The following is a 170,957-nucleotide window of genomic DNA, read 5'->3' as shown; positions in this document are numbered from 1 at the left end:
GGTGAGCTAGCATCGGATACCTTAAAATCTAATTTAAGATACAAAAAAAAGAGCAGAGAAACCAAGGTTATCTGCTCTTTTTCAGCCCAATTATTAAGAGGACTTTTTCAGTGCCCTCGATTTTCTGGGGCATTTTTGTTGATATGTAATTTTAATAACCTGGGTTTTGAACTAAGTTTTTGTTTGCGTCAATTTCCCTTTGTGGAATCGGGAAAACTAAGCTGGTAGAGTTCCAGGGTATGTTTCCAATATTGGTTTGTGTTCTTTTAGCGTCGTGTAATGAAAATCCTTCAAAAGCAAATTCAAGTTTTCTTTCATTAAGGATATCTGCTAAAGTAGCAGTAGTTGTGGTTAAGCCAGCCCTATCTCTAACTGTTGTTAGATCTTGTAGTGGTGTTATGCCGCCAATTGGCGCTGCAGGTGCTAAGCGTGCATTAGATTCTGCCCTGATTAAATACATTTCTGCCAACCTAATAACCGGTACATTCCCGAATTGATTGCCGAATTTTGCAGTAAACATGTCGTCATCGTCATAAAAAGCATTAATCCTGTCATCATCTGGAGCATAAGTCTCATCAATCCAATCTTGTGAAATTACGGCATCACCGCGGCCACCAAATGTAGATGAACCATAAAATTCATTAAAACCATTAAAACCAGTCAAAGTAGTTACCTGCACGGCAAAAACATCTTCAGTAGTATTGTCTCCGGGTTTTGCGGGTCTTCCACTTTCTGGCATTTTAGGGAAAGCACCCAGATAAGTATCTGTTAAATGATAATTTCCAGAAGTAATTACCCGGTTTGCAGCTGTTCCTGCTGCAGTATAATTACCCATTTGTAAATAAAGTCTCGCTAGCATTGCAGCTGCTGCAGATTTAGTTGCGAAAAAACCATTAGTGGCCGGAAGTTTAGCTTCTGCTTCTGTTAAATCTGTTATAGCCTGATTGTAAACGGCAGCTACAGTGGCCCTGCTTACATAATTCGCTTCGCTTATGAGGTTCGTTGGTGTTAACACAATTGGCACGCCCAAATTCGTGCTCGGAGAGCCATCATTGTAGGCTTTTGCAAATACCCTAACGAGTTCGAAATATGCCGACCCCCGGATAAATTTAGCTTCTCCCTCTACTCTGTTTTTTTTCGCAGGCTCTACTTTATCAAGGGCAGCAATTACATTATTGGCATCATTAATTGCGGTATATCCGGCTGCCCAAACATTATCTACAAATACATTTGTTTTTAAAAGCTGTTTATTGATGGCCTGGCTCAGTTCCTCATATGTTCCGCCCCATTCAATGGCATCAGTATTCGCTAAGAAATCGGTTATTAAGAACGAACGACCGCCAAAAAAATTGCGGCTACCGAGATCTGAGTAAGCACCAACTAATGCTCCTTCAACATCTTTTGATGTGAGTAAAGCATTCTTTTGCTCAATGGTATCAACAGGATTTATATCGAGTGCTTTCTTGCATGATGATAAAGCCATCAAAAACACGCAAGCAAATATGATATTATTTATATATGTCTTTTTCATTTTGATTTCTTTTTTAATTATAGGCCAATGTTAATACCTAATGAGATTACCCGTGGTTGTGGTGCTGAGTAAAAATCTACGCCTTGATTAATGTTTGTTGATTGATAATCTGCATTAACCTCAGGGTCCCATCCTTTGTAACCGGTTATGGTAAGCAGGTTTTGCGCCGTAGCATATAACCTTAATTTGCTTAACTTAATTTTGGTTAATACCGAAACTGGAAAAGTATAACCAAGCGTTAATGTTTTTAAGCGGACATAAGAACCATCAGATAAATATCTTGTTGAGTTGCCGATGCCATTACCAGCAAACAGACGGGGCTCCGGAACAGCTGTAATATCGCCTGGTTTATCCCAATAACTCATCTGATCTACAGTTTGGTTATCATAACCGTTTGATGCATTGGCGCTCATATACTGGCCGCCAGCATTGAAGATTTTATTGCCTTTTACGCCTTGAAAAAATATACCTAAATCAAAATTCTTGTATGAAAAAGTGTTGTTTAAGCCGAACGTATATTTTGGGTTTGGGTTGCCTGCAAAAATCCGTTGTGCATCATTAATGTTATTTGTTGTACTCCTGTCTACATTGCCGTCAACTACTGTGTTTTTGTAATAAATCGCATCACCATTAGCTGGGTTAACCCCTGCATATTCTGGTAAATAGAAAACGCCGATCGGTTGCCCTGAAATAGCCGCATTTATTTCATTGCTATTTAAAACCTGCCCTCCTAAATTTGTAATCTTATTATTGTTAATTGCTCCTGTTATTGCAGTTGACCATTTAAACGCGCCTACAAAATTTTCTGTATTAATACCCAATTCAAACCCAGTATTTTTTAGCGAGCCTAAATTTTGGGTTTTAGTAGAGAAGCCTGTTGTTTGCGGGATAGGCACATCTAACAACAAATCGGTGGTGTTTTTTTGGTAGAAATCAAAAATTCCTGTAATTCTATTCTTTAAAATACCAAAATCAAAGCCGATATCGAGTTGTTTCGTTTTTTCCCATGTTAAATCCGGGTTGGCTATCCGCGAAGGAGTCTGCCCAGGCAAACCACCATATGCCCCTGTTCCAGCGAATAAACCACGGGCAGAATAATTACCAATTTCGGCATTACCTGTTAAACCATAACTCACTCTAAATTTTAATAAACTGATGGTTTCACTTTGTTTTAAGAAATCTTCTTCAGATGCAATCCAGGCCACTGAACCTGCCGGGAAATATCCATATCTATTATTGGCCCCAAAACGTGATGAACCATCAGCCCTTACACTAAAGCCCACTAAATAACGGTCGTTGTATTTATAATTGGCCCTAAAGAAATAAGACAGAAAGCTAAAAGCACCTTCATTACTGGTTGCAATCACTTTAGTTGCAGCAGAACCTAATTTAATGTAAGAATCGCTTGGGAAATCCTGTCCTTCAATGGTGCTGTACTTGGTGGTTGATTTTTGATAACTTGTACCCAAAATAACATCAAAAGCACTTTTGCCGATAGTTGTATTATAACTGAAGAAATTATTGGTATTGGCATTAATTACAAAAGTTGAAATATTTTGCCCATACCCGTTTGATGTGCCTGTATTTCTAAAAGTTAATGAACCATAATAACTTTCTTCGTTTTGATTTAAGTTATCAATAGAAAAATCAGTGCTGAATTTTAATCCCTTAGCAATGTTTATATTTGCAAAAGCTTTGCCAATTGTTCGGTATACTGTTGCTTTATAAAAAGCATTATCGACACTAATGAATGGATTGTAATATACTGGATAATTTGAAGCGGCTCCAGGTAAAGTTCCGCTTATTAAGCCAGACCTTGGATCTATAAAAGGCGTGATAGGAGAGAGTGCTACAGATTGTAACGGACTTGAAAAGGCATTATCATTTGATAACCTGTTATTAATACTATTTGAAAAATTAAGGTTAATACCCACTTCTAAAAAATCAGTTACTTTATTGGTCAGGTTTAATCTGCCGCTGTAGCGTTTATAACTGTTGCCTATCACAATTCCTTGTTGATCTAAGGCTTGGCCACCGATATAAAATTTCGTTTTTTCATTTCCCCCTGTTAAATTAAGGTCGTATTGTTGCGTAACAGGTTTGTCCTGAAAAGAAGCAGCTTCCCAGTTAGAATTTACTTTATATGTTTGATAATCGTTGTTGCCAGCAGAATACCGGTTTAAACGCGCCTCTACACTTGCGCTATAATCATCTAACGCTTCTTGCAGGGTTGCATAATCTCCATTGAGAAAATCCTGATTCGCCTGGCCTTGCCCAGCTCTACGCTCTATTTGAACGTATTGTTCTGCGTTTAAAAAATCCCTATGGTTAGAAGGGGAGCTTATTCCGCCCAGTGCATTAAACTGGATAAGTGTTTTGCCTGCCTTACCCTGTTTGGTTGTGATCAATACCACGCCGTTTGAAGCTCTTGCGCCATAAATTGCCGATGCCGATGCATCCTTTAATACTTCTATAGATTCGATGTCATTGGTGTTTATATCTGCCAAAGCACTCGTAGGCGCAGTAGTACTCGAAAAATCCCCCGAGGTAATTGGTATACCATCAACAATGTAAAGTGGCTCGCTACCTGCAGTTACTGATGCAGCGCCCCTTACCCTAACGGTTATACCTTGTCCTAATTTTCCATTTTGAGCTGCAATCTGAACACCTGCTGCTTTTCCTTGTAAAGCCTGTTCAAAACTCGTAACCGGTAAATTTTCAAGGTCTTTAGATTTAACTGAGGCTACAGATCCTGTCACATCCCGTTTATTCTGCGTACCATAACCCACCACCACCACATCCGATAGTGTATTGTTTTCCTCGTCAAGATTTACGTTAATCGTTTGCCCTGTAATAGGCACTTCTTTGGTTTTGTAACCGATAAAGCTAAAAACAAGTGTTTTGGCATCATCCGGAACGGTTAATTTAAAAGCTCCCGAGGCATCACTCTGTGTGCCGTTAGCTGGTGAGCCCTTTACAAATACGCTAACGCCCGGAATTGGTCCGGAGGCTGACGTAACTTTCCCGGTAATTGCTTTGCCTTGTGCGAAAGCAAATGAAATTACACCGAGATACAAAAGCATACTTAAGAGTAGTTTTTTCATCAAATAGGTAGTTTAGTTAGTACTGTTTAAATGTTTGTTTAAATGATTTTTTAATATACCTAAAAATATCTGTAAAACCTTGTGGAGTAAAGTAAAATCAGGGCGTTATTTGGTTTTTTGAGCTTAAATCAAAACAAAAAACAGTAAAAAATGTTGATAGATATGAAAAAGCATATTATTTACCACAAAAAAACACGAGCATGGATAAGTTAGAATTAAAAGGGAAGTGGAATGAAATAAAAGGAAAGGTTAAACAAGCTTATGCCGATTTAACTGACGATGATTTAAAACATGAAGAGGGACAAGACGACGAATTGTTGGGGAAACTGCAACAAAAGACAGGAAAAGGAAGAGATGAGCTTGTAAAATGGATTAATTCATTATAACATCAATTCAATAGAAAAACAGGCGGCCAATTTTGGTCGCCTGTTTGCTTTAACACCATTTTTTATGGCTGATGTTGCACAACGGTTTATTCAAAACACAATACTTTACCCAAAAGATTTAGTACCGAGTACAGCGAGCCTGGAAATTGCATGCCTTTTAAATCGTGGTGTTTTTTACCTTTCAAAATAAAACGTGGCTTTTGGTGCGGGTAGCGGAACGGCGAGAGCAAAAACAAGGACTTATTTCTTTTCCGGTTTTAAGGAAAAACGGCATCGAAATTATCGAGATAGCGGAGGCAGATCCTGCTTTGGTAGATAATAATCCAAACGAAGCGGAGTACAATAAAAAGGCCCGGGCCGAGAGGTTCTGGACAAATGCCAAACAAGAGGGGATGACTAACGGCCAGGAACAGCATCTTCAGGGAAAACAGTTCTAATCTATTCCTTTTTAGGATTGGGTGAGTTATATTCTGGTCAGCATGTTGTTTTATTTTAGGTGAGGGATGAATAGCATTCGGACGGGATTTGTTTTCTTCTGATCTGGCCCCACTCAACAATTTTCTGTCCTGGTTGTTTGAAGAATATGGACATAGCCTTTGAAAACTATTACTCGGGTACCAGCGGGCTACTGTTACCGGTTCCTAATAAATTGCACTACCCGAAAGAATTCCAGGAGAAGAGCAGGCTGTGCTATTACGCCTCGCTGATGGATTCTATCGAGATCAATTCTTCCTTTTATAAGGTGCCACAGGTTTCCACGATGAAAAGGTGGGCGGCGGATGTGCCCGAAGAATTTCGTTTTACTTTTAAGCTTTTCAGGGAGATTACCCATAACAGGGACTTGGCCTTTGATCCAGAAGTCGTGTCCAGGTTCTTTTCGGTCATTTCGCATGTTGAGGAGAAAAAGGGTTGTATTTTGGTACAGTTCCCACCGAGCGTAAGGATTTCTCATTTTGCGCAGCTGCGCTTTCTGATGTCGGTGCTTAGAGATAATGATCCTTTTTTTGAATGGAAGATCGCTTTGGAATTTCGGCATGCTTCTTTATACATAGATGAGGTGTATGAGCTTTTGGAAGAGTTTGAGCTCGGTATGGTGGTCCACGATAAGTCGCCTGCCAGTTCTCCTTTGCGAGAAAGCCATCCTGATTTTATCTACCTCAGGTTCCATGGTCCGGGAGGAAATTATAGAGGAAGCTATTCTGACGACGTATTGTATGAATATGCAAGCTATGTGGCCGAGTGGCTTTCGGAGGGCAAAAAGGTGTTCGTATACTTCAATAATACCATGGGAGAGGCGCATGCCAACCTGAATATGCTGCGCCAGATCGTTAGGGATACCTATTAGTATTTGCTGGGCATTTGCCGGAAAAGCAGGCTTGGACTGCCTTTATAAGATCAAAAGGCGAACATGGATATTGCGCAGTTACATTAGGGTTTGTAGTGAGCATAAATATCTGTTCGAACTGAGCGTGTTTTCAATGCCTGGAGAATTTGAGTTGTTAAAAATCAGGGGCAGAAAATCGCTTGTGAACAGTAATGAGGACCTGTTCGGATTGATCTTATTGCTTTTTTGCTGGCTTGAGTTTAGTAGCGGTGTTTTTATTAAGCTTTTTAGGTGCACGAGTTGCACTTTTTGGCGATTTGCTTATAGGCTTTTTGGATGAGGTTTTCTTCTTCCGTGCATTTTTGATACGGTATTCAAGCAGGTACAGCCTGGTCTGCCATTTCTCGATGATGGTGTCGTCGCTTTTAGGAAGGCCTGTTGGTTCCAAAAGACCGAGTACATGGGCCAGTTCCCGGGTGCTGTCTGCCTTGGCCCGGTTTTCTTTCAGCCAATCTTGTTGTTTGGTTTCTTGAGATTTCTGGTATTCGGCTATGGCCAATTTGATGAGCTTAACCTCAGCTTCTTTTGATTTGGCTTTGCGCAAAAGTACCATCTGCCTGTTCCATGCGTGGGAATTAGCAGGATCTGTCATTGCGGATTTCTGGTAGAGTTTTAATGCGGCAGCATTATCGCCCGCTCTTTCCAGTTCGAGTGCAGCAGCAAACTGCTCCTTAGACCGTATCTGTTTTCTTCTTGACATGACTGATTTGGAACAATTAGCTCGGGCTATTGTTTGCTGAAGGGTAGTAGAGGTTATGACTACGCGATGACCTTTGCGCTATAGGAGTAATGGTAACTTTGGATTTAGCAATTAATGAAATGAAGAAAATCGGATTTTTATCGTTCGGGCATTGGTCGGAACATCCCTCATATCAGGCGCGTACTGCTAGTGATACTTTGCTGCAATCCATCGACCTTGCCGTTGCGGCCGAAGAAATCGGCCTTGACGGAGCGTACTTCAGGGTACACCACTTTGCAAGGCAATTGGCATCGCCCTTTCCGTTGCTTTCGGCGATTGGCGCAAAGACTTCTAAGATCGAAATCGGAACGGGCGTTATCGATATGCGCTATGAAAACCCTTTATATATGGTTGAGGATGCTGGTGCGGCCGACCTCATCTCTGGTGGCAGGTTACAACTGGGAATCAGCAGGGGTTCGCCCGAGCAGGTAATAGAAGGCTGGCGGTATTTCGGTTTTGCACCAAAGGATGGGGAGAATGATACTGATATGGGAAGGCAAAAGGCTTTGGAGTTTCTGGAAAGACTGAAAGGCGAAGGTTTTGCAAGGCCCAATCCAAATCCAATGTTTCCCAATCCTCCGGGACTGTTAAGGTTAGAACCATATTCCGAGGGACTACGAGAGCGCATCTGGTGGGGAGCCGCTTCCAATGCGACAGCTATTTGGGCGGCAGAGCACGGAATGTACCTGCAAAGCTCTACCTTGAAGTTTGATGAAAACGGTAAGCCGTTCCACATCCAGCAGGCCGAGCAGATCAGGCTGTACAAGGAAGCCTGGCGAAAAGCAGGGCATGATCGCGAGCCAAGGGTTTCTGTCAGCCGTTCAATATTTGCGCTGATGAACGATCAGGACAGGTATTATTTCGGGCAGCAGGGGAAAGGAGCAGATAGTTTTGGCTATATCGAACCAACCCAAAGGGCGGTTTTCGGTCGGGGATATGCCGCAGAACCCGATCAGCTAATAAAGGAACTGGCTGCCGACGAGGCGATACAGGAAGCGGATACCGTATTATTGACCATTCCAAATACCTTGGGCGTAGATTACAATATCCATGTGCTATCTGCCATTCTGGAGCACGTTGCACCGGGACTTGGGTGGAGATAGATTCGTATAATTTTTTTTAAATCGCACAAAACATATTGCCAGCAATGGCGTTTATATTCTGAGAGCGTTAATTTAGATGAGCGGGAAGAGCCTTTGGTTTTTCCCGCTTTCTTGTTTTTATTCCCTATCGTAATCTTTCACTTGAAAACGGAACGGTCAGTATGGTTAATGCCGCATTGATATATGAAAAGCAACATTACTTTTATTCTTTTAAGTAACAGGTTCTTTGGCAAGATCCGGATTATCCCTAACAGGCAGGTTCCTTTGCTTTTTTTTAAAAAGGGAATGCACATTAAAAACAATAACCGATACGAAAATGATGCCGTATGCCGCCATTTGTAATGGGGTAATGGGCTCATGAAATACCAAAACTGCTATAGCAAATCCAATAATTGGGTTAATGTTAAGCAACATACCCACTGTTGATGAGTTCAAGCCTTTTAAGGCATATAAATTCAAAAATAGTGGAATCACTGTAAAACCAACTGCTATAACTTCTATCAGTAACCAAAATTGCGTTGCTGTAGGTATCGGTCCGCTGTAGGTGGGATAAAAGGGCAGCAACATCAACGCAGAAAGTGAAATGTGAAAGGTGAGCAGGATGAACTTATCAAAGCCAACAGTTTTTCGCTGACTTACCAGGTAGGCGGCATACGTAAACCCAATAACAATGCCGTAAACCATATCCATCATATTGGCAAACGACAGCATCAGGCACCCAAGTATACTTAACCCAACGGCCGTCCATTGTACTTTATTGAGCTTCTCGTGCAAAAGCCAGCAGGCAAGCAATGTGGTAATAATGGGGCATACCAGATAGGCAAGGGAGGTAGCCTTAATGCTTACTTGGTTAAGCACGTAAATAAACGAGAACCAGTTGATATTTAAAAAAATACTTCCCCCTACATTCAGCAAAAGCATATTTCGTCTCTGCTTTAGGGGTAAGGCTTTAAAATTAGAAAAGGTTTTAACCAATTCGCCACGTTTAAACAGGGCGGTAATAAATAACATCAGTATCGCGCAGCTAAAAATGCGGTAGAATAAAATATCTACCGAAGAATATCCGCTCAAAGGTTTTAAAACTAAACTAAAAAAGCCCCAGGTCGCATAAGCGAATATAGCGGCCAGGTAATATTTTGCGATTTTCACAGGATGGTTACTATAATGTTGATCTAGCAAATATCATAAAATCTTAGGGTTTATTAAGCCACACAACATAAAACACTAAAGAGCCACTTATAAAGAAGTACATTGGGTTTTTAATCTAATTTAGTAAAAATCACTGACACGCCTTGCCGCTGCGGTTAGCAGATTCCAAATCCATCGTTTGGCTACCGACTTAAACAATAAGCCCCTAGGCAATGAACCAATGAACTAATTAACCAAACAAAAAAGCGATCCCCGTTTCCGGGAATCGCTGGTAATTTTGATATTAAAGCATCAGGTTTTTACCTTAAAACCCTCCGCCTTCCTACCCTCAACCTTATTAATATCCAAAAATCTGCTCCAGGCTTAATTTAGTTACCGGACCGAATTTTGCTAAATCGGCCATGTTGATTTTTTTCTCTGAGGCTACGATACAGTAACTGTAAGGTTTGCCAGAAAGATTGGTCTGGTGGAATGATTTTACATCATTAAAAGTTAATGGTTTTAAGTTGGCGTATTCATCAACTCTCGAGTCGTGATCGAAACCTAATTTTTTATCTGCCAAATAGCTATAAATGATTCCATCTTTGGTAATACGGCTGGTTTCTAAGCCATTTAATGAGTTGGTTTTTGATAATGCAAATGATTTATCAGACTCAGGTAAGGTGGTTAATAGCTCATTCATACCGGCCACGGCCTCATTCATTTTATCGGCCTGTGTACCTACATAAGCAATAATGGTATTTTCTTTTTCTTTGGTATTTGGAGAAGAATATACTGCAAAAGTAGAATAAGCCAAAGCTTTAGATTCGCGGATGGTTTGGAATACAACTGAGCCCATGCCGCCGCCAAAATAGTTGTTAAATAAGGCAATTTTTGCTGCATTGGCCGGGTCGTACAGTCCACCATTACGTACCCAACGGATTTCTGCCTGCACCATATCGTAATCGGCAAAGTAAACTTTGTTCGAATCGGTTTTGGTGTATACAAATTTCTTAATCGGCGCCGCATCAGTAAATTCTTTGGCCAATGGGTGTGCTTTTACAATATCAGCAGAAAATGCTGTTAAAGTTTTAGGGCCATAATAAGTAATGGTGTGTTTGTAATTGGTAAGGTTATGTAAGATATAGATCAAATCTGCCGATTTCATGTTTTTGATCTCATCATTGGTTAATCCATAATTGAAAGGATTATCGGCACCATACTGTGCATAACTCATTAAACCACCAAGAATTGATGATTTGTTTAATTTTGCGTTATCTCTCGATTTTAACAAACGGCCTTTTAAATCTTCCAAGGCTTTTTCGTTTGGTTTGCAATTTGCCAGTACATCTTCTACCAAGGCAATAGCTTTATCAAAGTTTTCTTGTAAACCGCTAATGGAAACTGTAGTTACATCGGTGCCTACGTTTATGCTATAGCTACAGGCAATGTTGTAAAATGCTTTACTAATGTCCTCTGCCGAATACTTATCAGTACTTAAGAATGCTAAATATTGAGCAGCATAAGGCAATAATTTATAGTTGTATGAGCCCATATCGAAACGGTAGCCCAAGCGGAAAATTCCGTTTTCGGTGTTTTGAACCGAAATTACATCAGCAATGCCTGCTTTACCGAAATTAAGATCTTTTGTATAATCTAAAAACTTAGGAGCAATGGGTTTTACCGGCGCAGCAATAATGTCTTTCGTAAATGGAGAAACCTCATTAACATTGGTTTTTACAGCGGTAATGGCTGGTTTTTCTACTTTAACGATACTTTTATCTTCGCCTTTATGTTTTAAGATAGAGACATAGTTGTTGACGAAAAATTTGTTGGCAAAATCTACAATTTCCTTTTTGGTTACTTTAGCCATTGCATCGGTTGATGCCAGGGTTTTATCCCACTCTTTACCACGGTTTTGGATAAAGGCATTCATCGCAAAATCTGCACGCACATCGTTATTATCGAAGCTTTGTAACTCCGCTAATTTGATGTTTGCAACAGTTGCTTTAATCAGGCTTTCGTCGAATTCGCCTTTTTTAAGCAGTTCTACCTGCTCTAGCAGTAATTTTTGCGCTTCTTCTAAACTTTGCCCGGCTTTAGGTGAGCCAGATAAAATGAAGATTCCATAATCTTTCATCGAGTTATAACCGGCGCTCGCCCTCAACATTTTTTGCTGTTTATTGATGTTGATATCCATTAAACCCGCTTTACCGTTGGCTAAAATGCTACCGATTAAATCTAACAATAAACTTTGGTGCGTATTTTGGGCAAAACCCCTGTAGGCGACATATAAATTTTCGGCACTTGGGCCATAAATATCAACCGTTTGAACCTGTGTTAATGGTTTTTCTGGTGCAGGGTTATAAAGCGCGAATGGTTTTGGAGCCATATAGGCAAAATCTTTGTCGATTTTTTTGATCAGCTCATCATAATTAATATCACCGCTCATAATTACCGCCATGTTATTTGGCACATAATACTTGTTGTAATATTTTCTGATTTCGACTAAGGATGGATTTTTTAAATGCTCGATGGTACCGATGGTGGTTTGTTGTCCGTAATTATGCGTCGGGAACAAAGCATACAGCATTTTCTCATACATTTTACGGCCATCGTTATCCATACCGATATTTTTTTCTTCGTAAACAGCTTCTAATTCTGTATGGAAGATACGGAAAACAGGCGCACGGAAACGTTCTGCCTGTACGGCCAAAAATTTATCAATGGCATTTGATGGAAGATCCTCTTCGTACACGGTTTCTTCTACCGCGGTGTGGGCGTTGGTAGAATTACTCCCGATCGATTTCATCATTTTATCGTATTCGTTTGCGATAGAATAATTAGAGGCTTCGCCCGAAGTTTTATCAATTTCCTTATAAATCTCTTTACGTTTAGCCGGATCGGTAGTTTTGTTGTACGTTTCGTAAAGTGCCTCGATCTTATCCAAAAGCGGTTTTTCTTTGGCATAATTTAAGGTTCCAAATTTATCCGTTCCTTTAAATAAAAGGTGTTCTAAATAATGCGCCAGGCCGGTATTGGTACGCGGATCGGTATTACTGCCCGCTCTTACCGCCATTTTATAGGTAATATTTGGCTCTTTATTGTTCTGAGATAAAATTACAGTTAAACCGTTTTTTAGCGTGTAAAAACGTGTTTTGGTCGGATCGTTGGTTACATACTTGTAGCTAAAGCCACCGGATGTTCCTGTTTTCCATTGATAGGTTGTTTGCGCCTTCGCTAAAGAACCTGTAATTAGAAAACAAGCCAAAGTAAATAGTTTGAATTTCATTGAATTGGTTTTGGTTTATGATAATGAGTGCGTACCTGTTGGTTTAAGCATGATCTCAAATACAGCCTTCATTTTTAATAAGTTATTTATCCAAATATATATGCTTTATGGCAGGGAATGAAATAATTTTGATTTCAAAACTAAAAATCTAGGAATAAATGATTTTAGCATATAAATGATGGTTTATTGTGCCTTGAATTTATAATCTGTATTTTTACCGGCATGACAAAGCAGGGCACAAAACCAAATATTTTAGTTGTAAATGACGACGGGATTACAGCTACGGGCATAAAGAATTTAATGGAAGTAATGCAGGAGCTGGGCAATGTAGTGGTGGTTGCACCAGATAGTCCGCAAAGCGGAATGGGACATGCCATTACCATAGGCAAACCGATCCGTTTTGATAAAGTTGATCTTTATGCAGGTGTAGAAATGTATAAATGCAGTGGAACACCTGTTGATTGTGTTAAAATTGCTGTAAATAAGATTTTTAAAGGTAAAAAACCTGACTTGTGTGTATCAGGAATTAACCACGGACTAAATAATTCGATTAATGTACTCTATTCAGGTACCATGTCTGCTGCAGTAGAAGGCGCAATAGAAAAAATTCCATCTATTGGTTTCTCTTTAGACGATTTTGCAGCCGATGCCGATTTTAGTCATACCAAAAAATACATCAAAAATATCTGTGAACAGGTTTTAGCAAATGGTTTACCAGAAGGAACTTTATTGAATGTGAATTTTCCAAAAGGCGATCAGCTAAAAGGTGTTAAAGTTTGCCGTCAGGCCAATGCAAAGTGGATGGAAGAATTTGATGAAAGAACTGATCCTTACAAACGACCATACTATTGGCTAACCGGTGTTTTCGAAAATTTTGATAAGGGAGAAGATACCGATGTTTGGGCATTGGAAAACAATTATATTTCTATTGTTCCGGTCCAGTTTGATTTAACGGCGCACCATGCGATACAAGCAATAAACAGTTGGGATTTTATTGGTAAGAATGCTGCTAAATCTACAAGTGCCAGCACTAAAGTTTCAGCGCCAGATGGCATTAATTTAGGTTAAGCGCTTGCCATTATGATTGATCGGTTGAAAAGATTAAATAATTCTGTTTGGGTAGGTTTGGGCATTGGTTTGCTTGTGCCGGCAATATTTTGTTCCATTGCCTGGTACATCATTAACCATGTGGCTTCCCTTGCTAAAGCAGATTTGTTATATATTGGTGGTATTGCTATAAATGCTTATACCATGCAGTACTTTTTTAAATACAATAAGGAAAATATTGGCAGGGGCATATTGGCCGCAACGTTTTTATGCGCTTTTGTGTTTTTTGCATACAAAGTTTTTTGATGAAACGGGCGTCATTGCGAACTGAAGAAGGGGATTGTGCGCTGGGGTGAAGCAATCTTTCCAGAACAACGAAGAATTAAGGAACAGACAATAACATAAAAGGTTGCTTCGTCGTGCCTCCTCACAATGACGATTTTTGTTATAACATAAGAAAATATGAAATACTACCTCGTAGCAGGAGAAGCCTCAGGCGATTTACATGGCGCCAACTTAATGAAAGCCTTAAAAGCTGAGGATGGCGAAGCTGTATTCAGGTATTTCGGGGGGGGTAAAATGCAGGCCGAAGGAGGTGAGCTGGTTAAACACTATGCTGATATGGCTTTTATGGGTTTTACCGAGGTGATTTTAAATTTACGCACCATTTTCAGAAATCTCAAAGCCTGCAAGGATGATGTTTTAAAATGGAAGCCCGATGTGCTGATCCTAATCGATTTTCCGGGTTTTAATTTAAAAATTGCGGAGTTTGCGAAAGCCAATGGCATAAAAGTATGTTATTACATCTCACCTAAAGTTTGGGCATGGAACCAAAAACGGGTGTTGAAAATCAAAAAAGTTGTGGATCATATGTTCTGTATCTTGCCTTTCGAAGTAGATTTCTACAAAGAATGGGGCATGCAGGTAGATTATGTAGGCAACCCCTTATTAGACGAAATTGCGCAATTTACACCAGATTTAAATTTCCGTGCAAACAATCAGGTAGGTACTGAAAAAATTATTGCCTTATTACCTGGTAGCCGCAAGCAGGAAATAGAACGTTTACTTCCGGTGATGTTAAGCATAACCGAAAATTATCCCGATTATATATTTGTCATTGCAGCTGCACCAACTTTTACCGAAAGTTATTATCGCCAGTTTACGGGAGATAAAAAAGTTCATCTTCTCTTTAACAGTACCTATAATTTATTGCACCATGCCCATGCCGCAATTGTAGCTTCAGGAACAGCTACGTTAGAGACTGCTTTGTTTAAAGTGCCGCAGGTAGTGGTTTATAAGGGCGGAACCATTTCAATTGCCATTGCCAGGATGTTGGTGAAAATTAAGTTTATTTCACTGGTTAATCTTATCGTAAATAAAAAGATTGTAACCGAACTTATCCAGGAAGATTGTAACACCCAAAAGGTGAACGAAGAACTCGAAATTATCTTAACAGGGGAGGGCAGGAACCAGATGTTAAAACATTACGACGGGCTACTTTTACTTATGGGAAAACCTGGCGCTTCGGCAAAAACGGCCAGATTGATTTCTAAATATCTCCACTAAATTTATATTTCCACAAACGTAACATTTTAAGGTTTTTTCATTTTTTTTAAAACAAAACCGCGTTTAAGGCGTTACTAAATCGTTTTGCGGAAATCATAACTATAACTAATTAATCTCATAGCTCTTATTAATTTGGTGAAATTTGGCCGCATTGCGTAACTGATTATAAACTAAGCTAGTGAGTGCCAATGAAAAACATTTTACTCAGGACGACAGGATTCCTATGCCTTGTCCTACTTTCAAGCCCCCAGTTGTTTGCGAAAATTACGAGCGAGAAAAAGAATTTTAATCGCTACTATTTTCAGCAGGATACAACTAAAAAACAAGACACAACAAAAAAAGTTCCGGTGGCCAAACCTGCTGATTCGGTAAAAGTACCACCGAACCCGCTTGGTGGTTCGCGCCCGGTGACCGCGCCTACAACAGCGCCAACTACAGCAGCGCCTGCTACTCCGGCGGGCACCGCTCCTGCAGCATCAGCGGCCCAAAAAACAATTACGGGTACCGTTGTAGACGAGCAGAAAATCGGTTTACCTGGCGTTGGAATTAAAATTCAGGGCAAAACAGGGGGTACTGTAACACAGGAAAATGGTAAATTTAGTATAAATGTTACCGCCCCTACCGATGTGCTGGTATTTAGCTATATCGGTTACCAGACTAAATCCGTTCCCGCTGGTAATGGAGCAACGCCATTAACCATCAATTTAGTCCCCTCGCAATCTCAAAAATTAGATGAAGTAGTGGTGGTTGGTTACGGTACATTAAAAACAAAAGAAGTTACTTCATCCGTTGCCCATGTAGATACGGCTCAATTTAGGCAAAGTGGGGCCCGAAATCCACTCGATCTGATCCAGGGTAAAGTTGCCGGTTTAAACCTCACCCGAACGAGTGGTTCAAATCCAAATTCTGGGGTTAATGTACAACTACGTGGGGCAGTAACTGTAACAGGAAGCTCTAGCCCTTTATTTGTTATCGATGGTATCCCTGGCGGTAACCCCGATCTCTTGCAGCAAGATGATATCCTTTCGGTCGACGTACTTAAGGATGGTTCTGGAGCTGCAATTTATGGCACCAGTGCAAATGCGGGTGTAATCCTGATTACCACTAAAAAAGGGAAACCAGGTGCGCCACAGTTTAATTATTCAACTTATTTCCGTAAAGAATACATACAGAACAGGTTAGATTTTTTAACTACTGATGAATTTAGGCAAAAAATTACTGCTGGAACTTTAGATGCTCAGGATTATGGCGGAAATGATGATTTATATGGAAGCTTGATCAATAAAGATAACCTGTCTCAAAACCATAACCTTTCATTATCAGGCGGTACCAACAATACCAATTATCGTGCGAGTTTAAACTACCGCGATTTACAGGGTATCGGTTTGGAAAACGGAAGGAAAGAATATACCGTTAGGTTAAATGTAAATCAGAAAGGCTTTAATGATAAGCTTAATATTCAAATGAATCTGGCTTCGAACTTTAACAATGCAAATACATTAGGTGGAAGCGGTTGGGAAGAAGAACTGGTTAAAAATCCAACCAAAAGAATCTTCAATCCAAACGGAACCTTTTATTTTGATAACCAAAGTACAAACCAATATGCCAGATTACAACAAGAACGCAGTAGAAGAAAGCAGCAAACAAGCTCGGCCGATATTAAAGCGGATATAGACCTGGCAAAAGGATTAAAAGGATCGATTTTTGGATCTGTTCAACGCGATAGTTACACCGATGGCGCATGGGCATCTATTTTTTCCGAACGTTCGGTAGAAGATGCAGATTATCCGGGAGGCGGTTATGCAAGTAAAGGAAATTTCTTATCGCAGGCTTTCGCAGTTGAACCTACCTTGCAGTACAACACCATTATCAAAGAAAAACATTCAATTTCTGCGGTTGCCGGTTATAGCTATCGGTATAATGTTGAAGAAGGTCAGTCGGCCAGTAACAGGGGGTTCATCAATGATCAATTCCATGAAGATAACCTGACTACCGGTATTGCGTTAACAGACGGAAGAGCAACAGCAACAAGTTTTAAAAACGACAATACATTGATCGCTTTTTTTGGAAGGATCAATTATGCTTTCAACAATAAATACCTATTACAGTTGATTTTAAGACATGAAGGTTCATCCCGTTTTGGTATAAACAATAAATGGGGGAATTTTCCAGCTGTTTCGGTTGGATGGAACATTTCTGACGAAAATTTCATGAAGGATATCAAATGGATTAATTACTTAAAATTACGTGCAGGTTATGGGGTGACGGGTAACTCTGGTTTTTCAAACAATGCCTCTAGGGTAGTTCTAGGTGGTGGTGGCAGATATATCTATCCAGACGGATCATACCGCGAAACTTATGGTCCAACAACGAATGTAAACCCTGATTTGAAATGGGAGACTAAAAGGGAATTAAACATTGGTGCTGATTTTACCTTGTTTAACAATAAACTTAAAGGTGCCTTAGATGTTTTCAACCGTACAACTAAAGATCTTTTGGATCAATATACTACTCCTCAACCGCCGTACGTACTGGCAAATATTTATGCTAACGTTGGTACAATTTCATCAAAAGGTATAGAATTGGCTTTGAGTTACGAAGCCATCAAAACAAAAGATCTGACCTTTAGTATGGATTTTACCGGAAGCACTTTAAGCAATAAGCTGGTAAGTTATTCGAACGATATTTTCGATGTCAAATATAAAACATTTGGGGGTATAGGTGGTTCAGGCGATTTGGGCGATGCCATTACCACTTATGAAGGCGCCCCGCTTGGCGAGTTCTGGGGCAAACGTTTTGCAGGTTTCGATGCAGAAGGAAAATGGTTATTCTACAATAGAAATGGTGTTGCCGTGCGTAACGATCAGATCAATTATTCAAAAGATCCGAACGTTACCGATTTAGCACGTATTGGTAATGCGATACCTAAATATTATGCATCATTTACGGCGAATTTAGCGTACAAAAACTGGGATTTCAGAATGTTTGTAAGAGGAAAGTTTGATTATCAGATCTTAAACACAACAGCACTTTCATATGGCAATCCGTCCATCCAGGGAAGCAACTATCTACGTTCGGCATTCGAAAAGTTTAGCCAGATTAACGATACCTATCAATACTCTGACTACTATCTGGAAGACGGAACAAACCTCAAAATCGATGAGATTACGATCGGCTATAGCTTTAAGTTTAAAACTAAGCTGATCCGTAATTTAAGGGTTTACGCTACCGGGCAAAATTTAGTTACGCTAACAGGCTACACCGGAAATGATCCAGACTTCGTACTCGATTCAGGCTTGGGTCCCGGTGTTGATAATAGAAATGCTTACCCAAGTACCAGGTCATTCTTGTTTGGTCTAAATCTTGGCTTTTAACTTAATATCATGAAAAATAATATAAAATATATAGTAATGTTTATGCTTGTAGGACTAGGGTTCTCCTGTACTAAACTAGATGAAAATGCGTACGACCAGATTCCTGCAGACGTTTTTTATACTAATAAAAATGAAGTTTTATCTGCCGTACTGCGTCCGTATACCCATGCCAATGCCTGGGTAGCTCCAGCTGGGCAAAATGGTTGGTGGCGCATGGCAGAACTTTCTGCTGATCAGCTGGCTTGGCCAACTAAAGGTCCGCATGGTGAAGATGGGGGACAATGGAAGAGGTTGCACTACCATAGCTGGACTGTTGATGAAGCAGGCTATAACAATGCCTGGAACCTGATGTACTGGGGAATGGGATTATGCAATAGCCCAATACAAAATCTTGAAAACAGAAGTATTTCGGAAATGGGCATTACACAGGCTGAAAAAGACGCGTATATCGCGGAATTGAAACTCCTTAGGGCGTTCCATTATTTAAAACTGATGGACTTATTTGGAAATATCCCCATTAGCCTCAACGTACCTACAGGTAGTGTGCCAACTGAGCAGTACCCTGCAACATCGAGCAGAAAAGAAGTATTTGATTTTATCGAAAAGGAAATAAGAGAAAATATAGAAAAAACACCAAAACTTTCGCGACAAATGCTGGGCAGGATGAGTCAGGCAGGTGGTTATGCAATGTTGGTGGAGCTCTATCTTAATGCAGAAGTTTGGACAGGTACGCCACGTTGGGACGACTGTATTGCCGCTGCCGATAAATTAATCGCCAATCAAGGCGGAGGACAAAATGGTGCAATGGCTTTAGATAAGGATATTCTAAGCCAGTTCAACACAACCAACGACCTATCAAAAGAAGTGATTTTTTCCATAGCCTATGATTACAAGCGTGCTAATTTTGAACCTGGTTTTGCAGCAGATTTTTTTCACTTTGCACAAAAAGACATTTATGGAGGTGGTAGAAACGGTAACGATGGCGTGGTGGTAATTCCGAATGTTTATAACAAATATGATGATGATGATCAGAGAAAAAAACAGTGGTTGTTGATTGGCCCACAATTCAAATTTGCAAACCCTAAGGATCCTGTACTGGGAACTGTAGAATATGCAGGCAAACCCCTTGTTTTTGTTGATAATATTCAAAAAAACACAAAAAACTCTACAGTTTCTACCATGAGCGAAGGTGAAGAAAATAGTGGTGTCCGGTTTAACAAATATCGGTTGGGAAATTCGATCGCTGGTTTTGTTGTTAACGGAATAGATACTATTGCCGTTCAACCTGATCCAAATTATAACAATACCGATTGGAATATTTATCGCTTAACCTGGATTTATTTTGCTAAGGCAGAAGCTATAATGCGTAAAAATGGCGGTGTAGCTACTGCTGATGCCGTTACTTTAATTAACGATGTTAAAAAGAGAGCCTATACTGCGGCAGCCTGGCCAAGTCGCGCTTACACTACAACCACCCTAACTTTAGATGAATTGTTGGCTGAAAGAGGAAGGGAATTCATTTTCGAAGGTTTTAGAAGAGACGATCTCATCAGGTTTGGCAAATTTACAACTACAAACTGGTGGGACCACTCTCCGTCATCAGCGCACAGGAATTTATTCCCAATCCCACAACGACAGATAGATTTAAATTCGAAACTTAAACAAAACCCAGGATATTAATTTTGATACAAAAGGCGCCGGATCAGCGCCTTTTGCTGTTTTAAGCCTTCATATTTATGCTGTGCCGTCCTTTAACAGGCTTTTCTAAACGATTAATATAAAAATGTTAATTTGAGTTTTTATAACAGGCCAAAGTAGGAGATGATTTCGCGGTTATCACATATAATGATCATGAAGCATTCAAACTGCATACCCCTGGTATTCTGCTATTCACCAGCCCCCGGAGGAAATAGCCGAAACCATTATTAACTCATTTTAAGCCAGCTTTCTTCAGAAGGTAAATCACCTGCTGAAGAGGTAATTATCCCCCGCTCGTTTAGTCTTAGACTAAGAGAAAATCGGACTCTCGTTCGATTGTAATATTTTTTTTACTTACTAAAACGTTTTATAATAGTCGAAAATTCTTATAATTGATTGACTAAAACGTTTTAGCTTAGCCGGTCTATTTATTATGAGCATTACAGCAACTCCTTACTGAATTTTAATAGTTTTTACCAAACGTAAAAACAGACTAGGTCGTGCGAGTTAGTTTCTGTCATGATCAGATCAAACCTTTAACCCAATAAACGCTTCAAATGTTCGACAGCTAATCAAGTGGGGCATTTCCATCACAGATAAAAAGATTACCAGGGAAACAAATAACTAATCAATTTATAATTTAACAAAACCGCTAATGAGAATTAATTTACTTAAAGTTACGGGGCTGTCTGCTGCAATTGTATTGCTAAACAGTCCTGCGTTTTCAATGAACGCAAAATTGGGAGCTGCAGGAGGGCGCTTAAACGAGAGCAAGATATTGGAGCATGCTCGGGTACAAAAGGTCGTTTCGGGGGTAGTTCTTGATGAGAATAGCCAGCCTATCCCAGGCGTAGGTATTAAGAATGTAACTTCTGGCAAAGGCGTTGTAACCGATGCAACTGGAAAATTTAGTATAGAAGCAAATGTAGGTGATGTGATAAGGATCGGTTATATAGGCTATACAACCCAGAACATCACAATTGCTAACCAAACCACATTAAATATCAAATTAGCTGTGTCTGCTGATACTAAACTGGATGATGTTGTTGTTGTTGGTTATGGTAGCCGTAGTCAAAGAGAATTAACATCTGCTATCACTAAAGTAGACACCAGTCAATTCAGACAAAGTGGTGCTAGAAATGCGCTGGATTTATTACAAGGTAAAGTTGCTGGTTTACAAATTACCAGAAGTAGCTCAAACCCAAATACCGGCGTAGCTATTCAGCTTCGTGGTGTTACCTCAATTTCAGGTACAGCGAGCCCGCTTATCGTAATTGATGGAATTCCTGGTGGTAATTTAGATTTACTGCAACAAGATGATATCGAATCTTTTACTGTATTAAAAGATGGTTCTGCGGCAGCAATTTACGGTACCAGAGCTAATGCAGGTGTTATTTTGGTTACAACAAAAAAAGGCCGTAAAGGAGCTGCTCAGTTCAGTTACAATGGTTACGCAAAACATGAAACATTGTACGAGCGTCCTGATTTCATGAGCGCAACTCAGTTCAGAGAAAAAATTGCAGCTGGACAATATACTGCTCAAGATTACGGCGGCGACTTTAATTATTTCGACGATCTTATCAATAAAGATAATTTAACGAACTATCAAAATTTATCGGTTTCTGGTGGTAGCGATAAATCGAACTACCGTGGATCATTTACTTATAATAAGTTAGATGGTTTTGCAAAAGAAAACAGCAGAGAACAGTATCAATTTAGAATGAGCTTAACACAAAAGGGCTTTAAAGATAAAGTTACTGCGATGTTTAATGTTGCCTCGAACATCAATAGAGCCAATTTATTAGGTGGCGGTGGCTGGGAAACTGTTTTAACCAAAAACCCTACTGAATCGTATTATAATCCTAATGGTTCTTATTTATTTACCAGAAATATTACCAATGAGATTGCTCGTTTAGCACAAGAGACAAATAAAAGAAATCAGCAAACTTATTCTGTAGATGGTAAAATCGACATTGACATAATGAAAGATCTGAAAGCATCAGCATTTGTTGCTTATCAGAGAAATCAGTTTGTTGATAATCAATATCGTTTACTTGGAAGTCAAAATTCTGTAGAGAATGGTGACGCACCAGGTGGTGGTTATGCCTATAAAGGGACTGAGTTAAATGAAAACTTTAACTTTGAGCCAACAATTGAGTATAGCAAAACGATTAAAGATAAACATCGTTTAACAGGTATGATCGGTTATTCTTACCGTTATGAAGTAAACGAATCTTTCAGCGCAAACAACCGCGGCTATACAAACGATATTTTCGAAGAAAACAACTTGGGCAGTGTGCCAGTTGCAGTAAATAGAATCGGTATTGCCAGTAATAAAAACGATAATACGTTAATAGCGTTATTTGGTCGTGTGCACTACACTTTCGATGGTAAAGTTAACTTCGAGGCTGTATTAAGAAGAGAGGGATCGTCAAAATTTGGAGCGAACAATAAATGGGCAAGTTTTCCGGCAGTTTCTGCATCATGGGAAATTACCCGCGAGAAATTTATGGAAAATGCCAAATGGCTTAATTTCTTAAAAATTAGAGCAGGATACGGCGAAACCGGTAACTCTGGCTTTGCAAACTATGCATCTTTAGTAACCTTAAGTCCAGGTAATCTTTATCCTTTCCCTGGAAACCAATGGTTACAAACTTATGGCCCATCACGTAATCCAAATCCAAATTTAAGATGGGAGCGTAAAAAGGAATATAACTTAGGTTTGGATTTTGCCATGTTCAACAATAAATTGAGTGGCTCGGTAGATGTTTTCAAACGTGATATTGAAGATTTACTTTATACTTATACCTCTCCACAACCTCCATATGTTGCAAGTACTATCTATACTAACGTAGGTACAATTTCTGCAAAAGGTATTGAATTGACATTGAGTTATGCAGCAATAAAGAATAAAGACTTTTCATGGAATGTTGATTTTGCAGGAAGTACAATTGATAATAAGCTAGTAACTTTTTCAAATGATGAATTCAGAAGAGATATGGAACCATTTGGAAGTATCGGTGGTGCAGGTGCTCTCGGTAACGCGTTCCGTACATACGAAGGTCGTAACATTGGCGAGTTCTGGGGTAAACGTTTTAACAGTTTCACACCAGATGGTAAATGGTTATTTACTAACCGTGCTGGTCAAGCGGTGCCAAATGCACAAATTAATATGTCTCCTTTCCGCGATCAAACCGATTTGCAGGTTATTGGAAATGCAATTCCTAAGTATTACCTGTCGTTAGGAAATACTTTTACTTACAAGCAATTTGATTTGAGAATTTTCTTAAGAAGTAAATTAGACTTTGATGTATTAAATACTGTTGCTTTATCTTATGGAAACAAATTTGGAACACAGGGTAACTTATTAAACAGTGCTTTTACTAAATATGCAGAAATCAATGATACGTATATGTATTCTGATTATTATCTAGAAAACGGAAGTTTCTTAAAAGTTGATGAGGTAACTCTAGGTTATACATTCAAATTTAAAGATAAGGCATTCAGAAGCTTACGCGTATACGCCGTTGGTCAAAACCTGGCATTGTTAACTGGTTACACAGGTAACGATCCTGATTTGATTCAAGATACGGGCTTAGGTCAAGAAATTAATGGACGTAGTTTAGGTATTGATACCAGAAGTCCTTATCCAACAACCAGAAGTTTTGTGTTCGGCGTAAATTTTGGATTTTAATAATAAGAAAAATGAAAACATATAAAAAAATTATTCTATCTGTGCTCTTAGTTTCACCTGTATTATTTAATGCATGTACTAACTTAGACGAGAAAATATATAGTCAGCTAATCACTGATAATTATTACAATAACAAAAACGAAGTTATATCTGCAGTTTTAAGACCATATACTCATGCAAATGCTTGGGCAACACCATCAGGTCAAGACGGATGGTGGAGGCCATCAGAACTTTCTGGCGATCAGTTGGCTTGGCCAACAAAAGGAAGACATGGAGAAGATGGTGGTAAATGGAAACGTTTACACTATCATACCTGGTTGGTAGATGATGGACCATTGAATAACGCTTGGTCTTTAATGTACGGAGGTGTTGGATACTGTAACGATCCAATAGAAAACTTAGAAAAGCGTAATCTAGAACAAATGGGCATAACCCAAATAGAAAAAGACGGTTATATTGCTGAATTGAAGCTTTTAAGAGCATATCACTATCTGAAATTGATGGATCTTTTTGGAAATATTCCGATCGTAACCCAAGTGGGTACTCCTGCAAAACCAGAGACTAGACCGCGTGCTGAAGTTTTTGCTTTTATCGAAAAAGAAATCAAAGATAATATTGATAAGGCACCAAACTTATCAAGAAATATGATTGGCCGAATGACTAAAGCTGGTGGTTATGCCATGTTGGTTGAGCTTTACTTAAATGCTGAAGTTTGGACAGGAACTGCTCGTTGGGATGATTGTATAGCTGCTGCTGATAAATTAATTAACAATGAAGCTGGTGGACAGAATGGAAATATGGAACTTGATGCAAACATTACCGATCAGTTTAAAAGCACAAATGATTTATCTAAAGAAGTGATTTTTGCTATTGCTTATGAATTTAGAATCGCTAACTCACAGCCATCATGGACAGGTGAATTCTTCCATTTCCAACAAGACAGAATCTATGGTGGTTCTAGAAATGGAAATAATGGAGTGGTAATGGTTCCAGGTAATTACACAAAGTATAACAATGATGATTTGAGAAAAACAACTTGGTTGTTACAAGGCCCTCAAGTTAGATTTGACAATGGACAACAAGCACTTGCTTCTGGTGGTAATGAGTACGATGGTCAACAAATTAATTTTGTTGATGAAATTCGTCGTGCCAAAGTAGGCTCTACAGTTTCTAACATGAGTGAAGGAGAAGAAAACAGTGGTGTTCGTTTTAATAAATATAAATTAGGAAACAACGTTGCTGGTACAGTAGGTGGAATGCCTGTTGCAATTGATCTTAACTATAATTGTACAGACTGGAATTTATATCGCTTAACTTGGGTTTATTTTGCAAAAGCCGAAGCATTAATGCGTAAAAATGGTGGTACAGCAAATGCTCAAGCAGTTCAGTTGGTTAACGATTGTAAAAAACGTGCATTTACGGCTGCTACCTGGCCTGCAAATGAATATACAACTGCAACTTTAACACTTGATGAGTTATTGAACGAAAGAGGTAGAGAATTTGTATTTGAAGGTTTCCGTCGCGATGATTTAATTCGTTTTGGAAAATTTCATACTCAAAGTTGGTGGGATCATACTCCTTCTGCAGCTTTCAGACAAATATTCCCAATTCCTTTAATTCAGAGAACATTAAACGAGAATATTAAACAAAACCCAGGATATTAATTTTGATACAAAAGGCGCTTTAAATGGCGCCTTTTGCTGTTTAAGCCTTATAATTGATGCTGTGCTGTCCTTTAACAAGCGTTTCTAAAACGATTAACATAAAAAATGTTAAATTGCGTTTTTATAACAGGCAAAAATTTAAAAGCTGCAATTTTTATTTAGCTTTGAATTGATTAACTCAAAAGACATCCAACCAAATGAAATCGCTTTCTATCAAAGATATAGCCGTAAAAGCAAATGTATCCATTACCACAGTTTCATTCATTATTAACGGTAAAGCAAAAGAGAAATCGATAAGCGAAGCAGTAATAGAGAAAGTAGAAAAAATTATCGAAGAAAGTGGTTATAAACCCAATCAGATCGCAAGAAGTTTAAGAACCGGCAACTCCAATATCATCGGCCTGATTATAGAAGACATTTCCAATTCTTTCTTCTCCAGGATTGCAAGGTTAATCGAGGATAAAGCCTATAAAAGAGGATATAAGATTATTTATTCCAGTACAGAAAACAGTATCGACAAAGCGAAGGAACTAATCAACATGTTCAAATCGCGAAAAGTTGATGCCTATATCATCTCGCCAATAAAAGGAATAGAAGAAGATATTCAGATGCTTCTTGATGATGGAAATCCGGTAATCCTGTTCGATAGAAATTTGCCGGAAATTAATACCAGCTATGTTGGAGCCGATCATTTTAATGCTTCATACCAGTCAATACAGCATTTTATCGATCAGGGTAAAAAGAATATTGCCTTGGTTACTACTGATATCAATGTAGAGCAGATAATAGAGCGTTATGATGGTTATAAAAAAGCATTAGAAGATAACGGAATCAAGTATGATGACAACCTGGTTTTAAAGATCCATTTTAATCAGGAAGAGGGCGAAACCATTGCTCAGATTGAAGAACTCTTAGAAAACAAAAAAATTGATGCAGTATTATTTGCAACCAATTATTTGGCGATTAGTGGCTTAAAAGTGTTGAAAAAGATCAAAAAGAAAATTGGCGACGACTTTGCCATTATTGCATACGATGATCATGAAGCTTTCGAACTGCATACGCCTGGTATTTCAACAGTTCAGCAACCACTCGAAGAAATTGCAGAAAATGTAATAAGGCTAATTCTTAAACAGCTGTCAACCAAAACTAAGCCAGAGAGTCAAGAGATTATCATTCCAGCTAAATTAATTATCAGGGATTAATGCCGGTAACTTAAATGTTACGCTAAGCTATTTTAATATGATTTTTATTTCTCTAATATTGATATTAGTAAAACGTTTTACTTTATACAGTCTTTTACAAGCATAGAACAATTTAAACCAGCATTATCTTTCGTAGCTTATTTAAGCCATGCTTAAGATATTTAGTCGATAAATTGGTAAAACGTTTTATTAACTGCAGTGAAAACCAAATATTAACTTATGAGAAAACTTTCCTTAGTAGCACTTTGTCTTTTTTTTAATTTGATTACAAAAGCACAAGATAAGGCACCTGCTTATCCCTTAATTACACACGATGCTTATTTCAGTGTTTGGTCTTTTGGCGATGGGCTTAACCAATCGGTAACTAAACATTGGACAGGAAAGGAGCAATCTTTGCTGGGTGTTATTAAAGTAGATGGTAAATTTTATCGGTTTCTAGGCGAAGAAAGCCAAACTTTTAAAGAAATACTCCCAGCTGCTGATGTTTTAAAATATCAGGCCAGTTACAGTTTCGATAAACCCGAAGCAGGTTGGGAAAGCAACAACTACAATGATAATAGCTGGAAAAAAGCCGAAGCTCCTTTTGGAGACGATAATTCTGCCAAAACAAAATGGAATAGCGACGATCTTTACTTTAGAAGAACCTTCAATATAACCAATGTATCGGCTACAAAAAAATACTTAAAACTCAATCACGATGATAATGTAATTGTTTATTTAAACGGTAAAATAATTTACAAAAAGAATGGATGGGTTTCTGATTATATTTATGTGCCCATTGAAGACGAGTTATTAAAAACAGGGAAAAATGTATTGGCCATCCACTGTAAAAATACAGCTGGCGGCAGGCATTTAGATGCCGGGCTTGTAGAAGAAGCTGCAGACAATGTAGAAATTGCTCCCGCCACTCAAACCAATGTGTCCATAGAGGCCACCACTACCAAATATACTTTTAGCTGTGGCTATGTAGAACTCCAGGTAGCTTTCACCTCCCCGTTGTTGCTTAACGATATTAAATTAACCGCCAGGCCAATCAGTTATATCAATTATACTGTAAAATCTACTGATGCCAAGCCGCATAGTGTAGATATTTTCTTTGGTGCATCATCAAACCTGGCTGTAAATACACCAAGCCAAAGTGTATCGGCCTGGAAACGTTCGAAGAACAATCTCTCTATCTTAAAAACGGGGACTGTAGAACAGCCGGTGTTAAAGAAACGGGGAGATGATTTACGGATCGATTGGGGCTATTTATATGTAGCTGTTCCCGCCAGGTTTAATGCCACTCAATTTATTGGTAAGCAGAACGAAAGCTTAAAAAGTTTCGTCAATTCCAAATATCCTATACAAACAGAGGTTTTAAATTCAAAAAGCCTAAACCTAAGCAGTATTATTCCTTTCGGTTCGGTTTCTTCAACCCCGGTAGATAAATATATGATGCTGGGCTATGATGACCTAAAATCGGTTGAATACTTTGGCGAAAAGCTGCAGCCCGTTTGGCGACAGGCTGGTTCACAGCAATTCGAAGATCAGCTGGCTGAGGCGAATGCCCAATACCCTTTGTTAAAAACCAAGTGTGCCATTTTTGATGCCAAACTATACGCCGACGCCGAAAAGGCTGGGGGGAAAGAATACGCTGATATGTGTAAATTAGCTTATAGACAGGCTATTGCAGCACACAAAATCGTATATGCCCCAAATGGAGATATCCTCTTCCTATCGAAAGAAAATTTTAGTAACGGATCAATCAATACAGTGGATGTTACTTATCCGTCAGCACCACAATTTTTGGTGTACAATCCCGAATTGTTAAAAGGAATGCTTAATGGTATCTTCTATTATTCAGAAAGTGGAAAATGGAAGAAGCCATTTGCAGCACATGATTTAGGTACTTATCCTTTAGCAAACGGTCAAACTTATGGTGAAGATATGCCGGTAGAAGAAGCCGGAAATATGATCATTTTAACCGCTGCCATTACGAAGGCAGAAGGAAATGCAAAGTACGCCGAGAAACATTGGGAGGTAATGTCTGTATGGGCAAACTATCTGCTAAGAGAAGGTTTCGATCCGGCAAATCAATTATGCACCGATGATTTTGCAGGCCATTTGGCCCGGAATTCGAATTTATCGGTAAAAGCTATTGTAGCTTTAGGTGCTTACGCACAAATGGCGCAATTATTAGGCAAGGCCGATGTAGCTACAAAATATAGAACAGCTGCCTTACAGATGGCCCAAAACTGGATGAAACTTGCAGATGATGGCGATCATTACGCTTTAACCTTTAATGACAAAAATACCTGGAGCCAGAAGTACAACCTCGTTTGGGACAAACTTTTAAAACTTGATCTTTTTCCTAAAGAAGTATACAAAAAGGAAATTAACTTTTATTTAACCAAACAAAAAGATTTCGGATTACCGTTGGACAGCCGTAGAACTTACACCAAATCTGACTGGATTATGTGGACAGCTACCTTGGCTGATAACGAAGCCGATTTTCAAAAATTTATCAGTCCGATATATCGTTTTGCGACCGAAACGGAGAGCAAGGTGCCATTGAGCGACTGGCATGAAACTACCAATGGGAAAATGACAGGCTTTCAGGCGAGAAGTGTGGTTGGCGGTTATTTCATCAAAATGTTAGCCGATAAATGGAATATTAAATAATCATATAATCAGCGTTTGCAAGCCTATAACTGCGCTCACAAATGCCGGTTTTTAAAAAAAATATACAGTTTGATTTTGGTTATATCGGCTGGAAAGAATAAACACACAAACAAATGAAATTTAAATTAATCGCATCCATTTTATGCTGCCTTGCTGCCAAAGGTTTATTGGCACAGCAGAAAGATTGGGTTCACTATGTTAACACACTTCAGGGCACAAACTCCAAACACGAACTCACCAGAGGGAATACCTATCCAACAACGGCATTACCATTTGGCATGCATACCTGGACCCCGCAAACCGGTAGAAATGGCGATGGTTGGAAATATCAATATTTTAAAGATAAAATCAGAGGCTTTCAGCAAGCGCATCAATGCAGTTCGTGGACGAGAGACTATGCCGTATTTTCTTTAATGCCAATGGTTGATGAACTGATAGTAAATGAAGATAAACGCGAAACTAAATTTAGTCATCAGGACGAGATTGCTAAACCAAACTATTATAAGGTAACATTCGAAAATGATATTACCACCGAAATTTCACCATCAGAGCGTGGCGCGCACCTCAGGTTCAGCTATCCAAAAGGCAAAAGAAGCTTTTTGATTTTAGACGGATACAACAGATTGAGCGGCGTTCAGATCTATCCTAAAGAAAATAAAATAACGGGTTGGGTAAACAATGGTGAAGGTTTTAAAAGAGGTTGGAAAAGTTATTTCGTAATCCAGTTCGATCAACCGATTAAATCGTACGGTACTTGGGAGAATAAACGTAATACCATTGCAAAAGATTCTATTTCTGCTGAAGGATTGGGAAAAGGTGCATTTGTACAGTTCGAATCTGGCACAAAAGTACAGGTAAAAACAGCTTCGTCTTATATCAGTTTACAACAGGCCGAACTCAATTTAAAAAGAGAACTGGGCAATGATAAGACCTTGGAAGATACCAAAGCCCATGCTGCTGCGGTGTGGAATAAATCGCTTGGTAAGATAGAAGTAGAAGGCGGATCTAAAGCAGATATGGAAACTTTTTATTCTTGCTTTTTTAGGGCAAGCCTGTTCTCCAGAAAGTTTTATGAAATAAATGAAGCCGGAAAACCATATTACTTTAGTCCGTATGACGGTAAAGTGCATGATGGATATATGTTTACCGATACGGGTTTCTGGGATACCTTCCGCGCGCAATTTCCACTAAACACACTGGTACAGCCAGAAATGCATGGTCGTTATATGCAGGCCATGCTCGATGCCTATGCGCAATGTGGTTGGTTGCCATCGTGGTCTTTTCCCAGCGAAGCTGGAAGTATGATTGGTAACCACGCTATTTCTTTGTTAACCGATGCCTGGGCAAAAGGAATCAGAACGTTTGATCCGAAAAAGGCGTTAGATGCTTATTATCACGAAGCAATGAATAAGGGGCCGTGGGGTCCTGCAAATGGTAGGGACGGTGTAACAGAATATAACCAATTGGGGTATGTGCCTTATCCAAAATACAGAGAAGCTACAGCCAAAACACTAGAGTATGCCTACGATGACTATTGCGCTTACCATTTGGCAGAAATGATTGGAGATAAGCATTATATGAAGGTTTTTGAGAAACCCATGTTCAATTATAAAAATGTTTATGATCCTTCTACCCGTTTTATGAGGGGTAGGAACGCAGAGGGAAAATGGTCGCCAAATTTCGACCCAACGGAATGGGGAGGGCCATTTACCGAAGGAAATGCCTGGCATTGGCAATGGTCGGTTTTTCAAGATACCAAAGGTTTAATTAATTTGATGGGAGGGAAAAGCAATTTCATCGCCAAGCTCGATTCTGTTTTCAGCGAACCTAATAAAGTAAATGTGGGTTCGTATGGCGGGATGATTCATGAAATGACCGAAATGGTAATGGCCAACATGGGCCAATATGCACATGGAAATCAACCGATACAGCACATGGTGTATTTGTATAATTATGCCAACCAACCCTGGAAGGCACAATTTTATGCCCGTAAGGTGATGCATGAACTGTACGATGCCACAGAAAACGGTTATCCTGGAGACGAAGACCAAGGGCAGACTTCATCGTGGTATGTTTTAAGTGCATTAGGGTTTTACAGCGTAACGCCAGGTACTGGGGAGTACGTTTTAGGAAGTCCAATGTTTAAAAAAACGACTATTAATTTAGAAAACGGCAAAAAATTCGTCATTGAGGCACCCGCCAATAATGCTGCCAATGTTTATATAAAATCGGCAAGCTTAAATGGTAAAAATTATACCAAAAATTTTATAAACCATAGCGATTTGTTAAAAGGAGGGGTGTTAAAATTAGAGATGAATGTTAAACCTTCGTTAAATAGAGGATTATTAGAAGAAGATAAGCCATTTTCAATCAGTAAATAGATATTGAATTGCTACTTTTGGCGAATTAATTCAGATTATAAAGAATAGATAACAGAAATATATATAGAATGGAAAAGCCTGTTGCATTAGGTGTAGATATTGGCGGCTCGCATATTACGGCCGCATTGGTGGATTTGGAAACAAGAACTTTGGTTAAGGATTCTATCAAACGTAGCCCTGTGAATTCACAGGAGAGTAAAGAAGTGATTTTATCGGCATGGTGCGATATCATCAATAAGGCTTTTAAAAATATTAAAAACGGTGCCCGGAATGTTGGAATTGCCATGCCTGGTCCTTTTAATTATAGTGAAGGCATTTCATTAATCAAAGACCAGGATAAGTTTAAATCACTTTACCAGATCAATGTAAAAGAGGAATTGTCGAAGAGGTTAGATATCCCTACAGAGCATATTCACTTTATAAATGATGCAGCCGGTTTTTTACAAGGTGAGGTTTTTGCTGGCGCTGCCAAAGGAAATGCCAGTGTGTTGGGCTTAACGCTTGGTACGGGCCTTGGCTCATCGCTTTGTCTCAATTATAAAGCTTTTGATGCTGACCTTTGGAACTCCGAATTTTTAGACGGAATTGCGGAAGATTACCTTTCTACGCGCTGGTTCGTAAAACGTTTTAACCAGCTTAGCGGCAAAACGGTAGATGGCGTGAAAGAATTGGTGGAAATGGTAGAAACCGATCATTTTGCCACCCGGGTATTTATGGAATTTGGTTATAACCTTGCCCAGTTTTTAATTCCTATTATCAGAAAGCATAAAATAGATATGGTTATTGTTGGTGGCAATATTGCGCAATCTTTTAGTGCTTTTGCACCCGAATTAATTGCAACGTTAAAAGGCAATGAAATAGATACTGATATCAAAATTTCAGAATTAAAAGAACATGCAGCATTGATTGGTGCTGCAAGTTGCTGCGATTTAAGCTTAACTTAATAAGGAGAGGACTGCGGGTGACCTAACATAATTAGTCCTGCAGTCTGTTCCTCTTTTGTCTTTCTCTACAGCATAACGCCCTTTTTCATGGCAATCCTGTTTGTCATTCGTGTATTTTAGTTATTGATCTTTTTGCCTCTATTTATCAAAAAAATGGAATTAATTTTTCATCTGCGATATTATGCCTATTATTGTTTAATAAAACGTTTTAGTATAACGTTAAATCACTTTTAAATTTTAAAATATTTCAATTAAAAATACACACCAACAAACCATGATTAAGAAGCTTTTAATAACCGCGTTGCTGGCGAGCGCTATAAGTACCTTTGCGCAGAATAAAGGTTATGAATTAACCTTCAACGATGAAAGCAATGTTGCTGACGCTATAACCAAAGCCAGATTAGATACTGCTTTTATCCACATTTACCCAAAATTTGCCATGGCCGATGGGTACCGTACCAAGAGAAAGGTTGAGCTAACATTTGCCAACAACGAAACCGAAACCATTAAAGCCAAAGCAGGAGAAATTAAGGTTAATAGCGGTTGGGTAAAAGGTAAATCGCAATCTAAGATCGATAAAGAATTATTTAATGCACTTTCAAAAAACTGGGTTTCTTACAGTAAAGAAAAACACAAAGGTTATGAATTAACATTTATAAGTAAAGACCCAAATTTAGATCCAACCGTAAGAAAGAAGTTAATTGCTACTTATTTCGAAATCTATCCAACCCTGGTTAAAACATTTAACGATAAATCTACGCACGATGTGTTATTTGTGGTTGATACAGCTTACAAAGCAGTTGCAGAAGCAAGCGGAAACAGAATTTTGTTTAGTGCTGCTTACATGAAAGCGCATCCAACCGATATTGATGTGGTAACACACGAAACCATGCACATTGTTCAGGGCTATGGCTATAGTGCTGGTCCGGTATGGCTAACCGAAGGTATTGCCGATTATGTGCGCTATAAGTATGGTGTTGATAATGTGGGCTCGAAATGGAGTTTGCCAGATTATAATACAAAGCAGAGTTATAAGAATAGTTACCGTATTACCGCAAGGTTTTTTGCATGGTTAGAGCAAAATGTGAAACCTGGCTTAATTGCTACTTTAGATCAACAGTTAAGAGCACATCAGTACAACGAACAATCTTGGGCAGCTCTAACCGGAAAAACTGTCGACCAGCTTTGGGAAGATTACAGTAAAGAACCCCAAAAAGTAAGCCTTACTTATAGCAGTAAAAAGTAAAAAATTTATCTACATAGAATGGTCGTCATCCCGATCCGATAGCTATCGGATAAAACGCAGTGGGATGGAGCGTCCATCTAGACAGATGTCTCGACTCGTTGCACTGCACTCAACGTGACGATCCGCTGTTTTGTAAAAATAATCATCACCAAAGTAAAATTTTTGATCATTTACTAAATCGTTTTACATATTATATTTATTTTGCAGAACTAAACATGCTAACCAAAGTAAAAATCCATCACAATAAAAATATAATCAGATGAAAAAAATATTTACTTTTTCAATCTTCCTAATGTTTGTTTCGGCCTTTTCAGCCCATTTAAAAGCCCAGGAAATCACAAAGAAAAGTGGTTATACCTTATTGTTCGAGAGCAATTTTAAGGAATTAGACCCTCAATTAAAGAAACGGTTAATCAAAACTTTTTTCGAAGTTTACCCAAAACTCGCCAAAGAATATAATCCATCCACCGTAAAAGAAGTTAAATTTTTTGTAGATACGGCTTACAAAGGTGTGGCGGCAACTGCTGATGGGAAAGTAACCTTCAGTTCGATCTGGATGGAAAAACATCCTGAAGATATTGATGTAGTAACCCACGAGGTGATGCACATTGTACAAGATTATGGCCGGAGTGTTGGCCCGGGCTGGTTAACAGAAGGCATAGCCGATTATGCACGCTATAAATTTGGCGTTGATAATGAAGGTGCCAAATGGTCGCTCCCGGCTTTAAAGCCAGATCACAGTTATAAAAACAGCTACCGCATTACTGCAGGTTTTTTTGCCTGGATGGAGAAAAGTGTAAAACCGGGTATTATTAAAACCATTGATGCATCTTTAAGAGATCACACTTATACCAAAGATATCTGGACAAAATTAACGGGTAAAGGTTTAGATGCACTTTGGGCAGATTACGTTAAAAATTCGGAAGTTTAAAATAAATACAAGCATATAAAACACAAACACAACAAATGAAAAGATTATTTATCGCTTTATTGAGTGTTGCGGCGTCAACCAGCTTCGCGCAAACAATAGGCAAAATTACAGATCCGGTAGATTGGATAAACCCTTTAATGGGAACGGCATCCAAGCCATCATTATCTAACGGAAACACCTATCCGGCAATTGGTTTGCCCTGGGGAATGAACATGTGGACACCACAAACAGGTAAAAGCGGCGATGGATGGGCTTATGTTTACGATGCCGACAAAATCCGTGGCTTTAAACAAACACATCAGCCTTCGCCCTGGATGAACGATTACGGCGCTTTTTCTATTATGCCCGTTACTGGCAAATTAAAATTCACAGATGACGACCGTGCAAGCTGGTTCAGCCACAAAGCAGAGGTTTCTAAGCCATATTATTACAGTGTTTATTTAGCAGATGCTGATGTAACCACCGAAATTACGCCAACAGAACGTGCTGCCCAGTTCAGGTTTACCTTCCCTAAAACGGATAGTGCTTATGTGGTAGTAGATGCACAGAATAAAGGTTCTTACATTAAAATTATACCGGCAGAAAGAAAAATTATCGGTTATACCACTAAATATGCCCGTGGTCCGCTGCCTAAAAATTTCAAAAATTACTTTGTAATCTATTTCAACAAAGATTTTAAATTGGCTAAAACCTGGGATGATAAAAAACTTAACGATAAAGATTTAGAATTAACTGTAGATCATGCCGGTGCTGTTATTGGCTTCGCCACACAAAAAGGCGAGCAGGTAATTGCAAAAGTGGCCTCTTCATTTATCAGTTTTGAGCAGGCCGATTTAAACCTAAAAAGAGAATTGGCCAATGATGGTTTCGATGCTACGAAAGCAAAAGGTAGAGCAACCTGGAACAAAACGTTAAGTAAAATTTCAGTTGAAGGGGGTACGATAGATCAAACGCGTACTTTCTATTCGGCAATGTACCGTACCTTGTTCTTTCCCAATAAATTATATGAAATTGATGCACAGAACCAGATTGTACACTGGAGTCCTTACAATGGGCAGGTTTTGCCAGGATACATGTTCGCTGGAACGGGTTTCTGGGATACTTTCAGGGCATTATATCCTTTTTTAAACCTGGTTTATCCTTCAATAAACAAGGAAATGCAGCAAGGCTTAATCAACGATTACAAAGAAGGCGGTTGGTTGCCAGAGTGGAGCAGTCCGGGTTATGCAAACATTATGGTGGGTAACAACTCTGCTTCGGTAGTTTCTGATGCTTATATCAAAGGCATGCGCGGCTATGACATTGAAACGTTATGGCAGGCTTTAAAACATGGTGCAAACAACGAGGGCCCTATGGAAGCCGTTGGCCGCGATGGTGTTAAATATTACAATGAATTGGGCTATGTGCCTTTCGATGTGAAAAAGAATGAAAATGCCGCTAAAACCTTAGAATATTCTTATGACGATTTTACCATTTATCAATTGGGAAGGGCTTTAGGCAAACCGGCTTCGGAGATCGATATTTATAAGAAAAGAGCAATGAACTACAAGAATCTTTTCGATCCGGCTTCGGGTTTAATGCGTGGCAAAAATCAGGATGGAACGTTCCAAAGCCCATTCAGTCCATTTAAATGGGGCGGTGCATTTACCGAAGGTAATAGCTGGCATTACACCTGGTCTGTTTTCCAGGATGTTGATGGTTTAGCCAAATTAATGGGTGGCCATAGTAAATTTGTAACCAAATTGGATTCTGTGTTCTCTATGCCTCCGGTATTTGATGAGAGTGCCTACGGTGGTGTAATTCACGAAATCCGCGAAATGCAGATTGCAAACATGGGCCAGTACGCACATGGTAACCAACCGATCCAGCACATGATTTACCTGTATAACTACGGTGGTGCGCCTTATAAAACACAATATTGGGTAAGAGAAACCATGAACAGAATGTACAAACCTACTCCTGATGGATATTGTGGTGACGAGGATAACGGGCAAACTTCTGCCTGGTACGTTTTCTCGGCAATGGGCTTTTATCCGGTAACACCTGCGGTTGATCAGTATGTTTTGGGTGCTCCTTTGTTTAAAAAGATAACTGTTACTTTAGAAAATGGTAAAACTGTGGTGATTAATGCAGCTGCCAATAGTGATAACAACCGTTATGTTCAGTCGTTACAGATGAACGGTAAACCATACTCTAAAAACTGGATCAGCCATAGTGGTTTGCAAAAAGGTGCAGTGTTAAATTTCAATATGACAGCAACGCCGAATAAAACCAGAGGTTCAAATCCAGCTGATTTCCCTTATTCATTATCAACAGAAAAATAGAAAAAATAATAATCCATCGGGTAAAGCCATTTATCCGATGGATTTTAAACGAAATCTAGCTTTAGGCTAAAACTAACAAACCAAGTATATGAATATTTCAAAGACGGGTTTTACAGCCATTTTCTGGCTTTGCGGAACCCTGTTGGCGTTTGGCCAGCGTATTGATCTCAAAGATCTTTCAGCCTTTAAAAACCCTTCAAATTCATGGTCACTCGCCCAAAATGTAGTGGCCGACCTAAACGCCGAAAATGTTTTAAAAACAACCAAAGGCGAAGGGATATTGATCAATCAATCTACAGCAAAAAAAGCTGGTTCCGATTTATACACCATAAATGAATACGGTGATGTAACAGTAGAATTAGATTATTTAACTGCAAAAGGAACAAATTCTGGTATTTATCTGCAAGGTAACTACGAAATTCAGATTGATGACGCGTGGGGGCTGAAAAACCCAAGTTCATCAAACAATGGTGGTATTTACCAACGTTGGGATGATAGCAAACCCGAAGCCGAAAAAGGATTTGGAGGTGTTGCACCCCGTCAAAATGCAAGTAAAGCGCCAGGTTTATGGCAGCACATTAAAATTATCTTCCAGGCACCAAAATTCGATGCATCAGGTAAGAAAACGCAGAATGCTAAAATCATCAGTGCAGAGCTAAACGGTGTACTGATTCACGAAAATGTTGAGCTATTTGGTGCAACGAGAGGAGCTGCAGGAGCTGAAAAAGCAAAAGGACCTTTACGTTTACAGGGCGATCACGGTTCGGTAGCGTTCAGAAATATCCAGATCAACGAATTATCAGAAATTCCAAAACCAAACCAAAACGGTGGGGCAGATCCAATTTACATTGAAGCGGCAAGCAACAACATGATCAGAAGTTTTGTTGATGTTGCGCCAAGAGTACGCTCGGTACATGCTATTTCGGTTGGCGGGCCAGAAAAAGTTGCTTATAGCTACGATTTAGATAATGGTACATTATTACAGGGGTGGCATGGCGATTTTATCGATGCTACACCAATGTGGGATGGCCGTGGAAACGGTACCTCGCGTGCCTTGGGCAGTGTTACCCGTTTTACTAAAAAGCCAATTTTGGCCATAGCAAAATTAGCGAACGATCAGGATAAGTGGATTGCTGATACTACTGGTACTGGTTTCAGAACCAAAGGTTATGTAATGGATAAACAAGACCGTCCGGAGTTTAAATACATCATTAACGGAACAAATGTTACCGATGCCGTTAAGGTGATGGAAAATGGACAAGGTTTAACGAGAGAGATTGCTGTTGATAAACCATCAAAAGATTTATATTTCCTATTGGCAACTGCTTCTGATATAGAGGAAGTAGCCAAAGGTTTATACCTGATTGATGATAAATCTTACTATATCCAACTTGCTGAAGGAGCTGCTAAACCAGTAATCAGAGAAGTTGATGGCAAGAAAGAAGTTATCGTAGCTATTGGAACTAAGTTAAATTATACCATTTTGTTTTAATTGGAATAACAATGAGAAATACATTTAAAAAATTAGCAATACTGGCATTAAGTTTTAGCTTTACTACAGTCTTTGCACAAGAAACACCGAAAGAAGAAGATTTTTTCAAGATAAATAAAGTACGCTTACCAGAAGGCCCTATTTTAGAAGTTGGTGGTCTGGTTACCTTACCTAATGGCGATTTAGGCATTTCTACCCGTAGGGGAGAGGTGTACATTGTAGAAAACCCTACAAGTGCCAAGCCTTACTGGCGCAGATTTGCATATGGCCTACACGAAATTTTGGGAATCGCCTATAAAAATGGTGCATTATACGTGGCACAACGCGGCGAGTTGACTAAACTGGTTGATAAAGACCAGGATGGCAAAGCCGATGTATACGAAACCATTTATGCGTGGCCTTTAAGCGGCCATTACCACGAATATAGTTTTGGACCGAAGTTAATGCCTGATGGTACTTTTATGGTTACCGGAAATGTGGCCTTTGGCGATGAAGAATGGTGGAGAGCAGAAAGCCGTGTGCCGATGCGTGGTTGGGCCATGAACATTACCGAAGATGGTAAAATGAGTCCTTATGCTGCGGGTTTCCGTTCGCCAGCCGGGATTGGCACTATTGATGGCCAGTTTTATTATACCGAAAATCAGGGCGACTGGGTAGGTTCAGGTGGTTTATGGAAAGTAAATAAAGGTGATTTTATGGGACATCCGGCCAGTTTAAGATGGACCAACTTACCAAACTCTCCGGTTAAACTGCAGTCAGATTTCTTTTACTCGCAAATAGACGAACGTAGAACCAAAAACGAACAAGGAAGATACATTAAACCAGAGAATAGGGTAAACGAAACATTCAAAACCTTATTCGAAATGAAGAAAGTATTCCCTGAATTACGTTTGCCATCGGTTTGGTTGCCTTATGGTATTTTGGGAATCTCTTCCGCAGAACCTGTTAAAATTCCTGCAAACACATTCGGCCCGTTCGCTGGTCAGATTTTAGTTGGCGATCAGGGAATGAGTATCATTTCGAGGATTTTTATGGAAACGGTGAAAGGTGAGGAACAAGGCGCTGCTTTCCTTTTCCGTAAAGGTTTCCGTTCTGGCGTATTGAGGTTAGAGTGGGGCACTGATGGGTCGCTATTTGTTGGCGAAACCAACCGCGGTTGGGGATCGGCAGGTGATGCTAACGAAGGTTTAGAAAGACTGGTATACAATAATAAAACCCCTTTCGAAATGAAAGCCGTTAGAGCAATGCCTGATGGTTTTGAAGTGGAGTTTACTATGCCTGTAGATCGTAAATCGGCTGAAGATTTAGCTTCATATGATGCAGAAAGCTTTATTTACAAATATCACCCTGTGTATGGTTCACCTCCAGTAAACACCGAGAAACTAAAAATATCTGGGGTTAAAGTCTCGGCAGATGGTTTAAAAGCCAGAATTATTGTACAAAACCTTCGTCAATATTATATCCATACCTTAACATTAGATGGTTTAAGATCTCAAGATGGTTTTTATTCTTTAGTTCACCCGGTAGCTTATTACACCTTGAACCAAATTCCCGATGGAAATAAACTTTCTACCAGTGAAGTGAGTACCAAAAACTCGGCGGCACCGGTAAATGCTCCTGCGAAGAAAACAACTGCTCCAAAGGCAACAAAAGGGAAAGCGCCTGAAGCAAAAGGAGCAGCTACTCCAGCTAAGCCTACAGCTACGGTTAAAGCACCTACCTTTAAAGAAGTTGAAGGGTTATTAACAAAAAATACTTGTCTGGCCTGCCACAATCAAACCAAAAGACAAATTGGCCCGCCATTCGTAGAAATCGCAAAACGTAAATATTCAGCAGAGAAAATATTTCAGTTGATTCACAATCCACAACCACAAAATTGGCCGGGTTACTCAACAGAAATGCCTCCAATGCCGCAGGTAACCAAAGCAGAAGCTTTAAAAATTGCAGGATGGATAAATTCTTTAAATAAATAAGTGAGTTTAATTGTTAGGAAACGGTTGGTAGAAATACCAGCCGTTTTTTTGTTATAAAAGAAATGGGGATTCCACTATTGCAGAATCCCCATCATCTAAATTAACGCTCTCAGATATATAAACGCTGTAAATAAGATTTATTGTATTGTGCGTAAAATTTTTTCCACTTTGATTTGTGTGGGAGTAATTCAGTACAGATTACAATATCGTCCTCTCGATCCGATGGCTATCGGATGGAGTGCAATCCCGAAGTTTCGGGAGAGAGATCTTTGAAGCAAATTATTGAAATGAAGTTAAAAGATTTCTCCTCCAAAGGAGTTCCTTTGGAACACTACGGTCGAAATGACGATACTTTGAGACCGTTTATCTCCTTAAAATTCACTGTTGATTATATTGATTTTTATAAAATAAATTATCCCTCAGAATGACATAACGTATGGGAAAAAGAAATGGGGATTCCACTATTGCAGAATCCCCATCATCTAAATTAACGCTCTCATATACATAAACGCTGTAAAAACGATTTATTGCATTAACAGTAATTTTTTTTGGGAATGGTTTTGATAATGCCTAGGTATCCTAGGCACCTGCTGGCGGAGAGCATCGGCCCTGACTCACCGAAGAAAGCCCCAAAGCAGCGCATGGCTTTACCTTTTAGGTAACCAAAAGGTAAAGAAAAGGTAACCCTGGGGTTAACCTGGGGTTAACTTGGTAGCAAGAAAGGGTAAAGGATAGGTAAACGAAAATCGTTGTTTTTTTTTGAAATTTCTCCTTGTCACATCGCAACGGGATTGCCATTAACGACGTTTGTGATCATTCTATTAGAATATCATCTAAAAGAAATGGGGATTCCACTATTGCAGAATCCCCATCATCTAAATTAACGCTCTCATATACATAAACGCTATAAAAACGATTTATTGCATCAGCAGTAAATTTTTTTTCGTTTTTGCGATGTTTACCATTTAAACCTATTTTTACTTTATGGCTACTATAGATAAAACTCAACAAGACGCAGAAAAACTGGCAGCTGCCCTGGCTGCAGTAAAATTTGTTAAAGATGGTGATATAGTAGGCCTGGGTACGGGATCTACTACAACCTTTGCCATTAAAGAATTAGGTAAACGTGTAAAAGATGGACTTAAGATAAAGGCTGCCGCAAGTTCCATCCGGACAGCAGAACTCGCTAAATCTTTGGGCATCGAGATTCTTGATCTCGGGCGTTTAAGCAAAATTGATATCAGTATCGATGGTGCCGACGAATTTACAGAATCACTCGATCTGATTAAAGGTGGAGGCGGGGCACTATTTAGAGAAAAGATAATTGCTTCACTGAGTAAAAATGCCATCATCATTACGGATGCTTCTAAAAAGGTTAAAAAATTGGGTGCTTTTACTGTTCCTATCGAAGTAATTCCATTGGCCTATCAATATGTGTTCGATCAGATTAATGAACTTGGTGGAAAGGGCATATTGAGGTCTGTAGCTAACAGAACATTTATTACCGATAATGGTAACCTGATTATCGACGCCGATTTTGGTCTCATTGATGATCCTGCAAAATTATCTGCTAACCTGAACCAGATTAACGGATTATTGGCTCATGGATTATTCATTAACATTACTTCAAAAGTAATTATGAGCGAAGGAGCTAATATTATCATTTTCGAATGATAGTTAGTTCACTGGTTCATTAGTCATTGGTTTATTGTTTACATAGATTAATCGACTTCGGACTCAGGACTACTGACTTCGGACTAATAACATTTTCACCGATAAATCCGCCCTCCCTTAAAATCTCATAATTTTTTTACCGACAGTTTTATTTCACTCACCGATAAAACATCACAACTGAGGGAAAAGCCATTCCCCAGCATTGGTATTCGTGATACATTTGAATTATAAAAACAAACAGTCATGGAAAATTTAATCAAAAAAAATCACGCAGATAAACAATTTGGTTTAGGTGTTTTAATTATAGCAATCGGTTCGGTGTTCTTGTTAAGAAACTCAGGAATAGATGTTCCACACTGGATATTGAAATGGCACACCATTATGTTAGGTGTAGGTTTGTGGATGGGTTACCGTAAAAATTTCCAGGGCAGCAGCTGGTTAGCCTTAACTATAATAGGTGGTTTATTTACCCTTAAAGCGATAACCATTTTTGATTTTGACCTGTCACGAATCAGTACAGCTTTAATACTAATCGGATTAGGACTATATGTAATTCTAAAACCTAAAAAAGTGGAAAACTTCGATCAGTATTTTGAAAAGAAACCAGTTGATTTTACTGATAAAGAAAGCTAAAATTCTTAACTCCATCATATATCTTAAAAAGGGACATTTTTTAACAATGCCCCTTTTTTGTGCTTAATGGCAGAGGCAAGGCGCTTCGAGTTTCAATCGCTATGGGTCTATGCCCTTTGCGTTTTTGCCAAAAAAGAAACGGGGATTCCACCCTTAGGCAGTATCCCCGTCATCTAAATTAACGCTCTCACATACATAAACGCTGTAAACAGAATATATTGTGTGCAGCTTAATTTTTTTTTATTTTTTTCTGCAAATTTATTTAAACCTGCAAAACAGGTAGCGCTTTATGGTATTTGTTCCGGTACTCAATCGGTGTTAAACCGGTAATTTTTTTGAAAACATCTCTAAATGATTTTGTGTCTGTATAACCTACATCAAACATTACCTCAGTTATGTTTTTTCTGCTCGATTCGAAACTTCGTTTGGCCGCCTCAATTTTAACCCTTTGGATGTACTCGATTACTGTATTTTTGGTAGCACTTTTAAATCTCCGCTCAAAACTTCTTCTACCCAATGCCAGCATATCGGCGAGTTGATCTACCGTAATCCGGTCCTGGTAATTGCCATCAATAAATTCCTGCGCTTTTTTAATCTTCGCATCTTCATGCCCTTTTTGTCCCTGGAACATCATAAAAGCCAGCTGACTTTCGCGATCGATATCAATAGCAAAGTATTTTGCCGCTAAAATGGCGGTATCTCTATCTGTATATTTTTCAACCAGGTATAAAAGTAAGTTCCAGTAAGAGTTTGCACCACCGCTAGAATATAAACCCTGAGTATCGGTAATAATACTCCCATCAACCAGCTCTACTTCAGGAAACATCTCTCTAAACTGGTTGGCAAACAGCCAATGCGTAGAACATTTTCTGCCATTTAACAAACCGGTTGCAGCCAGTAAAAATGCACCCATGCAGAGCGAAGCTACTTCTGCACCTTTAGCATGCTGTTTTATAATCCACGGCAGCAGATCCTGATTGGCTTCCATCGCATAACCTATATTGCCGCTAATGGCTGGTACAAATATAAGGTCGGTATGTTCAACCTCATGCAACAGTTTATCGGCGTGCACAGAAAAAAGGCTGTTGTTCAACCTCACCTCTTTCGTCATCCCTATAAGCTCAACTTTAAAAAGCGGGAGTTTGCCCGATGCCTGTAAAAATTCGTTAACAGCGGTAAATAGGTAGCGGGGATCTGCAATGGCTTCAATCACGGCAGTCTCTGGAATTAAGATAGATACATGTTTCATAACTCAAATATAACGAGGCTATTTGTCGTAAACAACCCCCGCAATTGTCGTTTCCGCATATTTAGCTTGTTAATTTCTGCCCGTATGTTTGTGTTGTTAATCGTTTACAGTTAAATTTTTAAAACGGAAATGCCGATAATGGACAATGGAAGAGTATATTTTAAATGAGGATATTAAGGTGATGTGCATTACGGCCGAATCTTTCCCCAATGGCGTTTTAGCGGCCCACCAAAAACTTCATGCCCTGTTTCCGCTTGATAAGCAACGCAGGTATTTTGGAATAAGCAGGCCTAACGAAAAGCGGGATATTATTTATAAGGCTGCCGTTGAAGAAATTACAGATGGTGAAGCTGAAAAATTTGGTATTGAAGCCTTTAACCTAAAGAAAGGAACATTTATTAGCGAACTGGTTCCCGATTTTATGACAGATATTAGCCAGATTGAGAAGATCTTCGAAAAATTGCTCAATCAACCTAACATCGATCCAAACGGCTATTGCCTCGAAATGTATATTAACGAAACAGATGTGCGCTTAATGCTAGGCATCAAAAAATAAAATCAATTGGCAAGTATTAATTCATATCTCACTTTTAACGGCAATTGCCGTGAAGCAATGACATTTTATCAGGAATGTTTGGGTGGAGAATTGACCCTCGAAACCATTGGAGAATCGGTTATTGTTGATAAAATGCCCAATATTATGAAGCGGAGTATTATGCATGCTGTTTTGGCTAAAGATGATTTGGTGATTATGGCAACAGATATGGTAGAAGAACGCGGATTAATTAAGGGAAATTCTATTTCTATGATGCTGAATTGCAATTCGGAAGAAGAGGCCCAGTCTTTTTACCGTAAACTTTCAGCAGGAGGGAAGGCCTCTCATCCACTACAGGAAACATTTTGGGGAGCACTTTTTGGCGATTTAACAGATCGCTTTGGAAATAATTGGTTAATAAATTACGATAAAAACAGCTAAATATGAAGAAGCTAAAAACGTGGTATTGGATTGCCACCATTATTTTTGCATTAATGATGATTATGGATGGTGTTGGCGGAATTACTCAACAGGAAGCAGGCAAAGAAGTGTTTAAACACCTCGGTTATCCGATGTATCTGCTCATCATTGTTGGTATTGCAAAACTGCTCGGGGCGGCGTCCATCCTTCAAAATAAATTTACAACCATTAAAGAATGGGCCTATGCAGGTTTTGCCATTAATTTTATTGGTGCCTTTGCCTCCAGGGCATTTGTTGGCGATGGTATATCGCTTTTAATCCCGCCACTTATTGCCTTGGTAATTATGTTTATACCCTACATTTTATGGAAGAAACTGACATCAAATGTTAAAATTAGTTAAAACTAAACGGCTAGTTTAGTTAGCGGCTTTTCAGAACCAAATATTGTTAACTTTGGGTTTGTAAACAACCAAACACAATACATGATACCATCATGATTTTTTAGATCCAAAAAGGATGAATCATGAAATCTCATTACCATTAAAACAAAAATATACGGATGAAAAAGAGCCTTTTATTCATAATTGCTTTATTATTTACAACCACTGCATTTTCTCAAAATGTGATCCAGCTCTTTAACGGTGCGAACGACTTTTTTAAACTGTTGCAGGAAGAGAAATTTAAAGATGCCCATGCTTTCTTTGATGATACTTTAAAAACGAAATTAACAGAAGAGAGTTTAAAGAAACTTTGGGGAGATATTGGAACAAAATATGGGAAGGCAGAATCGTTAGATGCCGTTCAAAGTAAAGCGCAGGGCGAATTTTTCGCAGTAACGGTAGAAGGTAAATTTGCCAACGGGGATCAGAACTTTATTTTAGGTTTTAATAAACTACAGAAAATCGTCGGAATCTTCCTTGCCCCGTCTCGAAAAGCAGCCACTTATTTAAAACCAACTTATGTTGATACCAGTTTATACAAGGAAAAATCGGTATACATTGGGCCGGCAGGAAAACAATTGGCTGCCATTGTCACCACGCCAAAGAATGCTAAAAATTTCCCTGTAGTGGTTTTTGTACATGGCTCTGGTCCGGCCGATATGGATGAAACAGTTGGTGCGAATAAACCCTTTAAAGATTTGGCTGGTGGTTTAGCCTCTAAAGGAATTGCTTCTGTTCGTTATGTAAAACGAACCTTAATCTATCCGAACGAATTTAATAAAGCATTTACAGTAAAAGAAGAAGTGCTGGATGATGCAACTGCAGCTATCGCACTCGCAAAAACTGTTGTTGGCGCCAATCCTAAAGCTGTTTATGTATTCGGCCATAGTTTAGGCGGAATGCTGGCACCTAAAATGGCTACCACTACGCCAGATTTAGCAGGGATTATTATGGCAGCAACACCTGCCAGAAAACTAACAGATATTATTGTTGATCAGAATAAGTATATGTTCGATCAGGCTAACGATACAACAGCTGCCTTTAAAAAACAACTGGCAGATGCTTACGTGGAAATTGATAAAAGTAGAATTTCGCAGTTGGGAACTACCATAAAGCCTGATTCTTTAATTTTAGGACTACCAGCAAAATATTGGACAGATTTAAATACCTACAATCAGGTTGCTGTAGCAAAAAGCCTTTCGAAACCTAAAATATATGTATTGCAGGGAGGAAATGACTTTCAGGTAGGTAAAGTAGATTTTGATTTATGGAATGCTGCCTTGAGTAAAAAGAAAAATGTGGTGCTTAAATTTTATCCAGATTTAAACCACCTCTTAAGTTCTCAAACTGAAAAGGGTACAATGGCCCAATATCAAGCAGCGGTAAGTGTGTCTGAAACTTTAGTTAACGATATTGCCTCATGGATTAAGGCCAAATAATAGAAAATCATCTAATTGATAAAGAAAAAGCTCCGACCAAAATCGGAGCTTTTTTTGTGCATTTGGTTTCCTTACATCCTGTCTTCGTTAATTAATTAACAAACAATTCAAAAAATAAGCGGTTTAAGTTTAGAGCATCTCATCTTAAATAGTTTGTTTATGGCAAAGAGTAAAATCACTTTAAAAGGAATATGGGGCATTTTAAAAGCATCGTTTACAGGATTTAATGATCATAAGGTAACGAAACTTAGTGGCTCATTAGCCTATTATACGGTGTTTTCCATGGCACCGCTGCTCGTGGTAATTATTTCTTTGTGTGGTATATTTTTAGGGAGAGAAATAGCTGAAGGACAGGTTTATGCCCAGCTTGAAGGCTTTTTAGGTAGAGAATCGGCTGTTTCCTTACAGCAGTTAATCAAGAATGCTTATCTGGATGGAAAAAGTACCATCGCTTTAATTATTGGGATCATAACCCTGTTAATTGGGGCAACTACCGTTTTTGGCGATATCCAGGATTCTATTAATACCATTTGGGGTTTAAAACCGAAGCCGAAAAGAGGATGGGTAAAAATGCTCCAGAACCGGTTCTTGTCCTTTTCGGTAATTATTAGCCTGGGTTTTGTACTGTTGGTTTCGTTAGCGGTTACATCTGTACTCGATGCCTTTAGTGATCGCTTGCAGGCCCGCTTTGCCGAAATATCTGTTATTGTATTTTACATCCTTAATCAAATTGTAACCTTGGCTGTTATTTCATTAATATTTGGCGTAATATTTAAGGTATTACCTGATGCAATTATAAAATGGCGTGATGTAATTGCTGGTGCAGTAGTTACCGCTTTACTATTTATGATCGGTAAATTTGCCATTTCACTTTATATAGGGCAAAGCAATGTTGGTAGTACTTATGGTGCTACAGGATCATTGGTAGTTGTGCTTTTATGGACTTATTATTCTTCTATCATTTTATATTTTGGTGCCGAATTTACCAAGGCTTATGCGGTTGCTTTCGGATCTGAGATTTACCCTTCTCATTATGCGGTTACCACAAAAGAAATTGAGATAGAAACGGGGAGTAAATCCATTCAGGATAATCATCCTGAAATTAAAAAAGAGGTTAAGAAAGCTTAAAATTATTTATTCACCCCAGGCTGTAATGATTAATCTTCTTTGGCCGCCATGGTTGCGGTGTTCGCAAAGATAAATGCCCTGCCAGGTACCAAGCGCCAATCTACCGTTTCTAATCGGAATGGTTACGGAACTACCTAAAAGTGCTGACTTTAAATGCGCAGGCATATCATCGGAACCTTCATAGTCATGTTTATAATCGGGATCATTTTCCTTTACGGTTTTATTAAAGAACATTTCAAAATCAACCCGAACTGTAGGATCGGCATTCTCATTAATGGTGAGCGAAGCAGAAGTATGCTGAATAAAAACCTGGCAAACGCCAATGTTAATCTCGTCAATTTGGGGCAGGGCATCCTCAACCTCATCAGTAATGATATGGAATCCTCTTCTTCTTTCTCTAAGGGCTAAAGCTTGCTGGTATATTTTCATTTGAATTAATTCTCAATAATTTTAATGAAATCCTTTTCGCTAGGTAAAACAGTTAAATACTTACTTGCGAAAATTTGTTCATTGTTTTCCGGAAGCGTATATCTTACTACAGATTCGCTTTTATCCTGACAAAGGATAATACCGATGGTTTTGTTTTCATCCTCAAGTTTTACTTCTCTATCAAAATAGTTCACGTACATCTGCATCTGGCCTATATCTTGATGTTTTAGTTCTCCGATTTTTATTTTCGAATTAGTCAGACACTGTCTGACGAATTGAATATGTAAGGTAAAATACCTCATTTGTTTTAAATTTGTTTCAGAAAGCCCTTGCCCAACTCTGAAATTAGCTTTTCTGAAAGCTCACTCAAAATTTGTTTGCCATATTCGGCTTTTTCTTTGCCGTCCTGTTCCTCTTCAACAATCATCTTACCGATTTCGTAGTAGGTCATAGCCATTATATTATTAATGGTTTGCGATACCTTTTGTCGAGACTGGGCTAGCAGTTCAACAACCTTACTATATAGACTTTGGTTGTTTATTTCCATTTTAAAAACCTTTAAAAATCGATGCCTAAATGCGCGCTTATAATCTTCCTTACTTCAAAAACTCTACATTCCATATCTTTTCTGCTTTTCTGCCAATCAGCCAGAAAGACGCAGCCAGTACCGAAAAGAATAAAGCTTTATGCCAACTGTCCCAGAAGTATTCGAAATAGCGTGTATAAAGGTTAATAAAGAGAAAAGTAATGCCAAATTCGCGGGCAATGTCATCACGGTATTTTAAACCAAATAAAGTACTTGCTACACAGACAGCTCCTGAAATTAATGCCCAATAAAACAAGCTTAACTGCCTAACCTTATACCATTCTTCTAAACTGGCAAAATTGCCAAATACTGATAAGGCCCAAAGAGAGATGAACAAATAAACCATCCCTGCGATATAAGTTGCCTGAAAGAAGTTTTGTGTTTTGGGAAAAGCTTTCATGATGAAGGATACTGCGGTTAATGCAGCGCCAAAAACCACAAAGCGCAAAGGGTAATTCATCCCAAGGAAATAATAATTCCAACGGCTTAAATAACCTGTTTCAGTACCAAACCAGGCACCTAAAGAAATCAAAGCAAAAATCCAGATTAAACGCGAATTGAATATATAACCTAAAGCACCATAAATGAAAACAGATACTAAAATCAGGATGGAGAAATTGCCAGATCCATTGTCTAGTGCCTTCCCGAAATAAGCGATGGCATTGGCGGTAAGTAAAATGGCTGAAAAAACGATAGCTTCATTACTAAACTTTAAATGGGCCAGTTTCTTTTTTCGCTTAAAACCTAAAATATAAAGCCATGCTGCCAATCCGCCAGAAACAATGGCAATTACAATGTTTGGTGTATTGTAAACCCGTTTTAAATAGTTTAAGATCGAATTATCAATAAGGAGCGATCCAAGTGCAATAAAACCGCAAGCCAGGGCTACCCAAAAAGCATACTGTGCCAGGCGTAACCAATCGAAGTTTTTGGCTTCATAACTTTTGCGCAATTTATCGCCGGTTTCATTGTTAATTAAGCCGTCACTTTGCCATTGCTCAATCATATCATCCAGAAACTCACTCTTTTCTCTATCAACTTTCATAGGTTAGGTTATATACGAAGATAGTTTTTTTAGTGCTTAGTCAAAAGTCCCGGGTCAGAAGTTTATATCGACTAAAGACTGCTGACTAAGGACTTCGGACTAACTAAATAACCTCCTTAATTTTCTTATTATTGCCTACAATCCAAATTACATCACCGTTGTCGAATACAAAGTCTGAGGAAGGATTCAATATCCGATCAGTACCTCTTTCTATGCCAACAATTAATGCCTGTGCTTTTTCTCGGATACCTGCATTTCTAATACTTAATCCATAAACCGGCGATTCGGCATGCACAACTACCTTTTGCAGGGTCATTTCTTTATTCGGGAAATTATTTTCTTCAGCTGTTTCTGGAGCATCTACTTCTAAAAGTGCTTTAACAGCAGCCAATTGATCATCAGCACCAATCAATAGCAGTTTATCGTTTGGATAAAGCCGCTCATCTCTTCCTGGTGTTGGAATGTTATTTCTTCCACGTTCTATTAACGCAATGTTAACGCCATATTTTTCCCTGATCATTAATTCGGTAAGCGTTTTTCCAACTACTTCCGATTCAGGGGAAACAGTGAGTTCGGTTAAGTGGGTATCCCAAGGCAAAATATCAGGTTTTTGATGTTCACGTGCATTTAAATTCAACATGAAACGCCTTTCCAGTTTATCATAAAAAGACTGTAGTTTCCTGGAGAAGATGACCATGCCTAAGATAATCAGGGCTAATGCGATAACAGCGGCAATCCACGTATCAAAAAACTCATACATTAAAAAACCTACAAAGAAAATACCTAAGGCAATTCTGAAAAACTCGATTGCGATTAACGGGCCCCGGGTATATTTTTTATTCAGCCAAAGGTGAGAATAGGCTGTTCGCTGGATCCTTCGGATAGATAATGCCCATAAAAATGGCGACATTAAAATGAAGGAAACCACTACGCTGATAATAATAGAAGTTAAACTATTGGCAATATTGCGCACAATAAAAGGCTGAACATACCTGTAGGCTAAAAAGATGATTGCAATAATAATTACGGAGTGGATAATGGTATTAAAAATATAAGACCTCAATAAAACCTTCCAATCGCTTAACGTTGTAATTCCTTCGGTACTGGAACTGTATCTTTCGATTCCATCTAACCATTTTTTAGGTAAAACACGGTTCAAATACCAGTAAAAAGGTTCAGATAGTTTAATCAGATATGGCGTAGTAAATGTAGTGATCGCTGCTGCCGCTACTGCAATAGGATAAAGGAAATCGCTGGTTACTTTAAGGGTTAATCCTAATGAGGCAATGATGAATGAAAACTCACCAATCTGCGCCAAACTCATGCCCGATTGTACCGAAGTTTTTAACGGCTGACCCGATAATAACGCACCTAAAATGGTAAATATAATTTTCCCTAAAATAATCACTAATGTAGCAATGATAATCGGTACTGCGTACTTAACCAGCATAGCAGGATCGATCAGCATACCAACCGAAACAAAAAATACCGCTGCGAATAAATCTTTTACCGATTTGGTTAAATGTTCGATTCTTTCTGCCTGTGTGGTTTCTGCCAAAATGGAGCCCATGATAAATGCACCCAGGGCAGGAGAGAAGCCCACTTTATCGGCCAGTAATACCATTACCAAACATAAGGCTAACGATACCACCAACATGGTTTCGTCGTTCATTAATTTCTTGGTTGCTTTAAGAAATGAAGGAACCAGAAATATTCCGCCCAAGAACCAAAGTACAAGGAAAAAAGCCAGTTTTAAGATGGAATACAGCATTTCTGTACCTGCCGATTGCTGACTAACAGCCAGGGTAGAGAATAATACCAGCAACAAGATAGCCACCAGATCTTCAACAATTAAAACCCCAAAAACCAGGCCTGCAAACTTTTTATGTTTTAAACCAAGTTCTTCGAAAGCCTTAATGGTAATCATGGTTGATGAGATGGACAGAATTCCCCCCAGAAATAAACTATCCATGTCTTTCCAGCCCATTGCTTTACCGACCAGATAGCCCGCCAGAATGATAAAAAGGACTTTTACAATCGCCGTGATGGAGGCAGAACCGCCAACTTTAACCAGTTTTTTAAAACTGAATTCTAAACCTAAGCTGAATAAAAGGAAAATTACGCCTATCTCGCCCCAAATATTGATGCTTTTTGTATCGGTAACGGAAGGAAAAAAATCTAAATGTGAGCCAACCAACAGGCCGGCCAGTATGTAACCTAAAACCAGGGGTTGTTTAATTCGTTTAAATATGAGGGTTGTTATCCCTGCAGCAGCAAGGATTAATCCTAAATCGGCAATTAAATCGGGTAAATGCATCTATAAAAAATGGGTATTGATGATTAAATAATTTATTTCCAAGTATTGTTACTCGGCATTTTATTGAAAAATCCACATTTGTGGTTAAAATGAAATTACTTACCAAAAAACATGTTTTGGATAGAGCATCTTAAACAGGCACCAATAATTATATTTTAATCTCTTGATTACAACTTTTGTATTGATGGTTTTGTTCCTGAAAAAAAGGAACAGCAAAAAAGTGATCAGTACAAAGGCACTGGATGATATTTTTATAATTGAACTGTTAATGAAATCTTTTTGCAGACTTTCGCTATCCTGATTGAAACCGGAATTGGATCTGATGTTTTTTTTGCATGAAATGAAACTTATTCTGGTGTTTTTTAATGGTACATCATTTCTTTTTTCCTGCGATGCGAAGGCCGCAAAATTAATGGAGATAGACAGAAAAAAGATGATGTAAAAAAGCCTCATTGCCGCTAATATAACGAAAATGAGGCTTTTTTGAAAGGAAAATCTGATTAAAATTGAGACAGTCTTTCGGATATAATGCTTATTGGCTACAAATACAAGGCATATTATTATAAGAAATATTGATTAAATTTGTGTGTAGATGATTAATGAACATTGAAAAAAGTTGAATCTAATGAAAGAAGTAACGATTAAATATAAAAGCAATAAAACTTTGGAAGCACTTAAGGAATTAGGCAAATACTTGAATTTTTCTGTTGCGGATCATAAAGCTAAAACAAAGGTTAAAAAAGAAGCAAGTATTAATGGTATTCCTGTAATCGTTGGAGACGGATCGATTGATATCTCCGAATTACATGATGTTTTTACAGGAAAGGATTTAAGCGCAGAGGAATTAAGAAATACTGCATGGCAAAGGAAAAAATAATTTGCGATACAGATGTATTGATAGACTATTTTGATAAAAATAAAAGTAGGAATGCATCAGCAACAGCGTTACTAGAAACGGATATAGAATTAGATAATGTTATCATTTGATCTGTTACCAAAATGGAATTATTGTTTGGAGCCACTAATAAGTTAGATCTTAACACTATCAATAAAAAACTGAGTAGATTTAGTATTATATTAATTAACGAAAGAATAAACTTAACTGCGATTAATTTAATGCAGGGTTTTAAATTAAGCCATGGACTTGCAATACCTGATTCGTTAATTGCCGCAACAGCGATAGAAACCAAGCTAAAACTGTTTACTTATAACCTAAGAGATTTTAGATTTATTAGTGATTTAACTTTGTATTCAGAACAGTAATTATCGATTAAAATAGGCTAAAGTAGCCTCCTTGTCTTTTTGTAACTGAACAGTTAAAGCTTCTAATCCGGTAAATTTTACATCATGACGAAGGAATTTCAAAAAGTTCATCTTAATATCCTGCCCATAAATTTCCTGGTTAAAATCGAAAATATTCACCTCAATATTTCTGGTCATTCCGTTAATGGTTGGGCGTTGCCCGATGTAAGCCATTCCTTTGTAAGGTTGGAGGTTTAAGGTTGAGGGTTTAGGGTTTAGAACTTCGGACTCCGGACTCGGAACTTCGGACTCTATTTCTACGGTAACCGCATAAATGCCATCGCCCGGAATCAGTTTATAAGTTTCTTCTATGAAGATGTTAGCTGTTGGGAAACCTATTGTTCTTCCGATTTTATCGCCTTTAATTACCCTTCCAAAAATAGAAAACGGATAACCCAGATAATCGTTGGCCAAGCTTACATCGCCCGCTAAGAGTGCCTGGCGGATTTTGGTCGAGCTTACGGCAACATCATGAATATCCTGCTCCATAATTTCTTCAACACTAAAACCATAATGTAAACCTGCGGCCTTTAAATCGCTTAAATTTCCAGAACGGTCTTTCCCAAAGCGGTGGTCGTAGCCAATAATAATGTGTTTAGTGCCAATGTTATTCACCAACGTGTTTTTTATATAATCTTCAGGCAGTTGATTAGAGAAATCTCTGGTAAATGGTGTGATGATTAAATGATCTACACCTAACCCTTTTAAAATTTCGGCTTTTTCATTAATGGTATTGATCATTTTTAGCTCCTGGTTTTCAGGATCTATAATCATTCTGGGGTGGGGAAAAAAAGTTAATATTACGCTTTCTCCGTTATCGGCTTTTGCCTTTTCTACCAGTTGTTTAATAATTTTTTGGTGACCAAAATGTACGCCATCAAAAGTGCCAATGGTTACAATGGCGTTATCTAATTTTTTAAAATCGGAAAGGTTATGATATATTTTCAATGGTAAAATCTATTTTATTGATCTGGGTTTTGCATGAGGGATGGAAGCGGATTTAGCGTACAGCCCGACCCTTTGCATAGCTTAGGGCATGCCCAAATTTATTATTTATTTAATGTAAAGCATGGCGTTTCACTACCCCACCTTTTAAATCTGCAATTTGTTGTTGTATTACAAAGGCATCCGGATCAATCTGTCGTATTGCAGTTTGTAATTTGCTCATTTCTAGTTTGGTAACTACGGTAAAAATAATATCGATATCTTTCTTTTCTCCGTAACCACCTTCGCCTTTATAAATGGTCACACCGCGTTTCATTTCGTTAATGATGAACCCTTTTATATCGTCCTGGTGCTCTGAAATAATGGTAACACCCGTATATTGTTCTATGCCATTTACAATGAAATCGATAGTGCTTGATGCAGATAAATACGTTAGAATTGCATATAGCGCAGTTTCGATATTTAAGAAATAAGCTGCGAAGGCAAAAATAATGATATTTAAAATCAGGATGATATTTCCAACGGTTAAAATGCTGTTTTTACTGATGTAAAGCGCTAAAACCTCTGTTCCATCGATTACACAGCCACCGCGCATGGCCAATCCAATTCCACCACCTAAAAATAATCCGCCAAAAAATGCGATGAGCAATTTATCGTGGGTAATGGGCTGAAAGGGAAGAAAAATTAGGGCCAACGAGAGCGCTGCAATGGCAATAGCGGTTTTAAGGGCAAAGCCTTTACCAATCTGCCTATAACCTAAAATTACAAAGGGAATGTTGATAATTACAATAAGGTATGATAAATTCCATCCTGTTAAGGTGCTTAACAAAAGGGAAATACCCGTAACACCGCCATCAATAAAATGGCTGGGCATTAAAAAGCTTTTTAAGCCAAAACATGCCGAAGTTACACCTGCAATAATTAAAAGAATTTCTTTTATAAACCTGATGTTCTTGTTTTTAATGCGGTTCATGCCTCTGCTTCAGTTTTAGCTTCTTCTTTCTTGCTACGAATATAATTAACAAGTTCTAATACCTCAAACGCATCTTTAAGCAAAAAGTTTCCGCTACGGGTACGGGTAAGTTTAGAAAGATAAGCCCCGCTGTTTAAAGTTTTGCCAAAATCGGATATTAGTGAACGGATGTAAGTACCTTTACTGCATACAATTCTAAAATCGATCTCTGGTAGTTCGATCCGTGTAATTTCAAATTCCGGAACACTTACAAAACGTTTACGCAGCTCTACCTCTTCACCCAATCTTGCTTTTACATATAAACGCTCGCCATTTACCTTTACTGCGGAGTGTGCAGGTGGATACTGTTCTATATCGCCAATAAATGGTTTACATGCAGCGTAAATTTCGTTTTCGGTAATGTTACTGATGTCAAAGGTTTGATCTACCTCAGTTTCCATATCGAATGATGGGGTAGTAGCACCCAAAATCATGGTGCCTGTATATTCTTTCTCTTCAGCCTGAAAAGTGTCTATCTGCTTAGTTAATTTACCTGTACAGATGATTAGCAAGCCTGTAGCAAGGGGATCTAAAGTGCCGGCATGACCAACCTTTAGTTTTAGCGGTTTTAAAGAATTACGGATTTTGCCCACCACATCAAATGAAGTCCATTTGTATGGTTTGTTAATTAAGAGCAATTCGCCTTCAGCAAAATTGAAGTCTTTAAATTTTGAATTTTCGGTACTCACAAATCTTTTTTGCGCAAAGATACGGATTAGTTTATATCAATATGATATCCTGATAAGAACAATGCTAAGATGATAATTCCCAAAGCAATACGGTACCAGCCGAAAACTTTAAATCCGTGTTTGGTTAAAAAGCCAATAAATGATTTTATAGCGATTATGGCAACAATAAAGGCAACAATATTACCCACTAATAACAATTTAATATTTTCTGTATTTAACAAATGATAGCCTTTTAAAAGCTTGTATCCTGTTGCTGCGCACATTGTAGGTACAGCTAAAAAGAATGAGAATTCGGCTGCTGCGCTTTTAGTTAATTTTTGGCTCATTCCTCCTAAAATGGTTGCAGCACTTCTGCTCAAGCCTGGAAAAACAATTGCCAAAACTTGAAATAAGCCAATTTTTAGCGCAATGCCATTGGTAATTTCTTTTTCGCTATCAATGGTAGGGTTTGTAAACCATTTATCAACCAATAACAGGATGATACCGCCAACCAGCAATACCACCGAAATAAATATCGGGTTACCAAGGGTATTATCAATGAAATCGTTCAATAAAAAACCGAAAAACAGGGCTGGAATCACCGCGATGATCAGTTTTAAATAAAATTTCCAATCAGAGAAATTGAAGAATTTTTTCCAGTAAACAACAACTACTGCTAAAATTGCACCCAACTGAATGGCAACTTCAAAAAGTTTAACAAAATCATCTTTGCCAATTCCCATCAGAGCAGATGTTATGGCCATGTGTCCGGTGCTCGATACGGGTAAAAATTCAGTTAAACCTTCAATAATTGCCAGAATAATGGCTTCAAAATAGTTCATACGTTTTGATTAATGGGCTAGCCCCACTGTAATTTTACTTGATAGTTTTTTAATTTTTTATCTCTTGATATTAAAGTTAAATCTTCAGAGATGGCTTGTGACACAATAATTCGATCAAAAGGATCATTGTTGAGAAAATCGAGACCTAATAATGTAGTAAGATAGGTTTCATTGATAGCAATTATTTCGTTTTCATTTCTTTCTGCAAATCGAAATAATTCTTCAAAACCAATTTTTAAATCGAGTTTTCCGATTTGTTTTTTGATGGCAATTTCCCAAAGTGAGGCAATGCTCAAGAAACAAGATTTGTTAATATCAGATAGTTTTTTCTTAACTGACACAAGCAGTTGATCGTCTCCTGCTACAAACCACAAAAAAGTATGGGTGTCTAATAAATATGCCATTAAATGTAATCAGCAAACATTTCTAAAGGCTCATCAAAATCGTCAGATAATTTGATTTTACCTTTTGCATACCCAAATTCACGAGATTTTAATTTCGGTTTGTTTTTGTGTTTTGTTTTTAAGAATTCAACAAAATCTGCAACTTCCTGCCTAAGGTTTAGGGGAAGCGAATTTATTTCGATCTGCAAATTTGTTGTTGTCATATTATAAAGTTAAAAAAACACTTTAGCTAATACAAGAAATTATTTTTTTAGGATAGCATAAATGCCAAAAGCAAAACCCGCTAACACCACTATTGGTGCCAGTAAAGTTCTTCTAAAGTCGTAAATATTGCCTTCAGTACCCATCATTAATATAAAGCCAACTGCTACAATTGCAATACTGATTAACAATAACTGGTAATTTTTTTTGGTAAAAACCAATTCGCTTTTAACGTCCTTTACAACCGGACCTGTTTTTTTTTCTGCCATTATCTATAAAGATGATAAGATTTTAAACGTAAATATCTGCTTACTGCAAACCATGTACTAATTCCTGTTATAAAAATACCCACAATTAAAAGGCCTATAAATACGAAGCCAAATTCCTGGTAGTTATTTAAAATAATAATCTCAGGTACCTCTTTGCGGGCGTAAATTAAAGTTGCCAACAAAATTATGATGGCAATAAATGCAGCAATTAAGCCATGCAAAGCAGCATATAATAAGAAAGGACGTCGAATAAAGTTTTTCGTTGCACCAACCAGCTGCATACTTTTAATTAAAAAGCGTTGCGAGTAGATTGCTAGTCTTATAGTGTTGTTAATCAGTGCGATAGAGATGATTAATAGTAGTGCGGCAAAGGCTAAAATAATTAAGCCAATGGTGCTGATATTTTTGTTCACCATATCAATTAAAGAGCTTTGGTAAACCACTTCTTTAACAACAGGGTTTTTAGAAATGCTTGCTTTTAAGGCATCGATGCTTTTATTGTTCGCATATTCTGCTTTTAAATACACATCAAAAGTAGAAGTTAGTGGGTTGTAACCTAAAAAGTTAACAAAATCCTCACCTAAATCCTGCGTTAAATTTCTTGCGGCAAGCTCTTTATTTACATATTGAGTTTGCTTTACCGCAGGATTTGCATTTAACTCTTTCTGGAAAGCTAAAACATCGGCTTCTTTTGCACCTTCATCAACAATAATGTTTAAAACGATGTTTTCTTTAACGTAGTTAGACAGGTTTTTGGCATGTACAAGTACCAAACCAAGCAGCCCCAGCATTAATAAAACCAATGCAATACTGATTATAGTGGAAATATAAACGGTTTTGGTTTTCTTAGATGCATCACTTACTTCGAATTCTTCCATGTATTTCATTTTTGTTTCTGCGAAAATATAAATTATACCTGATAAACACCAATTAATGATTGCTAAATGAATATTAACGGAAAGCTTTTGCTTTTAGTTTGAGTATTAATTCTTTAATTAAATTTACTTTTTCTGAAAACGCGGTACGAAATTTGTTGAAACGGCGTTAATTATGGATATCTTAAAACTAAATTTACTATGAAAAGACAAATTACTATTCTAAGCCTATTCTTACTTATCGCCTCTACAATTATTTCCTGCAAAAAAGATGATACTTCATTAAAAGCCCAAATGTTAGGCCGATGGACATTAAATAAAATAGTAACTTCTGGTTATACTGCTGAAGAAACATTGAAAGATCCAAAAAAGATTAATGGGACTGTTACCTATGGTACAACAAGTGATTATGTTGACTATAAATCAAATAACGATGATCAGGTAGAACTGAGTTTATCGGGTAACAGAACAATCGGAACTTATGTAATTATTTACTCTGATCAGTTCAGTATGGATATTAATGATGGATTAAATTTTTGTAAAATAAACAGTATTACTGCAAACAAATTAGAGTTTACTGCTAAAATTGATAAAACAAACGTTACTAAAGTATATTCTTTATCGAGATAAGATCTTAATTCCCGATTATTTGCTGCGCCATTGGTTTTTAACATCAATGGCGCATTTTTTCGTGGTGGCCTCGGATATTCCCTTATTTAAGTAATCGATAGTCAGATGGTAACATCTGACTACACAAAGGCACCGATGTTTTACCCTTAACCTCTTCTAATTCTGCATTTCTGCTGGCAAAATATTATCATTAATCTCCTTTTTTAAGCCCCTTAATTTCCGTATTTTTGCCCCTTTAAAAATTTAAAACTTGCAATGGATTACCAATTCAAAGAAATAGAACAAAAGTGGCAGAAATTTTGGGCAGATCATCAAACGTTTAAAGCCGAAAGCAATTCTGATAAACCAAAATATTATGTGTTAGATATGTTTCCTTATCCATCAGGAGCAGGCCTGCACGTTGGTCACCCACTGGGTTACATTGCATCAGATATTTTTTCAAGATATAAACGCCTTAAAGGCTTCAATGTATTGCATCCAATGGGATATGATTCGTTCGGATTACCGGCAGAGCAGTACGCCATACAAACCGGACAGCACCCCGCTATTACCACTGAGGCAAACATTGCAACCTACCGCAGGCAGTTAGACCAAATTGGTTTTTCTTTCGATTGGAGCAGAGAGGTGCGCACCAGTGAGCCATCTTATTATAAATGGACACAGTGGATTTTTATGCAGTTGTTCAACTCGTGGTACAATATCGAAAACGATAGGGCAGAAGATATTACCACATTGATCGAAAAATTCAATGCTTCTGGAACAGCTGACGTTAAAGCAGTTTGTGATGAAGATACTAAAGAATTTATGCCGAGCGATTGGGCAACCTTTACCGACGAAGAGAAACAGATTGAATTGTTAAAATACCGCTTAACTTATCTTCGCGAGAGTACTGTAAACTGGTGTCCGGCTTTAGGAACCGTTTTGGCGAATGATGAAGTTAAAGATGGTTTTTCTGAGCGTGGCGGTTTTCCCGTTGAGCAAAAGAAAATGATGCAATGGAGCATGCGGATTACCGCTTATTCTGACAGACTTTTGCAAGGTTTAGATACCATCGATTGGCCAGAACCGATTAAAGAAATGCAGCGCAACTGGATTGGTAAAAGTGTTGGAGCATCTGTAAAGTTTGCAGTTGACAATTCACAGTTAACAGTTGAAGATACTGAAAACTCCAAACTGAAAACTGAAAAATATATAGAGGTTTTTACCACCAGAGTAGATACCGTTTTTGGGGTTTCTTACCTGGTTTTAGCTCCAGAGCATGAGTGGGTTGCTGAATTAACTACTCCTGAACAAAAAGAGGATATTGCAAACTACATCGCCTTAACTAAAAAGAAATCAGAATTAGACCGTATGGCCGATACCAAAACGGTATCTGGTGCTTTTACGGGTACGTATGTAATTAACCCTGTAAGTGGCGAACGCGTGCAGTTGTGGATTGCCGACTATGTGTTGGCAGGTTACGGAACTGGTGCCGTAATGGGCGTTCCGAGCGGCGATCAACGCGATTGGTTATTTGCCACACATTTTAATTTACCGATTATCCAGATTTTGGATGGACAAAAGGATATTGATGTTCAGGCAGATCCAACCAAAGAAGGAAAATACATTAATTCTGGTTTCATAAACGGAATGACATATAAAGAAGCTGTTCCATTTTTGAATAACTGGTTGGAAGAAGAGAAAGTAGGGAAAGCAAAAGTAAACTTCCGCCAACGTGATGCGATTTTTGGTCGCCAGCGGTATTGGGGTGAACCGATTCCGGTTTACTTTAAAGATGGATTGCCTTATTTGGTAAAAGAAGAAGAATTGCCATTGTTGCTTCCTGAAATTGATAAATATTTACCGACAGAAACGGGAGAACCACCTTTGGCGAGGGCTGAAGACTGGGTTCCAAAAGATGGCGGACATTACGAATTAAGCACCATGCCAGGTTGGGCTGGAAGCAGCTGGTACTGGTACCGTTATATGGATGCCAATAACAATAACGATTTTGCTTCAAAAGAAGCTGTTGAATATTGGAAAGATGTGGATTTGTACATTGGTGGTTCTGAACATGCAACTGGTCACTTATTGTACAGCCGTTTCTGGAATAAATTTTTGAAAGATTTGGGTTATACCAAAGAAGAAGAACCTTTCAAAAAACTGATCAATCAGGGGATGATTCAGGGTAGAAGTAATTTTGTTTATCGCATTAACGATGAGAACGGAAAGCCTACCAATACCTATGTATCAGCTGGATTAAGAAAAGAATATAAAACCTCGGCATTGCACGTTGATGTGAACATTGTTGAAAACGACACTTTAGACATCGCTAAGTTTAAAGCCTGGAGAGAAGAATATGCCAACGCAGAATTTATTCTTGAAGGCGGGAAATACATCTGTGGTGTTGAAGTAGAGAAAATGTCGAAATCAAAATTCAACGTGGTTAATCCCGATGATCTGATTGAACGTTATGGTGCTGATACTTTGCGGATGTACGAAATGTTCTTAGGTCCGTTAGAACAGAGTAAACCCTGGAATACGAATGGTATTGAAGGCGTATTTAAGTTCTTGCGTAAATTCTGGCGTTTATTTCATAACGAAGAATGGGCTTTCCATGTAAACGATGCTGTACCTACAAAAGCCGAATTAAAATCGCTGCATAAAATCATTAAAAAGGTGCAGGATGATATCGAGCGTTTCTCGTTCAATACTTCTGTATCGAGTTTCATGATTGCAGTAAACGAGTTAACCGATCTGAAATGCAAAAACCGCCAGATTTTGGAAGATATGGTGATTATTCTTTCACCTTATGCGCCACATATCTGCGAAGAGCTTTGGGTGTTGTTGGGTAATGAAGCCGGAACTTTATCGTACACGGCTTTCCCGACATTTAAGCCTGAGTATTTGGTAGAAGATGAGTTTGCTTATCCGGTTTCAATTAATGGTAAAATGAAAATGAACCTGAATTTGAGCTTAACTTTAGCCCAGCCAGAGGTGGAAAGCATTTTATTGGCTGATGAGCAATTCCTGAAATTCTTAGATGGAAAACCAACCAAAAAGATCATTTTTGTTAAAGGAAAGATTATTAATGTAGTTGTTTAAGGAGGTAAAAGGCGGAAGGTTTAGGGTAGAGGGTTTTCCTTGCGCTTGCCTTAGGTCAGAAATATAAAACCCCGATTTGCATTTTGCAGATGGGGGTTTTTGTTGAAAATTATTGGGGAATTGGGTTTTCAGACCTTAAGCCTTCCTGCCTTAAACCTTCTACCTTTTTTATCTTTCGCCTCTTTTTCTGTTTCCACCAAATCTTCTGTTGTTGCTGGCGTTGCGTGGTTTGCCGCTCATATTGCCATCGCCACCTTTTTTAGCACCACCACCGCCTTTAGATTGGGCTTGTGGTTTACGTTTAACCTGGTTTTTGGCCAGCATACTTTCCCAGCTTAAAGGATAAGGATGATCATCAACAACCGGAAGTGTAATTTTAATCAGTTTCTGGATATCCAATAAGTATTCGTTTTCTTCTGCATCGCAGAAAGAAATGGCAATCCCGTTTGCACCAGCGCGGCCTGTACGGCCAATTCTGTGTACATAAGATTCAGGAATATTCGGCAATTCGAAATTGAAAACGTGCGATAACTGATCAATATCAATACCACGTGCAGCAATATCGGTAGCTACCAAAACGCGGATTTTTCTATCTTTAAAATCAGTTAATGCCCTTTGTCTGGCATTTTGCGATTTATTGCCGTGAATGGCAGCAGCTTTAATACCAGCATGGGCCAGATCCTTAACAATGCGGTCTGCACCATGTTTAGTACGGGTAAAAACCAAAGCAGTTTCGATCTTTTTATCCTCAAGAAGGTGGATCAATAATTTCTTTTTATCAGGTTTGTCTACAAAATAAACCGATTGAACAATCGTTTCGGCAGTAGAAGAAATCGGGGTAACCTCTACTTTTGTCGGACTAGATAAAATCGTATTTGCCAACTTCTGGATTTCATCTGGCATGGTAGCCGAGAAAAATAAAGTCTGGCGTTTTGCAGGCAATTTAGCCACCACTTTTTTCACATCGTGAATAAATCCCATATCGAGCATACGGTCGGCTTCATCTAATACGAAAAGTTCGATAGTGTTTAAGCTAATGAAACCCTGGTTCATTAAATCTAATAAACGGCCTGGTGTTGCAACTAAAATATCAACGCCTTTTCTTAAAGCTTCTACCTGCGAGTGTTGGTTTACACCACCAAAAATTACTAAATGGCGTAAATTTAAATGACGGCCGTAAGCTTTAAAACTCTCTTCAATCTGGATGGCAAGCTCACGTGTTGGCGTTAAAATTAAAGCCTTTATGTTTTTGGTTGCCTTGGTATTGATGTGCTTTTCGTGCAATAACTGCAACATTGGGATGGCAAAGGCAGCGGTTTTTCCGGTACCGGTTTGCGCGCAGCCTAATAAATCTTTACCTTTTAATATTGTTGGGATGGATTGCTCCTGTATTGGTGTTGGTTGTGTATAACCTTCGGTCTCAAGGGCCTTTAAAATTGGCTCAATGAGGTTTAATTCTTTGAATAACATGTATGTTTCTGTGTAATATTTATCGAAGAAGCTAGAACAATCAATTGTTGAAGGACTAACTTGCGGAGAGAATATGCCATTCAGAATGGCAAGCCCTTATTCCTGCTTCGGCGGCAAAGATACAAAAAAAAGTATGAGAATTTACAATTTGATAAATGTAACCTCAAATCGTTATTTATTACACTTGTTTGTTATTGATCAAATGCATTAATCCTTTTAGTTAGTGTTTTATAGTCTATTTGTGCATGTATTTTTTTGTAGTATTAATATTTTTATATGTATATTTATTTTTAATCAAGTGTAGATTATACACTAATTCATTATTTAACTAAAAAAGATCATTATGTAAATCATCAATAAAAATACCTAACAACCTATCTAACCACTTACTTATGAGAAAAAATCTACTACTTTTCAGGAGAAATCCATTCTTCTTGCATGCCTGCTTTTTTTTGTGCATTGGCATAATCCAGCAAAAAACTAAACCACTTAAACGCCCCGTCATAACAGACGGAGATAACCTGATACTGCTAAGTTCATTAACCTAGAAGTACATCAGTTGTATTGAGTACGCATTATTTCACCTAATCATTTATAACCTATGAAACAAAATCTATCTTGTATCAAGAGGAGCTTTCTTCTCTTGTGTTTGGGGATGTTATTTGCCCTCTGCGCAATGGCCCAATCAAAAATCACTGGTAAAGTTATTGCCAGTGATGATAAACTGCCTGTGGTAGGTGCCACTATCAAAATTAAAAATGGTAGCGGTGGTACCTCTACTGATGAAAATGGCGCCTTCTCACTAAGCGTAAAACCTACTGATGTGTTGGTTATCTCCTTTGTAGGTTATGGCAGTAAAGAAGTAACAGTGGGTACCCAAACCAACGTTTCAATTGTATTACAAGCCAACAATAATAACCTTACGGAGGTTGTTGTAACTGGTTATTCTTCTCAGCGGAAGAAAGATTTAACTGGCTCTGTGGCTGTAGTAAGCATGGAACTGTTAAAGGCCCAGCCAGCCGCAAGTGCTGTAGAAGCGTTGCAGGGAAAAGCAACAGGCGTACAAATTGTAAATGACGGGGCTCCCGGTTCAACACCACAAATCAGAATCCGGGGTTTTAGTACCATTAATAACAATGACCCACTCTATGTAATTGATGGAGTTCCGTTTGAGGGAAAACTATCCTGGCTTAACCAGAATGATATCGAAAGCATGCAAGTATTGAAAGATGCTTCTTCAGCTTCGATCTATGGTTCAAGAGCAAATAATGGTGTGGTAATCATTACCACTAAAAAAGGATTGGCTGGAGCACCAAAAATTACGCTCGATTCTTACTATGGCACACAGTCGCCAAGAAAAAATAGCTTCCCACAAATGATGAATCCTCAACAATATGCACAATATGTATTTAATGGGTATACCAATGCCGGAAAGCCTGTTGCCGCTGGAGATAACTATGGTTCGGGTACAGTACCGGTATTGCCCGAATATTTGGTGGCAGGTTTAAAACTTGGTCAGAATGTTACTGCTGCAGATGCCGATCCTTCTAAGTACAACTATAGCCGTGATCCAAATCTGTTTTATCAGATTACAAAAGCAAATAAGCAAGGCACCAATTGGTTTGATGAGATAACCGAATCTGCACCAGTTCAGAATTATAATCTTAGTGCGCTGGGTGGTTCAGACAATGCAACCTATTCTATTAGTGCCGGTTACCTGAACCAAAAAGGAACGATAAAATACACAGGTTTTAAACGTTATAGTTTTAGATCGAATACCACAATATCTGCTTTTAATAAAAGGGTGCGTTTCGGAGAAAATGCACAATATAGTTACTCTGAAGGTGTTGGGTTTGGCGTTAACCCAAATACTCCCGGTGGTTATCAGGATCAGGGAAGTGCTTTAGGATGGGCATACCGGATCCCAACAATTATCCCTGTTTATGACATTGCCGGAAACTTTGCCGGTAGCCGTGGTAGTCAGTTGGGAAACGCAGAGAATCCACTCGCATTTCTATTCAGGGCAAAGGATAATGTTAATAAAAACAACTTCTTTTTTGGGAATATCTTCGGTGAGGGTGATATTATTCCGGGTTTAGTATTAAAAACCAATTTTGGGATACGTTACGAGAATTACAATAGCTTATCTATGCGTTATCCAAATTTGGAATTCTCGGAAGGCAATAATTCAAATAATTTAAGCGAAATCCAAGGATATAATACAGAATGGACCTGGACCAATACTTTAAATTATAACAAAAAATTTGCTGAAAAACACAGTTTAAATGCATTAATTGGTACGGAGGCAATCAGATCCAGAACCAGACAATTAACTGGAGGAAGAAATGATTTCTTTCTTTTGGGAAATCCGGATTATTATTATTTGAATACAGGTTCTTCAAACATCAGCAATGCGAGTACCGGAGCAATAGGGTCACTATTCTCGGTGTTTGCAAAGCTTGATTATTCCTTTAATGATCGTTATCTCGCCAGTTTTACTATCCGTAGGGATGGTTCATCTAATTTCGGTTCTGCTAATAAGTACGGTAATTTTCCGGCAGCAAGTGCGGCTTGGCGGTTATCGGAAGAGGAGTTTATGAAAAGTATCAAATGGATTAGCGATTTGAAACTTCGTGTTGGATACGGACAGACCGGAAACCAACGGATACCGGGGTATCAATATGTCAATAGATTTCAAAGTTCTATTGTTAATTCAGCTTATGCGCTTGGTGGCGGTAATGGTCTTACAACGGGTGTGCGACAAAATGCCTATCAAAACCCTGATATAAAATGGGAAGCTGTAAACTCCCTAAATATTGGTCTTGATTTTACTTTGTTAGGCGGAGCTGTTGATGGATCAATAGATTGGTATAACAAAAAAACGACAGATATGCTTTACCCGGTACCGCTACCGGCAAGCATTGTAGGAATGGGAAGTTCTCCTTTTGTAAATATTGGTGATATGAGTAATAAAGGGGTTGAATTTAATGTCGCTTATCATTATGGAAGAAGCGCTGATAGCCCTTTTAAATTTGATATTGGTGCAAATTTCTCAAAAAATAACAATAAGATCGTAAGGTTGGCACCAGGTATTCTCAATCAGGTTTATGGCAATTATAGGAGCTTACAAACCAGTGTTTTACAAGAAGGTGCGCCACTGGGTTCGTTTTTTGGATATAAAACTGCAGGAATTTATCAGAGTACTGCCGATATTCAGAATAACCCTTCTTATTCGGGTGCCAGGGTTGGTGGATTACGTTATCAGGATATTAATGGTGATGGTATTATTGATCCAAAAGACCGTACCATTATTGGAAGTCCACATCCTGATTTTACCTATGGTATAAATTTGAACGCATCTTACAAGAATTTTGATATTTCAGCTTTCTTATATGGTGTAAAAGGAAATGACATATTTGAAGCTACGCGCTATTTTACAGATTTCCCATCCTTTGATGGAGCAAAAAGTGTTAGATTACTTGATGCCTGGAGTCCAAGCAATACATCAAGCCTGATTCCTTCTGCTTATGCCGGAGCCTCCGATCTGGAGTTTGCTTCTTCGAGTTATTACATTCAAAACGGAAGTTTTTTAAGGTTGAAAAATTTGCAGATTGGCTACTCCATCCCAACAGCTAAAGCTTTTGGACCAAATTCTGGCATCAGTAAGATTAGGGTGTATGTTAGTGCAACCAATGTATTTACCATCACTAAATACACAGGATTGGATCCGGAAATAAGTCAAATTGTAGATGGCTTCTCTGCTCCAGGAGTAGATCAGGGTGTTTACCCTTCACCACGTCAGTTTTTAATAGGTATTAATGTTGGATTTTAATTAAAATTTATCAAAATGAAACATATAAAATATATTCTTCTTTCCTTATTAATTTGCAGTACTTTTTCCTGCAAGAAGGAATTTTTAGCATTGCAACCGCAGGGCGAACTCACCGAAGAACAGTTAATGAGCCAGGAGGGAGTTGAAGGACTTTTAATAGGCTCCTATAGTTTACTTAATGGCAATTTAGACGGAACTTGGGGTAATTATGGTGCAGCACCAAGCCAATGGTTATTTGGCGAGGTTGCATCTGATAATGCCCATAAAGGGAGTAGCACAGGAGATCAGCCGCCTATGAATGCCATTGAACAGCATGCGCCAACCAGTACAAATGATAATTTATCGAATATCTGGACTAGATGTTTTGAAGGAATTCAACGCTGTAACCGTACTTTAAAAGTGCTCGCTAGCTTACAGGCAGGTTCAGGGTCGGCCAAATTTGATGATGCCCGTGCAAAAGAAATTCAAGGTGAAGCTAGATTGTTACGTGGACATTATTATTTCTTTTTGGTTCGTATATTTAAAATGGTTCCTTATGTTACCGAGGCCAATAGTGGTGCTTTTGTTCCTAATGATAAAGACATTTATCCTAATATTGTAGATGATCTTCAGTTTGCTGTAGCCAATTTAAGTACAACCAAACCAAAAAATCAAAAAGGTAGGGTAGATAAATATGCCGCTCAGGCTTATCTCGGAAAGGTACTGTTATATCAAAAGAAATATCCTGAAGCATACGATTTGTTGAATGCCGTAATTTTGGCGAAACCAAGCCTGGTTGATATGCCTTATACCGATAATTTTGACATTACCAAAGAAGACGGACCAGAAACCATTATGTCTGTTCAACATTCAGTTGGAACTGATGGCACAGGCGGTGATAATGGTAATGTAGGTGATATGCTTAACTTCCCGTACGGTAATGCGCCGATTAACTGTTGTGGTTTCTTCCAGCCAACTATAGACCTGGCCAACTCCTTTAGGGTAAATGCCCTTGGTTTACCACTACTGGACGGCAGCTATCGTACTAATCCATATAAATCTGATTATGGATTAACCGGAACGGATAAAACAAATTATGCAGTAGATCAAACTTTACCTTTAGATCCACGAATTGAATCGACAATAGGAAGACGTGGCGTTCCATATCGCGATTGGGGTTTAATGCCTGGTGATACCTGGATTCGCGACGCCAGCAATGGTGGTCCTTTCCTGGCTGTTAAGAATACCATTGATGCTTCGCAGATTTCGAGTGGGACAGCCCCAGGCAGTTCCAATGTAACCGGATTAAACGTAAACCTGATCCGCTTAGCTGATGTTTACCTGATGGCGGCAGAATGTGCAGTGGAAAAAGGCGATTTGGGAAGAGCTTTAATATTGGTTAATGCAGTAAGGGCCCGTGCTGCTAAAATTACCCCCCGGGATATAAATGGGGCTCCGGCGGCGGCTTACAAAGTTAGCCAGTATACTTCATTTCCGAATGATGCCTATGCAAGAAATGCGGTGCGTTTCGAACGCAGGTTAGAGTTGGCATTGGAAGGTCATCGCTTCTTCGATCTGGTACGCTGGGGTGTAGCAAAACAAACGCTGGAAAGTTATTTTTCTTTTGAAGGTGGGTACTTCAATTACTTAAAAGGCATTACCATCGAAACCAGAGATGATTATTTTCCTTTACCGCAAGATCAGATTGATAGAAGTAACGGTACCTTAAAACAAAGCCCGGGTTATTAATTCTAATTTGCTTAAATTAAAACGCATGGACAGGCATCAGCCATCCATGCGTTTTTTTTTCGGACGGATTATTTCTCCTCCTTAAACCTGCTAAAAAACAACAGCGCAATCAAACAAAGTGCGAAGCCTACAATTCCGTTCAATCGTAATCCGAAATCGTTACCGGGGTCCTTACCGTAAATGGTAAGCATGGCAAAAATAGCAATACCCAATGTTTGCCCAAGTTTTACAAAAAGGTATTTTACTGCGAAGAACATGCCTTCGTGGTTTTCGCCTGTTTTTAAGGTATCTCTTTGGGCAATATCCGCCAAAATAGCCGTTGGTAAAATGCCAAGTGCCGCTAATGGAAACGAAGCGGATAGTACCAGGATGTAAATCTGTGTATGTGGACCAAATGGTAATTTGCCTAAAAAGAAAATGGTGACGAAGATTAAGCACAACACGCCAAACGCAAGTAATACAAAAGGTTTTTTGCCGATTTTAGCCGAACCGAAATTAACTAACGGGTAAAATAGCAAGGACGCAAAAACCATGGCAGCCATAAACTTTCCGCCTTCCGATTCTGGCAGGCCCAATAAAACCGTACAGAAAAACAATAAACCGCTTGAAATAATACTCAGGGCCGTATAAAAGGCGAAATCAGATATCAGGTAATATTTAAAATTGTTGTTTTTAAAGGTGCTTTTAATTGCTGGCCATAAGGGTATATGGGTAGGCTTCCCAGCCGAGAATTCCTTTTCGTTGATGAAAAAAATCGGCAATAACATCACCAGTCCGGATAAGATACACAAACCCCATATCGCAATCTGAATGGCTTCGCTGCGGTTGGCTACATGAAAATGAGCCTCAACCAGATCGGCAAAGTTGTTGGTACAGGCCGATAAAATGATTCCGATTACAAAACCAACCTGCTGATAACTGGATAACTTAACTTTTTGCTTTGGTGTGTTGGTTACTTCGGCCAGCAGCGCGTTATATGGAATAATATAAGTAGTAACCGATACAAAAGATAAACAAAGTGTGATGGTTAACCACCAGGCATTATGCAGGCTCTCGGTCTTTTGAATTGGATAGAAAACCAGTCCGCAAAAAAGCATAGCAGGAACAATTGCCCATTTCATAAAGGGCATTCTGCGACCGTTTTTATTGGTGCATGCATCACTTTTCGAAGCAATAAACGGATCGTAAATGGCATCAACCAATCTTCCTGAAGCGGCAATAATAGAAAGGATATTAAATGCACCCAATAAAACGAGTTGCGGTACCAAGGGTGGCAGGCCAGCGTTGCTCGGGGGAAGATAGAAATAGGGAAGCATTACGATGATAATGTTTGTCATCGTGCTCCAACCAATCATACCAGCAGCGTAAGCAATTTCTTGTTTTAAGGAGAGTGTTTTGTTCATTAATTATTTTAAGTTCTTTTATGTTTTTTGTAAAGCAGGTTTCTGTGTTAATCGGTTAAATCAGTCCTGCTTTCCATTTTATTCCGTTGCGCTTCTTGTTCATTCCAATCAGGTTATGCCCTTAGCAAATTGCAAAGATCTGGCGTCATTCCCGCGCAGGCGGGAATCTTAAAGCTTATTGCATTAGGATTATCTTCGATGAGCACTGCGTGGTTACCAATCAAGTTGACGATCCGCGAACATTATTTCTTATTAAACCATCTGCTTGCAAAATAGATTACCAGAAAGCCAACAAAAATATATAAACCATTAAGTGCCGCATTAGGGTCGTCGGCATAAATGCTAAAGGCCACGAAAGTATAAGCAGCAATAAAAATTATAGGCAATATAGGATATAAAGGAACAGTATAGATGGTTTTTTTATCAAGATGTGCCGTTCTTTTCCGGAGGATGAAAATCGTAGCTGCCGAACTGGCCATGCTAATGCTTTCTAAGAAAATAGTATAGTTTAAAATCTTGTCGAACGTTTTGGCATAAAAAATAATTACCACAGCAATTATTGTAAAAACGGTTAAGCTAATGGTAATTACCTCTGTTTTTTTGTTCATCCTGCTAAATATTTTTGGCAGGGCTCCTTCTTCGCCCATGGCAAACATTGCTCTGGGATTGCTCAGCAGGTTTACATTTACATAGCCCATTACCGAGAAAAAGATAATTACAGAAAGAGCATTAAATCCGGCAGGGCCAAATATCTTCGAAGCCAATATCGCGGCTATGCTTTCTGCTGATTTTAATTCTTCGAAGCCGATCACCTTTACATATACATAGTTGATGGTCAGATAAAGAATTACAATAATGGTTAAGCCGATAATAATGGAACGTGGAATTACTTTTTTGGCTTCTTTAACTTCGCCACCAAAGTTGATGGTCTGCGCATAACCTGCATAAGAAAAAGAAACCGCAATTAAACACAAGCCTAAGGCTTTTCCATAATCAGACCAGGTTGGTAAAGCACCCATTGCTGTTTTGAAAATTGGGGTAACGGTTTGTGTTTGTCCGCCGAAAAATACAGCGCAGATGAGTGTTAAAATCATTCCGATTTTAATTACCGTTAACACATTTTGCGTTTTAGAACTCGCTTTTAAGCCTAACAGATTAATGAAATAAAACACCAAAATGGTGGTAATGGCTATAGCTACCCGATAAGTTTCATTCTGTTTATCAACAGGTAAAATAATTTTACTGAGGTATTCTGCACCAATAATCGAAATAGCCGCTACGGATGCTGCACTTGAAATGATCACAATACAATTAATGGCAAAGGCAATGGATGGATGATAAGCTGCTGAAAATATTTTATAGTATCCTCCTGTTACCGGAAAACGGGAACCAATTTCGGCATAAGTTAACGCACCACAAAAGGCTACAAAACCACCGATAAACCAGGCCAAATAAAACAGTTCGGGAATTTGTGCCTTAGCTGCTACGTTTACTGGCGTACGGAAAACGCCCATGCCAATAACCAAACTCACCACAATCATGGATAAATCGAATAGCGAAAGTTGCTTCTTTTGTTGCATTAAGTAGAATTATGAATATTGGGTTGAAGATAGGGAAATTTGAATGATTGATGGAGAGAATGATTGATGGAGAGAATGATTGATGGAGAGAATGATTGAATGAGGGATGTAAGATGAAAAAGAGACGATGAACAATAATCAGTTAGCAATTACCAATTGGCAGTTTTCAGAGGCAACTAAACACGTAAGCAAATGAACCAATGGCTAATGAACTAATGAACCACTCGCCATCCATTGTTTACATGTGGAAATTTTCTTTTGCGAGCCTCACAGAATAAATCTATTATTGTATAATAATTCTGAAGAACGTTTTGAGAATATTTTTATTTCAATCATCAGGATTATTTCTACAAATTCTTCATTGCTTTGCAAACCAAAAAATGCAGGGTTTTTCATTGAAGAACAGATAAATACAGTATGGCAGAAGTAATTTATAACGACGATAGTATCCGTTCATTAGATTGGAAAGAGCACATCAGGCTTCGTCCGGGGATGTACATTGGTAAACTTGGCGATGGTTCTGCACAGGATGACGGTATTTACGTTTTACTAAAAGAGATTGTAGATAATTCGATCGATGAGTTTGTAATGGGTACCGGAAAAACCATCGAAATTACTGTTTCCGAACAAAAGGTAAATATACGTGATTACGGTCGTGGCATTCCACTGGGCAAGGTAATCGATTGCGTAAGCAAGATCAATACCGGTGGTAAATACGATAGCAATGCTTTCCAGAAATCTGTTGGTTTAAATGGGGTAGGTACTAAGGCTGTAAATGCACTTTCTACCAGTTTTATGGTGCAGTCGTACCGAGATGGAAAAACGAAAAAAGTAGAATTTTCTAAAGGGGAAATTGTAAATGAGCAGCCAATTATCGATACCACTCAACGCAATGGTACGGCAATTACTTTTTATCCGGACGAAACCATTTTCAGGAACTACCATTACATTCCTGATTTTGTTGAGAGTATGGTATGGAACTATGTGTTCTTAAATACAGGCTTAACCGTAAATTTTAATAACCAGAAATATTTTTCAGAAAGGGGTCTTTATGACCTGCTTTCTAAGTTTAATAAGCCAGAAGAAATTCGTTACCCAATTATCCACATGATTGGACCGGATATCGAAATTGCGATGACCCATGGCCAGCAATATGGTGAAGATTACCATTCATTTGTAAACGGACAGCACACCACACAGGGTGGTACACACCAGGCTGCTTTTAGGGCAGCTGTAGTGAAAACCGTTCGGGAGTTTTTCAAAAAAGAGTTTGATGCGGCCGATGTTCGTTCATCCATTATAGCAGCAATTTCTGTGCGTGTACAAGAACCCGTTTTCGAATCGCAGACCAAAACAAAATTAGGTTCGCAAAATATGGGACCGGAAGGACCATCGGTAGCTACTTTTATCAACGATTTTGTTAAAAAAGAACTGGATGATTACCTGCATAAAAATCCGGATGTTGCTGATGCCTTGTTGAAAAGAATTATGCAATCGGAGCGCGAGCGTAAAGACATTGCAGGCATTAAAAAACTGGCAAACGATAGGGCGAAAAAAGCCTCTTTACACAATAAAAAACTGCGCGATTGTAAGGTGCATTTTAATACCACACACGAGAAACGTTACGAAACAACCTTGTTTATTACCGAGGGAGATTCGGCATCGGGTTCGATCACAAAATCGCGCGATGTAGATTGCCAGGCGGTGTTTAGTTTGAAGGGTAAGCCGCTTAACTGTTATGAGCTTACCAAGAAAGTGGTTTATGAAAATGAAGAATTTAACCTGCTACAACATGCTTTAAATATCGAAGATGGTTTAGAAGGGCTTCATTATAACAATATTGTAATTGCAACAGATGCCGATGTGGATGGTATGCACATCCGTTTGTTGATGATGACCTTCTTCCTTCAGTTTTTTCCTGATCTGGTAAAAGCAGGCCATGTGTATATTCTACAAACGCCGCTTTTCAGGGTAAGAAATAAAAAGGAAACGATTTATTGCTATAGTGACGAAGAACGTAAAAATGCGATCGAAAAACTGGGCAATAAACCAGAAATTACCCGATTTAAAGGTTTGGGAGAAATTTCTCCTGATGAATTCGGTTTGTTTATCGGGAAAGACATCAGGTTAGACCCCGTTATTTTGAAAGATCAAACGATTAAAAGTTTGCTGGAATATTACATGGGGAAAAATACGCCTGATAGGCAACAGCACATCATCCGTAACCTAAGGGTAGAAAAGGATGAGGTGACTGAACAACCAAAAGTGATTACTGAAGAAGTAGCTTAGAAATATCCTTGGTTCGTGTCATCACGAACCAGCTTTTCTCTACGACACAAATAGGAAGTCAAGCTTTTTAAAGCTTGACTTCCTTGGTTATAACCGTTTTATAGCCTTAAATTCCCGCCTGAGCGGAAATCTTAAGGCCGCATTTTCGAAAGATCCTTTGACTCCGCTCAGGATGACAATCGCGTTTTGGCTAATTGCTAGATCAATCGTGGCTTCCTGCTGAACTTGTTTCAGCATCTATCTTGTTGTGCCTTGGTTTATGCGTCTAAAAAATCAGCGTCATCTCGACCGAAGCAACGCGGAGTGGAGAGATCTTTGAATTATGTTTATTGGATAGTTCAAAGATTTCTCCACTGTGGTCGAAATGACGATTTGTGGAGAATCTGTCATTCATTACGCTTTAGGGACATTCACCGTATCTTCCGGGTGTTGAGGTGGCAATACATCTACTTTTTTCTCTACGATGGTAATTTTTGTAAATACGGCATACTTACTTGGTGAAATGCCATTATCATACTTTTCGGCATAGGCTTGTGTAAATTCAGCGCCGAAGTAGAGTATAATCGAGGTATAATAAATCCATAATAAAATAACGATGATCGAACTGGCTGCGCCAAAGGCCGAACCCGGGTTACCTTTTTCGATATAAATCCCGATCAGGTATTTACCTAAACTGAAGAGAACAGCGGTGAATAAGGCACCGATTATTGCCGATTTCCATCGGATGATAACATCAGGTAATACTTTAAATATAACAGCAAATACAGCTGTAACGGCAGCAAGGGTTATTACATTGTTTAAAATATAAATTAGAATGGCCATTGTATCGTTTGCAACAGGGATTACGTCATCTATCTTACTTTGCGAAAGTAGCTGGCCTAATTTAGAACCCAAACCCACTACTACGGTGTTAACCACCAGAGAAACAAGCAATAGAAAGCCCATCGAAACAATTAAAGAGAAAGACAATAATCTGTTAGAAAGCATTTTTATCCAGCCTTTTTTGGGCACAGCCTTTACTTTCCAGATCATGTTGATACTATCTTGTATCTCAATAAAAATAGCGGTTGAACCAATAATCAATGTGCCAATCCCAATAATTAAACCAATGGTAGATTGCCCGGATTTGTTGGCATGTTCTACAAAACCTTGAATTTGTGTAGCTGCCTCATTGCCAACCATTTTGGTAACCTGCCCATAAAACTGACCTCTTGTTTCCTCATTCCTTTTGTCGCCAAAAAATAGGGTAGCGGCAGATAGCATGATAATGATGAGTGGGGTAAGTGAAAAAATGGTGTAATAGGCAAGCGAAGCACTCAATTTAGTTACCCTATCTTCTACAAAACCTTTTCCGGCAGCAACGAAAAGATGATAAAGTGCAATGAAGAAATGTTTAATCTTATGGATAACTCTCATAGAAAAATTAAAACGGATATCCTATCCCAATGTTAAAAATTAAATTCTGTTTACGCCAATCCTTACTACCGAAGGCGATATCATCGAACACCCATCTTTGTCCTTCTGGTAAATAAGGTTTACGTACAGGGAAAGCCACATCTAAGCGTACTACAAAAATGCTGACGTCTACCCGTAAACCCGCACCGGTACCCACGGCCAACTCGTTAAAAGCATTTTTTAGCTTAAAGCCAGATCCAAGTCTTGCCGTTTCAGGTTTGCCAGGTTCACCAAGATCTTCTTTCCTCAACCAGATATTTCCGGCATCTACAAACAATGCTCCATAAAGTACACTCACTATTTTAAAACGCAGTTCTGAGTTCAACATTAACTTAATATCACCACCCTGATCGGCAAAAATTGCATCATCTGGAACTTTATAGGTACCCGGGCCTAAAGTTCTGGCTGGAAAGGCTCTGATATCGTTACTGCCGCCTGCAAAAAACTGTTTAACAAATGGGAGTGAGGTAGAGTTGCCGTAAGCATAACCATAACCTAAGTTTAGCCTGTTTGCCCAGATTAAGTTTCTGGTGATTTTAAAATAATCCCTTAAATCGGCTTCTGCCCTGATAAACTGCGTTAATGGTCTGTTAAAGATAGATCGTTGGCCATTTTCGTCCTTAGGGGTAAACAGGCCCCAAACATTACCCCCGGTTTCTAACCCTCCAAAGAAATAAGTGTTATTTCTTCGGCTATCTTCCATCTGGTTGGTATAGGTGAAATTATAGTTACTGCCAATAATAAACTGACTTTCTAAGGTGGTTCTTAATAATGGGTTTTGTATGTATATATTTTTTTCTACGGTTGTATCAGGAAAACTGGTTGATACATAACTTATTGAAATAGGATTGAAATTATGCTCCTTGTACAAATTTTCCTTAAAGTTGTAACCGTACTGCCCCTTAAATGCATGTAAAGTATATTCAGAACCACGGTTTAACATCTGGTAAGAAAGCGAGGCAATGGTTTTCGGGATGAAAGCATTGGTGCTATTCGGTTTGTAAAAGGGAACAATAAACCTGGGGAAGGTCAGTTTTCCTTCGGCAGTTAATGACAAGGAGTTTTTGCCTAAAGAAGTTCCTTTAGTTTGCGTTTCGAAACCACCACTAACACTCAAATCTAATTGTTCTGCATTTCTAAACAAGTTTCTGGTGGTTTGCGTTACTTTAACCTCCGAACCAACGAAATTGTTCGATTTACTCGTTCCTACAACCGAAAAGGTAAGTGAGTTTTTCTTTAAAGGGGTTAAATAGATATTCAGGTCGAGCTGATTGTTTTTGAAACTATCAACGGGTAAAAATTCGGCCCTTACATCCTGAAAGGCACCCACATTTACCATTCGGTTTAACGATTGGTTATGATCTTTGCGATTATAGCGCTCACCTTTTTGAAAAAATACCAAACGGTCAAAAAGCCTTGGTTTAAAAGTGTTCCGGTCATCGTATATATTGAAATCGTTATACTGGAGTGGCTTAAGTTTTCTTAATGTACTATCCCTCCTTAACGAATAGTTAGGGTAGATGTTAATGTTTTTAATGGTATAAGGTTTTAATCCTGCATCAGGAGCAATGTCTTTTACTTTAACCGAAACATTAACCAGATTTTTACCTATGGTGCTATCTACCTGCATAATTAAATAATCGGGACTGAAATAGAAATAGCCATTTTCTTTTAAGTCGTTATCAATCCTGATCCGTTCATTTTTGTAAGTGTCGATATCATAGTAATCGCCAACTTTTAACAAGGTTTTATCTTTGTTGGCATTAATGATTTTTGTGAGTGCGCCAGTATCAGGAGGAAAATTAATTTTGTTGATTTTATACCGCTGCCCGGTAACTGCAGTATAAATGGCCTTACCTTTTTTTTCTTTTACAACGGTATCGCCGGTAACGGTTGCCTGTAAATAGCCTTCACTAATAAGATAACTCGATAATACATCATTATTGTATTTCAGTTTTACATCGTTCAATAACACTGGCGCTTCCCCTTGCCTGCGTAGCCAATTTCTAAAGCCTTTTGGCTTTTTGGGTTCTCCTGCAAGATTGTAAATGCCAAGCTTATATTTTATACCCAAAATCGACTTATTGGGACGTGGTCTTGTTTTGGCTTCCAGATCGGTTTTAATCTGTTTTTCATTATCAATTTTCCCTGATGAGTCTGGATTGATTTTTACCTCGGCACCGGTATACAAAATCTGTCCTGGTTTTAACGATTTGGTACTGCTGCAAGCCGCCCAAACTAAACAGGCCAATAAAAATAAAAGCGGTCTAGTTAGTTTTCTCATCTTGTGCTTTCTGTTCAATGTTTCTTATTCTTCTAATTCTTTTCTTTTGAAATATCTCTCTAAACTTATTATAATCTACCACCAGCGTAAAGCCTAAACCTGTTTCAACAATCTGTCCCTGTATAATCATATCGTTTTGATTTCTGCGGTAAGCCCTTAAGCGGTACCGTCCATCGGCAGAAAGTGCATACTCAACATTTACATTTCCGGCAATATTGGTCGATTTTTCTCCTGGTGCCTGTGGTCCTTCTAAAGCAAAAGAGCTTCCTACGCTAACGGTTAACCTGTCGTTTAGCAGTTTTTTAGATAGGCCAACCTCCAGATCCGTTTTTTGCTGCATCGAGCCCGTTGAATAATCTTCAGATGAGTTTACGCCGAAGTTAAGGTCAACGCCCTGAATCAAATCGGAAGTTAGATTATTCAATTGCTCGGTTAACAGTCTGCTTACGCTTGAGCGGGCAAGGGTAGAAACACCACCGCCACCGCCGGCCAAACTTTGGAAAGGATTATTGGCAATGAACCTGTTTAGAGCAAGTAAAGAAAGAACCTGTTTGTTCAACTCACTTTCATCACGGTTTACATTAATCAATTTAGTATAAACCTGGCCATTTAAAGCGCCACGTTCATTTTCCGGCAGATCGAGCTTAAATGAGATAGTTGGCTTTAATAATTCGCCTTTTATCATCAAATAAACCTGAAAAGGCAATTTGGTTCTGGCTTCGTAAAGATCTGGCTGATTTAAGAGATCGATAGGCGCAGCGTTAACTTCGTATAAAGCCGTAATATTTGCAGTAGCTGAAGTAGGTTCACCTGTCCACACAATGGTACTGCCTTTAACCAGCTTAAATTCTTTTTTTACAACAGCCAGCGTTAAATTGTATGAACCATCAACTATTTCATAGCGACCGGTCATGCTGATTTTACCGCTTGGATCCATCGTTACATTTAAATCTGCGTCGCCCCTAACTTTTAAATTATCGCCAGTAGATGCATCCACAACCACATTCAGTTCGGCCTCTGGATCTACTTTTACAGCCGCTACGAGGTTTAGGCCTTTAATTGGTGATTTACTGATGCTATCAACCTTTAAAGCTTTTTGTCCGTTAAAAGGAGGTGCATCGGCATCAATAAACTGCACTATACCTTCCTGATCAATAATCGCTGGGTCACTTGAAGGCAATGCGAAGAAGAATTTCGTGCCTTTGTTCACATTGATATTCATGTTTACATCAGGCTGGTTTAAATCTCCGCGTACTTTAATATTGCTGGTTAAGAATACCGTCCCGTAAATCATATCATTATCAACTGCGGTCGAATTAATAGCCCTGAAATTGTTCATTCTGATATCTAAACCAAAACGGTAATTTTTAAAATCGGTGGTGTAAACTTTTCCGTTTACGGTTGCTTTCTGGTTTAAGGAATCAAGCAGTGTAAAATTGTTAAAACTGATGCCTTCGTTTGTGAATGAGATTTTTTCGTTAGGCATACGGAAATATGAATTTACATAAGCCACATTAAAGCCTGCATTATTGAAAGTTAAATCGCCCAGTATTTTTGGAGTTGTTAGTGCACCTTTAACCGTTAATGCTCCTGTTAAGGTCCCGGTACCACGTTTAAGCTGACCAGCAGATAAACTTTCGATGTTTTTCATTTCAATCTTATCTATGTTTACCGTAAGATCTAAAGCGCTTTCCGGTGCAGTATAATAAAAGCCGTTAACCCTTAACTCGTGCACGCCGGTTAAGGCAACATTTACCTCAAAGGCATTTTCGGTATTGTTGTTTACGGCCAGGCGTAAAGTGCCCAGTTGATCTTTTTGATAACGCAACTGATCGATGGTTAAATTTGCCTCGAATTTTGGTGTGCTGGCCAAATCTTTAACATTCGCCGTTCCATTTAAACGGCCACCAATCAATGTGGTATCGGTTTCTGCAAATTTGGTTAAAGTTTCTAACTGAAAATCTTTAAATTCTACTGCCAAGGGCGCATTTGGTTCGGTAGGATTACTGTTGATGGAAAGCGATTGACCGCTGTTACTGATCTGGAACTGGTTAACCAATATGCCTGATGCACCAAACTGGATGTAATTATCTTGCGAAACTACCCATTTTTGATAATCGAGCAATAGTTTTTGCGGATCTAAAGTGAATTTGAAATCCTTATTAATCGATTGGAAAGTACCCCCAATTACATATTTATTTTTAAGCTGTCTATCGCGCAGGAAGATGTTAACGCCTAAATTATTATTTGAAGCATCGCCACTTACTTCTGTATTGAAAAGCGCAATGGCCGGACTTTGAAGACTCTTAACGGTTAAACTATAGTCTAATTTATTATTGTCGTTATTGATGTTTAACACGGTGGTATCTACCTTGAAATCGCCATACACTACCTGTGGGAAATTGCCTTTAATCTGAAGGCTATCTTTTTGCGTATCGATCAATCCATAAAACTGCGATTGCTTGAATACGGTTAACTCGGGTACAAACTCCTTTAACAATTTCGAATCATAAACCTGTACAAAAAACCTTAACCTTTGATCAGGAACTTTAGCAACGGTACCAAAGGCGTAGTATTTATTAATTTCATTGATAATGGCATCGCCGACTTTGGTGAGCTGGTATTTGCCATCAATTTTTGCTGATAGTATTTCAGATCTTAAGGTCAGCTCGTTTTCTGTTGCGGTTGATTTAGCCCGGATGGAAATCGTATCTACATTGATTTTTTGTTTGTCTTTTACCAATTGTAAGCCCGTAATATCAACCGATCCATTTAAATAGTCAGCATCGGCGGTAGCGAGGTCTACTTTAACTATACCTGCTGCACTTAATACCGTTGGACTAAAGTTTAATGCCTGCAGGTTTACCTGCTTTAAGTTTAAGTTGGCTTTTACAGCAGGATATTTTCCTGCCAGATTCACTTTAGCATCTAAATTAAAGTTGGCATTGCTATCGGGCATGTTACTCTTAATGCTGATGTTCTGATTGCTGTAATTCCCGGCAAGATTTAAATTGCGGTAAGTGTATTTGTTATAATAAGCACTAATCACTTTGGCGTTAAACTTTGCATTAATTTTTTTAGGATCGAGTCCTGTGCCTGCCACATTTGCCTTAACTGAAATCCTACCCAGTTTGGGCTGCATTTTTAATAGCCTGCCTACGTTAAAATTGTTTAAGTTAATGTCGGCTTTATAACTTTCTTTACCTTTTGGTCCTTTCATGCCTGCTACCAAAACCGCACCACCCATATCGGTGTTGATGTTCAGGTTAGTGTTGAAATCGGTCATTGAACCCTTAAATGTGCCTTTCGCATCAACTACATTTGGCAATTCGATCGTAGGTGGCAGAGATTTTTTGGGTACTACCACCAAAATATCTCCTTTGGTTAGATGAAACTTTTTGATATTTAAATCGAGATAGGTTTTTTTGATATCAGGTAGGCCTTTCGCTTTACCACTGATATCTATCTGCGTATTTTTTAACCCACTGATCTGCAGTTTTGGAATATTCAGGTTATTCAGATAGCCATTAACATCTGCTGTTAGTTTTATTTTTTCATCGCGGTAATTTGCTGGAATGGCATCGCTGAAAAAAACAGCATCTTTTAGGCCGATGGTGGTGTTCTTAAAGGCCAAATTCAATTTTACGCGTTCAGGATGTTTGGTTAAATCCTCCATTGACGTAAAATTTAGCTCTGTAGCATTTTCAATTGAGGTGTTGGGCGTTTTTAGAATGAAATTGCTCAGTTTGATCTGTTTGTCGTTATACACCGCATCGCCTCTCAATTGATCCAACACAAAGCCGCTTTTTTCCTTTAACGATCCATTTTTAACATTGGCTTTTATACCAGCGGCGCTATAACTTACATCACTTGCGCCTAAGTTTAGCTGGTTAATTTTTAGGTGGTTAAAGTCCATGCCTTTAGTGACAGGTTTTGCCCCAAGATTATCAAATTGTACATTGTTATCGGCCAAACTGATGTTCTTAATAATTAAACCCAAAGTCGATTTTTCGGGAACTACTGTATCTTTAACTTTCTTTAAATCATTGCTTGGTGCAGGTTTAAAAGCAAAAATGATATTCGATTTATTTAAATGTGCATCATCAACAGCATATTTACTGTTGGTTAAATCTACTTTCAGGTTCACCAGGCCCAGATCGTTTACATCGGCAACGGCTTTGGTAGTCGATAACTGATCATCGTAATTTACCTTTACCTTACTAAAAATGAAGTTCTGCACTTCTATCAATGGCAGTTTGCCCTGTTCTTTCTCATTGCTATCAACACTGTTTGTAATGTGCTGCACCAGGTGAACCAATGGTTTTTGCTGCAGATAACGTAAAGAAGTGTTCACTAAACTTAATTCTTTAATTACGTAATGCTGATTGGCCAAATCGAAATCTTTGATTTTGGTTTTAAAGGCACCCAGGTACAATTTCACATCATTGCCTGCCACGTCATCACGATAGTTGATGCCTATATCTTCAAATGAAACTTTATCGACAGAAAATTTAAGGGTAGAGGTGGTATCTTTTTTTACTTTTTCGTCTGGTTTTTTCTGATCGCTTGCAAAGGCATCAACCAGAAATGAAAAATTGAATGTTGTATCGGGAGTGATGCGCTTCACATTGGCGCGTACATTTTTTAGCTCAATATTATTGATCTCGATGGTATTTTTTAACAGTTTGAATAAGCTGATATCAACCGCAAGTTTTTCAGCATATAATAAGGTATCGCCCTTACGGTCTTCAATATAAAATTTGTTCAAAACCACATCTTTTGGCAGCGCAATTTTAATGCTCTCTAAACTTACCTCTGTTTTGGTTTTGTTTTTAAGGTAGTTTATAGCTTTGTCTTTAACAAAATTCTGAACTGCCGGAATATTTAAAGATAGCGCCAAACCAACAACCAAAATGATGATGGAAGCAATTACCCACAATAAAATTTTTAGACTTTTGCGTACGTATTTATTCAAAGCTAAGCGTGTTTGGTGTTTGATAAATGCCAAAAGCATGCCATTAAAATTAATTTTAAGGCATGTTTTACTAAATAATACAAAAAATAACTTAAATTGTTCGCCCGCTATAAAAATTTAATATTGGCGGTTTCCTAATTAGTTACAAATGAATTCAATAAATCTAAATATAACTTTTGAACAATACGAAAGTATTACAGAATTAACAGTGGCAGACAGCGCGCTATGCGAACTTGCAGCAAAGGCTTTAAATACTTCATATTCTCCTTATTCTAAATTCAGGGTTGGTACGGCAATCCGTTTGGCCTCTGGCGAAACGGTATTAGGCAGCAACCAGGAAAATTTAGCCTACCCATCAGGACTTTGTGCAGAGCGTGTTGCCCTTTTTACCATTGGTGCCACCTATCCAAATGCAGTTATTGAAAGTATGGCCATTACTGCCCAAACTGATAATTTTGAGATTTTAAAACCCGTTACTTCTTGTGGAGGCTGTTTGCAGGTGATGGCAGAATTTGAGCGTAAACAAAATACGCCGATTGAGGTGATTTTTTATTGCTTAAACGGAGAAGTATTAAAAGTTCCGAGCGTGAAGAGTTTACTGCCTTTTGCTTTTGTAGAGGATCGGTTGGAGCGATAGGCGGGGAGGCATCTCTCGACAGGTCGTCATTGCGAGAAGGCTTTTTCAGCCGACGAAGCAATCTTAATGCGGTCGCTATAACCCCATAATTGTAAGATTGCTTTCCCGAACATTCGGGATTCCTCCCCGCAATGACGACTTTTAGAACGTAATTCTTCCTTCCAACTCCGGCCTCGGACCTCCGGCTTTTATGCTTATATTTGGTTTTTTAACCATAATGAAGCAACTCTACATCCTTATTTTCTCCATTTTTATTTCTTTTAACTTACAAGCCCAGGCCGTACTTGAAAATAATGCGGTTTATAAAATAGTTTACTTCCGCTCCGTTGATGGAAAGCCGAAAGAAGACCGTAATCCAACTGTGGTAGTGGCTTCAGCAAGCCAGAATTTAATTAGCAATACTGCTATTCTCGATCGTAAAGCAAAGTATCCTTACGAACAAAGCATTGTTAAGAAACCTGCACAAATTTTGTTTCAGGTTGCCGATTTAGGCATAGATAAGCAGATTGTAACAGCCGATAGCCTTGCAATTGGCAAGCAAACCTTTGAGTTGAGCAACGAAACAAAAGTAATTTTGGGTTATACCTGCAAAAAGGCTACTACGATTGTTAATTCCAATACAATAGATTTATGGTATACAACCGATGCCGGTATAAAAGCTGCACCAACCAGTTTGGGCCAGAACCTTGGTTTGGTTTTAGAGCAGGTGCGCAATGGCAATAGCTTTGTAACGGCTACAAAAATCGAAGAAGTTAAAAATTCGAAACCGATAGATCTGCAAAAAATAAGTGCTAAGCTTACCGATGCATTAACGTATAAAGATTTGCTTTGGAAAAGCAGGTTTACCACGTTAAGTGTTTTTAATAACGAAACGATCAATTTTATAGATAAACCACAATCGAACGATTCTGTATTCCGCTTTGCGGGAGGGACCGTGATTGCCAGGAAAGTTAAATTTCCTGAGCTTCAGTCCAGCCCCAATGTTTTTGTCGATTTAACCGAACAATCGAATGGCGATGCCTACGATAGAACAGGATCGGTATTTATCATCCCAACCGATAAACAGATCAGTTTAATGGATGCACTTAAAAATTCTGTTAAAGACCTGCCGGTTTACGACAATGGTAATGGAAAGAAATACCAGGGTGTTGTGGCTACAGCAAATTATAATCCCGTTATAGAGTTAATGCGCTTTTTTACCCCTTTCGGTGTTGGTAAATACAATAATTTAAAACTGAAGGATAAAAATTGGGCGGAGAAAGTTTATTACAGACAGGATGTTTCAGAACTGTTCCCACTCGTAAATGGAAAAGAAGTTTGGATAGCTGTTTTTGTTGGTAACTATGATAAGGGCGGTCATAAAGTTTCTTTAAATATAACACTGCACAATGGAGGAAGACAAAAAGAAGGCAAAGAAGTGATTTTGCCTTTATTTAATTCGACCAATGTAATGGAAATGGCTGGACAAGAATATGCAACTATGTTTAGCAGCGATAAGGGTCTGGAAGTTTCTTTCACTTTAGCAAAAGACCTAAAAGATGCAAAACTGCGCTATATTACAACCGGGCACGGTGGCTGGGGAAATGGCGATGAGTTTGTGCCACGGAAAAACACCATCTGGCTGGATGAAAAAGAAACATTCGCTTTTACGCCATGGCGCCAGGATTGCGGTTCATACCGATTATCGAATCCTGCCTCTGGAAATTTTGAAACGGGTCTTTCCTCGTCAGATTTAAGTCGTTCTAACTGGTGTCCAGGTACAGTTACCAATCCCGAATTGATAAGTTTAGGTGATTTAAAAGCCGGGCCCCATACCATAAAAGTAACCATCCCCATGGGTAAACCTGAAGGCTCGAGCTCAAGCGCATGGAATGTTTCGGGTTTGTTGTTGGGGGTTGAATAATTAATCAATCTGTCATCCTGAACGAAGTGAAGGATCTTTTTCTTGTCTCTTTTTTACCATGTAAAACATATAAGAGAATATAAGCTCAAATCGCCATATACGCTATTCCTTATCAAACTATCCAGCCCCTCCTTATTTTCAAGGAGGGGCTGGGGGGTGGTTCTATGCATCCTGCAACCCCTAAATAGCACCGCAAAACTGTTTTCTAAACCGGATTGAAGGGAAGATCCTTTTTTGCTGCCCTGAGCCGAGCTGGGGAGCAAAAAAGATCGTATCGGAAAGCCGGAGGAAACATTAAACAAAACCTACGGAACCCGCTTTCCAAAACCTTAAAAACGATTTTCGATTTTCCACAGGCTGCAAATGCCTGCCCACAGAGTCGTGGAGAGCGCTTTGAACCAAATTGTTTAATTTGAATTTAAAGATCTCTCCGCGACGGTCGAGATGATGAAATATACTCCGTGATTTCCGTGCCTCCGTGGCTAATACATAAATCGTCAGGTCATTAAAAACAAATTTCCCATCTCGAAATGTGAATAACCTCTCTTCATTCTATGAAATCATTTTTATTATATTTACGGCTGCCAATTTTTGTAAATAAATGAGTGAAGAATTAGATCAAAACGTAAACGAAGAGCACAAACATACCATAACCCCAATCAACGGTTTATACGAAAACTGGTTTCTCGATTATGCGTCTTATGTAATTCTCGATAGGGCAGTTCCGCACATTAACGATGGACTAAAGCCTGTTCAACGGCGCATTATGCACTCGCTTAAGGAGATGGATGATGGACGTTTTAATAAGGCGGCGAATGTAATCGGTAACACCATGAAATATCACCCGCATGGTGATGCATCTATTGGCGATGCGATGGTGCAGATCGGTCAAAAAGATTTATTGATTGATATGCAGGGTAACTGGGGCGATCCGGTTACTGGCGATAGTGCTGCGGCACCACGTTATATCGAGGCACGTTTATCAAAATTTGCCAACGATGTGGTATTTAACCCGGACACTACCGAGTGGCAGTTAAGTTACGACGGACGTAACAACGAGCCAATAACTTTACCTGTTAAATTTCCTTTGTTATTGGCGCAGGGTGCTGAGGGTATTGCCGTGGGTTTGGCTACGAAGGTAATGCCACACAATTTTATCGAATTGCTGGACGCCTCGATAGATGCGCTGAAAGGTGTGCGCCCCAATATATTGCCCGATTTCTTTACGGGAGGTATGGCCGATTTCTCGAATTATAATGAAGGACAGCGTGGGGGTAAAATCCGCGTTCGCGCAAAAATAACCGAGAAGGATAAAAAGACTTTGGTGATTACAGAAGTTCCGTTTAGCACCACAACGGGTTCTGTTATTGATAGTATTTTATCGGCCAATGATAAAGGCAAAATCAAGATTAAAAAGATTGAGGATAACACGGCGGCCAACGTAGAAATTGTAGTGCACCTGGCACCCGGTATTTCTCCTGATGTAACCATTGACGCGCTGTATGCCTTTACGGCCTGTGAGGTGTCTATTTCGCCAAATACCTGTATTATTCAAGGGGATAAGCCACTCTTTTTGAGTGTGAACGATATCCTGATTGAAAATACAAAACACACTAAAAATTTATTAAAAAGAGAGCTTGAAATCCGCTTGCACGAGCTGCAGGAGAAGATTTTCTTTAGTTCTTTACTTAAAATATTTATTCAGGAGGGGATGTACAAAAATCCTGAATATGAAAACTCAACCAATTTTGATACCGTAGTTGAGGTATTACACATTTTATTTGATCCGTTTAAGCCATCGCTTTACCGCGAAATTTTACCTGAGGATTTTAAGAAGCTGATTGATAAGCCAATGAGTAGCATCACCCGTTTTGATGTGAAAAAGGCTGATGAGCAGATGAAAAATCTGGAAGATGAAATTAAAGTGGTTAAAAATCACTTAAAACACCTTACCGATTATGCCATTGCCTGGTACCAGAAACTGAAGGATAAATACGGAAAAGGAAGAGAACGTAAAACCGAAATCCGTTTGTTTGATCGGGTAGAAGCATCGAAAGTTGCGTTGGCGAACGTAAAATTGTATATGAACCGCGAGGATGGATTTATTGGATCGGGTTTACGTAAAGATGAGTTCGTAGCAGATTGTTCGGATATAGACGAAGTAATTGTTTTCCGTGAAGATGGAAAATGCATCATTACCAAGGTAGCCGATAAAACCTTTGTAGGTAAGGGCATTATACACGCCCAGGTATTTAAGAAAAACGATGAGCGTACCATTTACAACATGGTTTATAAAGATGGTGCTAGTGGTACTTCGTATATTAAAAGGTTTGCTGTAGTTGGCGTAACACGAGATAAGGAATACGACTTAACCAAGGGATCGAAAGGTTCGAAGGTTTTATATTTTACAGCCAATCCGAATGGAGAAGCTGAGATAGTGAATGTAGCATTAAAACCGCACTCTAAATTGCGCAAGCTTCAGTTCGATCAGGATTTTGCAGAAGTGGCCATTAAAGGACGTGGCTCGCAGGGGAATATCATTTCGAAATATCCGGTTAAAAAAATCATCTTGAAGAGCAAAGGTGTTTCTACCTTATCAGGACTTAAAATCTGGTATGATGACTTATTAAAACGCTTAAATGTTGATGGCCGTGGAAAATACCTGGGCGAATTTGATGGCGACGACCGCATTTTGCAGGTACATAAAGATGGCTTCTATGAGTTGAGTTCTTTCGAATTGAGTAACCATTTTGATGACGGCCTGATCTTGATCCAGAAGTTTGATCCGGAGAAGATTTTTGCTGCAGTCCATTTTGAAGGCAAGGCACAAAATTATTTTATTAAACGTTTTGTATTCGAACTGCAAGCTAATGGTAGGAAAACCATTTTCATTAGTGAGGAGCAGAAATCGAGGTTGTTGTTCCTTACTTCAAATCCGGGAGCAAAAATTATTGTTGATGTTTTAAAGGGGAAAACCCAAATTCCGGAAACATTGGATTTAACCTTAGCAGAACTGATTGATGTTAAAGGACTAAAGGCAAATGGCAATAGACTGTCGCCGCACGATGTTCAAAAAGTAGTATTAGAAGAGCCTGAGATAGAAATTGAAGCGGTTGAGGAAACAACAACTAACGAGGGAGAGGGTACTGAAGAAGCACCAGATGAGGTGGTTACAAGTGAAGAGACGACTGCGGACGAGGAAACCGTAACAGAACCGGAAGTGCCGGTAGAGGTAAAAGAAAAACCTGTTGTAGCGCAGCCAAAACCAAAGTTCGAACGCAAAGAAGAACCTAAAGAAGTGCCTGTGGTGAAGCAAGAAAAACCAGAGGTAAAAGAAAAACCTGTTACTGTAGAAAAACCTGTGGTAGAAAAATCAAAGCCAGAAGCTGAACCTGTTAAAAAAGAAGAAGTTAAAGCCGGAGATAAACCCGAAGTGGAAGAAAAACCTATTAAAAAGATAGATTTCGAAATCACCAATCCAGATGATATCGATATTGATGATAAAGGTCAATTGGGGTTATTTTAGATAATAAACTTACCCTAACTAAAGTGTTTTTAATTTTATTCTGGTTAGGTTTTCTAAATAAACTTTGGATGGCAGACCATTTTTTTTAGCAGCACTTACCGCCATTTCCTGTATTTTGGTAGCCTTCTTAAAATCTTGCATGGCATAAAATAAATGCGCAAGGGTGTCGAAGTTATTTGGATTTGGATCTAGTTTAATGGATCTTTTACTCCATTTTATGGCTTTTAAAAGTTGCTCGCGATTTTGGGTGCCGGATGAATAAAAGTTCCAAGCCACCTCATTCAATCCATCTGGGAATGATTTTGCTTTCCATCCTGGCTTAAAACGTAATGTACTATCTGTTTTCTCCTGTAGCTTTAAATTTTCAATACTATCGATCCTAATGCTCATATAATATTTATCATAATGATCGGTAGCAATTCTAAAATAGTTGACGGTATCTTTAATAGAATTATAGTAAAAAAGCATTTTTTCATTATAGATTTTTTGGCCGTTATATTGGTTATTTTGCCATTGGTTTTTATGGAAATTGGCTGTGTTTTGGGCATCAGCTAAACAAATCGTTTTTATAGCAGTAACCATTGTATTATTTGAAATAACATTCAATATAAAAGCTCTTTTTGGTCCAGGCTCCTTTCTAAATATGCTATCTGTTATAACCCTATTTGCAAAAGCTTTTCTATAAGCAATTCCGTTAATGATTGGACCTGCTTCCAATATATATAGTACTGTTTGATAATCATCAAAAGATGCCGGACTTAATTTTTTAGCATATTGTTCAATATAATATGCATTATTCGTTACGCCCTGTTTTTTAAGTACATCTATCAATTGTTTTAATTTAGTTATGTCTGAAGTATCTTTTAGATAATCTTCTTTTGCTTTTTTAATGGTTGTTTGTTGAGCGGCTTCTTCTGCATTTTTCAATATATCTAGAAATCGTTCCTTTGATGCATCAAATTCTAAGCTTCTGTAAAACAACTCCATATTGCTATGTAAAAAAATATAGGTTGGGCACTCCCTGATATTGTAATAGTTAATTATAGCGCTTAAAGCTGTGTCGGTATAGTTTGTCTCGTATGTAACAAAAGCCTTGTTTATTTTATTTACCACTTCCGCATCATTAAAAAGTAGGTTTTGCCTTTCGTTGTTTGTGTTTTCTGAATTTATAATCACGAAAACACCTTTCTTTGAATATTGAGCCAAAAGTAGGGTGCTTTTTAATGATGGGTTGTAATTTAGTTTCTGTGCAAATAAAACAACAGGAAGTAAAAACAAAACAAATAGAGTGCGCAAAATTTTCATGATAATTATTTTCATAAAGATAATGATGTGGACTTGAAAAAGAAATTGATTAATTTATTAGCATTTTTAAACCTATATTTGCCTTGCTCAAAGGGGTGCTTTTTGATTCTGCAATTTCTGTTGCCATCAATTTGCTGAGATTATACCCATTTAGAGGTTTAAGCCAAAAGGTTTAAGGTATAGGTTTAACCTTACACCCTATACCTTAAACCTTACACCTTCTAATGAACCTGATGCGGGTAATGCCGCCGTAGGAAGAGGTTAAAATTTACAAAACTGTTTCGCCCCGAAAACGGTATCTAATTATTTTTACCGGCCGTAAGGCAAATTATTGTAAATGAATTTTCAAGATTGGTTTAAGCTTTTTCAGGAGCAGATTTTACACACCTCATTAATCGAATGGCTGGCTGTGGGTTTTGGCGTATCTGAAGTTTTACTGGCTAAGAAGAATAGTATCTGGCTTTATCCAACAGGAATAATTTCGATCCTGTTATCGATGTTTCTACTCTTAAATGTAAAGCTGTACGCAGAAACCTTATTGAGCATTTATTATCTGGTGATGAGTGTTTATGGATGGATAATCTGGAAGAAAAGAAAACAGGACGGAGAAAACCAGGTTTCATGGTCGAGCAATAAAGAATTAACCATTGCTGTTTTAATTTCTGTGATTGGTTTCGGCGTACTTTATCTTGTATTGAGGCATTATACCGATTCAGATGTGCCTGTTTTTGATGCCTTTGTATCTTCAACAGCATGGGCAGGTATGTGGTTGTTAGCCAAGCGTAAAATAGAAAACTGGATATTCCTGAACATTTCGAATATTGTGGCCATTCCATTGCTGTTTCATAAAAAGCTGCCACTTATGGCCTGTTTAACTACGTTTTTATTTACTGTAGCCATATTTGGGTTTTTAGACTGGAAGAAGATCATTAACAAAAGCAGACTCAAATTGGCTTAATTGCCTTCCTACGCAAAGCAAAAATAATCATGCAAGAAACATTAAATACTACCTGGCAGGAAAAAGTAAAAGCTTATGCAGCAATTTCTGAAGAAATGGGCAAACTTCATCCCGAAATTTTAGAACTTGCCTATCAGGAAAACTGGTTTAAGCTTTTTGTACCCAAAATTTATGGCGGACCAAACAAAAAACTTCCTGAAATTTTAAGATTGGAAGAAGAATTGGCTGAAGCTGATGGAAGTTTAGGCTGGACCATTACACTCTGTGCAGGTGCAGGCTGGTTTGCAGGGTTTTTAAATCCTGAATTGGCTGCAGAGATTTTTGCTGATCGTGAAGTTTGTTTTGCCGGGAGTGGTGCTGTAGGTGGTGTAGCCATTAAAACGCAAAGTGGGTATCTGCTTAATGGAAAATGGAGCTACGCCAGCGGAGCATTGCACGCTACTATATTTACAGCCAACTGCACGCTTAAAAGCGAAAATGGCGATGACATTTTGGATGAAAACGGAGAACCTGAAATAAAATCATTTATCCTTAAAAAGGAAGAAGTAAATATTTTACCCGGGTGGTCTTACTTTGGTTTAATTGCAACAGGCAGCCACGCTTTTGAAGTTTGCGATTTAAACGTTGACGAAAATAGGACCTTTAAAATTAACCAGCATATTGAAGTAGCAGATTCTGGCTTTGATTATCCCTTTTTGCAGCTCGCAGAAACCACGTTAACAGTAAATAGTTTAGGAATGACCAATCATTTTGTTAAACTGGTAGAACAATCTTTTTACTCGCGTTCTGGATTAGGGAGGTATAGCGAGGCACAAATTTTGTTTTTTAATAGCGAACTTAACCGTTGTAAAGAAGAAATACTAAATCTTCGTGCCAAATTCTACCATGCATTTGAGGAGTCCTGGAATCAGTTAATGGGCGATGGCGAAATTAATGAGGATACCTTAATTGAGGTGAGTTCAATCAGTCGTAAATTGGCCCATGCCTGTTGGAAATCGGCAGCTACTTTATTCCCGTACTGTGGTTTAGAAGCTGCAAAAAAGGAATCAGAGATTAATAGGGTTTGGAGAGATATTCATACGGCAAGCCAACATGCCCTACTTACTTTCGAAATTTAATTATTCCGAAAGCTGTGGTTTAATTTTATCTTTAAAATCAGTAGCAAACTTATTAAGTTTGGGCTGTATCACAAATGCACAATAAGGTTTTCCCTGATTATTATTAAAATAGTTTTGATGATAATCTTCAGCTTCGTAAAATTCTGCTATAGGAGAAACTTCTGTCGCGATGGGCTTATCGAAAATATGTTGTTGGGTTAAATCTTCGATCATTACCTCTGTCTGCTTTTTCTGATCTTCATTTTCATAAAAAACCACCGAGCGGTATTGCGTGCCAACATCATTACCCTGCCTATTTAAAGTTGTTGGATTATGGGTTTTAAAGAATACCAATAAAAGCTCATCGAATGAAATGATAGTTTCATCGAATGAGATCCGAATTACTTCTGCGTGTCCGGTATTGCCATTACAAATTTCCATATAGGTAGGATGCTTTAAATCTCCCCCCATGTAGCCTGATGTAACCTGGCTTACTCCATTTAACGTTTGAAAAACGGCTTCGGTGCACCAAAAGCAGCCTCCGCCAAATGTTGCTGTTTGCATATATATAACCTATCCAATTTTTAGATCAATCAAAAAAAGACATTTTTTTGATATTAAAGATTGGTTGAATGCCGATTATTCCTGTAAGTTTTAAGTAGGTGCTGTTTGGACAGCACTTTATGTTAATACTTCAATGTTCCTTAAGATTAGGTGATGTTAATTAACCACAGATAAAAAGGATGCACACAGATATAAATTGTTGTTTACCTGTGTGCATCTATGGCTAAAACTTGACTAGACAAAATTGATAAATAGACAGCAGAATGTATCTATAGCAGGAAAATAATGGATTCGGACTAAAGCGTTTTGGCTTTAATTTTCTTCAGCTCTGATTCAAGATTAGCTGTAGCGGTTTTTTCAATCTTTGCTTTATCTATTGCCATTTCTTGTGTTTTAATTGCCTCTTCAATATAGCCTAAACGGTAAAGAATGTGTGCTAAAGTATCATAATATCCTGGAATAGGGTTCAGCTCGATAGATCTTCTACTCCAAATCATAGCCTTACTAAGATAATTAAGATTTTTAGTGCCAATCTCATAAAACTTCCAGGCGGCGTTATTTAATTCGTTGGCGTATGAGTTTGATGGAGATCCAACACTGACAAATGATTGCGTGATTACTTTTGCCCCTTTAATTTTTTGCAAACTGTCTAATTTTTGTTTAGAAATGGTGTTTTTATGGGGACTGGAAGCTATATGTTTTTGGGTTAAGGCTTCACGATCTTTAGCCTCAATCTTTTTTATACTGTCGGCACTAATATTCATATAGAAATTATCGTAAAAATAACTGGCTGTTCTTACGTAGCTTGTGGTATCTTTTACGGTGCTGTAATACCATAAAATCTGGGTATAGTATACTTTTTCTCCTTGTGTGTAGTTTTTGGTCCATGTATTTCTTGCGAAATTAGCTGCAGAAAGTGCTCTGGGTGTATTTTTGTTTTTTGCAGCGTCAGCAATTGTATTCGAAATAATGGCATTATTGATTGCCGATCTTTTTTGGGGTAGTTCAGTCCTATATAAACTGTCAATAATCTTTCTATTAGTGTAAGCCAGTTTATAAGCACTTCCATCGCTATATGGGCCGGCTTCCAAAATATATAATACATTTTGGTAGTCGTTAAAATCGCCTATTTTTAAATTGTTTGCATACTGTTCAATAAGTTGTGCGTTGTTCGTAATGCCAAGTTTTTTCCTGGTGTCGATTAACTTTTTTAACCACACATTATTGCTCTTATCTGCATTGTATTTAGTTTCCAAATCAGAAATAGATTCTTCTTTTGCGGCCAATAAGGCATTATTAACCATTGAGATGTATTTTTTCTGATCGGTAGAGTTTCCGAAATCTTTAAAAAAGATGTCCTTGTTTGAATGCAGGAAAACAAATGCAGGAAAAGATTTGACGTTTGCCGCTCTAATGATCGACCTAATACTGGTATCGGTCATTGTAGTTTTATAAACGATAAAGTTTTCATTAATTCTGTTTGTAACCTCAGGTTCTTCTAGAGCCGATTTAAAATTAACTTTTACATTAGAGGGCAAATTGGCTGGTCTTGATATTCCGCTTACATTTATAATTAGCAGTACAGGCTTTTTGGATAAGGACGATTGTTCAAAAGCCGTTTTTAAAGATTTTGAGGTTTTAAGTTCTTGAGCTAGACCTGAGGTACAAGCTACGAAAAGGGCGCATGCAAGCGCAATAAGGTTTTTCATTTTGAGAGCGGATTATGTGGTTAAATTAATAACGCCCGCAATTTTGGTCGCGGGCGTTTGGTATACTATTGATATTGAATGTATATCGGTTTTGGTGTAAGCTTTAACAGTTCTTCTGGAGTCATCAAACGTTTCGGATCTTTCTTTAAATCATTTTTGTAAAACAATTTAAAGCCTGTAAACTGTACAGGTTCTCCCTGAATGAAATGGCGATAGGTTCCTTTTTTCAATTCCGGTTCACCCCATCCATCCATATGCATTACCACCTGCACTTCAGGGCGTAATTTAATATTAGGCGAATTGGTTACCATCTTCTTCGTAAAACGGTGCAATACAAATACTTTTGGAGGCAAATTATATTTTTTAACAATATCTGCTAAATATCCGGTTACATAATTAATATCGGCAGCATCGTAGGTGCCGATCTTTCTACCTGGTAATGATCCGTCTTTCATCGAAAATTCTGGATCGATACCTAAGTGAACGTATGGCAATTCTAGGTATTTTGCAATATGAGGCAATTCTGCTTTTATCGTGCTTAAAGCTACCTGAAGATCTAAAAATACAATGGTGTTAGGTTGCATTTTGGCAATTTTTAAAACAGAATCAATCTGTTTATTGCCCATTCTGTTGATGTATTTTCCATCTTTCCCCGGTGTTCCACTTGCTACTGCAGCAATATAGTGTAATCCTGGTTGTACAGGGGTAGAAGGATCAGCTTTTTCCCAATGTTTAACCTCCGCATTTAAGCGCTTCCACATTTCTTTAGGTGCATATTCGCCAAGCGCACCCATTTTTTTCGAATGCAGGTTTCCATAATAAACAACTATGCGTTTAAAAGGTAATATGGCTCCTGCTAAAGGATATGGTTGTTTTTTTACTGGCCATCTTCCGGTAGTATCTCCGTTTGCCAGTTTTTTTACTAAAGAATCGTAAAGCTTTGGATCAACCGGTTTCATTACGTTTACAGTTGAGTCCATTTTCTTTTTAGTTGAATCAGAAGAAAAGATTTTACCGATACCGCCACTGCTCTTACCGTCTGAATTACAGTTGGCAAATAAGCTGATTGCGGCAAAACCAAGTATTAGTGTGCCTGCTAATTGAGGAAATTTCATAGATATTATATAGATAATTAAAGTTTAGACAGTTTCCGAATCTGTTTTGATGAAAGTAGGGTGGAAATCTGGTAGTTTAAAATAAAGTAATCAACATTTACACATTACAGAATTTGCCAAAAACGCCCAATGGCAATTTAATGCCTGAAGTAGCCTGTAGAAACAGTTCTCCGGTTTCGAGGTTTTGAACAGATGGGAATGAGGTGCGGATTAAGTTTTCTACAATTACCGACGAAAACCCCAATGAATAAGTATTTAGGATTAAGAAATGTTCTTTTTCATCCAGCAGCTGTACCACATCCTGCATCATTTCCTGGATATGATCTTCCAGTTTCCATTTTTCGCCATTAGGACCATGGCCATAAGCAGGAGGATCTAAAATGATCCCGTTGTATTTTTTGCCTCTTTTTAATTCCTTTTTTACAAACTTTAAGGCATCTTCTACCATCCAACGGGTGTCTTTCAATCCCGAAAGCTCTTGATTTTCGTTTGCCCAGGTAACAACCTGTTTAATCGAATCTACGTGGGTAGTTTCTGCACCTGCTGCATTCGCAATTAGCGATGCCGCACCAGTATAAGCGAAAAGATTTAAAACTTTAGGCTGTGGTGTTTTAAATTTTTTAATCGATGAAGAGATAAAATCCCAGTTTACTGCCTGCTCAGGGAATACACCTACATGTTTGAAAGAAGTTAAGCCTAAGCGGAGTTTAATGGCCACTTCATCATTTTTATATTCTACATGCCAACGGTCTGGAATAGATTGATTTTTCTTTACCCATTCGCCAGAAGTAGCCGAACGGCCTCTGAAAGTAATGTTGGCCGTTTTTTTCCAATCCTGTTCTGAATATGTTTTTTTCCATACCGCCTGTGGTTCAGGACGGATAAGGGTTACATTTCCGAAACGTTCTAATTTTTCAAAATCCCCGCAATCAATCAGTTCATAATCTTTCCAGTGGGTTGGGGCAAGTAATTGTATCATGTATTAAATAACTTTAAATTTGGGTAATTTATAATGTACTGATCGTCAGTTATCAAAGTGAGCTTGTCTGCTAATGCCTGTGCAATAATCAATCTGTCAAATGGGTCTCTGTGGATCAAAGGTAAAGCCAAATACTCGTCAAGATGTTGTTTTTGGATATTCAATACTGATATACCGAAATTGCTTATTACTTCATACATCTCTTCTAGGTTTCTGGTAACAATCAGTTTTCCTATGTTAAGCTTTATAATGATTTCCCATAAACTAGCAATGCTTATAAATTTTTCATTTTCAGAATTAATAATGCTGTTTATTGTTGACTGATCAAGATTATGATCTTCGTTAATTAATGAAATGAAAATATGCGTATCGAGTAAAAGACGCATTACATATAATCTTTTAAATCGTCTATTGGATCATTAAAATCTTTAGGGATGATAAATAAACCTTTGGCAGCGCCATATAAGCTTTTTGGCTCCTCTACAATATTTGTTTTTTCACTTGCCGATTTAGGAAAGCTCTTTAAATGTTTAGCTTTTAAAAAATCAATAAAATCTTCTACCTCGTTTACCATGCTTTCAGGTAAGGTTTCCAACTTGTTAATGATATTTTTTGTAGCCGTTGTCATAACTAAACAAATATAAGAATTTTCTTAAAACTTATCTTTTGCTGCTTTCATAAAGCGGCTGGCGAATACAAAATCGTTCAATTCTTGGATATCAGTATGTGCAATTTCTTTGTTGCTACCTTCCCAGAATTTTTTTCCTTCATGTAGGAATAAAATATAATCGCCGATACCCATAACCGAGTTCATATCATGCGTTACTACAATAGTTGTGGTTTTGTATTCTTCGGTAATTTCCTGAATCAATTCATCAATTACAATGGAAGTTTTTGGATCTAACCCCGAGTTAGGCTCATCACAGAACAGATACTTCGGGTTCATGGAGATAGCACGTGCAATACCTACACGTTTTTTCATTCCACCCGATAACTCGGCCGGGAATAATTTGTTTTTACCTGCAAGGTTTACCCGTTCCAAACAAAAATCAACTCTTTCAAGCTTTTCTTTTCTGCTCTGATCAGTAAACATGTTTAAAGGAAACATGATGTTTTCTTCAACAGTCATACTATCGAACAGGGCAGAACCTTGAAACAACATACCAATTTCTTTACGCACCTCAATCCGTTGCTCGTAGGTCATTGGTGTAAAATCGCGGCCATCGTACAAAACCGAGCCCGAATCTGGCTGATGTAAACCCACCATACATTTCAACAAGGTTGTTTTTCCAGATCCTGAACCACCGATAATTAAATTGGTTACACCTTCTTCAAACTTTCCAGAAATACCTTGTAATACATCATTTCCGGAGAAAGATTTATAAATATCTTTAATTTCGATCATTACAATAAAAGTTGAGTAACTAAATAATCGCAAACAAGAATAGAGATACAGCTAATTACAACTGCTCTTGTACTGGCCTGCGAAACTTCTAAAGCACCACCACGAACGTAAAAACCTTCGTAGGCCGGAACTGATGTAATAATGAAACCAAATACAAATGCCTTTACCAAAGCAACCGTAATGGTGTAAGGATTAAAATCAGTTGTTATACCTTGAATATATTCTGCAGGCGTAACAGCACCCGAAATAGAACCGCCAATATATCCACCGGTAATACTTAAAAACATAGAAATGATTACCAGCATGGGTACCATGGTTATGCCTGAAATAATTTTAGGGAGGATGAGGTAGCCTGGTGCATTTATACCCATAATTTCTAAAGCGTCAATCTGTTCGGTAACACGCATCGAACCAATTTCTGATGAAATGGCCGAGCCAATTTTTCCTGCCAGTACTATTGCACTAATAGTTGGACTTAACTCTAATATACTCGAGTCGCGATTTACAGAACCGATAATTGTTTTTGGAATAAAATCGCTAACCAACTGGAAAGCAATTTGTAGCGTCATTACTGCACCAATAAAAGTAGAGATAATAGCAATTAAACCTAAAGAGCCTACACCAACATAATCCATTTGTTTGGCGATTTCTTTCAGGTATATTTTCAGTTTTTCCGGCCTTCTGAATACAGACTTGAGTAGCAGGATGTATCTGCCGAAATTGGTAAAATTCATTCCGTATGTATTTGCTTAATTTAAATGATCGTTCTATACTACTACAAAGAAACAATAAAAATTTGGAGCGCTTTGCTAATTGTAAAAATATTCGTGGTTTTGAATATAAATATGGTTTTTTGTTAACAAAAATTAAACCATAAATAATGAAAGCTGTAATAACCGGAGCAACTAAAGGAATTGGTAGAGCTATTGCGACTAAATTAGCCCAAAATGGGTACGATTTAGTTTTGGTAGCAAGGGGATTAGATGAACTCGAGAGGCTTCGACAGGAATTAACCCCTTATGGGAATGCTATTTTTACCCAGGTAGCAGATTGTTCTATTAAAGAAGAATTGTATGCTTTTTTAAATTCGACCGCTGTAGATTTTGATAATGTAGCCGTTTTAGTAAACAACGTTGGGATCTTTTTGCCTGGCAGCATGCTTGATGAGGATGACGAAACCTTCGAAAAACAGCAGCACATAAATACAAATGCCTGTTATTACATGGGTAAATTTTTTGGAAAAAAAATGCGTTCAGCCAAGCGAGGCCATATATTCAACATCTGTTCGGTGGCCAGTAAAGCACCTGTGAAAAATGGAGGCAGTTATAGTGTAACAAAAGCAGCGATGTTAAGTCTTAATCATGTATTGCGGCAAGAGTTAGCACCTCACAATGTTAAAGTAACTGCATTTTTGCCGGGCTCTACTAAAACTTCATCCTGGGAAGGAACAACAATTCCGGATGAAAAATTTGTGCAGCCTGAAGATATTGCAGAAACTTTGTTTACCATTTTAAACTTAAGTAAAGGGGTAAATGTAGACGAGGTTTTGATTACTCCGCTTGATTTTTAAACACAAAATGAACAACGTTATGGAAAAGAAGCTTTTTAGAAACGAACACGATAAGATGATTGCCGGTGTAGCTTCGGGACTTGCAGATTACATGCAGGTGGAGGTTACCATAATTAGGTTATTGTTTGCATTATCGGCTATATTTATGGCCGGAGGTGGCTTAGTTGCCTATATAGTAATGTGGATTATTGTTCCGGTTAATAATGATCCGGCTGCAAGATTTTCTAAATTTAACGATTACTTTGGCAAGAAAAACCCAAATGCACAACCCTTTGGAAGTGCCGATCCTTTTGCAGGACCAGCGAACCAGGGAAACCAGAATTGGACGCAACCCGTTGATGGTGGACAGAAAACACCTTTCGAAACGCAGCCCAATTTCGATAAATTCAATAAATCTAACGATACTGGCCGCACCATTGGCGGATTGGTATTGCTAGTGATAGGATGTTTTTTCCTGATGCGCGAAATGGATTTTATACCCGATTGGTTTAGTATCCGCAATTTATTCAGGTACATGTGGCCATTGATATTTATTGCTTTAGGTGTAAGTATTATAGCCAAATCAAAAAGAAAGAACGACTGGGCAGCTTTTCAGCACCAACAGGAAGCTGAACAACAAAAAACAGCTGATTTTTCTGAAGCCGTTGTAGAAAATGAACCTACAGCACCAGTTAACAAAGATGATAATTCAACATCCGCTAACCCTCAAGTATAAATAAAATGAAATTAGATAGATTAATTTGGGGTATTATCCTGCTTTTTATTGGCGGTGTACTTCTACTCGAAAACTTTGGCGTAATCAATTTTTATTGGCGCAACGTTTGGAGCTTTTGGCCAGTGTTCTTAATTATAGCAGGTTTAAATATCCTGTTTAATAAAAACAATTCGCAAACAGGCAGCATCATTTCTATTGGTGTTTTAGTGGTTGCTTTATCGTTCCTTTTTTATAAAGGACAGCAAGTGCCCGAGCGGGGCAACTGGTGGGGGCACCATTTCAAAAAAGATATCGACGTTAATATCGACGATAATGAAGGCGACAACGACGATGATGATAACGATACCTCATATAATCACTTAAGTTTATCTGAGCCATTTGTAGCTGCAGACAATGCGAAAAAGACGGTATTGAATATTTCCGGAGGTGGCATATCATTTAATCTAGATGGTGAAACAACTGAGTTGATTAATGCCGACGTAAAGAAAAGACATGGTAACTTCTCTTTAAAGAAATTGCTTACCGATAGTGCTACCGTGCTTACTTTCCAAATGGACGATAAAAAGAACAAATGGAATTTTGGTGATGGCGGTAACGATGTTAACTTTAAATTAAATAAGGAAGCCAACTGGGATATTTTAATGAAACTGGGCGCTGGCGAAGCAAATTTTGATTTTGCCAATTACAAAGTGCGTACCTTCCGCTTTGATGGTGGAGCAGCAGCTTTGGATATTAAATTTGGAGATTTATTGCCAATAACCGATGTAATTGTGAAATCTGGGGTGGCCGATGTGAAAATTAAGGTACCTGCCAATTCAGGTTGCCGAATTAAAACCAAAACAGGTTTATCAGCTAAAGATTTCGATGGTTTTGAGAAATTGAGCGATGGTGTTTACGAAACGTCAAACTATAAAAGCTCAACCAAAAAAATCTTTATCAATTTAGATGGCGGATTGAGTAACTTTGAAGTAAGCAGATATTAAAAAGGCAGAAGGTTTTAAGGTGGAGGGTGTAAGGCTTATCTTGTAGAAGAAATTTTTATAAAATGCTGATCTACAATCCTAAAATCTCTTAATCCAGATCCAATCCAATGAATCCCTGAAATAAAGGCAGAAGGTTTTAAGGTGGAGGGTGTAAGGCTTTAGTCGGTCTAACTTTTATAAAACGCTGATCTTGAAATCTTATAATCCCATGAATCCTGATAAAGAATATATAGTTGTAATTAATGGAAAGCCACAAGGGCCGTATAGTTTAACCGAACTGGAAGATTTAAACATCAGTGCGAATACTTTTATACGTAAGCCCGGAATGGACGATTATAAAGAAGCTCATGCAATTCCCGAATTGCGTGAGCTTTTGGGTTTTAGTTATCAAAAAACAGCACCCCAATATTTTGCAGCTTTCGATCAAAGGTTGTTGGCATCGGTGATTGATCATTTTATTATTTTTGGAATATATAGCATTATCATTTTAACGAGCTATATTTTTATAGAAGGTAAAGATCAGCGGATTATGGCTTTTCTAGTCCCATTTCCATCCATATTTATCATTAAACTCATTTATGGTAGTATTGCCGAAGCATCAGCTAGTCAGGCCACTATAGGTAAAAAACTCCTCAACATTAAAGTAACAGACTTAGAAGGCAGCCGGGTTTCTTTTGGTATTTCGCTGGTTAGAAACTTCTCAAAAATCTTATCAGTAGTCCCTGTTTTCTTTGGTTACCTGTATAGTTTTCTTAATAAGAAAAACCAGTGCTGGCATGACATTGCAGCCAATACGCTGGTGATAAAAGACAGGTTGATATAAGTTTGAAAAGCACAGTCAATACAACTATTTTCGTTACCCGGGCTGTAAGCTATATCTTTGGCTGGCCTTCGAATACGCTCAGGCTAACAGCCAAAGGATGTCGCTTCCATCCCGTTTATAAACCTGGGTCTGTGCAATGATGCCAAAGCCACCCACCTTTAAAAAATAAACCTGATTGAAGCGAACACGGAGTGCAACGGAGTAAAGCAGAAAGCAGGGCTGCATTTGCCAAGTAACACCGCTCTTCCGTTTCCGAAAAAAAAACTTTGAATTTTTGCCATTAGGATCGGGCGATTTAATTACAACATTCCAACATTAAAACATTCCAACAATCCTTATCTTTGCAAACAGATGGAAAATATATTGGCAAAACATGATCTGGCTGGCGGATATTGCAACAGTTTAACAACTTATTCGAGGTATTTAACCCGAGAAGTTAACATAGGTGATATTGCTTTAGGTGGGCATAATCCGATCCGGATTCAATCGATGACCACTACCGATACCATGGATACTTTAGGTACTGTAGAACAGACTATCCGCATGGTAGAATCTGGCTGTGAGTATGTTCGTATTACCGCACCGAGTATTAAAGAAGCCGAAAATCTGGCCAATATTAAAAAAGAACTGCGTTTCCGCGGTTATAATGTGCCATTAATTGCCGATATCCATTTTACGCCTAATGCTGCCGAAATGGCTGCGCGTATTGTAGAAAAAGTAAGGGTTAACCCAGGCAATTATGCAGATAAAAAGAAATTCGAGAATCTAGAATACACACAGGATGCTTACAATGCAGAGTTGAGCCGGATTTACAAAAAGTTTATCCCTTTAGTTAAAATCTGTAAAGAGTATGGCACCGCCATGCGTATTGGCACTAACCACGGATCTCTTTCTGACAGGATTATGAGCCATTATGGCGATACTCCCCGTGGAATGGTTGAATCGGCCATGGAGTTTATCCGCATGTGCGAAGACCAGAATTATTATAACCTGGTGATCTCAATGAAAGCCAGTAATACCCAGGTGATGGTTCAGGCTTACCGTTTGCTGGTAGAAACCATGACTAAAGAAGGGATGAATTATCCTTTGCATTTAGGCGTTACCGAAGCAGGTGATGGAGAGGATGGCCGCATTAAATCAGCCGTTGGTATTGGAACCTTATTAGAAGATGGACTGGGCGATACCATCCGTGTTTCGTTAACTGAAGACCCTGAATTTGAAGCACCAGTTGCTAAAGCCCTGGCAGACCGTTATGCTTTAAGGAGTCCGAAGTCTGAAGTTGGAAGTCCCGAGTTGATTACATTACGCTCTACGCCCCAAGCCCTGCGCTCAACTTATAATCCTTATGAGTATAATCGCCGTATTACCACTGCTGTACAGCATATTGGTGGGCATCACCATCCTGTTGTAATGATCGATGTTTCGAAAGAAAATTTAAAAGATCCTTACTTTTTAAGTTCAGTTGGTTACAATTATAGTACGGGTTTAGATAAATATAATCTGGCTGATCAGGCTTGCGATTTAGCCTTCTTAGGAGATAATTTGCCATCTTTTTCTTTTCCCGGGAATTTAAAGCAAGTTTACAATTACGAGACCTGGTTAAAACTTAAAGATAAAAACAACTGTCATCCTTTACATACGCTCACAGAATACGGTTCTGCGGATGTTAAAGACGAATTTTTGAATTTCGTACAGCTTGATTCAACACAATTCAGCAATACAACAATTGCACAATTGGATAACACGGTTGTTTTAATTCTAGAAACATCTGCAACACACGGAATGGCCGAGCAAAGGGCATTTTTTGTTGCTTTGCAGGAGAAAAATATTCAGATCCCGGTAATTATTAAGAGAACTTATACGGATGTAGATGCCGATCATTTGATGCTTTATGCTGCAACTGATATTGGTGCCTTATTTACCGATGGTTTTGGAGATGGGGTGTGGATTGATGCAGAAGGCCAAAACCTTTCGTTGATTAATTCTACCAGTTTTGGGATTTTGCAGGCTACACGAACACGTATTAGTAAAACAGAATATATTTCTTGCCCAAGCTGTGGAAGAACACTTTTCGATTTACAAGAAACCACTCAGTTGATCCGTTCACGTACCGACCATCTAAAAGGAATAAAAATCGGTATCATGGGCTGTATTGTTAATGGGCCAGGCGAAATGGCCGATGCCGATTACGGTTATGTGGGCACCGGGCCAGATAAAATTACCCTGTACCGTGGCAAAGAAGTGGTAAAGAAAAATGTAACTACTGCCTATGCGCTTGATGAATTGATCGATATCATCAAAGATGATGGCAACTGGGTAGAGAAGGTTTAATAATTAATACTGCACGCCGTGGTTTGTGTCCCCACAAACCACTATACTGTCATTCTGAGCGCAGCGAAGAATCTACATCCTGGTAGCACCGAATTACAAACTACTGCGCCATTATCGATACTAGCTTATTCTGTGGTCTGTGTCCCCACAGATCACAATTATAATTACTCGTTTATTTTCGGTCTGTGGGGACACAGACCGAGGATTTAGCAGATTCTCTATTACATTCAGAATGACAAAGACCAGAGCACCATTAAATTTTCTGACCAATAAATCCTAAATTGCCTTGATGAACATCCCGCAGTTTCAATCCCTATTTAATGAACTTAGAAGCTGGCTCGCTGGCAAAGGCCTTGCTGGTGGCGAACTCATTTATTCTTACTTTTTTATCGGGTTGCTTGGCGTTATTCTATTTCTGTTCATCACCATATTTTTAACCCGACAGCTTTTTATCGGCGTTGTAAAAAGTGCAAAAACAAAGTCAGACTGGCAAAAAGCGTTATTCGAATTTAGGGTTTTCAGGGCTTTTGCTTTAATATTTGGGGCATATATCATCTATAATGCTGTTCCTTATCTTTTTATCGATTTTAAAAACGGGTTATTTTATGCTTTAATATTTGCTAAAATCTACATGGTTTTAGCCGTAATGTTTGCCGTTAATGCATTCCTGAATGCTTTGGTATCCATCATGGAATCATCAAAGAAATATGCCGATAAACCCATTAGAAGTTACAAACAGGTAGCCAAAATTGTATTTTATATTGTTGGTTTTGTGCTCATTCTGTCTATTATTCTTGGCGAATCGCCACTTTATGTTTTTGGTGGTTTTGGCGCAGTTACCGCTGTTTTTATTTTGGTTTTCAGAGATCCGATTTTAGGTTTTGTAGCTTCTGTACAAATGAGTGCCATTGATCTGGTTAGGGTAGGCGATTGGATTACCGTAGAGAAATATGGTGCCGATGGTGAAGTAACCGAAATTAATTTAACCACCATTAAAGTGCGGAACTGGGATAAAACGGTAACCATTGTGCCGAGTTATGCCATTGTGAGTGAGTCGTTTAAGAACTGGCGGGCAATGGAGGAAAGTGAGGGCCGAAGGATTAAACGCCACATTAACATCAAAATTTCGAGTATTAAATTCTGTGATGATGAACTGATTGGAAGGTTGCAGAGCATCGATTTTCTCAAAGATTACCTGAAAGAAACGCAGCAATTTATAGAGAGATATAATGCAGAAAATACGGTAAATCCCAATAATTTGGTTAATGGCCGCCACATGACCAATATTGGCACTTTTAGGGTTTATGCAGAGAAATACCTGGAGAGTAACCCTTATATCAACACCGACTTAACTTTTATGGTGCGCCAGCTACAGGCCACAGAAAACGGATTGCCGATTGAAATTTATGTATTCTCGAAAGAAAAAGGCTTAAAACGTTTTGAAGAAGTTGCCGCTGATATTTTTGATCATTTGTTGGCGGCTGTTCCTTACTTCGACCTCGAAATTTTTCAAAGCCCTAGTGGCAGCGACATGCGAAATTTTGTGAGGAGAGGGGATGATTAGTATTGAAAAAATTAGAACTCCCATAAATAATTTCCACCAAAGTAGTTTCTTAGGAAAACCAAAGAAATGATAATCAAAAAGACTAAAATTCCTTGAAGGGTAACGTTTTGCGCTAATTTACTGTTAAAATAGAGAATTATCGCTAGCAAAACACCTAAAGTACTGGTAACTAATCCAAAAAAATCACCCTTAAAAAACCGGGTTTTACAAACAATAATTACATCAGGTTTCCTTAAACCATAATAAAGGATAATGCCGGTTATTTTTGATCTATAGATTAGCAGGGAATCTTTCTCGTTTATTTCATTGAAAAGTTTAGGAGGGATCCTATATTTTTCATGAAGGGTTTGAACACTAAAAATGCGTTCTTTTCCGTTTTTGGAGCGATAGCCCTCAAAATCAACAATAAATTCAGCATTTGATTTTACGGGCGAGAAATTACTGTCAAGAAAAAGGATAAAACAGAAAAATAATGTTAATCCAATTAAGATCTTCTTAAATAGAGCTTGATTGAAGCCTGAGAAGTTGATTTTATCTTGAGCCATAATTTATGATGGCCCAAGATAATTAATTTATACCTCACTTATAAAAGTGATTACTTTTTCACAAACCTTAAACAAAAGCGGTGGTAAAGTTTCGCCAGTATAAGGTTGTGTAGCGCCATAAACATGGTTGGCACCTTCAATTTTAACTAATCTGCTGCCAGGGTTGGCTTCTGCCAAAGTTTGCGCTGTTTTAAAAGGAACATTTACATCGTCATCGCCATGGATAATCAACCACGGAATGTTTACCCGTTTTGCAGCAGCTAAAATATTCAATGCTGCTGCATTCTCTTCCAGATCTTCCAATAAACCAACATTTAATGGCATCTGTTCTTTCGTTCGGGCATTGGTAACGAAGATTTTGCCATTTTTTTTCCATTCGGCTTCCTGTTCTTCTTTCCACAGACTGGCAAAATCGCCAATGGCACTCCAGGTAATCAGTTTGTTGATCCTTAAATCGTTCGCCGCCTCAACAATTGATAAGCCACCGCCGCGGCTATGCCCTATCAGGTTTACCTTTGTGTCTTTACCATAGGCTTTTTCGATAAAATCGAGTACCGCATTTAAATCAAAAAGCTCTTTTGATACCGTATTGTTTGCAAAGGAATCCATATCTGTTACATCTTTAGGATCATCAACTGGCACACCGCTATGCGATAAATTGAACTTGATGTAACGGTAACCATTACTGGCAAAATGCCTGGCCACTAAATTGTGTGCACCCCAATCTTTAAAACCCTTAAAGCCATGAACAAAAAGTACAATGGGCGTATTAGGGTTTTTCTCATCGAAAGTAATATCGCCGATAATTAATTTTCCGTCAGCACCGCTAAGGCTAAAATTGCTTTGTGTAATCATAATTTAAAGGAATTGGTATAAAATATAAACCTACGAAATCTAATTTTGTTGTGTTTTTTTGATAAGAGGCTTTATTCTACTGTAGCACAGTCCCGAACTTTCGGGAGAGAAATCTCTTTATTTATAAAGATTTCTCCACTGCGGTCGAAATGACGACTCATCAAAACAACAATTGTAAAGGCAATTTTACCATAACGGAGTGACCAGTATTTTACTAAATATGAACCGAGTCGTCTGGATCATGTAGATATGCCTGGATAAAAATGCGATCAACTTCAGTATAATTAACCCCGCTGCAAACTTTCTTGTCTTCTTAATCGACAATAAAACCCAAAAACGATTTTTAATATTCCGGAAAAATAAATTAAAAAGCCTGATGAAGGCAACCATTTTGGCATAATCACGTAATATACTGTAGTGGATAAAAGTGGTTACATCCAGCCAGAATGTAGAAGAGGGCGTAAATACAGAGAAAAATTTTACAGATTGGTTTATTCATATAAATCAATATGGTTTAATTAATCTTAAGTCCTTTATTTAAAACCGTTCTAAATTAATGTAAATTACAGGTTAATGACAGTCACATGCGTTCACCCTGTTACTTTTGTATCCCGATAATAGTTAATAACGGAAGCACTTGGAATATTTAAAAGTAATAGCTTTTACGCATCACCACATCGACCTGAAATCTTTAGGGAAATTAGTTATTTGTGATCAGAGTTTAGATAGCAGGTTGAAGAATGTTCAAGCGGAACTTCCCGTTAGTGAAATTTTCTATATCGGAACCTGTAACCGTGTGGAGTTCGTTTTCCTTACCAAAGAGAAAACCGACAAGGAATTTGTAACCAGATTCCTTACTGTTTTAGACATGGGACTACCTCCTGAATTTATGGAGCGTTTTCTGGATAATGTTACGGTATACGAAAACGAAGAGGCTTTTAACCATTTGCTCAGAACATCCTGCTCTTTAGAGAGTTTGGTGGTTGGCGAAAAAGAAATTCTTGCACAGATCCGTAAAGCTTATGAAAACTGCCGTGATGCAGGTTTTACTGGCGATTACATGCGTATGATTATGGATCGTGTGGTTAAAACTGCAAAAGAAGTTTATACGCACACCAATATTTCAAAAAATCCGGTTTCTGTTGTTTCATTGGCCTACCGTAAGCTAAAAGAGTTAAATATGTGTGGCAACTCACGTATCTTGATTATTGGCGCCGGCGAAACCAATCAGAACATTGCAAAATACCTCAACAAACATAAATACTCCAATTTCTCGATTTTCAACCGTACCTTTTCTAAGGCCGAATCTTTGGCACAAGAACTAGGTGGTAAGGCTTATCCTTTAGCAGCCCTTGAAGATTTTAATGAAGGATTTGATGTGATCATTACCTGTACCGGCTCAACCGAGGCCATTATTAATGAAGCCTTATACGCCAAACTTTTAAATGGCGATCAGGGAAAAAAGGTAATTGTAGATTTGGCCATCCCGAATGATGTTACGCCAGCAGTAATTCATAACAACCCTGTACATTATATCGAAGTAGAATCTCTGAAAGAGGTAGCACGCAAAAATATCCAGGAACGTTATAACGAACTGGTTCATGCAGAAGAAATTATCAGCAACAACATTATCGAATTTTTCTCTGTTTTAAAACAACGCCGTATTGAACTGGCGATGCAGGAAGTACCAAGAAAGATTAAAGAAATCAAAAATACAGCCATAAATGGTGTATTTGCTGATGAAATTAGTCAGATGGATGAAGCCTCACGCGAAGTTTTAGAGCGTGTAATGAACTACATGGAGAAAAAATACATCAGCGTTCCAATGGTAATGGCCAAAGAAATTTTGGTAAATCAATCCTAATTTTACCGCAAAGATCGCTAAGGGCAGGCGCCAAGAACGCCAAATCTCGTTTCTATCATTCTTTTTCTGTCATTCTGAACGCAGTGAAGAATCTTTTATCTTTAGATAAATCCGGAAACCAATTCCCTTGTCGTCATGCTGAACTTGTTTCAGCATCTTTCATGCAATCAACTTAAATGGATTTACATTCCTTATATGGTTCAAACGCCATCTAACATAAAAAACATTTGAATTTTATTTATGGGGAGAGTCGTGTCGCTTAGCGATTCTTCGCTGCGCTCAGAATGACAAGCCGTACGCATAATGTCACAGAAATCCTTTAAATTCCCTATTCTGTAACCTCACTGTCTCATTTTTAAACAATTCATGGTATAAACCACTAATTAAATTAAATTTGCAACTCATTTAACCTTTATAGTGAAGAAATTAACCATTGGAACACGCGGTAGCGACCTGGCTTTATGGCAAGCAAATCATATAAAAGATGAATTGGCTGCGATTGGAATACAAGCAGAAATAAAAATCATTAAAACGCAGGGCGATAAAATCCTGAATTTAAGATTAGATAAACTGGAAGGCAAAGGCTTTTTTACCAAAGAATTGGAAGAAGAGCTTTTGGGTGGAACAATTGATCTGGCTGTACATTGCCTTAAAGATTTACCTACTACACACCCTGAAGGGTTGATTATCGCCGCTTTACCACCACGTGAAGAAGCAAGTGAATACCTGTTGATTTTAAAAGATTGTGTAGATGTTTCGCAAAAGCTTTCGTTAAAAAAAGGCGCAATGGTTGGCACTTCATCCAATCGCCGCAAAGCTCAGCTATTGGGTTTACGTCCCGATTTAGAGGTTGAAGATTTACGCGGAAATGTACCCACCCGTATCCAAAAACTTCGTGATGAAGATTATGATGCCATTCTGATTGCAAAAGCTGGTGTTAAGCGCTTAAATCTTGATGTAAGCGATTTGCATGTGGAAGAATTAGAAACTACTGAGTTTATTCCGGCACCCGCTCAGGGCGCTTTGGCTATTCAGATCAGGGAAAATGATACAGAGCTTTTTGATGCACTGCAAAAATTGCACGACCCAGAAACGGCAGAGACAGTAACCGTAGAACGTAAGGTGTTAAACCTTTTCGAAGGAGGTTGCCACATGCCTTTGGGCTGTTATTGCAAAAAAGAGAACGGAAAATTCGAAATATGGACTTCAAAAGCCGAAACGGCCGATCATTTTCCTGAGCGCTTGTTTTTACGCGCAGAAAGTACCGAAGGTTTGGCAGAAAAAATTGTGGACAAGTTTAATGCAGAAAGGAAGAAACCAGCAAAGGTTTTCATCTCACGCGAAATTGGCGAACACAGTTATTTCCGCAGGGCATTAGAAAATAGTAATATCGAAATAGAAGGGCGTTCGTTGATCCGTACGTTCCCAATAGTAACGGTTTTAGATCAGTTTATTTTAAGGCATATAGACTGGGTTTTCTTCAGTAGCCGCAATAGTGTAGAATATTTTTTCAACTTAAAACCGGTACTGCCAAAGAAAACAAGGTTTGGCGTGGTAGGAAGAGGATCAGAAGATGCCTTGCGTAAATTTGGCCATATTGCCGATTTTGTTGGCGAAAGTGGCGATATTACCGAAGTTGCCGAAGATTTTGCGCAATTGGTTGGCGGTCAGCAAATACTGTTTCCAAGAGCACAGGATTCTTTACAATCGATTCAAAAATCATTACCAGCTGATGCTAAAATAATCGATCTGCCGATTTACGAAACAGTAATCGAAGACGATATTGACCAAAGTTATGCCGATGTACTGATTTTTACCAGCCCATCAAATGTTGATGCCTATTTCGCTGATAATTTATTGGAGCCAGGCCAACAGGTAATTGCCATTGGAAACTCTACCGGTAAGAAATTTGATGAAATGGGTGTGAAATATGCTTTACCTTATTCGCCTGATGAAATTGGGTTAGCAGAAGCAGTGTTTGGGATTGAGATTAAGTAAGGTTTAAGGCATAAGGTTTAGGGCGTAAGGTAAAGGGCAGAAAGCGTAAGGCCATTTATGAAATCCAAAAATCTGTGTAATCATTCAATCTGTGTAATCATCCCGTAAGGAAAAAATAAAAAGATATTCAGGTCTCGATACTTGATACTAAATACTTGATACAAATAAAATGTTAAATCGTCCGCGTAGATTAAGGAAAAACCCATTGGTGAGAGAGATGGTAGCCGAAACCCGGTTATCGAAAGATATGTTTGTGTACCCTTATTTTATAGTGCCAGGCAGTAATGTTACCCACACCATCGATGCCATGCCAGGAGTAAACCATTATTCGGTTGATACCTTGGTTAAAGATGTAGAGACCGGAATGAAAAAAGGACTCAACAAAATTATGCTTTTCGGTGTGGGCGATGAAAAATCTGAAGACGCGAAATCGGCTTATCATGATCATTCCTTGGTTCCAACTGCCGTTCGTGAATTAAAAAAACAGTTCGGTGATGATTTATATGTAATTACCGATGTTTGCGTTTGTTCTTATACTACCCATGGCCATTGCGGTATATTAGAAAACGATTATGTTCAAAATGATAAAACAGTAGCCGTAATCGCTAAAATGGCTTTAACGCATGCCGAAGCTGGTGCTGATATGTTTGCCCCGTCTGACATGATGGACGGAAGGATTGAAGCCATGCGTAATCTTTTAGATGAAAACGGTTTTGTAAACGCGGCTATTATGAGCCATGCCACAAAATTTGCTTCTGCCTATTACGGCCCTTTCAGAGAGGCTGCAGACTGTGCGCCAAGCAAAGGTGATAGAAAAGCTTACCAGATGGACTTCAGAAACCCTTTAGAGGCTTTACGCGAAGCCGCTTTGGATGAGCAAGAAGGTGCTGATGTGTTAATGGTGAAACCAGGTTTAGCTTATCTGGATATTATCCAAAGGTTAAAACAAGATACCAATTTGCCAATTGCGGTTTACAATGTATCAGGTGAATACTCAATGGTTAAAGCAGCTGCAGAGCGCGGTTGGATAGATGAACAAAAAGTAGTAATGGAAACCATGCATGCCTTTGCCCGTGCAGGCGCAAGTATTATTACCACTTACCATATTAAAGATATTTTAAATAACGACTGGCTTTAAAAAGGTGAAAGGTAAAGGGCTTAAGGTATAGGGTTTCCTTGCCATTCTTTATCTACACCATGTTAAAAATATAGGTAAATGTAATATTTGGTTCTTTGGCGTATGCTATTAACCTTAAACCTTACGCCTTTTGCCTTATACCTTAAAAAAAAATGTTAGATTCATTAAAGAAAATGTTTTCAGGCAACGAAGCTGATATTCCGGTAAATACAGGTAGTAAACCTGATATTTCGAGGGTAAAATCTGCCGAACTGTACGAAAAATCAAAAACGTATTTCCCTGGTGGGGTAAACTCACCCGTAAGGGCTTTTAAATCCGTTTACGGTACACCGCTTTTTATCGAAAAAGGTGATGGCTGTTATATATGGGATGCCGATGGTAATCAGTTTATCGATTTCTGTGGCAGTTGGGGGCCATTAATTTTGGGACATAACAATCCTAAAATCCGCGAGAAAGTTACCGAGGTAATGCAGAACGGAATGAGCTTTGGTGCGCCAACGGCCTTAGAAAATGAATTGGCTGAGCTGATTATCAAAAACAACCGTTTTGTTGAGAAAATCCGTTTTACGAGTTCAGGTACCGAAGCGGTAATGTCGGCCATTCGTTTGGCAAGAGGTTTTACCGGTCGCGATAAGATTTTAAAATTCGAAGGCTGTTACCACGGGCATAGCGATTCGCTTTTGGTTAAAGCCGGTTCTGGTTTGGTTACTTTTGGTGAAACCTCTTCTGCAGGTGTGCCAAAATCTTTTGCTGAAGAAACCATAGTGGTTCCTCTAAATGATAAAACAGCTATTGAACAAGCTTTTGCTCAGTTCAAAGACCAGATTGCTGCGGTAATTATTGAGGGCATTCCGGCAAATAATGGTTTGATTATTCAAGATGAAGAATATATTCATTTCTTACGTAAAATTTGTACGGATAACGGTTCCCTTCTGATTTTTGATGAAGTTATTACCGGTTTCAGGGTAGGTTTTGAAGGAGCTGCAGCGCATTATGGCATTACACCTGATATTGTTACTTATGGCAAAATCATTGGTGGTGGCTTACCTGTTGGGATGTATGGTGCACGTGCTGAAATTATGGCACATATCTCTCCTGATGGTGGTGTGTATCAGGCAGGTACCTTGTCTGGAAATCCGGTGGCTATGGCAGCAGGCATTGCAACATTAACTGAACTGAACAAATCAAGCTTTTACAAAGATCTGAACACCAAAGCGCAAGAATTTGTAGCCAGTATTCAGCGTTTTGCAACCGCACGTAACTATAAATTTAAGGTATTTACCATTGGTTCTATCTTCTGGTTTGCTTTTACCGATAAAGATAAAATCCAATCGGCTGATGATATTGATGCCAGCAGCATGGAGAAATTCAAAATTATGCACCGTGAGTTACTGAATAGAGGAATTTATTTAGGCCCATCGGGATATGAAGTTGGTTTCGTATCTTCAGCACATACTAAGATCGAATTGGAGAAAGCAAAAAGAGCTATTTTTGAAGCATTAGATTTAGTATTTAAGAAGTAAGGGTTTTTTTAAGCTAGGACATAATGATGGTTCGTGGAGACACGAACCATGGGAAAAATAATCTGTGAAATCCAAAAATCTGTGTAATCAACCCGAAGGAAAAATCGACGAATGAAGAAATCTATAATTATATTTTACGCATTATTGCTTTATGCACTGATTCAACTCATTTCGTGGGGAACATTGGTGGTGCGTTTGCAGCCGAGCCGAATGACCATGATTATGGGCGAAGGTTCGGTATTTTTGTTCTTGCTCTGTATTGGCGGCTATTTTCTTCATCAATCGTTAAAACGTGAAGATAAATTAAGAGAGCAGCAGCAGAACTTTCTAATGTCTATTACTCATGAGCTGAAATCGCCTTTGGCGGCAATAAAACTTTCTATTCAAACTATTGTTAAACGTGATTTGGATAAAGCACGCCAAACTTCATTGCTTAACAATTCGTTAAAAGATATTGAGCGTTTGGATGATCTTGTTGAAAATATGTTATTGGCCACCAAGATTGAAAACCGTTCCTATACTTTTCCGAAGGAAGAATTTAACTTCTCGGAGCTGGTATATAAGATCACAGATAGGTTGCAGGTTCATTCTTGTGGATGTGAGCAGATTATAAATGCTAAAATTCAGCCAAATTTGCAGGTAATGGGTGACAAATTTGCCTTATCGTCAGTAGTGACCAATTTAATTGAGAATGCGGTGAAGTATTCGAACCCGTGCGATGAGATAAATGTGCATTTAAACAAAGTTGACGGGCATATTCAATTAAGTGTAATGGATCAGGGGCCGGGTATTTCAGATGCCGAAAAAATGTTGATATTTGATAAGTTTTACCGCGTTGGTAACGAGAATGTCAGAAAAGCGAAAGGAACAGGTTTAGGCTTGTTTATTGTGAAGGAGGTTTTACAATACCATGATGCAGATATTACAGTAAAAGACAATCTGCCCCAAGGAAGTATTTTTGAAGTAACATTTAGTTAATCTCAATTATGTCACAAAAATTAAGAATTCTATTGGTAGAAGACGAGGATCACTTGTTAGATGCTATCAAATTAAACCTCGAACTTGAGGGTTATAAAGTTCACGCCGTTAAAGATGGCAAAACCGCTCTTAAAATTTTTAAAGAAGAACGCTTTAATCTAATTATTTTAGACGTAATGTTGCCTGAAATGGATGGTTTCCAGGTTTGTGAAACAATCCGTTTAGAGAATGCAGAAGTTCCGATTATGTTTTTAACAGCTAAAAACACTTCAGAAGACCGTGTTTTAGGTTTGAAAAAAGGAGCTGACGATTATTTGGTTAAACCTTTCAACTTAGAAGAATTAATTCTTCGTGTTGGTATTTTGGTTAAACGCAGTTTAAAATCTGATGATTTAAAAGAATTGAATTCTTACAAAATCGGCGATAAAACAATCTATTTTAACTCTTTCGAATTAAAACACGATGATGGTACCATAACGCCGTTAACCAAAAAGGAAACGATGTTGTTGAAACTGTTGATCGAGCGTAAAAATGATGCGGTTTCAAGAGAGCAGATTTTAGAAACTGTTTGGAATTATGATGTTTATCCTTCAACAAGAACAATCGATAATTTCATTTTAACTTTCCGTAAGTATTTCGAACCAGATCAAAAAAATCCAGTTTATTTCCACTCGATCCGTGGTGTAGGCTATAAATTTACTGATAGTCATTAATGTACAATAATAAAGGCAGATATGCTTTAATGGCAGTTTTCGTGCTGGCTGCGTTGGTTTGTATTTTTTACAATCAATACCAGTTAGCCGCTGTCTCAGGGCTTTTATTTGCTTTTGTTGTTTGGAGCCATTTTAAACATAGTTCAGTTTTGATGGCATCGAAACATTTCAAAAACAACGAATTCGGTAAAACCAAAGCCTTATTGGCAGAGGTGGTTAAGCCAGAGCGCTTAGCTAAAAGTCGAAGGGGTTATTACGAATTTATGCAAGGCAATATAGCTTTGAAAGAAGAAGACTACGATAAGGCTGAATATCACTTTCAGTTGGCGAGTCGTTTTCCGGTGGGCGGAAAAAACGAGAAATCGTATGTGCTGATCCATTTGGCTAATCTCGCTTTGCGGAAGAAAGATAGAGAAAGGGCAGAAGCTTATACGAAATTGGCCAAAGAACTTGCCGAAACGCAACGCTCGAAAGACATTATCGTTAAAATTGAAAAAGAAATAAGCAAGTTATAATATTAATATTGTCATTTTGAATAACGAAGCACCAGTTTAGGGATAAAAAGGTACTTCGTTTTTTTTTTATTTAATACCTTTGCGCCCGATTCGTCATGCTGAATTTAGTTCAGCATCTTTTTTACAATAAGACCCTGAACTAAATTCAGGGGGACGTTGACTAAGGAACACCAATTACAAATCATGAAGAATAACTTATTTTTAGACGCAGCATTTTCAAAACAAACCGAACGCCCACCAGTATGGATGATGCGTCAGGCAGGTCGTTTTATGCCACAATATTGGGAAATTAAAAACAAATACTCTTTTTTAGAGATGTGTAAGACTCCAGAAATTGCAGCAGATGTGACCATGTTACCTGTTGATTTGTTGGATATTGATGCCGCGATTTTATTCTGTGATATTTTGGTAACTGGTGAGGCTATGGGCGGTGACTTAAGTTTTACACAAGGTGTTGGTCCTAAATTTGCAAATCCGGTACGTACCGCTCAAGACATTGAAAACTTAAATGTTGATTGCCTGGACGAATTGCAGTACGTTGCCGATGCGATTAAAGTGATTCAACAACGATTGGATAGCAGAATTCCATTGATTGGCTTTGCAGGTGCACCATTTACGGTGATGAGTTATTTAATTGAAGGAGGTTCGTCTAAAGATTTTAAATTAACCAAGCTCTTTATTCACAATCAGCCAGAGCTGGCACACAAACTTTTGGCTAAAATTGCTAAAGTAACGGCTGACTACCTGAATCTTCAGATTGCTGCTGGTGTTAATGCTGTTCAGATTTTCGACAGTTGGGCACTTGCTTTATCATGGAATGATTATCAGGAGTTTTCTCACCGTTATATTGAGGAAATTATTGCTAACCTAAACAGAAAAGATATTCCGGTGATTTCTTTCTGTAAAGGAAGTTCGGTTTTTGCTCCGATAATGGCAGAAGCCAAACCAGACGTAATTTCGGTTGATTGGAACGCTGATTTATTGAATATTAAAAATGCTTTGCCAAAAGGTATTGCCGTACAGGGAAATTTAGATCCACATATTTTATATGCAGATAAAGCGGTAATTAAAGCACAGATCCATAAATTATTCGAACGTATGCGTGGCACTGAAGGTTTTATCTTCAATTTAGGTCATGGTATTATGCCAGATATTCCTTTCGATAATGTGAAGTATGCAATTGAAGTGGTAAAAGAGTTTAGGTATTAACCCCCTAAATCTCATAAAGGGGGCTTTGAACGGTTGCTGTAAATCGTTATATTTGGATATGGAAACACTTATTATAAACATTCCTGAAAAAAAAAGCGAATTGGTAAAACAGCTTTTAAAGGAGCTTGGTGTTACTTTTAAAAAGGAGAGTGCGGGTAAATCTGTACCCAATTCAGTTACGCAAAAAACTATCGATGATGCACACAAGGGTATTGGGATAGGCGAACCGATTAAAGATATAAATTCGTATATCAATTCCTTGTAGATGTTTGTTCTAAAGCCTACCAATCAATTTGATAAAGATATTAAGCTAATGAAGAAACGTTCTGCAAAGAGCATAAATCTCATTAAGGATTTTCTATTTAAATTAGAGATTGATGGTGCCAGTGGAATTGATAAGAAGCATCGCCCGCATAAATTAGTTGGAAACTATAAGGACAATTGGGAAGCTCATATTGAGCCTGATTTATTGATCATATGGTTTGAGATAACCGACGCAAAAGAAATAATTCTATTAAGGGTCGGAACACATTCTGATTTATTTTAAATAAAAGGCTTTATTCTACAAACATTCAATGATAGAAACCTTATTGCCATATTACCAATATTTCAAAGCAGTACATATTGTATTTGTAATTAGCTGGATGGCGGGACTGTTTTATATCCTGAGTCTTTTTATTTATCACACTGAGGCTAACGATAAGCCCGAACCTGAAAAAAGTATTCTCCAGAAACAGTTTGTTAAAATGGAGGCTACATTATGGAAAATTATTGCTACCCCGGCCATGATCATTTCTGTTTTGGCAGGTATATCTATGTTGGCTTTAAATCCAGACTTGCTTAATGCCGATTGGATGTGGGTAAAGCTAGGTTTCGTAGTGGGCTTACTCATTTATCATTTCATTTGTCAAAACATCGTTAAACAGCTTAAAAACGATCAGTACAAACTAACCAGCTTTCAGTTGAGGTTGTGGCGCGAGTTGGCGACGATTTTTATGATTGCCATTGTATTTGTGGTAATCCTGAAAAACGCCATTAACTGGATTTACGGTTTAATAGGGATAATGGGCATAGCAATGGCCATTATGATTGCGGTTAAACTATACAAGAACTATCGTAAAAAACGTGGCGAATAATCTTTATACCACAATTCACCAGGGCACCGAGAATATTGTTTTTAATTAGAGGTGTTAATAAAAACTTTGTGTCCTTTATACCTTAGTGGTCGACTCGTAAATCACTTTGTTTCCTTTGCGTAAACTTCGCGTGCCTCGCGGTTAAATAAACCAAAAACTATTCTAAATTTGGGCGATAAAATCAAAGCGCATGTTTACAAATACAGGTCTGAAAAAGACCTTACTCTTAATACCATTTCTTTTTAGTGCTTATTTCGCTTCGGCACAGTTTAATCAATCGGCCTTCGAAAACAGGATTCGCCCCGATAGCAGCTTAACCAATGAGGTTCACTTCAATTTCTACAATTTAAATTACGTCCGTAATTACGAGTATACCAACGATTTTCATGATGGTTATACTTTGTACGGAACGCAATTGCAGCCGCAGATCGTTTATTATGCACATCCAAATCTGGCCATTACTGCAGGTGCTTTCATCAGAAAAGATTTCGGACGGAACGGAATTTCTGATGCCAAACCATTGTTTAGCGTAAAATACCATAAGCGTAACCTCACCTTAATTTTTGGAAGTTTAGAAGGAAACATTCAGCATAAATATATTGAACCTTTATACGATTTCGAAAGAACCATAACTACACCAATTGAATATGGAACGCAGTTATTGGTTGAGCGTAAGAAATTTACCTTAGATGCCTGGATTGCCTGGCAAAAAATGATTTATAAGGGTGATCCGGCGAAAGAAGAGATTATTGGTGGTTTATCAACCGAAAGTTTTTTAATAAAAAATGACGACTGGAAATTGAGTATTCCTGCACAGTTTTTAGCTTTCCACCAGGGCGGGCAAATTGATGTGTTAAAAGAAATCCCGATTACCACCATGTTTAATGGCGCAACTGGTATAAAGCTGCATAAAGACGTTAATTCCAATATTAAACAGGTATATACTGATAACTATATTGCCGTTTACAAAGATTTCTCTCCTGACAAAAGAAGGGCTTACCAAGGTGGTTTTGGTTTATGGTTAAATGCTGGTGTAGAAAGTAAATGGGGCAGTTTAGTGGCCTCTTACTGGAAGGGCAATAACTTTATTTCGATTAAAGGCATGCCACTTTATGAATCGGTATCAGATAACCTCTACAGTCCAGGCTTGAGACAAAGTTCAAGAAACATTGTTTCGTTGCGTTATGCGTATCAAAAAGAGTTAATTCCACATTTATATCTTGATGTGCGTTTCGAACCGCATATAGATTTAGACCATACCGATAAACAACTTCAGTTTAACCATTCATTCTTCTTAACTTATAAACAAGATTTCAAATTGTTTAAGGTGAAGAAAGCTGAGAGGTAAAAGGTATAAGGTTTAGGGTAGCTAAATTCATATCATTTCAAACCCCAAGGTATATAAACCTTCGGGGTTTGTTGTTTTAAGCCCTGCCATTGTTTCTAAACCCGATAGCAGCGTAAAACACGAAGGTGAGGAACGAACCGAGGCTTTGAAGCGAATAGCGGGACTGCTGCTCCCGATGAAAATGCTGCACGTTCATTTTCAAATAAAAAATCTATATCTTTCTTAAAAAAATATTTTAAATGTATCTCATTGATAATCAATAGATATTTAGCTGTTTTTAACCTTATTTAACTTTTTTTCTCTCCTCATGCAACCATTGTTTGTAATCTGCCATCTTCTATATACAAACACACAATGAAATTGACGCGAAGCTATACGATAAACGATTTGATGGAAGGCTGCAAAGCTGGCGACCGGAAGATGCAGGAGCTGCTTTACAAGCAAACGGCATCGAAAATGTTGGCCGTTTGTATGCGCTACGCCAAAGATAAAATGGAGGCAGAAGACGTGCTGCAGATGGGATATATTAAAATTTTCCAGAAAATAAAAGAGTATAGGGGCGATGGTTCTTTTGAAGGCTGGATTAGAAGGGTTATGGTGAACACTGCCATTGAAAGTTACCGTAAAAATTTACGCAGCTTAAATGTGGTAGAAATAGATGAAGCTTACGAGCAACCATCAACCGGATTTGATTTTGGTACTTTAGGAATGCAGGATTTAATGAAGGTGATACAAAAATTGGCAGATGGTTACCGCATGGTTTTTAACATGTACGTAATAGAAGGTTATTCGCACAAAGAAATTGGAGAAACACTTGGAATCTCAGAAGGCGCGAGTAAATCGCAACTGTCGAGAGCAAGAGCAATATTAAAAGAAGAAATTATAAAAATGGAGGGATTTGGTTATGCAACCTATACGGGATAAGGATTTTGATCAGCTATTTAAGGATGCTTTTGCTGATGCGGAAGTAACACCTTCAAGGGATTTATGGAGCAATATTGAAAGCGAAATAACACCTAAGAAAAAAAGAATCATACCGATTTATTGGTTGTCTGCGGCCGCTGTGTTATTGATCGCTACTATTGGGGTTTTGGTTTATCAACAGCAAAATATAAGCAGCGGAGGTAAACAACTGGCCAGTAACACGATTGAAAAAACGAAACCACTGGTACAAGAGCCAGTTGTTAAAGATTCTTCGGCTACAATTGTTGCCCCAGTTGAAAATATAACACCAGTTTTGCCAGTTCAACCTAAAGCGGTAAGTGCTGTTGCCAAAACAAAGGTGAAACAAGACGTTAAACCTGCTGCGGAGCAACCACGGATAGTTACGGCGCCTGAAATGCAAAAACAAGAAACAATTGTAGCTAAAGTAGAAGAACCTAAAAAGGATATTAAAACAAGAATCGAAGAGGCGATTTTACAGCCAAAAGAAGAGGTTGTAACTGCGCTTGTTGCAACGCCAGTTAACACGGATGAACCTGTTAACGATAACGAACAGAGCAATAGAGGTATCCGTAATGTTGGCGATGTGGTAAACCTCATTGTTAATAAAATGGACAAAAGAAAAGATAAACTGATCCAGTTCCGTACGGATGATGATGATTCTTCTTTGGCATCAATTAATATCGGCCCGTTTAAAATAGGTAAACGAAATAAGAAGTAAGCCAGGATTGTTCAGGATTTACAGATTTTAGGATTCAAACCATTCACTCATTCAATAATTTACCCATTCAATAATTCACTCATTCGATAACTCAACAACACACACATATGAAACGTCTAATTTATACAACACTTTTGGTAAGCGGGCTTGCCGGTGTTATGGCTCCAGGTGCTTTTGCACAACAAGATAGTACCAAGAAGAAAATGGATTATAGTGAAGGACATGGTATCATAATTAAAACTAAATCTGCAGATTCAGTTAAAAAAGGCCGTTTTGTAGGCGGGATTACTTTTACCAGGGTTGATTTAGGTTTCTCCAGGTTAATCGATAATGGCAGTTTCAACTTATCTCCAAACAACGATTTTTTGGATTATAAAGATGGCAAAACCAGTACTTTCTCTTTCGATGTTTTGCAATTTGGCTACCGTTTCAACTCTAATTTTAAAGTTTATGTAGCGGGTGGGTTCGACTGGACATTGATCCGCTTACGAAAAGATATTACCATTGCTAAAAACTCTAATGAATTTGTATATACTGACCAGGCGCCTGTACATTTCTCTAAAAACCGTTTCTCTAGTAGTTATGTGCACATTCCTTTAAACTTCGAATTCCGTACCAGCGAAAACAAAAACAGCAAAAGATTTTACCTGGTTTTAGGTCCGGAGGTTAGCTTTTTGCTAAACGGAAAAATTAAACAGATAAGTGAAGAGCGGGGTAAAGAAAAGCAATATGATAGCTACCACTTTCAATCGGTTCGTTATGGAGGTACAGTTAGGTTTGGCTATGGTGGTATAGGATTATTTACCAAGTATTACTTTAATGATATGTTTACTACCACTCAACAAGCTGGCTTAAAAAACATGAGCTTTGGAGTTACCTTCGGATTAAATTAACGCCCCTAAATCCGCTGAAGGGGACTTGATGAAACCCTCCTGAAAATGTAGGGCGTCAACAAAACAAATAAACAGATCCTGTTTCGGTTAGGCGAGACAGGATTTTTTATTTCGTCTCATATTTACCTTAAACCTTTCACCTTAAAACCCTCTACCTTTTTCTTATCTTTACCACGTGAGCAATACCATAATCAGCGTTAAAAACCTAACCAAGCAATATCAGGCAGAACAGGCCGGAGGTATTAAAAATGTAAGTTTCGAAATTAAAAGAGGCGATGTAGTGGCCATAATCGGAGAGAGTGGAAGTGGAAAATCGACCTTACTGAAATCCATTTATGGATTACTGAAAACCGATGAGGGTAAAATCTTTTTTGAAGATCAAAGGATTAAAGGCCCTGATGAACAACTTATCCCTGGCCACAAACAGATGAAAATGGTTACGCAGGATTTTTCGTTAAATATTTACGCGAAGGTTTACGATAATATTGCTTCACAGCTATCGAATACCGATCTTAAAACGAAAGCTGAAAAAACGCTCCAGATTATGGAGCATCTTCGGATTTCGCCACTCCAGAATAAAAAAATCATCGAACTGAGCGGGGGAGAGCAACAGCGTGTGGCTATAGCTAAAGCCATGGTTGCAGATACGCAGGTTTTACTTTTAGACGAACCTTTTAGTCAGGTTGATGCACTACTTAAGAATCAACTGCGTGCCGATATTAAACGAGTAGCCTCCGAAACTGGTGTTACTGTGATTTTGGTTTCTCACGATCCGGCTGATGGTTTATTCCTGGCCGATCAGTTACTTATAATAAAAAATGGAGAATTACTGCAAACAGGAAAACCGGCAGAAATTTACCAGCATCCTAAACACATTTATACCGCTCAGATTTTAGGCAATGCCGTGGTTTTATCGAAAGCCGATGCCGAAAAAATTGGTTTAAAAACGGAAAAAGAATTCGTTGTTTTTTACCCCGAATGGGCTGAAATAAGCAATAGTTGGAGCAGCAGGCGCTATGAGGTGAAGGATGTGTACTACAAAGGTTTTTATGATGAACTGCTTTTGGAAAGAAATAGCGTGAACATCCGCGCCTTGCAGCTGAACAGGGGAGAGCATAAAAAAAACGACCACGTTCAATTGAACATCAGTCGTTTTTTAGAGTTTTAATACTTATTATAAATCGTTTCCAACAAGAACTATTTTTACCCTTACTGTTGATGTAGGTTTTATCGGAGTTGTTGCCTGGTAATCTGAACTTTGTACGTCGATAGATACTCCACCTTTATATACTTCGAAGCTGTAAGCATCAACATTATAAACAAATGGTAATGCAATATAACTTGCACCGCTATTGTAAGAAATGTAAACCAAAGTTCCTTCATTGTCTACATGATACTGGTCTATTTCAGGAATAGAAATATCTGCTGTAAATGTTTTTTGGTCATTGCTTAACACCCATGCATTAGGAGATATATCTTTAACTACAGTTAAAATGGCATTTGCTGGTTGAACAATCGTGTCTTTTTTGCAAGAAGCCAGACCTAGTGTGGCAATGCAAAGCATTAAGATGGTAAATTTTTTCATGTTGATTAGTTTTTATTTGTGTGTGTGATATTGGTATTACAAATCTGTTGCCAAAAAAATATAATTGTGGATTAATGGATTAATTATTGTGCAACAGATTAAATACACAAATGTTATCATCCTATTTTTTTAAAATATGAAGCTCTTTTTTCGCCTCTTACCATGGTTAATTTTAATCGTTTCGGGATATTTATTTATCTCTAAAAAGTTCAGTATCAATACCTCTGTCGAGAGCAAACATCAGCTTCTGGTAGAGAAAATTGAGGCTATTGGCAAATTAGAACTGGTAAGGTATCAGATCAGCGATGTTTTAGAACACAAAAATAAAACAGACTTTTTACCCGAAGCCAGTGTTTTATTGATTGTTAAAGCCGAAGCAGTAGGCTGTATCGACTTAACAAAAATTACGCGTGAAGATATTGATATTGATGCGGACACCGCTGTAGTAAATTTACCACAGCCCGAAATATGTTATGTAAAAATCGACCATAAAAACTCCCGTGTTTACGATACGAAAATGGCTTTCTTTCGCGAAGCGGGTTTGGTAGATGAAGCGTATAAAGCGGCTGAAAGACAGGTAACTGCTGAGGTTAAAAAATCGGATATTTTAACACAAACTAAAACCAATGCTACAACCGTACTTAAACCGATTATAGAAGGTTTGGGCTATAAGAATGTGAGGTTTACTTTTGAGTAGGGTTTAAGGTGGAGGGTTTAGGGTGTAAGGTTAAGCGATCGTCATCCTGATCCGATGGCTATCGGATTTAGTTCAGGGACTTTGTGGAAAGGTAAGAAATTCTGCAGGATAGATGCTGAAATAAATTCAGCATGACGACTTAATCAAAATTTACTTCAAAAAATCTTCCCTATGCGGATTAAAAATATCGATCAACAATCCGGCTTCTAAACAAACCACGCCATGAAATACATTTGATGGGGCAAAGAACACATCTCCCTCGTTTAATATCTTTTTATCATCACCCATAGTTACTTCAAAACTTCCTTTGGCTACATAACTCATTTGTAAGTGAGGATGATTGTGAATGGTACCAATAGCGTCTTTTTCAAACTCTACCTTAACCAGCATCAACTGGTCATCGTAAGCCATAATTTTGCGTTTAACGCCTGCGCCTAAATCTTCCCAATCTATGTCACTGTTAGAAATTAATGCTTTGTTGCTTAAGTCTTTGAAATTCATTTTTTTATAAGTTGTGTCATGGTGCAAAAAATCGTCATCTCGACTGCAGCGTAGCGAAACGGAGAGATCTATAATAGATTTCTCGACTTCATTGCACTCCGCTCGAAATGACGAAATTATTTTGGCGGTTAAAGAACTTTAAACCAAATATTCAAACAGAGTCTGATCCTGGTTTAGCTCAATAATTTCAAACTTAAAATCTTTCATGCGTTGCAATAAACTTGCATAATCGTTTTTATTAGAAAGCTCGATGCCAACCAAGGCAGGACCATTTTCTTTATTTGTTTTTTTAATAAACTCGAAACGGGTAATATCATCCTGTGGACCTAAAACTTCATTCACAAATAACTTTAAAGCACCTGGTCTTTGTGGAAAACGTACAATGAAATAATGTTTCAGGCCTTCAAAAAGCAAAGATTTCTCTTTAATCTCCTGCATACGCTCAATATCGTTATTTCCACCGCTTACGATACAAACTACCGTTTTACCTGCAATCTGGTCTTTAAGCTGATCTAATGCAGCCACAGACAGTGCTCCGGCAGGTTCAACCACAATGGCATCTTCGTTATACAATTTTAAAATGGTCGTACAGATTTTTCCTTCAGGGATTAAATGCATCTGATCAAGCAGTTCCTTACAATATTCGTAGGTGATATGACCAATTCTTTTTACAGCTGCACCATCCACAAAGCGGTCTATTTCTTCTAAAGTAAAAGGACCGCCATATTCCATTGCCGTAACCATTGATGGTGCACCAAGTGGTTCAACACCAACTAATTTCACTTCAGGTTTAACGGTTTTCATGTAAGCGCTCACGCCTGATGCCAAACCGCCGCCACCTACAGGCATTACGATGATATCCAGATCAGGCAGATCTTCGTAAATTTCTACACCAACCGTTGCTTGTCCTTCAATTACTTTTTCATCATCGAAAGGTGGGATGAAAGTGGCTGACTTTTCGGCACTGTAAGCTAAAGCTTCTTTTAAACAATCATCAAAAGTATCGCCTACTAAAACCACTTCAACATTGTCGCCACCGAACATATAAGTTTGTTTAACCTTTTGTTTCGGCGTAATCTCTGGCATAAAAATAACCCCCTTAATGCCGAGTTTTTTACATGAATAGGCCACACCTTGTGCATGGTTCCCCGCACTAGCACAAACTACACCGTTAATTAATGCGTCTTGTGGCAAGGAGCTAATTTTATTGTAGGCACCACGCAATTTGTATGAGCGTACAATCTGCAGGTCTTCTCTTTTTAAATAAATATTGGCATTGTAATGAGCAGAAAGTCCGGCATTAAACTCTAAAGGCGTACGCTTTACCACCCCTTTTAATCTTTGCGATGCAGATAAAAAATCTAGTGTATTCGGTGTTGTAGTATTCATAATTTAGTATCAAGAAGAGAGATATGAGTATCGAGACTTATATTTCACTTGTATTTTTTTGTAAAGCAGGGTTTGGTGTTCCATCGGTTGCAGCTGTCCTGCTTTACATTTTATTCCGCTGCGCTTCATGTTCATTCCAATTAGGTTTAGGTGAACTAAGTTTGTGTTTCAAACTTAAATCCTCCCCCTGCCCCCTCCAAAGGGGGACACCCCTCAAAGTTTTTAAGGCAATTCGCCGATCGGTTTTAGCTTTAGTCTTTAACCTTTCAGCTTTTACGCCAAATGCAAAGCAACCAATTGGTTTAAATCGTAATCGTTAATGCCTTGTTTGCTATCGGCTAAAACCAAAAATTGTTTGTAAACAATATCTAAATGATCTTTTTCCAATTTATGGCCTAAACGGTCTAAATGGTGTTTTAATGCATGACGTCCACTTCTTGCTGTTAATACAATGGTTGCATCAGGGAAACCAACATCTTCTGGTTTAATAATTTCATAGTTCTCACGGTTCTTCAAGAAACCATCCTGGTGGATGCCTGAGCTATGTGAAAATGCGTTTCCACCAACAATTGCTTTATTTGGTTGTACTGGCATATTCATCTGGTTCCGCACCATATGGCTCATTTCATAGAAACGGGTAGCATCAATTTGGGTGTTTAAACCTAAAATCTTGTGCGTTTTCAAAATCATGACGACTTCTTCCATAGATGTATTGCCTGCACGCTCTCCGATGCCGTTAATGGTACATTCTACCTGGCGGGCACCATTTTGTAAGCCTGCGATAGAATTCGCTGTAGCTAAGCCTAAATCGTTGTGGCAGTGCACAGAGATAATGGCTTTATCGATATTTTTGACATTCTCTTTCAAAAAAAGAATTTTCGAGCCGTATTGGTCTGGTAAGCAATAACCGTTAGTATCTGGAATATTTACCACGGTGGCACCAGCAGCAATTACTGCTTCAACCATTTTGGCTAAAAATTCGATATCTGCACGGCCAGCATCCTCTGCGTAGAATTCAACATCTTCCACAAATTTTTTCGAATACCTTACAGCTTCAACAGCACGTTCTAAGATTTCTTCGCGGGTACTGTTAAATTTATGTTTAATGTGGAAATCGGATGAACCAATCCCGGTGTGGATACGAGGTCTTTTCGCGTAACGTAAAGCATCTGCAGCAACATCGATATCATTTTTATTTGCACGGGTTAATGCGCAGATAATAGGGTTGGTAACCGCTTTTGATAATTCAATTACACTGTTAAAATCTCCTGGACTGGATACCGGGAAACCTGCTTCAATCACATCAACACCTAAAAGCTCAAGTGATTTAGCGATTTCTACTTTTTGGTTTGTATCTAACTGGCAGCCTGGAACCTGCTCACCGTCACGCAATGTCGTGTCGAAAATATAAACTTTGTTCGGGTCGTGAATCATAATCTTAAGTTTAGGAAGTGATTAATTTTTGTGATAAGAATTTAAGAACCAATTTGCCCATTTCGGCTGTGCCTAAAACTTTAAACCGGTTTGTATTTTGGTCGGCAATGTCATGTGTTCTAAAACCTTCTTTCAATACCTGGTCGATGGTTTCAACCAATAATTTGGCTTCTTCTTTTAGTCCGAAGCCGATTTCTAACATTAATGCTGCCGATAGGATAGAAGCCAATGGATTAGCTAAATCTTTACCTGCAATATCATGTGCAGAACCGTGGATCGGCTCGAAGAAACCTGTGCTTTCGCCAACAGATGCCGAAGCCAGCATACCCATTGAACCTGCAATCTGTGAAGCCTCATCTGTTAAAATATCTCCAAATAAATTCGCCGTTAAAACCACGTCGAATTTTTTAGGGTTTTTGATCAACTGCATGGCTGCATTATCGATAAACATATGTTCAGTTTCTACATCAGGATATTGTTTTGCAATTTCCTGAACGGTTTCGCGCCATAAGCGAGAACTTTCTAAAACATTGGCTTTATCTACAGAACATAATCTTTTGTTACGTTGTTGTGCAGCCTGGTAAGCTTTATGCGCAATGCGTTCTACTTCATAACGGTGATAAATCATTAAATCTGAAGCCGTATTACGGTCCTCTGAGCGTGTTTTTTCGCCAAAGTAAACATCGCCGGTTAATTCGCGGAAAAATAAAATATCGGTCCCTCTTAAAATTTCCGGTTTGATGCTCGATGCCTGAAGAAGTTCATCAAATAGTAATATCGGACGGAGATTAGCGAATAAACCCAGTTCCTTACGGATTTTTAACAGGCCTTGTTCCGGTCTAACTTTTAAACTTGGGTCGTTATCATATTTGGCGTGGCCAATGGCTCCAAAAAGGATAGCATCACTTTGTCTTGCTTTTTCTAACGTTTCATCTGGCAAAGGCTCGCCGGTAACTTCAATAGCCGCATGGCCCATTAAAGCTTCTTCGAACACAAATTCATGGCCAAAAATTTCGGCAATTTTTTCTAATGCTGCTTTTCCCCAGGTGGTAACCTCGGGCCCAATACCGTCTCCAGGTATTACTAAAATGTTCTTCTTCATTGTTGACTCCTCTTTTGCTTTACAATTGCTTATTGGTTGCCACGGAAGCACAGAAATCACTGAAAAATTTTGTTTCCGTGGTTATCGTCTTTCCGTGGCTAAGCTTGCATCAGCTTAATATTTCTGTGTTTAAACTTTCGACGACTTTTACCTCGCCTTTTTCTAACAATATTCTTTTTTCTATGCAGGTTGGCAGCTGCGATTCAAAATGGCCAACGTAAATTAAGGTCATACCGTTGCTGCACAGTTCATCAACCAATTGGTTAAAATGTTTTGTTTGCTGTTGGTCTAAACCCTGACAAGGTTCATCCAGAATTAATAGTTCCGGATTTTTTATAATTGTCCGCGCTAACAATACCAATCGTTGTTTACCAAGTGGAAGCGCGGTTAATAATTCATTTTTGTTTTCGGTTAATCCAAAATATTCAATCAGCTCATCAACTTGTGCTCTTTTGCTATAAGGCAATTGCTGAAACAGGCCCACGGTATCGTAAAAGCCCGAAGCAACACATTTCCAAACGGTTGAAGTGGCATCGAAGTACCAATGAAACTCGGGCGATATTAAACCAATGTGCTGCTTAATATCCCAAATGCTTTCGCCAGTTCCACGCCTGTTGCCAAATAAATAAAGCTCGTTGGCGTAAGATTGGGGGTGATCGCCGTTTATTAAACTCAATAAAGTAGATTTTCCTGAGCCATTAGGGCCTTGCAATAACCATTTTTCGCCAGCTTTAACTTCCCAGTTGATATTTTTTAGCACCTGTTTTTCGCCATAGCTGATGTTGACATCAACCATCTTTACCATATCAGTTGATGAGTAAATTGGCGACTCCTTTAAAAAAGCAGGGATTTTCCTTTTATGTATTTCGGGTGGAAGATCTCCAATTTCTCTTGAAAATGAGCTTACAATCTGCCCGTCTATAATCTCCGCAAAAGAATCGATGCTTTCTGGAAATTCTAAATCATTACAGATTAAAATTAATTGTACACCTTCTGCTGTAATCTGGTCCAAAAGTGTATTCAGGTTTTTGCGCGATGCTTTATCTAAACCGGTATAAGGCTGATCGATAATTAACAATTGGGGTTTTAACCATAAGGCTTTAACCAACTGCAGTTTTTTATGTTCGCCACTTGATAATTCGATTAGCTGTGAACTGGCAAAAGTAGCAAAGCCCAGTGCTTCTAAAATGGGTTCAACCAGATCGAAATGAAGTCCTTTTTCTTTGCCATAAGCTACCAGTTCTGCATGTACTGTTAAAGTATCATTGGCCTGTAAACTGGTGTAGCGTTGCTGATAATAAAAGTTTGCAACACCTTCGAGATTTTTAAACTGATACCAGCTTTCTACAAATAAAACTTCGGCCGGTAATTTACTTTGGGCGTCGTAATTGATTTCAATGCTACCCTGTGAAGGAATTAAACCAGCAATCGCTTTAGCCAAAGAAGTTTTTCCGCTCCCACTTTCACCCCATAAAACCCAGTTTTGGCACACATTTACTTCCCAATACAAATCCTTTAGCACCGCTTTATTGCGGTAACTTAAGTTCAGGTTTTGTATATAGACAAATGGTTTAAGCATTATTTTGCCTGTTCAAATTCTTCAATTAATTGTTTCTGGTTTAAAATGAAATCGATATCATCATAACCATTTATCAGACATGACTTTTTGTAAGGATTGATTTCAAATGATTCCTGAGCACCGGTTTCTACAATGGTAACCGTTTGGTTTTCTAAATCAACTTCTAAAGCCGATTTTGGATTACTGTCAACCGCGTTGAAAATCTGCGCCAGGAACTCATCACTTACCTGGATTGGTAATAAACCATTGTTCAAGGCATTTCCTTTAAAGATATCGGCAAAGAAACTGCTGATTACCGCGTCAAAACCAGCATCTTGAATAGCCCACGCAGCATGCTCGCGACTACTGCCACAACCAAAGTTTTTTCCTGCCACTAAAACCTGACCGCTGTAGGTTGGGTTATTCATCACGAAATCAGCTTTAGGCTGGTTATCGTTTTCATAACGCCAATCGCGGAACAAGTTTTCGCCGAAACCCTCGCGGGTAGTCGCTTTTAGAAACCTCGCAGGGATAATCTGGTCGGTATCGATGTTCTCTATATTTAAAGGCACTACTGCCGATGTTAATTTTGTGAATTTTTTCATTATTAATGATGATTACACAGATTTAAATGATTTCACCGATTGGGGTGATTTCACTGATTTAATATTTATTATAAACCTTCAGCCTTCTACCTTGGTAAAGTGTTCAACTGTTGGGAAAGGATCATAAAAGTGATGTAATAACTTTTTCCAATCCTGGTATGCTGCTGATCCTCTGAAACCTTCGGTATGTGCCTCCAGTGTTTTCCAGTTTACCAGCAGGATATATTTATTTTCTACCGCTATACATTTTTGAAGCTGATGCGAAATGTAACCTTCCATTGAGGAAATGATTTTTTGTGCTTCGTTAAAAGCTTTTTCAAAATCAGCCGATAATCCGGCTTTTACATTTAATATGGCAACTTCTAGAACCCCCAACCCCCTTGAGGGGGCTTTAAATTGACTACTGGTAATATTATTATTCATCTTGCTCAAGTCCTCTTTAGGGGATTTAGGGGTTAAACCTTCTCCAACAAATCCCTTACGTCGGTAATTTTTCCGGTTACGGCTGCTGCTGCCGCAGTAAGTGGACTGGCCAATAATGTACGTGCATTTTGACCTTGCCTACCTTCAAAGTTTCTGTTTGATGTAGACACACAATATTTACCTGCCGGGATTTTATCTTCGTTCATTCCTAAACAGGCACTACAACCCGGTTCGCGTAATTGGAAACCAGCGGCTTCGAAAATTTTATCCAAACCTTCGTTTTTAGCTTGTTGCTCAACTTGTTTCGATCCCGGAACAATCCAAACCGTAACATTATCGGCTTTGCGTTTATCTTTAACAAAATCGGCAACTTCGCGTAAATCTTCAATGCGTGAGTTGGTGCAGCTTCCAATGAATACATAATCAACCGGTTTCCCGATTAATGAAGAATCGTCATCAAAGCCCATATAATCTAACGCTTTCTGGTACGAAAGTTTTTCTTTTTCTGGTTGTGCACCAGTTGCCGGAATATGTTCCTGAATACCCATACCCATTCCTGGGTTTGTACCATAGGTAATCATAGGTGCGATATCTGCGGCATCAAAAGTTAAAACACTATCGAATTTCGCATCAGCATCACTATATAATGTTTTCCAATAAGCCAAGGCTTTATCCCACTCTTCGCCAGCTGGAGCAAATTCTCTTCCTTTAATGTAATCGAAAGTGGTTTGATCGGGTGCAATTAATCCGCCGCGTGCACCCATTTCGATACTCATGTTACAGATCGTCATACGGGCTTCCATACTTAAAGCTTCGATTGCCGAACCTGCATATTCTATAAAGTAACCTGTACCGCCTGCGGCAGAGATTTTAGCAATAATGTATAAGATAATGTCTTTTGCACCAACGCCTTTTCCAAGTTCGCCGTTTACCTCAATTTTCATGGTCTTAGGTTTCGATTGCAATAAACATTGCGTTGCAAAAACCTGTTCTACCTGCGAAGTACCGATACCAAATGCAATGGCACCAAAAGCACCATGGGTAGAGGTATGGCTATCGCCGCAAACCATTGTTTTACCAGGTAAGGTGATACCCAATTCAGGGCCGATAACATGCACAATGCCTTGAAAAGGATGCCCTAAACCATACAGTTCTATGCCGAATTCTGCACAATTTTTGGTTAACATATCTACCTGATAGCGCGAAAGCTCCTCTTTAATTGGTAACAATTGATTTAACGTAGGTACGTTATGATCGGCCGTTGCTACAGTCTGTTTCGGACGAAAAACAGGTAATCCTCTTTTGCGCAAACCATCAAATGCCTGCGGAGAGGTAACCTCGTGTATTAAGTGTGTATCAATGTATAAAATATCAGGAAATCCTTCTTCACTTTTTACAACGTGAGCATCCCAAATTTTTTCTACTAATGTTTTTGACATTTTGTTATTATTTAATGTTTGTCAATCTGAGCTTGTCGAAGACTTTTTCGTTAGAGAAACAAAAAGAATTCCTTCGACAGGCTCAGGATGACATTCTTTTTGTTTCTATGCTGTTTTAATCGCTTTCATGGCAGTCATTGCTTTACGCAAAGTAGCTCCAATTTGTTCTACCTGGTGAGAACGGATAGCCTCGTTGATATCGATTAATTGTCTGTTATCAACAGCGCCATCTTTACCTTCATTGAAGTTTTTACCAACTAAATCAGTATCTACTTTTTTCATGAAATTAGCTAAAAGCGGTTTACAAGCCTGATCGAACAAATAACAACCGTATTCAGCAGTATCAGAAATTACACGGTTCATTTCGAACAATTTCTTACGTGCAATGGTGTTGGCAATAAGTGGTGTTTCGTGTAACGATTCGTAGTAAGCCGACTCTGGTTTGATACCTGCCTGTACCATTGTTTCGAAGGCCAATTCAACACCAGCGCGAACAAAAGCAACCATTAAAGTATAGTTATCGAAATATTCCTGCTCACCGATTTTAACATCACCAGCAGGCGTTTTTTCGAAAGCAGTTTCACCTGTTTCGGCTCTCCATTTTAATAAATTTTTATCGCCATTTGCCCAATCTTCCATCATGGTACGGCTAAATTCGCCACTCATAATATCATCCTGGTGTTTTTGGAATAATGGGCGCATAATATCTTTCAATTCTTCCGAAATTTCGAAAGCTTTGATTTTAGCTACATTGCTTAATCTATCCATCATGGCCGTAATACCACCTTGTTTTAAGGCTTCGGTAATTACCTCAACACCATATTGAACCAATTTAGAAGCATAACCTGCATCGATTCCTTTTTCTACCATTTTATCGAAAGATAGAATAGAACCTGTTTGCAATAAACCACAAAGGATGGTTTGCTCGCCCATTAAATCTGATTTTACCTCCGCTACGAAAGATGATTTTAATACACCAGCTCTGTGACCGCCTGTACCAGCGCAATATGCTTTTGCCTGTGCCAATCCTTTACCTTGAGGATCGTTTTCAGGGTGAACTGCAATTAAGGTAGGAACACCAAAACCACGAACATATTCTGCTCTAACTTCGCTACCAGGGCATTTAGGCGCAACCATAATAACGGTTAAATCTTTACGGATCTGCATACCTTCTTCAACGATATTGAAACCGTGAGAATATAACAAAGTAGCACCTTCTTTCATTAAAGGCATAATTGCATTTACAACAGCGGTGTGTTGTTTATCTGGAGTAAGGTTAATTACTACATCTGCATTCGGAATCAACTCTTCGTAGGTACCAACTGTAAAATTGTTTTCAGTTGCATTTTTCCACGAATCGCGTTTGCCTTCAATTGCTTCCTTACGTAAAGTGTAGCTTACATCTAAACCACTATCTCTTAAATTTAAACCTTGGTTTAAGCCTTGTGCGCCACAACCTACAATTACCAGTTTTTTGCCTTTTAATGCGCTAACGCCATCTAAAAATTCAGAACTGTCCATGAAGTCGCAAACACCTAATTGGTTTAATTTTTCTCTAAGAGGTAATGTGTTAAAATAATTTGCCATTGTTTTTTATTGGTTAATTTCTATTTAATTATCGTTATATATTCTTTTTTCTTCGGGTTGATTACACAGATGAGGTGATTACACTGATTTTTTATTATCGGTTCATATCTCATCCGTTTTCCATCATCCATTTTTTTCCTTCGGGTTGATTACACAGATGAGGTGATTACATTGATTTTTTTATTATCGGTTTATGTCTCATCCGTTTCTATCATCCATTTTTTTCCTTCGGTTTGATTTCACAGATATAGTGATTTCACCAGTTTTTTATTTGAAAAGCAGGTTCCTGTGCTTTTCGGTTGTTTCAGTCCCGCTTTTCGTAAAAATTTTAGACTGTCATGCTGAGCGTAGTCGAAGCACAGTCTAAAATTTTTACTGCTATCGGGTTTATTTTAGTTGGGCCTGTTTTTCAAACCCTCATCCATCTTACATCTTTTTATACCTGTCTTTTCAGTGCCCATGCATAGCCATGGTGTACATTATCGTGGCCAATAGTTGTGATCAGAATTTCTTCAATGCTGTTCATCTGTACGCCATAGGTAGCTGTTGTAAAAGGAGTGATGTTTGAAAATTTTCCGTTTGCATAATCTTCTTTTATTTTTTCAATGCTTTCCAATGCTATAACTTTCAATTCTGCTACTTCTTCTTCTGTTACGGTGTAAGTTGGCTTTGTATCCTTTTTATAATACTCGTTAAATTTTACCGAAGCAGCATCTTGCAATACACCTGTACGAACATAACAAAGCGTTTGTGTGCTCACTACAATGTGGCCAAAGTTCCAGATAATATTATTGTTGTAACCATCGGGAATTTTATTCAATTCTTCGATGGTTAAATCATCTATCAACTTAATAAATGCCTTGCGTGAGTTTATTATAAAATCAAATACCTCGTTCATCATATTATAATTCGTATCTATCTAATTATCGTTTTGTTGTTCAGCTTCGGTTAATGTTTCGTTAAAGGTAATCTTGTTAAAGAACGGGTCGTTTACTGTTACTGCCCAGGTTCCGTAAAAAGTTTTCTCCAAACCTGGCCTGTTGTACTTATATTTTTTATCTATTATTTCTTTATGAAATGCTTTCAATCCTATGCAATCTACATATACATTTGCGCCGGGAGAACTATCTCCATGGTGCTCACTTAAATGGAGTTCGATGCCACCTAATGAAATCTGCATATAAACAGGGGTATTTTCTTCAAACGTGTGTTCCCAGTCTATTTTAAAGCCCAGCCAGTTTACGTAAAACTCTACTGCTTTATCGTAATCGAAAATTCTTAAAATCGGTATGGCTTTATTGCATTTCATGTTCTCGATTTTTCTTAAAGATTGCTTCGTCGTTCCTCCTCGCAATGACGGATTTGTTGTAGACCTTACATCGTAAAAATCTTCTGTCCTTTTTCTAAAAACTCGTTTTCTACCAATTCTTCACCTGGTTCGAAAGCTTCGAATTCTTTCAGTTTTTCGTGGAAACCTGCACTGTCTTTAATAATGGCTACTCTTGCAGATCTCACAAATTCAATTAATTCGTAAGGTTCTAAAGCTTTTACCAAAGCATCGGTTTCTTCGCGGTGACCCGTAACTGCAAAAACAGTATAATCTTTACGGATCACTACCGCGCTCGCACCGTATTGTCTTAATAAGCGTTCTACAGTTACTTTTTCTGCAATTTCATCTGTAGAAACTTTGTAAAGCGCCAGTTCCTGCCAGATAATTTCTTCGTTGGTGTTGAAATAAACTTTCAATACCTCAATCTGTTTTTCTATCTGACGGGCCAGCTTTCTCACTACTTCGTAACCTTCGTGGATGACGATGTTGAAACGGTGTATTCCTTCAATTTCTGATGCGGAACTGTTTAAACTTTCGATATTGATTTTTCTTTTCGAGAAAATAATCGCAATCCTATTTAATAATCCGATGCGGTTCTCGGCATAAACCGTAATGGTGTATTCCTGCTTTCCGTCTAAATCGGCTTTATCTATTTTATGTTCTATTGTATTTTCAGTACTCATGTCCAAAATTTTTACCACCAAGGCACAAAGGCCACGAAGGTTTTGTTTATGCTATTTTTCGCTTTAGTCTTTCTGCTTTAATCTTTCAGTCTACTTCAGCCTGATTTCGCTTACACTCATTCCTTGAGGAACCATTGGGAAAACATTATTTTCTCTGCCTACCATTACTTCTAATAAATAAGAACCTTCATGGTTGATCATGGTTTCTAATGCCTGTCTTAAGTTTGCACGCTCATCAACTTTGCTCGCTTCGATATAGTACGATTTTGCTAAAGCAACAAAGTCAGGACTGGTGATATTCACGAAAGAATAACGTTTATCATGAAAAAGCTGTTGCCATTGACGAACCATACCTAAAAAGCGGTTGTTCAGGATCAGAATTTTTACTGCCGCACCGAATTGCATAATGGTACCCAGCTCTTGAGGCGTCATCTGGAAACCACCATCACCGATAATAGCGATAACGGTTTTATCAGGCGCACCATATTTAGCGCCAATTGCTGCTGGTAAACCAAAGCCCATTGTACCTAAACCACCAGAAGTAATGTTGCTGCGGGTATTGTTAAATTTAGCATAACGACAGGCTACCATTTGGTGCTGACCAACATCGGTAACGATTACGGCATCACCACCACAGATTTCGTTGATGTTGCGCAATACTTCGCCCATGGTCATTTCATCACCTGTTGGATAAAGTTCCGGAGTAATGACTTGATCTATTTCTTCTTGGTTATATTGTCTGAACTTAGCTAACCAATCTTCGTGTTTGTTTTCGTTAACTAAATTGGTTAGTAGGGGTAAAGTTTCTTTACAATCGCCCCAAACGCCAACCTCAGCCTTAACATTTTTATCAATTTCTGCAGGGTCGATATCTAAATGTACCACTTTAGCTTGTTTGGCATATTTATCTAAACGACCGGTTACGCGATCATCAAAACGCATACCGATGGCAATAATTACATCAGCTTCGTTGGTTAATACGTTTGGCCCATAATTACCATGCATCCCTAACATACCTACATTAAGCGGGTGTGAAGTTGGGATAGCACCTTCGCCCATAATGGTCCATGCAGCAGGGATACCTGATTTATTGATAAAAGCTTTGAATTCTTCTTCAGCTTTACCCAAAATAACACCTTGTCCGAATAGAATAAAAGGTTTTTTTGCTGAATTGATTAATTCGGCTGCCTGCTCGATATATTCGATCCTAACTTTTGGTTTTGGACGATAACTGCGGATGTGATTGCATTTTACATATTCGGGGAATTCCTCTAATTGTAACTGTGCATTTTTGGTAATGTCGATTAAAACAGGACCTGGTCTGCCGCTTTTCGCGATGTAAAAAGCTTTAGCCAATACTTCTTGAATTTCTTTGGCATCAGTAACCTGATAGTTCCATTTTGTAACTGGAGTAGTAATGTTGATCACATCAGTTTCCTGAAAAGCATCCGTTCCCAATAAGTGGGCGAAAACCTGTCCGGTAATACAAACCAATGGCGTACTATCGATTTGCGCATCTGCCAAGCCAGTAACCAAATTGGTTGCACCTGGTCCGCTGGTCGCGAAAACAACACCAACTTCGCCGCTTGCTCTTGCAAAGCCCTGAGCAGCGTGGATACCACCTTGCTCATGGCGAACCAAGATATGTTCTAATTTATCAGCATAATCATAAAGAGCATCATAAATAGGCATGATTGCTCCTCCCGGATAACCGAAAATGGTTGTTACACCTTCTTCAATTAATCCATTCAACAAAACCTGCGAGCCTGTTCCTTTGAATAAGGTTTTTGAGGTTTCTGCTTTTGCCTCGTTTTGTTGTATTGTATCTTGTGCAGTTTCCATAGTTATGTTTTTGCGGTTCTACTATTCTTTAATTTTAAACCCAATTCTTTGTCTGTCGTTCCATTTTAATTGAGCAATTTTCTCGTCTATTAAATTTTCCATTGCATCATACAGCTCGTTGAGCTGAACATCATGTTCGCCAATCCGTTCTTTAATTTCTGTTAACTGTTCGTTAAGGTTGCTTTGCTTCAGCAAAATTTTCCGAACGTCAACAAAAGCTCTCATAATGGCAATATTCATGTTAATTGCCTTATCGCTCTTCAAAACACCACTCAGCATGGCAACACCCTGCTCAGTAAAGGCATAAGGCAATTTTCGGGTACCTCCCCAACTTGAAGTCACAATTTGTGACTTCAAGTTGGTCCCGCCTGTCACCACAATTTGTGATGATGTACCCTGATTACTTGCATCAATCTGAAGTCTTATCTCTTCAAACTCAGCAGAAGTTAACTGAAACATAAAATCTTCAGGAAAACGCTTTACGTTACGTTTTACTGCCTGATTCAGCACCTTCGTTTCAACTTCATAAAGCGATGCCAAATCGAAATCCAGCATTACTCTTTCTCCCCGGATTTCATAAATCCTATTCTGAATACTTTTAATTATTTGCATAATCTATTTTCTTAGTAATCAATTAATCTGGGGATGATTTTTTGATTTTAATATTCGTCAGTTACGCAACCGCTAGCTGCGTCTGAAACTGTTTTAGCATATTTATATAAAACACCTTTTGTTACTTTTAACGCTGGTTGTACATAGTTTTTTCTACGTTCTGCAATCACTTCGTCACTTACTTGTAAGCTAATGATGTTGTTTACCGCATCGATCAAAATCCGGTCTTCATCTTCTACCAAGCCTATTAAGCCACCTTTGTAAGATTCAGGTGTAATGTGACCAACCACAAATCCATGTGTACCACCAGAGAAACGTCCGTCGGTAATTAAAGCTACCGATTTACCTAAGCCTGCACCAATAATTGCTGAGGTTGGTTTTAACATTTCTGGCATACCTGGCGCACCTACCGGACCTGAATTTTTAATTACGATTACATCGCCAGGTTGAACACGCCCGCTTGAAATTCCGGCAATTAAATCGTGCTCACCATCAAATACACGTGCAGGGCCTTCAAATTTCTCACCTTCTTTACCACTTATTTTTGCAACAGAACCTTTTTCTGCCAGGTTTCCGTAAAGAATCTGTAGGTGACCAGTGGCTTTAATCGGCTCACTTAATTTCTGAATGATTTTTTGATCATAATCCATGATCGATTTTACATCAGCTAAATTCTCAGCCATGGTTTTTCCGGTAACAGTTAAACAATCGCCATGTAATAAACCCTCGTTTAATAAATATTTTAGTACAGCAGGGATACCACCATATTGGTGTAAATCCTGCATTAAGTATTTTCCACTAGGTTTGAAATCGGCAAGTACCGGTGTTACATCACTCATCCGTTGGAAATCATCCTGGGTGATTTCGATACCGATAGCTTTACCCATTGCAATAAAATGTAATACTGCATTCGTACTGCCACCTAAAATGATAATAGAACGAATGGCATTTTCGAATGCTTTTCTCGTCATGATATCAGATGGTTTGATATCTTTCTCTAATAAAATTTTGATGTATTTACCCGCATCTAAACATTCTTGTTTTTTCTCCTCGCTGATTGCAGGATTTGAAGATGAATAAGGCAAACTCATACCTAAGGCCTCAATTGCTGATGCCATTGTGTTTGCAGTATACATTCCTCCACAAGCACCTGCACCAGGGCAGGTATGTTTTATGATGCCCTGGTAGTCTTCCTCAGAAAGGTTGCCGCATATTTTCTGCCCCAGCGCTTCGAAAGCTGAAACGATGTTCAATTCTTCGCCTTTGTAATGGCCTGGTGCAATCGTACCACCATAAACCATAATTGAAGGGCGATCTAAACGTGCCATGGCCATAATCGCGCCAGGCATGTTTTTATCGCAGCCTGGGATCGAGATAATTCCATCGTAATATTGGCCACCACATATGGTTTCGATACTATCAGCAATTACATCGCGGCTAACCAGCGAGTAACGCATTCCATCAGTACCGTTGCTCATCCCATCACTTACACCAATGGTATTAAAAACCAAGCCCACTAAATCATTTTTCCAGACCCCAGCTTTGACGTCTTTTGCAAGATCGTTAAGGTGCATATTGCAGGTGTTACCATCGTAACCCATACTTGCAATACCGACCTGTGCTTTAGCCATATCAGCATCAGTTAATCCGATTCCGTAAAGCATAGCTTGCGCTGCCGGTTGTGTTGGGTCTTGTGTAAATGTTTTACTGTACTTGTTTAATTCGCTCATTGTTTTAAAAGTGTATGTATTCTGTTGTATTCAATTATTTCTTTTTGAGGCAAAAAAAACCGCCTCTTATGGGAGGCGGTTTCGATATGGTATATTTTAATATTATACGCAACGATTTCCACCTCTCTTTTGAGAAATGACAATAATTAGGTTGCTAATAATGTTTGTGTTTATATTCATGTCTTTGATGAATCACAAACATACTAACTATTTAAAAAAGTAAAGAACTATTTAATCTTATTTATTTTTTTACTCCGATCACGATTCCTGTTGCCCAAACCTGCTTGGTTAATTGCAGATCTTCACGGGATTCTAAATCTTTGATCAATTTTATAGCCTTATCCTGGTGGCCATCAGGCCAATTTGATTGTGGCAGCATGTCATCAATGATATAAAGTCCGCCGCTGTTAAGCATGGATAAAGCTTCCTCTAAAAGCAGGTATTTCCCATGCCATGTATCAGCAAAAATATAATCGAACTTTTTATCTTTATTCTTTTCAATCCATTCGGCACCATCGGTGTCAACTAATGTTAAGCGTTCATCCTCACCAAGAAAAGTTTTGGCAATCGCTAAAAATTTAGCGTCATTATCTATCGAGGTAAGTGTACTATTTTGATCTAAACCATCTAATATCCAGGAAGTAGATAAACCTGTTCCTGTTCCAAGCTCCAGAAATTTACCTGAAGGTTTTGTAGCAGCAAGTGTTCTGAGCAAAGAGCAGGTCAACACATCAGATGCCATGTCAAATCCTGATGCTTTTGTTGCACCATTAATTTGCTGGTAGGCCTTCGGGAAGTGTTGATTGATTTCTTCAGTCATCTGTTTTTAAAGTAGTTTTTTATTGTTTAGAATTCTTTTTGGTTGATGGTTTATAGTTTAATCGGCCATCAACAATGAACTATTTAACTAGCAGCCAGTATGCTTGTCGCTATATAATCACTTCGTAATTCACTTTTTCCAGTACCAGGTTTTTATAAGCGCGCTGTATGGTATAACCGAGAGATTCTCTCCACAACGGGCGATACACAATATCATCAATTGATGCTATCCCTGCTATTTCAGTTGCTGTTCCGCATAAGAAAGCGCTGTCGGCATTTTTAAGATCTTCTGTGGTTAATTTTTTCTCAATGCATTCTATATCCAAAACAGTGCAAAGCTCTTTTACGGTTGCACGTGTAATACCTGGTAAAATGTTCCCTAAAGACGGCGTAAACAGTTTTCCGTCTTTTTCAAGAAAAATGTTTGCTCCAGATGCCTCGGCAACAAAACCGTGCATATCCAAAAGTAAAGCCTCGTCATAACCCTTAATATTTGCCGCTGTAGTAGCTAAAATAGAATTAACATAGTTTCCACTCAATTTCGCCTCCATTGGAATCGATTTTGGGTTTGGTCTTTCGTAATCGGAAACCGTTAATTTCAACAATTTGTTGCCTGAATATGCATCCCATTCCCAGGCACAGATTAAGATCGAAACCCCACTCGGCCCGTTTAATTTCATGTTCGGGTGGCAAAATACCAGGGGACGTATATAAGCATCTTTCAGTTTGTTCAACTGAAGTAATTTATAAGTTGCTGCAATTAATTCCTGTTTATCCCATGGGAAAGGAATGTTTGCCAACTGGCAGGAACGCTCTAAGCGATCGAAATGGGCGGCGGCTTTGAAAATGCGGTTGCCGTTGTGTGTTTTATAGGCTCTAATACCCTCGAAAGCAGCATAGCCGTAGTGTAGCGACTGCCCGTAAAGGTCGGTACTGCTATTTACAGCCTTTTCAAACTGTCCATCAAGGTAAATAATCGTATTAGAATTATAGTATTTCATCTGTTTATTCTTATGTTTTAACCGTCAGATGGAGCTTACTACGGTAAATAAGCATTCCATTTTTTATTTTGACTATTTATTATGGACGGTTCATAATACTGTCTTTTTGTTATTTAAAAAAAGCGTCCCGTTTGTATCGGGACGCTTTAGGTATATTTAGTTTTTTTAAATCTATTTAAACTGCGTCCGCTTATTACCCCATAAAATGTTTAGGAGTAGGAGGTTAAGTAAAATGACAGGTAACAACACTACATTACCAGCTGCTTTTGCAGTAGTAGCGGTAGAAAATATGTTATTCTGAATAGTCATTGTTATCTTATTGTTTATAAAAACCAATTTAGTTTTTGGTTCATTAATATGCAAGAGAAATCAGAAAAAAGTTAAATAAGAATATTATTTCGAAAATATATTAATAATCAGAATATTATTCTTAACTAGAGTTGGATTAGTTATTTAATGCCGATAGCCGTAGACCAAATATCAAAACGGTATACAGTCTGTTTGTTATGCTTGCATTATAAATTTTCTATTTTTCTGCCTAAAACGAGTTAAAGGCTGTATGAAATTGAAAATTCAGGTCATATTTTGATGTTAAAATGCCAAGAATTATTGGTGTTTTTTTGTGGATATTAAGTATTATTAAACTTGCTTGATTGTTTATTGTAAAGCGGTGTAATTTAATATTAGAAACTATTCCTATAAAAACAATTTATATCTTTTTTGTTGTTTTATTCGTATTATTTAGTGGTTGTTCCCCGTCAGATTCAAACTCACATCTCAAAATGGGGAACCAGACCGTTTTAACTTCTGATGCAGTAAAATTATCTGTTAAGGTAGCAGGCAAAGGACCTGTTTGTATCTACTTGCATGGAGGCCCTGGTCAGGACTTTCTTTCCTTTGAAAAAATGGGTGGAGCAAATCTGGAGAAATGTTTAACAATGGTTTATCTGGATCAAAGAGGATCTGGTCATTCGCAAAATGCAAAAAATTATAGTTTAGATCGGATTGTTCAAGATGTTGAAGAACTGCGGTTGAAATTGGGCGTAGAAAAAGTGTACTTACTTAGTCATTCATTTGGTGGTATTCTGGCCATTAACTATGCCTTGAAGTATCCAGAACATTTATCTGGCATCGTCATGGCGAATACAATAGCCCATTTCATGAATCCAAACCAGGTGAAGGAACAAATTGAATATGGATATCGGTTACTAAAAAAGGATACCACTATAAATGAAACAGATTTTAAAAAATTAATGAATGGAGCGGCGATGGTTAGAAAAAAGTTAAGCGCGGTGCATCTTGGATATAAATATATTGCCAATGATGTAAATACCATTATCAAAATGGACAGCATCGAAAATTCCTATAAACGTACATCAGATTTTGGAATGATACTTTTTATGCCTTTGATGGATAGCACAAAAGTGCAGAAGTATCCGGAATATTTTAAAGATTATGCTTTACTTACCAGTGAGATTAAAACACCGACCTTGATTATAACGGGTAAGGATGATCATGCGGTTGGCCCGGATTATTATAAAAATTATAAATTTTCCAATCAAAAAGTAGTGCAGATAGATGGCTCGCACATGCTTTATTATGAACACAATGAGGAATTTACGGCAACAGTTTGTTATTTTGTTAAACAATAACATAAAAAAAACCTCCCTGATTTTTAAATCGGGAGGCTTCTAAATGAGTTAATTATTTTGCTTAAGCGACGCCTTCAGCTAAAACCACAATTTTGTTGTGAATAGCTTCTACCACACCGCCTTTAATAAAAAAGCGTTGCTCATCAGCTTTGTTTGCTTTTATAATAACTTCTCCATCTTCTAAAGTAGAGATGATAGGGGCATGGTCTTTTAAAATCTGGAAAGAGCCTAAAGTACCAGGAACCGTAACTGCTGTTACTTCACCTTCGAAAACTTTTTTATCTGGAGTTAATATTTCTAAATTCATTTTTTTTAGATTGGAGATGTGAGATATGAGGTTTGAGACTAAGTCCCTCTCACATCTCAAATCTAGTGTCTCAAGTCTCTTAGTTCGCTTCTGCTAATAATTTTTTACCTTTTTCGATCGCATCTTCAATGCTACCAACCAAGTTAAATGCAGCTTCTGGATACTCATCAACTTCACCATCCATGATCATGTTAAATCCTTTGATGGTATCTTTAATGTCAACCAATACACCTTTTAAGCCGGTAAATTGCTCAGCTACGTGGAAAGGTTGAGATAAGAAACGCTGAACACGACGTGCTCTTGATACCACTAATTTATCTTCTTCAGATAATTCGTCCATACCTAAGATCGCGATAATATCTTGTAATTCTTTATAACGTTGTAAAGTTTCTTTAACACGTTGTGCAGTGTTATAGTGCTCGTCACCTAAAACAGCAGGAGAAAGGATACGTGAAGTAGAATCCAATGGATCTACCGCAGGATAAATACCTAGCTCAGCAATTTTACGCGAAAGTACTGTAGTAGCATCTAAGTGGGCAAAAGTTGTTGCCGGAGCCGGGTCAGTTAAATCATCGGCTGGTACATATACCGCTTGTACTGATGTAATTGATCCACGTTTTGTTGAAGTAATACGCTCTTGCATTAAACCCATCTCAGTTGCCAGTGTTGGTTGGTAACCTACAGCTGATGGCATACGACCTAATAAAGCCGATACCTCAGAACCTGCCTGTGTAAAACGGAAGATGTTATCAACGAAGAAAAGGATGTCTTTTCCAGCGCCTTCGCCATCTCCATCACGGAAATATTCAGCAACAGTTAATCCTGATAATGCTACACGTGCACGTGCACCAGGAGGCTCGTTCATTTGTCCGAAAACCAATGTTGCTTTAGACTCTTTTAATTTTTCAGTATCAACAGCTTTCAAATCCCATCCACCTTTTTCCATTGAGTGTAAGAATTCGTCACCATAGTTGATAACGCCTGACTCGATAAACTCACGAAGTAAATCGTTACCTTCACGGGTACGTTCACCAACACCTGCGAATACTGATAAACCAGCATAAGCTTTAGCGATGTTGTTAACCAACTCCATAATTAATACCGTTTTACCTACACCAGCACCACCGAATAAACCGATTTTACCACCTTTTGCATATGGCTCTAATAAATCGATAACTTTAATACCTGTAAAAAGTACCTCAGTTTCAGTTGATAAATCTTCGAACTTAGGAGGAGTAGCATGGATAGGACGACCATCAGTTTTATCAACTGTGTTGATACCGTCAATCGCTTCACCAACTACATTAAATAAACGACCTTTAATTTGGTCGCCAACTGGCATTTTAATCGCAGCACCAGTATCAACTACGTCCATTCCACGAACTAAACCGTCTGTAGAGTCCATTGAGATTGCGCGTACACGATCTTCACCTAAGTGCTGTTGAACTTCTAAAACAATTTTCTGTCCATTTTCTTTCGTTATCTCTAACGCATCAAAAATTTTAGGTAGATGGGCATCATTAGCAAAGCTAACGTCAACCACTGGGCCGATAATTTGTGCTATTTTTCCTAAGTTAGGCATATCTGTTGTGAGTAAATTTATTACAGTCAATGAATTAAAGCTGTTTATAGGGGCTCCAATTCGGTTGGCAAAGTTAAGTTATTCTTACTTAATTTTAAATATATATTATAAATTTTTTCAACATGGTTTTTATAGATAATTTAGAGCCATAAATAAGGCATATGAAAACCATTTTAACAACAGGTAGCAACGGTCTTTTAGGACAGAAATTAACTCAAAAAATTCTCGCCGAAGGCAGGGTAAAGCTTGTTGCCACTTCTAAAGGGACAAATCGTTATCCGGTAAAGGATGGGTATGGATATGCAGAAATGGATATTTTGAATGCTGCTCAGGTTAGGGAAGTTATCGAAAGATACAGTCCTGATGTCATTGTGCACACCGCAGCAATGACCAATGTTGATACTTGTGAGGCCAATAAAGCGCTTTGCCGCCAATTAAATGTAGATGCAGTTCAAACGCTGATATCAATATGTGAAGAAAAGAACATTCAACTTATTCATTTAAGTACCGATTTTGTTTTTGATGGTGCCAACGGACCATATAAAGAAGAGGATACAGTTAATCCTGTAAGTTATTATGGCGAATCGAAAGTACTGGCGGAAGAGCTGTTGAAGAACTCAAAAGCAAACTGGGCAATTTTAAGAACAATACTGGTATATGGAATAAGCAGTGATATGAGCCGGAGCAATATCGTACTGTGGGCCAAAGAAGTACTAGAAAAAGCATCGCCTGTTAATGTAGTAAACGATCAATGGCGTATGCCCACCTTAGCCGAGGATTTAGCTGAAGCCTGCTTGTTGGCTGTAGAAAAAAATGCAAAAGGAATTTACCATATATCGGGTAAAGATTACATGAGTATTGCAGAATTAGTGCGAAAAGTTGCCGAGTTTTGGAGCCTTGATCAATCATTTATTAATGAAATAAGTTCGACAAGTTTAAACCAAACGGCTAAAAGACCGGTTAGAACTGGTTTTGTTTTAGATAAAACCATAAAAGATCTAGATTACCGTCCACATAGTTTTGAAGAAGGCTTGGCGATTTTAGATCAGCAGATGAAAAAAGATAATTAGTTAACTAGTCATTAGTGCATTGGGATACAATACTAATAAACAAATGGCCAATGAACTACTGAACCAATTAATATATTTAACCACAAAAAAAATACATAATGGCATTACAAGTTGGCGATAACGCCCCTGATTTCAAATTATACAGTTCAGATTTAGCTGAAATTGCGCTTTCTGGTTTCAAAGGTAAAAAAGTAATTATTCATTTTTTTCCGATGGCTTTTACCGGAACATGTACAGAACAATTATGTACCATGCGCGATAATTTTAGCTATTACGAAGGGATAGATGCACAGGTAATTGGCATCTCAGTTGATTCTCCGTTCTCTTTGGCTAAGTTTAAAGAAGTTCAAAGTTATCAGTTTCCTTTATTGTCTGATTTTAACAAAGAAGTATCAGCAGCTTATGGTGCTTTTTATGATGAATTTGCCTTCGGATTGAAAGGTGTTTCCAAAAGAGCGGCTTTTGTGATCAATGAAGAAGGAAAAATAGCCTATGCAGAAGTTTTAGAAGATGCACATGATTTGCCTGATTTTAAAGCAATTAATGATGCATTGAGCGCGTAAAGCTTATTCTGCAAAGAATTATTTTAAGATTTTTTTAAAATTTAATTGGAAATTAAAATATCAAATTATACCTTTGCAGTCCGTTAACGATACGGAAATGCATTTGTAGCTCAATTGGATAGAGCATCTCACTACGGATGAGAAGGTTTGGGGTTCGAATCCCTACAAGTGCACATGAGGGAGGATTGAAAAATTCTCCCTTTTTTGTCTACAATCATCACTCCTAAATATCTCATTTTAAGATAGTTATTGATAGTAGATTCATCATCGTAGGTGTTCGATAGATACCATTTTCATAGTAGAGATTCGAGTCGAACACCAGATCTATAAATTCCCGCTTTTGCAGTGTATCAAATTTGTGAAAGACTGATTTTATGTCTTTTAATACACCCAATTGTTTATTGAAGATCAGGTAGGCCTCGCTGTGATTGGTATTTAGCTTTCTATGGTAATTTCAAATTGCCTACGTTATGTGTATTCCTATTCTTTTTTGTAAGTTCCAATTTTTGTGTCTTATTAAGATTCATCGTTACGATAAGATAAGCGTTGTTATGACATTTATAAAAAAATGATATATTTGACCCTGCTGCAAGTGTTTCTCAAACTAACCACGTAAAATGAATCAGAGGTTATTGTTCATTTGCGGCAGATCACCAAATATTTACCACCATGTTTATTACAATTGAAGCTTCCTTTGCTATCATTTCTCTCAGTGTGTTTAGTTCGAGCTTTTTCCAGGCAAGGTGCTGCAATTCAATTTTGAGCCATTCAAAAAATGCCATGTAAACAGACTGGTCGGATTAAACTAAATAATTTGTCTTAAACTTTTTGAAATTAATTCCCTTACCATTAATAAATAGATAATGAGGTTAATGCTGTTTTTGCTCGTTGTTTGTTTCATCCTGCCTGCATTCGGGCAAGGCGGAAAAACGAGGTATCTATCACTACAGGAAGGCTTGTCTAGTCAACAGGTTATTGATCTGACACATGATAAATTCGGTTATGTATGGATTGCAACGGAACTGGGATTAAACCGCTTTGCCAGTAATTCATTTAAGCAATACTACAAGTCTGAAAAAGCAGATGGATTTTCGGTAAACAGTAACGAGATCAATACCCTTTATTACAATAATGACCAGCTTTACATCGGCACGCGGGCAAGCGGTTTAAATATTCTTGATATGAAAACCAACAGGTTTTCATATTATCTACATGATCCAAAAGACAAGAATTCTATTGCCACCAATGATATTACCGATATCATCAAAGCTAAAAATGATAAGATATGGCTTGCCACTTATCACCGCGGTGTACAGCGTTTCGACCCTGTAAGTAAGAAATTTGAACGGTTTAATAAATTAAATATACCTGCGCTGGCCGAAAACAGCATTTGGGCGCTTGCAGAAGACCATAACGGCCTGCTCTACATTGGTCATGTAAATAAGGGCATTTCTATTTTAAATTCACAAAATAAAGACGTAAAGCTGCTTACTAGCGAAAGTACAAATGGCCTGCTACCAGATAATGAGGTCAGATCGCTGTTTTGTGATAGTAAAAACAATATCTGGATAGGAACCAGAAAGGGGCTGGCAGTTTACCACCCTTTATCAAAAAGCATCCAAAAAATCAGCCTTGCCAGCCAATCAAAAAATGGTGATGAACCTTTTGTACACGCCATCAAAGAAATCAATGGGGTAATCTGGATCGGTACTGCTGGATCGCAAGTATTCATCATGAAACCTCAATATAGTAATTCCGGGAATATCCTGCATACCGGAGCAATTACGGCAACTGATCTGGAGAGGGGTAATAATGCTTCGGTACAGAGCATTGATCGTGACCGTTTCGGCAATGTTTGGTTAGGGATTTATAGTGGTGGCATCGCTTTTTTGGGTCATCTGGAACCATTTTTCTCCGTTTTACCCACTAAAAATATTAATCCTGGGGCAGACAGGCCGGCTACGGTAACCGGAATATTGAATGATGTAGGCAGCAGCATGTGGCTGGCTACGGCCGGAGATGGGATTTTGCAGATAAATGCTGAAAAAAAAATTACCAAAACGACTGCAGCGAACAGTGGGCTGGGAGATGATTTTCTCCTTTCTGCTTTTCAGGATAGTAAAAAAAACAAGTGGTTCGGCTTGCAAAAGGGAGGTGTGTCCTTCCTTGATGCAAAAAACAATACATGGAAGAAGATAAATGCCGGTGAAAAGATGTCGGCCGTTAGAGCAATTATGGAAGATTCACAGGGAAATATTTGTTTCGCTGCAGAGGAGGGTGTATTTGTTCATAATCCCCGCCACAATACTTTCTTAAAAGTAGCTACCAGGACACCTATGCTTGGTGATTATGCCCCCCGTACCTTAGTGGAGGACAGCCATGGGAATCTTTGGGTGGGTACTTATGGGCAGGGCCTTTACATTTTTGATCACAATAGAAAACTGATAAAAAAAATTGCTAAAGGGCAGGGGATTGGCAGCAATACCATCAACTATCTCTTTCGTGACCGGAGCAATAATATCTGGATTGCTACAAATGAAGGTCTGGCACTCCAGAGTGCCAATCGGGAAATGGGAAATCTTGAAAACATTGTTTTTCCCGAGTCCGATGCCTGGTTAACCGTAAATGCCATAGCCCAGGATCTTAATGGCAACATTTGGTGCTCCACCAGATTAGGTCTGCTAAGGTATCTACCAGAAGAAAAACGTATGCTGAGCTATGATCAGGCCTTTGGCTTGCCTCTAGGTGGCTTTACCAATAATAGCGTTGCGTTAGATAGGAGGGGATGGCTATTTTTTGGAATGCCTGCAGGAATCTGTTATTTTAATCCAGACCAGATCCCATTGAGCCTGCCAGAATCCCCAATAAGGATTAGCCGCTTTATGGTATTCAATACTGGAGAAAACCATGCACAATCTGAAAAATACCCAGGCCTCACCCAGCAGATAAGCCTGAAACATGAAGAAAATAGTTTCCGTATAGAGCTCGCTGTGATGGATTATGCTGTAAATGAGCTCGTTGAATTTAGCTACAAACTAAACGGACTGGACGAAAACTGGATATTTTTGGGAGGTGAAAAGAATCTAGATTTTCGAAATATCCCATACGGGAAATATGAGCTTCTCATACGCACTCGTCAGAAAAATGAACAATGGTCTGAAGATTATGAACGCCTTTTCATCAACATCGCCCCGCCGTTTTATCTAAGCACGTTTGCGCTGGTCACTTATTTTTTGCTCATTGCCGCTACGGTTTTTACTGTTTTATTTTTCTATGTCAAAAAAATAAGAGCAGAAGGTCAGCTCCGTGTTAAAAAGCTTCAACTTGAACAGGATGCACAGCTCCACAGGGAAAGGATGAATTTTTATACCAACATCACCCATGAACTACGGACACCGTTAACGCTAATCCTTGGTCCTTTGGAAGATTTGCTTGCTGAAGAAAAGTTATCTTCAAAACATAAAGATTGGGTCCATATTGTTCAGAAAAATGCAAACAGGCTATTTTCAATGGTCAATCAATTACTCGAATTTCGCAAAGTCGAGTCCCAGTATAAGCCATTGGTGTTAGGAGAAGCCTATTTGGGTGAACTGCTCTCAGAAATTGTGCTTAAATATAAAGAGGCAAACCATAATAAATCATTGAATATTGGTTATACTATCTTGCAGGAGGATATCAAAACCACCTTTGATGCAGAGATTGTGCAGTTGATTCTCGATAATTTATTGTCGAATGCCTGCAAGTTTACCTCAAAAGGCAATATAGATGTTGTTTTAAGTTATGAGAAAGATAAATTAAGCACCTGCGCTTTAATTACGGTAAAAGATACAGGATGTGGTATTGCTCCGGAGCACTTAAGCAGGATATTTGATAAATTTTATCAGGTACCCAAATCTGTAAGCCATGGCTCTGGTATTGGCCTGGCTTTGGCTAAGGAGCTGGCTGCAATTCATCACGGAAAAATTTACGTCAAAAGTGAACTGGGTAAGGGAAGTGAGTTTTCTGTTCGCTTAGTCACCAATACAGTTCTACTTTCTGTAGCTCCCCCAATGCCAGATCTTCAACCGGCAGCACTTGATATACAGTTGCCCCCGGATGATCAGCGCCAATTGCTCTTGCTGGTGGAAGACGATAATGATCTTCGAGAGTACCTTTCTTCTGTACTTGATACAAAATATGAACTGGTTACGGCCGAAAATGGACTACAGGGGCTTGAACTTGCCAAAATCCGCATCCCAGACATCATTATTAGCGATCTGACGATGCCTGATATGGACGGATTCACTATGCTTGAAGCCTTAAAATGTGAGCGGGAAACCAGTCATATCCCAATTATACTTTTAACCGCCAGAGACAATGAGGTAGATATGGGACGGGGATATGAACTTGGCGTTGATTCTTACTTAACTAAGCCAGTAAGTCCGAAACTGCTTCACCACCGTATAGAAAACCTATTGACAAAACGCAAGACCATTTATAACGAATTACTTGGACAACTCTCCACTCGGGTAAAGCAGGGAACCACAGAAGCGCCGGTAAATACTGAGTTGTGGAGGGAAAATGCCTTCGTAAAGGAGTTTGTAGCGCTGGTTGAAGAAGGTATACAGGACGAAGTGCTTGATACGGCTACTCTTGCCGAAAAAATGAACATGAGCCAGTCTACCCTCTATCGAAAACTCAAAGGCATTACCGGAAAAAACATTAACCAGTTGGTGCGAAAGGTAAGGATTCAAAAGGCTGCTCAACTGCTCCGCTCAGGCCAATATAACATCACCGAAGTGTCTTTGATGGTTGGCATCAATAGTTCCATTTATTTTCGTCAATGCTTTAAAGAAGAATTTGGTCAGCTCCCTTCCGAATATCAAAAAAAGAGGTCTTAGCGCTTTAAAAAGGTGAATTTGACGAAAAATTAGCTGTTAATTGACGGATATGTATATGGCTTTCCAGCTCATATTCCATTATGTTTGATTCCGAAAACCAACTATAAACCCATCTCAGAATAACGCGCAAGGCCCTTATTTCAAGAGTGATTTATTTTGATGATTTCCAGATGAGACAAATAGGGTCCAGATCGCTAACTATGATTTTGATTCATTTCTGCAGCGCAGTATTTACTCATTGTGAAAAGGGAGAATATTTGGTGTTAGCTATTCATTACACTTAAAAACCAAATATTAAAATGAGAATTCTGAAAATTTTATTTATCTGCGTGATGATATGGGGAGTACCTACATATTCATTTGCACAACGTAAGATTTCAGGGCAGGTATTTAGCGAAAAAAATGAACCCCTAACGGGTGTTACCGTTTTTGTTGAAGGTATGCCAACTGAAATCACCACTACGGATCAAAATGGCCGTTTCCAAATCCAGACGAGCAAAACAGCATTGGTGTTCACTTACATTGGTTTCAAAAACCAGCACGTAGTTTTGGGCGAAAAGAGTGAACTCAAAGTTATCCTCGAAGATGATAACAAGGATCTGGATGAAGTGGTAGTGGTGGGTTATGGCAAGCAATCTAAACGCAATATTACAGGGGCAGTAAGTAATATCAAATCGGAAGACATCGTAAGAACATCATCTACTACCGCCGCCGGAGCTTTGGCGGGCAAGGTACAGGGTGTGTCTGTACGCGCTAAAGATGCACGTCCGGGAAGGGGAGCAAGTATTGAAATCCGCAACATGGGAAATCCATTATATGTAATCGACGGTGTAGCATATGGCGGACAAACCGGAACAGACTGGGTTGGTACTCAAAATGCGTCAGGAGCCGACATATTTAATGCACTGAATCTAGAGGATATTGAAAGTATTTCGATCCTTAAAGATGCAGCGGCAGCCGTATATGGTTTTCGTGCAGCAAGAGGGGTAGTGTTGATTACAACAAAGAAAGGCAGCAAAAACGAAACTGCGAAAATAAACATCAATGGATACCAGGGTTGGCAAAATATAACACGTTTCCCAACTATGGCCAATGCTGCCCAATATACCAGGGGCTTAGTAGAGGCTGCTCAGAATGAGAACAGAAATCCAACTTCAGTTTATACCCCTGCAGAACTAGCCAAATGGCAGGCCGGAACAGAACCAGGGTACCAAAATAATGATTATTACGATATGGTAATCCGCAAAAATATTCCGCAGCGTTACATCAATGCGAATGTTACCGGAGGATCCAAGAACTCAAACTATTTCCTTTCTGTTGGTAATCTGGATCAGGATGCGATGATTAAAGATTTTTCTTACAAACGCACCAATCTACAGGCTAACATAGAAGCAACCATTCTGGAAGGCTTAACCGTTGGGGCGCAAATTTCGGGCAGACAGGAAACAACAAAAGATGTAGGACTTCCGGGAGGAGATGGTTACTTCTCTTCTATGCTGGCTATTTTTAGAAACAGACCAACAGTACCTGCTTATGCCAATGGAAATCAGGCCTATCCTAACCATGTGAACGATTTTGCATATAATCCAGCCCTGTTTAGCAGAGATATTGTAGGTTATAAGGATAATAAGTACATCAGCGGTAATGTCAATCTAACTACATCATACAAAACCAAATTTGGTTTATCAGCAAAAGGAACACTATCCTACAACTATACGGATAACAAATTTGACGGTTTCCAGTATACTTATGACGTTTACAGATATGAAAACAACAACTATAACCGTACAGGTGGAAGCGATGCAGGCTGGAGATATAAAACTGACCGCGTAGCGGTATCCCGCTTTGCTCAGTTCCAGTTAGATTATACCAAACAGATAGGCGACCATAACTTTTCGGCAACGGTAGGTTATGAAAAATCAGATTGGGACAGGACTTATTCTGCACTTGGCTCAAATCCTACAAATAATTATATTCCATTAATGAAATTAGCTGAACTGAATAGTTTGGGTGATGATTGGTCATACGAAGCCAGAGCTGGTTATATAGGTCGTTTTAATTACAATTATAAAGGTAAATACCTGGTTGAGATACTCGGTCGTTACGATGGTTCATACTTATATTACAAAGGGAATGAGTGGGGGCTTTTTCCAGGTGCGAGTTTAGGTTGGCGTATTTCTGATGAGTCGTTTTTTAAACCGCTTAAAGGTGTTGTAAATGACATGAAAATCAGGGCATCAATCGGTCAGACAGGACTGGAAGAAGGTGTAGGTATGCACGGTTATTTAGCTGGCTATAATTTCGGCTCAGGAGATGCGGTGCTTAATGGGACTTATTATCCTGGTATTCAGCCTAAGTCTCTTCCGGTAAGAAACCTTTCCTGGGTAAAAAACACCAACTATAACCTTGGTCTGGATTTGGGATTATTCGACAACAAACTGACCATAACAGCAGACGCATTTAAAATTATACGTACTGGCTACCCCGCGCAACGCTACGATGTATTGCTGCCTAGCGAAATCGGATACGGATTACCAAACGAAAATCTGAATAAAAATGGATATTATGGCGTAGAGGGTATTGCAACGTACACCAGTAAGATAGGCGAATTGAATTATGTAGTGAGTGGTAATTTCACATTTTCACGCTATAGAACTATCGAGTCATATAAACCACGTTTCAGTAATTCATTGAATGAATATAGAAACTCAGCAGAAGATCGCTGGGGTGGCGTTTGGTGGGGCTACCAGGTTGTCGGCCGTTTTGAATCGGAAGAACAGATTCGTAACTATCCAATAAACAATGATGGAAACAATAACAGAACGCAATTACCAGGCGATTTTATTTACAAAGATGTAAACGGTGATGGCGTGATTAATGGAACGGATGAGCGCCCTATCGGTTATCCTACAGGGTGGGCACCAATGATGACCTTTGGGGGTAGAATTGGATTGAGTTATAAAGGAATAGACCTGAATGTAGATTTCGCAGGAGGTGCAATGCAATCATGGAACCAGGATTATGAGTTAAGAAATGCTTTTCATGGTGGTGGTAACTCACCGGCATATTTGCTGGAAGACAGGTGGCACCGGGCAGATCCCTACAATCCGAACAGTGAGTGGATTTCGGGGTATTATCCAGCTATCCGTAACGGAAATACAGGGCCAAATAGCAGAAACAGCGATTTTTGGTTAACCAATGTAAGATACCTGCGGGTTAGAAATTTAGAGCTGGCTTATACTTTGCCCCAAAAAATTTCACAGAAGATTAAAGCACAAAAAATCCGTGTGTATGTTAATGGCTCAAATCTGATTTCTTTTGACAATGTAAAGGATTTCCAGATCGATCCTGAAATTGAAGCTGCAGCAGCTGTTGTCTATCCTCAGCAAAAAGTTTTTATGGCTGGTTTCAATGTAACGTTTTAAACAAGGACACCTAAAAATTGACTAAAATGAAAAAAATTTATATATCTATCACTTTGCTGGCTTGCTTGATCATGAGTAGCTGCAAGCATGAAGACTGGTTTGATCGTGAATCAAAAAGCACGATCACTGATGAACAATTATGGAATGATCCTAAACTATTGACTTCCTTATTGGCTAATTATTATAACCGGTTACCTTCCTTACATGGTGTTTTTAATACTGGTGGGATGACTGAACTTGATGATGCCATGTGGTCTGGCCACCGTGACCAGAACTGGAGAAACGATTTTCAGTTTGGGGATGATTATGGACGCTATTGGGATTATGGATTAATCAGGGATATAAATTTGTCCCTTGAAAATCTGGAGACACAGAGCGTAAAGCTAACTGCAGATCAAAAACGCTTATTCAGAGCGGAATTTCGTTTTATGAGGGCATTTGTATATTTTGAAATGGTAAAACGCATGGGCGGAGTACCGATTGTAGAAAAACAACTAATTTACGACTTTAGTGGCGACCCTACACCGCTTCAGGTTCCGCGTGCAAAGGAGCATGAAGTTTACGACTTTATATATCGTGAACTGGAGGCAATTAAGGAAGATCTGGCACCAAACAACAGTAGCAAAACCAGATCAAATAAATATACTGCCCTTGCATTGGAAAGCAGGGCCATGCTTTACGCCGGTTCAATTGCTAAATACAACAGTTTAATGGCCAGCCCAATATCAACCCCTGGCGGTGAAGTTGGTATTCCTGTATCAATGGCAGCAGATTATTACAATAAATCGTTAACCGCATCTAAGGAAATCATCAGCGGTCCATATTCGCTTTTTAATGAAAATCCGGATAAAGGCGCTAATTTTTATGACATGCTGAATAAGAAAACGGGAAGCGAAGTGATTTTTGCTAAAGATTTTGCACCCAGTGTTAAAGTGCACCGTTTTGCTTATGATAATATTATCAAAAGCATGACAGAAGACAACGAATCTTCATCAACCATATCACCATCACTGAGTTTTGTAGAAAGTTTCAACTATTTAGATGGATCTAAAGGTACGCTTCGCGACAAGGATGCCGCAGGTAATTACATTGCCTACACAGGTATAATGGATATTTTTGCAGGTAAGGATGCACGTTTATTTGGAACGGTAATTTACCCAGGTACAAACTTCAAAAATAATCCCGTAAGAATACAGGCTGGTGTTGCGGTTTGGAACAATGGGACCTATCAGCTAAGCACTTCGGCAGAATTGGGTAAAAACTACACCGATGGGCAGCTTTGGACTGGTTTTGACGGGCCAAAAGATGATGCCATGGATGTAAGCAATACGGGGTTTTATATTCGGAAATTTGTAAGTGACGCTTCGGCAGCAAGTACAAGAGGTACCAGTGCATCAAACTGGTGGCCATGGTTTCGTTTAGGCGAAATTTACCTTAATGCAGCAGAAGCTGCCTTTGAACTGGGGAGACCTGAAGGCCTTGGATATGTTAATTCGATAAGGGCCCGTGCCGGATTCCCTGCTAATAGCCTTGGCGCACTAACAACAGATATCATCCGTAATGAGCGACGTGTGGAGCTTGCTTTTGAAGACCATCGTTATTTTGATTTAAAAAGATGGCGTATCGCGCATATTGTTTGGGATGGCTCAGAGAATGACCCTAATGCAGTAGTTAGAGGACTTTATGGATACAGAGTGGTAAGGCCAGGACATCCAGATAATGGTAAATACATTTATGAGCGTATCAGACCAAGCCGTTTCCGCCGGGCAAGATTTTTCCGCATGGCCAATTATTATTCATCAATAGCTCAGGACGTGTTAAACAACAATCCAAAAATTGTTAGAAATCCATTCAACTAATTTTTACGAATATGAAATTTAAATTTTTAATGATATTTGCTATAGTAACCAGTGTATTTCTGGTAAGCTGTGAATATGACAATTTTAAGGCTCCTGAAGTAACCCTTGCAGGAAAAGTCGTTTATCAGGGAAGAGCGGTTAGCGTACGTAACAACGGGCCTCAATTAGAATTGTGGCAGGATGGTTATCCACTTAAATCACCCATTACAATATACCTTAATCAGGACGGAACTTTTTCTGCAAAACTATTTGATGGCCAATATAAGCTGGTACGCAGAGCCGATGCACCTTGGCTACAACAGGCTACAGATACGGTAAGGATAGATGTAAGGGGAGATACCAATCTTGATATTCCAGTTACGCCTTATTTTACCATCACTGGCGAATCTTTTCAAAAATCTGGTGATAACATTATTGCCAAACTTGTAGTTAATAAAGTAGTGCAGACTGCAAATCTCGAGTTTGTACGTCTCTATCTTGGAAAATCAGTATTGACTGATCAGGTACAACGCGAAGTCAGGGTAGATGCAAACTTGAGTAATGTGGTGCTTGGCCAGCAAATCGAAATTTCTTCAGGTGCATTGCCTGATAATTTGAAATCGTTGGATTATATATATGCCAGATTGGGTGTTAAATCTACCTCTGCCGGAGAATATAGCTATACCCAAGTACAAAAAATTGCTTTAAAATAATAGTGTAAAGGGTGCGGTTTTTCTCGCCGCACCCTATTTTATTCATGAAGAACCTCAAAAAACTTTAACCTCCAACCATGAAAAGCCTTCAATTTCAATCCCTTATTCTCCTTTCTTTTTTGCATATAGCTTTTATTGGAAACTTGTTTGGTCAGGAGTATAAAACTGGTCCGGAAGAAAAAGATTTTGCCGGATACCTGTTTACCTACTTCAAGGGGAATGCAGTGAAGGATGAGGCAGTCTGCTTTGCAATCAGTACCGATGGATACAATTATCGCGCGCTGAATAATAACCAGCCTGTTCTGGATTCAAAAGTAATCAGTTCTACTGGAGGAGTACGTGATCCTCACATCCTTAGGGCAGAAAATGGAAAATCGTTTTATATGGTGCTCACCGATATGACTTCCTCGAAAGGATGGGATTCTAATCGGGCATTGATTTTGATGAAATCTGATGACCTGCTGAACTGGAAACATACCATAATTAATATACAGAAACGTTTCAAAGGAAATGAAAACTTAAAACGGGTGTGGGCACCACAAACCATTTATGATCCGGCAAGGAAAAAATACATGGTATATTGGTCTATGCAGCATGGTACTGGTCCGGATATTATTTATTATGCCTATGTAAACAGTAATTTTACCGACTTTGAAACTGAACCAACGGTACTATTTCGTCCGAAGAATGGCAAATCCTGCATTGATGGCGACATCATTAATAAAAACGGACTGTTTTACCTGTTTTATAAAACAGAAGGCAATGGAAATGGAATAAAACTGGCACTAACGGATTCGCTGGTTTCCGGGAAATGGATCGAGCAAGAAGGCTATAAGCAGCAAACCAGCGATGCTGTTGAAGGCTCAGGAGTGTTTAAGCTCAACAACAGCGAAAAATATATATTAATGTACGATGTGTACGGAAAAGGAAAATACCAGTTTTGTATAAGTGATGATCTGGATAAATTTAAGGTAATAGATCAGGATGTAAAAATGGATTTTCATCCAAGGCACGGAACAATTATTCCTATTTCCCGTAAAGAGTTAACTGCGCTTACTACCCGCTGGGGCATACCCCAAGGCATGGCGTTGAAACTAAAAAAGAATCCTGTGCTAGATGGTTTTTATGCAGATCCGGATGTGTTATATTCCAATAAAACAAAGAAATACTATATCTATCCAACCAGTGATGGTTTCGACGGCTGGAGTGGCTATTATTTTAAAGCTTTTTCTTCTACAGACCTGGTTAACTGGAAAGATGAAGGCGTTATTCTTGATCTGAAAAAAGATGTTACCTGGGCCAACCGTAATGCCTGGGCACCCACCATTGCAGAGAAAAAGGTAAAAGGTGATTATAGGTATTACTATTATTTTACAGCAGCACAAAAAATCGGTGTCGCTGAATCAAACCTTCCAACAGGTCCATTTGTGGATGCTGGAAAATCGCTGATCAATTTTAAACCGGAAGGGGTAAAAGGGGGACAGGAAATTGACCCTGCCGTATTTACCGATCCTAAAACGGGTACAAGCTATTTGTACTGGGGAAATGGATACCTTGCAGTAGCTGAACTTAATAGAGACATGGTATCTCTAAAAGCCAATACAACCAAAGTTCTTCAAACGGATAAAACTTTTAGAGAAGGTACCTATGTATTTTACCGTAAGGGAATTTATTATTTCCTATGGTCTGATGAGGATACGAGAAGTGAAAATTATCGGGTACGTTATGGTACCTCAGGTTCTCCTACTGGTCCAATTAAGGTTTCAGAAAATAATCTGATTCTTCAAAAAGATCCATCCAAAGAAATTTATGGTACAGGGCATAATTCTGTGTTACAAATTCCAGGAAAAGATGAGTGGTATATGGTTTATCACAGGTTTAGTTATCCCGATGGCATAAAAATGGGCGATGCAGCAGGCTATAACCGTGAGGTTTGTATAGATCCGATGTATTTTGATGAACAGGGAAATATTGTACCTGTAAAACCTACACACTAAAATAAAGAGCATGATCCGATTGATTAAAAGGATAGGATTAGGGTAAATTAATTTAGTTGATTTAATCCGTTGTATTTTTTAAAATATTATAATTCTTCAGGTTCTCTTAGATCTTTAAGATCCTATTTAATGCAAAGAAATCATTTTGAGAAAGTCAGTTTGAAAACTTTTTTAGCTTAACCTTGCTTTTTCCAGGAACCTTTCTCACTAAGAATTTTTAAATAGCTGTTATATGGCTCGTTAGCGTGATAAAGTTCATACAGCTGATCGGCTAGCGCCGTAAGAAAGTTAAAGAAAATTAAAAATTCTTCTTCTGAGTTATAAATCCCACCCCACTCATTCAATCTCCAATTTAACATTTTTCCATTCTGAGTAGTGATCGAAAATTCCAGGTAAGGAATATTTACATCTGTGTTTTTATAATAGTCTTGCTGTAGTCCCCCAAAAAGGCCTATTTGCTTTACGGGAACCTGAATGGAGTGTATTTCTGAAAACAAAACAGAACCGAAACAAGAACTGGTAAAGCCTTCTTTGGTTAGTGAAACAATTTCTCCCGATCGCCTTTTGGAGGCCACTTTAACCAACCTGTAAATGCCCATAAACATTAATGGTAAGAGGATCAGCAATAGCCAGGCCGGGAAAAGTGGATCCGGATGCAGCAGTAAAACGGTGGCTGTTAGTGCAATAGTTAGCAAGGCGGTAAAAAACCAGAACAGAATAGTTGAGTCTTTTTTGCCGTTATTAAAATGGAAGCGATAGGTATTCATAAATAACTAATAGGATAAATATCAAACCACAATTTCGGAAATTATTGCAGTAACGAAAGAGAAATTAATTGATAAAATTTTTAATTTAGCTATACAAGGGGAGTTGAAAAGAAATCTGCAACTGTTAAGATTGGAGAAGGTTTTATTATTATGGTTATCATCATTTGGAAATGGAATTTTCGAAATAAAACTGAAAAATTAATTCATCTACTTTGCTGAAAAATACAAATGAAAAATGCTTTTACTTTAATTGTCCTGCTGTTAATGTTGCGCTGGCAAAAGCACAATGCAACCGAGAAGATATTATAGCCACTACTCCATAACGGCTATTGGTTAAAGACAATTATTTAATATGCTACACATCTAAGGAATAAATGGAGAATCATCAAATTGACTTTACGCAAATACAGTTACAGGAAAATATTCCGTTAACTGAAGAAGAAATAGCGCAAATGGAGACAGCGCAAAAAGCAGTTATGAGAATCGTTGTAATTACGCTTGTTGCGTGCATATTCTTTCTTGGGATAATCGCTGCTTTAGCTGTTGAAAAGGAAACGCTCAACAATCTGAAGTATTACGACTATATCGCTTTTACAGCTATAGGATTATTAATGTTTAGTTTTTGCTACTTCATTGCCTGGTTGGCAGATAGGTATAACAAATACAATTGGAAAAAAGATAAATTAAACGGAAAAAACAGATTAACAAGTGTAGTTATTGGTAGCGACAAAACAGAACACGCAGAATACCTGACTTTTTCGGGCCCATTCAAAAATGAAAAAATAAGGGTTGAGGTTAAACAAGAGGATTATAACCGTTACAAAATTGGATCGAAAGTTATTGTTACTTATCTAAAATTTAGCAAGAGAGCTCTTGATATCGCAGACTTTTAAATTTGTGATCAATAAAAATGGTTCTGCTATTTTAAGCAATGGATGATTTTCTGCTGTTGACAACATTGCGGCATTTCGTTTTTACAATCTAGGTATATTGGAAGATATCAGCTCAGTAATGTTACAAATACCTATTTTTTTTGCAAAATTTAATAAAATGTAAAAGGATTGTTTGGTCAGGCCCCTCAGTATTTAAAGAAAATTCTGTTAAATATAAAAATGGCACAAGATTCTTCTTAGAAGAAGATAAATGTCATTAAAATAGCCCATTTTTAAATAAATCATCAATTTTAAATGGCATCTAAATTAATAATCATATATTTGCAGCCTTGAAAGTAAGCAATGTCTAATCCTATTAACCAGTGATTTGAATATTACTTTTAACAGAGCCATAGGAATAAGGCTTTTTTAATTTTTGAAGACAACCTAAACAACTTGAATGCTTAATTTAGTTCTCTTTGGCCCTCCAGGGGCGGGTAAAGGCACCCAATCTGAAAAGCTGATTGCAAAATATCAGTTGGTACACGTTTCAACAGGCGATCTTTTTAGAGCACACGTTAAAGGGGAAACCGAATTAGGAAAAAAAGTAAGTCAATTGTTAGCTGATGGAGAATTGGTTCCTGATGCCATTACAATTGCCATGCTTGAAGAAGAGGTAGATAAAAATCCTGATGCTAAAGGATTTGTGTTTGATGGATTTCCGCGTACCGTTCCACAAGCAATAGAGCTTGATTTATTTTTGGAGCGTAAAGGCAGTAAAATTGCTGGCGTTATTGCTTTAGATGTTGATCAGGAGGAATTAACAAAACGTATTGCCGAACGTCACAAAACCAGCGGCCGTCCTGATGACGATGCTGAAAAATTGAAAAAACGGATTTCAGAATACTTTGATAAAACCATCCATGTATTACCTTATTATGAGGAGCAAGGAAAGTTGAATAAAGTAAACGGAATTGGTGAAATAGAAACCGTATATAATGATCTTTGCGCTGTAATTGATCAGTATAAGGTATAAAGTTCAAGTAGCGGATATAAAAGAGAAGGTTTTAATTAATTCCTGATCTAGTATTCAAAAACATAAAAAGAGTTATAATGTTAAAACGTTATAACTCTTTAATTTTAAAGGAATTGTTGTTTTCGACGTTCCAGTATTAACATTTCAATATTAAAATATGTCACAGGGTTCGAATTTCGTAGATTATGTAAAGATTTGTTGCCGTTCTGGTAAGGGCGGGGCAGGTTCGGCACATTTGCACCGTGATATCTTAACATCAATGGGTGGTCCCGATGGTGGTGATGGCGGTCGTGGTGGCCACATTATCGTTAAAGGCAGCATCCATATCTGGACATTATTGCACCTTAAATACCGTAAGCACATTATTGCTGAAGATGGTGGAGCAGGTGGTAGTTCCCATAAATTCGGTAAACAAGGTAAAGATGAAATCCTCGAGGTTCCGCTTGGTACCATTGCTAAAGATGCTGAAACTGGAGAAGTTCTTTTCGAAATTACCAAAGATGGCGAAACTAAGATTTTAACAGCTGGTGGCCGTGGTGGCTTAGGGAATGCACACTTTAAAAATTCGGTTCAGCAAACACCGCGTTTTGCACAACCAGGTGAGCAGGGACAAGAGGTTTGGAACATTTTAGAATTAAAAGTTTTGGCCGACGTTGGCTTGGTTGGTTTCCCAAATGCAGGAAAATCTACTTTACTTTCAGTAGTTTCGGCTGCTAAGCCAGAAATTGCCGATTATCCTTTTACTACAATTGTTCCTAATCTGGGTATTGTAAGTTACAGGGGCGGAAAATCTTTTGTAATGGCCGATATCCCTGGGATTATCGAAGGTGCATCGAAAGGCAAAGGTTTAGGCTATCGTTTCTTACGCCACATTGAACGTAACTCGGTATTGTTATTCATGGTTCCGGCAGATACAAGCCGTTCAATTAAAGAAGAATACGAAATCCTTAAAAGCGAACTGGAATCTTACAATCCTGAATTAATGCAGAAACCGCATGTTTTGGCCATTACCAAATCAGATATGTTAGATGAAGAACTGATGGAAGAAATGAAACAGGATCTGCCAAATATTCCATCGATATTTATTTCGTCAGTAGCTGAAAAAAATATTTTAGAACTGAAAGATATGCTTTGGAAAGCGATTGAAGGATAAGCGGTTCGTTAGTTCAATGGTCAGTTGTTCATTAGTTCTACTCGTGCCTAATGAACCTTAACTATTAACCAAACTAGGCCCTCAAACCGTCTACAGCCAAACCAATCCATTCTTTAAACAACATTTCCCATGCGCCTAATGCACTGGCATTTGGGATGATGAAATCACTTAAGTCGAATTTAGTATCTCCAGAAAAATTAGTTGGGTAATATTCAATTTTCTGTTTTGCTTGTTTATCAAAAATCAGTTTTACCCTTGGGATGTGCCATGCACTGGTAATCACTAAAATTTTAGCTTCAGGGTTGTTTTTCGCGATGAGCGCCAGGCTGTATCTGGCATTTTCGATGGTATTTCTACTTTGGTTTTCAATCAGGATTGCAGTATCAGGAATACCGATCCGTTTTAAGTATTGAAGGGCTAAATCAGCTTCTTTTATTTTTCGGTCTATTAAATTTGCGCTCCCTCCACTAATTAATATCTGCTTAATCTTTCCTTTTTTATAAAGTGCGATTGCTTGGAACAATCTATCTCCTGCCCAATTAAAAGCAATTTCATTATTACGTTTATTTAAGCCCGAGAAGCCTCCAAGTACAATTCCAACGTCGTATTTTTCCACTTTTGGATAGCTGGCTTCGTAACTGTTCATTATTTTACCAATAATAAAAGCATTAGAGAAAAAGAAGAAAATGATCAAAGCACTGACCAAATATCGTTTTCTTTGTTTAGGTTTTTTTGATGCAATTGAGAAAATCAAAAGCACAAAAATCCACACTATAGGTTTAATGAGGAAAAGCAAAATCTTCGAGAGGATAAAAATCATATTTAGATATTATCCTGTAAAACTAAGAATTTGTTTAAATGAAAAAGGGAGATGGCAAGGTATTAATTGATTAAAATATACCTAATAATCGATTAATACCTTTACACTTTTTTATCCTTGTCCTTCTTGTACCTGACCATTTTCATGGGCACTTTCTAAAATTTCTTTCACATCTGATTTACGTTTCTTGGCAACAGTATGTTTAAAATGAGGTACTTCATGTTCAATAATATCTTCTTCAATAGCTTCAACACCAAAAACCTTCTCTTTTAAAAGATTGTATTTGTCCTGGAATCCATAACGAAGATTTCTGGCGCCGCCTGCAATTTTTCCTCGGGTACCTGCGCCGCTATCAGGTGCAAATAGAATACTAATTACTGCACCTGCGGCTAAACCAGCCACTAAAGCAAGTGCTATTTTTGCACTGTTATCCGATTCGTGCTTTAAATATTTTCCAATTAACTTTCTGTATTTCATGATCATGTGGTTTTATAAGTGAACAATTCGCTTGATATAATGTTTGATGTTTTTTGATTTGGAAAGCAATCAATAGCTTTTTTGTTAAAGCTTTCGACTTCTCAATTCATTTTCAAAAAAAGACCAGACTTTTACCTAAGTTTAAAGTTAAAGCACAATATTTGAGGTACTAAAACTAATTATATGGTAAAAGCGACAATAAATAAAGAGCATTATGCATGTTCTGTAACAAATGGTTCTCATGATATTATAGTGGACGAACCTTTAGAATTGGGTGGTACCCATAAAGGTTTTGCCCCAAAAGGATTGTTAATGGCCTCTTTAGCATCGTGTGTAGCCATTACCTTAAGGATGTATGCCGATAGAAAGCAATGGCCAATTGATAAAATTGAGGTAGAAGTAAATATTGATACCGAAAATGGGGAAACCATATTTTTTGAAGAAATTGTATGTACTGGGATACTTACCGAAGAACAAAAGATCAGATTGGAAGAAATTGCCGCAAAATGCCCTGTAAGTAAAATTTTGGCCTCCGGTCACGAAATCAGATCGAAGGTACTTTAATGGTAAAGGTGCAAAACTCGTTTACACATTGATAAAAAGCTTTAATATCTTTACCAATAAAAAAACCTTGGTGTGTTTTGCACCTGGTGGTTAAAACAATAATCAATGCCTACCGAAATAAAATGCCCCAACTGTGCCCATGTTTTTCCGATGGAAGAAGCCATGGCCGAAGATTATAAGAAAGAGCTACGTGAGAAAGCGGCTGCGTATGCAAGGCAGAAAGATGAAGAATATCAACGTAAACTGCAGATTTTCGAATCAGAAAAACAGCAGCAATTGAAAGCTTTTGATGCTAAACTTGCTGAAGAGAAAACCAAGCTTAAGGATAGTCTGGAGGAAAACCTGCGTAAAAGCATTTCGGCCGATTTTGAAACCAAACTGCAAATGCTGGAGGGTAATGCGAAAGATAATGCCGAAAAACTAAAGTTGGCCCGCGAAAAAGAACTGGAGTTTTTACGCCGTGAGGAAAGTCTTAAAATAAAGGAAGAAGAAATGGAACTTGCATTTCAACGTAAAATGCAAGAGCAGCGTAACGAGCTGGTAGAACAGATCCGTAAGCAAGAGGCAGAAAAAAATAGTATTAAAGATACCGAACACCAATTGCGTTTAAAGGAATTGGAAAAACAGCTCGACGACCAGAAAAAATTGGCCGAAGAAATGAAACGTAAAGCTGAGCAGGGCAGTATGCAATTGCAGGGCGAAGTGCAGGAACTGATTTTGGAAGAATTGCTCCGCACCAATTATCCCTTCGATTTAATTGAAGAAGTTGGTAAAGGAGTGCGTGGTGCAGATTGTGTACAGGTGGTACGTAACCAATTTGGACAGGAATGCGGTAAAATTATTTACGAAAGCAAGCGTACCAAAGATTTTGGTGGCGACTGGATCGAAAAACTGAAGAAAGATATGCGGAGTATGGGCATTGATGTAGCGGTAATCGTAAGTCAATGTTACCCAAAAGGCATGGATTGTTTCGGGCAGCGCGATGGGGTTTGGATCTGCTCTTTCGAAGAAGTAAATGCCGTAGCCTACGTGTTGCGTGAAGGTATTTTGCGCTTGGCCGGTGCAGTAAAATCGCAGGAAAACCGCGGCGAAAAAATGCACATGCTTTACGATTACCTCATGGGCGCAGAGTTTTCAGAACAATGGAAAGCCATTAGAGAAGGTTTTATGAGCATGAAACTATCCATACAACGTGAGCGTGATGCGATGGAACGCTTATGGAAAGCACGCGAAAAACAGTTAGAGAAAGTATTGTTAAATGCGACCCATATCCGCGGTTCGATAGAAGGCATTGCAGGTAGTGATAGTGTGCAGTTGAGTTTGACTGATGATGACGATGATACTTTGCTTTTAGAGTAAATTATCGTCGATTTAAACCGCTTAGATTTCGAAAACCTGAGCGGTTTAGGCAATAATTTTAACTGGATTAGTGTCTGAAGAGGTACGATTGAGTGTTGTGAGATATTTATTAAATATCTTTTCTGTGTTGAACAAACCAAAACCTGCAAGTTCTAATGTATATAAATAGTAATAACAAAAAATAAATGATAACATGAATAAGAAACCTAACCAATCCTTTAACCGCTTTAAAATCCTTACTTTAATATGCACTATGCTATTTTTTGGGAATGTTTTCGGGAACGTTCCCGAAAAGAGCTTGAAGTCGCCGGATGGCAATCTGGTGGCCAGCTTTTCTTTAGCTGATGGAGGAGTGCCCACTTATAGTTTAAAGTATAAGGGTAAGGATGTAATTAAAACTAGTAAATTGGGTTTAGAACTTAAAGACGGTAAATCTTTAATGAACGGTTTTACCATAAGTGATACCAAAACCAGCACTTTTAACGAAACCTGGAAACCGGTTTGGGGCGAAGTAAAAGAAATTGTAAATCATTACAACGAACTGGCGGTAACTTTAACGCAGAAGGAAACTAACCGCTATATTATAGTGCGGTTACGTTTGTTTAACGATGGCTTGGGGTTTAGATATGAATTTCCGGAGCAAAAAAACTTAGATTATTTCATAATTAAAGAAGAGAAAACCCAGTTTGCCGTGGCTGGCGACCATAAAGCATTTTGGCTTCCGGGCGATTATGATACACAGGAATACAGTACGGTAACCTCAAACTTATCAGAAGTACGCAGTAAAATGAAAGCTGCGGTTACACCAAATGCGTCGCAAACTACTTTCTCACCAACAGGTTTACAAACGCCTTTAATGATGAAGAGTAAAGATGGTTTGTACATCAATATCCATGAAGCGGCATTGATCAACTATTCGCTAATGTCGTTAAATCTCGACGATAAAAACATGGTTTTAGAATCGTGGCTAACGCCAGATGCAGTTGGCGATAAAGGTTATTTGCAGGCACCCTGTTTATCGCCCTGGAGAACCATTATTGTGAGTGATAAAGCAGGTGACATTTTAACCTCAAAGCTAACCTATAACTTAAACGAGCCAACAAAATTTAAAGATGTATCGTGGATAAAGCCAACCAAGTATGTGGGTGTTTGGTGGGAAATGATTACAGGTAAAAGTACCTGGGCATATAATGATTTAACCAGTGTGCAATTAGGAGTAACCGATTATGCCAAAACAAAAACTAATGGGAAACATGCTGCAAATACCGCACATGTAAAAGAATACATTGATTTTGCGGCTAAAAACGGATTAGATGCTGTTTTGGTTGAAGGCTGGAACGAAGGCTGGGAAGATTGGTTTGGTAAAACAAAAGATTATGTATTTGATTTTGTAACGCCCTATCCGGATTTCGATGTAAAAGAACTCCATCGTTATGCTGCAAGCAAAGGCATTAAAATGATTATGCACCATGAAACTTCTTCATCGGTACGTAATTATGAGCGCCATTTAGATACCGCTTATAATTTTATGAAAGCCAATGGTTACGATGCCGTTAAAAGCGGTTATGTAGGCAACATAATCCCACGGGGAGAACATCATTATGGCCAATGGTTAAACAATCATTACCTGTATGCCATCCAAAAAGCAGCAGAATATAAAATTATGGTGAATGCACATGAAGCTGTTCGTCCAACAGGCCTGGCACGTACTTATCCGAATTTAATTGGAAACGAATCGGCAAGGGGGACTGAATATGAAGCTTTTGGCGGCAATAATGCCGATCATACTACCATTTTACCTTTTACACGTTTAATTGGTGGTCCGATGGATTATACCCCTGGTATTTTTGAAACTAAAGTGAGTGTTTATAACCCCGAAAATACCTCTTTTGTGCACAGTACATTGGCCCGCCAGCTGGCACTTTACGTTACCATGTACAGCCCGTTGCAAATGGCTGCCGATTTACCTGAAA

The 170,957-nt window shown here is 38.4% G+C and carries 135 protein-coding genes and 1 tRNA gene (1 of these 136 running past the window's edge); 77 read left to right on the top strand and 59 right to left on the bottom strand.

Going from position 1 to position 170,957, the window contains the following annotated elements:
* Positions 1-151: 151 nt before the first annotated feature.
* Positions 152-1,531, bottom strand: a complete 1,380-nt coding sequence (locus ACTJKN_RS19725; protein WP_440827464.1) for a RagB/SusD family nutrient uptake outer membrane protein — start codon at positions 1,529-1,531, stop codon at positions 152-154.
* A gap of 17 nt (positions 1,532-1,548) precedes the next feature.
* On the bottom strand, positions 1,549-4,635 hold the full coding sequence (locus tag ACTJKN_RS19720) for a SusC/RagA family TonB-linked outer membrane protein (RefSeq protein WP_440827463.1): 3,087 nt from the start codon (positions 4,633-4,635) through the stop codon (positions 1,549-1,551).
* A 200-nt stretch (positions 4,636-4,835) separates the two neighbouring features.
* On the opposite strand from ACTJKN_RS19720, the gene ACTJKN_RS19715 reads away from it, so the two are divergent.
* The 3 genes from ACTJKN_RS19715 (at position 4,836) to ACTJKN_RS19705 (ending at position 6,366) form a co-directional block, all read left to right on the top strand.
* Complete coding sequence (locus tag ACTJKN_RS19715) at positions 4,836-5,021, top strand: CsbD family protein (RefSeq protein ID WP_029276197.1); 186 nt, start codon at positions 4,836-4,838, stop codon at positions 5,019-5,021.
* A gap of 164 nt (positions 5,022-5,185) precedes the next feature.
* The gene (locus ACTJKN_RS19710) at positions 5,186-5,458 is read left to right on the top strand and encodes a hypothetical protein (protein ID WP_440827461.1); all 273 of its coding nucleotides are present in this window, start codon (positions 5,186-5,188) and stop codon (positions 5,456-5,458) included.
* A 146-nt stretch (positions 5,459-5,604) separates the two neighbouring features.
* Complete coding sequence (locus ACTJKN_RS19705; RefSeq protein ID WP_440827460.1) at positions 5,605-6,366, top strand: DUF72 domain-containing protein; 762 nt, start codon at positions 5,605-5,607, stop codon at positions 6,364-6,366.
* Between the two features lie 214 nt (positions 6,367-6,580).
* Here ACTJKN_RS19705 and ACTJKN_RS19700 read toward each other — a convergent pair whose 3' ends face one another.
* Positions 6,581-7,105, bottom strand: a complete 525-nt coding sequence (locus ACTJKN_RS19700; protein WP_440827458.1) for a hypothetical protein — start codon at positions 7,103-7,105, stop codon at positions 6,581-6,583.
* Positions 7,106-7,224: 119 nt separating this feature from the next.
* Here ACTJKN_RS19700 and ACTJKN_RS19695 point away from each other — a divergent pair, with 119 nt between their 5' ends.
* The gene (locus ACTJKN_RS19695; RefSeq protein ID WP_440827456.1) at positions 7,225-8,247 is read left to right on the top strand and encodes an LLM class flavin-dependent oxidoreductase; all 1,023 of its coding nucleotides are present in this window, start codon (positions 7,225-7,227) and stop codon (positions 8,245-8,247) included.
* A gap of 210 nt (positions 8,248-8,457) precedes the next feature.
* Here ACTJKN_RS19695 and ACTJKN_RS19690 read toward each other — a convergent pair whose 3' ends face one another.
* Positions 8,458-9,396, bottom strand: a complete 939-nt coding sequence (locus tag ACTJKN_RS19690) for an EamA family transporter (RefSeq protein ID WP_440827454.1) — start codon at positions 9,394-9,396, stop codon at positions 8,458-8,460.
* Positions 9,397-9,733: 337 nt separating this feature from the next.
* On the bottom strand, positions 9,734-12,667 hold the full coding sequence (locus tag ACTJKN_RS19685; protein WP_440827452.1) for a M16 family metallopeptidase: 2,934 nt from the start codon (positions 12,665-12,667) through the stop codon (positions 9,734-9,736).
* A gap of 222 nt (positions 12,668-12,889) precedes the next feature.
* Between ACTJKN_RS19685 and surE the strand changes: the two genes are divergently transcribed.
* The 18 genes from surE to ACTJKN_RS19595 all read left to right on the top strand — a co-directional run bounded on the left by surE (position 12,890) and on the right by ACTJKN_RS19595 (position 43,174).
* A complete protein-coding gene (gene surE / locus ACTJKN_RS19680; protein WP_440827450.1) occupies positions 12,890-13,735 on the top strand; it encodes a 5'/3'-nucleotidase SurE in 846 nt (281 codons plus the stop codon).
* Between the two features lie 12 nt (positions 13,736-13,747).
* The gene (locus tag ACTJKN_RS19675) at positions 13,748-14,020 is read left to right on the top strand and encodes a stationary phase survival protein SurE (RefSeq protein ID WP_440827448.1); all 273 of its coding nucleotides are present in this window, start codon (positions 13,748-13,750) and stop codon (positions 14,018-14,020) included.
* Positions 14,021-14,176: 156 nt separating this feature from the next.
* A complete protein-coding gene (gene lpxB, locus ACTJKN_RS19670) occupies positions 14,177-15,280 on the top strand; it encodes a lipid-A-disaccharide synthase (RefSeq protein WP_440827446.1) in 1,104 nt (367 codons plus the stop codon).
* Positions 15,281-15,468: 188 nt separating this feature from the next.
* A complete protein-coding gene (locus ACTJKN_RS19665; RefSeq protein WP_440827445.1) occupies positions 15,469-18,654 on the top strand; it encodes a SusC/RagA family TonB-linked outer membrane protein in 3,186 nt (1,061 codons plus the stop codon).
* Between the two features lie 9 nt (positions 18,655-18,663).
* Positions 18,664-20,334 (top strand): RagB/SusD family nutrient uptake outer membrane protein, encoded by a 1,671-nt coding sequence (locus ACTJKN_RS19660; RefSeq protein ID WP_440827443.1) that lies wholly within the window; start codon positions 18,664-18,666, stop codon positions 20,332-20,334.
* A gap of 673 nt (positions 20,335-21,007) precedes the next feature.
* Positions 21,008-24,046: a SusC/RagA family TonB-linked outer membrane protein gene (locus ACTJKN_RS19655; protein ID WP_440827442.1), complete on the top strand. Its 3,039-nt coding sequence runs from the start codon at positions 21,008-21,010 to the stop codon at positions 24,044-24,046.
* Positions 24,047-24,057: 11 nt separating this feature from the next.
* Positions 24,058-25,710: a RagB/SusD family nutrient uptake outer membrane protein gene (locus ACTJKN_RS19650; protein WP_440827441.1), complete on the top strand. Its 1,653-nt coding sequence runs from the start codon at positions 24,058-24,060 to the stop codon at positions 25,708-25,710.
* A 197-nt stretch (positions 25,711-25,907) separates the two neighbouring features.
* Complete coding sequence (locus ACTJKN_RS19645) at positions 25,908-26,912, top strand: LacI family DNA-binding transcriptional regulator (protein WP_440827440.1); 1,005 nt, start codon at positions 25,908-25,910, stop codon at positions 26,910-26,912.
* A gap of 219 nt (positions 26,913-27,131) precedes the next feature.
* Complete coding sequence (locus ACTJKN_RS19640; RefSeq protein ID WP_440827438.1) at positions 27,132-29,576, top strand: glutaminase domain-containing protein; 2,445 nt, start codon at positions 27,132-27,134, stop codon at positions 29,574-29,576.
* Positions 29,577-29,689: 113 nt separating this feature from the next.
* A complete protein-coding gene (locus tag ACTJKN_RS19635) occupies positions 29,690-31,957 on the top strand; it encodes a GH92 family glycosyl hydrolase (RefSeq protein WP_440827436.1) in 2,268 nt (755 codons plus the stop codon).
* 68 nt (positions 31,958-32,025) lie between these two features.
* Positions 32,026-32,901, top strand: a complete 876-nt coding sequence (locus tag ACTJKN_RS19630) for an ROK family protein (protein WP_440827434.1) — start codon at positions 32,026-32,028, stop codon at positions 32,899-32,901.
* A 274-nt stretch (positions 32,902-33,175) separates the two neighbouring features.
* Entirely contained in the window at positions 33,176-34,147 is a 972-nt protein-coding gene (locus ACTJKN_RS19625) for a basic secretory protein-like protein (protein WP_440827432.1), read from the top strand.
* Positions 34,148-34,406: 259 nt separating this feature from the next.
* Positions 34,407-35,078 carry a basic secretory protein-like protein gene (locus tag ACTJKN_RS19620; RefSeq protein ID WP_440827430.1) on the top strand — a complete coding sequence of 224 codons (672 nt, stop codon included), beginning with the start codon at positions 34,407-34,409 and terminating at the stop codon, positions 35,076-35,078.
* Positions 35,079-35,113: 35 nt separating this feature from the next.
* A complete protein-coding gene (locus ACTJKN_RS19615; protein WP_440827429.1) occupies positions 35,114-37,402 on the top strand; it encodes a GH92 family glycosyl hydrolase in 2,289 nt (762 codons plus the stop codon).
* 88 nt (positions 37,403-37,490) lie between these two features.
* Positions 37,491-38,894, top strand: coding sequence for a 3-keto-disaccharide hydrolase (locus ACTJKN_RS19610; protein ID WP_440827427.1), 1,404 nt, complete (start codon positions 37,491-37,493; stop codon positions 38,892-38,894).
* An 11-nt stretch (positions 38,895-38,905) separates the two neighbouring features.
* Positions 38,906-40,867 carry a hypothetical protein gene (locus ACTJKN_RS19605; RefSeq protein ID WP_440827426.1) on the top strand — a complete coding sequence of 654 codons (1,962 nt, stop codon included), beginning with the start codon at positions 38,906-38,908 and terminating at the stop codon, positions 40,865-40,867.
* Between the two features lie 984 nt (positions 40,868-41,851).
* Complete coding sequence (rpiA, locus tag ACTJKN_RS19600) at positions 41,852-42,541, top strand: ribose-5-phosphate isomerase RpiA (protein WP_440827425.1); 690 nt, start codon at positions 41,852-41,854, stop codon at positions 42,539-42,541.
* A 243-nt stretch (positions 42,542-42,784) separates the two neighbouring features.
* Positions 42,785-43,174 (top strand): LiaF transmembrane domain-containing protein, encoded by a 390-nt coding sequence (locus ACTJKN_RS19595; protein WP_440827423.1) that lies wholly within the window; start codon positions 42,785-42,787, stop codon positions 43,172-43,174.
* A 262-nt stretch (positions 43,175-43,436) separates the two neighbouring features.
* On the opposite strand, the gene ACTJKN_RS19590 is transcribed toward ACTJKN_RS19595, so the two are convergent.
* Complete coding sequence (locus ACTJKN_RS19590) at positions 43,437-44,423, bottom strand: GlxA family transcriptional regulator (RefSeq protein WP_440827421.1); 987 nt, start codon at positions 44,421-44,423, stop codon at positions 43,437-43,439.
* Between the two features lie 145 nt (positions 44,424-44,568).
* Between ACTJKN_RS19590 and ACTJKN_RS19585 the strand changes: the two genes are divergently transcribed.
* The 5 genes from ACTJKN_RS19585 to ACTJKN_RS19565 all read left to right on the top strand — a co-directional run bounded on the left by ACTJKN_RS19585 (position 44,569) and on the right by ACTJKN_RS19565 (position 48,385).
* Positions 44,569-44,979, top strand: a complete 411-nt coding sequence (locus tag ACTJKN_RS19585) for a transcriptional regulator (RefSeq protein WP_440827419.1) — start codon at positions 44,569-44,571, stop codon at positions 44,977-44,979.
* A 6-nt stretch (positions 44,980-44,985) separates the two neighbouring features.
* On the top strand, positions 44,986-45,399 hold the full coding sequence (locus ACTJKN_RS19580; RefSeq protein WP_440827418.1) for a VOC family protein: 414 nt from the start codon (positions 44,986-44,988) through the stop codon (positions 45,397-45,399).
* A 2-nt stretch (positions 45,400-45,401) separates the two neighbouring features.
* Positions 45,402-45,779, top strand: a complete 378-nt coding sequence (locus ACTJKN_RS19575) for a DoxX family protein (protein WP_440827416.1) — start codon at positions 45,402-45,404, stop codon at positions 45,777-45,779.
* Positions 45,780-45,937: 158 nt separating this feature from the next.
* Complete coding sequence (locus tag ACTJKN_RS19570; protein WP_440827414.1) at positions 45,938-47,257, top strand: alpha/beta hydrolase; 1,320 nt, start codon at positions 45,938-45,940, stop codon at positions 47,255-47,257.
* A gap of 159 nt (positions 47,258-47,416) precedes the next feature.
* A complete protein-coding gene (locus ACTJKN_RS19565; protein WP_440827412.1) occupies positions 47,417-48,385 on the top strand; it encodes a YihY/virulence factor BrkB family protein in 969 nt (322 codons plus the stop codon).
* Positions 48,386-48,391: 6 nt separating this feature from the next.
* Here the strand turns inward: ACTJKN_RS19565 and ACTJKN_RS19560 are convergent, their stop codons facing one another.
* From ACTJKN_RS19560 to ACTJKN_RS19540, 5 genes are all read right to left on the bottom strand, one after another.
* Positions 48,392-48,814 carry a secondary thiamine-phosphate synthase enzyme YjbQ gene (locus ACTJKN_RS19560; RefSeq protein WP_440827410.1) on the bottom strand — a complete coding sequence of 141 codons (423 nt, stop codon included), beginning with the start codon at positions 48,812-48,814 and terminating at the stop codon, positions 48,392-48,394.
* 5 nt (positions 48,815-48,819) lie between these two features.
* Positions 48,820-49,116, bottom strand: a complete 297-nt coding sequence (locus ACTJKN_RS19555; protein WP_440827409.1) for a PDDEXK nuclease domain-containing protein — start codon at positions 49,114-49,116, stop codon at positions 48,820-48,822.
* 5 nt (positions 49,117-49,121) lie between these two features.
* The gene (locus ACTJKN_RS19550) at positions 49,122-49,361 is read right to left on the bottom strand and encodes a DUF1016 N-terminal domain-containing protein (RefSeq protein WP_440827408.1); all 240 of its coding nucleotides are present in this window, start codon (positions 49,359-49,361) and stop codon (positions 49,122-49,124) included.
* 49 nt (positions 49,362-49,410) lie between these two features.
* Positions 49,411-50,445 (bottom strand): DUF2157 domain-containing protein, encoded by a 1,035-nt coding sequence (locus ACTJKN_RS19545; RefSeq protein ID WP_440827406.1) that lies wholly within the window; start codon positions 50,443-50,445, stop codon positions 49,411-49,413.
* 103 nt (positions 50,446-50,548) lie between these two features.
* Positions 50,549-52,762 carry a cation:proton antiporter domain-containing protein gene (locus ACTJKN_RS19540; RefSeq protein WP_440827405.1) on the bottom strand — a complete coding sequence of 738 codons (2,214 nt, stop codon included), beginning with the start codon at positions 52,760-52,762 and terminating at the stop codon, positions 50,549-50,551.
* A 625-nt stretch (positions 52,763-53,387) separates the two neighbouring features.
* Here ACTJKN_RS19540 and ACTJKN_RS19535 point away from each other — a divergent pair.
* Together ACTJKN_RS19535 and ACTJKN_RS19530 are read left to right on the top strand one after the other, a co-directional pair.
* On the top strand, positions 53,388-53,639 hold the full coding sequence (locus tag ACTJKN_RS19535; RefSeq protein ID WP_440827403.1) for a hypothetical protein: 252 nt from the start codon (positions 53,388-53,390) through the stop codon (positions 53,637-53,639).
* 122 nt (positions 53,640-53,761) lie between these two features.
* Positions 53,762-54,025 carry a PIN domain-containing protein gene (locus tag ACTJKN_RS19530; protein WP_440827402.1) on the top strand — a complete coding sequence of 88 codons (264 nt, stop codon included), beginning with the start codon at positions 53,762-53,764 and terminating at the stop codon, positions 54,023-54,025.
* Here the strand turns inward: ACTJKN_RS19530 and ACTJKN_RS19525 are convergent, their stop codons facing one another.
* The 8 genes from ACTJKN_RS19525 to ACTJKN_RS19490 all read right to left on the bottom strand — a co-directional run bounded on the left by ACTJKN_RS19525 (position 54,026) and on the right by ACTJKN_RS19490 (position 59,283).
* Positions 54,026-55,012 (bottom strand): bifunctional riboflavin kinase/FAD synthetase, encoded by a 987-nt coding sequence (locus ACTJKN_RS19525; RefSeq protein WP_440827401.1) that lies wholly within the window; start codon positions 55,010-55,012, stop codon positions 54,026-54,028.
* A 109-nt stretch (positions 55,013-55,121) separates the two neighbouring features.
* Positions 55,122-55,982, bottom strand: coding sequence for a YitT family protein (locus ACTJKN_RS19520; protein WP_440827399.1), 861 nt, complete (start codon positions 55,980-55,982; stop codon positions 55,122-55,124).
* Entirely contained in the window at positions 55,979-56,710 is a 732-nt protein-coding gene (gene truB, locus ACTJKN_RS19515) for a tRNA pseudouridine(55) synthase TruB (RefSeq protein ID WP_440827398.1), read from the bottom strand. Before truB ends, ACTJKN_RS19520 begins: the two co-directional genes overlap by 4 nt.
* Positions 56,711-56,736: 26 nt before the next feature.
* On the bottom strand, positions 56,737-57,531 hold the full coding sequence (locus ACTJKN_RS19510) for an undecaprenyl-diphosphate phosphatase (protein WP_440827396.1): 795 nt from the start codon (positions 57,529-57,531) through the stop codon (positions 56,737-56,739).
* Between the two features lie 17 nt (positions 57,532-57,548).
* Positions 57,549-57,935, bottom strand: a complete 387-nt coding sequence (locus ACTJKN_RS19505) for a type II toxin-antitoxin system VapC family toxin (protein ID WP_440827395.1) — start codon at positions 57,933-57,935, stop codon at positions 57,549-57,551.
* Positions 57,935-58,138, bottom strand: a complete 204-nt coding sequence (gene vapB / locus ACTJKN_RS19500; RefSeq protein WP_029275802.1) for a type II toxin-antitoxin system VapB family antitoxin — start codon at positions 58,136-58,138, stop codon at positions 57,935-57,937. Before vapB (ACTJKN_RS19500) ends, ACTJKN_RS19505 begins: the two co-directional genes overlap by 1 nt.
* 39 nt (positions 58,139-58,177) lie before the next feature.
* A complete protein-coding gene (locus tag ACTJKN_RS19495; protein WP_131032397.1) occupies positions 58,178-58,405 on the bottom strand; it encodes a DUF3098 domain-containing protein in 228 nt (75 codons plus the stop codon).
* A complete protein-coding gene (locus tag ACTJKN_RS19490) occupies positions 58,405-59,283 on the bottom strand; it encodes a cell division protein FtsX (RefSeq protein ID WP_029275800.1) in 879 nt (292 codons plus the stop codon). The genes ACTJKN_RS19495 and ACTJKN_RS19490 overlap by 1 nt, the downstream gene beginning before the upstream one ends.
* 198 nt (positions 59,284-59,481) lie before the next feature.
* On the opposite strand from ACTJKN_RS19490, the gene ACTJKN_RS19485 reads away from it, so the two are divergent.
* Positions 59,482-59,910, top strand: a complete 429-nt coding sequence (locus tag ACTJKN_RS19485) for a hypothetical protein (protein ID WP_440827393.1) — start codon at positions 59,482-59,484, stop codon at positions 59,908-59,910.
* A 255-nt stretch (positions 59,911-60,165) separates the two neighbouring features.
* Complete coding sequence (leuS, locus tag ACTJKN_RS19480; RefSeq protein ID WP_440827392.1) at positions 60,166-62,994, top strand: leucine--tRNA ligase; 2,829 nt, start codon at positions 60,166-60,168, stop codon at positions 62,992-62,994.
* A 168-nt stretch (positions 62,995-63,162) separates the two neighbouring features.
* Here leuS and ACTJKN_RS19475 read toward each other — a convergent pair whose 3' ends face one another.
* Entirely contained in the window at positions 63,163-64,464 is a 1,302-nt protein-coding gene (locus tag ACTJKN_RS19475; RefSeq protein ID WP_230144741.1) for a DEAD/DEAH box helicase, read from the bottom strand.
* A 601-nt stretch (positions 64,465-65,065) separates the two neighbouring features.
* On the opposite strand from ACTJKN_RS19475, the gene ACTJKN_RS19470 reads away from it, so the two are divergent.
* A complete protein-coding gene (locus tag ACTJKN_RS19470) occupies positions 65,066-68,296 on the top strand; it encodes a SusC/RagA family TonB-linked outer membrane protein (RefSeq protein WP_440827390.1) in 3,231 nt (1,076 codons plus the stop codon).
* Positions 68,297-68,311: 15 nt separating this feature from the next.
* Complete coding sequence (locus ACTJKN_RS19465; RefSeq protein WP_440827388.1) at positions 68,312-70,024, top strand: RagB/SusD family nutrient uptake outer membrane protein; 1,713 nt, start codon at positions 68,312-68,314, stop codon at positions 70,022-70,024.
* Between the two features lie 68 nt (positions 70,025-70,092).
* Here the strand turns inward: ACTJKN_RS19465 and ACTJKN_RS19460 are convergent, their stop codons facing one another.
* Positions 70,093-71,427 (bottom strand): MFS transporter, encoded by a 1,335-nt coding sequence (locus ACTJKN_RS19460; protein WP_440827387.1) that lies wholly within the window; start codon positions 71,425-71,427, stop codon positions 70,093-70,095.
* Positions 71,428-71,669: 242 nt separating this feature from the next.
* Positions 71,670-73,007 (bottom strand): APC family permease, encoded by a 1,338-nt coding sequence (locus tag ACTJKN_RS19455; RefSeq protein ID WP_440827385.1) that lies wholly within the window; start codon positions 73,005-73,007, stop codon positions 71,670-71,672.
* A gap of 417 nt (positions 73,008-73,424) precedes the next feature.
* Here ACTJKN_RS19455 and ACTJKN_RS19450 point away from each other — a divergent pair, with 417 nt between their 5' ends.
* Positions 73,425-75,296, top strand: a complete 1,872-nt coding sequence (locus tag ACTJKN_RS19450; protein WP_440827384.1) for a DNA topoisomerase IV subunit B — start codon at positions 73,425-73,427, stop codon at positions 75,294-75,296.
* A 393-nt stretch (positions 75,297-75,689) separates the two neighbouring features.
* Here the strand turns inward: ACTJKN_RS19450 and ACTJKN_RS19445 are convergent, their stop codons facing one another.
* The 3 genes from ACTJKN_RS19445 to ACTJKN_RS19435 are packed head-to-tail and all read right to left on the bottom strand — an operon-like array spanning position 75,690 to position 84,049.
* Positions 75,690-76,712: a YihY/virulence factor BrkB family protein gene (locus ACTJKN_RS19445; protein WP_440827383.1), complete on the bottom strand. Its 1,023-nt coding sequence runs from the start codon at positions 76,710-76,712 to the stop codon at positions 75,690-75,692.
* A 7-nt stretch (positions 76,713-76,719) separates the two neighbouring features.
* On the bottom strand, positions 76,720-79,035 hold the full coding sequence (gene tamL / locus ACTJKN_RS19440) for a translocation and assembly module lipoprotein TamL (protein WP_440827382.1): 2,316 nt from the start codon (positions 79,033-79,035) through the stop codon (positions 76,720-76,722).
* The gene (locus tag ACTJKN_RS19435; protein WP_440827381.1) at positions 79,019-84,049 is read right to left on the bottom strand and encodes a translocation/assembly module TamB domain-containing protein; all 5,031 of its coding nucleotides are present in this window, start codon (positions 84,047-84,049) and stop codon (positions 79,019-79,021) included. Before ACTJKN_RS19435 ends, tamL begins: the two co-directional genes overlap by 17 nt.
* Before the next feature lie 109 nt (positions 84,050-84,158).
* On the opposite strand from ACTJKN_RS19435, the gene ACTJKN_RS19430 reads away from it, so the two are divergent.
* The 3 genes from ACTJKN_RS19430 (at position 84,159) to ACTJKN_RS19420 (ending at position 90,076) form a co-directional block, all read left to right on the top strand.
* Positions 84,159-84,647, top strand: coding sequence for a cytidine deaminase (locus ACTJKN_RS19430; protein WP_440827380.1), 489 nt, complete (start codon positions 84,159-84,161; stop codon positions 84,645-84,647).
* Positions 84,648-84,864: 217 nt separating this feature from the next.
* A complete protein-coding gene (locus ACTJKN_RS19425; RefSeq protein ID WP_440827379.1) occupies positions 84,865-86,550 on the top strand; it encodes a PNGase F N-terminal domain-containing protein in 1,686 nt (561 codons plus the stop codon).
* 601 nt (positions 86,551-87,151) lie between these two features.
* Complete coding sequence (locus tag ACTJKN_RS19420; RefSeq protein ID WP_440827378.1) at positions 87,152-90,076, top strand: DNA gyrase/topoisomerase IV subunit A; 2,925 nt, start codon at positions 87,152-87,154, stop codon at positions 90,074-90,076.
* Positions 90,077-90,094: 18 nt separating this feature from the next.
* Here the strand turns inward: ACTJKN_RS19420 and ACTJKN_RS19415 are convergent, their stop codons facing one another.
* Positions 90,095-91,381, bottom strand: a complete 1,287-nt coding sequence (locus ACTJKN_RS19415; protein WP_440827377.1) for a hypothetical protein — start codon at positions 91,379-91,381, stop codon at positions 90,095-90,097.
* Between the two features lie 337 nt (positions 91,382-91,718).
* Between ACTJKN_RS19415 and pnuC the strand changes: the two genes are divergently transcribed.
* Positions 91,719-92,339: a nicotinamide riboside transporter PnuC gene (gene pnuC, locus ACTJKN_RS19410; protein ID WP_029275787.1), complete on the top strand. Its 621-nt coding sequence runs from the start codon at positions 91,719-91,721 to the stop codon at positions 92,337-92,339.
* Positions 92,340-92,368: 29 nt separating this feature from the next.
* The gene (locus ACTJKN_RS19405) at positions 92,369-93,457 is read left to right on the top strand and encodes an acyl-CoA dehydrogenase (RefSeq protein WP_440827376.1); all 1,089 of its coding nucleotides are present in this window, start codon (positions 92,369-92,371) and stop codon (positions 93,455-93,457) included.
* Here ACTJKN_RS19405 and msrA read toward each other — a convergent pair whose 3' ends face one another.
* The 8 genes from msrA to ACTJKN_RS19365 form a co-directional block, all read right to left on the bottom strand.
* A complete protein-coding gene (gene msrA, locus ACTJKN_RS19400) occupies positions 93,458-94,000 on the bottom strand; it encodes a peptide-methionine (S)-S-oxide reductase MsrA (RefSeq protein ID WP_440827375.1) in 543 nt (180 codons plus the stop codon).
* 296 nt (positions 94,001-94,296) lie between these two features.
* Positions 94,297-95,709: a hypothetical protein gene (locus ACTJKN_RS19395; protein WP_440827374.1), complete on the bottom strand. Its 1,413-nt coding sequence runs from the start codon at positions 95,707-95,709 to the stop codon at positions 94,297-94,299.
* A 65-nt stretch (positions 95,710-95,774) separates the two neighbouring features.
* Positions 95,775-96,824, bottom strand: a complete 1,050-nt coding sequence (locus tag ACTJKN_RS19390; protein WP_440827373.1) for a hypothetical protein — start codon at positions 96,822-96,824, stop codon at positions 95,775-95,777.
* Between the two features lie 97 nt (positions 96,825-96,921).
* Positions 96,922-97,803: a class I SAM-dependent methyltransferase gene (locus ACTJKN_RS19385; RefSeq protein WP_131031678.1), complete on the bottom strand. Its 882-nt coding sequence runs from the start codon at positions 97,801-97,803 to the stop codon at positions 96,922-96,924.
* Positions 97,800-98,189, bottom strand: coding sequence for a type II toxin-antitoxin system VapC family toxin (locus ACTJKN_RS19380; protein ID WP_440827372.1), 390 nt, complete (start codon positions 98,187-98,189; stop codon positions 97,800-97,802). The genes ACTJKN_RS19385 and ACTJKN_RS19380 overlap by 4 nt, the downstream gene beginning before the upstream one ends.
* The gene (gene vapB, locus ACTJKN_RS19375; RefSeq protein WP_440827371.1) at positions 98,189-98,431 is read right to left on the bottom strand and encodes a type II toxin-antitoxin system VapB family antitoxin; all 243 of its coding nucleotides are present in this window, start codon (positions 98,429-98,431) and stop codon (positions 98,189-98,191) included. Before vapB (ACTJKN_RS19375) ends, ACTJKN_RS19380 begins: the two co-directional genes overlap by 1 nt.
* Before the next feature lie 24 nt (positions 98,432-98,455).
* Positions 98,456-99,208: an ABC transporter ATP-binding protein gene (locus tag ACTJKN_RS19370; protein ID WP_057932020.1), complete on the bottom strand. Its 753-nt coding sequence runs from the start codon at positions 99,206-99,208 to the stop codon at positions 98,456-98,458.
* Positions 99,208-99,942, bottom strand: a complete 735-nt coding sequence (locus tag ACTJKN_RS19365) for an MlaE family ABC transporter permease (protein WP_057932019.1) — start codon at positions 99,940-99,942, stop codon at positions 99,208-99,210. Before ACTJKN_RS19365 ends, ACTJKN_RS19370 begins: the two co-directional genes overlap by 1 nt.
* A gap of 146 nt (positions 99,943-100,088) precedes the next feature.
* Here ACTJKN_RS19365 and ACTJKN_RS19360 point away from each other — a divergent pair, with 146 nt between their 5' ends.
* From ACTJKN_RS19360 to ACTJKN_RS19335, 6 genes are all read left to right on the top strand, one after another.
* Positions 100,089-100,778 (top strand): SDR family oxidoreductase, encoded by a 690-nt coding sequence (locus tag ACTJKN_RS19360; RefSeq protein ID WP_440827370.1) that lies wholly within the window; start codon positions 100,089-100,091, stop codon positions 100,776-100,778.
* 19 nt (positions 100,779-100,797) lie between these two features.
* Positions 100,798-101,493, top strand: a complete 696-nt coding sequence (locus ACTJKN_RS19355; RefSeq protein WP_440827369.1) for a PspC domain-containing protein — start codon at positions 100,798-100,800, stop codon at positions 101,491-101,493.
* A gap of 5 nt (positions 101,494-101,498) precedes the next feature.
* Complete coding sequence (locus tag ACTJKN_RS19350) at positions 101,499-102,476, top strand: LiaF transmembrane domain-containing protein (RefSeq protein ID WP_440827368.1); 978 nt, start codon at positions 101,499-101,501, stop codon at positions 102,474-102,476.
* A 208-nt stretch (positions 102,477-102,684) separates the two neighbouring features.
* On the top strand, positions 102,685-103,299 hold the full coding sequence (locus ACTJKN_RS19345; RefSeq protein ID WP_440827367.1) for an RDD family protein: 615 nt from the start codon (positions 102,685-102,687) through the stop codon (positions 103,297-103,299).
* Positions 103,300-103,650: 351 nt separating this feature from the next.
* Entirely contained in the window at positions 103,651-105,630 is a 1,980-nt protein-coding gene (gene ispG / locus ACTJKN_RS19340; RefSeq protein ID WP_440827366.1) for a (E)-4-hydroxy-3-methylbut-2-enyl-diphosphate synthase, read from the top strand.
* Between the two features lie 289 nt (positions 105,631-105,919).
* Entirely contained in the window at positions 105,920-107,194 is a 1,275-nt protein-coding gene (locus ACTJKN_RS19335; RefSeq protein ID WP_440827365.1) for a mechanosensitive ion channel family protein, read from the top strand.
* An 11-nt stretch (positions 107,195-107,205) separates the two neighbouring features.
* Here ACTJKN_RS19335 and ACTJKN_RS19330 read toward each other — a convergent pair whose 3' ends face one another.
* Entirely contained in the window at positions 107,206-107,739 is a 534-nt protein-coding gene (locus ACTJKN_RS19330) for a hypothetical protein (RefSeq protein ID WP_440827364.1), read from the bottom strand.
* A 27-nt stretch (positions 107,740-107,766) separates the two neighbouring features.
* Entirely contained in the window at positions 107,767-108,594 is an 828-nt protein-coding gene (locus ACTJKN_RS19325; RefSeq protein WP_440827363.1) for an alpha/beta hydrolase family protein, read from the bottom strand.
* Positions 108,595-109,231: 637 nt separating this feature from the next.
* Here ACTJKN_RS19325 and hemA point away from each other — a divergent pair.
* The 16 genes from hemA to ACTJKN_RS19245 all read left to right on the top strand — a co-directional run bounded on the left by hemA (position 109,232) and on the right by ACTJKN_RS19245 (position 124,740).
* Positions 109,232-110,458 carry a glutamyl-tRNA reductase gene (gene hemA, locus ACTJKN_RS19320; protein WP_440827362.1) on the top strand — a complete coding sequence of 409 codons (1,227 nt, stop codon included), beginning with the start codon at positions 109,232-109,234 and terminating at the stop codon, positions 110,456-110,458.
* A gap of 417 nt (positions 110,459-110,875) precedes the next feature.
* Entirely contained in the window at positions 110,876-112,456 is a 1,581-nt protein-coding gene (gene hemC, locus ACTJKN_RS19315; RefSeq protein ID WP_440827361.1) for a hydroxymethylbilane synthase, read from the top strand.
* A 169-nt stretch (positions 112,457-112,625) separates the two neighbouring features.
* Positions 112,626-113,594, top strand: a complete 969-nt coding sequence (hemB, locus tag ACTJKN_RS19310; RefSeq protein ID WP_440827360.1) for a porphobilinogen synthase — start codon at positions 112,626-112,628, stop codon at positions 113,592-113,594.
* A 152-nt stretch (positions 113,595-113,746) separates the two neighbouring features.
* Positions 113,747-115,117: a glutamate-1-semialdehyde 2,1-aminomutase gene (gene hemL / locus ACTJKN_RS19305; RefSeq protein WP_440827359.1), complete on the top strand. Its 1,371-nt coding sequence runs from the start codon at positions 113,747-113,749 to the stop codon at positions 115,115-115,117.
* Between the two features lie 111 nt (positions 115,118-115,228).
* Entirely contained in the window at positions 115,229-116,095 is an 867-nt protein-coding gene (locus ACTJKN_RS19300) for a sensor histidine kinase (RefSeq protein ID WP_440827358.1), read from the top strand.
* A gap of 8 nt (positions 116,096-116,103) precedes the next feature.
* On the top strand, positions 116,104-116,808 hold the full coding sequence (locus tag ACTJKN_RS19295) for a response regulator transcription factor (RefSeq protein WP_025146905.1): 705 nt from the start codon (positions 116,104-116,106) through the stop codon (positions 116,806-116,808).
* Positions 116,808-117,323, top strand: a complete 516-nt coding sequence (locus tag ACTJKN_RS19290) for a hypothetical protein (RefSeq protein ID WP_440827357.1) — start codon at positions 116,808-116,810, stop codon at positions 117,321-117,323. Before ACTJKN_RS19295 ends, ACTJKN_RS19290 begins: the two co-directional genes overlap by 1 nt.
* A gap of 183 nt (positions 117,324-117,506) precedes the next feature.
* Positions 117,507-118,532 (top strand): uroporphyrinogen decarboxylase, encoded by a 1,026-nt coding sequence (gene hemE / locus ACTJKN_RS19285; protein WP_440827356.1) that lies wholly within the window; start codon positions 117,507-117,509, stop codon positions 118,530-118,532.
* 58 nt (positions 118,533-118,590) lie between these two features.
* Positions 118,591-118,797 carry a hypothetical protein gene (locus tag ACTJKN_RS19280; RefSeq protein WP_057932005.1) on the top strand — a complete coding sequence of 69 codons (207 nt, stop codon included), beginning with the start codon at positions 118,591-118,593 and terminating at the stop codon, positions 118,795-118,797.
* Complete coding sequence (locus ACTJKN_RS19275; RefSeq protein ID WP_440827355.1) at positions 118,798-119,079, top strand: type II toxin-antitoxin system YafQ family toxin; 282 nt, start codon at positions 118,798-118,800, stop codon at positions 119,077-119,079. It begins immediately after the preceding gene.
* A 28-nt stretch (positions 119,080-119,107) separates the two neighbouring features.
* Positions 119,108-119,668: a CopD family protein gene (locus tag ACTJKN_RS19270; RefSeq protein WP_440827354.1), complete on the top strand. Its 561-nt coding sequence runs from the start codon at positions 119,108-119,110 to the stop codon at positions 119,666-119,668.
* Between the two features lie 190 nt (positions 119,669-119,858).
* Positions 119,859-121,016 carry a hypothetical protein gene (locus ACTJKN_RS19265; protein WP_440827353.1) on the top strand — a complete coding sequence of 386 codons (1,158 nt, stop codon included), beginning with the start codon at positions 119,859-119,861 and terminating at the stop codon, positions 121,014-121,016.
* 354 nt (positions 121,017-121,370) lie between these two features.
* On the top strand, positions 121,371-121,940 hold the full coding sequence (locus ACTJKN_RS19260) for an RNA polymerase sigma factor (protein ID WP_121283711.1): 570 nt from the start codon (positions 121,371-121,373) through the stop codon (positions 121,938-121,940).
* Positions 121,921-122,679 (top strand): hypothetical protein, encoded by a 759-nt coding sequence (locus ACTJKN_RS19255; RefSeq protein ID WP_440827352.1) that lies wholly within the window; start codon positions 121,921-121,923, stop codon positions 122,677-122,679. The genes ACTJKN_RS19260 and ACTJKN_RS19255 overlap by 20 nt, the downstream gene beginning before the upstream one ends.
* A gap of 107 nt (positions 122,680-122,786) precedes the next feature.
* A complete protein-coding gene (locus ACTJKN_RS19250) occupies positions 122,787-123,572 on the top strand; it encodes an outer membrane beta-barrel protein (RefSeq protein WP_440827351.1) in 786 nt (261 codons plus the stop codon).
* 175 nt (positions 123,573-123,747) lie between these two features.
* A complete protein-coding gene (locus tag ACTJKN_RS19245) occupies positions 123,748-124,740 on the top strand; it encodes an ABC transporter ATP-binding protein (protein ID WP_440827350.1) in 993 nt (330 codons plus the stop codon).
* A 6-nt stretch (positions 124,741-124,746) separates the two neighbouring features.
* On the opposite strand, the gene ACTJKN_RS19240 is transcribed toward ACTJKN_RS19245, so the two are convergent.
* Positions 124,747-125,157 carry a hypothetical protein gene (locus tag ACTJKN_RS19240; RefSeq protein ID WP_440827349.1) on the bottom strand — a complete coding sequence of 137 codons (411 nt, stop codon included), beginning with the start codon at positions 125,155-125,157 and terminating at the stop codon, positions 124,747-124,749.
* Between the two features lie 136 nt (positions 125,158-125,293).
* Here ACTJKN_RS19240 and ACTJKN_RS19235 point away from each other — a divergent pair, with 136 nt between their 5' ends.
* Positions 125,294-125,854 (top strand): DUF4230 domain-containing protein, encoded by a 561-nt coding sequence (locus ACTJKN_RS19235; protein ID WP_440827348.1) that lies wholly within the window; start codon positions 125,294-125,296, stop codon positions 125,852-125,854.
* Between the two features lie 150 nt (positions 125,855-126,004).
* Here the strand turns inward: ACTJKN_RS19235 and ACTJKN_RS19230 are convergent, their stop codons facing one another.
* From ACTJKN_RS19230 to ilvE, 17 genes are all read right to left on the bottom strand, one after another.
* Positions 126,005-126,355 carry a cupin domain-containing protein gene (locus ACTJKN_RS19230; RefSeq protein WP_440827347.1) on the bottom strand — a complete coding sequence of 117 codons (351 nt, stop codon included), beginning with the start codon at positions 126,353-126,355 and terminating at the stop codon, positions 126,005-126,007.
* A 138-nt stretch (positions 126,356-126,493) separates the two neighbouring features.
* Complete coding sequence (gene ilvA / locus ACTJKN_RS19225) at positions 126,494-127,744, bottom strand: threonine ammonia-lyase IlvA (protein ID WP_440827346.1); 1,251 nt, start codon at positions 127,742-127,744, stop codon at positions 126,494-126,496.
* Positions 127,745-128,017: 273 nt separating this feature from the next.
* Positions 128,018-129,178: a 2-isopropylmalate synthase gene (locus tag ACTJKN_RS19220; RefSeq protein WP_083488690.1), complete on the bottom strand. Its 1,161-nt coding sequence runs from the start codon at positions 129,176-129,178 to the stop codon at positions 128,018-128,020.
* Between the two features lie 10 nt (positions 129,179-129,188).
* A complete protein-coding gene (gene leuB, locus ACTJKN_RS19215; protein ID WP_440827345.1) occupies positions 129,189-130,280 on the bottom strand; it encodes a 3-isopropylmalate dehydrogenase in 1,092 nt (363 codons plus the stop codon).
* 109 nt (positions 130,281-130,389) lie between these two features.
* Positions 130,390-131,859 (bottom strand): ATP-binding cassette domain-containing protein, encoded by a 1,470-nt coding sequence (locus tag ACTJKN_RS19210; RefSeq protein ID WP_440827344.1) that lies wholly within the window; start codon positions 131,857-131,859, stop codon positions 130,390-130,392.
* On the bottom strand, positions 131,859-132,443 hold the full coding sequence (leuD, locus tag ACTJKN_RS19205) for a 3-isopropylmalate dehydratase small subunit (protein WP_440827343.1): 585 nt from the start codon (positions 132,441-132,443) through the stop codon (positions 131,859-131,861). Before leuD ends, ACTJKN_RS19210 begins: the two co-directional genes overlap by 1 nt.
* A 78-nt stretch (positions 132,444-132,521) precedes the next feature.
* The gene (locus tag ACTJKN_RS19200) at positions 132,522-132,866 is read right to left on the bottom strand and encodes an antibiotic biosynthesis monooxygenase family protein (RefSeq protein WP_440827342.1); all 345 of its coding nucleotides are present in this window, start codon (positions 132,864-132,866) and stop codon (positions 132,522-132,524) included.
* A 32-nt stretch (positions 132,867-132,898) separates the two neighbouring features.
* Positions 132,899-134,305, bottom strand: a complete 1,407-nt coding sequence (leuC, locus tag ACTJKN_RS19195) for a 3-isopropylmalate dehydratase large subunit (RefSeq protein WP_440827341.1) — start codon at positions 134,303-134,305, stop codon at positions 132,899-132,901.
* Positions 134,306-134,410: 105 nt separating this feature from the next.
* A complete protein-coding gene (gene ilvC / locus ACTJKN_RS19190; protein WP_440827340.1) occupies positions 134,411-135,892 on the bottom strand; it encodes a ketol-acid reductoisomerase in 1,482 nt (493 codons plus the stop codon).
* 436 nt (positions 135,893-136,328) lie between these two features.
* Positions 136,329-136,793, bottom strand: a complete 465-nt coding sequence (locus ACTJKN_RS19185) for a DinB family protein (RefSeq protein WP_440827339.1) — start codon at positions 136,791-136,793, stop codon at positions 136,329-136,331.
* An 18-nt stretch (positions 136,794-136,811) separates the two neighbouring features.
* On the bottom strand, positions 136,812-137,201 hold the full coding sequence (locus ACTJKN_RS19180) for a glyoxalase superfamily protein (protein WP_440827338.1): 390 nt from the start codon (positions 137,199-137,201) through the stop codon (positions 136,812-136,814).
* A gap of 65 nt (positions 137,202-137,266) precedes the next feature.
* On the bottom strand, positions 137,267-137,905 hold the full coding sequence (gene ilvN / locus ACTJKN_RS19175) for an acetolactate synthase small subunit (protein ID WP_440827337.1): 639 nt from the start codon (positions 137,903-137,905) through the stop codon (positions 137,267-137,269).
* A 90-nt stretch (positions 137,906-137,995) separates the two neighbouring features.
* Positions 137,996-139,747: a biosynthetic-type acetolactate synthase large subunit gene (gene ilvB, locus ACTJKN_RS19170; RefSeq protein ID WP_440827336.1), complete on the bottom strand. Its 1,752-nt coding sequence runs from the start codon at positions 139,745-139,747 to the stop codon at positions 137,996-137,998.
* Positions 139,748-139,768: 21 nt separating this feature from the next.
* Positions 139,769-140,359: an ORF6N domain-containing protein gene (locus tag ACTJKN_RS19165; RefSeq protein ID WP_440827335.1), complete on the bottom strand. Its 591-nt coding sequence runs from the start codon at positions 140,357-140,359 to the stop codon at positions 139,769-139,771.
* Between the two features lie 47 nt (positions 140,360-140,406).
* Entirely contained in the window at positions 140,407-142,089 is a 1,683-nt protein-coding gene (gene ilvD, locus ACTJKN_RS19160) for a dihydroxy-acid dehydratase (protein WP_440827334.1), read from the bottom strand.
* A 241-nt stretch (positions 142,090-142,330) separates the two neighbouring features.
* The gene (locus ACTJKN_RS19155) at positions 142,331-142,909 is read right to left on the bottom strand and encodes an O-methyltransferase (protein ID WP_440827333.1); all 579 of its coding nucleotides are present in this window, start codon (positions 142,907-142,909) and stop codon (positions 142,331-142,333) included.
* Between the two features lie 109 nt (positions 142,910-143,018).
* A complete protein-coding gene (gene ilvE / locus ACTJKN_RS19150) occupies positions 143,019-143,909 on the bottom strand; it encodes a branched-chain-amino-acid transaminase (RefSeq protein WP_440827332.1) in 891 nt (296 codons plus the stop codon).
* Between the two features lie 782 nt (positions 143,910-144,691).
* Between ilvE and ACTJKN_RS19145 the strand changes: the two genes are divergently transcribed.
* The gene (locus ACTJKN_RS19145; protein WP_440827331.1) at positions 144,692-145,561 is read left to right on the top strand and encodes an alpha/beta fold hydrolase; all 870 of its coding nucleotides are present in this window, start codon (positions 144,692-144,694) and stop codon (positions 145,559-145,561) included.
* Positions 145,562-145,622: 61 nt separating this feature from the next.
* On the opposite strand, the gene atpC is transcribed toward ACTJKN_RS19145, so the two are convergent.
* Together atpC and atpD are read right to left on the bottom strand one after the other, a co-directional pair.
* Positions 145,623-145,868: an ATP synthase F1 subunit epsilon gene (gene atpC, locus ACTJKN_RS19140; RefSeq protein WP_029276466.1), complete on the bottom strand. Its 246-nt coding sequence runs from the start codon at positions 145,866-145,868 to the stop codon at positions 145,623-145,625.
* Between the two features lie 79 nt (positions 145,869-145,947).
* On the bottom strand, positions 145,948-147,450 hold the full coding sequence (gene atpD, locus ACTJKN_RS19135) for a F0F1 ATP synthase subunit beta (protein WP_029276465.1): 1,503 nt from the start codon (positions 147,448-147,450) through the stop codon (positions 145,948-145,950).
* 161 nt (positions 147,451-147,611) lie between these two features.
* Here atpD and ACTJKN_RS19130 point away from each other — a divergent pair, with 161 nt between their 5' ends.
* The 8 genes from ACTJKN_RS19130 to ACTJKN_RS19095 all read left to right on the top strand — a co-directional run bounded on the left by ACTJKN_RS19130 (position 147,612) and on the right by ACTJKN_RS19095 (position 161,936).
* Positions 147,612-148,520: an SDR family oxidoreductase gene (locus ACTJKN_RS19130; protein ID WP_440827330.1), complete on the top strand. Its 909-nt coding sequence runs from the start codon at positions 147,612-147,614 to the stop codon at positions 148,518-148,520.
* Positions 148,521-148,618: 98 nt separating this feature from the next.
* Positions 148,619-149,083, top strand: a complete 465-nt coding sequence (locus ACTJKN_RS19125) for a redoxin domain-containing protein (protein WP_440827329.1) — start codon at positions 148,619-148,621, stop codon at positions 149,081-149,083.
* Between the two features lie 99 nt (positions 149,084-149,182).
* Positions 149,183-149,256, top strand: a tRNA-Arg gene (locus tag ACTJKN_RS19120).
* A 690-nt stretch (positions 149,257-149,946) separates the two neighbouring features.
* Positions 149,947-153,963, top strand: a complete 4,017-nt coding sequence (locus ACTJKN_RS19115; protein ID WP_440827328.1) for a two-component regulator propeller domain-containing protein — start codon at positions 149,947-149,949, stop codon at positions 153,961-153,963.
* Positions 153,964-154,262: 299 nt separating this feature from the next.
* The gene (locus ACTJKN_RS19110) at positions 154,263-157,388 is read left to right on the top strand and encodes a SusC/RagA family TonB-linked outer membrane protein (protein ID WP_440827327.1); all 3,126 of its coding nucleotides are present in this window, start codon (positions 154,263-154,265) and stop codon (positions 157,386-157,388) included.
* Between the two features lie 26 nt (positions 157,389-157,414).
* Positions 157,415-159,247 (top strand): RagB/SusD family nutrient uptake outer membrane protein, encoded by a 1,833-nt coding sequence (locus ACTJKN_RS19105; RefSeq protein ID WP_440827326.1) that lies wholly within the window; start codon positions 157,415-157,417, stop codon positions 159,245-159,247.
* 11 nt (positions 159,248-159,258) lie between these two features.
* Positions 159,259-159,939, top strand: a complete 681-nt coding sequence (locus tag ACTJKN_RS19100) for a DUF3823 domain-containing protein (RefSeq protein WP_440827325.1) — start codon at positions 159,259-159,261, stop codon at positions 159,937-159,939.
* Between the two features lie 77 nt (positions 159,940-160,016).
* Positions 160,017-161,936, top strand: a complete 1,920-nt coding sequence (locus tag ACTJKN_RS19095) for a family 43 glycosylhydrolase (RefSeq protein ID WP_440827324.1) — start codon at positions 160,017-160,019, stop codon at positions 161,934-161,936.
* Between the two features lie 176 nt (positions 161,937-162,112).
* Here ACTJKN_RS19095 and ACTJKN_RS19090 read toward each other — a convergent pair whose 3' ends face one another.
* Entirely contained in the window at positions 162,113-162,703 is a 591-nt protein-coding gene (locus ACTJKN_RS19090; RefSeq protein ID WP_440827323.1) for a hypothetical protein, read from the bottom strand.
* Positions 162,704-163,077: 374 nt separating this feature from the next.
* Between ACTJKN_RS19090 and ACTJKN_RS19085 the strand changes: the two genes are divergently transcribed.
* From ACTJKN_RS19085 to obgE, 3 genes are all read left to right on the top strand, one after another.
* Complete coding sequence (locus ACTJKN_RS19085; RefSeq protein WP_440827322.1) at positions 163,078-163,596, top strand: hypothetical protein; 519 nt, start codon at positions 163,078-163,080, stop codon at positions 163,594-163,596.
* 439 nt (positions 163,597-164,035) lie between these two features.
* The gene (locus ACTJKN_RS19080; RefSeq protein ID WP_440827321.1) at positions 164,036-164,611 is read left to right on the top strand and encodes an adenylate kinase; all 576 of its coding nucleotides are present in this window, start codon (positions 164,036-164,038) and stop codon (positions 164,609-164,611) included.
* 157 nt (positions 164,612-164,768) lie between these two features.
* On the top strand, positions 164,769-165,764 hold the full coding sequence (obgE, locus tag ACTJKN_RS19075; protein ID WP_440827320.1) for a GTPase ObgE: 996 nt from the start codon (positions 164,769-164,771) through the stop codon (positions 165,762-165,764).
* A gap of 73 nt (positions 165,765-165,837) precedes the next feature.
* Here obgE and ACTJKN_RS19070 read toward each other — a convergent pair whose 3' ends face one another.
* A complete protein-coding gene (locus tag ACTJKN_RS19070; RefSeq protein WP_440827319.1) occupies positions 165,838-166,410 on the bottom strand; it encodes a YdcF family protein in 573 nt (190 codons plus the stop codon).
* A gap of 285 nt (positions 166,411-166,695) precedes the next feature.
* Complete coding sequence (locus ACTJKN_RS19065) at positions 166,696-167,061, bottom strand: YtxH domain-containing protein (RefSeq protein ID WP_440827318.1); 366 nt, start codon at positions 167,059-167,061, stop codon at positions 166,696-166,698.
* 183 nt (positions 167,062-167,244) lie between these two features.
* On the opposite strand from ACTJKN_RS19065, the gene ACTJKN_RS19060 reads away from it, so the two are divergent.
* The 3 genes from ACTJKN_RS19060 to ACTJKN_RS19050 form a co-directional block, all read left to right on the top strand.
* Positions 167,245-167,625 (top strand): OsmC family protein, encoded by a 381-nt coding sequence (locus ACTJKN_RS19060; RefSeq protein ID WP_440827317.1) that lies wholly within the window; start codon positions 167,245-167,247, stop codon positions 167,623-167,625.
* Positions 167,626-167,730: 105 nt separating this feature from the next.
* Complete coding sequence (locus tag ACTJKN_RS19055; protein WP_440827316.1) at positions 167,731-168,984, top strand: DUF2130 domain-containing protein; 1,254 nt, start codon at positions 167,731-167,733, stop codon at positions 168,982-168,984.
* A 193-nt stretch (positions 168,985-169,177) separates the two neighbouring features.
* Positions 169,178-170,957 carry the 5' portion of a glycoside hydrolase family 97 protein gene (locus tag ACTJKN_RS19050; protein ID WP_440827315.1) on the top strand. Its footprint extends 365 nt past the window's final position, so 1,780 of the gene's 2,145 nt are visible here — the first part of the coding sequence; it begins with the start codon at positions 169,178-169,180; its stop codon lies off the right edge, out of view.

Origin of the sequence: Pedobacter sp. 22163 (assembly GCF_052045595.1) — a bacterium.
In the GTDB taxonomy this organism is placed as follows: Bacteria; Bacteroidota; Bacteroidia; order Sphingobacteriales; family Sphingobacteriaceae; genus Pedobacter.
This window is presented reverse-complemented; position numbering and strand designations above follow the sequence as displayed.

Bases quoted from the DNA above. Each gene is read 5' to 3' on its own strand.
- ACTJKN_RS19725 (WP_440827464.1), bottom strand. From the start codon at position 1,531: ATGAAAAAGACATATATAAATAATATCATATTTGCTTGCGTGTTTTTG.
- ACTJKN_RS19720 (WP_440827463.1), bottom strand. From the start codon at position 4,635: ATGAAAAAACTACTCTTAAGTATGCTTTTGTATCTCGGTGTAATTTCA.
- ACTJKN_RS19715 (WP_029276197.1), top strand. From the start codon at position 4,836: ATGGATAAGTTAGAATTAAAAGGGAAGTGGAATGAAATAAAAGGAAAG.
- ACTJKN_RS19705 (WP_440827460.1), top strand. From the start codon at position 5,605: ATGGACATAGCCTTTGAAAACTATTACTCGGGTACCAGCGGGCTACTG.
- ACTJKN_RS19700 (WP_440827458.1), bottom strand. From the start codon at position 7,105: ATGTCAAGAAGAAAACAGATACGGTCTAAGGAGCAGTTTGCTGCTGCA.
- ACTJKN_RS19695 (WP_440827456.1), top strand. From the start codon at position 7,225: ATGAAGAAAATCGGATTTTTATCGTTCGGGCATTGGTCGGAACATCCC.
- ACTJKN_RS19685 (WP_440827452.1), bottom strand. From the start codon at position 12,667: ATGAAATTCAAACTATTTACTTTGGCTTGTTTTCTAATTACAGGTTCT.
- surE (WP_440827450.1), top strand. From the start codon at position 12,890: ATGACAAAGCAGGGCACAAAACCAAATATTTTAGTTGTAAATGACGAC.
- ACTJKN_RS19675 (WP_440827448.1), top strand. From the start codon at position 13,748: ATGATTGATCGGTTGAAAAGATTAAATAATTCTGTTTGGGTAGGTTTG.
- lpxB (WP_440827446.1), top strand. From the start codon at position 14,177: ATGAAATACTACCTCGTAGCAGGAGAAGCCTCAGGCGATTTACATGGC.
- ACTJKN_RS19665 (WP_440827445.1), top strand. From the start codon at position 15,469: ATGAAAAACATTTTACTCAGGACGACAGGATTCCTATGCCTTGTCCTA.
- ACTJKN_RS19660 (WP_440827443.1), top strand. From the start codon at position 18,664: ATGAAAAATAATATAAAATATATAGTAATGTTTATGCTTGTAGGACTA.
- ACTJKN_RS19655 (WP_440827442.1), top strand. From the start codon at position 21,008: ATGAGAATTAATTTACTTAAAGTTACGGGGCTGTCTGCTGCAATTGTA.
- ACTJKN_RS19650 (WP_440827441.1), top strand. From the start codon at position 24,058: ATGAAAACATATAAAAAAATTATTCTATCTGTGCTCTTAGTTTCACCT.
- ACTJKN_RS19645 (WP_440827440.1), top strand. From the start codon at position 25,908: ATGAAATCGCTTTCTATCAAAGATATAGCCGTAAAAGCAAATGTATCC.
- ACTJKN_RS19640 (WP_440827438.1), top strand. From the start codon at position 27,132: ATGAGAAAACTTTCCTTAGTAGCACTTTGTCTTTTTTTTAATTTGATT.
- ACTJKN_RS19635 (WP_440827436.1), top strand. From the start codon at position 29,690: ATGAAATTTAAATTAATCGCATCCATTTTATGCTGCCTTGCTGCCAAA.
- ACTJKN_RS19630 (WP_440827434.1), top strand. From the start codon at position 32,026: ATGGAAAAGCCTGTTGCATTAGGTGTAGATATTGGCGGCTCGCATATT.
- ACTJKN_RS19625 (WP_440827432.1), top strand. From the start codon at position 33,176: ATGATTAAGAAGCTTTTAATAACCGCGTTGCTGGCGAGCGCTATAAGT.
- ACTJKN_RS19620 (WP_440827430.1), top strand. From the start codon at position 34,407: ATGAAAAAAATATTTACTTTTTCAATCTTCCTAATGTTTGTTTCGGCC.
- ACTJKN_RS19615 (WP_440827429.1), top strand. From the start codon at position 35,114: ATGAAAAGATTATTTATCGCTTTATTGAGTGTTGCGGCGTCAACCAGC.
- ACTJKN_RS19610 (WP_440827427.1), top strand. From the start codon at position 37,491: ATGAATATTTCAAAGACGGGTTTTACAGCCATTTTCTGGCTTTGCGGA.
- ACTJKN_RS19605 (WP_440827426.1), top strand. From the start codon at position 38,906: ATGAGAAATACATTTAAAAAATTAGCAATACTGGCATTAAGTTTTAGC.
- rpiA (WP_440827425.1), top strand. From the start codon at position 41,852: ATGGCTACTATAGATAAAACTCAACAAGACGCAGAAAAACTGGCAGCT.
- ACTJKN_RS19595 (WP_440827423.1), top strand. From the start codon at position 42,785: ATGGAAAATTTAATCAAAAAAAATCACGCAGATAAACAATTTGGTTTA.
- ACTJKN_RS19590 (WP_440827421.1), bottom strand. From the start codon at position 44,423: ATGAAACATGTATCTATCTTAATTCCAGAGACTGCCGTGATTGAAGCC.
- ACTJKN_RS19585 (WP_440827419.1), top strand. From the start codon at position 44,569: ATGGAAGAGTATATTTTAAATGAGGATATTAAGGTGATGTGCATTACG.
- ACTJKN_RS19575 (WP_440827416.1), top strand. From the start codon at position 45,402: ATGAAGAAGCTAAAAACGTGGTATTGGATTGCCACCATTATTTTTGCA.
- ACTJKN_RS19570 (WP_440827414.1), top strand. From the start codon at position 45,938: ATGAAAAAGAGCCTTTTATTCATAATTGCTTTATTATTTACAACCACT.
- ACTJKN_RS19565 (WP_440827412.1), top strand. From the start codon at position 47,417: ATGGCAAAGAGTAAAATCACTTTAAAAGGAATATGGGGCATTTTAAAA.
- ACTJKN_RS19560 (WP_440827410.1), bottom strand. From the start codon at position 48,814: ATGAAAATATACCAGCAAGCTTTAGCCCTTAGAGAAAGAAGAAGAGGA.
- ACTJKN_RS19555 (WP_440827409.1), bottom strand. From the start codon at position 49,116: ATGAGGTATTTTACCTTACATATTCAATTCGTCAGACAGTGTCTGACT.
- ACTJKN_RS19550 (WP_440827408.1), bottom strand. From the start codon at position 49,361: ATGGAAATAAACAACCAAAGTCTATATAGTAAGGTTGTTGAACTGCTA.
- ACTJKN_RS19545 (WP_440827406.1), bottom strand. From the start codon at position 50,445: ATGAAAGTTGATAGAGAAAAGAGTGAGTTTCTGGATGATATGATTGAG.
- ACTJKN_RS19540 (WP_440827405.1), bottom strand. From the start codon at position 52,762: ATGCATTTACCCGATTTAATTGCCGATTTAGGATTAATCCTTGCTGCT.
- ACTJKN_RS19535 (WP_440827403.1), top strand. From the start codon at position 53,388: ATGAAAGAAGTAACGATTAAATATAAAAGCAATAAAACTTTGGAAGCA.
- ACTJKN_RS19530 (WP_440827402.1), top strand. From the start codon at position 53,762: ATGGAATTATTGTTTGGAGCCACTAATAAGTTAGATCTTAACACTATC.
- ACTJKN_RS19520 (WP_440827399.1), bottom strand. From the start codon at position 55,982: ATGAACCGCATTAAAAACAAGAACATCAGGTTTATAAAAGAAATTCTT.
- ACTJKN_RS19510 (WP_440827396.1), bottom strand. From the start codon at position 57,531: ATGAACTATTTTGAAGCCATTATTCTGGCAATTATTGAAGGTTTAACT.
- ACTJKN_RS19505 (WP_440827395.1), bottom strand. From the start codon at position 57,935: ATGGCATATTTATTAGACACCCATACTTTTTTGTGGTTTGTAGCAGGA.
- vapB (WP_029275802.1), bottom strand. From the start codon at position 58,138: ATGACAACAACAAATTTGCAGATCGAAATAAATTCGCTTCCCCTAAAC.
- ACTJKN_RS19495 (WP_131032397.1), bottom strand. From the start codon at position 58,405: ATGGCAGAAAAAAAAACAGGTCCGGTTGTAAAGGACGTTAAAAGCGAA.
- ACTJKN_RS19490 (WP_029275800.1), bottom strand. From the start codon at position 59,283: ATGGAAGAATTCGAAGTAAGTGATGCATCTAAGAAAACCAAAACCGTT.
- ACTJKN_RS19485 (WP_440827393.1), top strand. From the start codon at position 59,482: ATGAAAAGACAAATTACTATTCTAAGCCTATTCTTACTTATCGCCTCT.
- leuS (WP_440827392.1), top strand. From the start codon at position 60,166: ATGGATTACCAATTCAAAGAAATAGAACAAAAGTGGCAGAAATTTTGG.
- ACTJKN_RS19475 (WP_230144741.1), bottom strand. From the start codon at position 64,464: ATGTTATTCAAAGAATTAAACCTCATTGAGCCAATTTTAAAGGCCCTT.
- ACTJKN_RS19470 (WP_440827390.1), top strand. From the start codon at position 65,066: ATGAAACAAAATCTATCTTGTATCAAGAGGAGCTTTCTTCTCTTGTGT.
- ACTJKN_RS19465 (WP_440827388.1), top strand. From the start codon at position 68,312: ATGAAACATATAAAATATATTCTTCTTTCCTTATTAATTTGCAGTACT.
- ACTJKN_RS19460 (WP_440827387.1), bottom strand. From the start codon at position 71,427: ATGAACAAAACACTCTCCTTAAAACAAGAAATTGCTTACGCTGCTGGT.
- ACTJKN_RS19455 (WP_440827385.1), bottom strand. From the start codon at position 73,007: ATGCAACAAAAGAAGCAACTTTCGCTATTCGATTTATCCATGATTGTG.
- ACTJKN_RS19450 (WP_440827384.1), top strand. From the start codon at position 73,425: ATGGCAGAAGTAATTTATAACGACGATAGTATCCGTTCATTAGATTGG.
- ACTJKN_RS19445 (WP_440827383.1), bottom strand. From the start codon at position 76,712: ATGAGAGTTATCCATAAGATTAAACATTTCTTCATTGCACTTTATCAT.
- tamL (WP_440827382.1), bottom strand. From the start codon at position 79,035: ATGAGAAAACTAACTAGACCGCTTTTATTTTTATTGGCCTGTTTAGTT.
- ACTJKN_RS19435 (WP_440827381.1), bottom strand. From the start codon at position 84,049: ATGCTTTTGGCATTTATCAAACACCAAACACGCTTAGCTTTGAATAAA.
- ACTJKN_RS19430 (WP_440827380.1), top strand. From the start codon at position 84,159: ATGAATTCAATAAATCTAAATATAACTTTTGAACAATACGAAAGTATT.
- ACTJKN_RS19425 (WP_440827379.1), top strand. From the start codon at position 84,865: ATGAAGCAACTCTACATCCTTATTTTCTCCATTTTTATTTCTTTTAAC.
- ACTJKN_RS19420 (WP_440827378.1), top strand. From the start codon at position 87,152: ATGAGTGAAGAATTAGATCAAAACGTAAACGAAGAGCACAAACATACC.
- ACTJKN_RS19415 (WP_440827377.1), bottom strand. From the start codon at position 91,381: ATGAAAATTTTGCGCACTCTATTTGTTTTGTTTTTACTTCCTGTTGTT.
- pnuC (WP_029275787.1), top strand. From the start codon at position 91,719: ATGAATTTTCAAGATTGGTTTAAGCTTTTTCAGGAGCAGATTTTACAC.
- ACTJKN_RS19405 (WP_440827376.1), top strand. From the start codon at position 92,369: ATGCAAGAAACATTAAATACTACCTGGCAGGAAAAAGTAAAAGCTTAT.
- msrA (WP_440827375.1), bottom strand. From the start codon at position 94,000: ATGCAAACAGCAACATTTGGCGGAGGCTGCTTTTGGTGCACCGAAGCC.
- ACTJKN_RS19395 (WP_440827374.1), bottom strand. From the start codon at position 95,709: ATGAAAAACCTTATTGCGCTTGCATGCGCCCTTTTCGTAGCTTGTACC.
- ACTJKN_RS19390 (WP_440827373.1), bottom strand. From the start codon at position 96,824: ATGAAATTTCCTCAATTAGCAGGCACACTAATACTTGGTTTTGCCGCA.
- ACTJKN_RS19385 (WP_131031678.1), bottom strand. From the start codon at position 97,803: ATGATACAATTACTTGCCCCAACCCACTGGAAAGATTATGAACTGATT.
- ACTJKN_RS19380 (WP_440827372.1), bottom strand. From the start codon at position 98,189: ATGCGTCTTTTACTCGATACGCATATTTTCATTTCATTAATTAACGAA.
- vapB (WP_440827371.1), bottom strand. From the start codon at position 98,431: ATGACAACGGCTACAAAAAATATCATTAACAAGTTGGAAACCTTACCT.
- ACTJKN_RS19370 (WP_057932020.1), bottom strand. From the start codon at position 99,208: ATGATCGAAATTAAAGATATTTATAAATCTTTCTCCGGAAATGATGTA.
- ACTJKN_RS19365 (WP_057932019.1), bottom strand. From the start codon at position 99,942: ATGAATTTTACCAATTTCGGCAGATACATCCTGCTACTCAAGTCTGTA.
- ACTJKN_RS19360 (WP_440827370.1), top strand. From the start codon at position 100,089: ATGAAAGCTGTAATAACCGGAGCAACTAAAGGAATTGGTAGAGCTATT.
- ACTJKN_RS19355 (WP_440827369.1), top strand. From the start codon at position 100,798: ATGGAAAAGAAGCTTTTTAGAAACGAACACGATAAGATGATTGCCGGT.
- ACTJKN_RS19350 (WP_440827368.1), top strand. From the start codon at position 101,499: ATGAAATTAGATAGATTAATTTGGGGTATTATCCTGCTTTTTATTGGC.
- ACTJKN_RS19345 (WP_440827367.1), top strand. From the start codon at position 102,685: ATGAATCCTGATAAAGAATATATAGTTGTAATTAATGGAAAGCCACAA.
- ispG (WP_440827366.1), top strand. From the start codon at position 103,651: ATGGAAAATATATTGGCAAAACATGATCTGGCTGGCGGATATTGCAAC.
- ACTJKN_RS19335 (WP_440827365.1), top strand. From the start codon at position 105,920: ATGAACATCCCGCAGTTTCAATCCCTATTTAATGAACTTAGAAGCTGG.
- ACTJKN_RS19330 (WP_440827364.1), bottom strand. From the start codon at position 107,739: ATGGCTCAAGATAAAATCAACTTCTCAGGCTTCAATCAAGCTCTATTT.
- ACTJKN_RS19325 (WP_440827363.1), bottom strand. From the start codon at position 108,594: ATGATTACACAAAGCAATTTTAGCCTTAGCGGTGCTGACGGAAAATTA.
- hemB (WP_440827360.1), top strand. From the start codon at position 112,626: ATGTTAAATCGTCCGCGTAGATTAAGGAAAAACCCATTGGTGAGAGAG.
- hemL (WP_440827359.1), top strand. From the start codon at position 113,747: ATGTTAGATTCATTAAAGAAAATGTTTTCAGGCAACGAAGCTGATATT.
- ACTJKN_RS19300 (WP_440827358.1), top strand. From the start codon at position 115,229: ATGAAGAAATCTATAATTATATTTTACGCATTATTGCTTTATGCACTG.
- ACTJKN_RS19295 (WP_025146905.1), top strand. From the start codon at position 116,104: ATGTCACAAAAATTAAGAATTCTATTGGTAGAAGACGAGGATCACTTG.
- ACTJKN_RS19290 (WP_440827357.1), top strand. From the start codon at position 116,808: ATGTACAATAATAAAGGCAGATATGCTTTAATGGCAGTTTTCGTGCTG.
- hemE (WP_440827356.1), top strand. From the start codon at position 117,507: ATGAAGAATAACTTATTTTTAGACGCAGCATTTTCAAAACAAACCGAA.
- ACTJKN_RS19280 (WP_057932005.1), top strand. From the start codon at position 118,591: ATGGAAACACTTATTATAAACATTCCTGAAAAAAAAAGCGAATTGGTA.
- ACTJKN_RS19275 (WP_440827355.1), top strand. From the start codon at position 118,798: ATGTTTGTTCTAAAGCCTACCAATCAATTTGATAAAGATATTAAGCTA.
- ACTJKN_RS19270 (WP_440827354.1), top strand. From the start codon at position 119,108: ATGATAGAAACCTTATTGCCATATTACCAATATTTCAAAGCAGTACAT.
- ACTJKN_RS19265 (WP_440827353.1), top strand. From the start codon at position 119,859: ATGTTTACAAATACAGGTCTGAAAAAGACCTTACTCTTAATACCATTT.
- ACTJKN_RS19260 (WP_121283711.1), top strand. From the start codon at position 121,371: ATGAAATTGACGCGAAGCTATACGATAAACGATTTGATGGAAGGCTGC.
- ACTJKN_RS19255 (WP_440827352.1), top strand. From the start codon at position 121,921: ATGCAACCTATACGGGATAAGGATTTTGATCAGCTATTTAAGGATGCT.
- ACTJKN_RS19250 (WP_440827351.1), top strand. From the start codon at position 122,787: ATGAAACGTCTAATTTATACAACACTTTTGGTAAGCGGGCTTGCCGGT.
- ACTJKN_RS19240 (WP_440827349.1), bottom strand. From the start codon at position 125,157: ATGAAAAAATTTACCATCTTAATGCTTTGCATTGCCACACTAGGTCTG.
- ACTJKN_RS19235 (WP_440827348.1), top strand. From the start codon at position 125,294: ATGAAGCTCTTTTTTCGCCTCTTACCATGGTTAATTTTAATCGTTTCG.
- ACTJKN_RS19230 (WP_440827347.1), bottom strand. From the start codon at position 126,355: ATGAATTTCAAAGACTTAAGCAACAAAGCATTAATTTCTAACAGTGAC.
- ilvA (WP_440827346.1), bottom strand. From the start codon at position 127,744: ATGAATACTACAACACCGAATACACTAGATTTTTTATCTGCATCGCAA.
- ACTJKN_RS19220 (WP_083488690.1), bottom strand. From the start codon at position 129,178: ATGATTCACGACCCGAACAAAGTTTATATTTTCGACACGACATTGCGT.
- leuB (WP_440827345.1), bottom strand. From the start codon at position 130,280: ATGAAGAAGAACATTTTAGTAATACCTGGAGACGGTATTGGGCCCGAG.
- ACTJKN_RS19210 (WP_440827344.1), bottom strand. From the start codon at position 131,859: ATGCTTAAACCATTTGTCTATATACAAAACCTGAACTTAAGTTACCGC.
- leuD (WP_440827343.1), bottom strand. From the start codon at position 132,443: ATGAAAAAATTCACAAAATTAACATCGGCAGTAGTGCCTTTAAATATA.
- ACTJKN_RS19200 (WP_440827342.1), bottom strand. From the start codon at position 132,866: ATGAATAATAATATTACCAGTAGTCAATTTAAAGCCCCCTCAAGGGGG.
- leuC (WP_440827341.1), bottom strand. From the start codon at position 134,305: ATGTCAAAAACATTAGTAGAAAAAATTTGGGATGCTCACGTTGTAAAA.
- ilvC (WP_440827340.1), bottom strand. From the start codon at position 135,892: ATGGCAAATTATTTTAACACATTACCTCTTAGAGAAAAATTAAACCAA.
- ACTJKN_RS19185 (WP_440827339.1), bottom strand. From the start codon at position 136,793: ATGATGAACGAGGTATTTGATTTTATAATAAACTCACGCAAGGCATTT.
- ACTJKN_RS19180 (WP_440827338.1), bottom strand. From the start codon at position 137,201: ATGAAATGCAATAAAGCCATACCGATTTTAAGAATTTTCGATTACGAT.
- ilvN (WP_440827337.1), bottom strand. From the start codon at position 137,905: ATGAGTACTGAAAATACAATAGAACATAAAATAGATAAAGCCGATTTA.
- ilvB (WP_440827336.1), bottom strand. From the start codon at position 139,747: ATGGAAACTGCACAAGATACAATACAACAAAACGAGGCAAAAGCAGAA.
- ACTJKN_RS19165 (WP_440827335.1), bottom strand. From the start codon at position 140,359: ATGCAAATAATTAAAAGTATTCAGAATAGGATTTATGAAATCCGGGGA.
- ilvD (WP_440827334.1), bottom strand. From the start codon at position 142,089: ATGAGCGAATTAAACAAGTACAGTAAAACATTTACACAAGACCCAACA.
- ACTJKN_RS19155 (WP_440827333.1), bottom strand. From the start codon at position 142,909: ATGACTGAAGAAATCAATCAACACTTCCCGAAGGCCTACCAGCAAATT.
- ilvE (WP_440827332.1), bottom strand. From the start codon at position 143,909: ATGAAATACTATAATTCTAATACGATTATTTACCTTGATGGACAGTTT.
- ACTJKN_RS19145 (WP_440827331.1), top strand. From the start codon at position 144,692: ATGGGGAACCAGACCGTTTTAACTTCTGATGCAGTAAAATTATCTGTT.
- atpC (WP_029276466.1), bottom strand. From the start codon at position 145,868: ATGAATTTAGAAATATTAACTCCAGATAAAAAAGTTTTCGAAGGTGAA.
- atpD (WP_029276465.1), bottom strand. From the start codon at position 147,450: ATGCCTAACTTAGGAAAAATAGCACAAATTATCGGCCCAGTGGTTGAC.
- ACTJKN_RS19130 (WP_440827330.1), top strand. From the start codon at position 147,612: ATGAAAACCATTTTAACAACAGGTAGCAACGGTCTTTTAGGACAGAAA.
- ACTJKN_RS19125 (WP_440827329.1), top strand. From the start codon at position 148,619: ATGGCATTACAAGTTGGCGATAACGCCCCTGATTTCAAATTATACAGT.
- ACTJKN_RS19115 (WP_440827328.1), top strand. From the start codon at position 149,947: ATGAGGTTAATGCTGTTTTTGCTCGTTGTTTGTTTCATCCTGCCTGCA.
- ACTJKN_RS19110 (WP_440827327.1), top strand. From the start codon at position 154,263: ATGAGAATTCTGAAAATTTTATTTATCTGCGTGATGATATGGGGAGTA.
- ACTJKN_RS19105 (WP_440827326.1), top strand. From the start codon at position 157,415: ATGAAAAAAATTTATATATCTATCACTTTGCTGGCTTGCTTGATCATG.
- ACTJKN_RS19100 (WP_440827325.1), top strand. From the start codon at position 159,259: ATGAAATTTAAATTTTTAATGATATTTGCTATAGTAACCAGTGTATTT.
- ACTJKN_RS19095 (WP_440827324.1), top strand. From the start codon at position 160,017: ATGAAAAGCCTTCAATTTCAATCCCTTATTCTCCTTTCTTTTTTGCAT.
- ACTJKN_RS19090 (WP_440827323.1), bottom strand. From the start codon at position 162,703: ATGAATACCTATCGCTTCCATTTTAATAACGGCAAAAAAGACTCAACT.
- ACTJKN_RS19085 (WP_440827322.1), top strand. From the start codon at position 163,078: ATGGAGAATCATCAAATTGACTTTACGCAAATACAGTTACAGGAAAAT.
- ACTJKN_RS19080 (WP_440827321.1), top strand. From the start codon at position 164,036: ATGCTTAATTTAGTTCTCTTTGGCCCTCCAGGGGCGGGTAAAGGCACC.
- obgE (WP_440827320.1), top strand. From the start codon at position 164,769: ATGTCACAGGGTTCGAATTTCGTAGATTATGTAAAGATTTGTTGCCGT.
- ACTJKN_RS19070 (WP_440827319.1), bottom strand. From the start codon at position 166,410: ATGAACAGTTACGAAGCCAGCTATCCAAAAGTGGAAAAATACGACGTT.
- ACTJKN_RS19065 (WP_440827318.1), bottom strand. From the start codon at position 167,061: ATGAAATACAGAAAGTTAATTGGAAAATATTTAAAGCACGAATCGGAT.
- ACTJKN_RS19060 (WP_440827317.1), top strand. From the start codon at position 167,245: ATGGTAAAAGCGACAATAAATAAAGAGCATTATGCATGTTCTGTAACA.
- ACTJKN_RS19055 (WP_440827316.1), top strand. From the start codon at position 167,731: ATGCCTACCGAAATAAAATGCCCCAACTGTGCCCATGTTTTTCCGATG.